Annotated in this window: 186 protein-coding genes, 1 tRNA gene and 2 pseudogenes (2 of these 189 only partly in view); 90 read left to right on the top strand and 99 right to left on the bottom strand. The window is 48.3% G+C overall.

All coding sequences use genetic code 11. From position 1 onward, the window contains the following. A protein-coding gene (gene pstC / locus IAD09_09760; protein HIT82506.1) for a phosphate ABC transporter permease subunit PstC crosses the window boundary here: on the bottom strand, positions 1-827 show its 5' portion. It extends 367 nt beyond the left edge of the window; only the first 827 of its 1,194 coding nucleotides appear in the window; the start codon lies at positions 825-827; its stop codon lies off the left edge, out of view. A gap of 10 nt (positions 828-837) precedes the next feature. Continuing rightward, positions 838-1,659 (bottom strand): PstS family phosphate ABC transporter substrate-binding protein, encoded by an 822-nt coding sequence (locus IAD09_09755; GenBank protein ID HIT82505.1) that lies wholly within the window; start codon positions 1,657-1,659, stop codon positions 838-840. 272 nt (positions 1,660-1,931) lie between these two features. On the opposite strand from IAD09_09755, the gene IAD09_09750 reads away from it, so the two are divergent. The 6 genes from IAD09_09750 to IAD09_09725 all read left to right on the top strand — a co-directional run bounded on the left by IAD09_09750 (position 1,932) and on the right by IAD09_09725 (position 9,727). Further along, positions 1,932-3,635, top strand: a complete 1,704-nt coding sequence (locus IAD09_09750; protein HIT82504.1) for a glutamine--tRNA ligase/YqeY domain fusion protein — start codon at positions 1,932-1,934, stop codon at positions 3,633-3,635. Positions 3,636-3,719: 84 nt separating this feature from the next. Further along, positions 3,720-5,165, top strand: coding sequence for a tetratricopeptide repeat protein (locus IAD09_09745; protein ID HIT82503.1), 1,446 nt, complete (start codon positions 3,720-3,722; stop codon positions 5,163-5,165). A gap of 19 nt (positions 5,166-5,184) precedes the next feature. Beyond that, positions 5,185-6,096: a DUF368 domain-containing protein gene (locus tag IAD09_09740; GenBank protein HIT82502.1), complete on the top strand. Its 912-nt coding sequence runs from the start codon at positions 5,185-5,187 to the stop codon at positions 6,094-6,096. A gap of 39 nt (positions 6,097-6,135) precedes the next feature. After that, entirely contained in the window at positions 6,136-7,668 is a 1,533-nt protein-coding gene (locus IAD09_09735; GenBank protein HIT82501.1) for a lipopolysaccharide biosynthesis protein, read from the top strand. 140 nt (positions 7,669-7,808) lie between these two features. Next, positions 7,809-8,747: a glycosyltransferase gene (locus IAD09_09730; protein HIT82500.1), complete on the top strand. Its 939-nt coding sequence runs from the start codon at positions 7,809-7,811 to the stop codon at positions 8,745-8,747. Then, on the top strand, positions 8,744-9,727 hold the full coding sequence (locus IAD09_09725; GenBank protein HIT82499.1) for a glycosyltransferase: 984 nt from the start codon (positions 8,744-8,746) through the stop codon (positions 9,725-9,727). Before IAD09_09730 ends, IAD09_09725 begins: the two co-directional genes overlap by 4 nt. Before the next feature lie 74 nt (positions 9,728-9,801). On the opposite strand, the gene IAD09_09720 is transcribed toward IAD09_09725, so the two are convergent. Beyond that, the gene (locus IAD09_09720; GenBank protein HIT82498.1) at positions 9,802-10,872 is read right to left on the bottom strand and encodes an LptF/LptG family permease; all 1,071 of its coding nucleotides are present in this window, start codon (positions 10,870-10,872) and stop codon (positions 9,802-9,804) included. 17 nt (positions 10,873-10,889) lie between these two features. Beyond that, on the bottom strand, positions 10,890-12,020 hold the full coding sequence (tgt, locus tag IAD09_09715) for a tRNA guanosine(34) transglycosylase Tgt (GenBank protein HIT82497.1): 1,131 nt from the start codon (positions 12,018-12,020) through the stop codon (positions 10,890-10,892). 307 nt (positions 12,021-12,327) lie between these two features. Here tgt and clpB point away from each other — a divergent pair, with 307 nt between their 5' ends. The 5 genes from clpB (at position 12,328) to IAD09_09690 (ending at position 18,721) form a co-directional block, all read left to right on the top strand. Beyond that, the gene (gene clpB, locus IAD09_09710; GenBank protein HIT82496.1) at positions 12,328-14,916 is read left to right on the top strand and encodes an ATP-dependent chaperone ClpB; all 2,589 of its coding nucleotides are present in this window, start codon (positions 12,328-12,330) and stop codon (positions 14,914-14,916) included. Positions 14,917-15,068: 152 nt separating this feature from the next. Beyond that, positions 15,069-16,019, top strand: coding sequence for an EamA family transporter (locus tag IAD09_09705; GenBank protein HIT82495.1), 951 nt, complete (start codon positions 15,069-15,071; stop codon positions 16,017-16,019). Positions 16,020-16,081: 62 nt separating this feature from the next. Further along, a complete protein-coding gene (locus IAD09_09700) occupies positions 16,082-16,402 on the top strand; it encodes a hypothetical protein (GenBank protein ID HIT82494.1) in 321 nt (106 codons plus the stop codon). An 8-nt stretch (positions 16,403-16,410) separates the two neighbouring features. Then, positions 16,411-17,043, top strand: a complete 633-nt coding sequence (locus IAD09_09695; GenBank protein HIT82493.1) for an OmpA family protein — start codon at positions 16,411-16,413, stop codon at positions 17,041-17,043. Positions 17,044-17,239: 196 nt separating this feature from the next. Then, complete coding sequence (locus IAD09_09690; protein HIT82492.1) at positions 17,240-18,721, top strand: proline--tRNA ligase; 1,482 nt, start codon at positions 17,240-17,242, stop codon at positions 18,719-18,721. Between the two features lie 74 nt (positions 18,722-18,795). On the opposite strand, the gene IAD09_09685 is transcribed toward IAD09_09690, so the two are convergent. Continuing rightward, complete coding sequence (locus IAD09_09685; GenBank protein ID HIT82491.1) at positions 18,796-21,690, bottom strand: PD-(D/E)XK nuclease family protein; 2,895 nt, start codon at positions 21,688-21,690, stop codon at positions 18,796-18,798. Positions 21,691-21,988: 298 nt separating this feature from the next. On the opposite strand from IAD09_09685, the pseudogene IAD09_09680 reads away from it, so the two are divergent. Then, positions 21,989-22,336, top strand: a pseudogene (locus IAD09_09680) (site-specific integrase). A 240-nt stretch (positions 22,337-22,576) separates the two neighbouring features. Here the strand turns inward: IAD09_09680 and IAD09_09675 are convergent. Genes IAD09_09675 through IAD09_09665 form a run of 3 tightly spaced genes read right to left on the bottom strand, consistent with a single transcriptional unit; the run spans position 22,577 to position 24,149 of the window. Beyond that, a complete protein-coding gene (locus IAD09_09675; GenBank protein HIT82490.1) occupies positions 22,577-23,209 on the bottom strand; it encodes a flavodoxin family protein in 633 nt (210 codons plus the stop codon). 4 nt (positions 23,210-23,213) lie between these two features. After that, on the bottom strand, positions 23,214-23,753 hold the full coding sequence (locus IAD09_09670) for a flavodoxin family protein (GenBank protein ID HIT82489.1): 540 nt from the start codon (positions 23,751-23,753) through the stop codon (positions 23,214-23,216). A gap of 12 nt (positions 23,754-23,765) precedes the next feature. Next, positions 23,766-24,149: a nuclear transport factor 2 family protein gene (locus IAD09_09665; protein ID HIT82488.1), complete on the bottom strand. Its 384-nt coding sequence runs from the start codon at positions 24,147-24,149 to the stop codon at positions 23,766-23,768. Between the two features lie 171 nt (positions 24,150-24,320). On the opposite strand from IAD09_09665, the gene IAD09_09660 reads away from it, so the two are divergent. Both IAD09_09660 and IAD09_09655 read left to right on the top strand, forming a co-directional pair. Beyond that, complete coding sequence (locus tag IAD09_09660; protein ID HIT82487.1) at positions 24,321-24,671, top strand: helix-turn-helix transcriptional regulator; 351 nt, start codon at positions 24,321-24,323, stop codon at positions 24,669-24,671. Between the two features lie 165 nt (positions 24,672-24,836). After that, positions 24,837-25,763: pseudogene (locus IAD09_09655) on the top strand (IS481 family transposase). A 230-nt stretch (positions 25,764-25,993) separates the two neighbouring features. Here IAD09_09655 and IAD09_09650 read toward each other — a convergent pair. Then, the gene (locus IAD09_09650) at positions 25,994-26,557 is read right to left on the bottom strand and encodes a Crp/Fnr family transcriptional regulator (protein HIT82486.1); all 564 of its coding nucleotides are present in this window, start codon (positions 26,555-26,557) and stop codon (positions 25,994-25,996) included. A 160-nt stretch (positions 26,558-26,717) separates the two neighbouring features. Between IAD09_09650 and IAD09_09645 the strand changes: the two genes are divergently transcribed. Together IAD09_09645 and IAD09_09640 are read left to right on the top strand one after the other, a co-directional pair. Continuing rightward, positions 26,718-27,044, top strand: coding sequence for a multidrug efflux SMR transporter (locus tag IAD09_09645; protein ID HIT82485.1), 327 nt, complete (start codon positions 26,718-26,720; stop codon positions 27,042-27,044). Positions 27,045-27,057: 13 nt separating this feature from the next. Next, positions 27,058-28,260, top strand: a complete 1,203-nt coding sequence (locus IAD09_09640; GenBank protein HIT82484.1) for an MFS transporter — start codon at positions 27,058-27,060, stop codon at positions 28,258-28,260. 299 nt (positions 28,261-28,559) lie between these two features. Here IAD09_09640 and IAD09_09635 read toward each other — a convergent pair whose 3' ends face one another. Further along, positions 28,560-31,538, bottom strand: coding sequence for a DUF4982 domain-containing protein (locus tag IAD09_09635; protein HIT82483.1), 2,979 nt, complete (start codon positions 31,536-31,538; stop codon positions 28,560-28,562). Positions 31,539-31,541: 3 nt separating this feature from the next. Then, positions 31,542-32,723, bottom strand: coding sequence for a mannonate dehydratase (uxuA, locus tag IAD09_09630; GenBank protein ID HIT82482.1), 1,182 nt, complete (start codon positions 32,721-32,723; stop codon positions 31,542-31,544). 567 nt (positions 32,724-33,290) lie between these two features. Between uxuA and IAD09_09625 the strand changes: the two genes are divergently transcribed. Continuing rightward, entirely contained in the window at positions 33,291-35,246 is a 1,956-nt protein-coding gene (locus IAD09_09625) for an ABC-F family ATP-binding cassette domain-containing protein (protein ID HIT82481.1), read from the top strand. Positions 35,247-35,274: 28 nt separating this feature from the next. After that, positions 35,275-37,302 carry a M13 family metallopeptidase gene (locus IAD09_09620; protein ID HIT82480.1) on the top strand — a complete coding sequence of 676 codons (2,028 nt, stop codon included), beginning with the start codon at positions 35,275-35,277 and terminating at the stop codon, positions 37,300-37,302. Positions 37,303-37,377: 75 nt separating this feature from the next. Here IAD09_09620 and fucP read toward each other — a convergent pair whose 3' ends face one another. The 9 genes from fucP to cysQ form a co-directional block, all read right to left on the bottom strand. Continuing rightward, positions 37,378-38,691 (bottom strand): L-fucose:H+ symporter permease, encoded by a 1,314-nt coding sequence (gene fucP / locus IAD09_09615; GenBank protein HIT82479.1) that lies wholly within the window; start codon positions 38,689-38,691, stop codon positions 37,378-37,380. A gap of 24 nt (positions 38,692-38,715) precedes the next feature. After that, the gene (locus IAD09_09610) at positions 38,716-39,102 is read right to left on the bottom strand and encodes an L-rhamnose mutarotase (GenBank protein ID HIT82478.1); all 387 of its coding nucleotides are present in this window, start codon (positions 39,100-39,102) and stop codon (positions 38,716-38,718) included. A gap of 67 nt (positions 39,103-39,169) precedes the next feature. Continuing rightward, positions 39,170-40,324: a lactaldehyde reductase gene (gene fucO / locus IAD09_09605; protein ID HIT82477.1), complete on the bottom strand. Its 1,155-nt coding sequence runs from the start codon at positions 40,322-40,324 to the stop codon at positions 39,170-39,172. Positions 40,325-40,351: 27 nt separating this feature from the next. Beyond that, on the bottom strand, positions 40,352-42,124 hold the full coding sequence (gene fucI / locus IAD09_09600) for an L-fucose isomerase (GenBank protein ID HIT82476.1): 1,773 nt from the start codon (positions 42,122-42,124) through the stop codon (positions 40,352-40,354). A gap of 198 nt (positions 42,125-42,322) precedes the next feature. After that, entirely contained in the window at positions 42,323-43,426 is a 1,104-nt protein-coding gene (locus IAD09_09595) for a sulfotransferase (GenBank protein ID HIT82475.1), read from the bottom strand. Positions 43,427-43,428: 2 nt separating this feature from the next. Next, positions 43,429-45,192, bottom strand: a complete 1,764-nt coding sequence (gene cysN, locus IAD09_09590; GenBank protein ID HIT82474.1) for a sulfate adenylyltransferase subunit CysN — start codon at positions 45,190-45,192, stop codon at positions 43,429-43,431. A 13-nt stretch (positions 45,193-45,205) separates the two neighbouring features. Further along, positions 45,206-46,117, bottom strand: coding sequence for a sulfate adenylyltransferase subunit CysD (cysD, locus tag IAD09_09585; protein HIT82473.1), 912 nt, complete (start codon positions 46,115-46,117; stop codon positions 45,206-45,208). Positions 46,118-46,190: 73 nt separating this feature from the next. Beyond that, positions 46,191-46,790, bottom strand: a complete 600-nt coding sequence (gene cysC / locus IAD09_09580) for an adenylyl-sulfate kinase (GenBank protein HIT82472.1) — start codon at positions 46,788-46,790, stop codon at positions 46,191-46,193. Between the two features lie 15 nt (positions 46,791-46,805). Beyond that, on the bottom strand, positions 46,806-47,618 hold the full coding sequence (cysQ, locus tag IAD09_09575) for a 3'(2'),5'-bisphosphate nucleotidase CysQ (protein ID HIT82471.1): 813 nt from the start codon (positions 47,616-47,618) through the stop codon (positions 46,806-46,808). 256 nt (positions 47,619-47,874) lie between these two features. Here cysQ and IAD09_09570 point away from each other — a divergent pair, with 256 nt between their 5' ends. From IAD09_09570 to IAD09_09540, 7 genes are all read left to right on the top strand, one after another. After that, complete coding sequence (locus IAD09_09570; protein HIT82470.1) at positions 47,875-48,645, top strand: peptidylprolyl isomerase; 771 nt, start codon at positions 47,875-47,877, stop codon at positions 48,643-48,645. A 78-nt stretch (positions 48,646-48,723) separates the two neighbouring features. Further along, a complete protein-coding gene (locus tag IAD09_09565; GenBank protein HIT82469.1) occupies positions 48,724-49,896 on the top strand; it encodes an insulinase family protein in 1,173 nt (390 codons plus the stop codon). Between the two features lie 69 nt (positions 49,897-49,965). Next, positions 49,966-50,739: a CRISPR-associated endoribonuclease Cas6 gene (gene cas6 / locus IAD09_09560; GenBank protein HIT82468.1), complete on the top strand. Its 774-nt coding sequence runs from the start codon at positions 49,966-49,968 to the stop codon at positions 50,737-50,739. A 129-nt stretch (positions 50,740-50,868) separates the two neighbouring features. Beyond that, positions 50,869-52,743, top strand: coding sequence for a DUF349 domain-containing protein (locus tag IAD09_09555; protein ID HIT82467.1), 1,875 nt, complete (start codon positions 50,869-50,871; stop codon positions 52,741-52,743). Positions 52,744-52,796: 53 nt separating this feature from the next. Then, on the top strand, positions 52,797-54,179 hold the full coding sequence (locus IAD09_09550; protein HIT82466.1) for an undecaprenyl-phosphate glucose phosphotransferase: 1,383 nt from the start codon (positions 52,797-52,799) through the stop codon (positions 54,177-54,179). Positions 54,180-54,193: 14 nt separating this feature from the next. Then, positions 54,194-55,507, top strand: a complete 1,314-nt coding sequence (locus IAD09_09545; protein ID HIT82465.1) for a UDP-glucose/GDP-mannose dehydrogenase family protein — start codon at positions 54,194-54,196, stop codon at positions 55,505-55,507. A gap of 83 nt (positions 55,508-55,590) precedes the next feature. Continuing rightward, positions 55,591-56,265 carry an acyltransferase gene (locus IAD09_09540; protein HIT82464.1) on the top strand — a complete coding sequence of 225 codons (675 nt, stop codon included), beginning with the start codon at positions 55,591-55,593 and terminating at the stop codon, positions 56,263-56,265. A 53-nt stretch (positions 56,266-56,318) separates the two neighbouring features. Here the strand turns inward: IAD09_09540 and IAD09_09535 are convergent, their stop codons facing one another. From IAD09_09535 to IAD09_09520, 4 genes are read right to left on the bottom strand one after another with little or no spacing between them, the layout of a single operon-like run. Beyond that, a complete protein-coding gene (locus IAD09_09535; GenBank protein HIT82463.1) occupies positions 56,319-57,290 on the bottom strand; it encodes a methionyl-tRNA formyltransferase in 972 nt (323 codons plus the stop codon). A gap of 12 nt (positions 57,291-57,302) precedes the next feature. Beyond that, positions 57,303-59,084 carry a chloride channel protein gene (locus IAD09_09530; protein ID HIT82462.1) on the bottom strand — a complete coding sequence of 594 codons (1,782 nt, stop codon included), beginning with the start codon at positions 59,082-59,084 and terminating at the stop codon, positions 57,303-57,305. 5 nt (positions 59,085-59,089) lie between these two features. After that, on the bottom strand, positions 59,090-60,505 hold the full coding sequence (locus tag IAD09_09525) for a sugar transferase (GenBank protein HIT82461.1): 1,416 nt from the start codon (positions 60,503-60,505) through the stop codon (positions 59,090-59,092). 2 nt (positions 60,506-60,507) lie between these two features. Further along, positions 60,508-61,074 carry a threonylcarbamoyl-AMP synthase gene (locus tag IAD09_09520; protein HIT82460.1) on the bottom strand — a complete coding sequence of 189 codons (567 nt, stop codon included), beginning with the start codon at positions 61,072-61,074 and terminating at the stop codon, positions 60,508-60,510. Between the two features lie 214 nt (positions 61,075-61,288). Between IAD09_09520 and IAD09_09515 the strand changes: the two genes are divergently transcribed. The 3 genes from IAD09_09515 to IAD09_09505 are packed head-to-tail and all read left to right on the top strand — an operon-like array spanning position 61,289 to position 62,617. Continuing rightward, positions 61,289-61,702, top strand: coding sequence for an META domain-containing protein (locus IAD09_09515; protein HIT82459.1), 414 nt, complete (start codon positions 61,289-61,291; stop codon positions 61,700-61,702). 12 nt (positions 61,703-61,714) lie between these two features. Then, on the top strand, positions 61,715-62,353 hold the full coding sequence (locus IAD09_09510; protein HIT82458.1) for a nitroreductase: 639 nt from the start codon (positions 61,715-61,717) through the stop codon (positions 62,351-62,353). A 36-nt stretch (positions 62,354-62,389) separates the two neighbouring features. Beyond that, complete coding sequence (locus IAD09_09505; protein ID HIT82457.1) at positions 62,390-62,617, top strand: hypothetical protein; 228 nt, start codon at positions 62,390-62,392, stop codon at positions 62,615-62,617. A gap of 112 nt (positions 62,618-62,729) precedes the next feature. Here the strand turns inward: IAD09_09505 and IAD09_09500 are convergent. From IAD09_09500 to IAD09_09475, 6 genes are all read right to left on the bottom strand, one after another. After that, positions 62,730-62,804, bottom strand: a tRNA-Pro gene (locus IAD09_09500). A gap of 176 nt (positions 62,805-62,980) precedes the next feature. Continuing rightward, positions 62,981-64,432, bottom strand: a complete 1,452-nt coding sequence (locus IAD09_09495; protein HIT82456.1) for a carbon starvation protein A — start codon at positions 64,430-64,432, stop codon at positions 62,981-62,983. A gap of 11 nt (positions 64,433-64,443) precedes the next feature. Continuing rightward, entirely contained in the window at positions 64,444-66,009 is a 1,566-nt protein-coding gene (locus tag IAD09_09490; GenBank protein HIT82455.1) for an FAD-binding protein, read from the bottom strand. Between the two features lies 1 nt (position 66,010). Continuing rightward, positions 66,011-67,381: a DNA repair protein RadA gene (gene radA, locus IAD09_09485; GenBank protein ID HIT82454.1), complete on the bottom strand. Its 1,371-nt coding sequence runs from the start codon at positions 67,379-67,381 to the stop codon at positions 66,011-66,013. A gap of 178 nt (positions 67,382-67,559) precedes the next feature. Beyond that, positions 67,560-68,048 (bottom strand): hypothetical protein, encoded by a 489-nt coding sequence (locus IAD09_09480; GenBank protein ID HIT82453.1) that lies wholly within the window; start codon positions 68,046-68,048, stop codon positions 67,560-67,562. A 79-nt stretch (positions 68,049-68,127) separates the two neighbouring features. Beyond that, the gene (locus tag IAD09_09475) at positions 68,128-68,631 is read right to left on the bottom strand and encodes a type I restriction enzyme HsdR N-terminal domain-containing protein (protein ID HIT82452.1); all 504 of its coding nucleotides are present in this window, start codon (positions 68,629-68,631) and stop codon (positions 68,128-68,130) included. Positions 68,632-68,729: 98 nt separating this feature from the next. Here IAD09_09475 and holA point away from each other — a divergent pair, with 98 nt between their 5' ends. Together holA and IAD09_09465 are read left to right on the top strand one after the other, a co-directional pair. Further along, the gene (gene holA, locus IAD09_09470; GenBank protein ID HIT82451.1) at positions 68,730-69,755 is read left to right on the top strand and encodes a DNA polymerase III subunit delta; all 1,026 of its coding nucleotides are present in this window, start codon (positions 68,730-68,732) and stop codon (positions 69,753-69,755) included. 764 nt (positions 69,756-70,519) lie between these two features. Next, positions 70,520-71,032, top strand: a complete 513-nt coding sequence (locus IAD09_09465) for a helix-turn-helix transcriptional regulator (GenBank protein ID HIT82450.1) — start codon at positions 70,520-70,522, stop codon at positions 71,030-71,032. A 101-nt stretch (positions 71,033-71,133) separates the two neighbouring features. On the opposite strand, the gene IAD09_09460 is transcribed toward IAD09_09465, so the two are convergent. Beyond that, a complete protein-coding gene (locus IAD09_09460; GenBank protein HIT82449.1) occupies positions 71,134-71,634 on the bottom strand; it encodes a GNAT family N-acetyltransferase in 501 nt (166 codons plus the stop codon). A gap of 17 nt (positions 71,635-71,651) precedes the next feature. Then, the gene (locus IAD09_09455; GenBank protein HIT82448.1) at positions 71,652-72,476 is read right to left on the bottom strand and encodes an MBL fold metallo-hydrolase; all 825 of its coding nucleotides are present in this window, start codon (positions 72,474-72,476) and stop codon (positions 71,652-71,654) included. A gap of 194 nt (positions 72,477-72,670) precedes the next feature. Here IAD09_09455 and IAD09_09450 point away from each other — a divergent pair, with 194 nt between their 5' ends. Together IAD09_09450 and IAD09_09445 are read left to right on the top strand one after the other, a co-directional pair. Next, positions 72,671-73,450: a dihydroorotate dehydrogenase electron transfer subunit gene (locus IAD09_09450; GenBank protein HIT82447.1), complete on the top strand. Its 780-nt coding sequence runs from the start codon at positions 72,671-72,673 to the stop codon at positions 73,448-73,450. Further along, the gene (locus IAD09_09445) at positions 73,438-74,349 is read left to right on the top strand and encodes a dihydroorotate dehydrogenase (GenBank protein HIT82446.1); all 912 of its coding nucleotides are present in this window, start codon (positions 73,438-73,440) and stop codon (positions 74,347-74,349) included. The genes IAD09_09450 and IAD09_09445 overlap by 13 nt, the downstream gene beginning before the upstream one ends. An 88-nt stretch (positions 74,350-74,437) precedes the next feature. Here IAD09_09445 and mgrA read toward each other — a convergent pair whose 3' ends face one another. From mgrA to IAD09_09430, 3 genes are all read right to left on the bottom strand, one after another. Continuing rightward, on the bottom strand, positions 74,438-75,439 hold the full coding sequence (gene mgrA / locus IAD09_09440) for an L-glyceraldehyde 3-phosphate reductase (protein ID HIT82445.1): 1,002 nt from the start codon (positions 75,437-75,439) through the stop codon (positions 74,438-74,440). A gap of 176 nt (positions 75,440-75,615) precedes the next feature. Next, positions 75,616-77,667, bottom strand: a complete 2,052-nt coding sequence (htpG, locus tag IAD09_09435; GenBank protein HIT82444.1) for a molecular chaperone HtpG — start codon at positions 77,665-77,667, stop codon at positions 75,616-75,618. Between the two features lie 109 nt (positions 77,668-77,776). Next, positions 77,777-80,341, bottom strand: coding sequence for an ATP-dependent Clp protease ATP-binding subunit (locus IAD09_09430; protein HIT82443.1), 2,565 nt, complete (start codon positions 80,339-80,341; stop codon positions 77,777-77,779). Positions 80,342-80,646: 305 nt separating this feature from the next. Here IAD09_09430 and gyrA point away from each other — a divergent pair, with 305 nt between their 5' ends. The 4 genes from gyrA (at position 80,647) to IAD09_09410 (ending at position 86,700) form a co-directional block, all read left to right on the top strand. Beyond that, positions 80,647-83,184 carry a DNA gyrase subunit A gene (gyrA, locus tag IAD09_09425; GenBank protein HIT82442.1) on the top strand — a complete coding sequence of 846 codons (2,538 nt, stop codon included), beginning with the start codon at positions 80,647-80,649 and terminating at the stop codon, positions 83,182-83,184. A gap of 25 nt (positions 83,185-83,209) precedes the next feature. Further along, complete coding sequence (locus IAD09_09420; GenBank protein ID HIT82441.1) at positions 83,210-84,442, top strand: tetratricopeptide repeat protein; 1,233 nt, start codon at positions 83,210-83,212, stop codon at positions 84,440-84,442. Between the two features lie 95 nt (positions 84,443-84,537). Continuing rightward, positions 84,538-85,188: a DedA family protein gene (locus tag IAD09_09415; protein HIT82440.1), complete on the top strand. Its 651-nt coding sequence runs from the start codon at positions 84,538-84,540 to the stop codon at positions 85,186-85,188. Positions 85,189-85,500: 312 nt separating this feature from the next. Then, a complete protein-coding gene (locus IAD09_09410; protein ID HIT82439.1) occupies positions 85,501-86,700 on the top strand; it encodes an SAM-dependent methyltransferase in 1,200 nt (399 codons plus the stop codon). On the opposite strand, the gene smpB is transcribed toward IAD09_09410, so the two are convergent. Continuing rightward, the gene (gene smpB / locus IAD09_09405; GenBank protein HIT82438.1) at positions 86,697-87,149 is read right to left on the bottom strand and encodes an SsrA-binding protein; all 453 of its coding nucleotides are present in this window, start codon (positions 87,147-87,149) and stop codon (positions 86,697-86,699) included. The genes IAD09_09410 and smpB overlap by 4 nt on opposite strands. A 13-nt stretch (positions 87,150-87,162) precedes the next feature. Further along, positions 87,163-87,603 (bottom strand): hypothetical protein, encoded by a 441-nt coding sequence (locus IAD09_09400; protein HIT82437.1) that lies wholly within the window; start codon positions 87,601-87,603, stop codon positions 87,163-87,165. Positions 87,604-88,116: 513 nt separating this feature from the next. On the opposite strand from IAD09_09400, the gene IAD09_09395 reads away from it, so the two are divergent. The 19 genes from IAD09_09395 (at position 88,117) to sppA (ending at position 109,670) form a co-directional block, all read left to right on the top strand. Continuing rightward, positions 88,117-88,668 (top strand): UpxY family transcription antiterminator, encoded by a 552-nt coding sequence (locus IAD09_09395; protein HIT82436.1) that lies wholly within the window; start codon positions 88,117-88,119, stop codon positions 88,666-88,668. Positions 88,669-88,704: 36 nt separating this feature from the next. Then, a complete protein-coding gene (locus IAD09_09390) occupies positions 88,705-91,095 on the top strand; it encodes an SLBB domain-containing protein (GenBank protein HIT82435.1) in 2,391 nt (796 codons plus the stop codon). 73 nt (positions 91,096-91,168) lie between these two features. Beyond that, positions 91,169-92,299 carry a chain-length determining protein gene (locus IAD09_09385; protein HIT82434.1) on the top strand — a complete coding sequence of 377 codons (1,131 nt, stop codon included), beginning with the start codon at positions 91,169-91,171 and terminating at the stop codon, positions 92,297-92,299. Between the two features lie 41 nt (positions 92,300-92,340). Further along, entirely contained in the window at positions 92,341-93,879 is a 1,539-nt protein-coding gene (locus IAD09_09380; protein ID HIT82433.1) for a hypothetical protein, read from the top strand. 43 nt (positions 93,880-93,922) lie between these two features. Beyond that, a complete protein-coding gene (locus tag IAD09_09375; GenBank protein ID HIT82432.1) occupies positions 93,923-94,717 on the top strand; it encodes a hypothetical protein in 795 nt (264 codons plus the stop codon). A 9-nt stretch (positions 94,718-94,726) separates the two neighbouring features. Continuing rightward, positions 94,727-95,512 carry a hypothetical protein gene (locus tag IAD09_09370; protein ID HIT82431.1) on the top strand — a complete coding sequence of 262 codons (786 nt, stop codon included), beginning with the start codon at positions 94,727-94,729 and terminating at the stop codon, positions 95,510-95,512. Between the two features lie 12 nt (positions 95,513-95,524). Continuing rightward, positions 95,525-96,754: an O-antigen ligase family protein gene (locus tag IAD09_09365; GenBank protein ID HIT82430.1), complete on the top strand. Its 1,230-nt coding sequence runs from the start codon at positions 95,525-95,527 to the stop codon at positions 96,752-96,754. Then, complete coding sequence (locus tag IAD09_09360) at positions 96,687-97,529, top strand: glycosyltransferase family 2 protein (GenBank protein ID HIT82429.1); 843 nt, start codon at positions 96,687-96,689, stop codon at positions 97,527-97,529. Before IAD09_09365 ends, IAD09_09360 begins: the two co-directional genes overlap by 68 nt. A gap of 6 nt (positions 97,530-97,535) precedes the next feature. Beyond that, positions 97,536-98,456, top strand: coding sequence for an alpha-1,2-fucosyltransferase (locus IAD09_09355; GenBank protein ID HIT82428.1), 921 nt, complete (start codon positions 97,536-97,538; stop codon positions 98,454-98,456). A gap of 169 nt (positions 98,457-98,625) precedes the next feature. Beyond that, positions 98,626-99,732, top strand: a complete 1,107-nt coding sequence (locus tag IAD09_09350) for a glycosyltransferase family 4 protein (GenBank protein ID HIT82427.1) — start codon at positions 98,626-98,628, stop codon at positions 99,730-99,732. Beyond that, positions 99,729-100,841 carry a polysaccharide pyruvyl transferase family protein gene (locus IAD09_09345; GenBank protein ID HIT82426.1) on the top strand — a complete coding sequence of 371 codons (1,113 nt, stop codon included), beginning with the start codon at positions 99,729-99,731 and terminating at the stop codon, positions 100,839-100,841. Before IAD09_09350 ends, IAD09_09345 begins: the two co-directional genes overlap by 4 nt. Before the next feature lies 1 nt (position 100,842). Then, complete coding sequence (locus tag IAD09_09340) at positions 100,843-101,952, top strand: Coenzyme F420 hydrogenase/dehydrogenase, beta subunit C-terminal domain (protein HIT82425.1); 1,110 nt, start codon at positions 100,843-100,845, stop codon at positions 101,950-101,952. 33 nt (positions 101,953-101,985) lie between these two features. Then, complete coding sequence (locus tag IAD09_09335; protein HIT82424.1) at positions 101,986-103,095, top strand: glycosyltransferase family 4 protein; 1,110 nt, start codon at positions 101,986-101,988, stop codon at positions 103,093-103,095. A 39-nt stretch (positions 103,096-103,134) separates the two neighbouring features. Continuing rightward, positions 103,135-103,854, top strand: coding sequence for a WecB/TagA/CpsF family glycosyltransferase (locus IAD09_09330; GenBank protein HIT82423.1), 720 nt, complete (start codon positions 103,135-103,137; stop codon positions 103,852-103,854). A 226-nt stretch (positions 103,855-104,080) separates the two neighbouring features. Beyond that, entirely contained in the window at positions 104,081-105,280 is a 1,200-nt protein-coding gene (locus IAD09_09325; protein HIT82422.1) for a pyridoxal phosphate-dependent aminotransferase, read from the top strand. After that, positions 105,277-106,524: an ABC transporter permease gene (locus IAD09_09320; protein ID HIT82421.1), complete on the top strand. Its 1,248-nt coding sequence runs from the start codon at positions 105,277-105,279 to the stop codon at positions 106,522-106,524. The genes IAD09_09325 and IAD09_09320 overlap by 4 nt, the downstream gene beginning before the upstream one ends. A gap of 148 nt (positions 106,525-106,672) precedes the next feature. Continuing rightward, on the top strand, positions 106,673-107,275 hold the full coding sequence (locus IAD09_09315) for a hypothetical protein (protein HIT82420.1): 603 nt from the start codon (positions 106,673-106,675) through the stop codon (positions 107,273-107,275). A 93-nt stretch (positions 107,276-107,368) separates the two neighbouring features. Beyond that, positions 107,369-107,863: a metallophosphoesterase family protein gene (locus tag IAD09_09310; protein HIT82419.1), complete on the top strand. Its 495-nt coding sequence runs from the start codon at positions 107,369-107,371 to the stop codon at positions 107,861-107,863. Positions 107,864-107,897: 34 nt separating this feature from the next. Further along, positions 107,898-109,670 (top strand): signal peptide peptidase SppA, encoded by a 1,773-nt coding sequence (sppA, locus tag IAD09_09305; protein ID HIT82418.1) that lies wholly within the window; start codon positions 107,898-107,900, stop codon positions 109,668-109,670. Between the two features lie 186 nt (positions 109,671-109,856). On the opposite strand, the gene IAD09_09300 is transcribed toward sppA, so the two are convergent. Continuing rightward, positions 109,857-110,423 carry a 6-carboxytetrahydropterin synthase gene (locus IAD09_09300; GenBank protein HIT82417.1) on the bottom strand — a complete coding sequence of 189 codons (567 nt, stop codon included), beginning with the start codon at positions 110,421-110,423 and terminating at the stop codon, positions 109,857-109,859. Between the two features lie 11 nt (positions 110,424-110,434). After that, positions 110,435-110,845, bottom strand: coding sequence for a transcriptional repressor (locus IAD09_09295; protein ID HIT82416.1), 411 nt, complete (start codon positions 110,843-110,845; stop codon positions 110,435-110,437). A 296-nt stretch (positions 110,846-111,141) separates the two neighbouring features. Between IAD09_09295 and IAD09_09290 the strand changes: the two genes are divergently transcribed. Further along, on the top strand, positions 111,142-112,458 hold the full coding sequence (locus IAD09_09290; GenBank protein HIT82415.1) for a PhoH family protein: 1,317 nt from the start codon (positions 111,142-111,144) through the stop codon (positions 112,456-112,458). A gap of 447 nt (positions 112,459-112,905) precedes the next feature. Further along, positions 112,906-113,907: a malate dehydrogenase gene (locus IAD09_09285; protein ID HIT82414.1), complete on the top strand. Its 1,002-nt coding sequence runs from the start codon at positions 112,906-112,908 to the stop codon at positions 113,905-113,907. A 170-nt stretch (positions 113,908-114,077) separates the two neighbouring features. Here IAD09_09285 and groL read toward each other — a convergent pair whose 3' ends face one another. Continuing rightward, on the bottom strand, positions 114,078-115,721 hold the full coding sequence (groL, locus tag IAD09_09280; GenBank protein HIT82413.1) for a chaperonin GroEL: 1,644 nt from the start codon (positions 115,719-115,721) through the stop codon (positions 114,078-114,080). 35 nt (positions 115,722-115,756) lie between these two features. Beyond that, entirely contained in the window at positions 115,757-116,026 is a 270-nt protein-coding gene (locus IAD09_09275) for a co-chaperone GroES (protein ID HIT82412.1), read from the bottom strand. A gap of 437 nt (positions 116,027-116,463) precedes the next feature. Between IAD09_09275 and IAD09_09270 the strand changes: the two genes are divergently transcribed. Continuing rightward, a complete protein-coding gene (locus IAD09_09270) occupies positions 116,464-117,738 on the top strand; it encodes a WG repeat-containing protein (protein ID HIT82411.1) in 1,275 nt (424 codons plus the stop codon). A 346-nt stretch (positions 117,739-118,084) separates the two neighbouring features. Here IAD09_09270 and IAD09_09265 read toward each other — a convergent pair whose 3' ends face one another. Beyond that, complete coding sequence (locus IAD09_09265; protein ID HIT82410.1) at positions 118,085-118,225, bottom strand: hypothetical protein; 141 nt, start codon at positions 118,223-118,225, stop codon at positions 118,085-118,087. Here IAD09_09265 and IAD09_09260 point away from each other — a divergent pair. Then, positions 118,224-120,131 carry a RecQ family ATP-dependent DNA helicase gene (locus IAD09_09260; GenBank protein HIT82409.1) on the top strand — a complete coding sequence of 636 codons (1,908 nt, stop codon included), beginning with the start codon at positions 118,224-118,226 and terminating at the stop codon, positions 120,129-120,131. The genes IAD09_09265 and IAD09_09260 overlap by 2 nt on opposite strands. Positions 120,132-120,209: 78 nt before the next feature. Here the strand turns inward: IAD09_09260 and IAD09_09255 are convergent, their stop codons facing one another. From IAD09_09255 to tig, 14 genes are all read right to left on the bottom strand, one after another. Then, on the bottom strand, positions 120,210-120,590 hold the full coding sequence (locus IAD09_09255; GenBank protein ID HIT82408.1) for a diacylglycerol kinase family protein: 381 nt from the start codon (positions 120,588-120,590) through the stop codon (positions 120,210-120,212). A gap of 72 nt (positions 120,591-120,662) precedes the next feature. Beyond that, entirely contained in the window at positions 120,663-121,430 is a 768-nt protein-coding gene (locus IAD09_09250) for an MBL fold metallo-hydrolase (protein ID HIT82407.1), read from the bottom strand. 1 nt (position 121,431) lies between these two features. Continuing rightward, the gene (gene murB / locus IAD09_09245) at positions 121,432-122,448 is read right to left on the bottom strand and encodes a UDP-N-acetylmuramate dehydrogenase (protein ID HIT82406.1); all 1,017 of its coding nucleotides are present in this window, start codon (positions 122,446-122,448) and stop codon (positions 121,432-121,434) included. 12 nt (positions 122,449-122,460) lie between these two features. Then, positions 122,461-123,246 carry a hypothetical protein gene (locus IAD09_09240; protein ID HIT82405.1) on the bottom strand — a complete coding sequence of 262 codons (786 nt, stop codon included), beginning with the start codon at positions 123,244-123,246 and terminating at the stop codon, positions 122,461-122,463. A 128-nt stretch (positions 123,247-123,374) separates the two neighbouring features. After that, positions 123,375-125,285, bottom strand: coding sequence for a DNA mismatch repair endonuclease MutL (gene mutL / locus IAD09_09235; protein ID HIT82404.1), 1,911 nt, complete (start codon positions 125,283-125,285; stop codon positions 123,375-123,377). Then, on the bottom strand, positions 125,282-126,799 hold the full coding sequence (locus IAD09_09230; protein HIT82403.1) for a hypothetical protein: 1,518 nt from the start codon (positions 126,797-126,799) through the stop codon (positions 125,282-125,284). Before IAD09_09230 ends, mutL begins: the two co-directional genes overlap by 4 nt. Before the next feature lie 152 nt (positions 126,800-126,951). After that, positions 126,952-128,334, bottom strand: coding sequence for a peptidylprolyl isomerase (locus IAD09_09225; protein ID HIT82402.1), 1,383 nt, complete (start codon positions 128,332-128,334; stop codon positions 126,952-126,954). 30 nt (positions 128,335-128,364) lie between these two features. Next, positions 128,365-129,225 carry a peptidyl-prolyl cis-trans isomerase gene (locus tag IAD09_09220; GenBank protein ID HIT82401.1) on the bottom strand — a complete coding sequence of 287 codons (861 nt, stop codon included), beginning with the start codon at positions 129,223-129,225 and terminating at the stop codon, positions 128,365-128,367. 20 nt (positions 129,226-129,245) lie between these two features. Next, on the bottom strand, positions 129,246-131,186 hold the full coding sequence (locus IAD09_09215; GenBank protein HIT82400.1) for a peptidylprolyl isomerase: 1,941 nt from the start codon (positions 131,184-131,186) through the stop codon (positions 129,246-129,248). Between the two features lie 124 nt (positions 131,187-131,310). Then, complete coding sequence (gene guaB, locus IAD09_09210; GenBank protein ID HIT82399.1) at positions 131,311-132,789, bottom strand: IMP dehydrogenase; 1,479 nt, start codon at positions 132,787-132,789, stop codon at positions 131,311-131,313. Between the two features lie 167 nt (positions 132,790-132,956). Then, on the bottom strand, positions 132,957-135,137 hold the full coding sequence (recQ, locus tag IAD09_09205; protein HIT82398.1) for a DNA helicase RecQ: 2,181 nt from the start codon (positions 135,135-135,137) through the stop codon (positions 132,957-132,959). Between the two features lie 98 nt (positions 135,138-135,235). Then, positions 135,236-136,474, bottom strand: a complete 1,239-nt coding sequence (gene clpX, locus IAD09_09200) for an ATP-dependent Clp protease ATP-binding subunit ClpX (GenBank protein HIT82397.1) — start codon at positions 136,472-136,474, stop codon at positions 135,236-135,238. Continuing rightward, positions 136,474-137,148, bottom strand: coding sequence for an ATP-dependent Clp endopeptidase proteolytic subunit ClpP (gene clpP, locus IAD09_09195; GenBank protein ID HIT82396.1), 675 nt, complete (start codon positions 137,146-137,148; stop codon positions 136,474-136,476). Before clpP ends, clpX begins: the two co-directional genes overlap by 1 nt. A 163-nt stretch (positions 137,149-137,311) precedes the next feature. Next, entirely contained in the window at positions 137,312-138,667 is a 1,356-nt protein-coding gene (gene tig, locus IAD09_09190) for a trigger factor (GenBank protein ID HIT82395.1), read from the bottom strand. Positions 138,668-138,990: 323 nt separating this feature from the next. On the opposite strand from tig, the gene IAD09_09185 reads away from it, so the two are divergent. The 5 genes from IAD09_09185 (at position 138,991) to scpA (ending at position 147,240) form a co-directional block, all read left to right on the top strand. Continuing rightward, complete coding sequence (locus tag IAD09_09185; GenBank protein HIT82394.1) at positions 138,991-140,991, top strand: DNA primase; 2,001 nt, start codon at positions 138,991-138,993, stop codon at positions 140,989-140,991. A 12-nt stretch (positions 140,992-141,003) separates the two neighbouring features. Next, on the top strand, positions 141,004-141,924 hold the full coding sequence (locus tag IAD09_09180; GenBank protein HIT82393.1) for an ATP-binding cassette domain-containing protein: 921 nt from the start codon (positions 141,004-141,006) through the stop codon (positions 141,922-141,924). Beyond that, positions 141,917-143,056 carry an ABC transporter permease gene (locus IAD09_09175; GenBank protein ID HIT82392.1) on the top strand — a complete coding sequence of 380 codons (1,140 nt, stop codon included), beginning with the start codon at positions 141,917-141,919 and terminating at the stop codon, positions 143,054-143,056. Before IAD09_09180 ends, IAD09_09175 begins: the two co-directional genes overlap by 8 nt. A gap of 139 nt (positions 143,057-143,195) precedes the next feature. Beyond that, positions 143,196-145,058 (top strand): methylmalonyl-CoA mutase small subunit, encoded by a 1,863-nt coding sequence (gene mutA, locus IAD09_09170; GenBank protein HIT82391.1) that lies wholly within the window; start codon positions 143,196-143,198, stop codon positions 145,056-145,058. A gap of 28 nt (positions 145,059-145,086) precedes the next feature. Beyond that, a complete protein-coding gene (gene scpA, locus IAD09_09165) occupies positions 145,087-147,240 on the top strand; it encodes a methylmalonyl-CoA mutase (GenBank protein HIT82390.1) in 2,154 nt (717 codons plus the stop codon). 73 nt (positions 147,241-147,313) lie between these two features. Here the strand turns inward: scpA and IAD09_09160 are convergent, their stop codons facing one another. From IAD09_09160 to aspS, 4 genes are all read right to left on the bottom strand, one after another. Beyond that, the gene (locus IAD09_09160) at positions 147,314-147,844 is read right to left on the bottom strand and encodes a GNAT family N-acetyltransferase (protein HIT82389.1); all 531 of its coding nucleotides are present in this window, start codon (positions 147,842-147,844) and stop codon (positions 147,314-147,316) included. A gap of 85 nt (positions 147,845-147,929) precedes the next feature. Further along, positions 147,930-148,694: a hypothetical protein gene (locus IAD09_09155; GenBank protein HIT82388.1), complete on the bottom strand. Its 765-nt coding sequence runs from the start codon at positions 148,692-148,694 to the stop codon at positions 147,930-147,932. Positions 148,695-148,696: 2 nt separating this feature from the next. Further along, complete coding sequence (locus tag IAD09_09150) at positions 148,697-149,791, bottom strand: Nif3-like dinuclear metal center hexameric protein (protein ID HIT82387.1); 1,095 nt, start codon at positions 149,789-149,791, stop codon at positions 148,697-148,699. Between the two features lie 13 nt (positions 149,792-149,804). Next, positions 149,805-151,562, bottom strand: coding sequence for an aspartate--tRNA ligase (aspS, locus tag IAD09_09145; GenBank protein HIT82386.1), 1,758 nt, complete (start codon positions 151,560-151,562; stop codon positions 149,805-149,807). A gap of 291 nt (positions 151,563-151,853) precedes the next feature. Here aspS and IAD09_09140 point away from each other — a divergent pair, with 291 nt between their 5' ends. The 6 genes from IAD09_09140 to IAD09_09115 all read left to right on the top strand — a co-directional run bounded on the left by IAD09_09140 (position 151,854) and on the right by IAD09_09115 (position 158,599). Next, positions 151,854-155,339 carry an isoleucine--tRNA ligase gene (locus tag IAD09_09140; protein HIT82385.1) on the top strand — a complete coding sequence of 1,162 codons (3,486 nt, stop codon included), beginning with the start codon at positions 151,854-151,856 and terminating at the stop codon, positions 155,337-155,339. Between the two features lie 86 nt (positions 155,340-155,425). Continuing rightward, positions 155,426-155,803 (top strand): TraR/DksA C4-type zinc finger protein, encoded by a 378-nt coding sequence (locus tag IAD09_09135; GenBank protein HIT82384.1) that lies wholly within the window; start codon positions 155,426-155,428, stop codon positions 155,801-155,803. Then, positions 155,800-156,435 (top strand): lipoprotein signal peptidase, encoded by a 636-nt coding sequence (locus IAD09_09130; protein ID HIT82383.1) that lies wholly within the window; start codon positions 155,800-155,802, stop codon positions 156,433-156,435. The genes IAD09_09135 and IAD09_09130 overlap by 4 nt, the downstream gene beginning before the upstream one ends. Positions 156,436-156,446: 11 nt before the next feature. Continuing rightward, positions 156,447-157,220: a DUF4296 domain-containing protein gene (locus IAD09_09125; protein ID HIT82382.1), complete on the top strand. Its 774-nt coding sequence runs from the start codon at positions 156,447-156,449 to the stop codon at positions 157,218-157,220. Further along, positions 157,217-157,582 carry a hypothetical protein gene (locus IAD09_09120; protein HIT82381.1) on the top strand — a complete coding sequence of 122 codons (366 nt, stop codon included), beginning with the start codon at positions 157,217-157,219 and terminating at the stop codon, positions 157,580-157,582. The genes IAD09_09125 and IAD09_09120 overlap by 4 nt, the downstream gene beginning before the upstream one ends. 57 nt (positions 157,583-157,639) lie before the next feature. Beyond that, on the top strand, positions 157,640-158,599 hold the full coding sequence (locus IAD09_09115) for a glycosyltransferase family 2 protein (GenBank protein ID HIT82380.1): 960 nt from the start codon (positions 157,640-157,642) through the stop codon (positions 158,597-158,599). 54 nt (positions 158,600-158,653) lie between these two features. Here IAD09_09115 and IAD09_09110 read toward each other — a convergent pair whose 3' ends face one another. The 4 genes from IAD09_09110 to IAD09_09095 form a co-directional block, all read right to left on the bottom strand. Next, on the bottom strand, positions 158,654-159,781 hold the full coding sequence (locus tag IAD09_09110) for a TlpA family protein disulfide reductase (GenBank protein ID HIT82379.1): 1,128 nt from the start codon (positions 159,779-159,781) through the stop codon (positions 158,654-158,656). An 80-nt stretch (positions 159,782-159,861) separates the two neighbouring features. Further along, positions 159,862-161,094 carry a hypothetical protein gene (locus IAD09_09105; GenBank protein HIT82378.1) on the bottom strand — a complete coding sequence of 411 codons (1,233 nt, stop codon included), beginning with the start codon at positions 161,092-161,094 and terminating at the stop codon, positions 159,862-159,864. Positions 161,095-161,142: 48 nt separating this feature from the next. Next, positions 161,143-162,684 (bottom strand): RagB/SusD family nutrient uptake outer membrane protein, encoded by a 1,542-nt coding sequence (locus tag IAD09_09100; GenBank protein HIT82377.1) that lies wholly within the window; start codon positions 162,682-162,684, stop codon positions 161,143-161,145. A gap of 22 nt (positions 162,685-162,706) precedes the next feature. After that, complete coding sequence (locus tag IAD09_09095) at positions 162,707-166,009, bottom strand: SusC/RagA family TonB-linked outer membrane protein (protein ID HIT82376.1); 3,303 nt, start codon at positions 166,007-166,009, stop codon at positions 162,707-162,709. A gap of 313 nt (positions 166,010-166,322) precedes the next feature. Between IAD09_09095 and miaA the strand changes: the two genes are divergently transcribed. Both miaA and IAD09_09085 read left to right on the top strand, forming a co-directional pair. Then, positions 166,323-167,237, top strand: a complete 915-nt coding sequence (gene miaA, locus IAD09_09090; protein HIT82375.1) for a tRNA (adenosine(37)-N6)-dimethylallyltransferase MiaA — start codon at positions 166,323-166,325, stop codon at positions 167,235-167,237. Between the two features lie 347 nt (positions 167,238-167,584). Continuing rightward, positions 167,585-168,805, top strand: a complete 1,221-nt coding sequence (locus tag IAD09_09085; protein ID HIT82374.1) for a phosphatase PAP2 family protein — start codon at positions 167,585-167,587, stop codon at positions 168,803-168,805. Here the strand turns inward: IAD09_09085 and IAD09_09080 are convergent. The 7 genes from IAD09_09080 to IAD09_09050 form a co-directional block, all read right to left on the bottom strand. After that, positions 168,800-169,735 carry an NAD(P)H-binding protein gene (locus IAD09_09080; protein HIT82373.1) on the bottom strand — a complete coding sequence of 312 codons (936 nt, stop codon included), beginning with the start codon at positions 169,733-169,735 and terminating at the stop codon, positions 168,800-168,802. The genes IAD09_09085 and IAD09_09080 overlap by 6 nt on opposite strands. 45 nt (positions 169,736-169,780) lie before the next feature. Further along, positions 169,781-171,130, bottom strand: a complete 1,350-nt coding sequence (nhaA, locus tag IAD09_09075; GenBank protein HIT82372.1) for a Na+/H+ antiporter NhaA — start codon at positions 171,128-171,130, stop codon at positions 169,781-169,783. A gap of 65 nt (positions 171,131-171,195) precedes the next feature. Next, positions 171,196-172,983 (bottom strand): elongation factor 4, encoded by a 1,788-nt coding sequence (gene lepA / locus IAD09_09070; protein HIT82371.1) that lies wholly within the window; start codon positions 172,981-172,983, stop codon positions 171,196-171,198. 110 nt (positions 172,984-173,093) lie between these two features. Next, on the bottom strand, positions 173,094-174,290 hold the full coding sequence (locus IAD09_09065; protein ID HIT82370.1) for a mechanosensitive ion channel family protein: 1,197 nt from the start codon (positions 174,288-174,290) through the stop codon (positions 173,094-173,096). A 68-nt stretch (positions 174,291-174,358) separates the two neighbouring features. Then, positions 174,359-175,747, bottom strand: a complete 1,389-nt coding sequence (gene glmM, locus IAD09_09060) for a phosphoglucosamine mutase (GenBank protein HIT82369.1) — start codon at positions 175,745-175,747, stop codon at positions 174,359-174,361. A 10-nt stretch (positions 175,748-175,757) separates the two neighbouring features. Next, the gene (locus IAD09_09055) at positions 175,758-176,267 is read right to left on the bottom strand and encodes a DUF4827 domain-containing protein (GenBank protein ID HIT82368.1); all 510 of its coding nucleotides are present in this window, start codon (positions 176,265-176,267) and stop codon (positions 175,758-175,760) included. A gap of 95 nt (positions 176,268-176,362) precedes the next feature. Next, complete coding sequence (locus IAD09_09050) at positions 176,363-177,403, bottom strand: DHH family phosphoesterase (GenBank protein HIT82367.1); 1,041 nt, start codon at positions 177,401-177,403, stop codon at positions 176,363-176,365. A 161-nt stretch (positions 177,404-177,564) separates the two neighbouring features. On the opposite strand from IAD09_09050, the gene mazG reads away from it, so the two are divergent. Then, complete coding sequence (gene mazG / locus IAD09_09045) at positions 177,565-178,359, top strand: nucleoside triphosphate pyrophosphohydrolase (protein ID HIT82366.1); 795 nt, start codon at positions 177,565-177,567, stop codon at positions 178,357-178,359. Between the two features lie 76 nt (positions 178,360-178,435). On the opposite strand, the gene IAD09_09040 is transcribed toward mazG, so the two are convergent. Then, positions 178,436-179,179, bottom strand: coding sequence for an RNA methyltransferase (locus tag IAD09_09040; GenBank protein ID HIT82365.1), 744 nt, complete (start codon positions 179,177-179,179; stop codon positions 178,436-178,438). Between the two features lie 23 nt (positions 179,180-179,202). Next, the gene (locus IAD09_09035; protein HIT82364.1) at positions 179,203-180,378 is read right to left on the bottom strand and encodes an iron-containing alcohol dehydrogenase; all 1,176 of its coding nucleotides are present in this window, start codon (positions 180,376-180,378) and stop codon (positions 179,203-179,205) included. Between the two features lie 261 nt (positions 180,379-180,639). On the opposite strand from IAD09_09035, the gene IAD09_09030 reads away from it, so the two are divergent. The 7 genes from IAD09_09030 (at position 180,640) to pelA (ending at position 192,738) form a co-directional block, all read left to right on the top strand. Further along, positions 180,640-181,065, top strand: a complete 426-nt coding sequence (locus tag IAD09_09030) for a hypothetical protein (protein ID HIT82363.1) — start codon at positions 180,640-180,642, stop codon at positions 181,063-181,065. Positions 181,066-181,186: 121 nt separating this feature from the next. Continuing rightward, positions 181,187-182,038 (top strand): deoxyribonuclease IV, encoded by an 852-nt coding sequence (gene nfo, locus IAD09_09025; protein HIT82362.1) that lies wholly within the window; start codon positions 181,187-181,189, stop codon positions 182,036-182,038. Positions 182,039-182,293: 255 nt separating this feature from the next. Beyond that, a complete protein-coding gene (locus tag IAD09_09020; GenBank protein HIT82361.1) occupies positions 182,294-185,620 on the top strand; it encodes an exo-alpha-sialidase in 3,327 nt (1,108 codons plus the stop codon). A 6-nt stretch (positions 185,621-185,626) separates the two neighbouring features. Further along, a complete protein-coding gene (locus tag IAD09_09015; protein ID HIT82360.1) occupies positions 185,627-187,078 on the top strand; it encodes a glycoside hydrolase family 140 protein in 1,452 nt (483 codons plus the stop codon). A gap of 61 nt (positions 187,079-187,139) precedes the next feature. Continuing rightward, on the top strand, positions 187,140-189,866 hold the full coding sequence (locus IAD09_09010) for a glycoside hydrolase family 78 protein (GenBank protein ID HIT82359.1): 2,727 nt from the start codon (positions 187,140-187,142) through the stop codon (positions 189,864-189,866). Positions 189,867-189,910: 44 nt separating this feature from the next. Then, positions 189,911-191,599, top strand: a complete 1,689-nt coding sequence (locus IAD09_09005) for a polysaccharide lyase (protein HIT82358.1) — start codon at positions 189,911-189,913, stop codon at positions 191,597-191,599. Between the two features lie 44 nt (positions 191,600-191,643). Further along, the gene (gene pelA, locus IAD09_09000; GenBank protein ID HIT82357.1) at positions 191,644-192,738 is read left to right on the top strand and encodes a pectate lyase; all 1,095 of its coding nucleotides are present in this window, start codon (positions 191,644-191,646) and stop codon (positions 192,736-192,738) included. Between the two features lie 73 nt (positions 192,739-192,811). On the opposite strand, the gene IAD09_08995 is transcribed toward pelA, so the two are convergent. From IAD09_08995 to IAD09_08925, 15 genes are all read right to left on the bottom strand, one after another. Beyond that, positions 192,812-193,660 (bottom strand): hypothetical protein, encoded by an 849-nt coding sequence (locus IAD09_08995; protein ID HIT82356.1) that lies wholly within the window; start codon positions 193,658-193,660, stop codon positions 192,812-192,814. Between the two features lie 20 nt (positions 193,661-193,680). Next, the gene (lysA, locus tag IAD09_08990) at positions 193,681-194,835 is read right to left on the bottom strand and encodes a diaminopimelate decarboxylase (GenBank protein ID HIT82355.1); all 1,155 of its coding nucleotides are present in this window, start codon (positions 194,833-194,835) and stop codon (positions 193,681-193,683) included. Positions 194,836-194,893: 58 nt separating this feature from the next. Next, positions 194,894-196,207, bottom strand: coding sequence for an aspartate kinase (locus IAD09_08985; protein ID HIT82354.1), 1,314 nt, complete (start codon positions 196,205-196,207; stop codon positions 194,894-194,896). A gap of 84 nt (positions 196,208-196,291) precedes the next feature. Continuing rightward, the gene (locus IAD09_08980; GenBank protein ID HIT82353.1) at positions 196,292-196,984 is read right to left on the bottom strand and encodes an ATP-binding cassette domain-containing protein; all 693 of its coding nucleotides are present in this window, start codon (positions 196,982-196,984) and stop codon (positions 196,292-196,294) included. Positions 196,985-196,993: 9 nt separating this feature from the next. Further along, positions 196,994-197,590, bottom strand: coding sequence for a bifunctional phosphoribosyl-AMP cyclohydrolase/phosphoribosyl-ATP diphosphatase HisIE (locus IAD09_08975; GenBank protein ID HIT82352.1), 597 nt, complete (start codon positions 197,588-197,590; stop codon positions 196,994-196,996). A gap of 12 nt (positions 197,591-197,602) precedes the next feature. Beyond that, positions 197,603-198,358 (bottom strand): imidazole glycerol phosphate synthase subunit HisF, encoded by a 756-nt coding sequence (gene hisF / locus IAD09_08970; GenBank protein ID HIT82351.1) that lies wholly within the window; start codon positions 198,356-198,358, stop codon positions 197,603-197,605. A gap of 203 nt (positions 198,359-198,561) precedes the next feature. After that, the gene (locus IAD09_08965; protein ID HIT82350.1) at positions 198,562-199,719 is read right to left on the bottom strand and encodes an exo-alpha-sialidase; all 1,158 of its coding nucleotides are present in this window, start codon (positions 199,717-199,719) and stop codon (positions 198,562-198,564) included. A gap of 19 nt (positions 199,720-199,738) precedes the next feature. Continuing rightward, entirely contained in the window at positions 199,739-200,458 is a 720-nt protein-coding gene (gene hisA, locus IAD09_08960) for a 1-(5-phosphoribosyl)-5-[(5-phosphoribosylamino)methylideneamino]imidazole-4-carboxamide isomerase (GenBank protein ID HIT82349.1), read from the bottom strand. A 3-nt stretch (positions 200,459-200,461) separates the two neighbouring features. Further along, complete coding sequence (hisH, locus tag IAD09_08955; GenBank protein ID HIT82348.1) at positions 200,462-201,052, bottom strand: imidazole glycerol phosphate synthase subunit HisH; 591 nt, start codon at positions 201,050-201,052, stop codon at positions 200,462-200,464. 8 nt (positions 201,053-201,060) lie between these two features. Next, positions 201,061-201,936 (bottom strand): formyltetrahydrofolate deformylase, encoded by an 876-nt coding sequence (purU, locus tag IAD09_08950; protein HIT82347.1) that lies wholly within the window; start codon positions 201,934-201,936, stop codon positions 201,061-201,063. Positions 201,937-202,106: 170 nt separating this feature from the next. Next, positions 202,107-203,354: a DUF4861 domain-containing protein gene (locus IAD09_08945; protein ID HIT82346.1), complete on the bottom strand. Its 1,248-nt coding sequence runs from the start codon at positions 203,352-203,354 to the stop codon at positions 202,107-202,109. A 12-nt stretch (positions 203,355-203,366) separates the two neighbouring features. Then, on the bottom strand, positions 203,367-204,161 hold the full coding sequence (locus IAD09_08940) for a gluconate 5-dehydrogenase (protein ID HIT82345.1): 795 nt from the start codon (positions 204,159-204,161) through the stop codon (positions 203,367-203,369). Positions 204,162-204,183: 22 nt separating this feature from the next. Next, on the bottom strand, positions 204,184-205,026 hold the full coding sequence (gene kduI / locus IAD09_08935; GenBank protein ID HIT82344.1) for a 5-dehydro-4-deoxy-D-glucuronate isomerase: 843 nt from the start codon (positions 205,024-205,026) through the stop codon (positions 204,184-204,186). Positions 205,027-205,249: 223 nt separating this feature from the next. Beyond that, positions 205,250-205,768, bottom strand: a complete 519-nt coding sequence (locus IAD09_08930; GenBank protein HIT82343.1) for a ferritin — start codon at positions 205,766-205,768, stop codon at positions 205,250-205,252. Between the two features lie 320 nt (positions 205,769-206,088). Further along, positions 206,089-207,366, bottom strand: a complete 1,278-nt coding sequence (locus tag IAD09_08925; protein ID HIT82342.1) for a DUF1593 domain-containing protein — start codon at positions 207,364-207,366, stop codon at positions 206,089-206,091. Between the two features lie 75 nt (positions 207,367-207,441). Here IAD09_08925 and IAD09_08920 point away from each other — a divergent pair, with 75 nt between their 5' ends. Continuing rightward, positions 207,442-207,600, top strand: a complete 159-nt coding sequence (locus IAD09_08920; GenBank protein ID HIT82341.1) for a hypothetical protein — start codon at positions 207,442-207,444, stop codon at positions 207,598-207,600. Between the two features lie 74 nt (positions 207,601-207,674). Here the strand turns inward: IAD09_08920 and IAD09_08915 are convergent, their stop codons facing one another. The 5 genes from IAD09_08915 to IAD09_08895 form a co-directional block, all read right to left on the bottom strand. Continuing rightward, positions 207,675-208,367 carry an RNA pseudouridine synthase gene (locus IAD09_08915; GenBank protein HIT82340.1) on the bottom strand — a complete coding sequence of 231 codons (693 nt, stop codon included), beginning with the start codon at positions 208,365-208,367 and terminating at the stop codon, positions 207,675-207,677. 9 nt (positions 208,368-208,376) lie between these two features. Continuing rightward, positions 208,377-209,123 carry a 3-oxoacyl-[acyl-carrier-protein] reductase gene (fabG, locus tag IAD09_08910; protein HIT82339.1) on the bottom strand — a complete coding sequence of 249 codons (747 nt, stop codon included), beginning with the start codon at positions 209,121-209,123 and terminating at the stop codon, positions 208,377-208,379. 12 nt (positions 209,124-209,135) lie between these two features. After that, a complete protein-coding gene (locus IAD09_08905) occupies positions 209,136-209,738 on the bottom strand; it encodes a TetR/AcrR family transcriptional regulator (protein ID HIT82338.1) in 603 nt (200 codons plus the stop codon). Positions 209,739-209,851: 113 nt separating this feature from the next. Beyond that, positions 209,852-212,530: a 4-alpha-glucanotransferase gene (locus IAD09_08900; protein ID HIT82337.1), complete on the bottom strand. Its 2,679-nt coding sequence runs from the start codon at positions 212,528-212,530 to the stop codon at positions 209,852-209,854. Next, the gene (locus tag IAD09_08895; GenBank protein HIT82336.1) at positions 212,530-215,091 is read right to left on the bottom strand and encodes an adenosylcobalamin-dependent ribonucleoside-diphosphate reductase; all 2,562 of its coding nucleotides are present in this window, start codon (positions 215,089-215,091) and stop codon (positions 212,530-212,532) included. The genes IAD09_08900 and IAD09_08895 overlap by 1 nt, the downstream gene beginning before the upstream one ends. Before the next feature lie 368 nt (positions 215,092-215,459). On the opposite strand from IAD09_08895, the gene IAD09_08890 reads away from it, so the two are divergent. Next, the gene (locus tag IAD09_08890; GenBank protein HIT82335.1) at positions 215,460-216,206 is read left to right on the top strand and encodes an NADPH-dependent oxidoreductase; all 747 of its coding nucleotides are present in this window, start codon (positions 215,460-215,462) and stop codon (positions 216,204-216,206) included. A gap of 77 nt (positions 216,207-216,283) precedes the next feature. On the opposite strand, the gene dnaA is transcribed toward IAD09_08890, so the two are convergent. The 3 genes from dnaA to IAD09_08875 all read right to left on the bottom strand — a co-directional run bounded on the left by dnaA (position 216,284) and on the right by IAD09_08875 (position 219,981). Then, positions 216,284-217,681 (bottom strand): chromosomal replication initiator protein DnaA, encoded by a 1,398-nt coding sequence (gene dnaA, locus IAD09_08885; GenBank protein HIT82334.1) that lies wholly within the window; start codon positions 217,679-217,681, stop codon positions 216,284-216,286. A gap of 330 nt (positions 217,682-218,011) precedes the next feature. After that, complete coding sequence (locus IAD09_08880) at positions 218,012-218,908, bottom strand: MCE family protein (protein ID HIT82333.1); 897 nt, start codon at positions 218,906-218,908, stop codon at positions 218,012-218,014. A gap of 29 nt (positions 218,909-218,937) precedes the next feature. Next, on the bottom strand, positions 218,938-219,981 hold the full coding sequence (locus IAD09_08875) for an N-acetylmuramoyl-L-alanine amidase (GenBank protein ID HIT82332.1): 1,044 nt from the start codon (positions 219,979-219,981) through the stop codon (positions 218,938-218,940). Between the two features lie 323 nt (positions 219,982-220,304). Here IAD09_08875 and IAD09_08870 point away from each other — a divergent pair, with 323 nt between their 5' ends. From IAD09_08870 to IAD09_08860, 3 genes are all read left to right on the top strand, one after another. Then, positions 220,305-221,285 (top strand): hypothetical protein, encoded by a 981-nt coding sequence (locus IAD09_08870; protein ID HIT82331.1) that lies wholly within the window; start codon positions 220,305-220,307, stop codon positions 221,283-221,285. Positions 221,286-221,287: 2 nt separating this feature from the next. Continuing rightward, positions 221,288-222,040, top strand: coding sequence for a shikimate dehydrogenase (locus IAD09_08865; GenBank protein HIT82330.1), 753 nt, complete (start codon positions 221,288-221,290; stop codon positions 222,038-222,040). A gap of 343 nt (positions 222,041-222,383) precedes the next feature. Continuing rightward, positions 222,384-222,611 (top strand): winged helix-turn-helix domain-containing protein, encoded by a 228-nt coding sequence (locus IAD09_08860; protein ID HIT82329.1) that lies wholly within the window; start codon positions 222,384-222,386, stop codon positions 222,609-222,611. 96 nt (positions 222,612-222,707) lie between these two features. On the opposite strand, the gene IAD09_08855 is transcribed toward IAD09_08860, so the two are convergent. Next, entirely contained in the window at positions 222,708-223,166 is a 459-nt protein-coding gene (locus tag IAD09_08855) for a hypothetical protein (protein HIT82328.1), read from the bottom strand. Positions 223,167-223,259: 93 nt separating this feature from the next. Beyond that, positions 223,260-223,700 carry a large-conductance mechanosensitive channel protein MscL gene (gene mscL, locus IAD09_08850; GenBank protein HIT82327.1) on the bottom strand — a complete coding sequence of 147 codons (441 nt, stop codon included), beginning with the start codon at positions 223,698-223,700 and terminating at the stop codon, positions 223,260-223,262. Positions 223,701-224,234: 534 nt separating this feature from the next. Here mscL and IAD09_08845 point away from each other — a divergent pair. The 4 genes from IAD09_08845 to IAD09_08830 are packed head-to-tail and all read left to right on the top strand — an operon-like array spanning position 224,235 to position 228,127. Next, complete coding sequence (locus IAD09_08845) at positions 224,235-225,077, top strand: prephenate dehydratase (GenBank protein HIT82326.1); 843 nt, start codon at positions 224,235-224,237, stop codon at positions 225,075-225,077. Then, positions 225,052-226,239 (top strand): aminotransferase class I/II-fold pyridoxal phosphate-dependent enzyme, encoded by a 1,188-nt coding sequence (locus tag IAD09_08840; protein HIT82325.1) that lies wholly within the window; start codon positions 225,052-225,054, stop codon positions 226,237-226,239. Before IAD09_08845 ends, IAD09_08840 begins: the two co-directional genes overlap by 26 nt. Before the next feature lie 19 nt (positions 226,240-226,258). After that, positions 226,259-227,335 carry a bifunctional 3-deoxy-7-phosphoheptulonate synthase/chorismate mutase type II gene (locus tag IAD09_08835; GenBank protein ID HIT82324.1) on the top strand — a complete coding sequence of 359 codons (1,077 nt, stop codon included), beginning with the start codon at positions 226,259-226,261 and terminating at the stop codon, positions 227,333-227,335. Positions 227,336-227,353: 18 nt separating this feature from the next. Then, positions 227,354-228,127, top strand: coding sequence for a prephenate dehydrogenase (locus IAD09_08830; GenBank protein HIT82323.1), 774 nt, complete (start codon positions 227,354-227,356; stop codon positions 228,125-228,127). 60 nt (positions 228,128-228,187) lie between these two features. Here the strand turns inward: IAD09_08830 and IAD09_08825 are convergent, their stop codons facing one another. Further along, positions 228,188-228,910: a methyltransferase gene (locus IAD09_08825; GenBank protein ID HIT82322.1), complete on the bottom strand. Its 723-nt coding sequence runs from the start codon at positions 228,908-228,910 to the stop codon at positions 228,188-228,190. 173 nt (positions 228,911-229,083) lie between these two features. Between IAD09_08825 and lon the strand changes: the two genes are divergently transcribed. After that, positions 229,084-230,686: the 5' portion of an endopeptidase La gene (gene lon, locus IAD09_08820; protein HIT82321.1), read on the top strand. The gene runs 884 nt beyond the window's last position; the window shows 1,603 of its 2,487 coding nt (coding positions 1-1,603); its start codon is at positions 229,084-229,086; the stop codon falls past the right edge of the window.

The raw sequence follows: 230,686 nt of genomic DNA, 5'->3' as shown, positions 1-230,686 counted from the left end.
CTGCGCATGGCATCTTCGGCAACGGTGATGATGGTAGGCAGAGCCATGATGGCCAAAACGATGCTTCCGGCCAGTCCGGATTCTCCGACAGGGAGGTCGAAGACGTTTTGCAGGGAAGGAACGATGACGGCCAATCCGAAAAATCCATATACGACAGAAGGTATGCCGTTGAGAAGTTCGATAATCGGTTTCAATATTTTTCTGATTTTGGGATTGGCCACTTCTGACATGTATATGGCTATGGAAAGCCCGAAAGGAAGAGCTATCAGTATGGCAAAGAAACTTACCCAAAGAGTTCCGTACAGCAATGGCAGGATTCCGAAAATGGGTGACGGTGTGGCGGTGGGGTACCATTCTTTGCCCAACAAGACATCTTTTACCGGAATGTTTTTGTCTTCAATCAAGCGTATGCCGGGTTCGTTTTGAACCAGGTTTTTGGGGACAAAAGCAATCATGCCCTTTTCTTGCCGAATGATGTCTCCTATTTTATTCCCCGCATATTCATATTCGGCTCCGAGTTCTTCTTCGGAATAATATTGGGACAAATCTTCGAGCCGGAATGTTTGCACGGGAATGTCTTCGCCTCCCAACTCTTTCCAGTTGGGTATTTCTTCATCGAAGAGGTTTTTTATCTGCTCTGCACTTAACGATTTGATTTTGTTTTCTTTGTTGACGGCGAGCGTATATCCGTCTTCGATTATCGGATTGTTGAAGAGACCGACTGCTTCGGTAAACAAGAAACCAATAATCAACAAAATGGCCGCGCTGGTTACAAAGCCGCTGACGGTAAACAACCGCGTTGCAATATAGTCAATCCATTTTTTCATATAGAATTTTTTATAATGTGGCGGGAATGAATCCTAATTCCAAAGAAATGTTTTCGGCCTTTTCTGATGTGATGAATTGTATATAAGGACGGACTTTTTCTTCGTCTTTTTTATTGTAATAATAGTAAAGCGGCCGCACGATGGGATATTTTTTTGCCCGGGCGTTTTCTATCGACGGGTGAACATAGTTCTTTCCACCGTCGTATGATACGTTGATGGCTTTAACAAAAGGGTTGAGGTAGGCCATGCCCACATAACCGATGGCTCCTTTGGTTTGTCTTATCGATTGTATGATGGCTCCTGTTGCCGGCATGGAAAGGATATTGTTGGTGTAGTTCTTGTTTTCCAGCACGCTTTCTTTGAAAAATTCGTATGTGCCCGATGAGGTTTCCCGTGAATATACGATGATTTTGGCATCGGGGCCGCCCACTTCTTCCCAGTTGGTTATTTTCCCCCGAAAAATGGCCTCCAATTCTTCTCGCGTGAGATTGTTGACCGGATTTGACGGATTGACGATTACTGCCAATGCATCGTAAGCTACAATGACTTCGTTGACCTCGGTGCTGTTTTGTTTCAGTTTCATTTTCTCTCCGAATTTGATGCGCCGGGAAGACATGGCAATATCGGTCGTCCCTTCCATAATGGCCGAAATGCCCACTCCGCTGCCACCACCGGTGACGGTGACCGATGTATTTGGATATTCGTGCATGAATGTTTCGGCCCATTTTTGGGTGAGAGGAAGAACCGTGTCGCTGCCTTTGATGCGTTGTGAAGCAGATGGTTGAGAAAAGATGAGGAACAACGGGAGAATCAAAAGAATGTTTTTATACATATTATTCGGCATTGATTTGACGATGCAAAATTCATATTATAATGCGAAAAAGATGTTACATTCAGATTACAATTTTTTTTCACAGTGAAAATAATTGTACCACTACATGATTATAAAGTTTCATTATGGGGAACATGTTATGCTGGCCAGCGTGGAAAAAAGTATTCGGGTCGATGTAAATAAAATAAAGGAATGTGATAAATGGATTTTATTCGCTATCTTTGCCGCTATTAAACAAACGTGATATATCTGCAAGTAGAAAAACTTTGACCATGACACAAGTAGCAGAACAAAATGAAGAGGAAAAGAAAAGCCTGAATTTTATAGAACTGGCTGTCGAGGCCGATTTGGCTGCCGGCAAAAACGGAGGTCGGTTGAATACCCGTTTCCCGCCCGAGCCGAATGGCTATTTGCATATAGGCCATGCGAAAGCGATATGCATGGACTTTGGTATTGCCGAGAAATTTGGCGGAACCTGCAATTTGCGTTTCGATGACACCAACCCTGCCCGTGAAGATGTGGAATATGTCGATTCCATCATGGAAGATATACATTGGTTGGGCTTCGATTGGGGAGACCGTCTCTATTATGCATCGGATTATTTCCCCAAATTGTATGATTTGGCCATACGCATGATAAAAGAGGGCTATGCCTATGTCGACGAGCAGACCTCGGAGCAGATTGCCCAGCAGAAAGGTACCCCCACCCAACCCGGCGTGAGCAGCCCTTATCGCGACCGCCCCATAGAAGAGAATCTCGACCTTTTTGAACGCATGAACAAAGGTGAGTTTGAAGAAGGTTCGATGGTATTGCGCGCAAAAATCGACATGGCCTCTTCGAACATGCACATGAGAGACCCGATCATGTATCGCATCATCAAGCACCCGCATCACCGTACGGGAACGAAATGGAACGTATATCCCATGTACGATTTCGCCCATGGACAGTCGGACTATTTCGAAGGGGTGACCCACTCGATATGTACGTTGGAGTTTGAAGTACACCGCCCCCTGTATGAGTGGTTCGTGAAATTCCTTGCCGACGAGAGCTATTGCCCGCGACAGATCGAGTTCAACCGCCTCAATCTCACCTATACGGTGATGAGCAAGCGCAAATTGTTGCAGCTCGTGCAAGAGAAACTCGTGTGCGGTTGGGACGACCCCCGCATGCCGACCCTCTGCGGATTGCGCCGTCGCGGGTACACCCCTGAGTCGATACGCAATTTTGTCGACAAAATCGGCTACACCAAATTCGACGGTCTCATCGACGTGGCGTTGCTCGAACACAGCATACGCGAAGACCTCAACAAAAACGCCAATCGCGTGGCGGCCGTGGTCAATCCGGTGAAACTGGTCATTACGAACTATCCCGAAGACCAAGTCGAATACCTCGATACCGAAAACAATCCCGAGAAGCCCGAAGCCGGAGTGCACTCGATGCCCTTCACTCGGGAACTTTACATCGAACGGGAAGATTTCATGGAGAATCCGCCCAAGAAATTTTTCCGTATGACGCCGGGACAAGAGGTGCGACTCAAATCGGCTTATATCGTGAAATGTACCGGTTGCAAGAAAAACGAGGCCGGGGAAATCGAGGAAATATATTGCGAATACGATGCCGCCACCCGCAGCGGATTGCCCGAGAGCAACCGCAAGGTGAAAGGTACGTTGCACTGGGTGTCGGCGCGTCATGCGGTCGAAGCCGAAGTGCGCATGTATGACCGTCTTTTCATGGTCGAAAATCCGGCCGAGGAGAAAGAGAAGGATTTCAGAGAGCTTTTGAATCCCGATTCGTTGAAGGTCGTAAAAGCCTATATCGAGCCCTATTTGGCCGAGACGGCAAAATGTGGCGACCACTATCAATTCCAGCGTATCGGTTATTTCTCGGTCGACCCCGATACGACCCCGGGACATTTGGTCTTCAACCGTACCGTCTCCTTGAAAGATAGTTGGGAGAAAATAAAAGATAAACATTGAACCGTTATACAATCTATTCCCTGCCGGAGCAATACGGAAATATTTTTTCGTTTTGCTCCGGTATTGTCGTAAAAATGGGCATTTATGGATAATGAAGAAATCGATTCAGAATTGATACGCCGCTATGAGGAGATGCTTCGGCGGGGAGAACGCCGCTATTTTGATGCCGAGGACCTCGAAGACATCGCCTATGAATATGAGCTCTCGGAACAATACCAGGAGGCTCTCGACGTTATTGAGTATGGATTGGAGTTGCACCCCGGCAATCCCGAGTTGCTGGTGCGACGTGCCGGGTATTTGCTGTGTCTCGACCGCATCGACGAGGCCGAGAAGCAAATATCGGTGCTTCACAGTCATTCGGTCGATGCCCTTCTTATCCAAGCCGAAATAGCATTGATTCGTTCCGAAAAGACACGGGCGATTGCCTATATCGATGAATTGCTCGATTCCGATGAGTTGTCGTTGGACATTTGTCTCGATGTCATCGATTTGTTCCTCGACTACGATTGCCTTTCGGAGACATACGCCTTTATCGATGAGGCTTGCCGTCGATTGCCCAAAGATGAAGATGCCCTGATGCGGGAGTTGGCTCACATCTATGAAGACCAGCAGCAGAACGACAAGGCCATCGACATTTACAACAAGTTGCTCGACAAGGATCCCTATTCGCACTCCGACTGGTTCGACTTGGCTCGTTTGTTGGCCTTGCAAGGCCGGTATGACGAGGCTATCGAAGCCTGTGACTTTGCATTGGCTATCGACGAGAACAATGTCGAGACGATGATATCTAAGGGGTGCTGCCTCTATGACAAAGGCGATTTCCAGTCGGCCATGCGCATTTTCGATGAAGTACTCGAAGTCGCCGGCGACAAGAGTTTGGCTCATGCCATGTTGGCGGCCTGCTATTCTCACATGGGGCTCTACGAGCGAGCCATCAATTCGCTGTTGCTGGCCATACGTTATGCCGATTATCCGAACGCTGATTTTTATTATCAGTTGGCTACCAACTATTACAGCATCAACGATTTGGCTCATACGCGCGAAGCTTTGGAAAAGACACTCGAAATAGACACTTATCATGTCGATGCGATTCTTTTCCTGGGAGAACTCGATATGTATGAAAGACATTGGGCCGATGCCGAGAAACATTTTCAGCAAGCCCTTGTTCTTGACCCCGAAAATGCGTATGCCTGCAAAAACTTGGCCCAACTCATGGAGCAGTTGGCCTCATTGGCAGAGGGAGAGGAGCGGTCGCTTTATCTCGGAAAAGCCATTGAATATTACACCAAGGCGGCCGATTATTCGCACTATACCGATGTGGAGATGTTGTTGAGCCTGGCATTGGCTCATTTCAAATATGGTGATGTGGAAGAGGCCATGCAGTTGGCCGGAGAGATAGAGACTCTCATGGGCAATGCGGAGACTTTGAACAACATGGACGACGAGAATCGTCGGAAGGTGGAGTCTTTGGCTCACATCATGCGACTTCTGCGAGACGAACTGGGTAGAAACCTGAATACGAATTTGTAATGAATTATAAATGACATTTATGGAAAAACGAAGTGCCAAAGATTATGTGATTTTGATGCTGAAAGGCATGGGTATGGGAGCTGCCGATGTTGTGCCCGGTGTGTCGGGCGGGACGATTGCTTTCATCGTAGGAATATACGACGAGTTGATAGACTCAATAAAAAGCATCAACATGCATTCGTTGAAACTCTTGTTTACGGGTAAGATTGCTGCTTTTTGGAAAGCGATAAACGCCAATTTCTTGTTTTCTCTGATATTGGGGATTGGCATCAGTATTTTTTCGTTGGCCAAACTCATTACGTTTTTGCTTGTAAATGAGCCGGTATTGGTGTGGGCATTCTTCTTCGGACTGGTATTGGCTTCGACATGGTTTGTCTCAAAAGACATCAAGGAGTGGAATTGGAAGACGATTTTGGGGTTTGCTGTCGGGGCAGTGGTTGCCTATTACATCACGGTTGCGACTCCTGCCGAGACATCGACCAATCTGTTGTTTATCTTCCTTTGCGGAGCCATTGCCATCTGTGCCATGATTCTTCCTGGCATATCGGGCAGCTTCATCTTGGTCTTGCTGGGGAAATATTTTTACATCATGGAGGCGGTCAATACGCTCGATTTTGTCGTCTTGGGTGTTTTTGCGTTCGGCGCATTGCTCGGTATCACGAGCTTCTCGCGGGTACTCTCTTTTGCGTTGAAGCATTTTCGCAACATCACGTTGGCGGTCCTCACCGGTTTCATGTTGGGTTCGCTCAACAAGGTGTGGCCGTGGAAAGAGGTGGTAGAAACTTATGTCGACAGCCATGACGAAGTGAAACCTTTGATCGAAAACAATATTTGGCCCAATGAGCATATTATCGCAGGATTTGCTTTAATGGTGGTCGGTTTTGCTCTTGTCTACTTCCTGGAAAAATTATCGGCAAAGAAAAGCGAATAGTTTTTGTCGTAAAGACCCAAATGCCTTGATGTCGTCCCGATGGATAACCAGCACGAAAACAACAAGCGTATAGCCCGCAATACATTCTTCCTGTATCTGCGCATGATACTCATCATGGGCGTGAGCCTGTTTACCTCGCGGACGATTTTGCAGGCATTGGGTGAGGTCGATTTCGGTCTTTACAATGTGGTCGGGGGTGTTATTACCATCTTTTTGTTTATCTCCGACTCCATGGCCCGCACTTCGTCGCGTTACATCACGGTGGCTCTCGGCGGAGGCGATGCCAATGAGTTGAGGCGGGTTGTGAGCACGACCCGGCTTATACAGATAATCTTTGCAGTTATTATTTTTGTTTTGGGCGAGACTTTGGGATTGTGGCTGTTGTTGAACAAACTGGTTATCCCGGCCGAACGAATGACGGCTGCCATGTGGGTTTACCAATGCTCGGTGATTACGTCGATGCTATCAATCCTTACGGCTCCATACAATGCTTTGATTATTGCTCACGAGCAGATGAAGGCTTTTGCCTATATTTCGGTTTTTGAAGCAATCTCCCGTTTGGCGATAGCATATCTCGTACAGTGTTTCTATGGCGATAAACTCATCGTCTATGCTTTGCTTTTGCTGGCTTTGCAACTGGGCGTTTGTCTCTTTTATGCGTTCTATTGTCGACGGAATTTTGCGGAGAGTAAAGCTCCGTTGGTTTACGAACGGAACCGCCTCAAAGAGATGTTTGCCTATTCGGGGTGGACTTCATTGGGAAATTTGGCCATAGCCGGTTACACCCAGGGTCTGAATATTTTGCTGAATATCTTTTTCGGCCCGTTGGTCAATGCCGCTCGGGGTATTTCGGTGCAGGTACAGGGAGCTGTTTCCCGGTTTGTTTCCAACTTTCAGGTTGCGATTAATCCACAAATAACCAAGTCTTATGCGGCCAATGACCTCGATTATATGCACAAGTTGGTGCTGTATAGCTCGAAATATGCCTTTTTCTTGATGCTGGTGTTGAGTTTCCCCATCACCATCAATGCCGAGTATATTTTACATTTGTGGTTGGGGGAGGTCCCGCAACATACCGTCGTTTTTGTGCAGTTGACACTTGCCATTTCGACATTGGAGTCGCTCAAACAGTCGGTACTTACCTCTCTCCATGCCACGGGACGCATACGCAAGGTGCAGATTATTGAGAGTTGTTCGTTGCTGATGATTGTTCCTATATCGTATCTTCTTCTCAAAAGCGGCGTAACACGACCTGAGGTGGTGTTTGTGGTATATTTTTGTGTCGAATTTTTTACCCAGGTGTTGCGTGTACATTATATTCTTCCCCTTATACAGTTGCCCGTGAAGCGTTATTTACAGGTGGTTGTAGCCCCTCTTTCTCTTATTACCGCATTCCTCGTGTTGTTGTTCCTTTTTTATAAACCGCACCCCGACTTCCTTTCTTTCGTTTCTTCCTCGCTTCTGAGCCTGTGTGTGATATTCTTGCTGATATATCTTATCGGCCTCACCTCGGGTGAACGGAATTTTTTGTTACAAAGACTTCGGCGTTTGCACCTTTCGAGCAAACATTGATTGCGATTTCTTGCCGATGTTTTGTGGTACACTTTGGGATTAATCCTTATATTTGTAGGGGATAAGAGGCCGTTTGGCAATTATGACGTTCAGGCGTTTGGGCTCTTTTGTTCTCATTCATTATTAAAATCAGCAGAGCGATGATGATTTCGATAATTATACCGGTCTATAATGCGGCTCGTTATTTGCGGGCGTGCATCGACAGTATATTGTCTCAGTCGTTCAACGATTATGAGTTGATAATGGTCAATGACGGAAGTACCGATGAATCTTTGTCCATTTTGTCCGAATATGAAAAAACATATTCGGCAATAAAACTTATCGATGGTCCGAACGAAGGTGTCAGTAAAGCGCGTAATAAAGGCTTGGCGAGAGCGTCGGGCGATTGGATTGCATTTGTCGATGCCGATGACTATCTCCTGCCCGGTGCTTTGACAACTCTTTCGCAGAGAGCTTTGGCAACCAATGCCGATGTGGTCCTTGCCAACGCCATGAAGCTCAAAGACGGACAAATGTCGCTTCTCCATTCCTGGCCCGATGAGGTATTGCCGTGTGACGTGACGTCGATAAGGCATTTTGCCTTGTGGGGATATTTGTTCCGTGCTGACATTATTCGAGAAAATAAGGTGCGATTTATCGATGGATTGGCCTATTCCGAAGACCGCCTCTTTATCTATCGACTGATACCTTGTTGTAGGGAAATCGCCTATTGCCGTGAAGCGGTGTATGTTTACCGTCTCAATACGACATCGGCGTGTGCCAGTCGCGATACGTTGCGTAAGGTCCTGCATCAGTTCCGTGCCGCTCATTGTTTGCGGGAGATTGCCCAATCCTATTCGGTCGAAGATGGAAAAACGTGTCGCATATTGAATCATGATTGCGACAGGCTCATCAACCAAGGAATTTATTCATTTGTGGAATATCCTTCGGAAAAAGGTACGTTTGCGGCGATAAAAAATGCCTACAAGTCCATGTTCGGTTGGGAAATAAAGAGCCGGGCGCGATTTTACGCCGCCTATGTAATGGCCATTGCCCGTCATAAAAAACGCACCTTGATGACAAAAAAGAAAGAAAAATGAAATACAGTATCATTACTCCTGTATATAATCGAGAAGACTGTATAGAGCGTTGCATAAGGAGTGTCGACAATCAATCTCCCCAAGGTGACGAGGCAAACGGCTTTGCAATAGAACATATCGTGGTCAATGACGGGAGCCGCGACAATACTGGAACTCTTTGTGAGAAGTGGGCAAGGGAAAGTGCCCGTTTGCATTATATCGATTTCCCCGAAAACCGGGGTACCAATGCCGCCCGCAATGCCGCGGTAAGAGCCGCCTCAGGCGATTATATCATCATACTCGACAGTGACGACTATTTTGTCGGTGACGCCCTGAGGTTTGTCGATGCCACAATACGCAGTAATCCCGGCTATCGCTACTACATGTTCGCCCCCGACGACATCGATTATTCGTCGATGCGTCTGGAAGCCGGGACAACGAAGGAACTGACTTACCTCGACTTTTTGAGTGGCCGGATAGGAGGGGATTTTATCCATTGCATCGATGCCGAGATAATGAAACGTTATCCGTTCGATGAACGTGTGCGCATACACGAAGGGGCCTTTTTCCTATCTTTTTATAAAGAGGCCGGCAAAATGTTGTTTACCAACCGTATCGTTACGATACGCGAACGGGGGCGTGCCGATAGCGTGACTCGGGAAACGATAAGGACACGTCGCATACTTATCGAACGTCGCATGAAAGCGCAAGAACTCATGCTCGAACGTTTTGGCGATGACATGGCGGCTTATCGTTGCTCCGGGCAACTTGCTCAACTTTATGTCGAGCTCATCGAGAACTATCTCTTGCTGGGACGGTACCGTCAGATGGACGATTTGACCCGTACCTATCGGACAAGATGGGGCATGGAACCTCCTCGTACGAGAAAAGTACGTTGTTGCAAGATATTGGGGCGTATGCGTTTGGGCTTTTTCTACCGCATGGCGCTTTATGTTTATCTGCACGTCAAGTATAAGTGGTTGAGACGGAACGTGAAATAAGACTGTCGCACCCTATTGCTGTGGGTGAACATGTATCTTGTCTCAAAAATAAACCTGGAGAAATTACGGATTTGTTATTTCGGGGCTTTGAAGTATAGACCGATGGCGATGAACGCGTAAAGTATGTTGGGAATCCACACGGCGATTTGTGGTGATGTGGCACCCGATATGGCAAATGTCGAGGAGACCATGTCGAAGAGGATATAGGAAAAACTCAGCAACAGACCCATGGCGATGTTGAACCCCATTCCCCCCTTGACCTTGCGGGAAGAAAGTGATACCCCGATGAGGGTGAGAATAAAGGCTGCTGCCGTGTTGGCAAAACGCCGGTGGTATTCGATTTCGAAGCCGATGATATTGGCCACGCCCCGTTGTTTCTGCCGTTCGATGTAGGTTTTCAGTTCGGGGGTGGTCATCAGTTCGCTGTCATATTTTGAGATGAGGAAATCTGCCGGTTCGATGTGTATGAGCGTGTCGAGTTGTGAACCGCGGGAGAGGTACTCGTGCATGCCGTCGAAGTCGCGAATCACATAGTTTTTTACGACCCAATGGTAGTTCTCGTCATAGGTGACCGATTGGGCAATGAGTCTTGATTTCAGAATCTTCCCGTCGAATTTTTCAAGCGAAAAACGGTATCCGGTCTTGGTGCGGTTGTCATATCGGCTGATGTAGGCAATGACTCCCGGCTCTACTTGCAGTTGTATGTTGCTGGCGTAGTCGACCTTTTTGTTCTTGACATAGGTGTTTTGGTATTCGATGCGGGTGGCCGTTGCCGGCGGGATAACGTAGCTGTTGAGGTAGAAATTGAGACCGGCGATGATGCCTGCCGAAATCATGTAGGGAACGAGCAGCCGTTTGAAACTGATGCCGCTGGCCAGCATGGCAATGATTTCGGAATTGTCGGCCAGTTTCGAGGTAAAGAATATGACCGATATGAAGGTAAACAGCGGGCTGAACAGGCTGACAAAGTACGGAATAAAGTTGAGGTAATAATCTACGATGGTCGCTTTGAGCGGGGCTTTGAGCAAGGCGTCGAGTTTCTCGTTCACATCGAAGACCACGACGATAGAGATAATCAGGGCTATGGCAAAGACGTAGGTCCCTAAAAATTTCCGTATAATATATAGGTCGATTTTTTTTACCATATTCAGTGCCGGGGAGATTATAATCGTTGGGTAACGCGGACGACCGTCTCTTTTTTCCACGAAGTGAAGTCGCCGGCGATGATGTGCTTGCGGGCTTCGCGCACGAGCCACAGATAGAAGGCCAGGTTGTGTATCGAGGCGATTTGCAGTGCCAATAGTTCGTCGGCGATGAAGAGGTGGCGCAGGTAGGCGCGGGTGTATTGCTCATCGACATACGACGCGCCACCTTCTTCGATGGGAGAGAAGTCGTCGGCCCATTTGCGGTTGCGCATGTTCATGATGCCGTTGCGGGTAAAGAGCATGCCGTTGCGCCCGTTACGGGTGGGCATGACGCAGTCGAACATGTCGACTCCGCGTTCGATGGCTTCGAGCAAGTTGGCCGGCGTCCCGACCCCCATGAGATAGCGAGGTTTGTCGGCCGGCAGTATTTCGTTGACGACTTCGATCATTTCATACATTTTCTCCGTCGGCTCTCCTACGGCCAGACCGCCGATGGCATTCCCGTCGGCACCCAAGTCGGCGACATGTCGGGCGGCTTCGCGGCGCAATTCGGGATAGACACACCCTTGCACGATGGGGAAGAAGGCTTGTCGGTAACCGTATTTCCCTTCGGTTTCATTCATGTGCTTCCAACCCCGGTCGAGCCATCGTTGGGTAAGCGACAACGATTTGCGGGCATAAGCATAGTCGGCATCACCCGGGGTACACTCGTCGAGAGCCATGATGATGTCGGCGCCGATGATGCGTTGGGTGTCGACTACGTTTTCAGGGGTAAAGAGATGTTTCGAGCCGTCGATGTGGGAGCGGAATTGCACGCCTTCCTCGGTGAGTTTGCGTATGCCCGAGAGCGAGAAGACTTGGAACCCACCGCTGTCGGTGAGTATCGGTCGGTCCCAACCGTTGAACTTGTGCAGTCCGCCGGCGCGTTCGAGAATGTCGAGCCCCGGCCGCAGATAGAGGTGATAGGTGTTGCCCAGTATGATTTGGGCTTTTATGTCGTCGCGCAACTCGTGTTGATGCACGGCTTTGACGCTGCCTACGGTTCCTACGGGCATGAATATCGGGGTCTCTATCGTTCCGTGGTCGGTCGTGATGAGGCCGGCTCGGGCATTGCTTTGCGGGTCGGTATGTTGTAGAATGAAATCCATAGAGATGAAATACGTTGCAAAGATAACTTTTTCTTGCCGTTTGTCGCAACTCCCGCCCTTTAAAACGTGTTATAATCTGTGTCGGCACGGGGCGGCCTTCCTATCGACCCGTCAAAATGGCAGTGAAAAATAGACCGCTAATTGACGTTCGATAACCTGTTTATCGCGATGCGGCACTCTGGGTATCTGCCGTTTTGTCATACTAAGAGATTGAAAAACAGACGACTTGTCTATTTGTCGACTCTGGCACTGGCTTTGCAGATTTAAAGGTAAAAGACCTGAAAATAAAAGAAAGGAGTGATAAGATATGAACTTTAACAATTTTACCATCAAGTCGCAGGAAGCTGTGCAGAAGGCTGTCGATATGGCCACGCGCCGCAATCAGCAGTCGATCGAGCCTACACACCTCTTGTTGGGTGTCATGGATGTGGGCGAGAGTCTTATCGGTTACCTGTTCCAAAAACTGGGAGTCAATACCTCCCTGTTGAAAACTGCCCTTGACCGAGAAGTCGATTCGTTGCCCAAAGTCAGCGGAGGCGAGCCCTATCTGAGTCGCGAGAGCAATACCGTATTGCAGAAGGCGGTCGATTATTCGTCCAAATTGGGCGACCAGTTCGTGCCGCTCGAAGCCATAATCATGGCTATTTTGCAGACCTCTTGCACGGCATCGAAAATCTTGAAAGATGCCGGTGTCGCCGAGAAGGAACTGGGATTGGCCATCGACGAGTTGCGCAAGGGGCAGAAAGTGAAAGATGCCTCGGCCGAGGATACATACAACTCGTTGAGCAAATATGCCATTAACCTCAACGAGCGGGCCCGTTCGGGTAAATTGGACCCTGTCATCGGCCGTGACGATGAGATACGCCGCGTGTTGCAGATTTTGAGCCGACGCACCAAGAACAACCCTATTCTCATTGGAGAACCCGGTACCGGTAAGACGGCCATTGCCGAAGGTTTGGCTCATCGTATCGTGCGCGGTGACGTGCCCGAAAATTTGAAGTCGAAGCAAATCTATTCGCTCGATATGGGCGCGTTGGTTGCCGGCGCCAAATACAAGGGCGAGTTTGAGGAACGACTCAAAGCCGTAGTCAATGAAGTGATACAGGCCGATGGCGAGATAATTCTTTTCATCGATGAGATACACACCCTTGTGGGTGCCGGTAAAGGAGAGGGGGCCATGGACGCCGCCAATATTCTGAAACCGGCTTTGGCACGAGGAGAATTGCGGGCTATCGGTGCCACGACGCTCGATGAATACCAGAAATATTTCGAGAAAGACAAGGCATTGGAACGTCGTTTCCAGATTGTCATGGTCGACGAGCCCGATGAGTTGAGTACGATTTCTATCCTCCGTGGCTTGAAAGAACGCTATGAGAATCACCACAAGGTGCGTATCAAAGACGATGCCATCATTGCGGCCGTGAAACTCTCGGAACGTTATATTACCGACCGTTTCCTGCCCGACAAGGCCATCGACCTGATGGACGAGGCTGCTGCCAAGTTGCGTCTCGAAATCGATTCCGTCCCGCAGGAGTTGGACGAAATCTCCCGCCGTATCAAACAGCTCGAAATCGAACGCGAGGCCATCAAACGGGAAAATGACGAAGTGAAACTCTCTTCGCTTTCCAAGGAAATTGCCGACTTGAAGGAAGAAGAGACTCGTTATAAGGCCAAATGGGAGGCCGAGCGAAACTTGCACAACAAGATACAGCAGAACAAAATCGAAATCGAAAATCTCCGTTTCGAGGCCGACCGTGCCGAGCGTGAAGGCAACTATGAGAAAGTCGCCGAGATACGTTATGGTAAAATCAAGGCCAAGGAAGATGAGATAAAGGAGATTCAGGCCCGACTCAAAGAGCAGCAGGGCGGCGGAGCGATGATAAAGGAAGAGGTCGATGCCGACGATATTGCCGATGTCGTTTCACGCTGGACGGGTATCCCCGTGAAGAAGATGTTGCAGAGTGAGAAGGAAAAACTGCTGCATCTCGAAGAAGAGCTGCACAAGCGTGTCGTGGGACAGGACGAAGCCATACAGGCTGTTGCCGACGCCGTGCGCCGCAGCCGTGCGGGACTGAGCGACCCGCGTCGTCCTATCGGTTCGTTTATCTTCTTGGGAACGACCGGTGTCGTAAAAACCGAGTTGGCCAAGGCCTTGGCCGAATACCTGTTCGACGACGAGAACATGATGACCCGTATCGACATGAGCGAATACCAAGACAAGTTCAGCGTGACGCGACTCATCGGTTCGCCTCCCGGATATGTCGGATACGAAGAAGGCGGTCAACTCACCGAAGCCATTCGACGCAAGCCCTATTCGGTTGTGCTGTTCGATGAGATAGAGAAGGCCCACCCCGACATCTTCAACATCTTGCTGCAAGTGCTCGACGATGGCCGACTCACCGACAACAAGGGCCGATTGGTCAACTTCAAGAACACGATTATCATCATGACCTCCAACATGGGGTCACAGTTGATACGCGAGAACTTTGAGCACCTCAACGATACGAATCGGGAAGAGATTACCGAGAAGACCAAGAATCAAGTGCTCGATATGTTGAAACAGACCATACGTCCCGAGTTCCTCAACCGTATCGACGAGACGATCATGTTTACGCCGCTCAATGAGGCTCAGATACGCGAAATCGTTTCGATGCAGTTGCACAACGTCGGAAAACTCTTGGCTGCCAATGATGTGAAACTCGAAGTGACACCGGCGGCTCTCGACTTCATTGCCCGTCAAGGGTATGATCCCGAGTTCGGTGCGAGACCCGTGAAACGTGTCATACATCGTTATGTGCTCAACCAGTTGTCCAAAGATTTGTTGGCACAGAAAGTCGACAAGGAGAAACCCATTGTCATCGATGCCGATGCATCGGGCTTGATATTCCGTAATTAACAACATGAAAATAAAAGAGCGGGTTGCCAAGGTAGCCCGCTCTTTTTTGTTTAATCCACACTCATTCTGTGATAGAATTTGGCATAAGATTGAGCGTAGTCATTTTCTTTCTCGCTATCTTTGCAGCGGTTTTTAGTAAGTATTGATTTTTGATGAAGACAAGTGATTTTTCTTGGAAAGGCCATGTCGCATTATTGGCTGCCAATATTATTTGGGGACTGAATGCCCCAATAGGGAAAGAAGCTCTTGCCGCCGTATCGGCTACGGCCGTGACGGCCTATCGTATGCTGGGGGCTTGTTTCGCCTTTTGGATTCTTTCGCTTTTTCTCCCTCACGAACATGTGACGCGTCGCGATAAAGTCATGTTGCTTTTTGCCGCATTGTTTGGTATCGTGTTCAACCAAGGCATGTTCATCTATGGCTTGTCTCTCACCTCTCCGGTAGATGCCTCCATCATCACCTCCATGCCACCTATCATTACGATGATACTCTCGGCCATATTCCTGCGAGAACCCATAACTTGGAAGAAGGTCATTGGTACCGTGTTGGGCGTTTCGGGAGCTTTGATACTTATTTTTGGTAACTCTTCGTCGCATGGGGGAGTCTCTTCGGGTAATGCCTTGGGCGACTTGCTTTGCTTGTTGGCACAAGTCAGTTTCTGTATTTATCTTACCCTTTTCAAAGGGCTTATATCTCGCTATTCCCCTGTGACGGTGAGCAAGTGGCTTTTTCTTTATGCCTCGATATGTTTCCTCCCGTTTTCGTACAATGAGATATTGGCGGTCGATTACCTCTCGTTGCCTTTCTCGATTTATTGGCGACTTGCTTTTGTGGTATTCGGCGCGACGTTCCTCTCGTATCTTTTCATGACGACGGGACAGCATCTGTTGCGGCCTACCATCATCAGCATGTATAACTACGCCCAGCCAGTTGTTGCCACGATAGTCTCTGTGGCGTTGGGGTTGAGTGTATTCTCTTTCTCGATAGGAGTGGCCGTGCTGTTGATATTCTCGGGTGTCTATTTTGTAACCCAAAGTAAGTCGAGAGCCCAGCTCGATGCCGAACTCGCGGCGCAAAGTCATTCTCGGAATAAAAATATTTGACGGAGGCATTTGCATAAATCGTCCTTCCTGCGTATCTTTACATCTCATAAAAACAACATGATATGACGACCGAAAAAAATGATTTGCTCACATACGACGAAGACGACGCCGTAAAGTTCATTCGCAAAAACAATCCATCATTGGCTCTCGACGACAATCAGATAAATTATATTATCGATTTGGTATATGACTATTATGAGTCGCGCGGCCTGCTCGATGAAGACAAAGAAGAGTCGGTAGAGATTGCCGATGACGAGTTGATAGAGTATGTCATCGCCAGTGCGCGAAAAGAGAAAATATACACTCTCAGCGACGAAGACATTGCTGCTGTCGTAGAGGGCGAGTTGGATTATTGCGACTCCTTGGGCGTCTTCGAAGATTGATGAAACAGATGAGAATAAGACCTCTTTTCATCACGGGGCTGCTTTTTGTTTGCGGCATGCTTGTCGCCGGCTCCGCCGATGCGGTCAAGAAAAAAGACCTGACGCCAGCCCCCGATTGGCATGCCATGACTCGCGGAGAGCATATTGCCTGGCTGACCCTCACTCCCGAAACGAAACCTCATGTGCGTGAAGCGATGCAGAAGCGGATAGCTTCTCTTCTCAAAATCTTCCCGGCACAGGTTACGACCATGCGCGACAGCGTGGTGGCATGTGTCACTGTGCCTGCTTCGCGACTGTTCCTTCCCAACGGAGCCGAACTGTCTGGCAAGGGGAAAGAACTTCTCGAAAAACTCCCGACGCTTTTCCCGGGTGACGATTTCCGTTTCATCGTATCGGCACACACGGCCAATGCCGGCAGTGCCACTTACATAACGCAACTCTCCCAGCAGCGAGCCGATGCCGTGGCGGCCCTTTTGAAACAACGGCTTGGCGCGACCTCCATCGTGCTCCCTTATGGAGTAGGGGCGGCCGAACCCATAGCTCGTAACAATACCTATCAAGGTCGGGAAGAAAACCGACGGGTGGAGATTTGGCTCATTCCGTCAGCCTCTTGGGTAGAGAAGTTGACTGCGAAACAATAGGAAGGTATAAGTTCCTCTTTTCTTTCAAGACGCGGCAGCCTTTGGCTGTATGCTTTTCGGTGTGGGCGGCATTGGACCGGAAATCCCGATAACGCAGGAGCGAAAGGCAAAAAAACGTATCGATTCAGGGAATGCGATGCCGAAATTCGGCATTTATCCCTATCTTTGCAAGAAGAAAAATTAACAAAAACAAGATATGGCAAAAGAACTCAAAGAATTGACCAAACGCAGCGAGAACTATTCGCAATGGTACAACGATTTGGTCGTGAAAGCCGACCTTGCCGAGCAATCGGCTGTGCGCGGCTGCATGGTGATAAAACCTTATGGATATGCAATTTGGGAAAAAATGCAACGTCAGCTCGACGATATGTTCAAGGCCACCGGGCACGTCAATGCCTATTTCCCTCTGCTCATACCCAAGTCTTATTTGAGCCGTGAGGCCGAGCATGTCGAAGGCTTTGCCAAAGAGTGCGCCGTGGTAACGCACTATCGCTTGAAAAATGCGCCCGACGGCTCGGGCGTGGTGGTTGACCCCGCAGCCCGTCTCGAAGAAGAGCTCATCATTCGACCCACCTCCGAGACCATTATATGGAGTACCTATAAAAACTGGATTCAGTCATATCGTGACCTGCCTATTCTTTGCAATCAGTGGGCCAACGTGTTGCGTTGGGAAATGCGTACCCGTCTTTTCCTGCGCACGGCCGAGTTCCTTTGGCAGGAGGGGCACACGGCTCATGCCACCCGTGAGGAGGCTGAGGCCGAAGCCGTGAAAATGCTCAATGTTTATGCCGAGTTTGCCGAGAAGTATATGGCCATGCCGGTCATCAAAGGCGTAAAATCGGCCACTGAACGTTTTGCCGGTGCATTGGAAACTTATACCATCGAGGCTCTCATGCAAGACGGCAAAGCCTTGCAGTCGGGAACTTCGCATTTCTTGGGACAGAACTTTGCCAAGGCATTCGACGTGCAGTTTGTCAACAAAGACAATCAACTCGAATATGTATGGGCCACGTCGTGGGGCGTTTCGACCCGATTGATGGGTGCCCTCATCATGTCGCACTCCGACGACAACGGACTGGTGTTGCCTCCACATTTGGCTCCCATACAAGTGGTTATCGTGCCCATCTACAAGAGTCTCGAACAACTCGCGCAAATCGACGAGAAGGTCTCGGGTATCGTCAAAGCCTTGCAGGCACTGGGTATTTCGGTCAAATATGACAATGCCGACAACAAGCGACCCGGATTCAAGTTTGCCGATTATGAGTTGAAGGGCGTTCCCGTTCGATTGGTTATCGGTGGTCGTGACCTCGAAAACAACACGGTGGAAGTGATGCGCCGCGATACCTTGGAAAAAGAGACCCGCAGTTGCGACAATATCGAGCAATATGTCAAAGACCTGCTCGAAGAGATACAGGCCAATATCTATAAGAAAGCCTACGATTACCGCACTCAACACATTATCAAGGTCGATACCTACGAAGAGTTCAAAGAGAAAATCGAAGAGGGCGGTTTCATTCTTGCTCACTGGGACGGAACCCCCGAGACCGAGGCGCGTATCAAGGAAGAGACCAAGGCCACGATACGTTGTATTCCACTCGAAGGCGATACCACGCCGGGTGTTTGCATGGTGACCGGCCGTCCGTCGGCTCGTCGTGTGCTTTTCGCCCGAGCTTATTGATAAAATGGAGTATAAGAAAGAGAGAGGGCACCAGCCACGGCTGGGGCCCTCTCTCTTTCTTGATTATAGACGCATTAGGGTGTCGATTGCAGGCATATCGTGGCAAACGGGCAATAGGAGCAGGGTCCTTCATCACCGATATGGACTGTTTGCGTAAATGGGGTGTTCGCATCGAATATTTCTTGCAGGCAGTTGTTGAATGCTTGCCTGAATTCTTTGTCTATCGTGGAATAATCATCGAGCGGAGAATAGCCCCATTTTATATAAGGGTCGAATTTCTGGGGTGAGAATAGCTCCTGTACCTGGTAGATGGCCGGGACAATCGCCGATTGAGGTCGGTCTTCATCGGTTACCATCATGGCATACATGAATACCTGCATGATGGCTTTGCGTCGGTCTTTCTTTTCCTTGTCAAAGAGCTCTTCGATGCTCTTGAAGTCGGTTTTGTCTTTTCCGGTTTTGTAGTCGACGATACGCATTTTCCCCTCTTTCATGTCGATGCGGTCGATAAATCCTTTCAATAGGACTTCCCGTCCGTCATCGAGACGGTGTACCTGTTTTATCAGCCGCTCGGAGGTGAGGTAGGTAAAGGGCGTAAGGGCCCGGTCTGTGGCAAGGGTCTTTTTTACATATTTGCGTATGACTTCGCCCACGAGGTAATTTTGTCCGGTGAGTGCCTTGGGGCGTTGCGGGGTCTTGAAGTAGTTCTCGGCAAAAGCCTGTTCGATATAGCTCGTCAACATCTTCTCGTCGTGTTCGGCCGTTTTGAGGGCTTCGGCTTGTATGGGTTGCCCCTTCATGCGGTCGTAGATTTGTTGCATTACCTCGTGGTAGATGCTGCCGAACACTCCGGCATCGATACCTTCGGCAACATCTTCGCCCTCTTGGAAACCCTCAACATAGCTCAGATAGAATTGCATGGGGCAGCTGATGTAGGTGTTGATGGCGCTGGCCGAGAGATAACGGTCGCCGCCACTGAGGTAGCGACTGAGTTGCGACATGACATACTCGTCTTTGGGTATGGCGATGGCTTGGTTTTTCTTGGCCTTGATGGGGTACCCCACGATTTTTTCGTTGATGGGGAGACGGTAGTGGTATTTCAACTGGTACACATACCGGCTCACTTCGCCGCTGGCCATGTCTTCGGTGCGGGTGTCGTAGAGCAGGAAAACTCTTTTGGCCCGATGTATGAGCCGGTAGAAGTAGTATGCGTAGATGCTGTCCTGGTGCTCGGTGGTCGAGAGGTCGAATCCCTTGCGCAGGTTGTAGGGAATAAGCGATGAGGCCACTTTCTTCACGGGGAATACCCCCTCGTTCATCGAGAGGATAATGACATTCTCGAAGTCGAGGGCACGGGTTTCGAGGACTCCCATGATTTGAAGCCCCGAGAGAGGTTCTCCTTCGAACGGAATGGAAATGCCGGCCGTGAGCTTTTTCAGCAACTTGAAGAATGTGGCTACATTCATTTCTACGCCGTTTTCCTGCATGATGCCTTTCAACCGGTTTATGGCCAGGTAGTAGTGGTAAATAAATTCCCGTTCGAGAGCGACAACCGAAATTTCGGCATTCTCTTCGTCGGTATTCTCATCGGCATCGTCCAACTCTTCTTGAAGCATGGTCAACAAGGTGAGAAGGTAGTCACAGACTTCATCGGCGTTGTTCAAATAGACAAATATCTGTTTCAGGAGCGGTGTTACGCCCAGTTCGTTTTGCGGAATAAATATCTTGTTGTGTTTGCGAATATCATCGGTCAGGCGATTGATTTCGGCCTGTCCCGAGGGTTGCAGGTATCGGTTGCTGAGCAGCGCGAGCACGTTGCGGTGGTAGAAGAGGACCTCCTCGTTCCCGGGACGGATATGCTTTTGCAGGTCGGCGAGAATATCCATCAGTCCGGCTACGGTGGTGTTTGCCAGCGTGTAACCCATGGTGATGTTTATCGGGTCGATTTCGCGGGGTATGGCATAGAGCATGGGCAGGAGCAGGTGTTCGTCGGGCAGGACGATGGCCGTGTTCAGCGCTTTCTCGGGAGAAGGAATCGCGTTGCTTTTCATCAATTCCCGCAAAATGATCTCGCATTGTTTGGCTTGCCCCACTGCCGAGGGAATGCCCATGAGTTCGACTTGTGGAAAGGCATAATCCGATTGCTCGTCTTCGAGCGATAATTGCGAAGGGAACTCTTTGGCATTGGGTCTTAGGAAGTAGGCGGCCCGGTTGTATTCGTCTTGTAGCGTGGGAGCTTTGTCGTCCCAATAAAAATCGGCTATTCCTCTCTTTTTAAGTGCTTTCATGAGGGTCTCTTCGGCTCGGTTCAAGACGTTGAGCCCCACAAAAACAATCCGTCCGAAAGGCAGGTCGATGTTGCTATCGGCCTGCTCGGCCACCGCTCTGTATATCATGCCTTCGTAGCCCAATCCATGATCTCGCAGGTCGTTACGGAACCGCTCATAAAGCTCGTATAGAATAGACCACAGCGAGACAAAATGGCTCTTGTTGTCGCTTTCGCCTATGGGCATGAAGTTTTTCCAGAAGCGGCGAATGTAGGCTACCTGCTCCTCGGTGAGCGGACTGCCGAAGTGGGCATCAATCTCTTTGAGGTCGTGAATGTTGGTAAACAGTTGCCGGGCGTCGGCCATATACTTGTCTACATCGTCGAAGTCGTTGAGAAGCGTTTCGCCCAGTGGGACAAATTCGTCGAAACTCTCTTTCTGCGGATAGAGTTCGGCGTAGTGCCGGTAGAGGGTGAACAGCAGATAGATGTGGTCGGCCGGTTGCAATGCCGAAAGTTGGGTAAAGAGGTCGGTAACCGTAGTGACGGTCGGAGAGAAGAGTGGCCCGTCGATAATCTCGGCGAGATATTTTTTGAAAAAGATGCCGGCCCGTCGATTGGGAAAGACAAAGGTTATCTCCTGAATCTCTTCGCGGTAGGTGGCATAGAATGTTTCGGCGACTTGCTTTAAAAAAGGTGTCATACCCGTTGCATGAAATTTAAGGTTACAAGTTTAGGGAAAATCTGTGGAAAAACCTCCAAAATTCGGCAGATTAACGCAATGTAATCTGTGAATTAAGTAGTTAGGAGAAAATCGCGGAAGTTGGATAGAGGGCTGAATAGCGTTTCAAAGCGGATTGGAGAAAGAGAACGGTTTCCTAATCGTTACCCGTCAGAAATGCAGATTTAACAGTCACCGTTCCGTTTGCGCCGCTCTGCGTAGGTTTGCTTGTCAAGGTTTAACTCGTTGATTTATAGTTTTGCAACAAAAAAGGACGAGTATGGCAAGAAGTACATTTCGCGTGCTGTTCTATGCGAACGGCAGCAAGGAGAAGAACGGAATTGTCCCCATCATGGGACGGGTTACAATCAACGGAACGGTGGCGCAGTTCAGTTGCAAACAGAGCATTTCAAAGGAACTTTGGGATGCCAAAGGCAACCGTGCCAAAGGCAAGAGCCGTGAGGCGGTGGCGGTCAATTATGCCCTTGACAACATCAAGGCGCAGATAACGAAGCATTACCAGCGGCTTTCCGACCGTGAGGCGTTCGTAACGGCTGAAATGGTACGTAATGCCTATCAAGGTGTGGGCACGGAGTATGAAACATTGTTGCGTGCCTTTGACAAGGAGGCAAGTGATTGGCGAATGGTTCAAGGAACAGTTTGGCAGGCTGTTCTCATCCATTAAAAGGACTGTTAAGCCGCTTAGGAGAGACAAGGGCATGAGATTATAAACGATGCCAACGGGAGGGTAGCAAGTTTGTGTTTGGGGCAGACCAAAACCGCTTGCTATCCTCCCATTGGTTAAATTCAAAATCGGACAGGAAACATCCTCTACTCAAAAATCTATAAGTTTTCTTGTTAAGTTTGGTTATTCATATTTGTCTTGGATGAAGTGCGTCCGCATTCTCGGTTCATATTCCGGCTTGCGAACGCCGTTCTTCCGTCCGCTTTCAATGCACTTTAGCAACCACGCCATATTTTGCCCCAAGATGCGCATGGTCTGCAAGCCTTCCTTGTCCTTGCGCACATCGTCGGGTGTGAAGCCGTGTACCGAGTTCCAGTATTGCGATGCTACGATAGGCATATTCGCAATAGTGAAATATTGATTCAATTGCTCGAAGGTGGCGGAGGCTCCACCACGGCGGCACGATACTACTGATGCGCCGAGCTTGCCCGCCATGCGGTTCTCCGTGGCGAAGAACAGGCGGTTCAGGAACGAAACGAGTTGTCCCGTTGGTGCACTGTAATAAACCGGAGAACCGATGACGATGGCATCAAATTCATCCAGCCGTTTCTGTATCTCTTGCACGAGGTCGTCGCGGAAACAATGTCCTGTATTCATGCAGGCTCCACAGGCGATGCAACCCGCTATGGGCTTCTTGCCTAAATACAGCAATTCCGTCTCAATGCCGTTTGCCTGCAAGGTGGTTTCCACTTCGTGCAGGGCGGTATAGGTGCAGCCCGTTTGATTCGGGCTGCCATTAATCAACAATACCTTCATACGTTCAGAATTTATGCGCCAGTTCAGCCGCTTGCTTGCAGCCGTCCGTCTTGTTGATGTCACCTTCGTTCAATACTTCGGTAATAAGCACTTCGCCAGCCATCTCCCATTTCAGCAGAGCGGCAGAACGTTCCAGCGGCATACGGATGCCGTCCATTACCGTCACGTCGTTTTCTTCGCAGCAGGCTATCAGTCCGCATTTCTTTCCGGCGATATCCTTTCCGCCCACCACGAATGAAAACAGGCGGTCAATCACACCCTTTATCTGTGCCGGGATGGAATACCAGTAGGTTGGCATGGTGAATACAACAGCATCGGCTTCCATAATGGCAGGTGCGATAAGGTTGAAATCGTCGTCGAACGAACAAGCCTTGCCCGTCTTGAAGCAGGTCTGGCAGGCACGGCAACCGCCTATCTTCATCAGTGCGGCATCAAATCGTCGCACCGTGTGGCCGAGTGTCTCCGCTTCCCTGATAAATGCGTCCGTCATGGCAAAGCTGTTGCCATGCTTGCGTGGACTTCCCGTAATAACTGTTATCTTCATGACGCTTCCTCCTTACTTTTGAATGGTATTCGAATTCTGATTGTACGCCTTCGCCACGCACCGCCACTCGCCGTCCATCTTCATCAGCAGCAGGTAGTCGGTGAAGTCGATACGGCCTCCCCATTTCTCTTCCAGCACGCGCACCACGGCGAGGGTCTCTTCTACGTCCACCACGTCGATGCGTGCCTTGAAGTCATCGCCTGCGCCTACGGTGTCCACATTGTGGTAGAACTGCTCGATGCTGCCGTGCTCCAGCTTCCCGTCCAAGTAGCCGAATAAGACGGCTTCGTCAATAAACAATTCGCGGGCATACTTGCTGTTGCCTTCTGCCACACTTTTCACAAACTTCATGGCAGCTTCTTCCACTGCCTTGTACTCTTCGATATTTGCTCTCATGATGCTAATGTTTAATTGATTATCTTGTTTTGATGCTGCAAAGGTAGGTGATTCCTCCAGTTTGCACAAGTACCGAAAAATTATTCATATACTGAAAAATTATTCGGTATATACCCGTTACGATATATTATCCTTACCTTTGCAGGCGTAACATTCAATAAAGATAAAACCATGTACGAAAGAAAGATACCCGTAGATTTGGGCTGTCCCTTGCGGCTGACCATGAGCCTGATTGATTCCAAGTGGAAGTCATGCATCTTGGACGAACTGCGCCACCGTGCCCTGCGTCCCAGTGAATTGCACAAGATATTTCCCGAAGCCACGCCTCGTGTGCTCGACTTGCAACTGAAGGAACTGGTAGAGGACGGGCTCGTATCGAAGACCATCTACCCTGAACTGCCTCCTCGTTCGGAGTATGCTATCACTCCGTTGGGGATGACGCTTATTCCCATCATCGATGCTATGATTGCATGGGGAGAGAAGAATACAGAATTATTTGAAAAGAAATATGGGAAACGGTAATAGAATTTGGTTGCTTTTCCGTATCTTTGCGCTAAGACAAGAGTTGTTTGACAGAAATTTACCGCATATTGCAGAATTTGTGACTGTTTCCAAGTCATTACCTCACCCTTTGAGAAAAGCTCATAAATAGCTTATTTCTAATCCATTCCTATTTTGATATCGAATTCTGTGACAAAAACAGCCCTTCGGTGCGGGATTGCCCGTTCCACGTTATACCGTTGGATAAATCGCGAGAAAGAACAAGGTAAGTCAAAATTGTCCGATAAGTCTAAACGCCCATCAAGACTCGCAAATATGAAGGTAACGCCTGGAATTGAAACCATTATTCTTAATCTGCGTGAGACGAGAAAATGGGGAGCGCAACGGATTGCCAACTATCTGCTTAGGAAGAGAATAAAACTCTCAGCCATGACCGTGTGGCGTGTGTTAAAAAGGCATCAGGTTAAAGCTGTTGTGAAACGGCGTAAAAAGTCAGACTATATCAGATATAGTAAAGAAATTCCTGGGGAAAGGATCCAGCTGGATGTAATGAAAGTACGAAATGGAGCATATCAGTTCACGGCCATAGATGATTGTACCCGTTTGAGGACCATTCGTGTATATCCCAATAAAAAAGCGGAAAGTACAATTCATTTTTTAGGAGAGATACTGAACACCTTTCCTTTTCCCGTTCAGCGGATACAGACTGATTGGGGAACAGAATTCTTCAATTATGATTTCCAATATGAACTGCATGACCATTTTATCAAGTTCAGACCTATCAAACCAAGGACTCCACATTTGAATGGCAAAGTTGAAAGGTCTCAGCAGACCGATAAGACAGAGTTTTGGAATCTTATAGATTTGTCGGATAAGACACTTGATTTGAATGCGATGGCTATGGAATGGCAGGAGTTCTACAATAAGAAACGACCACATTCCTCGCTGAACGGCAAGACTCCGATGCAAAAACTCAAGTCTGTTGAGCACCTTATTCCAATCCAGCCCGATGTGAGTGAAAAATTCTTGGAGTCAAACGAAGAAATCCTGCCATGTAATTACGAATATCTTAAATTCATAAAACATAGAAATAAGAAAGCTGTTGTTCAATAAACTGTGGAGAATTACAAATATATCACTGACTGTTAACACTTTTAAGCTCATCGGTCGGGGAACGGCCAGCGCCAAGGGGCGGGACCACCCGTCCCGACGAGCGTAAAAATACGGCAAGCTAATGTGGCGAATCTGTTGTTATAGCACATATAAACAATACCAACGGAAAAATAGCAAGTTTGTGTTTGGGGCAGACCAAAACCGCTTGCTATCCTCAGTTGGTTGAAACGTCACTTTATTTGTGCCCGAATCCTGCTCAAACTCGCTTGTGTGATACCCAAATAAGTGGCGATGCTTCCCAACGGCAATCGCTGTAACAAATCAGGTTCTTTCTCCAACAACTCCTTATAACGTTCAGAGGCGATGGCGGACAACATGGAAATCAACCGTTCCTCGGTGGCAAGCAACTCCATCTCCGCATAACGCCGCCCCCAATTGGCGATGTGTAAATCTTCCGAAAACAACTCTTTCAGTTCTTTCCTTTCCAATACATATAATATCGAGTCTTCCATCAGCTCCATTGTTTCATATCCCGGCTCGTCATTCACATAGCCTTTCATGGAAACAAGGGTCGCTCCTTCCTTGCCAAACCAAAAGGTAATTTCCTTCCCGTCCACCGAGGTATAGGCGCGGACAATGCCTTCCTTGATGAAAAAGATGTTCTTCTCCACCTTGCCGCTTTCCAGCACGCGGAATCCTTTGGGATACGAAACTTCCGTCAAACATTGCCGCAACTTGTCCAAAGACGTGTCCGGCATAGCATATCTTTGATTGATGATTTCCTTTATATCCATAGCGCATTGTTGTATTCGGTGTGCAAAATTATAAAATAGCACATAGAAACGAGAATGAACGGTTGCTTTTTGTCAAATGCAAAATCGGTTTTTGCCAAATGTAAAAAGCTGTTAGGGATTACTTGCTTACTTTTGCGCCCGAATTTAATAAATCATAGGTATGAATTGGATAATCTTATTGTTGGCAGGATTGTTTGAAGTAAGCCTTACATTCTGCTTGGGGAAAACGAGGGCGGCATCGGGTATTGGATTCTATCTGTGGGGAAGCGGGTTCCTTGCTTCCACCATACTGAGCATGGCTTTGCTTGCCAAGGCGGTGCAGACGTTGCCTTTGGGTACGGCATACGCCATCTGGACAGGCATCGGGGCGGTCGGCACGGTCTTGATAGGAATATTCGTTTTCAAGGAACCTGCCACTCCCATCCGGCTTTTCTTCCTGTTCACGCTCATTGCTTCCTTGATAGGATTGAAAGTCGTGTCATACTGAAAGGAGGCGACCGATGAAGTATGAATTGAGGGAGAACCAAGGCATTCCGGCACCTCTGCTGGCTCTGATGGCGGTCGCTACCGGACTTTCCGTCGCCAACTGCTACTACAACCAGCCTTTGTTGGGCAGCATGGCAAAAGACTTCGCGGTAAACGACTTTTCTGCCAGCATGGTAGCGACATTGACCCAGATAGGCTATGTGACCGGACTTGTATTTGTCATCCCGCTTGGTGATCTGGTTTCACGAAAGAAGCTGATATTGACCAATTATATCGTTTCTGCGTGCGCCTTGCTTGCCATATCCCTTGCCCCGAACATCTATTGGGTGTGGGGCGCATCCTTGCTTGCCGGCGCATCTTCGGTCATGCCGCAGTTCTTCATCCCGTTGGTGTCTTACCATTCAGCACCTGCACACAAGGTGCGCAATGTGGGCATTATACAATCCTGCTTGCTCATAGGCATTCTCGGCTCGCGGGTGTTCAGTGGCTTTCTGGCTGATGTGTGGGGATGGCGTTCCGTCTATTTCGTGGCTTGCGTGTTTATGCTCGGATGTTTTCTGATGATTTACAAGATGCTGCCCGTGCTGTCTGCCCGCTCTCAAGAAAGTTATGCAGGGCTGATGAAATCCTTGTTGCGTCTGCTCTCCCAATACCCGTACTTGCGTATCGCGTCGCTGAGGGCGGCATTGGCTTATGGCTCGTTCTTTGCGTTGTGGAGTTGCCTTGCTTTCCGGATGAAGCAAGAGCCATTCTTTGCGGATGACGATATTATCGGGGCACTCGGTTTGTGCGGATTGGCAGGTGCGTCTACGGTTGTATTCATTAGCGGCTATATCCAGAAGTACGGCGTAAGGTTCTTCTCCATTGTCGGGGGATGTGTTATCTTGGCTGCATGGTTGTTGGCATTTTTTGGAAATGACAGCTACTTGTGGATGATAGTTGCCATCCTGTTGATTGATGCCGGTATGCAATGCATCCATTTGTCAAATCAGACCAGCGTAGTCGCCCTTGACGCATCTGCCATCAATCGTGTCAATACCGTTTATATGACCATTTACTTCTTGGGCGGTTCTGCTGGTACGTTCGTTTCAGGTCTGTTTTGGCAACATTACGGATGGGCAGGCGTGGTAGGAGTAGGAGTTGCCTTTACCGTGGCTTCCTTGTTCGTTAATTGCTTCCAACCAAGACTGCATAAGGATGAATGCTCAATATTCTGACTAAAATAATTTTTGGAATGATCCTTTCAGTCTGAATATTTTTCATACCTTTGTACCGTAAGAGTTTCCCAAACAAGCAAAGCGATGCAGACCACGGCAATTAGAACGGTTGCCAACTCATTACCTGAAAACGAAGTAATTCTTCTAACTCTCTTGATTTCAAAGAGGTATATTCCTTATGCAGATTTTCTCAAACATTCTGTAAGATAACAAGCAGCGATAAGTGATAGTAATAGAGCGGGGCATGAATCCTTTTATGTGATTCATGCCCCGAATGTATGTGGTAAGTTGTGGATCGGTTATTGGTGGAGGGTTTCCAGGAATTCGATTTCGACGATGCGGAGCGAATTGTTTTTTCCTTTTTTCTCCTTGATGATGTCCAGTTCTCCGGCTTGTGCCTCGGCAACCTCGACAATCTGCCCGAATGCGTCGGCATCATGGGTGGCACCTTTCAGGCGGAGGGTGATTTTGTCCGACCGTATCGGCTTGTCGATGGTGAGGTGCACATATCCCAGGCTCTTGGGCGTGTTTCCGCTCCACACCAGACTGTCGCCGGCATATACCTCGATGGGATAGGAGCGCTGACGCCACCCGGCGAGTTTGATGCAGATGTCGTCGATCTCGGCACGACGTTCGAGCTTGTAGGTAATCCATGCGGTACTGAGACGTCCGTCGTTGCTCCACTCGCTGCGTTCGTTGTCGTCGTAGCTCAGGTGCGCTTTGTCGGTATTGGAGCCGGCCATGACCTTTTCTACCTTGACATCGACTTTGGTGTCGACATACGACGGCGTGGCGGGTGTCTCGCCGCGGTCGAGGCGGGAGGGGAGGTCCTCGGCCGGGAAGAAGGAGCTCAGTCCGTCGGTAACCTTCACGGGGAGGGTGGCGAAGGTGATGGTGGCAGCGGGTAATCCATCGGCCGTGGCGGTCAGCTTCACATGGCCGGCCTGACGGGTAGAGCGTATCATGACGCGGTTAACGCCGCATTCGACAGGCAGTGTCGTGGCCAAGGCGTAGTTGTCGGCGCCTTGGGCTATGCCGCCTCGCCATTCGGCGGGGCCTTCAAGGGCGAAGGTTATCATGCGGTTGTCCAGCGGACAACGGTTGCCCGCTTTGTCGACCACTTCTATCTCGACCAGGGCAACGTCGGCACCATCGGCAAATGTGCCTTTCGGACCTTGCATCAGGGTGAGCCGCAGGGCCGACGGTTCTCCGGCAGTGCGGCACACATCACGGCTCACAATGCGTCCGTTCTCGTCGTAGGCGACAGCCTCGACCGTTCCGGCTTCCCAAGCTATCGAGTCGAAGGTGTGCAGGAAGCGGTATTCTTGTCGACCGAATCCTTGCGATTGCCCGTTGACGAGCAATTCTACCTTATGACCCGTGGAGACAACATATACGGGTTTCTTTACACCGGGAGCGTAGTTCCAATGGCCGATGATGTGGGTGCGGGAGGTTTCGATATCGACCCAGCCGTCCCACATGACCTGATGGGCATAGAAGCCGTCCTTGGGTATGCGCATGGCATCGACCACGCCGCTGCGGCGGTAGTTCTCGGCACCCCGGCAGTGGGTCTGCGTGTCGGAGAAGATGATTTTTACGCCGCCCGAGTTGACCCGGCGTCCGGTGCCGGGACGTTCGCGCCACATATCGTACCAACGGCGCACAAACTCCACGGCCAGCATATCCTGGTTCTGGTTGTAGGCCGAGGCGTCTTGCCCTTTGTAGAGCGGCCCGTCGCCTTGTTTGTGATAGGGATAGCTGAATTCGTCCCAGTACTTGCGCAGCCCCTCGTCGCGGCAATATTCGGTCTGTATCATGGGGTGGTGTTCGCTCTTGTTGATGTAGAGCATCTCACCGCCGTATTCGGCTTCGCGCACGTCGAGCATCTCGCGCGAACCGATGGCCCGTCCGCCATGCGGGTCATACTGGTCGCGAATGGCAATCATTTCGAGCATGTGTTCACGGCTGATGGCCTTGTTGCCGCATTCGTAGAAGATGACACTCGGGTTGTTGCGGTTGTAGATGATGGCGTCGCGCATCACCTCCTTGCGCTGTTCCCAGCGGCGGCCGTCGACATCTTTTTCGGCATCACCGGCCGGGAACATTTGCATGAGACCTACTCGGTCGCATGACTCGACATCTTGTTTCCAGGGGGCGATGTGCATCCATCGTACGAGGTTGGCGTTGCCCTCGACCATGAGCCCGTTGGAGTAGTCGCTCAGCCATGGCGGGACCGACATGCCCACACCGGGCCATTCGTTGCTGGTGCGCTGGGCATAGCCCTTGAACTGGATTACCCGGTCGTTGAGCCATACCTTGCCGTTGCCGAAACGGGTCTTGCGGAATCCGGTCGTTGTCATCACTTCATCGACCACTTCCCCGTCGACCAGCAGTCGGGTGGCGACCCGGTAGAGGTAACCGTATCCCCAGCTCCACAGGTGTATGTCGTCGAGTGTGGCCGAGGCCGTGAGGGTGATGGTCTCCTTGGGTTTTACGGTCTGCGGCTTGCCGGTGAACGCACTTACCTCTTTCCCCTCGATGTCGTATATCTTCACTTCATAACCGACATTCATCGTGCGGTTGTGTTCGTTGCGTATCTGTGACTCGGCGTGCAGGGTGGCCCGGCGGCTTTTGACCTGAATGTCGGTGGCATAGATATATACGCCGGTCGTGCCGAGGTGACTGTATAGGGGGAGTGTCTGGTAGAGTTTGTCGGTGATATGCAGCCACACGTTTTTGGGAATACCACCGTAGTTGGCGTTGAAGTTTTGGTCGTTCCACTGGAAGGTACTGCCCGTCGAACGCTCTTTGTAGCGCCAGTCGTTGTCGACCCGCATGGCGATGACGTTGTCGCCCCTGTAATTGATATATGGGGTGAGGTCGAAGCCTACGGCGGTAATGCCGTTTTCGTGCAGACCGAGATGTTGTCCGTTGAGATAGAAGTCGGCGCCTTGACGTACCCCTTCGAACTCGATGAATACTTTTTTACCTTTGGCCGATGAGGGCAGTTTGAAATGTTTGCGGTACCATACGACGGTATCGGTGAGCTCCTTGATGGGTACTTTGAAGGCTTCGTCTTCGTTGAAGGCCCGGGGTAGAGATATGGCTTCCCACCCTTTATCGGAGAGTTTGGGTTTTTCGCCGCCCGGCATGTCGCCGACGTGCAGGAGCCATTGCAGGTTGAAGTTGTATTTTTCTCGTATGCCGCCCTCGGCTGGTGAGGAGAGCATCAGACATAGTGCGAAGAGGAGTGAGGTGATGAGAGGTGTACGCTTCATGTTTTAGAGGAGTTTGTTTTGTAGTTCATCTTTCACGACTGCCATCATGCCGTCGACTTGTGCCAAGGCCATCATGCGCCCGTGGAAAGAGTAGCCGGGGTTGTAACCCATCGACTCGTCGCCCAGCATGGTGCGTCCGTGGTCGACACGCATGGGCAGTCGGGGATTTTCTTTCTCGAAAATGCGGATAAGGTCGATGAGGTGGCCGCGGCCCGATAGGTGCGGGCTCTCGATAAAGTTGCCGCCGGGCAGTGCCTCGGTGCTGCGCAGGTGCACGAAATGGGTGCGCCCGGCAAACTGTCGGGCCAGTTCTCGTGTGTCGTTCTGCTCGCCGGCACTCAGCGAGCCGGCACAGAAGGTGAGCCCGTTGTGGCGGTTGTCGACCGCATTCAGAATCCATGCGATGTCGTCGGCGTCGGTTACGATGCGGGGGAGCCCCAGCACCTGGAATGGCGGGTCGTCGGGGTGTATGCACATGTTGATGCCGAACGTCTCGCACACGGGCATGATGGCCGAGAGGAAATACCGCAAGTTCTCCCGCAGCGCATCTCGGTCGATGCCCTGGTAAAGCGACAGCAGGCGTCGGAACAGTTCTACCGGATTTTTATCGCCCTCCTTGATGTTGCCGTTGACAAAACCTTGGGTCTTGACGATGATGGTGTCGATAAGTTCGTCTTTCTCTTTCTCGGTAATAGTCTTGTCGAGAGCGTGTACGTCGGCCAGCGTCTCTTCGGAATAATCATTCTCGGCCTGAGGGCGTTTGAGAATGTGTATGTCGAAATAGGCAAAGCGCACCCGGTCGAAGTAAAGCGACGTCGTACCGTCGGCACAGGGGTGATGCAGGTCGGTGCGTATCCAGTCGATAACCGGCATGAAGTTGTAGCAGACGGTCTTTATGCCGCACCGACCCAAATGGGAGAGACTTGTGATGTAATTTTCGATGAGGCGGTCACGCTCGGTGCCACCATACTTGATGGCTTCGCACACGGGGAGACTCTCGACGACCGACCATCGGAGACCGTGCGATTCGATAAAAGTCTTTGTCGTTTCTATTTTTTCGATGCTCCATACTTCACCGTTGGGCACATCGTGCAGGGCGGTAACAATACCTTCCACGCCGATTTGCCGCAGCATGTCGAGCGTGATGGGATCGTTGGGACCGAACCATCTCCATGTCTTCTCCATGACAGATAATTTTATAAGATTACGACAAAGATAGCACGAGGGGAAGTGTGGAAGAAAATATTTTCGGTATTTTTTATCGTTACGAAAACGGGTGATAAATTTTTCAAAGAATGAGAAGACTTTTGCGTGCAGATTGTAGAAAATCGAATAACATCGGTTGTATGCTTATTGGAAATGCAATAGTTTATATACAACAATAAATAAATGTATTATTTTGTGTGTATAAATATTCTGAAATTTATTTATGCTTGTTTGTTATATTTAAAACGGTATACAACAGTGGTGGTAGATCTTCAAATATGGGGAGAGTGTCCTTAAAGTACGGGTTGGCGACGCATGAGGAGATGGCGCTACAACTTTGCCTTACAGATGGTGTATTGTATGAGGAATGGCTGAATGAGGCAGCTTTTCTCCGGAGGTCTTTTGTAACTTTGCATAAAATTGGTAAGGATTCTTCCCTGATTTTTTTAATACGAAAACGGATATATGCTCTTCGGGTAAAAATGTGTACCTTTGCCGTGTTTTGAAACGACCGTGTGTTACGGTATATAATGAAGGTACACGATTATGATTTCAATAGAAGGTTTGACCGTGGAGTTTGGGGGCTTTACCTTGCTCGATAAGATAACGTATGTCATCAACAAGCGCGACCGCATTGCGCTGGTGGGAAAAAATGGCGCGGGCAAGTCGACCATGCTCAAAATTATCGCCGGCTTGCAACAGCCTACCTCGGGGGTGGTGAATAGGCCGAAGGACATAACCATCGGTTATTTGCCGCAACAGATGCAACTCTCCGACAGCCGGACGGTTACCGAGGAGGCCGCACTGGCGTTCTCGCACATTCAGGAGATGCAGGAACGTCTCGACCAGATGAATGCCGAACTGGCCGAGCGAACTGATTACGAGAGTGATGCCTATCAGGAATTGATAGATCGCATTTCACAGGTGAGCGAGCAGTTGGCCTTGTCGGGCTCGGGCAATTACTTGGCCGAGATAGAGAAGACGCTGTTGGGACTGGGATTCCTGCGTTCTGATTTCGACCGGCCCACATCGGAGTTTAGCGGTGGTTGGCGCATGCGCATCGAGTTGGCCAAGCTGCTGTTGCAGCGCCCCGACGTATTGCTGCTCGACGAGCCGACCAACCACCTTGACATCGAGTCGATTCAGTGGCTCGAAACATTCCTGGCTACCCGAGCCAATGCCGTGGTGCTGGTGTCGCACGACCGGGCTTTTATCGATAATGTGACCAATCGCACGATAGAAATTTCGCTCGGCCACATTTATGATTACCGGGTCAATTATTCCAAATATGTGCAGTTGCGGGCCGAACGGCTCGAACAGCAGCAGCGGGCTTATGAAAACCAGCAGAAGCAGATACAGGACACGGAGGCTTTTATCGAACGTTTCCGCTACAAAGCCACCAAGTCGGTGCAGGTGCAGTCGCGTATCAAACAACTCGAAAAGATAGAACGCATCGAAGTCGACGAGGTCGACAATTCACGGCTGCGGTTGCGTTTCCCGCCGGTACCCCGTTCGGGCGATTATCCGGTCATTGCCAAAGATTTGGGTAAAAGCTATGGCGACCATGTCGTTTTTGCACATGCCGATTTTACGATTAAGCGGGGCGAGAAGGTGGCCTTCGTGGGTAAAAACGGCGAAGGAAAATCGACCCTTGTGAAGTGTATCATGGGGGAAATTCCCTATGATGGTGAACTGAAAATCGGGCATAACGTGAAAATCGGATACTTCGCGCAAAATCAAGCGCAGTTGCTCGATGAGTCGGTTACCGTTTTCGACACGATAGACCGTGTGGCGGTGGGAGATATCCGCACCAAGATACGCGACATACTGGGGGCGTTCATGTTTGGCGGAGAGGCATCGGACAAGAAAGTGAAGGTCTTGTCGGGCGGAGAGAAGACCCGGCTGGCAATGATACGCCTCTTGCTCGAACCGGTGAACCTGCTGATTCTCGATGAGCCTACCAACCACCTCGATATGCGCACCAAAGATGTCTTGAAGCAGGCATTGAAGGAGTTCGACGGCACATTGATTGTCGTGTCGCACGACCGGGAATTCCTCGACGGGTTGGTTTCGAAGGTATATGAATTTGGCCAGCAGAGGGTGCGGGAGCACCTCGGCGGCATATACGACTTCTTGGCAACCAAGAAAATGTCGTCGCTGAAAGAGCTTGAAGTGAAAGTGACGCCCGCAGAGAAACCGCAAAACCAAGAGGTGAAAAATGCCCCCTCAGTGACCGAGAACAAAGTGGCGTTCGAGGCTCGTAAGGAAGCGCAGAGGAAGGTGAAACGGCAGGAGCGCGCCGTTGCCGATACCGAGCAGCGGCTGGCCAAACTCGAAACGGAGATTGCGGAGATAGAGGCTCGGCTGGCCACTCCCGAAGGCATGGCCGATATTGACCTCTGCATGAAGCATGGCGCCTTGAAAAAAGATGCCGATGCGCTTACCGAGTTGTGGCTCGAACAGACCGAGACCCTCGAACAGATGCGAAAAGAGACCCTGTGAAAAATGATATAAAAACCAATACCGTGTTATGAAAAAGACTATGATGTTGTCATTTATGGCGGCGTTGACGCTGGCAGCCTGCTCCGAACGACAGGCTGGCGAGAATCCGTTGCCGCAATCCAATTTTGACCTGAGTGTTGCTCCCGGGACCGATTTTTATCAGTACGCCTGCGGTGGCTGGATGGCCAATAACCCGTTGAAACCCGAATATAGCCGCTATGGCTCATTCGACCGCTTGGCCGAGTTGTGTGAAGAACAGATGCACGATTTGGTGACAGAACTGGTATCTGAAAATCAGCAACCCGGTAGTGTCGCCGCCAAAGTGAAAGAGCTCTATACACTTGGCCTCGACAGTGCCCGCCTCAATGCCGAGGGTATGGCACCGATTGCTGCCGATATGGATGCCATCAACGGAATTTCCAACCCTGCCGAGGCTGCTGCACTTATGGGGCGTTTGCAGGCCGAGGGGCTTGCTCCGTTTTTTTATCTCTATGTGGGGCCCGACAGCAAAAACAGTGAAGTAAACCTGTTGAGTATAAGTCAGGGCGGGATAGCCTTGGGCGACCGGGATTACTATCTGGAATCGGACAGTACCAATGCAGCATTGCGTGAGGCTTATCAGAAATATATCGGGCAACTGTTCCGCTTGGCCGGATACGACGATGCGTCGGCCCAAAAGGCCGTAGAGTCGGTGATGAAGATTGAAACCGAACTGGCGCGTCTTTCATACGGCCGGATAGAGTTGCGCGACCCCATGAAGAATTACAACAAAATGGCTTATGCCGACTTTGTGAAACGGGAAGCCGGCTTCGATTGGGAGGCGTTCTTTTCAGAACTGGGCGTAGACAGCCTGAGCTACCTTGATGTATCCCAGTTGCCTTTCTTCGATGGCTTCAACCGTCTCTATCCGCAACTCTCGTTGCCGGAGATAAAAGATTATCTGACCTTTAATCTGCTCAACAATGCGGCATCGTACCTGAGCGATGATTTCTATGCAACCAGATTTGATTTCTACGGGAAAACCCTTTCGGGACAACAAGAACCGCGTGCCCGCTGGAAACGTTCGCTGTCGACGACCGATGCCGTGCTGAGTGAGGCTTTGGGTGAGATATATGTGGAACGATATTTCCCCCAGACCTCGAAAGATCGCATGTTGAAACTTGTTGCCAATCTGCAAGAGGCATTGGGGCAACATATCGCGCAACTCGAATGGATGAGTGATGAGACAAAAGCCCGGGCTCTTGAAAAATTGGCTGCCGTTACCGTAAAAATCGGTTATCCCGATAAGTGGCGCGATTACTCGGCCCTTGAAATTTCGACCGAGAAGAGTTATTGGGAAAATCTCAAAAACGCTTCGATGTTTGAGACGGCATATATGCTCGACAAGATAGGGAAGGAGGTCGACAAGTCGTTATGGTATATGAGCCCCCAGACGGTGAATGCTTACTACAATCCGACCACCAACGAAATCTGTTTCCCGGCCGGTATCTTACAGCCTCCTTTCTTTTATGCTGAGGCCGATGATGCCATCAATTACGGAGCCATTGGCGTTGTCATCGGGCACGAAATGACGCACGGTTTCGACGACATGGGACGGCAATTCGACAAGGAGGGGAACCTCAACGACTGGTGGACACCCGAAGATACCCGTCAGTTCAATCTGCGCGCCGATAGACTGGTCGAACAGTATGACCAGATTGTGGTCATCGACACGGTTCATGCCAACGGACGATTCACTCTGGGTGAAAATATTGCCGACCAAGGAGGCTTGCGGATTGCTTACACCGCCTTTAAGAATGCCACGGAAGGTGCTGAACAAACGCCGATAGACGGCTTTACACCCGACCAGCGATTCTATCTTGCCTATGCCAATTTGTGGGCATCGAATATTCGCGACGAAGAGATTCTGCGGCGCACCAAGACCGACCCCCATTCGTTGGGCAAGTGGCGCGTGAATGCCGCACTTCGCAACCTCGAAACTTTTTACCAAGCTTTTGGTATCACCGCGGAGCAGCCCATGTATATGGCTCCCGAGGAGAGAGTCGTGATTTGGTAATGGAGTCCTTTCTCACAAAAATGAGAGCCACGATTTTCGTGGCTCTCATTTTTGTATGATGTCCTTGCGGTTTCCTTAGACCTTTGAATATTTCATCGAACGGTATCCGTATGCGGCGACAACGATGAAACAGATAAGCGGTAGGACAAATGAAATGTTTTCGGCCGGATAATTGAGAACAGTTTTCATATCGATGATACGAGCTTGCACCATGGGCAACAGCGAACCTCCGAGAATCGACATGATAAGTCCGGCCGCACCGAATTTTGCATCGTCGCCAAGTCCTTCCAATGCAATGCCGTAAATGGTGGGGAACATGAGCGACATGCATATCGAGACACCGACCAGGCAATAAAGGCCGTATATGTTTTGCAAAAGAATGACTCCGCAAGTGAGTATCATGGCCGCTCCTGCCAAAATCGAGAGCAAGCGTCCCGGATTGAGGTATTTGAGCATGTAGGTGCAGATAAAACGGCTGCAACAGAAACATATCATGGCAATGATATTGTATTTTTGAGAAAGTACCTCAGCCGCTATCTCTTCCATGCCTTCGGCCATGAAAAGACGGGTGCCATACTGAATGATGAATGTCCAACACATGATTTGTGCGCCGACATAGAAGAATTGGGCAATCACCCCTTCTCGATAGCGGGGAATGGAAAAGATGCGCCGTATCGATACCATGAAATGCACATCATGCGACTGGTCTTGGTTCTTGGGCATTCGGGAAAAGAATATGATAAAGAAAATGACCAAGACGACAATTCCGATAAAGAGATAGGGGGCAACCAAAATGGAAAGGTCGCTGTCTCGGACGGCGGCAAACTCGGCATCGTTGAGTTGTGCCCGGTCGGCCGTATCCATCGGGTTGAGTTGTGCTTGAATGAAACTCATGGCGACAAACATACCCAACAACGAACCCATGGGGTTGAACGACTGTGCCAAATTGAGGCGCCTTGTGGCCGTTGCTTCACTGCCCATCGAGAGAATATAGGGATTGGCGCTGGTTTCCAAAAACGAGAGTCCGCAAGTGAGAATGAAATAGGCTATCAAGAAAGGATAGTATTCGCCGCTCCATTTGGCCGGGAGGAAGAGAAAGGCACCGATGGCATATAAGGCCAATCCCATGAGGATACCGGCTTTGTAGGTGTACTTGCGAATGAATATGGCGGCCGGGAATGCCATGGCGAAATATCCGCCATAGAAGGCCACTTGCACCAGAGCTCCGTCGGTCACGCTCATGCGGAAAATCTTGGAGAAAGCTTTCACCATGGGATTGGTGATGTCATTGGCAAATCCCCATAGTGCAAAACAGAAAGTTATCAGAATAAAAGGCAGTACATAACTCACGCCTTTGTCGTGCAAAATCGGTTGGTCGTTTTTTTTCATGGTTTCAGAGCATTTTTATGATATTTAGTAAAGATGGAACATACGCTCCATGAGTTGCCATTTCTCGGCCGACGATGCCCCTTCGGCTGCCTGTTGGAACATCGACATGTAGTCTTCCCACTCCTGTTGGCGAGGAAGCGTACTGAGGCGTTCCATTGCCGTCGTCCAGTCAAAATCGAGTGGCGTTTCCACAATCATAAACAGGCGGCTTCCCACAATGTAGATTTCCATTTCGAGGATACCGACTTCTTTGATACCTGCCAATATCTCGGGCCAGGCGTTTTCTTTTTGGTGACGTTTGCGATATTCTGCTATCAATTCGGGATTCTCTTTCAGATTGAGAGTTTGGCAATAGCGTTTGACCGGTTGGCCATACGATTTGACCCTATATCCCGATAGGGGTGTTTCCATGCGTATGTGATTTTAAGGCGTAAAAAAGATTGTTAAGGCCTAATAGCCTTAACAATCAAAAGGTTTATTAAAGAACTTTGCGATAAAGGTCGAGAATGATGTCGCGGGTTACTTCGCGCGGATTGCCCGGGGTGCAGACGTCGGCGATAGCCGAGTCGGCCAATTTGGGCAGGTCGCTTTCCTTGATACCGAGTTCGCTCAGATGTTGAGGTATGCCTACTCTTATCGACAATGACTTCACTGCATCTACGGCTGCTTGTGCGGCCTCTTCTTTGCTCATGCCGTCTTTGTAAACGTTCATGGCTTTGGCAATGGTTACATATTTGTCGAGAGCCGCAGGTGCGTTGAATTCCATGATGGTGGGCAACAGCAATGCGTTGGCTACACCGTGAGGAATGTCGAAGATGGCGCCCAGCGGGTGAGCCATACCGTGAACGACACCCAAACCGACGTTGGAGAAAGCCATACCGGCGATATATTGGGCTACGGCCATACCGTTGCGGGCTTCTGCGTTTTGGGGTTCATTGACGGCGGTTTCGAGGTAACGGTTGATCATTTCGATGGCCTTGATTTCGAACATGTCGCTCATTTCCCAAGCTCCTTTGGTAATCAATCCTTCGATAGCATGGGTGAGGGCGTCGAGACCGGTAGCGGCGGTGAGTCCTTTGGGTAAGGTATACATCAACTCTGCATCGATGATGGCGATGGCGGGAATGTCGTTCGGGTCGACGCATACCATCTTTTTCTCGTTTTTCTCATCTGTGATGACGTAGTTGATGGTCACCTCTGCTGCGGTACCTGCCGTGGTGGGGAGGGCGATGATGGGCACCGATTTCTTTTTGGTATCAGCTACGCCTTCGAGCGATACGACATCGCTGAACTCGGGATTGTTGGTGATGATACCGATGGCTTTGGACGTGTCGATGGAAGAGCCGCCACCGATGGCCAGGATAAAGTCGGCTCCTGACTCGGCAAACGCTTTCACACCGGCGTTTACATTGGCGACCGTAGGATTGGGTTTGATGTCGCTGAATATTTCATAGGGGATACCGGCCTCTTTCAAGACGGAGAGCACTTTATCGGCGACTCCAAATTTGATGAGGTCTTTGTCGGTGGCTACAAAAGCTTTGTGCAGGCCGAGACGTTTGATTTCTTTGGGCAGAACTTCACGAGCACCAGGTCCGAAGTATGAAACTTCGTTGAGAACAAATCTGTTGATCATAGTTATTTTGAATTGGTTTTTGGGTTACTATTTGTATATGGGACCGTAAGCCGCGCAGGCACGGTAGTCGGCACCTTCCTTGTCCATGCCGAAGGCGTTCCAGGCAGCGGGACGGAATATTTTTTCTTCATCGACGTTGTGCATGCACACGGGTATGCGGAGCATCGATGCCAAAGTGATGAGGTCGGCTCCGATGTGTCCATAGGAGATGGCTCCGTGGTTGGCGCCCCAGTTGTTCATGACCGAATATACGTCTTTGAACGCAGGTTTGTCGCACAGACGGGGGGCAAACCAAGTGGTAGGCCATGTGGGGTCGGTGCGCATGTTGATAGTCTTGAAGATTTCGGGATCGACATCGACCGTCCAACCTTCGGCTATCTGTAATACGGGGCCGAGACCTTTGACGAGATTCAGTCGCGACATGGTTACCGGCATACCGCCTTTCGACAAGAAATGAGAAGAGAAGCCTCCACCGCGGAAATAGTCTCTGTCGGCAGGCATCCAACTGGTGTTTTTCAGACAAGCCTCGGCATCCTTGTCGGTCATTTCCCAGCAAGGTTTCATGCAAGGCTCACCGGCTGCATTGATGCTTGCTCCGGTGGCGTCGAGTGTCGTTGCGCCCGAGTTGATGAGGTGTATGATTCCGTTTGCTGCCAAGCCTGTGAGTTCTTTTCCTGTGACACGTTTCACGGCTTCGGGACTCCAATAGGTACGCACGTCGGAGAACATCTGTCCGCAGCCCGTCAGGAGTTTGCCAAACAACATGGCAATGCCGTTGCAGGCATCATTTTCAGTGGCCAGGACATAAGATTCTCGAATGCCGTTCCAGTCGAATGTACTGCATAGGAGCGCTTCGCTGAAATCGCCATTGGGTTTCCAGTCGGTCCATTGACGCTGACCTTGGAACCCGGCAGCAATGGCGTGGTGGCCGATGGCCTCTTCTTTGAAGCCCATTTCCTGCAATCGGGGATTTCCGAGCATCAGGTCGCGGATAATGAGGGTCATTTTCACCACAAAATCCCAGTCGGCATCTTTGCCTGCGCGGTCTTTTTGTTTCTCGGGGCGGTTCTTGTCCCAGCCTTCATTGACTTTGCAATATTTTTCGGTCCAAGCCATTGCTTTTTCATACTCGTCCTTGTCATAGATACCTTCGTCCATGCGACGGAGTATTTCTACTTCATCGATGCTTTCGTTGCGCATGCCGAGGTATTCCTGGAAAAAGTTTTGGTCGACGATACTTCCTGCGATACCCATGCACTGGCTACCGATGGAGAGATAGCTTCCGCCGCGCATTTGAGCTACGGCAACGGCGGCACGAGCCCAGCGGAGGATTTTTTCGGCGACATCTTCGGGTATGGAGTTGTCGTCGAGGTCTTGCACATCATGCCCGTAGATTCCAAAGGCGGGCAGTCCTTTTTGGGCATGAGCGGCCAATACGGCGGCCAAATATACGGCACCGGGGCGTTCTGTCCCGTTAAATCCCCATACGGCTTTCGGCCAGTGGGGGTGCATGTCCATGGTCTCGGAACCGTAACACCAGCAAGAGGTGACGGTGATGGTGGCTCCTACACCTTCGCGTTCGAATTTTTCCTGGCAGGCTGCTGTTTCTCCAACACGACCTATGGTGCCATCGGCAATTACACATTGAACCGGTGTACCATCGCTGTACTTTACATGACTTGAAATGAGGTTTGCTACGGCTTTGGCCAAACTCATTGTTTTTTCTTCGAGGCTTTCTCTTACACCGCCTTGCCGCCCGTCGATAACTGGACGGATACCGATTTTGGGGTAATTTTTCATATGGGTTTTCAGATTTAAAAGGTCTAATATCGGGGTTTTTATTTTCCCCCAAACAAAGAAAGGGAAATTTCTCAATAAATCCAAATGATGTGATGGCTTTATCTTTTCTTTATCAGGTATATTTTTCTTGTTTGATAAAAATTAACAGAAACGGCCGGCAATCTGCATTACCGACCGTTTGTCAAAATATTGAACAGGTTAGAGTTTATATCCCCAGTCTTTCAACGCAAAGTCCCAATTCTCTTCGACGATGCGTACGGTTTCGGGGTCGTAGTTGTATTTGTTTTTCTTGTACCCTTTCTTCCCGTTGATATAGGCTTCGATTTGCGGACGTGCCTCTTCGAATCCCGGCAAGGAAAGTGTTTCGTAGATTTTACGGGTCATTTCGAGAGCGTCCGATTCGAAATCTTCAAACTTTATCTCTATGAGGTTCCCTTCGGGTATGAGTTTTTTGTCTTCCAGATAGCGAGCATAGAGGTCGGTATATACCTTGATGATGTTTTCGACGATTTTTTCTTTGGAGATGTCTTGCAGTTTCAGCGGTTGAATGGTGTTTGTGAAGAAACTCCGCGTCGATTCGAATACCGTATATGGGTTGCGCATCAGGTAGATGAACTTGGCGTCGGGAAACATTTCGAGCAGGGCTTTGACCCGTCCTGTGTGAGGCGGGTTCTTGGAGAGGAAGCGTTGCCCGTGGGTGTTCCAAAGCGAGATTTTGATGAGCCGCTCGAAGGTTTGTTTGAATGCCTCGATTTCTTCTTTTGAAGCCTCCTCGAAGAGAAGGTATTTTTTGCTGTATTCTTGGGTGTACTTTGGATAGAACCAGAAATTGTAGAAGGTGTATGGGGTCATATTTACGAGCGCGAACTCCTCTTCTTGCGGTTGGTCGGCTTTGAGCTCCATATTGTCGGTAGGCCGTTTCTTGGGAATGGCCATGGCCGCCATTTTCTTGAATAGCGGTTGCCCGAAGAGCATCATGTGCGGGAACACCGTTTGGTAGGTGGTGTTGTATCCAAATTGCTTGTCTTGCGAGAGGACGTTGTGCACGAAAGTCGTTCCGCTGCGCCAATGCCCGAGGATAAATACCGGAGCATTCTCGATGGGCTTTTCGGCCAACCACTTTTCATAACGACGGTTCTCGATGCCGTTTGTCAGGCTCAACAGGCGGCAGATGGCTTTGGTGAGACGATATTTGGTTTTGTAGCCTTTATCGACTTGTCGTCCGGCGGTTACCTGATGGAACGTTTCCCAATCGGCTCCTATCAGGGTGTTGACGGGTAACTTTTGGAAGTTGAATCCCATAGTCAGAGTTTTAAATTGATGATGTCTTCAATTGAGGCAGCCAAGTGCTGTTGGCACACGGTGCAGTAGTCTTTGTTCTTGTCGACGGGTTGTGTCGAGTTCTCGTCGACGGCAATGGTGAATGCGTTGTCAACTTTGATTTCGCCATAGAGGTCGATGCAAATCGTGATGATGCCTTTGCGCGTGAGTTCGGTGGCTATGGCGGCAAACGTCTCGATTTGAGATTTGCTTTCAATGCCCAAGGTCTGTGCGTCGAGTACGATGGCAAGATGTCCCGTGTCGAAGAGACGACGTTCGAGCAGATAGGCGCATTCGCGTTGCAGCGGCAGGTTGTTGCCGGCAATGAGGAACAGTTTTCCTTCTTGACCAATCAGCTTTTCCCGTTCACTCTCAGACACGAGGGAAATGCCGTCACGGGTCTTTCTGCGGTCTTCTTCGGTGATGGCCGAAGAGAGGTCGGCGCTGTTCACTTCGTCGATAATCATACCTACGGCACTCGTGTTGTTGGTAATCGGATCGATGAGAATAAACGAGCCGCAACTTTTGTTCTGTTTGTATGAGTCGAAGAAGATGGGTTTGTTTGTGACGAATACGGCGCGAGCTATTTCGTTCAGATTCATTGTCTCGGCCATGGATTGTTCCATGGTATTGACATCGACTTTGTATTTGATTTGGTCGATGTGTACCCGAGTCGTGTTGGTCGTTTGTTTGATGAAGTATTGTTGGTCGCGCTGCATGGGTTTTTCGTCCATCCACACGAGCATGGCTTCGAAATTCCGACTGATATGGGGTAGATTGTCGGGGTGGACGAGCATTTCACCTCGTGAGAGGTCGATTTCGTCTTCGAGGGTGATGGTGACCGATTGGGGCGGGAATGCCATGTCGAGCTCCCCGTCGTAGGTGACAATCGATTTTACGCGCGACTTTTTTCCCGACGGGATAGCCATGACCTCGTCGCCTTTGTGCACGACACCCGATGCGATACGACCCGAGAATCCCCGGAAATCGAGATTGGGACGCAACACATATTGTATGGGGTAACGAAAATCTTTCAGGTTATGGTCGTTGGCAATGTGTACGGTTTCGAGAAAATCGAGTAGGGAGGTTCCTTCGTACCACGGCATTTTCTCTGATTTCTCGACCACATTGTCACCATGGAGGGCCGAGAGAGGAATGCAGGTTATGTCGGGGATTTGCAGCGGAGCTACGAATTTCTTGTATTCGTCGACAATTTTATCGAAGGTGGACTGGTTGTAATCAACAAGGTCCATTTTATTGACAGCCAGTACGATATGTTTGATTCCCAGCAGAGAGACCAAGTAGGTGTGCCGACGGGTTTGGGTGATGACACCGGTGCGGGCATCGACCAGAATGATGGCCAGGTTGGCTGTCGAACCGCCGGTAATCATGTTCCGGGTATACTGTTCGTGCCCCGGAGTGTCGGCGATGATGAATTTCCGTTTGTTGGTGGAGAAGTAACGGTAGGCGACATCGATGGTAATGCCTTGTTCGCGTTCGGCCTTCAAGCCATCGAGCAGGAGGGCATAGTCGATGTTCTCTCCGGCATTGCCAACGCGTTTGCTATCGCGTTTGAGAGCGTCGAGTTGGTCTTCATAGAGTTTCTTGCTGTCGAAAAGCAGTCGGCCTATCAAGGTCGATTTACCGTCATCGACCGAGCCTGCGGTCAGCAGTCGCAACTGGTCTTTTTTCTCGTCTTGGTCGAGAAATTCTTTAATGTCCAGTTTATTTTCGTTTATATCGTTCATGTTGTTTTGTGGCTTAGAAGTATCCTTCACGTTTTTTCTGTTCCATACTGGCTTCCTGGTCGAAGTCGATGACGCGCGTAGTGCGTTCGCTTTTGGTGGTGGTCATCATCTCTTCGACGATTTTTTCTATCGTGTCGGCCTCGGATTCGATGGCTCCGGTCAGGGGGTAACAACCGAGGGTGCGGAAGCGAACTTTCATCATCTTGGCTTGTTTCCGGTAGACTTCGGGCATACGGTCGTCGTCGACCATGATGAGATTGCCGTCGATGTTGACGATGGGCCGTTCTTTGGCAAAATAGAGGGGGACGATGGGGATATTTTCGAGACGAATATATTGCCAAATGTCCAATTCGGTCCAGTTGGAAAGCGGGAACACGCGTATCGACTCACCCTTGTGCACCCGGGTGTTGTAGATGTCCCACAACTCGGGACGCTGGTTTTTGGGATCCCATTGGTGGAAGCGGTCGCGGAATGAGAAAATGCGTTCTTTGGCACGAGACTTCTCTTCGTCGCGACGGGCACCGCCGAATGCGGCGTCGAATTTATATTTGTCGAGGGCATGGAGCAGGGCTTGCGTCTTCATCAAGTCGGTATGCACCTTGCTGCCATGGGTGTAGGGACCCACACCGGCCTCGTATGCTTCTTTGTTGTACTCTACAATCAGATTCCAATCGTGTTCCTTGGCATATTTGTCTCGGAACTCAATCATCTCTTTGAATTTCCATTTTGAGTCGATGTGCATCAAAGGAAACGGCACTTTTCCGGGAGCAAAGGCTTTTTCGGCAAGTCTTACCATGACCGACGAGTCTTTGCCGATGGAGTATAACATGACCGGATTTTCAAATTCGGCAGCCACTTCTCGTATGATATGAATCGATTCCGATTCCAACTCTTTCAAGTGGCTCAGTTTGTATTCTGACATGATGTTTCGTTTTTTTCGGATATTCTCGTTGTTTGGAGCCGCAAATGTAACCAATTTATTTTTAAGGAGGGAAATACTACATGGGCTTTATTTGGGGCATGATGATTTTTTTGAGCAAATTTATGCTTTCTTCGAGTGTGTGTGCCGATGTGTCGATGGTGACGGCCGGGTTGCTCGGTGCTTCAAATGGTGCCGAGATACCCGTGAAATTTTTTATCTCACCTTGTCGGGCTTTCTTGTAGAGCCCTTTGACATCTCTTTCTTCGCAGACTTCGAGCGGTGTGCTTACATAGATTTCGAGAAAATCATCGGAACCGATGATGTTGGCGGCCATTTGCCTGATTTCTTCGGTTGGACTGATAAAAGCCGCTATCGTTACGATACCGCAGTCGACGAAGAGTTTGGCCACTTCGGCAATGCGGCGTATGTTTTCGATGCGGTCGGCTTCGGAAAATCCTAAATTGTTGTTGATGCCTGTGCGAATGTTGTCTCCGTCGAGGATACGGCACAAGATGCCGTTGTTGTATAATTCTCGTTCGAGAGCGACGGCCAAGGTGCTTTTACCGGAGCCGGACAGCCCGGTGAACCACAGCATGACACCTCTTTGTCCTAACAATTTTTCTCGGTCGCTACGTTGCAGCATGCGGTCGAATATGGGATATATGTGTTTTTCCATTGTTGTTATACGATTTTATTCTACGATAAACCAAGGGTTGTGAAGATCTGCTTTATTGTATCGAAGCGGTGTCGACCTGTCGGTGTGGAGAATTTCTTTCCCGATGGCACGGGCTATGGCATGGCCGGCTGCCGTGTCCCATTCCATGGTCGGGGCAAAACGGGGATATATATCGGCCGCTCCTTCACACACGAGGCATATTTTTAGCGAGCTTCCTATCGAGACGGTTTCGAGTTCGGGGTGGGCTTTGCGCAGGTCGTTGATGAAAGTCTCGGTTTCGGGCGAGAGATGAGAGCGCGAAGCCACAACCGTGAACGGCCGTCTGGTATCGGTGGAGAGTGGCAATGCACACGATGCGGCGATAATATCAGACAAGGTGCTGTCTTCGGAAAGGCGGGTTATATCATCGGCGCGGAAGGCTCCCATGCCTACGCATCCGAAGTAGAGACGCTCTTTGACGGGGACATAGATAACGCCGAGCATAGGGATTCCCTTCTCGACCAATGCTATGTTTACAGTAAATTCCCCGTTTCGTTTGATGAATTCTTTGGTCCCGTCGAGGGGGTCGACAATCCATAACTTCTCCCAATTTTTCCTTTCGTCAAAAGGTAATGCTTTTTTCTCCTCAGTGAGAATGGGATAGGGGGTTGTTTCGAGCATCTGTCCGATAGTGGCGTCCGATGCTTTGTCTGCAATCGTCAAAGGTGAGTGGTCGGCTTTGTATTCGATACCGAAATCGCTTTCGGACTTGTTGTAGATGCGGCGAATATCGTCTCCGGCCTTTAATGAGGCGTGTATAGCCAGTAATAACAAATTTTCAGCTGTCATGTCAATGGACAAAATGCGTCATACAATTTTGCAAATATACGAATTATTTATAGACCGAGGGACATTTCTGCATGAAGAGAGTAATTTTTTTCATTAAAAGCCTTGCAGGGTATCGAGCAAACATGTAAATTTGCTTCCAAACAAAAAATGTCCTTTCGGATTTAATGTATAATGCAAACAATCCCTTCTTTAAAGAGAAGGTAAAGGGTGTATTGTGAATTGTAGGTTTATATTTTTAATCTCAATAATTTTATTCATGTCATCGTGTACCATGCGTGATAAAAGTCATACCTATGTGTCGATAAAGACCGATATGGGAGAAATCGTTGTGAAATTATATAACGATACGCCTCAACATAGGGATAACTTTGTGAAGTTGGTGAATAGTGGATATTATGACGGTCTGTTGTTTCACAGAGTAATAAAAGACTTTATGATACAAGGTGGAGACCCCGATTCCCGACAGGCAAAACCTCGACAGGCGTTGGGCTCTGGCGGGCCGGGCTACACGATTCCGGCAGAGTTCGTCTCTGCTCATTTCCATAAAAAAGGAGCTTTGGCCGCAGCCCGGCAAGGCGACCATGTAAATCCCGAAAAAAAATCGTCAGGTTCGCAATTTTATATTGTCACGGGTGCAGTTTTCTCCGAAGGTCAACTTGCATCGATGGAGCAGCAACTGACTCGACGGAAGGAAGAATCGGTATTCCAGTCGCTGGTCGCTGCACATCGGGAAGAGATTATGCAGTATCGCCGTTCGAAAAATCAGCCGGCACTGGTTGAACTTCAAGAAAAGCTTCTGGCCGAGTTGAAAGACATTATGCGGAACGAGGGTGGCTTCCATTTCTCCCAGGAGCAGAAAACGGCCTATACGACTGTCGGGGGCGCACCGCATCTCGACGGAGATTATACCGTATTCGGGGAGGTGGTTGAAGGGCTCGATGTCTTAGATCTTATAGAGGCGGTACCGACTCAAGACGGAGATAGACCCGAGCATGACATAAAAATGAGCATGAAAGTGCTGGATTGAAAATAAGTGATAGAGGTAAATAAATATCAGTTTCCCAATGGATTGAGGTTATTGCATCATGCCGATTGCAATACACAGATGGTCGCCTTGAATCTATTGTACGATGTGGGGTCGAGAGATGAGTCGCCTGACCGTACGGGATTTGCCCATTTGTTTGAGCACCTCATGTTCGGAGGGTCGCTTCATGTGTCGGATTTCGATGCCGAATTGCAGCAGGCAGGAGGCGAGAACAACGCATGGACGAGCAATGATATTACAAATTACTATACCATAGTCCCTCGGCAGAATGTGGAGACCGCCTTTTGGTTGGAATCGGACCGTATGTTGGGATTGGACTTTTCGCAGCGTAGCCTCGACATCCAGAAAGCAGTTGTCATTGAGGAATTCAAACAGCGGACATTGAATCAGCCTTATGGTGATATTCCGGCTTTGATACGCGAAATGGCATATCTTCGTCACCCATATCGCTGGCCGGTAATAGGTCGTGACATAACTCATATCGAAGGGGCTACTCTCGATGAGGTAAAATCGTTTTATTATAGCCACTATGCACCGAACAATGCGATATTGGCTGTCGCCGGAAATATTTCGTATGAAGAGACTTTGAGACTGGCCGAAAAATGGTTTGCCCCTATTGAGAAGAGGACGATACCGTCTCGACATATTTTGCCCGAACCTCAACAGCAGGCCCCTCGCCAAAAGGAGGTAGAGCGAGATGTCCCGATGGACGCTATCGTGAAAGCCTTCCACATGGAAGGTAGGGGCGGAGAACATTACCAAACGTGTGATCTGATTTCAGATATACTTTCGAATGGCCGTTCATCACGTCTTTTCCGACACTTGGTCATGGAAAAGCCCCTTTTTACGGCCATAGATGCCAGTATCACCGGAGATATAGAAACCGGCCTCTTCTTGATAAACGGACGATTGAATCGGGGCGTATCGATGCAACAAGCCGATGAAGCCATAGAAGAGGAACTCGAAAAGTTGTGCAGTGAACCCGTTCCAGAACCGGAAATCCGCAAGATGGTTCATAAATTTGAGACAAACTATCTTTTCTCAAATTTGAGTTATGTCGACAAGGCAGCCAATTTGGCTTATTTCGAGTTGCTCGACCAAGCTGAAGCCATCGACCATGAAATAGAAAAATATTATCGCATTACGCCGGAAGCGTTACAAACGACGGCCCAAGCGATATTTAGAGCGAATAATATGTCGACGTTGTATTACAAAGCCCAAAACAGCTGTTGAGGTACGCGTTAAAAAAAGGATTTGATGAAAAAGTAAGATAAAACTTACAAGTAAGGAGGAATAAGAATTATGCGATTTAAGTTAGTGCTATCTGTACAGGCCGAACTGGCGGGGAATGTACTGCCGGTAAGTTATCAGTATGAATTGTCGTCGTGTGTGCATCGAATTTTGACCGAAGATAGTGGAGCGTATGAGCAGTGGCTGGGCATCAATGGCTTTTTGCCGGAGATGAATACCCGATATAAATTGATGTCGGTGTCGAACCTATATATACCGAAAATCAAAGTCGAGGAAGACCGATTGTATGTTTTGGCCAAAAAAGTACAATTATGGATTTCGACCCTACCCGAGAGGGGCAGTGAAGAATTCATTCGAAATGCCTTCGAGGGGCGGGAGGTATTGGTCGGTGACCGAAAATCCCAAGTGGCATTCAAGATAGAAGAGATACACAAAAGCGAGCCGGTGGAATATACCGAGACGATGACCTACCTGTCGTTGTCGCCCATTGTGGTCTCTTGTATGAGATCCAATCGCAGTTTTGAATATATAGGGCCCGAATCGCCCGATTATGAAGAAATGTTGTTGCGTACGATTCTCGAAAAATACAACTATTTCTATGGGAAAGAATTTCCCTATGAGACCAATTTCAAGTTTGAACTGATTGCGCCCCCCAAACGAAAGGGAATATTCATCAAACGGTTTACGCGAGAAGAATCGAAAGTGATAGGTTATATGTGTAAATTCAGACTCACATTACACCCCATCTTGCAACAACTTATACATAACACGGGATTGGGCGACAAGATAAGCCTGGGATTTGGTTGCATTGAATTATATGAATAAAAGTGAAACGCTGAAAAAACATAAAATGCCGCTCTTCGCGAAAAAATGCGGAGATTTGTTATGAAGAAACGAAAATTTTTCTTTGTTTTGTGAGATAAAATTATGCCTTAATTAAAATTTTGTATAATGATGGAGCCTCAAAATATTCTTTCTCCCGAAGGTAAAGCCGAGGAGAAAAATACGATTAATGTCGCCGGGAATGGCGAACCTGTTGCTAAAACGGACGAACTTCCTGTTCCCGAAGCTGTGGAATCGGTTGCCGAAACATCGGTTGCTGATACACAGGTACAAAACCCTTGTACGCGTGAGCAAATTGTTGAGCGCATCAAGGAACTGTTGGCGATACCTGTCGAAGAAGTGAAAGACGAAATCGATGCTTTGAAGCAACAGTATTACAAATTGCGGAAAAACGAAATCGAAGAGGCTCATCGGGCGTATGATGAAATGCCGGAAGAAAACAAAGGCGAATTCCAAATTCCTTTCGATTCTCTCGAAGAGACTTTAAAAACGCTTCTCAACAGCTTCAAGGAAAAGAAAGCCGTCTATATCGAGCAGCAAGAAAAAGAACGTCAGGACAATTTGGCTCGCAAACAAGCTATTCTCGATGAGATAAAGAGCTATACCGAGGATCCCGATAACATCGGCAAATATTACAATGACTTCAAGGAACGCCAGCAAGAATTCAAGGAAATCGTAAATGTGCCGGCATCGGCGGTCAGCGACCTTTGGAAAACGTTCCAGACATACAGTGAGAATTTTTATGACTTGCTGAAAATACACAAGGAGTTGCGTGATTATGATTTCAAAAAGAATTTGGAACAGAAGACCGCCCTTTGTGAACAGGCCGAGGCGCTTGCTGCCAATGATGATGTACTGGACGCTTTCAAGACCTTGCAAAACTTGCATGAGGAGTGGCGAGGCATAGGTCCGGTATCGAAAGAGATGCGCGAAGAGATATGGAATCGTTTCAAAGAGGCTTCGACCGTCATCAACAAACGTCACCAGCAATATTTCGAAACGATAAAAGCAAACGAGTTGGCCAACGAAGAGGCCAAAACCGCATTGTGTGAAGAGATAGAGGCTATCGACCTCGATTCGTTGCAATCCTTCTCGGCATGGGACGAAAAGACCAAGAGCGTGTTGGATATGCAAGAACGTTGGAAAGCGGTGGGCTTTGCCTCTCGCAAGGTAAACACGCAGTTGTTTGAGCGTTTCAGAAAATCGTGTGACCTCTTTTTCTCGCGCAAGGCCGAATACTACAAGACCGTAAAAGACGCCATGTCGCTCAATCTCGAAAAGAAACGCTCTCTCTGTGAGCAGGCCGAGGCTTTAAAAGAGAGTACCGATTGGCGAGCTACATCGGAAAAATTGACCCAACTCCAAAAAGAGTGGCGCACCATAGGCGCTGTACCTCGCAAATATTCCGATGCCATTTGGAAACGCTTCACCGAGGCATGCGATTACTTTTTCGACCGCAGGAAACAAGAATTTGCTTCGAAGAAAAACGAAGAACAAGATAATTTGCAAGCCAAGCAGGCAATCATAGAGAAGCTCAACGCCATCGATGAGACTCTCGATAAGAATGCCGGATTGACACAAGTCAGAGCCTTGATGTCGGAGTGGGCTGCCATCGGTCATGTCCCGTTCAAGGAAAAAGACAAGTTGCGCAAGCAATACCAAACGGCACTTGATGTCCACTTCAAGCGTTGGAATATGAAGGAGGCTCGTAACCGCTTAGATGCATTCAGCAATACGGTCGAGGAGTTGGCCTCTTCCGAGCAGGCCCAAAACAAACTCTATCGCGAGCGTGAGCGCCTGATGCGGGCCTATGAGAGCATGAAAAACAGCTTGCAGACCTACCAAAATAACATGGGATTTCTCAATGTCTCTTCCAAATCGGGGAATAAGATGGTCGAGGAGTTGGAACGTAAAATCGACAAATTGAAAGATGACATGCAGTTGCTCGTCCAAAAAATCGAATTGATTGACGAAAAATTGCGATAATAAATACAATAAACTTTCAATTTTTCCGTTATCTTATCATAAACGCGGTTGTTATGGTAAGGAAAGGTTATGGACATTTGATCAGTAAAATAATAACCTTAGGCGACTTTGTGTGTCTCAATGTCGCCTTTTTATTTTTACTGATGCTCTTTCCCGAGATGTTGCCCGATGGCGATTCGCGGAAGCTCGTGTGTCTGTTGCTGAATCTTTCATATTTGCCCATCGCCTTCTTTTTCAGGTATGTGCATAACATGCGCATCGTGTATGTCGACCGTTTGTTGCTGATTGCGTCGGAGTCGGTGTTTTTCGGCTTCCTGCTCTTTTTGGCCTGCATGGCGTGCGTCAAGGTCGATGTTGACTCGATGGGATTGCTGTTGTTGTTCCTCTTCTTCTTTTGTTTCTTAAACCTGTGGTGGTTATTGTCGAATCGTCTCCTGCGATACATTCGACGTCGTGGATACAATTTCAAGCGGGTCATTATTGTCGGCGCCGGTTCGTCGGGAATGTCACTCTATAAAGAGTTGCAATCCGATGCCGGATATGGGTTCCGGTTTATGGGCTTTTTTGATGATGATACCGCCCCGAAGTGTGAGAAGGAGCAGCTGCGGGGAACAATCGATGACGTGGCGGCATTTTGCATCGAAAAACATATCGACGAAATTTATTGCGCATTACCCAATACTCAAAATGCCGAAATCGTCGATTTGCTTTATTTCTCAGAGCAGAACGGCATACGTTTCTTTATTTTACCCGAAATATCCCAATACATACCTCGGCGCCTGCATTATCAAATCATGGGGAATACCCCGTTGCTGTCGATATGCCGTGAGCCGTTGCAACGATGGACGGGACGTTTCGTGAAAAGGGCGTTCGACTTCTTGTTTTCGCTTTTTATGATCCTATTGGCGCCGATATGGTATCTGCCCATTGCTCTTTTGGTGCGGTTCTCTTCTCCCGGTCCGGTACTTTTCAAACAGAAACGAACCGGATATATGGGGCGCGAATTTAGTTGCTTGAAATTTAGAACCATGCGGCTGAATGCAGAGGCCGATAAGTTGCAGGCGACGGCCAATGACCCGCGTATTACACGCATTGGCCATTTCCTGAGGAAAACCAGCCTCGATGAGCTGCCTCAGGTGTTTAATATCTTTAAGGGCGAGATGTCTTTTGTGGGGCCTCGCCCGCACATGTTGAAACATACCCGGGAATATTCGGCCATTATCGACAAGTACATGGTTCGTCATTTTGCAAAGCCGGGGCTTACCGGTTGGGCCCAAATCAATGGGTATAGAGGTGAAACCCGTGAGTTGTGGCAAATGGAAAAACGGGTCGAATATGATATTTGGTATATCGAAAATTGGAACATCTTATTGGATTTGAAGATAATATTTCTCACCTTTGTCTTATTATTCAAGGGCGACGATAATGCCGTATAGACCACGATAACGATATGAAGATAGCGATAGTAGGGACCGGTTATGTAGGATTGGTCTCGGGCACATGTTTTGCCGAAATGGGCGTAGACGTAACCTGCGTAGATGTAGATAAAGCAAAAATCGAAGGGTTGCAACAGGGTCAGGTACCCATATATGAGCCGGGGCTTGATGAAATGGTGCTTCGGAACACTCGGGAAGGCCGACTGCATTTCACGACCGATTTGAAGGAATGTCTCGATGATGTGGAGATTGTGTTTTCGGCCGTAGGCACGCCGCCCGATGAAGACGGAAGCGCCGACCTGCAATATGTCTTGGCCGTAGCCCGGACATTTGGCCAGAACATCAAAAAATACACCATACTGGTAACCAAGAGCACGGTTCCGGTCGGAACGGCCAAGAAAGTAAAGGCGGTCATAGAAGAAGAGTTGGTCCAGCGGGGCGAGAAAATCCCGTTCGATGTGGCCTCGAATCCGGAGTTTCTGAAAGAAGGGGCGGCCATCAAGGATTTCATGTCGCCCGACCGTGTCGTAGTGGGTGTCGAGAGCGAACAGGCACAAGAGAAGATGAGCCGGCTTTACCGTCCGTTCCTGTTGAATAATTTCCGCGTCATCTTTACCGACATACCCTCGGCCGAGATGATCAAGTATGCGGCCAATTCGATGTTGGCCACGCGCATCTCGTTTATGAACGACATTGCCAACCTCTGCGAACTGGTGGGAGCCGATGTCAACATGGTGCGCAAAGGCATAGGCAGCGACAGCCGCATCGGATCGAAATTTCTCTATCCGGGTTGCGGATATGGGGGCAGTTGTTTTCCCAAGGACGTAAAAGCGCTGATAAAGACGGCCGAGAAAGCCGGTTACCCCATGCGTGTATTACAAGCCGTAGAAGAGGTGAATGAAGCACAAAAGACAATATTGTATAAGAAATTGAGTGCTTACTATGACGGAGCCTTGCAAGGGAAGAAAATCGCCTTGTGGGGATTGTCGTTCAAGCCCGAGACCGATGACATGCGTGAGGCGACGTCGTTGGTGACCATAAAACTGTTGCAGGCAGCCGGGTGTGAGGTGAAAGTCTATGACCCGGTAGCGATGGACGAGTGTCGTCGGCGGATAGGCGGGAGTGTGGAATATGCGACCGACATGTACGATGCCGTACTCGAAGCCGATGCACTTTTGATGCTGACGGAGTGGAAGCAGTTCAGGTTGCCGAGCTGGGGCGTAATCAAGAAGACGATGCGGACGCCGTTGATTATCGACGGGCGCAACATCTACGATGCCGAAGAGTTGCGTAAAATGGGATTCACCTATCTTTGTATCGGACGATAATTTGTTGGTAAAAATATTAAAAAAGTCGAATAAGACGAATTAATAGTATATCTTTGCATAAGAACGATTAAATCCATTTTCTTATGTTAAAAGATGTAATTAAGAAGAATCGAAAGTTATTGTATATTGTAGCGTTTGTATATAATGTCTTACATCGCAATAATAGTTGGAAATACATAGGCTCAAATAAAATATATAAAAAAGGAGTATTCCTCAATAAGGTGAAATTTAATATTAGAGGTTCTAATAATAAGATTATTATAGGGAATAAAGCTCGATTGCATAATTGTGAGATAGTCATATTGGGAAATAATTGTATCTTAGAAATAGGCGGTGGTGCTACCATCGTGTCGAATACTCAATTTTGGTTGCAAGATGATACCAGTTCCATTATTATTGGAGAAGATTTTACTATTGAAAGTGGCCATATTGCCTCGACAGAAGGCCAAAATATCACGATAGGAAGCGATTGTATGTTTTCTAATGATATAGAAATAAGAAATGGCGACAGTCATTCGATTATAGATAAAGATACTAACAAACGCGTAAATTACGCTCAATCCGTTATTATTGGGAATCATGTATGGCTTACTGCTCATACAAGAGTATTGAAAGGTTCTCAAATTCCTCATTCTTGTATTATTGCCAATAGTTGTGTCGTATCGGGAAAATTGGAAAACAGTAATGCCCTATATGGAGGAATTCCGGCAAAATTGTTGAAAGAAAACATTGATTGGAATAGATACAAATTGCCATGAAAGATATAGGCGAGGATTTTTCCTCGCCTATATCTTTTATTCATATGATGTGATTATATACAACAATATGAGCTGTTCAAGGGGAACCCCCGAAGTAGTTCAGCAACGGGGAGTCTCTTTTTCCCGGGCAGTTGTAGCGACACGATACGCAGGGCATCTTGTCCGCATTTGATTTCGATGTAAGATTTCCCATCGGTGGTGATAGTCCCGGCCGGCCGGTTATCGTGGAGGGACTCTTTTATTTCTGTCTCAAAAATCTTGATGGGAGAATATGTATTGGCACCCTCTTTCCATTCGCACCAGGCAGCCGGATATGGCGAGAGTCCTCGCACGAAATTGTGAATTTCTCGTGCGGAGCGAGACCAGTCGATACGGCAATCTTCCTTAAAGATTTTGGGGGCCGGACGCAGCGGAATTTCGGTCATGAGGCTCTCTTGTTCGATGCAGGAGATATTACCGTCGAGAATGGCATCGACAGTGTCGGTCACCATTTCGGCTCCCATGGTCATCAATTTGTCGTGTATGGTGCCGGCGTTGTCGTTGGGAGCAATGGGCAAGGAGCGTTGCATGATGATGCGACCGGTATCGATTTCATGGGAGAGGAAAAATGTTGTCGCACCGGTTTCCGTGTCACCGTTTATGATGGCCCAGTTGATGGGTGCGGCGCCCCGGTATTGCGGCAGGAGAGAGGCGTGCAGGTTGAAGGTGCCGAGACGGGGCATGTCCCACACGACTTCGGGCAGCATGCGGAAGGCCACGACGATTTGCAAGTCGGCGTTCCAAGCCCGCAGAGCGGTCAGGAAATTCTCGTCTTTCAGCTTTTCGGGTTGCAAGAGGGGTAATCCTTGTGACAGGGCATATTGCTTGACAGGTGAGAATTGTATCTTGTGACCTCTGCCGGCAGGCTTGTCGGGCATGGTAATGACCCCGACAACGTGATAGCCGTTTTCGACCAGCCGTTTGAGACTTTCGACGGCAAAGTCGGGAGTGCCCATATATACGATACGCAAGTCTTTCTTATCCATGATGATGTGTTTTTAGTCTTGTGAGAAATGTACCAGTACGCGGCGATAGGAGTTGAATATCTTCGATTTTGAGACAAATCCTACATATTTGCCCTGTTCATCGACGACAGGCAGATTCCAGGCATTGGTTTCGTCGAAGATTTTCATGACTTTTTCCATCGGCATGCCTATCTCGATTTTTCCGGGAGGAACGGTCATGAACGTGCTCACTTTGAATCGTTCGTAAAGTTCGGTGCGGAACATGATGTTGCGAATGTCATCGAGTAGTACGATACCAAGCAAGATGCCGTCTTTGTCGAGAACCGGAAATATGTTGCGGTGTGAGGCTGAAATTACTTTCACCATATCGCCCAGAGTCATTTCGGGGCGCACGGGCAGAAAGTCGTTCTCGATAACGCTGTCTATTTTGAGCAAGGTGAGCACGGCTTTGTCTTTGTGGTGGGTAATCAGTTCTCCTTTTTGAGCCAGACGCAAGGTGTAGATGCTATGCGATTCAAACAGCCTGATGGTCCAAAAGGCGACAGCCGAGGTAATCATCAGTGGCAGGAACAGGTCGTAGCTTCCTGTCAGTTCGGCTGTAAGGAAGAGGGCCATCAACGGCGCATGCATGACGCCCGACATGACTCCGGCCATACCCATGAGCGCAAAATTGGTCGTCGACAGAGTTATGGCAAACGGGTTGAAATGATTTAAGACAAAAGCGAACAGGAATCCGAAGATACACCCCACATAAAGGCTCGGGGCGAATGTTCCGCCCACGCCTCCGCCTCCGTTGGTTGCTGCCGTAGCAAAGACTTTGAAGAGTACGATTAGGGTAAGGAAGAGGGCCAATACTCCGAAATTATCTTTCCATGCATAGAAAAGGCTCCCGTCGGTAACAGCTTCGGCTTGTCCATTCAACAACTTCAATATCGAATCATAGCCTTCGCCATAAAGGGGAGGAAGGAAAAAGATGGTTATACTCAGAATAAGAGAACCCAATAAAAACTTCCCTATCGGACGTTTCAATTTCTTGAAAACCCCTTCGAGGAAGTATATCATGCGGGTGAAGTAGAGCGATACAAATCCACAGCATACGCCCAGCAAGATGACATAGGGTATGCGGTCATAGGCAAATGCCTGGGAGTGGTCAATCGCAAATTGCGCATCTCCCCCCGAGACGACATAGGTAATGGTAGCAGCGGTTGCCGAGGCAACGATGAGCGGCGTAATGGAGGTCGCCGTGAGGTCGATCATCAATACTTCGATGGTGAACAGCAATCCGGCAAACGGCGCTTTGAAAATGCCTGCTATACCGGCTGCCGCACCGCACCCCACCAGCAACATGAGTGTCCGGGGGTCGAGGCGGAACAGTTTTCCCAAGTTCGACCCGATGGCGGCTCCCGTGTAGACGATAGGAGCTTCGGCTCCAACAGATCCACCAAAACCTATCGTGATGGAACTGGCCACCACCGAGCTATACATGTTATGGGGTTTCAATCGGCTTTTGCGTTGTGAAATGGCATAAAGTACCCTTGTGACACCGTGGCTGATGTCGTCTTTGACAACATAACGCACATAAAGCCATGATAGACCGATGCCGATAATAGGATAGAGCAGGTAGAGGTAGTTGGCTCCGTCGATAGAAAAATGGTCGGTGAGGAGGTTCTGTATCAAGTGTATCGCCTCTTTCAGTATGAGGGCGGCAATGGCTCCGAACAGACCGATAAAAAAGCTCAGTATCAAGACGAAATCTTTCTCCTTGATATGCTTTTCCCGCCATACGAGAATTTTCAGAAACAAGTCTTGTTTCATTTATTTTAAATACCTTTCCCGGTAAGAACCGTCTTTATTGTGTATATTATGATTTTCAGGTCGAGCGTCAGAGAGATGTTTTCGAGATAAAGCATCTCATATTTGAGCCGCTCCGACATTTCGTCGATGTTGCGTGCATAGCCATATTTTACCATGCCCCAAGAGGTAAGGCCGGGGCGTAACTGGTGTATGAGGTGGTAGTGGGGAACCTGTTGCAGAAGTTGCTCTACAAAGTACCGGCGTTCGGGACGCGGGCCCACAAGCGACATGTCGCCTTTGAGTACGTTCCAGAATTGGGGTAGCTCATCGAGACGATATTTTCTCAATACTCTGCCCAGCGGGGTGATGCGGGGGTCGTTCTCACTCGATAATACCGGAGTCCCTTCCTTTTCGGCATCGGTTACCATGCTTCTGAACTTGTAGAGGGTGAAGTCTTTTCTTCGTAATCCCACGCGCGATTGTTTATATAGGACTTTGCCCGGCGAAGATGCCTTAATGGCAATGGCTATGATGGTAAATAACGGGGAGAGCACGATAAGCGCCAAAGCCGAGAAAATGACATCACACAGCCGTTTGATGTTTTTCTGGCTCTCGGAGAGGGCGCAGGTTGTAATATCGATGAGCGGTGTGCCGAGGATATTGGTCATTTTTGCCCGGGAAAGCAGCGAATCGTAGAGGTCGGTCGGAAGCAGTATGGGAATGTCGTACCCATACAAGGCATTGGTCTCTTTCTGCAACGAACGCCAATCATGGCGGTCGAGGGCGACGATGAGCCGACGGATTTGCTTCTCTTGAATGAGCCGGGAGAGTCTGTCCGGCGCGAAACGAGGCAGCTCATCGGCTTCATTTTGCGGCGAGTCACATTCGGTTGTTACATACCCCACAATCTTGAATCCTGTCGATTGCTTTTGGTTGCGCATCTCGTGAGCCAAAGCGTATCCGTTTTTACCGGCTCCGATAATCAAGGTGTTGTATCCCCATCGGCCGGTATGGATTTGATGTGTGGCATAGCCGGTAATCATGGCTCGCATCGGATAGACCCATATAAATTCGATGGCAAAAATACCGATGAACGCGCTGTAACTGTAATCTCCGTAAGAGAGGTCGTTGATGATGGCGATGAAAAAGATGATGATGGTACCGATGAGCAGCGAATAGAAGGTCGTGAAAAACTCTTCGAGCCGCGATTTCAGGAACGGTTGGTTATAATATCCCGATAAGTAGAATATACCCATGAAAAGCAACGGAAAGAGTATCTGTCCCTCGATGACCGTGTGGTAGGAGAGATATCTTGCCAATGAACCAATATCGTTGTTTATCGGTAACAGGTAGTAACGGAATATGTTGAACAAAAGCCACCCTATATTAGTCGATATAAAATCGCTAATGACATATTTGGCAATTTGTTGTTTCGGTTTCATTTTCAGGGTCGTAGTATTTTTATGACACCTCCGTCACCAATGGCGATGACACTCGATGGTGCGGGTTTCGTCGGGTCCTCCTGACGGTAGGTGACGATGTAATCGACAGCCTGTTTTATCTCGTCGGAGATTTCGGCAAAGCATGCCGGGGAGGGTTGGCCGCTGATGTTGGCCGATGTCGAAACGATTGCTTTCCTGAATCGTTCGCACAGTTTCCGAGAAAATTCTTCCCGGGTGATGCGTATGCCTACGCTGCCATCTTGCGCCAAGACATTCGGTGCCAAGTTGCGGGCGTGAGGATACACAATGGTCAGTGGCTTGTCGGCCACCTCGATAAGGTCCCAAGCAATCTCGGGAACCTCGCGTACATAGAAGTCGACTTTGGCCGGTTTGTCGACCAATATGATCAGTGCCTTGCTGTCGATGCGGTTTTTTATTTCATATACCCGTTTCACGGCCTCTTCGTTGGTGGCATCGCAACCGATGCCCCAAATCGTGTCGGTCGGATAGAGAATAAGCCCGCCTTTCTCCATGACTTCGCAGGCTTTTTTTATGTCATCTTCTATCATATTTCGAGCTTTTTTATCGAAAACAAAGGTAGAAAAATCGTTTGTCATACCCAAACGAATCTTGTTTCTTTCCTAAAAAAGAAAAATTGAGAATTGCAAAGAGAAAATTTATGGCGTAATATTTGACGTAATTGATGTGGTGACGTTTGGCAAAAGAAATATTTCTTCTTATATTTGTTGAAATGTATAAGTATTTTAATCGTTAGATGTTGTTATGAAAAAGTTTTATTTCATGGCCGCAACGGCCATTTTGATGATGTTGGGGGCCTGCTCCTCCAAAAATGTTTCGCTGGAAGGTTCGTGGTTGATTGAGACTGCCTACGGACAGCCTGTCGTTGTGGTCGATACGGCCATAATCACGTTCGATACCCAGGCCATGCAGGTGTCGGGCTGTAATGGTTGCAACCGCTTCTTCGGACCTTATTCGGTTTCGGAAAAACAGACCCTGTCCCTTAAAAATCTGGCAACAACGATGATGGCGTGCCCCGATGCGTTATCGGAGGGTGAAATCATGCGTGCCTTCAACGAAACAAACACCTTTGATGTGAAAGAGAAGAAAGACAAAACGTATCTCTACTTTTACAATGACAAGAAAGAAGAGATTATGTCGTTGGTATCAGTATTATAAATATTGCCAAGTATGAAAAGAAAGAATTTAATTGGCCTTATGAGTCTGGCCATGGCTGTGGCCGTAGTATCATGTTCGCCGGCACCGCAAAACAACGAAGTTGCCGCAAATGAAGAGAACCTTGTGGTTAAAACCATCATGGAACGTCGTAGCATACGCAAGTATCAGGAGAAACCCGTTTCCCGTGACACGTTGCAAATTTTGACCGAGTGTGGCATCAACGCTCCAAGTGCTGTGAACCGCCAACAATGGCAGGTGCGGGTTGTCGATAATCCCGAATATATCAATGGCATAACAGCCATCTATCTCGAAGCCAACCCGAAAGCGGGAGAAGACCCCAATTTCAAAAATATGTTCCGCAACGCTCCTGCCGTGATTTTTGTGGCATCGCCCAAAAGCGGAGAGGCACAATTCGATTGTGGATTGCTGAGTGAGAACATCATGTTGGCAGCCCAGTCGATGGGATTGGGTACCTGCTGTCTCGGGAGTCCGATACGCTTTATGAAAGAAAGCAAAGAAGCCGCCGTATATGTCGAGCAACTGCAACTCCCCGATGATTATGAACTGCTCTATGCGATTGCCGTGGGTTATCCCGATGAAGCACCCGCAGCCAAGCCCCGTGATGCTGGCAAAGTGAAATTTATCGATTGATAATTTATGTGGCGTCGTGGATTGACAATCGTCTTTATGGCGATTGTCCTGCCTTTTTTCGAGGGGAGTAAGGTCTCGGCCGTGAAGCCTCCTGTGAGAGTGGTTATCGCCTTCCTTTGTACCGGCGGTTATGCTTCGACCTATCATCTCGACAAAGAGTGTCCCTCTCTGAAACAATGCCGTGGTCGAGTAAAGGTGTACTCGGTCGAAGCCGCCGAGAAAATGGGTCGAAGACCTTGCATGATATGCTCGTCGGAGAAATAATGGCAGGCGGCTGTCGGGAATTATGCAGATTATAAGTCCCGATAATCCCATAAACAGTCGGAAAATAGAAACGGGTAGATAATCATATCGATTATCTACCCGTTTCGTTGTGTCGGGGTGGCGAGATTCGAACTCGCGACCCCCTGCTCCCAAAGCAGGTGCGCTAACCGGACTGCGCTACACCCCGTTTTTCACGGCCACAAAGGTAGTATATTTTTTTGTTATTGCAAATATAATTTCAGCATGCCGTGAGAATCTGCTCTATGTGTGTCGCATGCAAGATGTTGCTGCTTAAACCTCATTATATGATAAAGGTCGACAGCCTGTTGCTGCCGACCTTTATCGGTATGGGACAATGAGAATTTAGATTCTTTTGTTTGCGGTACGGCGCACAAAGAAATATATGGCCGAGGCCGCTGTGATAATCAATGAGATGACAATCGAGTTGGTGTAGGAGAGTGCTATGCCCGAACGGTCGAACAATATATAGGTGAGTACGACAGTCATCATGAAAAGTGCCGGTATGAGTGTAATCCAATAGGGTTTCCCTTTTTGTGAAAGATAAATGGTGATAGCCCACAATGTGAAGACCGCAAGAGCTTGGTTGCTCCATGCAAAGTACCGCCAAATCTTTTCAAATCCGGCCGGGTCGGAGAGATTGTAAATGAGAATGACGATGGCTACCAAGAAGAGCGGTACAGAAATATACAGCCGTTTGAGAATGCTGCGTTGCTCGACATGCAAAAAGTCGGCGACAATGAGTCGTGCCGAACGGAATGCCGTGTCTCCCGACGTGATGGGGGCGGCAACCACTCCAAGTATAGCCAGCGCTCCACCCACAATGCCCAACCAACCTTTGGATATGAGGTCGACGATGATGGCCGAGTTCCCGTTTATTTTGTCAGGCTCGGTTACGTTGAAGAATGCCTGGCCTTCGGGGCTGAAAAAGTAAGTGGCAGCAGCGGCCCAAATCAGTGCGACGATACCCTCGGTGATCATGGCTCCGTAAAATATGCCGCGTCCTTGGCGTTCGTTGGTCATGCAGCGTGCCATAAGTGGCGACTGTGTGGCGTGGAATCCCGATATGGCACCGCAGGCGATGCTGATAAACATCATGGGGAATATCGGGTTATTGACCGGATCGGCCGATTTATTGGAGAGACCATCGGTAATCTCAGGTATGTCGGGGAAGGTGACAAGCAACATAATCAGAATGCCGATGGCCATGAATATGAGCGCTACGGCAAAGATGGGGTAGATGCGTCCTATGATTTTGTCGATGGGGAACATCGTTGCCAAAATGTAATAGGCAAAAATGACATAAATCCAAAATGTCGAGTCGAGATGCTCGGGGGTAAGCATGGCCAGCAAATCGGCCGGTCCGGCAACGAATACGACTCCTACCAGAATCATGAGAATAACGGTGAAGCATCGCATGACTTGCTTGGCGGTGATACCCAAATACCGACCAATGGTTTCGGGGAGGCTTTCACCGTTGTGGCGGAGGGAAATCATGCCTGCCAGGAAGTCATGTACGGCTCCGGCAAAAATGGTACCGAAAACAATCCACAGGAAGGAGGAGACCCCGAATTTAGCTCCCATGATGGCACCGAAAATCGGGCCCAGTCCGGCGATATTTAGGAACTGAATCATAAATATTTTCCAACTGGGTAGTGGAACGAAATCCACCCCATCGGGATTGGCAACGGCCGGGGTTTTTCTTGACGGGTCGATGCCGAAAATGCGCTCAACAAATTTTCCATAAACAAAGTAACCAATGAGCAAGGTTGCCAATGCAATACAAAAAGAGATCATAATGAAATGTATTAATTATGTGATTGATACTTTTGGGCAAGTGCTTCGGCGCATCGCTCTCCGTCAATAGCTGCCGAGACGATGCCTCCGGCATATCCGGCACCCTCACCACAAGGATAAAGACCTTCGAGACCAATATGGTTCAATGACTCATTGTCTCTGGGTATGCGCACGGGCGAAGAGGTGCGGGTTTCGACGCCTATCATAAGAGCTTCGCGTGTAAGGAATCCGTGGGATATTTGTCCGAAGTGGAGAAATCCTTGACGAAGTCGACGCGTGATAAATTCGGGCATCCAAAAGTGCAATGGCGATGACAGGACGCCGGGAGCGTATGAGGAAGAAGGTAAGTCGGCCGATATTTTCCCGTGTACGAAGTCGGTCATGCGTTGAGCCGGGGCCGTCTGTCGGCAGTTCCCGTTGACAAAGCATTGCCTTTCGATTTCTTCTTGGAACTTGATGCCGGCCAAGACATCACCGGTTTCATAACCGGGAAGGTCTTCGGGACGTATCTCGACCACCATGCCCGAGTTGGCCCAGCGCGAACCTCGGTTTGAGGGAGACATACCATTGACGACCAATTGATTTTGTCCACTGGCAGCGGGTACGACAAAACCTCCGGGACACATGCAGAACGAATAGACCCCGCGACCGTCGACCTGTGTGACAAAGCTGTACTCGGCTGCCGGAAGATAACGTCCACGACCGGCGGGGTTGTGGTATTGTATGCGGTCGATAAGTTCTTGGGGGTGTTCGAGGCGCACTCCAACGGCGAAACCTTTTGCTTCAAGTGCTATATCGTGGGTGTGCAAGTAGTAGTATATGTCCCGCGCTGAATGTCCTGTTGCTAAAATTACCGGCCCGTAAAAAATGTTCCCGTCGTGAGATTTGACGCCAATAACTTTTTGATTGTCAAATATAAGTTCGTCTACGCGTGTCCCAAATCTTACTTCACCTCCTGAACGCAGAATCGTGTGGCGAATGTTTTCTATGACCAACGGCAACTTGTCGGTACCGATGTGCGGGTGAGCATCGGAAAGTATGGCGGGCGAGGCTCCGTGCTGGCAGAGAATGGACAGAATGCGCTCGACCGAGCCTCGCTTTTTGCTGCGAGTGTATAATTTCCCGTCGGAGAAAGCTCCGGCACCGCCTTCGCCAAAACAATAGTTCGACTCGTTGTCGACAATGTGTTCGCGACTGATGCGGGCGATGTCTTTGCGTCGTTGGTGGACGTCCTGTCCCCGTTCGAGGACGATGGGGCGCATACCCAGTTCGATGAGTCGGAGTGCGGCAAAGAGTCCGGCCGGTCCGGCACCTACGACGACCGCCGGTTGTCTGTCAGATACGTCTCCGTAGGAGATGGGTGTGAAGAGGTCGTCTTGCGGCTGTTCGTTGATGTAGATGCGGACGGTCAGATTGATGAATACCTGCCGTTTCCGGGCGTCGATAGAGCGTTTCAATATCCTGACGGCTTGAATCTCATTCTTGTTGAGCGCATATTCCCGACCCAGAAAATCCTTGATTCCGTTTTCCGTTGCGGCTTGTTGGGGTAGTATCCTGATGGAGATTTCTTTGACCATATTATCCAAATAATTGACGGAATGCCTCTTCGACTTTCCGCACCGGAATGATTTCGATTTGAAGACGTTTTGTGTCGAAACCTTTGAGGTTGTGCACGGGAACGAGAATACGGCCGAAGCCGAGTTTCTCGGCTTCGAGAATGCGTTGCTCGACCCGGGTCACCGGGCGTATTTCACCCGAAAGGCCAACTTCTCCCGTCATGGCCACGTTGCGTTCTATGGCCAAGTCCATGTTCGAAGACAAAATCGCACTGATGACGCCCAAATCCATGGCCGGGTCGTTGACTTTCAGTCCGCCGGCAATGTTGAGGAATACATCTTTTTGCGCCAGTTTGAAACCGACTCTTTTTTCGAGCACGGCCAGCAACATGTTCATGCGGCGCAGGTCGAATCCGGTCGCCGACCGTTGGGGGGTGCCGTAGGCGGCCGTGCTTACCAGCGATTGCACTTCGATAAGAAAAGGCCGTATGCCTTCGATGGCTGCCGATATGGCGACTCCGCTTAGCCCTTCCCGGTCTTGGGTGAGCAGCAACTCCGAGGGGTTGCTTACTTCGCGCAGTCCGTTTTGCATCATTTCGTAGATACCCAGTTCGGCGGTGCTGCCAAAACGGTTTTTAATCGAGCGCAAGATGCGATACATATAGTGCCGGTCGCCTTCGAATTGCAAAACCGCGTCGACGATATGTTCCAATACTTTGGGGCCGGCAATGCTGCCCTCCTTGTTGATGTGACCTATGAGCAGCACCGGGGTGTGCGATTCTTTGGCAAATTTCAATATGGCTGCGGCACATTCTCTGACTTGGGTAATGCTTCCCGGGGAAGATTCGATGTTTTGCGTCGAGATGGTCTGTATGGAGTCGATAATGACAATCTCGGGCTTTACCTGGCGTATGTGGGTGAATATCTCTTCGAGAGCCGTCTCGCACACGATGTAGCAATCGGGATTGTTCCCTTGCAGGCGGTCGGCCCGCATTTTCAGTTGGCGAGCACTCTCTTCGCCCGAGACATAAAGGACCTTTTTCCCCGAAAGGCGCAAAACCGTTTGCAGGACAAGCGTCGATTTCCCGATACCGGGTTCCCCGCCTATCAGTACCATGGAGCCGGGAACGAGGCCGCCCCCCAAAACGCGGTTGAGCTCATCGTCGTGCAGGTCGATGCGTTCCTCTTGTGCCACAGAAATGTCGTCGAGCTTTTGAGGTTTGGAACGTCCCGATTCGGAGTGGAAGGAAATATTTTGTGCCGTTGTCGGTTTGGAACTGATTACTTCCTCGACATAACTGTTCCATTCTCCGCATGACGGGCATTTACCGAGCCATTTGGGCGATTCGGCACCACATTGGGTACATACATATATCGTTTTGAGTTTGGCCATATTTTTGCCTTTCTGGAAAGAATGAGCAAAGATAGTGTTTTCTCTATGAACTTTTTTCAAAGAGCGGGTAGAATCTTCATTATCTTTGATATAAAAAACGCAGTGCGATATGCCGCACTGCGTTATATCCCGAGGGGATTATTTTTTCTCTTTTGTGGAGGTTGAAAGTACTTTGTCGTTATCTTTTTTGTCTGCTTTTCGTGGTATCTTTTGCTTTTTTATCTCCATTATCATGTCGGGAGTTCATCCCGTCGGGAATATCCTTTCCCCAAGCAAATGCCGGTATGGCATTCATGGCTGCTTGTTGTTGGGGAGTAAGCAATTTTTTGATGGCTTCGGTCTGTGCTGCATGTTGTGCTTTTTGTTCTTTGCGCATTTTGTCAAATTGCATGTTTCTGACGCTGTCGATCTGATTTCCATGCAGGAGTATGGCATATACTTTCCGGGTCTGTTCATGGGAGAGTTGCAGGAGGGTTTTGAGATCATCGGTCTGAGATTGGGTCATTTCGGCCACCGACATGTTTTTCCCCTTGTGGCTTTTTATGTCATCGGATTTGGAAACGCTGTGCATTGCTTTGGTCGCGTTGTGCCGTTGCGGGGTTTGTTGTGCGAAGGTCGGGATTGAGAGGATACTCAACAAAAACATGAATATTACATACTTTTTCATGACAGGTGAATTTATGAATGAAACTTTATCCATAAAGACGTCTGAAAGAGAAAAAAGTTTGTGTCTGTCGTCCTATTTGTTACTTTTTAACAGGCTTCGAACCAATCGGAGGTGATACCTTGTCTACCGGGTGATTCAATGCCCTATATTGAGGTATGTCTGAAAGAAAATGACATTGGTTTTGGACATAATCGACCTTGCAGCAATAATGCATAATGCCGTTTGATACAATGAGATAGCGAACCTGTAATACGGAGTTGTAACGCACGATTTGGTCGAACACGGCTTGCGTGATCTCGACATGTGGAGCTTTGTATTCGACAATGACAAACGGAAGACCGTATGTGTCGTATATTACGGTATCGCAACGACGTTTGCGGCCGTTCTGAATCAAGGAGATTTCATTCCCTATACGGCCGGCAGGGTACCCTTTTTCCCGAATCAAGTACTGTACGAAATGCTGGCGAACCCATTCTTCGGGAGTAAGGGCGACGAATCGCTTGCGCAAATCGTCGTATATGAAGGTTTTTCCCTCTTCCGATTTGAGCCGGAACGGGTATTCGGGAAGATTCAGTGCAATCATTCGGGTGTAATCATTTGCGCGTCCGGGGAAGATTCGCTAATTTTACCTCCAAAATTATGAAATGTGGCATATTCTGCCAAATAATTCGTTTCGTAAATATGGCCCAAAAAGAAACATCGACGCATGTACCTATAATCTCCGATATTCGGCGGAAGGCGTTCAAACCCGTGTATCTGCTTATGGGTGAGGAGCCTTACTACATCGACTTGATTACCGATGAGATTGTGAAAAATGCGTTGAATGATGATGAACGCGATTTCAATCAGACGATTGTGTATGGAGCCGACACCGACATGTCGGCCATTCTCACGGCTTCGCGTCGCTATCCGATGATGGCCGAGCGCCAGTTGGTTGTCGTCAAGGAGATGCAGATGATGCGAAGCATCGACGATTTGCTCCTTTACTTGCAAAATCCGCAACCCACGACGGTATTGGTACTCAATTACAAGAATGGCTTTTTAAAGAATAAGAAAATTATCGCGGAAATCAATCGACAAGGCGTCGTGTACGAATCGAAGCGTATCTACGAAAGCCAGCTGTCGGCTTTTGTCAGCGGTTATGTGCGCGACAAATACATCGCCATTGATGACCGTGCCAATAACATGTTGTGTGAGGCAATAGGGACAAACTTGTCGCGTATGGCCGGAGAAATAGACAAACTGTGTGTGCTTTTGTCGCTTTCGGGTGAGAAGCGCATCACAGCCGACATGGTAGAGTTGCATGTGGGTATCAGCAAGGAGTTCAACAATACCGAATTGATTAAAGCCATTTCTCAACGAGACCTCCTGAAAGCCAATCGGATTGTGAAATATTACGGTCAAAATTCAAAATCGGAACAACCGTTTATTGCCTTCGGGTCTCTCTTTACGTTTTTTTCCAATTTACTTCTGTTGCATTATTCGACATGTCCCAAAAACAACAACGGCATTGCTGCCGAATTGGGCGTGAACTGGTATGCGGCCGAAGATTATGTCAATGGACTGAGGTTGTATAAAGCCGGTAAATGTGTAGAGGTTATTTCGGACATACGACGTTATGATGCTCGTTCAAAAGGAGTGGAGTGCGCTTCCGATACCTCGATTTGTGATTTGCTGAGAGAGCTTATCTTTAAAATCATGCATTAATTCCCTTTGTGGTGATTTTGCCCTGTAAAATTGCTCAAAGACTTTATCTATCTTCTTTTATAGGAGAGAGATTTTTTTTCATCGTGGGACAAGGCAGAATGATTTATGCGGTATATCCATGTCAATCAGTATGTTATATTGCTATTTCCGCTGTCATAACTAAAAATCCTTGACATATTTGCTTTTGAATGTACCTTTCTCCGTAAAAACGACCGGGAAATATTATTAAATCAAAATCCATAGTTTTTATGATTCGCATATGTTCCTATATACAAACAAATCTCATATTCATAAACGCTTAATTGTTCAATATAATGGACATTTCGCGATGTCTATATGAATTTTCTGCGTTTGTCCATAAATATTTTATCGTTGTGTACAGAATCATATCTTTTGTTGCAGGGTGTTTTATAAGGAGCAGATGAGAAGTTGTATTTCATTGTAAATTTGCTGAAAACGAGTCTGTTTAAAATATTTGATAAAGTACAGTTTTAATAAAATGGGAGAGGAGGCTGTTCGATTGCTCCGATTTTCAAAAATTGCCGGTATTCATGATTATATATTGTTTTATAATGTTCTAATGATGAACATTATGGATATTTTATGTAAAGTGATAAATCAACTATATTGCGCGTTGTTTATAGAGTTGAATTTATGATTATGCCCATTGTGTTTGTAAAAGTGAATTTTGAAATATAAATTGAATTGTATATCTTTGTGAACTTATAAAATCTTTATGGATTTATTTTTATAAACATCAAAAAATGGACGAAATCGAGTTGCGAGATAAGGATTTGAAGGAGCGCATTAAATGGTTGATACGTTACTATCAACTCAACGATGCCATGTTTGCACAGAAGATACAGACCAATCGGTCTACATTGTCTCAATGCCTCAACGGGCCGAACGGGGTCAGCAAGGAGTTAATCATGAAAATACATGATGCCTACCCGACCATTTCGCTCGAATGGCTCATGATAGGAAGCGGTGAGGCATTCAAGTCGGCACAGCCTACATCGTCATTAGACAAGATTTACCAGCCCGAGAATGAGACAAAACGGGCAGATGCTCAGGTCGAGACGGAATATGCCAGGGATTTTGCCTCTGATACCCCCAAAAACCGCTCTTTATTTTCTGAAAACAAGGATTATATGCCTAAAAATATCAATGTGCAACCGTCAGAGGATTCTGGGGTAGAAAACCGTCGTGTCGTAAAAATCATGGTATTCTATTCCGATAACACGTTTGAGACCTATTCTCTCGACAGTGCGAAATAGGTTTTTGGCGCAATTCGTGTTTCCTTGGGGCAGAATCCGTTTTGCCGCTGACCCTTCCCCAAATGGCTGTGACGTGCGATTGATTTTGTTTGGTGTCCCTCTCAGAGGTAGCGCTGCATGAGGTAGTCGGTGGTTGTAAGGACTCTATCCCTGTCAATAATTTCGAAACCGAAGCGTTTGTATAAGGAGACGGCCCGATTTGTGCGGCTGACCGACAGAGAAACTTTTTTTACCCCATTGTTTTTTAATAAATCGAGCATGCTGTTCAGAAGTTGGCTGCCGATACCATTGTTACGATAGGCCGGGTATAGCGACAAGGATATTTCGGGCGTATCGTCGTCGACATATCCACACCCATGCATGTATCTCACCCATATAGCCCCGACAACGAGTGTGTCGCTTTCGGCAACCAGGCATGCGTCGCCTTCGCGCGCCCCGAATGATTCGATATAACACCACAGTGACGGGTGCTGTATGATGGTTCGTGGTAATAAGGGTTGGCCGGCGGGTTGGTCGATGGCTTCATAGAGGAAATCACTCAACAGAGTGATTTCCTCGGGTTTGATGGGTCTGATATTTACAGGAAAACGATGATGATTCATTGAGAGAAATCGTCTGATTATTTAAATCCCGGTGCCGGGAAATGCATTCCGGCCATCGTGAGTTGGTTTTTCTGGGCGTAATCGAGGTAGTAACGACGTGTTTTTATGGCCTCTTCCTTGTCCATGTCGTATGTCGCACACACTTCGGGGTGCGGTATCTGCAAGGCTGCGCCATGAATGATGTCTCCGACAATGAGCAGGTCACCGATGCGATAAACGGTATGTCCCGGTGTGTGGCCAATGGCGGAGAGAGCGATGACCTCTCCGGGCAGTGTATCGCCAAATGCAAACAGATGCAGGCGGTCGTTGTAGGCATTCATGGCCTTTGTGGCCGGGCCGTTGCCCGCTTCCATATCGAGCCATGCTTCATACTCGACTTTCGAGGCATACAGTTGGGCGTTGGGGAAAACAATCGTGTCGCCGCGCATCAATCCACCGATGTGGTCTCCGTGGAAATGGGTCAGATAGATGTATTCAACCTCTTCGGGCGATATTCCGAGGCTTTTCAGGCGGGGCAGCAGTTGGCTTTGAGGGCCTCCCATGCCGGTATCGAAAAGAATCGAAATGGAGTCGTTCGTAACCCAGAAAGCGCTCATCGACGAGGGGATTCCGTCGTTCAGGTCCAGTGCCGAGATAAGGCTGTCTCCGGCATCGGGGAAAAGGGTGACGGGCATGAAATGCGGAGTGGCATTATCTTGTATGGCCGTTGCTTCGATGTGGCCGAGGGTGATGTGTTCCTGTTGGGAAACATTTCCGACCGATTGATTGGACGACGTGTCGGTGCAGGCAACAGAAAATGCCGCAGAGAGCAAAAGAGCTGCATAAAATCGTATGTTTTTCATGGGATAAAGTTTTGAATTTGTCAAGTTTACCAAAAATGGAATGGTTCTCCAAATTTTTATTACAAAACGGAACTCGTTTTACAATATTTGGGCTTTTGTCTTAACCCGGGTATTCTCCTCAAAAAAGGTCGAACCATAGTTTTATATTGCGTTAATTTCTCTTATCTTTGTCCTCAGAACTGAGATATTGCATCATGAAAAAATATGTATTGGATTTGCGGGTGACCGAGAATCAGGCGTTGCATGCGCATTATGTGCTATTGAAAGCAACGACTCCCGATGGTGCGCCGTTGCCCGAAATGTTGCCCGGCCAATTTGCCGAATTGCGTGTCGATGGCTCCGCCACGACATTTTTGCGTCGCCCCATATCGATCAACTATGTCGATACCGGGAAGAACGAGGTATGGTTTCTCATACAACTTGTTGGCGACGGAACGCGCATGTTGGCCACGCTGGAACCGGGGGATACGTTGAACGCCGTACTGCCGCTGGGTAATGGATTTTCAGCTCCGAAATCAGGCGAGAAAGTGCTGCTTGTTGGCGGCGGTGTGGGAACAGCACCGATGCTCTATTTGGGCGATTGGTTGAAAGCCAAGGACGTGCAACCTCATTTCTTGCTGGGAGCCCGTTCGGCACAAGATATTTTGCAGAAAGAGCATTTTGAAACCCTGGGTCCGGTCGATATTACCACAGAAGACGGTTCTTGCGGGGAAATGGGGTATGTCACACAACATTCGCTGTTGCAACGTGAACACTTCGACCGCATCTATACCTGTGGCCCCAAACCCATGATGGTGGCCGTTGCCCGATATGCTCGGGAACAAGGTATCGTGTGCGAGGTCTCGCTCGAAAATACAATGGCTTGCGGGGTCGGTGCCTGCCTCTGTTGTGTCGAGAATACGGTCGAGGGGCATGTATGTGTTTGTAAAGAAGGTCCGGTATTTAATATAGAGAAATTGTTATGGCAGATTTGAGCGTAAACATCGGACGGCTGTCGATGAAAAATCCCGTTATGACAGCGTCGGGCACATTCGGTTATGGATTGGAATTTGCCGATTTTATCGATTTGTCGCGTTTAGGTGGGATTATTGTCAAGGGAACCACATTGAAGCCCCGGGAAGGAAATCCCTATCCGCGCATGGCCGAGACACCCTCGGGTATGATCAATGCCGTGGGTTTGCAAAATAAGGGCGTAGATTATTTCATCGAGCACATCTATCCGCAAATAAAAGACATCGATACCCAGATTTTGGTCAATGTTTCGGGTTCGACCATCGGTGATTATGCCGAGACGGCTCGTCGGTTGGCCTCGTTGTCGAAGATTGAGGCCATAGAGTTGAATATCTCATGTCCGAACGTAAAAGAGGGCGGCATGGCATTTGGAACTTCTTGCCAAAGCGCCGCATCGGTTGTCAAAGCCGTGCGTGCCGCCTATCCGGGTACGCTTATCGTGAAATTGTCGCCTAATGTCACCGATATTACTGAAATCGCTCGCGCTGTCGAGGCCGAAGGTGCCGATGCCGTGTCACTCATCAATACGGTGTTGGGCATGGCCATCGATGCCGAAAGGCAACGCCCGGTTGTTTCGACCGTTACGGGCGGATTGTCGGGACCTTGTGTTAAGCCCATCGCATTGCGCATGGTGTGGCAGGTATTCCACACTGTGCAGATTCCCATTGTGGGACTGGGGGGTATCATGAACGCTACCGACGCCGTAGAATTCCTTTTGGCCGGGGCTCGGGCAATAGAAATTGGTACCGCCAATTTCATCGACCCGCAAGTGACCCTTAAAGTCATCGATGGCATTGATAACTATCTCGACCGGCACGGCTGTCGTTCGGTCGACGAAATCATCGGGGCGCTGAAAGTGTAGAAATTCAATCAAATAAGCAAAATGGGGAGAAAACAAAATCGTTTTCTCCCCATTTTTTTGATGATGTAAATATTTGTTGTTTAGTTGCTTATTCGTTTATTATTGTCCCGATATTTTTCAGCTCTTCATCTGTGAAGATGGTATTTTCCTGCGCGCGAAGGTTGTCTTTCAACTGCTCGACCGAACTGGCTCCAATCAAAACCGATGTGACACGATTGTCGCGCAACAGCCAAGCCAGTGCCATCTCGGCCAATGTCTGTCCCCGTTGGGAGGCTATGTCGTTGAGCCGATTTATTTGAGACATACGTTCGGGTGTGATGGCTTCCCGTTTCAGATGTCCCGTGGGACGGGCTGCACGGGAGTCGTCGGGGATTCCGTGCAGATAACGGTTGGTCAGCAGACCTTGGGCCAGCGGCGAGAATGCAATAAGACCCACGCCTTCTTCTTGCAGGAGCGACAGGAGCTCGGGTTCCACCCAGCGGTCGAACATGGAATATCGAGCCTGATGTATGAGGCACGGCGTGTGATTTTCACGAAGAATGGCGATGGCCCGTCGTGTTTGCTCGGGTTTGTAGTTGGAAATACCTACATAGAGGGCTTTGCCTTGCCTTACGATGTCGGAGAGAGCCTCCATGGTTTCTTCGATGGGGGTCTCGGGGTCGGGACGGTGTGAATAGAATATGTCGACATATTCGAGTCCCATGCGTTTGAGGCTTTGGTCGAGACTGGCCATGAGATATTTGCGGCTGCCCCAGTTTCCGTACGGTCCCGGCCACATGTCATATCCGGCCTTGGTCGATATAATCAGTTCGTCGCGGTAGGCTCCCAGCGATTGTTTCAAGATGCGGCCAAAATTGGTCTCGGCCGACCCGTACACCGGCCCGTAGTTGTTGGCCAGGTCGAAGTGGGTGATACCGTTGTCAAAGGCTGTCAGGGCGATGCGGCTGTATGTCGCATAGTCGTCGACACTGCCGAAGTTGTGCCACAAGCCGAGCGACAGAGCCGGTAGCAACAGACCGCTGCGTCCGCAACGGCGGTAATTCATGGTTTCGTACCGATGGGTATCGGCGATATAGGATTCTTCTGCCATAATAGGTATTTTTTTCTATTTGCAAATATAACAAAGTGTTTGCCGACAGTCTTCTTTTTTTGAATCCTTTTTGGGTGAAGGGAAATGATTTTTTGGCTTTATACTTATGTCAGACAATTAAAAAAGCTGTTCCCCGGGAGGGAACAGCTTTCCGATTTTAGATTATTATGGAGATTTTAGAGCAACTCTACTGAGCGTTTTACAAAGCGACTGAGGGCTTCGCCTTTGAGCATATTGTTGGAGAGGAGTGCCAAGTCGACCAGTTGGCGAACCAATTTGTTTTGTGCGGCATAGTTGCTGAGCAGGTCATTTTCCTGACGGCGCAAGGCAGCCACCTGGTCTTCTTTGTTTTTGAGGTTGTCTTTCTCCTCGGTGGGTATTTCGTCGCTTTTCTTGTTTTTGTTGGCTTCTTGCCACTTGGATATTTCGTCGTTCAACGAGTCGATTTGGCTGCGCAAGGGTGTGACTTCGGCATTGCAAGCCGCTTCGGCCTCGGTCAAGACACGTTGGGTCAACGGGTGTTGCGTGTTGACAATGAGGTTGTAGCTGTCGGGCATGTCTCCATAGAAACTCATGCCCGGTTGCATGGCCGACATATCTTTCATACGGCGCATAAACTCGTTTTGCGTGATGACGATGGGTTGTGCTGTTTCGCCGATGGCCTCGAACATGACCATGAATTCGGCTTTTTCGACTGTCGGAATCTGTGATTTGAAGACTGTGGTCATCATGTCGCGTTGTGCCGGCGAGAGTGCGACTTCGGCCTTCTCTTCCTTGCGTACGAGGTTTTCGACAATGTCGCTGTCGACGCGTACAAAACGGCTTTTTTCGAATTTCTGTTCGAGCATGCCGATAAAGTGAACGTCGAGTTGTCCGTCCATCAACAACACGCTGTATCCTTTGTTCTTGGCCGCTTCGATGTAGTTGTACTGGGCGATGCGGTCGGTGGCATAGATGTATATGAGCATCTTGTCTTTGTCGGTCTGTTCGGCTTCTATCAGCGTTTTGTATTCGTCGAAGGTGTAATATTTGTCGTCGGTGTCTTTGAGCAACGCGAATTTTTGGGCTTTCTCATAGAATTTCTCATCGGAAAGCATGCCGTATTCGATGAAGAGTTTGATGTCGTCCCACTTTTCTTCGAATTGTTTGCGGTCGTTGTTGAAGATTTCTTGCAGACGGTCGGCCACTTTCTTGGTGATGTAGGTCGATATTTTCTTGACGTTTGAGTCGCTTTGCAGGTATGAACGGGAGACATTCAGCGGAATATCGGGCGAATCGATGACTCCCTGCAACAGCATGAGGAAGTCGGGCACGATGCCTTCGACCGAATCGGTGACAAAGACCTGATTGCAATAGAGTTGTATGCGGTTTTTGTTGACGTCGAAATTGTTCCTGATTTTGGGAAAGTAGAGAATACCCGTCAGCTTGAAAGGATAATCGACGTTAAGGTGTATCCAGAAGAGCGGCTCGTCCATGGTGGGGTACAGCTCATGGTAGAATTTGCGATAGTCTTCGTCGGTAAGGTCGGTCGGTTTCTTGGTCCATGCCGGGGTGGTGTCGTTGATGACTTTGTCCTTGTCGGTATCGACATACTTGCCGTCTTTCCATTCTTGTTCTTTACCGAATACGACGGGAATGGGCAAGAAACGGCAGTACTTTTTGAGCAAAGTCTCGATTTCTCCCGCTTCGAGGAAATTCTTGTTTTCGTCGTCGATGTAGAGCACAATATCGGTACCGCGTTCAGGTTTGTCGATGTTTTCCATCGTGTACTCGGGCGAACCGTCGCAAGTCCACATTACGGCCTGAGCGCCTTCTTGATAGGAGCGGGTGCGTATTTCCACCTTTTTCGACACCATGAAAGAGGAGTAGAATCCCAGTCCGAAATGTCCGATGATGGCATTGGCGTCGTTTTTATATTTTTCGAGGAACTCCTCGGCCCCCGAGAAGGCGATTTGATTGATGTATTTCTCGATTTCTTCGGCGGTCATACCGATGCCGTGGTCTGAAACGGTGAGCGTGCCGGCATTTTTGTCGACGGAGACTTCGACGTTCATGTTACCCAATTCACCCTTGAAATCGCCTACGGCGGCCAAGGTTTTCAGTTTTTGGGTGGCGTCGACAGCATTCGAAACCAATTCTCTCAGGAAGATTTCATGATCGCTGTACAGGAATTTCTTGATAACGGGGAATATGTTATCGGTTGTTACCCCAATAGATCCTTTTTGCATGGTTTTTATGTTTATTTGTTATGTTCTGCCGGGGTGAAAACAAAAAAAATGCCAAACCCGAAGGTCTGACATTTTGACTTGTTTATCGGCTTGTTTTGTCAGCCGCTTTTTAGTTTTCTTGCAGTGTGGCAACGATTTTTTTCTGCTCGGCGTCATAGTCGAGACTGATGGTGCCGCCGTTTTTGTTTTCGCTGCGGAGTATGATTTCGGCGACCTCGTCTTCGAGATGGTTTTGTATGGCTCGTTTCAACGGTCGGGCACCGAATTGTATGTCATATCCTTTCTCTGCGACAAAGTTTTTGGCTGCATCGGAGAGCTCGATGTGGTATCCCAAGGCGGCGATGCGGTCATAGAATCCTTTGAGCTCGATGTCGATGATGCGGAATATCGACTCCTTGTTGAGCTGGTCGAATGTAATGATGTCGTCGATACGGTTCAGGAACTCGGGCGAAAATGCCTTGTTGAGCGATTTTTGAATAACCGACCGGGAGAGTTCTTTGTCGCTTACCGCACCGGTGTCGAATCCGATACCGCGTCCGAAATCTTTGAGTTGGCGGGTTCCCACGTTGGAGGTCATGATGATGATGGTATTCTTAAAGTCGACTTTGCGACCCAGGCTGTCGGTAATATGACCTTCGTCCATGATTTGCAGCAAGAGGTTGAAGACATCGGGGTGAGCTTTTTCGAGCTCATCGAGCAGTACGACCGAGTAGGGTTTGCGGCGCACCTTTTCGGTCAGTTGTCCGCCCTCTTCATATCCCACATATCCCGGAGGTGCACCGACCAACCGTGACACGGTGAATTTTTCCATGTATTCGCTCATGTCGACCCGTATGAGGGCATCGGGCGAGTCGAACAGGTATTCGGCCAGTTTCTTGGCCAAATAGGTTTTTCCGACACCTGTCGGGCCTAAGAACATGAAGGTGCCGATGGGTCGGTTGGGGTCTTTCAGCCCGACCCTGTTGCGGCGTATGGCTTTTACGATTTTGTCGACGGCCGAGTCTTGCCCGATGATGATGTTTTTGAGTTCGTTGCCCATCTCCAAGAGCTTTTTGCTTTCCGACGCGGCGACACGTTGTACGGGAACGCCCGACATCAAGGCCACTGTCGCGGCGATTTCTTCGGCGTCGACAACTTCGCGTTGTTCTTGTGACGACTCCTCCCAGCGACGTTTTTCCTCTTCGAGCTCGTTCATCAACGATTTCTCTTTGTCCCTGAAATTGGCGGCCAGCTCGAAGTTCTGAGATTTCACGGCCTCGATTTTCTCTTTGCGGGTATCTTCAATTTGCCCTTCGAGTTCTTCGATGCGGCGGGGCACTACGATGTGGGCGATGTGCACTCGCGAACCGGCTTCGTCGAGGGCATCGATGGCTTTATCGGGGAAGTTCCGGTCGCTGATGTATCGCTCGGTGAGTTTTACGCAGGCTTCAAGGGCTTCGGGAGTGTAGGTGACGTTGTGGTGGTCTTCATATCGCTCCTTGATGTTTTTCAATATCTGCAACGTCTCATCGGGCGATGTGGGGGCAACCATGATTTTTTGGAACCGGCGTTCGAGGGCTCCGTCTTTTTCGATGCTCTTGCGGTATTCGTCGAGGGTCGTGGCTCCGACGCATTGTATCTCTCCACGGGCCAGGGCCGGTTTCAACATGTTGGCGGCATCGAGTGTGCCGGTAGCGCCACCGGCTCCCACGATGGTGTGTATCTCGTCGATAAAGAGAATGATATTGGGGTTCTTGGCCAATTCGTTGAGTATGGCTTTGATGCGTTCTTCAAATTGCCCCCGGTATTTGGTGCCGGCTACAATCGACGCCATGTCGAGGGAAACAACCCGCTTGTCGAACAAGACCCGTGACACTTTCCTTTGCACGATGCGCAGGGCCAAGCCTTCAACGATGGCCGACTTGCCGACGCCGGGGTCTCCGATGAGAACCGGATTATTCTTTTTACGACGGCTGAGTATCTGAGCCAACCGCTCGATTTCCTTTTCTCTGCCAACGACCGGGTCGAGCCGGTTTTCTTCGGCGGCTTTTGTCATGTCGATGCCGAAGTTGTCGAGCACGGGCGTGTTGCTGCCGCTGTCCTTGGCTTGCATGGTCGAGGTCTTGTTCTCTTTTTTCTTGGAGAACGGACCGTCGTTTTCGACTTCATCGTCGTCTTCGTCCGCAAACTCGGGCCCCATCGAAGGAGTCGCGCTGTCGGCCTGGTTGTCGTAACTGTCGGCCGGACGGGAGGTGCCTGTCTTTACATAATCCAGCACGCTCTGATAGGATATTTCTTGGGCATTTAATGCCTGACATGCAATCGAGGACGGGTCACGCAATATGGCCAGTAAAAGATGCTCGGTGTCGGTGATGGGGTTTTTTAACAGCCTCGATTCGAGCAAACTCATTTTCAGTATTTTATCGGTGCTTTTGGCTACGGCGGTTTCTTGCGAAGGGGAGGCTTCGGCCGGAGTGTCGCAGGGGTGAGAGAGGAGCAATTCCTCGACGGCAGTTTTCAATCGCTCGGGTTGTATGCCCAAGTAACGCAATGCCTCGACGGCCTTGCCGGTGCCGTCTCTCAGTATGCCTAACAACAAGTGTTCAGGTCCGATAATGGGGGTGTGCAGGCGTTCAGCTTCTTCCCGGCTGTATCCCAAGACATTACGCACTCGTTGTGAAAAGTTTCTTTCCATAAAATCGGTTATTTATGTTTTAGCCGCTGCAAATATACAACTTTCGGCGCGTATATAAGCAATCTTATTCTTTCCCTGCAAATTGTGTGCCGATTTGCAGAACGATGGGTCGTGCCGCCTTCTTCCTGCCGTTTTGACAGATGGAAATGGGGTGGGGAAAGACCCGTTTTGAAAAATCTTGTTAACAGAAGTTGGGCAAAGTGGGAGAAAAAGTTTTTATGAGTGAAAAATTTTTCTAATCGGGAAGAAAGTTGTATCTTAGTGCTGTTTTTTACATCACTCAAAAAAGATAAAAATTCGAATACATGGCGACAGAACAAGATGATAGAATTTTGAAAATTGATATCGAAAAAGAGATGAAACAATCCTACATCGATTATTCGATGTCGGTCATTGTGGCAAGGGCATTGCCTGATGTCCGGGACGGATTCAAACCCGTGCATCGTCGGGTTCTTTTCGGTATGAATGAACTGGGAAATACATCGAATAAACCTTATAAAAAATCGGCAAGAATCGTGGGTGAAGTGTTGGGTAAGTATCACCCGCACGGAGACTCGTCGGTCTATTTTGCCATGGTGCGCATGGGACAAGATTGGTCGTTGCGCTATCCGCTTGTCGACGGCCAGGGAAACTATGGCTCTATCGACGGCGACAGCCCTGCTGCCATGCGTTATACCGAAGCCCGTCTCTCGCGCATTGCCGAAGAAATGTTGCGTGACATCGACAAGGAGACTGTCGATTTTCAGAAAAACTTCGACGACACCCTCGATGAGCCCGTGGTATTGCCGACCCGCATTCCCAACCTGCTGGTAAACGGCGCATCGGGTATTGCCGTGGGTATGGCTACCAATATGCCGCCTCACAACCTTACCGAAACCATCAATGCGATAATCGCTTTTATCGACAACCGCGATATTACCATCGAGGAGTTGATGCAGCATATCAAAGCGCCAGACTTCCCGACCGGAGGCTATATATATGGATATAATGGTGTCAAGGAAGCCTATGAGACCGGCCGCGGACGCATTGTCATTCGCGCCAAGGCCGAGATTGAAACCGAAGGAAACCGAGAAAAGATCATCATATCGGAAATCCCCTATGGCGTAAATAAGGCCGACCTTATCAAAAGTATTGCAGAACTTGTTGTCGATAAGCGCATCGATGGCATATCCAATGTCAATGATGAATCCGACCGTTCGGGCATGCGCATTGTGGTAGACATCAAGAAAGACGCCAATTCGAGTGTCGTTCTCAACAAATTGTATAAACTCACCGCATTGCAGTCGTCGTTCAGTGTAAACAACATCGCATTGCTCAAAGGCCGTCCCGTCACGCTCAACCTGAAACAGCTTATCGAGGAGTTCTATAACCATCGTCATGAGGTGGTTATACGCCGCACCCGTTATGAGTTGAGAAAGGCCGAAGAGAGAGCCCATATTCTCGAAGGTCTTATAATTGCCTGCGACCATATCGATGAGATTGTACAAATCATAAAAACGTCTCAAACACCTGAGGTCGCTCGCACTCGTTTGATGGAGCGTTTCTCGCTCTCGGAAATACAGGCATCGGCCATTGTCGATATGCGTTTGCGTCAAATCACGGGTCTCATGCAAGACAAGTTGCATGAGGAGTATGATGCTCTCATGAGACAAATCGATTTCTTCCACAAAATACTTTCGGAAGATGCTGTTTGTGTGCAAGTTATCAAAGATGAGCTCATCGAAATCAGAGATAAATATGGTGATGAGCGTAAGACGCAAATCATATATTCCTCGGAGGAGTTCAATGCCGAAGATTTTTATGCTGATGACGAAATGATTATTACCATTTCGCACCTCGGATATATCAAGCGTACGCCGCTATCGGAGTTCCGTGCCCAAAATCGGGGCGGAGTAGGAGCCAAAGGCAGTGATACGCGAGATGAAGACTTCATCGAATACATCTATCCGGCCTCGATGCACAATTACATGTTGTTCTTTACCCAAAAAGGAAAATGTTTCTGGCTTAAAGTGTATGAAATTCCCGAAGGGGCGAAGAACTCAAAAGGCAGAGCGATACAGAATTTGCTCAACATCGATGCCGATGATAAGGTCAATGCATTTATTCGGGTGAAGAAATTACAAGACCCGGAATACAACTTGACACACAATCTGATTTTCTGTACCAAAAAAGGCGTGATAAAGAAGACTCGCCTCGAAGCATATTCACGCCCGCGGACCAATGGTGTGAATGCCATTACCATTCGCGAAGATGACCAGGTGATACAAGTGCGTCTGACGACCGGAAACAGCGAAATCATCATGGCCAATCGCGAAGGTCGCGCCATTCGTTTCCACGAAACGACTGTGCGTGAAATGGGGCGTACGGCAACCGGTGTGAAAGGTATGACTCTCGACGAGAATGTCAACGACGAAGTGGTAGGAATGATTTGTGTGAACGATCCCGAAACCGAAACTATCATGGTCGTGTCGGAGCAAGGTTATGGTAAACGCTCGGAAATAGAGGACTATCGCATCACCAACCGAGGCGGAAAGGGCGTTAAGACATTGAATATCACTCCGAAAACAGGCAAATTGGTAGCCATCAAAAATGTAACCGATGAGAATGATTTGGTGATTATCAACAAGTCGGGAATCACGTTGCGCATCAAAGTCGCCGATATTCGGGTGATGGGGCGTGCCACACAGGGTGTTCGCCTCATCAATCTCGAAAAACGAAACGACGAAATTGCTTCGGTATGCAAGGTCGCTTCCGATACGACGGACGAAATGCCCGAATCGGCCGATACCCCGATAAATGAGATCGGAGATACAACACCTGAATCAGAAAATGAAATACAATAAAAACTCGAACCTAAAATTCAGAAAGATGAAAAAGATTTTTCTATTCGCTGTACTTTGCTTGGTTGGCGGTACGGCGTTTGCCCAGAAAAAAAATGTTTCGCGGGCAAATAACGAACTCAAACAAGAAAAGCCCAATTATGAAGAAGCTCGTCAGTTGGTCAAAGAGGCAAGAGAAAATCCTGAGACGCAAAATGATGCCCGCACTTGGTGGGTATCGGCCGAGGTAGAAGATGCCATTTTCCTTGAAAATGACAAAAAAAGGGTGACCAACCAGTCGTTTGACGATGCCTCGATGTATAAAGCCTTGGAAGACGAGTATGCTTTCCTCCAACAAGCTCTCTATCTCGACTCGCTGCCCAATGCAAAGGGTAAAGTTTCACCCAAATACTCCAAGAGGATAATCGAGCGTATTCATGAACGCCATCTGAGTTTCTGGGACGCAGCTGTCATTTCCTATAAGAACCAGGATTATAAGAAAGCCTATGAAATGTGGAATACCTATCTGCTTATTCCTGAGAAATATGGTATCAGCGAAGCCCGACAGAAACAGCTCGAAGAGTCGGGTACCGTAGATAGCACCTATATTTTCGGCCGTTATTATGCTGCATTGGCTGCTTACATCTCAAAAGACTATGAATTGGCAATTCCGGCTCTCAACCGCGCCAAGGAAAGTGACTATGATGTAATGACTATTTACCAATGTTTGAATGAGTTGTATACAAATCAGAAAGACAGTGCCAACATGTTTGCCATCTCGCAAGAAGCTGTTGAACGCTTGGGTATCAACAAAGATACTGAGAACTTTTTGTTGCAGATGATTAACATATACATTGCAAAGAATCAGATAAATGAGGCTATTGCATATCTCGACAAAGCTATCGCCGCCAATCCGCGTGCCGAATACTATAAGGTAAAAGGCCGTCTCTATGAGGAGATTTCTAATGAAGCCGAAGCCATAGCTTGTTTTGAGAAAGCTCTTGAAATCAACCCGCAGTTGGCTGATGTGTGGAGCGAAATGGGCCGTATCTATTATAATAAAGCCTATGAGGAAAGTCAAGAGATAAACAAGATCAAAGATGACAAGGCATATCTAAAAGCCCGTGAAGAGCGTATTTTCCCGCTTTATCGCAAAGCATTGCCTTATTACGAAAAGGCTTACTCAATCGACCCGACAAATGCCGATTGCGTATTTGCCTTGAAAGGTATATACTATACACTTGGAATGGAGGATAAACTGAAATCTCTTGAAGGTAAATGATCTGAAACCCTAAACTTGAATAATTGAAATAAAGGCACATGGCGAAATGTCTAATAAGCTGTGTGTCTTTATTTATTGCTATTAAAGAAATTGAAATGGAATTTATATTAGACTTTGTCCTGCACATCGACAGATATATGGTGGAAATCGTGAGAGATTACCACACATGGACGTATGCCATACTGTTTTTGATTATTTTCTGTGAAACAGGTTTGGTTGTAACCCCATTTTTGCCGGGCGATTCTTTGCTGTTTGTTGCAGGAGCTATTGCCGCTCAACCGGATATGCCGCTCAATGTTCATATCCTTGCCCTTGTCGTTTTTGCAGCTGCCGTATTGGGGGATTCCTGTAATTATGAAATAGGCCGTTTTCTGGGTGCGAAATTGTTCCGCAATCCCAATTCAAAGATATTCAAGCAGCAATATCTTGACAAAACACATGAGTTTTACAAGAAATATGGAGGAAAGACCATCATCATAGCCCGTTTTGTGCCCATCGTGCGGACATTTGCACCTTTTGTGGCCGGCATGGGTAAGATGCATTATTACTATTTTATTGCATTCAATATTATTGGTGGAGCCTTGTGGGTTGCATTGTTTTGTTATGTCGGTTATTTTTTCGGAGATCTCCCGTTTGTTCAACAGAACTTGAAGGTGTTGATTGTCGCCATTATTTTCGTCTCATTGTTGCCGGCTATTATAGAAGTGCTCCGTGCCAAAATGAAGAACAATAACAAGGAGGCGTAAAAGCATAAGGTTCATTCTTATGATATGCTTTTTTGGTAATCAAGTGATAGGGAATATGTTAATGTATTCCCTATGTTTTTTTACTTAACATAATATAGATTATGGGACAAATATACATGGAGACAATAAGGTGTGATGTTGCATGTTTTACACCGAATAGCTTTATCTTTGCACATGTAAGGATGGAAACTCCGTACGGATAATATGGTTGTGCGTCGTTATAAGGAACTGACGAACTGTGATGTGGCGCGATTGAGAAATATATAAAAGCATATAGAGAATTAACAAAATAACATTAGTCGAAGGATAAAGATGGAAAAGTTTTCCGAGGAATTTTGGCGTTTTGTGAAGGAGCATCAAGATGATGATGTTCATCGGCTTCGATTGAAGTATGCCGGTCGACACGACGAACAGCTTGATTGGGCTATTGATCAAATAGAAGTTCGAAAGAAAGTGGACCGTAAATTGCCTCTGTTTTTCCAAAACGAAACTTTACTTTTTCCTTCGGTATTATCTGCCGAACAGTGTTCGTCCGAAGACACGGCGATTTATAAGCAACATTTGGTTTCGGGACGTTTCGACACGATATGTGATCTCACGGGTGGCTTGGGTATTGACTCATATTATTTGGCTGCTGTTGCGTCGCGACTCACATATATTGAACGTTTTCCCCATTATTGCGATGTCGCCCGGCACAATTTTGAGGTACTACGGCAAAAGAATATTGAAGTACGGAATATCGATTGCCGGGACTATTTGTCGCAACCGCACACTCCTCACGCCCTTTACTATATCGACCCGGCTCGTCGTGGTGTCGGGAATAAACGCCTCTATAACTTGGCGGATTGTGAACCGTCTGTTGCAGAGATACTTCCTATTGTCTTTGCTGAGCATGCCGCTCTCCTGCTCAAAGCTTCGCCTATGCTTGATATAACACAGACAATCAGAGATTTCTCTCACATATCTCAGATTCATGTGGTGGCGGTAAGGAACGAATGTAAAGAAATTCTTTTCTTGTTTGAACCTTATTATCAAGGAATTCCGCAAATATATTGTGCCCATGAAACGACAGAAAGAGATTGGCAAACGTTCACTTTTTCTCTTGAAGAAGAAGCTCTTCTCCCCTCCTCTCCCGATGCTGAGTTGAAAACCTATCTGTATGAGCCCAACAGTGCCATAATGAAGGCCGGTGCATTTAAGTCGGTCGCGGTGAAGTATGGACTTGATAAGTTGGCTGTGAACACCCATCTTTATACCGCAGATCGTTATCTGGCCGATTTTCCCGGACGGATATTCGAGATTATAGAGGTAGTCCCTTTTTCGAAGCAGATTTTGAAGCGTTTGGCGAGCCGATACCCGCAAGCCAACGTTTCGATACGCAACTTCCCCCTTGCTGCGGAAGAAGTGCGTCGACTTGGCGCTATCAAGGACGGTGGAGACATCTATCTTTTTGCAACGACGATAAATGGCAGAAAGACAATGATTTATTGCAAGAAAAAGATGCCGTTTTAGCGTTTGAATGCCCGGTCGATTTGGCGTTTGTCTTCACGTTCTTTTATGGATTCGCGCTTATCATAGATTTTTTTGCCTTTGGCTACGGCTACGACCAACTTGGCCAAACCTCGGTCATTAATGAACAACCGGGTGGGAATAATCGAAAATCCCGACTCTTTTGAGATTTTCTGCATTTTATCCAACTCTTTGTGTGTCAGCAGTAATTTGCGATCACGACGTGTTGAGTGGTTGTTGTAGGTGCCATAAAAATATTCGGCAATATACATGTTCTTTACCCACAATTCTCCATTGTTGAAAAAGCAGAACGTGTCGGAAAGCCCCGCTTTACCCAGGCGTATCGATTTTATTTCAGTTCCGGTGAGAACGATACCCGCCGTGTAGGTGTCGAGCAAGTCGTAGTCAAATGAAGCGCGACGGTTTTTTATATTGATGGGTGCAAGTTTCATTCGTAAAAATAAATTATTGGTTCATACCCGGCATGATCAGGTAAAGGATACGTTCTACAACAATGGGAATCACCAAAACAAGAATGGTGACTATGAGCGTGAAAATTTTTCGTCGGGAGTCGTCGACATGCAGGAAAAATTTGGCTCCCGTCCAAATAACATAGAATATGGCCAGTATGGCATATTCAAGAAACGAGAAACCTTTGGGCAAAATGTTGACGACAATGTCGACGGTCATATACAATGACAATAACGAACCTACAAAGCGCTCGATTACTTCTTTTTCTTTTTTCAGCGAGAAATAAGGCTGAATTTCTTTGAGGATAAACGCCAGGAAATAAAATCCGATAAAGAATTTGACAAATTCTACAATCGCCAGTCGCAGGACATATTCCAAATTGTTGGAATTGAATTCATTCCCTATTAAATGGCAAAAACAAGACAATGCAGCCATACCCATTACCGGATATAAAAACCGGTTAAAAAAAAGTGCATGGGCAGCCTCTCCCTGTTCTGCCATCTTTTGCCAAGTAACAGAGGGTCGGGTTATCAGTTGATATATGCGTATGAGTATATCTTTAAACATGATATGTTGGCAACGATTACATGGGCAAAATTACGAAAAAAACGACTATGTGAAAATTCTTCTTCTCAAATTCGAAGCAATTAATATAATTTGATTTTTTGTCAGACGAGAATCTTTATCCACACAAGTACTACGGATTCCCAATCGTGTGAAATAATGTTAACAAATGGTTTTGGTCGCCTAAATAGGGGGCAGATTTGGTATAAATACCTATTTTTGTAATCGTGTATGCTTGACTTTTTTACGGCTGTGGAATTCTATTCTATACGGAAGTGAGAAACTTTCAAGGTGCAAATTTTTGAAAACGAATTGATTCGCAATCGTTTAAGATGGCGGAAAAAGAGAGAATTGTATAATAAATAAAATAGAATAGAATGAAAAATGGAGGAAAATGAAGAGCGGGTGTGGTTGCCTTTGCAAACCCGATATAACAAAGAACTTCTGATAGCCCAATTCCTCAGAGATCAACAAATAGAGTTTTATATCCCCATGATGTATGAGTTACGAGATGCACGAAGCGATACCTCGCGTAGTGAGCATGTCTTGGTACCGGCCGTTCACAATTTGTTGTTCGTGCATCACACATATGATAAGAATTGGTGTAAGGACTTGATGAAAAGAGCGCCCCACCCTATTTATTTTTTAAAAAAGGAACGTACAGTCGATGATTATTGCATCGTACCGACGAAAGAGATGCAGAATTTCATAAGAGCTACCGACCCTTCCATTCAAGGCACAAGATTTATTGATCCTCATAAACTTAAAGACAAGAGGGTCTCCGAAGTCCGTATAATAAAGAAAGGCCCCTTATTCGGTTTAACCGGGAAATTCCTTCGATATGGCGGTCGTCATTATATAGCTATTGAGGTGAATGGTAGTGCGGCTCTGCTGAAAGTGAGTTACACATGGTGTGAAGAACTTGTATCGGAATAATAATATCAACAAAACGAATCATAAAAAAGTCAATCAATGAGAAAACTTTTTATTCGCGGATTATTTGTAATCCTCTGTGGGGCCATAACCGTACCGGTTTCGGCTCAGAGTATGAGCGACGCCCAAGTATTGGAATATGTAAAACAGGGATTGAGTGAAGGAAAAGATCAACGCGTGCTGGCTACGGAGTTGGCACGAAGAGGTGTGACCGAAGAACAGGCTCGTCGTGTAAAGCAACTATATGACCAGCAGAATAATGCGGCCAGCGACCAAATTTCCGGTACGGCAAAAGCCGAAGCTCGTTTGCGAGAGCAGGTCAGTGACGAAAGTACGGCTATGATGGAAAGCCGGGAAAAACCCCAAGATGTCGCAAGAGAAAATCAAGTATATGGTCGCAATATTTTCAATACGAGGAATTTGACTTTTGAACCGAGTGTCAATATCCCGACTCCGCTAAATTATCGACTGGGTGCGGGTGATGAAGTGATTATCGATATTTGGGGAGCAAGTCAGAATACCATTCGTCAACAAATCTCACCCGAAGGCACAATCAATATCGGGGAACTTGGTCCGCTCTATCTCAGCGGAATGACGATGGAACAGGCTCAGAAATTCCTGACGAAGGAGTTGCGTAAAATTTATTCCGATGCCAACAACCAGATACGAGTTACGTTGGGAAATACGCGCACGATTCAAATCAATGTCATGGGTGAAGTCGTGCAACCGGGCACATATGCCCTATCGGCATTCTCGACGGTATTTCATGCCCTTTACCGTGCCGGCGGTGTAAATGGAATCGGTAGTTTGCGAGATGTGCAGTTGGTGCGTAATGGGAAAAAGGTGGCAACCATAGATGTGTATGATTTTATCATGCAAGGGAAAACACAAGACGATATTCGATTGGAAGAAGGCGATGTAGTCATTGTTCCCGCCTATGAATCCTTGGTGCAGATTGCCGGAAACGTTAAACGGCCGATGCGCTATGAGATGAAGGCGGGTGAAACCCTCGAAAAACTGATTGAATATGCCGGTGGATTTACCAGTGACGCGTATACCAAAAATTTGCGTATGGTGCGCCAAAACGGGAAAGAGTATCAAGTCAATACAATCGATGATGTCGATTATGCCATCTGCCAACTTGCCGACGGTGATGTAATTACGGCCGAATCCATTCTCGACAGATTCTCAAACAAACTTGAAATCCGTGGTGCCGTATATCGTCCCGGAATATATGAACTTGATGAAAACGTGAATACGGTAAAGGCCCTTATTGCAAGGGCCGACAGTCTCACCGACGATGCCTTTACGGCCAGAGCGGTCCTTTATCGCTTGCGCGATAACATGACCCGCGAGGTGCAGCAAATTGATATTGCCGCCCTCATGAATGGCTCGATACCCGATATTGAGTTACGGCGGAACGATGTTTTGTTTATCCCGAGTATTCATGATATCAGTGCTCTTGGTGATGTGCAAATTGCCGGAGAAGTGATGCAACCCGGCTCCTACCCTTATGCCGACAATATGACGCTCGAAGATTTGGTCATTGCAGCAGGTGGTTTGCGCGATGCGGCTTCCTTGGTGCGAGTCGACATTTCCCGCCGTATCAAGAACCCGACAAGTACCGAAGATACCCGAGAGTTGGGCGAGATGTTTACATTTGCATTGAAAGACGGTTTCGTGGTCGATGGTGAACCCGGATTTGTCCTTCAACCCTATGACCAGGTGTTCGTGAGACGCAGTCCGGTATACAGTGAACAGAAAAATGTCGCAATTTCGGGCGAAGTCCTTTATGGAGGAACTTATACCATAACCCAGAAGGACGAACGCCTCAGCGACTTGGTGGAAAAAGCGGGTGGGACAACGCAATTTGCCTATGTACGAGGAGCCAAGTTAATGCGTAAAGCGAATGCCGAAGAATTGAAACGTATGCAAGATGTCATTCTGTTGCTGCGTCGTCAAATTGGAGAAGAAAAAGTCGATTCTTTGGGCATTAAAGTCGATACGACATATTCAGTGGGGATAGACCTTGTGGCTGCCCTGAAATCTCCGGGAAGTGATGCCGATATTGTTTTGCGCGAAGGCGATGTCCTTATCGTTCCCGAATACAATAATACGGTGAAAATCAACGGAGCCGTGATGCAACCCAATGTGGTATCATACAAAAAAGGCAAAAACGTGAAATATTACATCGGCCAAGCCGGCGGCTATGGAGCGTTGGCCAAGAAGAATAAGAAATATATCATATACATGAATGGCCAAATAGCCGTGGTAAAACGACGCGGAAACGGCATGGTGGAACCCGGCTGTGAAATTGTCGTTCCCAACAGGCGGCCGAGACAAGCCAATTGGGGAAATGTCCTGGCGTCTTTGTCGGCCGTGACATCGATAGGAACAATGGCTGCCACTATTGCCAACTTGGCAAAATAAATTACTCATCAAGGAACAAGAGGTTATCTTGTTCCTTGATGGATTGCTTATAAATTAAACACTGGATATAACTATGTCTGAAAAAGAATCCTATAAAAATCCCGATTATATCACGGAAGAAAACGATGAGATTGAAATCGACTGGGCAGGTTATTTGCGAAAACTCATAGCGGCACGAAAAGCGTTGTTGTGGTCGGTTCTTGTAGGTGCCGTATTGGGGGTAATTATCGCATTCAGCATTCCTAAGGAATATACGGTAAATGTGACCCTTTCTCCTGAAATGGGTGACCAAACGAAAGTGTCGGGAGGATTAGCCAGTTTGGCATCTTCGTTTTTGGGTAGTAGCGCATCTTCTAATGGAGCCGATGCCATGAACATCACATTGGCGTCAGATATAGTAGCCTCTACCCCATTCGCATTGAGCCTTTTTGACATGCCGGTACAAACTCTTGATGGTAATATCGATACGACTTTTATGGCCTATCTCGATGAGATGAAATCCCCGTGGTGGAGTTCTGTCATGGAATTCCCGGGAAAGGCAATCGGGTGGGCAAAATCTCTTTTTACGAAAGAAAAAGAAGTCGTATCGTCCGGAATTGGGGCGCAAGGCCCTATCCAGCTGTCGGAAGATGATTTTCAGAAACTCTCTTTGGTCAGAGAAGTGGTAACGGCCAATGTCGATGAGAAAACAGCCATAACAACGGTTTCTGTAACTTTGCAAGACCCTAAGGTTGCAGCCGTAGTTGCCGACTCTGTTGTTAGCAAATTACAGGAATATATCATCAATTACCGCATTGCCAAAGCAAAAGACGACTGTGCCTATCTGCAACAGTTGTTTCAAGAACGGCAGGCTGAATACTATGCTGCCCAGAAGAAATATGCCGAATATTTGGATGCCAATAAAAATTTGGTTTTGCAAAGTGTCCGAGCTGAACAGGACCGGTTGCAAAACGACATGAATTTGGCTTATCAAGTATATAGTCAGGTGGCGAACCAATTACAGGTAGCTCGGGCCAAAGTACAAGAGGCCAAACCCGTGTTTGCCGTTCTCGAGCCGGCTACTGTCCCCCTGCAACCCTCTGGGACCTCTCGTAAAATGATGATTATTGCAGTAACATTTGTATCATTTGTTATAACAATGGGATGGATTTTGCTGGGTAAAGAATATTGGGAGAAATTTCTTTCATATATCAAAGAGAAATAGATTTACAATCATATATTGTCGGAAGTAATCTATTGTCATAAATCATGTCGACAGCATCGCGCGTAGCCCAAAATACCGGGTATCTTTATGCCAAGATGGGCATTACCGTGTTCATCTCGTTGTATACCACCCGACTTGTCCTCAACAGTCTGGGCGATGTCGATTTCGGTATTTTCAATATTGTGGGTGGTGCCATAGCTATGTTAGGATTTTTAAATGTGACTATGGCACGTGTTACACAGCGATATATGTCATATACAGAGGGTGAAGGTAATAAGGAGAAACAGAAACAGATATTCAACATCAGCGTCATATTGCACACAGGCATTGCTATTCTTGTGGGAGTGGTTTTGCTGGTAGCCGGTTACTTTTTCTTTCATGGTATACTGAATATTCCTTCTGACCGTTTATTTGCGGCACAAGTGGTTTACGGTAGTCTAATCGTCAGTACGATGTTTACCGTGATGAGTGTACCTTACGATGCCATGCTCAATGCCCATGAAAATATGCGGTACTACGCCATTGTGGGCATTATAGAGTCTCTACTTAAGCTGGCTGTGGCTTTTGCTGTTGTCTATACCACTGGCGATAAACTCATTGTATATGGTATTCTTATGGCGGCCATACCATTTATTACCCTCTCGATCATGCGAATATATTGCCATCGAAAGTATGATGAATGTATATTGGCTCCTTGTCGTTATTACAACCGAGTCCTTATGAAAGAAATGACAGGATTTGCAGGTTGGAACTTTACTACGTCAGTGTCGGCTATTGGTAGTCAATATGGTTTAGGTATCATATTGAACCATTTTTTCGGGACAACGTTAAATGCTGCGCAAGGATTGGGAAATCAGTTGTGCGGACAATTACAGGCATTTTCAAATAATCTATTGAAAGCCGTCAATCCTGTAATTGAGAAGAGTGCAGGAGAAAAGAACACGGATAAACTTATAAATACATCTTTATACAGCAGTAAAATGGCATATGTCCTTATGGCATTGTTTGGATTGCCGGCTATAGCAGAAATGGAATCGATTATGCATATTTGGATTGGCAATTCAGGACAGAATATTCCCCAATATGCTGCATTGTTTTGCCAAATGCAGATAACGCGCACTTTGGTCGAAAATCTTACGATAAGCCAACAGTCTGCTATTTTAGCTTATGGCCGCATTAAGTTGTTTACACAAGTCAAAGCTATATTATGTTTCCTTCCAATACCATTGACATTCGTTGCATTTCATTTCCATTTTCCACCCTATTGGATGTACTTTATTTGGATATCTTGTTGGGGTATATTCTTGGGTATTGCTACATTATGGATATTGCACCATTATACACAATGTAAAATTTCTCAATGGATTACTATCGTTTTTATCCCATGCCTTCTACCAACGATCTTTTCTTTATTCTGTGGCTATCTATTTAAATTTTATGTGGATACAAACGATAATTATAGATGGATTTTGACATGTTTATTGGTTGGTATAGTATATATTTTAAGTAATTTATTATTTATGTCTCAACAAGAAAAACAAGTGATGAGCAGAATTAGACAAAAATTCATGAAGAAGTAATTATAATATAATTTGATAACAAATAAAATATATCTCTATATAAATGAAAATAACGTTAGTTCCTATTGCTGGGTTATGTAATAGAATGAGAGCAGTTGTATCAGCTATGGCTTGGCAAAAAAACAATCCAGAGGTTGATTTAGAAATATTTTGGGGAAAGGATTTTGATTGTAGTGCCTTTTTTGATGATTTATTTGAGCAGCCCAAGGATTTAGAAATAAAAAGACTAAAAAATTTCTATATGAAAAAAGGGGGCAAAAGAAATTTCTTTATACCAGATATAATAAAGAAATTCCATTATGATAAAATCCTTTATATAGATGAAAATCGTAGACAGTTTTTTGAGAAGGAAATATGTAATGCCACAAATATATACATTGCAGCATATAATTATTTTACACCTTATGAAATAACCAATTCGTTGGCTGAAATATTTGTTCCCATAAAAGAATTGAGGGAAAGGATTTTTTCCATTACAGATAATTATCGAGATAATGTAATTGGGGTTCACATTCGTCGTACCGATAATCTGTCGGCAATAAAAGATAATCCAAATGAAAAATTCTTCACATTGATGGATCAGGAAATCCAACAAAATACTCGTTGCCAATTTTATTTGGCAACCGACTCGGAGGAAATTAAAAGCCTAATGATTCAAAAGTATGGAGAACGAATAATATCGCAAGATCTTTCTTTAACAAGAAAAAATACGATAGGAATGAAAGATGCTGTTGTTGATTTATATTGTTTGGGAGCGACAAAAAAAATTATAGGTTGCACACATTCTACATATTCGATAATGGCATCACAATTGTATAATATTAAATTGATAAAATAGATAAAATAGATGACTCTGATATCTTTATTAAAAAATATCAAGCACCGAACTTTAAAATATCGTTTTTGTGTATTTAAAACGATAATAGCCAATTTTCGTCTATTACCATTTAAGCAGGCAATCCATTTCCCATTGGTGATATATGGACCTACCCAATTGGTGTTGAGTCGCGCCAAAATCAAGTTGAATGTAAAGCCTCGATTCGGGTTGATAAAGTGGGGATATAATCAAGATTTTTTTGTTCCGACAAAAATGCCATCGATGTTGTTTATGATTAATGGCCTTCTGATAATTAATGGTCCTATAAGAGTTTCTCCCGGTGTTGTATTTAGGATCTCGGGAGTTGCAAAGTTTGGCGAACATATTGAAATAGGTGGAGGGTGTAAAATTTTAGCAAATAATTATATTGAAATAGGAGAGTTTACAAGATTTGCTTTTGGAAGTATCGTTTGTGATACAAATTATCATTACGTCGTTAATAATAACATCGTTCAACGAAAAGAAGGAAAAGTTCTAATAGGAGCATCGGTATGGATTGGAAATAGTTGCTCAATAGTGAAAGGTGCAATTATTCCTAATGGTAGTATTGTTAGTAATAAAAGTTTTGTTAATAAAGATTTTTCTGATTATCATAAGATGATCTTATTAGCAGGAAGTCCGGCAAAAGTGATAAAAGAACATTGTACCCATATACGTTCTTCCAAATTAGAGAAAGAGATAGATGAATTTTTTAAAGATAATAATGATATGAGTATATGTGATTTTAATATGACATATTTTGATGATGAAAATTAAACACAATATGCCATGTCATCTGCAATAAGATTTCTATTCATTCTATTCGCTTTTGCGACATTTTTGAAACCGGCATGTTTCGACATTCTGGGTTTTGGTGCGATAAACACGTTTTTTAATGTTTCGCGTGTTTTTGTCGCGATAGTTATATTCATACAATATCTGTTTATTGAGAAAAAAGTCCCTTCAAAGCTGTTAAAAGGCGAATTGATGGTCTTCGCATGTTGGTTTCTTTCAACCATCTTTTCGGGTGAAGGGCTTTCTCGTTTTTTCATATTCAGCGTATCTATTCTATCATTGACCATGCTGATAGAACTATTGATAGAGCACCGGTTGAAATCATTGATCCATGCACTGTTTGTCATTTACTTTATCTTGATAACGGTCAATTTGGTTTACCTCATTTCAATATTCGGATTTACCATAAATATCGAAAAGAATGCACGAAGTTTATATGATTTTTATACTGAAAATGCCATGGTTTCGCTTTTGTCAAGTCCTAATATGACAGCATCTTTTTTATTCCCGGCTTTGTGCAGTGCTATTTTATTGATGCTTTTAACGACAAAAAAGAACCTTTTTGCATGGCTGCTTATTGCAGAAATATTTGTTACAGTATTGATATTATGGTCCGCGACGTCTCTTACAGGAGTATTCTTGATAGTCATGTATGTATTGTTTGTCTATAAAACAAAAAGAGAACGATGGATAAAGCCCAAGTTCCTTATTTGTACCATATTGTTACTTGGAATAGGCATTACTTTCTTCAAAATACAGTATCTTTTTTCATTTATTATCGAAGACATACTGCATAAAGACCTGACGATGACGGGACGCACCAATGTATGGAATATTGGTTTTGACGGTTTCTTTTCTTCACCTATATTGGGGTGTGGTTTTATATCAAAAACGATTGACAACGGATATGTGCAATTACTCTTTATGGGCGGGATTATAGGGACAATAGCCTATTTTACGTTTTTATTCTTAGCATTGAAGGCGTTTTGCAAAAATAGAATCATACACTTGGAAAGATTCTTTTCTTTTGTAGTGGCTGTGATTCTGTTGATGTTTATAGCCGAGTCTTGGCCTCAGTTTATGGGGTTATATATCATTATAGCCTTGGCATGCAATGCCTCGAAAATCGAAGTAAAATTATCTGCTACAAAACAACATGAAAAAAATTGCCGTATTGCTTACCGTGCACAACCGAAAAGAGAAGACTCTTCGGTGTCTGCATGATTTGTTTGCACAGGAACCAGTAGATGGATATGCCATAGACGTATGGCTTACCGACGACGGTTGTACCGATGGTACAGCCGAAGCCATTGCCAAACATTATCCCGAGGTACATATCGTTCAGGGCGATGGAAATCTCTATTGGAATCGGGGTATGTACACAGCCTGGCAAGCTGCTGCGACATATTGCGATTATGATTTCTATCTGTGGCTCAACGACGATACATTCACCTATCCCTTTATGTTACAAGAGTTGTGCCGGGCTGCTGAGAACACCAACAATCACGCCATAATAGTTGGTGCCACGCAGAGTTTAGCTCATGATAGGACTACATATGGTGGCCGAAGAAATAAAAAAATTCCCGCTCTTGACGGGACACTACAAAAAGTTGATTTTTTTAACGGAAACATAGTTCTAATACCGAGATATGTGTATAATAAAATCGGGAATTTAGACTATTATTTTTCTCATGGCATTGGAGATTTCGATTACGGTTTGCGGGCAGTCAAAAGCGGCATTGAGATATTCCAAGCAGGAAGATATGTCGGTGAATGCGATTTACATGAGAGTATAAATAAGTGGTGTAATCCGGAAATACCTTATAGAGAACGTCGGAAGATGTTACACAATCCGGTAGGACTCATACCCAAAGAAATATTTTATTTTGAGAAGAGGCACTATGGTTTGATAAAAGCGATTTTTCATTATTGCACGATATATGTTCGGTGTATGTTTCCCAACATTTGGGTCCGGTTGAATAAATACGAAAAAAAATAAAAAGTCATGTTGGTAGTAAAGTTGAGCGACCAATTAGGGAATCAGATGTTTGCATATGCATCTGTCAAAAGTATTGCCTTAGATAAAGGTTTTGAATTTGGTGTATATAACGAGTATGATAATCAATTTCTGAAAAATGATACGGATAAGAAGTTTGGGAACACATTGACGTCTATTTTTCCACAAATACGAAAAGAGGTTGTTTCTGACGTTCAAAATTATAGTGTTTTTCAAGAAATAACTGATTCTCATTCAATAAGTTCAATTCAGAAAGAGGCATATGAGGTATCAGACAATACATTGATGCGGGGACATTATATATCCCCTAAATATTTTTTGCATCGTATTGATGAAGTAAGAGAATGGTTTGCATTTCCCTCTGATATTCAGAATAAGGCAGAGAATGAATTGACTAAAATCAAAGCGCAATTTGCTCCTAATACAAAATTTTGTTCCATTCATTTCAGAAATGCTCTCGATTATCGTGTCAAAGGATTCATGCTAAATAAAAATTATTGGTACCATGCGGCGAATAAGATTCTTAAAAATAACGAGGAGAATGGGTCGATAGTCTTTCTAATTTTCTATGATAAGTTGACACCTTTGGTAAAATCTTTCTCAAAAAGATATACAAGTGTATTGACACATAATTCTCTTTTGGTTGATTTTGAAATGATCTCCTTGTGTGATTACCACATTGTATGTAACAGTTCATTTAGTATTATGGCAGCATTGATGGATCCAAATACAGAATTCAATACCCTTTGTCCATCAACTTATCCTATACCTTCTGGATACTTTCCTTCGGATTGTTATTTATCTAATTGGATAAAAATAAAATCACATAAAGATACATTATCTCACTTATGTAGCTATCTAGCGCCATTACTATCAAGATTTAAACATCTAATTAAACAAAACCGTTAAGTGATACAATGAAATATAAAGAACTCAAAGAATTAAAATGGAACCAACTGTATGGAATAATTTTATTTATAATAGTGTAGCTGTTGGAATACCGGCAAAAGTCATATCGGATAAAGGGCAAGAATATTTTAATTTGGTAACCAACCGAATAGATTAGAAAAAAGAGATTATGAAAAAACTTTTGATTTTTCATTCGACCGTCGCACCGTATAGAGTGTCATTTTTTAATGACCTATATAAGGCTTTTGATACAAAGATATGTCTGCGATACAAAAATCTTCGTTCACAGAAATTTGACTATGAAAAGATTTCCTCTCAATTTCTATTCTCTCCTACCTACCTGAAAGAGTTATTCCAATGGAAAGGTAGAACATTCAATTCCGGATATTGGCGAGAGTTAAATGCGTTCAGACCGGATATCGTTTTTGTGGAGGAATTTAGCATTGGTGCCATATGGGTGTTATTGCATCGATTTTTTACTAGGAGAAAGTACAGGGTAGTTTCTATCTGCGATGATAGTTATAATATGGTTGCAGAGAACAATGATTTCTCTGCGTTCCATAAATATTCGAGAAAACTTCTTGCCCATAAATTGGACGAAATCATTCTTGTTGAGCCCAAAGTCGTAAAATGGTATAATGAAAAATACCAACGCGGATTTTGGTTTCCCATTATAAAACCCGATAATGCGACCCGAGAAGAATATGCCCGTGTTTTACCGACAAGTAATCAGATCATTTCAGAGAATCATTTGGAAAACAAATGTATTTTTCTGTATGTAGGCCGATTGGTAAAAATTAAGAATATAGATACCATCATTAGGGCATTTTCTAAATTGGACCAAAACAAAAATGCGTTGATTATCGTTGGTGATGGTGAAGAAAAAGTATCGTTAGAGGATTTAGCCCACCAATTGTCTGTTAATGTATTGTTTACTGGTCGTTTGGAAGGCGATGCGTTAAACGCGTGGTACAATATAGCCCATTGTTTTATTTTGGCCAGTTATAAAGAACCTTTTGGAGCAGTTACCAATGAAGCCCTTTTAGCCGGTTGCATATCTATTATATCAAACAAAGCCGGCTCTTCTTGCCTCATCGAAGAAAATAAAAATGGTTTTCTCTTTGATCCGATGGATACTGAGCAATTGACAAGAATCATGCGACAAGTCTCATCTGTGGTAACAATAGATTATCCGGTGAAATTGAAACCCAACCAGATGACATATCAATATCAAGACTTCATGCAATCACTTATAGAGCGAATCGATACTTTATGAGAATCAAGACACTGACGACATATAATGTCTATAATTACGGGGCTTCGTTGCAGGCGTATGCTCTCATGACCTATTTGTCCCGCCAAGGACATGATGTCGAGATTATAAATTATCAACCGGAGTATCTCACCCGCAAATACAACTACAAGTGGGTCAACCCCGAGTCAAAAATGAGTCGCTATGCTCTAACCCGTGTTGTATATCGTATCTTGAAATTTCTACAACGACAAACGACATTGGCCAATAAGCACCTATTCGACGACTTTACTCACCGCATGTTGCACGAGACCAGACAGGTCTATTACACATTTGAAGAGTTACAGGAGAATCCGCCCGAAGCTGATTTGTATGTTGTGGGAAGCGACCAGATATGGAATGTCTTTTACGAAGCTGGCCGTGACCCGGCATTTTATCTCGAATTTGTCCGTTCAGGGAAACGGGCCTCATATGCTGCCAGTTTTTCTTATATTGATATAGATGATGAAAACCGTAAACGCATAGCTTGTTCGCTTAAAAAATTTGATGCCGTTTCGGTAAGGGAATATCATGGAATTGACATACTGCGGACCATGGGAATAGAAGGGACCTGGGTATTGGATCCTGTATTCCTACTATCCATCGAAGAATGGAAAGAGATAATGGTTCCTGTAAAAACAGGTATAGAACCCTATCTTTTGATATATGACTTTGAGGGGAATAACGAATTGAAAGATTTTGCCGTGCGGTATGCCAAAGAGCAAAATTTGAAGATATATTCCATATCAGACAGAGCCTATCAGACTCGTTATGCCGATAAACATTTTACCAAGACCGGGCCATGTGAGTTTATTTCGCTTATATATCATTGTAGCGCATTCGTTTCCAACTCATTCCACGGAACCGCATTTTCTATCATGTTTCACAAACCGGTCTTTGTTTTCGGACGGAACCGGCATAAAGTGAACTCTCGTATGGAAAGTCTGCTCTCGATGTTTGAGCTATCTGACAGGTACATTCGGACAGATAAAGAGAATAGTTCTCCGGCAGAAATTGACTGGAATAGAATAGAGTCGATAAAAGACCGATTCTTGAACATCTCGGAATCGTTTATTCGTAAAGTCTTGGATTAGTATGGAAAAAATTTGTGACGAAAAAGATTGTTTCGGTTGTGCGGCATGTATAGACAAATGTCCGGTATCGTGTATTCATTTTGAGCAAAACTCCATAGGGCATTTTATTCCAAAGATTGATGCGACAAAATGCATCGATTGTAAATCGTGCGTTAAGGTCTGCCCGGCCAATCATATACCTGAAAGGAAGATGCCTCATACGGTCTATGCTGCATGGCGCAAAGATGAATCGCTTCGCATACAAAGTTCTTCCGGCGGCATCGCTACGGCATTATCTGAGCATACCATCAAACAGGGTGGTGTTGTGTATGGGGCCGCTTTTGTGCCAGGCTTCAAATTTAAGCATACCCGATGCACATCGCTCGACGATCTCAATGCAATAAGGGGTTCAAAATATGTTCAAAGTGATATGCGGGACATATACAAGCAGATGGCTATCGACTTAAAAAATGGAGTAAAGGTCTTATATATTGGCACACCTTGCCAAGTTGTGGGGGTAAAAAATACATTCCAAGACAAATATGATAATTTGACTACTATTGATTTGGTCTGTCATGGAGTGCCTTCAAATGCCATGTTGATAGACAGCCTTCCTCATGATGTTTTATTTCAAGAGGCCGACCGGGTCGATTTCCGCGAAAATAACAAATTTCTATTTTCTATAAAAAAGGAACATAATATACTCTTTTCTCGTCCATTAAGTAAAGATTTTTACTACAAAGGGTTTTTCACGGGACTCTTTTATCGAGATAGTTGCTATTCGTGCCCCTTTGCTCAGGCGGCTCGTGTTGGCGATCTTACCTTAGGTGATTTTTGGGGTATCAATCGTGCTATGATACCTATTGATCCACAAACAGGAATATCGTTATGTCTTGTTAATAGTAAGAGTGGCGCTTGTTTATACAATCAAATTCAATCGGAGATTGACGCCATTCCCCGCCCCTATGAAGAGGCTCTAAAACACAATGAACAATTAAGAAAACCCAAAACTCTTTCGTTCAGAAGTCGGATATTTCGCCATTTCTATCCTAAGATTGGATTTAAATGGAGTATCAGATTTTCTATTCCTGAGATTGTGATAAAAGGCTGGTTAAAATCTCTGTATAAATAAGGATTGTCTTATAAATCAACGCTAATAAACAGTATGAGACTGCGGGTTCTTTTTATTATGCATATGCCGCCGCCGGTGCATGGGGCTGCGATGGTGGGAAAATATATCCACGATAGCCGGTTGGTGAATGAGGCGTTCGATTGCCGGTATATCAACTTGGCTACGGCGGCCAATCTGGAAGATATAGGCAAAGTGCGGTTGTCGAAACTGACCGACTTTTCTCGTCTGCTTGGCCGTATCCGCAAGGAGTATCGCTCGTTCCGTCCCGACTTGGTATATGTAACGCCCAATGCCAGCGGAGGCGCTTTCCTCAAAGACTTTGTCGTGGTGCAAATGCTTAAATCACTGGGGGCTCGTGTTGTGGTTCACTATCACAACAAAGGGGTATCGAACTATCAACAGAAACCGCTTTTCGACTTTTGTTATAAGAGGTTTTTCAAAGGGGTGAAAGTCATCTTGCTGTCGGAGCTTCTGTATAGCGATTTTTCCCGCTATGTCGAGAGAAAAGATGTTGAGGTCTGTGCCAACGGCATTCCCGAACTTTTTACCGATGAGCCTGCTTTCAACCGGAAGAACGACAAGGTGAATATTTTGTTCCTCTCGAACCTGATTGCTTCGAAAGGCGTGTATGTGTTGCTCGATGCTTTGCAGATACTCAAAAAACAGGGATATGCGGTGTCGTGTACGTTTGTCGGCGGAGAGACCCAGGAGATTTCGGCAGCGACTTTTGCCCAGGCCGTAGCGCAACGCCACCTCGACGAGAGTGTCGTCTATGCCGGAAGCAAATATGGTAAGGCAAAAGCGGCCTGTTTTGAGGGGGCTGACATCTTCGTCTTCCCCACGTTTTATCACAATGAATCGTTCCCGCTGGTCAATCTCGAAGCCATGCAATATAAGTTGCCGGTCATTTCGACCGATGAAGGCGGCATAAGAGATATTGTCGAAGACGGGGTTACTGGGTTTATTGTCCCGAAGGAAAATGCAACGGCATTGGCCGAAAAGATAGCGATTCTTATCGATGACGGTGAGATGCGCCGAAAAATGGGTGAAGCTGGTTACAAGCGGTATAAGGAGCTCTTTACATTACCGATTTTTGAAACTCGTTTTGTGCAAACGCTCCAAAAGGTGTGCGCACAGGAATAATTCACGTTAGATTTTTATCGCTCTAATATAATTTCAAAAATGATTCGACTGAAAACAGTTTCTTTATTGAGGCATAAGTCCGAATTGGCGACGCTGCCCGATGGCAAGTTACTGATTAATACAATCAATGCGCATTCGTATAATAATGCGCAGAAAGATCCTCTCTTTGCCGAAGCCTTGCTGCACGGCGGGGCATTGATACCCGATGGAGAGAGTATTGTCCTGGCTTTTCGCTGGTTGCGGCACGAACATATCGAACGGATTCCCGGGTGGGACTTGTTTGAGTTTGAAATGGGACGTCTCAATCAAAAAGGGGGTACCTGTTTCTTTCTCGGTGCCAGTGAAAAAACGCTTCAACTGATCAAAGAGAAAGCGCGCGAAGTGTATCCGAATATCGTTGTCGAGACCTATTCCCCGCCCTATAAACCCGAATTTTCCGAGGAAGAGAATCGGGAAATGATTGCAGCGGTAAATCGTGTAAAACCCGACCTTTTGTGGGTAGGCATGACGGCGCCCAAACAGGAGAAATGGGCCTATACCCACTATGACAAGCTCGATGTGCGAGGCCATATCGGGACCATCGGTGCGGTATTTGACTTCTTTGCCGGTACCGTGGAGCGGGCTCCGGAGGCGTGGCAGAAACACGGAATGGAGTGGGCCTATCGTCTGCTGAAAGAACCCCGACGTATGTGGCGGCGCTATCTGCTGGGGAACTTGATATTTTTCCGTTATATGATGAAGGAGAAGACCGAGAAGTAGTCTGCCCCTGTTGGCGGAAGCTCATGAGATGGTAGACTGGTTCAAGGAATCGAGCGATAGGCAAATCGTTTCGAAGAGTTCTCCCCTATCGATATAGAAAGATGATGCGAAAAGTCGGGATCATTGACGACTTTTCGCATTTTTGTTTTTTAATCTGCGCTTTTGTGCAATTTTTTCCATAATTCTATTACCTTTGCCATTCAATATATAATGAAAAATTCCTATTATGCCTAAAATATCCGAGCGGGGAAAAATCATGCCCGCCTCCCCTATTCGCAAACTCGTCCCGCTGGCCAACAAGGCCAAGAAACGGGGCATAAAAGTATATCATCTGAATATCGGGCAGCCCGACCTCCCTACGCCCGAAATAGGTCTTGAAGCGGCTCGTCATATCGACCGCAAAGTCTTGGAATACAGCCCCAGCGAGGGTATTTACAGCTTCCGCGAAAAACTGGTCGGCTACTATGCCAAATTCAACATCAATGTAAATGTCGAGGATATTATCATCACGACGGGTGGTTCCGAAGCGGTGCTGTTTGCCTTCATGGCATGTCTCGACCCGGGCGATGAGATAATCGTGCCTGAGCCTGCCTATGCCAATTACATGGCCTTTGCCATATCGGCCGGTGCCATCATCAAAACGCTGCCTTCATCGATCGATGAAGGATTTGCACTCCCGCCCGTAGAAAAATTCGAAGAACTCATAACCCCCCGCACCAAAGGTATCTTGATCTGTAACCCCAACAACCCGACGGGATACCTCTACACGCAGAAAGAGATGAACCAGATACGCGACATCGTGAAAAAACACGACTTGTTTCTCTTCTCCGACGAGGTGTATCGGGAATTCTGCTATACCGGTGCCGCGTACATCTCGGCTTTCCATCTGAAAGGCATTGAGAACAATGTCGTGCTTATCGATTCGGTATCGAAACGTTATAGTGAATGCGGCATTCGCATTGGTGCGCTCATCACCAAGAATGAAGAGTTGAAAAAGAACGTGATGAAGTTCTGTCAGGCCCGGTTGAGTCCTCCCTTGATAGGTCAAATCATTGCCGAAGCCTCTCTCGATGCGTCGGCCGAATATATGTCGGAAGTCTACAATGAGTATGTCGAACGACGTAAATTCCTGATTGACGGAATCAATCGCATACCCGGTTGCTATTCGCCCATTCCCATGGGAGCTTTTTATACCATGGCCAAATTGCCGGTCGACAATGCCGATGATTTCTGCGCTTGGTGTCTTGAACATTTCGAATATGAAGGACAAACGGTGTTCATGGCACCCGGCTCGGGCTTCTACACGACACCCGGTTTGGGTATCAATGAAGTGCGAATGGCCTATGTCTTGAAAAAAGAAGATTTGGCCAAGGCTTTGATTGTCTTGCAAAAAGCGCTCGAAGCCTATCCGGGACGCACCTTATGAATGTAGAATTCTTTATTGCCAAACGCATATATGCCCGAACCGGGGAAAAAGGTTCGGTACAAATACCTCCGGCCATACGCATTGCGACATGGGGTGTCGCATTGGGTATGGCCATTATGATATTGGCTGTTTCTATTGTTATCGGGTTCAAACGGGAAATCAGCGAGAAAGTTATCGGTTTCGGAGCCCACATACAGATTACCGGAGCTGCCTACCAGAACAGTTATGAAACGGCCCCAATTGCCCTCTCTCCTGCCTTGGATACCTTGCTTTCGACCTTTCCGCAAATCGAATCATATTCCTGCTATGCCACAAAACCAGGGATATTGAAAACCGATACCGATTTCCTCGGCATCACCCTCAAAGGCGTGACGGCCGATTATCCGACCGAATTCATCGCGGGGTATCTGACCGAGGGGCGATTGCCTCGACTCGACGGCGAGACTCCCGGTAACGAAATACTCCTATCGCGCTATATGGCCGATAAGTTGCAATTACATGCCGGCGATGCCATCTATTGTTATTTTGTCGACGAGAGCGTGCGGGCTCGAAAATTCATGGTTTCAGGAATTTACCAAACCAACCTGACCGAATATGACCGGTTGTTTATCTTCGGAGACGCCCGCCAGGTGCAAATGCTCAACCGATGGGCCGGCGACCGATATAGCGGTATAGAGATACGCTTGAACGACGGCGATGCCATGACTCCGGTCAATGAGCAGCTCTATCCGCTTCTTCTTCCGATGAAAGACAAATATAATGCGCCGTATTTCACTCATACCGTTCGGGAACTCAATCCACAGCTATTCAATTGGCTCGACTTGCTCGATATGAATGTGTGGGTCATTCTCATACTCATGTCGCTTGTGTCGGGTTTCACGATGATTTCGGGACTACTTGTCATCATTCTCGAACATACCCGCATGATTGGTGTTTTAAAGACTTTGGGGGCCAATAATCTGTCCATACGCAAAACTTTTCTTTATGTCGCGGCCTTCCTTGTGGGGCGTGGAATGATTTGGGGAAATCTTTGTGGAATAGCGCTCTGTGTGATTCAATATTATTTCCATGTCATCAAACTCGACCCGGAGATATATTACATTCCGGCTGTGCCCATTTCATTCCATGTCGGATACCTTGTCTTGCTGAATGTTGCCGCATTCCTCGTTTCGTTGCTGATGCTTGTCGGGCCCTCTTATATAATTTCGCGCATTCGTCCGGCCAAAACCATTAAATTTGAATAAAAGCCTCGATATTACAAATCCAAGGTCTATCATTTGTATCGTAGAATTTAATCCGTATATTTGTAAAAATATATAAGATTCGGTACAACGCAGGTTTGGACTGGCAAATTCCGTGTCTCGCTGTTATATTGTAATAAAAAATTTTGCTATGGAAAAACAAACCTTACAATTCAATGAGACCCTTGTCGACGGTATCACATATGCCATAATGAATTTTTTTCAGTTGGTAGGATGTTTGATTCTTTATCTTCTGACGATATGGATTCCCTATGTGAATATAGGGACGACTATTGCCATGTCGTATCTTCCGGTAAAAATAGCCAAGGAAGAAGCCATATCTCCCACTCATATTTTTAATGCCGGTTACAGAAAACATATGAGCCACTATTTTGTATTGTTGGGTATCATGCTGATTTCGCTCATTCCATCGTTGTGCTTCTTCGTCGTTCCAGCCATCGTGCTGTATTGGGCCTGGTCGCTGTCGTTCTATTTTCTTCTGGAAAAAGGGAAAAGCCCCATCGAGGCACTCAAAGCTTCGTATGATGCCACAGATGGCAGCAAATGGTGCATTTTCGGAATATATGTGGTAATAGGCATTGCATATTTCATTGTCAACCTACTCATGCGCATGTTTATTTCACCCTATTGGATATTCACCATTTTGAATATAATCATCGTCTTGTTTATCATGACTATATCATACGGACTTGCCGCCTCGATGTGGAAGCAACTGAAAGATAACGTCGAATAGCAAATTCTTACCAAACAAATGCAACAGGGGAACATTCTTTCAACACACTTTTAAGAATCTGTTTCCCTGTCGTTTTTATCTCATATTTAACAGATGAAACGCATAGGATTGTTGTCGGACACTCACGCTTGGTGGGACGAGCGTTATAGAGAATATTTTGAGTCTTGTGACGAGATATGGCATGCCGGAGACATCGGTTCGCTCGACGTGGCACGCAAACTCGAAGCCATAAAACCGTTGCGAGCCGTATACGGGAATATCGACGGGCAAGAAATAAGGACAATCTATCCCCAACATCAACGATTTACAATAGAAGGAGCCGATGTGTGGATAACGCATATCGGCGGTTATCCGGGAAAATATGATGCTCGTGTCGTACCCGAGATATTTCGAAACCCTCCACGTCTGTTCGTTTCGGGACATTCACATATACTCAAAGTTATGTATGACAAGAAGTTGCAAATGTTGCATATCAATCCCGGAGCGGCCGGAAAATATGGGTTTCACAAGCAGCGTACGCTGGTGCGGTTTTCCATTGCAGATGGCTGTTTCAAAGATTTGGAAGTGATAGAATTGGCAGAAAAATAGATATATCAAATTACCAATAAAGAAAGGAAACAAGATGAAAGAGTTTTTTAAATTTACGTTTGCGACCATTGTCGGACTGTTGATTACCGGTGCGATAGTCAGCGTGTTCGGAATCATCGTCTTGATGGGAGTAGCAGCAAGTTCGGATGCCGAGACGACGGTAAAAGAAAATTCGGTATATGTTTTAGACCTTGAAGGTGTAGTCTCGGAACGCAGTCAGGAAAATCCTTTCGGACGATTCTTGGGTAACAGCACAACCGTGCATGGTCTCGATGACATTGTCGCCTCCATCAGAAAGGCCAAAGAGAACAAAGACATCAAAGGCATCTGCCTCAATGCAGGTGGTTTCTCCTGCTCTTCCGCTTCCATGCAAGAAATACGTCGTGCCCTTGGCGATTTTAAAACGAGTGGAAAATTTATTATTGCCTATGGCGACAGTTACACTCAGAGCTCATATTATTTGGCAAGTATCGCCGACAAAGTGATTCTGAATCCTTCGGGCAGTATATCATGGCACGGCATGGCAAGCCGTCTCATGTTCTACAAAGACCTCATGAAAAAGGTGGGTGTAGAGATGCAGGTATTCCGTGTGGGAACTTATAAATCGGCTGTTGAACCCTATATCGCCAACGAAATGAGTGCGGCAAACAAAGAGCAGACTCGCGCTTATGTGCAATCGATATGGAACCAAATCCTAAATGATGTTTCTGCTTCGCGTCATATATCGGTCGATTCCTTGAATATACTGGCCGATAGAAACATGGATTATGCTCTTGCCACCGAGTATGTTCGCTGTGGCTTGGCCGACACGCTGATGTATAAAGACCAGTTGCATGATTATTTGAAGAAGTTGACCGGTATCAAGGACGAGAAAAAACGTCCCAACGTCCTTACAATGTCTGAAATGATGCATGTGAAAGAGACAAAAGAGGCATCTAAAAGCAAAAATAAGATAGCCGTTTATTATGCCTACGGGGCGATAGACGACGCCATGGACGCTTTTGGCTCCGAAGGCATACACTCCGAAAAAGTGATGATCGACCTCCGGAAACTTCGTGAAGACGACAATGTAAAAGCCGTTGTCTTGCGTGTGAACTCGCCCGGAGGAAGTGCCTATGGCAGTGAACAGATATGGCGCGAGGTTTCTCTCTTGAAAGAGAAAAAACCGGTCATCGTTTCCATGGGCGATTACGCCGCTTCGGGGGGCTATTATATTTCATGTGCTGCCGATTGGATTGTGGCCGAGGCGACCACTCTCACCGGCTCCATTGGGATATTCGGTATGATACCCGACCCGTCGAGACTGCTTACCGAGACATTAAATCTGCATTTCGATGGCGTGAAGACAAATCGTCTTGCCGACATGGGAGCCATGGGGCGGCCCCTAAACACTGAGGAACGCGCCTTGTTCCAGAACATGGTAAACGACGGCTATGAACTCTTCACACGTCGCTGTGCCGATGGCCGCAAGATGCCGGTTGAAGAGATAAAGAAAATCGCCGAAGGTCGTGTGTGGACCGGTGAAATGGCCAAAGGGTTGAAGTTGGTCGACCAGCTTGGTGGGCTCGACGATGCCATTGCGGCCGCAGCCGACCGTGCCAACCTCGAAGATTACCGCGTTGAGCGCTATCCCGAGCAAATGGATTTCCTGACCTCTCTCCTCTCGAATGTATCTCCCGACCGTTATATTCAGGAAAAAGTGAAGTCGATGTTCGGCAATTTCGGGCAGACCTTCCTTTTCCTTAAAAATATCGACAAGGTAGACCGTTTGCAGGCTCGAATGCCATTTGACATCATGTTTCAATAATAGACCTGTAATTTGATGATTCCGCCCGGTGGTATGGCTCCGACAGAGTCTCCATCGGGCGTTTTGTGTGGTTACAAGCCGTGCAAACGCAAAGGAACAGGCTGAATAGTGAAAAATCACTATTCAGCCTGTCATTGTCATTCTGCGATACACGGTCTTATTACCGTAGACTCATTGTCCGAGCAATTATCTCTTTCTGTAACCACATTTCGGGCATACACCGTCCTTGTTAAGAGCTACACCGCAGAGCGGGCAGCGCTCGATGTTGTTCTTGGTGTCGAACTCGGCAGAGCCTGCATTCACACCGCTTGTGAACGTGATTTTGGCTATGTTCAGTTTGTCTTTGAGTAAGTCATAGACAATCTTTATCATGCCCTCGACGGTCATTGTCTCTTTCGTCACCACCAGGCGTGCATCTGGATATGCGGTGGCCAGCTCGGTCTTAAAAGCCTCTCCTTTCATCTTGTTCTGCGGGTGACCGTTGCGGATACCTTGTTTTTCATACACGTCGAGTATGGCCGGCAACAGCGGATCATCTTCGCGGAGTATCAGGGCATGGTCGAAATTTTTCAACACCTCCCATGCCACCTTTTGGATTTCGTTACACGGATAGACCATGTTCACGCCTTTTTCAATCGTATCTTCTACCTCTATTGTCAGAGTCCCGGTATGACCGTGAAGATACTGTGCTTCACCTTGGAAACCATAGAAACGATGAGCATACTGCAAATCGAACGTTGTGATACTTCTCATTTTTTTAATATTTAGGGGTTAGACTTAGGTTCATTTATAATTATTTGCACCTGTACTTTTTCGATGTCTTCCGATGCAAAATTCTTATTTTTCAAGTATTTTCTTATCATGGCAGTCAGTTCGTCGTCCATGTAATCCATTACCTGTTCACCTTTGAATACATGATGATGTTCAGCGACGGTGATGTCGTAATAGCTTTTGCCTGCATCAGGATTGAAGATGTTCGATAACAGATTGGCCGTGCAGAATGAGTTGAGTATGCGATATATTGTCGATACGGTCATTTCACCGTCTTTTGACTGCACTTTCTTTATTATTTCGTCTATGCTCGCATGGCGCAACTCCATCATCGCCTCATACACAGCCTTGCGTTGTGGGGTTATTCTCAGTCCTGCCAGCTTTATGTTGTCGATTGTTTCCATTATTCTTTTATTTTCGATTCAATATTAATGCGAAAAATTCGCATCTGCAAATAATTCGCATATAAATATTGTTAAACGCGGAAATTTTCATGAATGATTATAGTAGAGAAGTTCGCAATCATCACAATCCTTGCTGTATATCAAGAATGTCCATATTTGGTGATTCTCGGCACAAGATATAAGGAAAACAGCTGTATGGAACAATTTTATTCTGAACAAGGCTTTTATTTCTCATATAATATGCCTATATTTGGATAATCCGCATTGAGCGGAATAACCTTAAAAACTTATGAGCCATGGGGAAAAAGAATTTTGTCTTAGACACCAATGTTCTCCTGCACGACCACAAGTGCATATTCAATTTCGAAGAGAACGATATTTTTATCCCGATTATCGTATTGGAAGAGTTGGATAAATTCAAAAAGGGCAATGAAGAAATCAATTACAATGCTCGGGAATTTGCCCGCCAACTCGACAAATACACCGACAAAGACTTCTTTGAAAAGGGGGCTCAATTAGGGCCCGATTTGGGACGTTTATCGATTATCGTGAATTGTTCGTTGAACAAACGTGTCAAAGAGGCTTTCCACGAGGACAAGCCCGACCATCGCATTTTATCGGCAGCCATAGAAGTTGCCGAGCAACACAAGGATATGCGCACCATCTTCGTGACCAAGGACATCAACTTGCGTATGAAGGCTCGGGCATTGGGTATAGAGACAGAAGACTATACCAATGACAAGGTGAAGGCCATAGACTTGTTCGAAAACGAACATCGAACCATTACCGATGTGTCGCCCGATGTCATCGACGCCATTTACAGTTCGAAAAGCGGAATTCCGGTAGAGCAAATCGGCACGAAATTGCGCACCAATGAATGTTTTATCCTCGATAGCGGCAATTCCTCGGTACTGGCTCGCTATGTCACCGCCGACGGTATTGTGAGAAAAGTCACCAAAGAGAAGAATTTCGGCATTGAACCGCGCAATGCCGAGCAGGCTTTTGCCTTTGATTTGCTTAATGATGACCGCATCAAACTCTTGGCCATCACCGGTAAGGCCGGTACGGGAAAAACCCTGTTGGCCTTGGCCGGTGCCTTGAAACAACATGGGCTCTACAAGCAGATACTCCTCGCCCGCCCCATCGTGTCGCTATCGAATAAGGACCTCGGATTCCTGCCCGGAGATGAAAAGCAGAAAATAGCCCCTTATATGCAACCGCTATTCGACAATCTTAATGTCATCAAGCGCCAATTTTCCCTCGACAGTAACGATTATCGCGCATTGCAGGAGATGCAGGCCGGCGGCAACCTGGTCATTGAAGCCTTGGCCTATATTCGCGGGCGCAGCCTTTCCGACACATTCTGCATCATAGACGAAGCTCAGAATCTGACACCACATGAGATAAAAACCATTATAACCCGAGCTGCCGAAGGTACCAAGATGGTCTTTACCGGCGATGTGTACCAAATCGACTCCCCCTATCTCGACACCCAATCAAACGGGTTGGCCTACATGATAGACCGCATGCAGGGACAAGAGATTTTTGGCCATGTCAATTTGGTGAAAGGCGAGCGTAGCAAGCTCTCCGAATTGGCCAGCAATTTACTGTGACAATCCATTTGTTTTCATGCAGCAAAGCCTACTTGTCGATGCGACAGGTAGGCTTTGCCGTTTATCCACTTGTGGAACATCAATGTATCCATCGATTTCCTATGTATCTGCCGGGTGATTTATACGAAACGATTTTGGCGGGAACCCCCCGGCTACTGTCGCGTTCTCCGGCACATCTTTCACAACGACGGCACCGGCTCCGATTGTGGCATTATTCCAAACTTTTTTCCCAACGGTTCATTTCCTATTGCTCGGTTTTTTACCTTTGACAACAAAGATAACAACTCCGGCCGTACCTGTCAATATGCCGGCCTTATTTGATTGCTTATTTTCTTTCTTTTACTTCTTTTGGTAAATATAATATTGTATTATTCGTTTCTGCATCGTATCTTTGCAAGGTAAATGTGTAAAAGGTTAATAAACTGATAACAAACAAATTATACGACTATGAATTTTGTTACGAACGAAAAACTCACCATTGTTGGTGCTGCCGGCATGATCGGCTCCAATATGGCACAAACTGCCATCATGATGAATTTGACTCCCAACATCTGTCTTTACGACCCCTATGCACCCGGGTTGGAAGGTGTTGCCGAAGAGTTATATCATTGCGGTTTTGAAGGGGTGAACATCACCTATACGTCTGATATCAAAGAAGCCCTCACCGGTGCCAAATATATCATCAACTCGGGTGGCGCTGCCCGTAAGGCCGGCATGACTCGTGAAGACCTGCTCAAAGGAAATGCGGCTATTGCCGAAGAGTTCGGACAAAATGTCAAGAAATATTGCCCCGACGTAAAACATATCGTCATCATCTTCAACCCGGCCGATATTACCGGTCTTATCGTTCTTCTGCACTCGGGCTTGAAACCCTCTCAGGTTACGACGTTGGCCGCACTTGATTCGACCCGTCTGCGCAGTGAACTGGCCAAATATTTCCACATCTCGATGGACGCAGTCGAGAACTGTCGCACTTATGGCGGTCATGGCGAACAAATGGCTGTCTTTGCCTCTACGGCCAAAGTAAACGGAAAGCCGTTGACCGAGATTATCGGTACAGAAGCTTTGTCGAAAGAACAATGGGCCGAAATTCAACAGAAAGTAACCAAAGGCGGTGCCAATATCATTGCCTTGCGCGGTCGTTCTTCATTCCAAAGTCCGGCATATGTATCGGTCGAAATGATTGCTGCCGCCATGGGTGGCAAACCGTTCCGTTGGCCGGCCGGAACCTATGTGTCGAACGATAAGTTTGATCACATCATGATGGCTTGGGAAACCGATATTACAGCCGACGGCTGTCATCTCAAAGCAGTCAAAGGTACTCCCGAAGAAGAGACCGCTCTCGAAAAGAGCTACGAGCACCTATGCGCTCTCCGTGACGAAGTAATCGCCATGGGTGTGCTGCCCGCCATCAGCGAGTGGAACAAAATCAACCCCAACATTCGATAATATATTTATCGACAAATACAAAGGCTGCGCCGAAGGTTGCAGCCTTTTTTACTTTCAGACATCAGACAACAAGAACAGGCATAATGTCATCTTCTTTGAGAAAAGCGGAAAAATAGAAAAGGGAATGCGAAAACGCATTCCCTTTTCTGTTTTATATGTATGGACATTCATTACATCATGCCGCCCATACCTCCCATGCCGGGAGCCATACCGGCTGCGGCACCGGCAGGATTTTCTTCTTTCTTGTCGGCAATCACACACTCGGTGGTGAGGAACATACCGGCAATCGAAGCGGCGTTTTCAAGGGCTACACGGGTAACCTTGGCCGGGTCGATAACACCAGCGGCAAAGAAGTTCTCATATTCACCCGTGCGGGCATTGTATCCGAAGTCGCCTTTGCCGTCTTTTACTTTTTGTACTACAACGGCACCTTCTACACCGGCATTGGCTACAATCTGACGCAACGGCTCTTCGATGGCACGTTTGACGATTTCGATACCGGTGGTTTCGTCTTCGTTGTCGCCTTTGAGACCTTCGAGCGAAGAGATGGCACGGATATAAGCCACACCACCACCCGGTACGATACCTTCGGCGATAGCGGCGCGAGTGGCACTCAGGGCATCGTCAACGCGGTCTTTCTTCTCTTTCATCTCAACTTCCGAAGCGGCACCGATGTAGAGAACGGCAACGCCACCGGCGAGTTTGGCCAAGCGTTCTTGCAGTTTCTCGCGGTCATAATCCGAGGTTGTCTTTTCGATTTGAGCCTTGATTTGAGCTACGCGGGCAGCAATAGCTTCCTTGTCGCCCAGACCGTTGACGATGGTCGTATTCTCTTTGTTGACGGTAACTTTCTCGGCACGGCCCAGCATATCGATGGTGGCCGATTCGAGTTTGAGACCTTTTTCTTCGGAGATAACGACACCACCTGTCAATACGGCAATATCTTCGAGCATCTCTTTACGACGGTCGCCGAAGCCGGGAGCTTTTACGGCACATATCTTCAACGAACCACGCAGGCGGTTTACGACCAAAGTAGCCAAGGCTTCACTGTCGACATCTTCGGCAATGATGAGCAAGGGACGTCCCGACTGAGCCGAGGATTCGAGGATAGGCAGCATCTCTTTGAGCGAGGAGATTTTCTTGTCGAAAATGAGAATATAGGGATTCTCCATTTGGCATTCCATCTTCTCGGTATCGGTTACGAAATAAGGTGAAATGTATCCGCGGTCGAACTGCATGCCTTCAACAATTTCGACCGTCGTGTCGGTACCTTTGGCTTCTTCGACGGTGATGACGCCTTCGCGTTTAACCTTTTCCATGGCTTCGGCGATGAGTTTACCGATTTCGCCATCGTTGTTGGCCGAGATGCGGGCAACCGATTCGATTTTGGCCATATCGTCGTTCACCTCTTGTGCCTGCGATTTGATATTTTCCACAACACAAGCAACGGCTTTGTCGATACCACGTTTCAAGTCCATGGGATTGGCACCGGCGGTTACGTTTTTCAAGCCGACATTGACAATGGCTTGTGCCAATACCGTAGCAGTGGTCGTTCCGTCACCGGCATCATCGCCCGTTTTGGAGGCAACCTCTTTTACCAGTTGGGCACCCATGTTCTGGAAAGCATCTTCGAGCTCAACTTCTTTGGCTACCGATACACCATCTTTGGTGATGTGGGGAGCACCGAATTTTTTCTCGATGATGACATTGCGGCCTTTGGGGCCAAGGGTTACTTTCACGGCGTTGGCCAAAGCGTCTACGCCTTTTTTCAGCTCTTCGCGAGCTTCGATATTGAATTTGATTTCTTTTGCCATAGTTGTAATGATAAATGGTTAAACCAAGTTATAAGTTAGAGAATTGCCAAAACGTCGGACTGACGCATGATAAGGTATTTTTCACCGTCCAATTCGAGTTCGGTACCGGCATATTTGCCATACAATACCGTATCACCGGGTTTTACGACCATTTCTTCGTCTTTCGTCCCTTTACCTACGGCGATAATTTCACCTCTTAGGGGTTTCTCCTTGGCAGAATCGGGAATGATGATTCCGCCGATCGTTTTCTCTTCTGCGGGTGCAGGCTTGATCAATACTCTGTCTGCTAACGGTTTAATGTTCATTTCTTTTTATTTTTAAGTGAATTATAATTTCAATTCCTCTTTCTTTTTTAGAAAGACACTTTCCTTAGTGCGAAATCCATGCCAAACTTTTTTTTAGGAAAAAACTGCCAAAACGACAGATTACACCATATCTCCTGACACATCAAGACTGACAACTCCCCAAGTTAAACGATGGAAGCAGGTGTGTAACGCGATCGAGGAATAAAAAGATTGATTATAATATTTACCATAACAGGTAGAGGTAAATATCTTCTTCTTTTTTTGCTTTCGACAAATTTATTGATTAGATTTGGAACGTAGGAACGTAGCAAGTTATCTTTGATTCTTAGTGAGATCTTCTGTTCTTGTGCTGGCTATACGAAAGTAGAGATATAGTTTATAGCAAAGGGAGCTTATTTCTATGGAACTAATGTGCATGTTAAAATAAACGGGTGAATATGAAGCAATTTTTTTTACTTTTTCTTGCTTTTCTGCTGGTCGCATCCGCTACCGGACAGGAATTGAAACGGAAAGAAAACGCGTCAGGAAAATGGGGATTTGTTGACGTCCATGGCAACACAATGATTCCCTTCCTATATGACTATGTAGGAGCTTTCAGCGAGGGTTTGGCCTCGGTCCAATTAAACGGAAAGTACGGTTTTATCGACAAGCAAGGCAATATGGTGATTCCTTGCAAATATGACAATTCAGGATATTTCAGCGAGGGCTTGGCCTCAGTCCAATTAAACGGAAAGTATGGTTGTATCGACAAGCAAGGCAATATGGTGATTCCTTGCAAATACTATGCAATATGGCCTTTCCAAGATGGTTTGGCGAGGGTCATATTAAAAGGTAAAAGGGGATTTATCGACAAGTATGGCAAGGAAGTAATACCCTGTAAATACGACAATGTATGGCAACACTATGATGGGGTGGCTATGGTCGAATTAAATGGTAAGAGAGGTTTTGTAGATAAGCAAGGTAATACGGTCATTCCGTGCAAATGCGACGGTGCACACTACTTCAGAGAGGGCTTGGCTGCTGTAATATTAAATGGAAAATGGGGCTTTATCGACCCACAAGGTAATGTCGCCATTCCTTGCCAATACGACTATGCAGGGTATTTCTTCGAAGGTCTGGCCGCAGTCCAATTAAATGGCAAATATGGCTTTATCGACAAACAGGGTAATACGGCAATTCCTTTCCTATACGACAAAGCAAACTCCTTCAGAGAGGGCTTGGCTCGGGTGAAATTAAATGGCAAGTATGGCTTTATCGACAAACAGGGTAATACGGCGATTCCATGCAAATACGATTATGTATACGATTTTAATAAAGACATCGTAGAGGTTATATTAAATGACAAGCATGGATACATTGATCGGCAAGGCAATACGGTTGTCCCATGTCTATATGAGGAAATAGAAGATTTCTATGGAGGCTTTGCAAAAGTCTCATTAAATGGGAAATGGGGCTATGTCGATGCCCAAGGTAATGCCGCCATTCCTTGCCAATACGACTATGCATGGTATTTCTTCGAAGGTCTGGCCGCAGTCCAATTAAATGGCAAATATGGCTTTATCGACAAGCAGGGTAATACGGCAATTCCCTTCATATACGATTGGGCATACCCTTTTGATAATGGCTTAGCTCGGGTTCAATTAAACGGCAAAGAGGGCTATATCAACAGCCGGGGAGATTGGTTTGATACCAAGTATGACGGGCAAAAGTGATTATAGCAGACTCTCTTTTTTGTAATGTAGGCCAAGTTTCATACAGTAAAGTGTATCAATGTATGGCATAGGAAAAGAAGATTGAGAAAATACGCGATTGGCAAACGCGTGACTCACAGACGAAATGTGTAATTTAAAGTTATCGAGTGACGCGCAAACATCAGTAAGTTATCGCAAAAAATAGACACTGATTGTGTTGCTATTCAAAGAAGATGTGTTGACAAAAATATTATTTCCCGTTTGATATATAAATCCATAATCGTCTTTCATAATACGCAGGTAAGAATAATAAGGGTACATAGAAATATTTCTATCATGTCTCTGCGTTTACCTTTTCGCTATCGTATCAGAAGACAGGCGGCTTGGCATAATCAAACTCGAAAACTTCTTTTTCTGTTTGCTTCTGCTCTCCTCTTTCGTTATCTTTGTCAAAGTATGCAGCGATGCCTGAACAGATTGTGGTCAGGCGCTGATGTGTCGTCGTCATGGAGCAACAGATTCACGAGATATTATACCGATATTGGGGGTATGAGACCTTCCGACCCTTGCAAGAAGACATTATCAAGTCGATTCTTGAAGGGAAAGATACGCTTGCCCTGATGCCAACGGGTGGCGGAAAGTCGATTACATACCAGGTGCCCGGTTTATATCTCGACGGGACTTGTATCGTGGTCACGCCTTTGATTGCCTTGATGAAAGACCAAGTCGACACGTTGCGTGGGCTCGGCATAAAAGCGTCGTATATCCATTCGGGAATGACCTATCGAGAGATGATTACCACACTCGACAACTGCATACTGGGCAAGTATAAGTTCCTCTATGTATCGCCCGAACGGCTCTCGACAAGTTTGTTTCAGGACAAACTCAAAGACATGTCCATCTCCTTATTGGTCATAGATGAAGCCCATTGCATTTCGCAGTGGGGATATGATTTCAGACCCGACTATCTGAAAATCGCTGAGTTAAGGCAGAAAATCCCGCAGATTCCCGTACTGGCAGTGACGGCAACGGCAACTCCCGAAGTGGCGAAGGACATTCAGGAAAAGTTGCTGTTCAGAGCCGAGAATGTCTTCCGGAAGAGTTTCCGCCGTTCCAACCTTCGTTATGTCGTTCGTTATAACGAAGACAAAATGCAGCAGTTGGTCTATATCCTTTCGCGCATACAGGGCAGTGCCATTGTCTATGTCCGCAGTCGCAGGCAGACCAAGGAGGTGGCCGAACTGCTCTACCGCGAAGGCGTATCGGTGCAATTCTATCATGCCGGTATCGATCCCGAGGAGAAAGAGGCGCGGCAACAAGCCTGGAAAGAGGGCCGTTCTCGCGTGATGGTGGCAACGAATGCGTTCGGCATGGGAATCGACAAGCCCGATGTGCGTCTTGTGGTCCATCTCGATATGCCGAGTTCTCCCGAAGAATATTATCAAGAAGCCGGACGCGCGGGACGAGACGGGAACACGGCCTATGCCGTACTGCTCTACTCGCCGACCGACAAGTCGAAGTTGCACAAGCGGGTTGCCGACATGTTCCCGGAAAAAGAGTTCATAACGCGCGTGTATGAAGCCTTGTGCAATTACCTGCAAATAGCCGAGGGCAGCGGCATAAACACCGTGCGGGATTTTGACTTGAATCTCTTTTGCAGCGTTTTCAAATTCCCGATATTACCCACCTACCATGCCTTGAAGATTCTTGAACAGTCGGGTTATATCGAGTATGTCGAAGAGGCCGAGTCACAATCGAGGGTCATGGTTACGGTGCAACGTGATGAGCTTTACCGGCTCAAAGTCGATGATGCCGATACCGATACGGTACTGCAATGCCTGTTGCGTTCCTATACGGGGCTGTTTGCCGATTACATTTTTATCAAGGAGTCGCTCATCGAGCGGCGTACGGGATTGCCTTCACAAACGATTTACGAGAGTCTCATCTATTTGGGAAAGCTGCACATCTTGCATTACATTCCGCGCAAGAGAATGCCATTTATCTATTTCTCCCGTTCGCGCACAGCCTTGAAGTATCTCGAAATTCCCCGTTCGGCCTACGAGGAGCGGAAAAAGCGTTTTTCGGCACGCATCGAACGCATTTTACAGTATGCCATGTGCGACAATGTGTGCCGGGAGCGGTTGTTGCTCGAATATTTCGGCGAAGAAAATACCGGGGATTGCGGTGGTTGCGACGTGTGTCAGAAGAAAAAAAATGCGACCCTCTCGCCTACCCTGTTCGACCAGATTTGGGCTTCGGTCAAACTCCTGCTGCAAAAGGATTCTCTGAGCATAAACGAGATGTTGGAACGGTTGCCATATACACAAGACGCTCTCATTGAGGCCATTCGGTATCTTGTCGATGAAGGTTTCCTACGGGAAGAGAACCAAAAGTATTTTCTTGGAAAGAAATGATTGGAATTTGGTTTCGAACAACCGTTCTTGTGGCTTTGTGATAGGCCAGTAGTCAATACCAAAAGCCAATAGACGTCATTACCGAATCATTTGCACCCAGTAGGGCAAGAAAATAATCAGTCCCACGACAACGGCGGCCATGGCACACAAGAGCACAGCTCCTGCCGCAACATCTTTTATTTCTTTGATACGTTGGTCTTTCTGCTGAGAGACAAAATTGCAGAGATACTCAACGGCTGTATTGACGGCCTCGGCGGCAAGTACCACCCCTATTGTCAGGGCGATGGCCACCCACTCCATCGGCGACACCCCGACGAAGAACCCCATGCCGATGGTGACTATGGCTACAACAAGATGTATGCGGACATTGTGCTCGCGGGTGAAAAACAATTTCAACCCATTGAAAGCATAGACGAAACTATGCAGGCGTTCTTTTATCGAGAAAGGGTGTTGTTTCATAAGGCAAGATAACAGGAATGAAAAATCATGCTCAGTCCGATTTTCAGCACGGGAACATCGTAATACGGTAATTTATTCTTCGGGTACGGAAATTGTCAGTCCGTCATACGCAAAAAGCACATTCGAGGGTAACCTTTTCTCCTCAATGGCATGCAATCCTATCTGATGGCTCATGTGTGTGATATAGGCTTGTTTCGGAGCAAGTCGAGCAATAAACGCCAACGCGCTTTCGAGATTTTGATGCGAAAAATGCGGCTTATGGCGCAAGGCATTGACAACCAGTGTATCAAGATTAAACAGCCGGGGATATTCCTCTTCGTCCATCGTGAGCATGTCGGTTATGTATGCGAAATTGCCGATGCGGTAACCGATGATAGGCAAGCGGTAATGCCACACCCTGACCGGGTTTATTTCAATATCGAAAATCCGGAACGGAGAGAGTGCCTCGATGGGATTGAGCGACAGGTGGGCTACTCCGGGCTTGGGTTGCTCCGAGAAACAATAAAAGAGCCGCTGGTGAATGATTTCGAGGACATTCGGTTCGGCATATATCGGGATAGGATTGTCACGGGAAAAATTCCGAAGTTCGTCGAGCCCCGACGTGTGGTCATAATGCTCGTGGGTAAGCAGCACGGCATCGATGTGGCCGATGCCGCTTCGCAGCATCTGTTGGCGGAAATCGGGGCCGCAATCTATCAGGATATTTTTGTCGCCGATGGTTAGGCACACCGACGAACGCAAACGATTGTCTCGGGCATCGGTCGAGCGGCACACTTCACAATTGCAACCAATCATCGGCACGCCGGTCGATGTTCCCGTTCCTAAAAATTGTACCAGCATTTTACTGAATATAATTTACTTCGGGTGAAAGGTCGATGTCATATATTTCTTTTACCGAGCGGCATATCTTGTCGGCCAATTCGGTTATGTCCCGTGTTGTGGCATCACCCCGATTGACCAATACAAGGGACTGTTTTTCATAGACACCTGCGCCGCCATGAGTCTTTCCCCGCCACCCGGCCCGGTCGATAAGCCAGCCGGCCGGCAACTTCACCCGTGCTTCATCGACAGGATAATGCGGCATGTCGGGGTAGCGTTTTTTCAGGCGTTCGTAATGAGCTTTGGGAACGACCGGGTTTTTGAAAAAGCTACCGGCATTGCCTGTTTCATCGGGGTCGGGTAATTTCGAGCGACGTATTTCGATGACCACTCTCCGCACATCGGCCAACGTCGGATTGGAACACCGTGCCACAGCCTCCCTCAAATTCCCGTAATCGAGATGGAACGTCGCATTTTTTTGTAACCGGTATTGTACCGCCGTCACGATGTATTGACCGCGATATTCGTTCTTGAAAATGCTGTCGCGGTAACCGTATTTGCATTCTTCGTTGGTAAATATGCGCGGTTGGCGGGTATGAATGTCGATGGTCTCGACTTTCTCTATCACATCTTTCACCTCAACGCCATAGGCCCCGATATTCTGCACGGCCGACGCGCCGACCTCTCCGGGTATGAGCGAGAGATTTTCCACTCCTCCCCAGTTGTTCTCGACACAGTATTTGACAAAATCGTCCCATACGACGCCGGCTCCTGCTCGCAACACCAGCGAATCGCCGTTTTCCGACACCTGCTCGATGAAACGTATGGCCGAATGCAATATAACGCCCGGATAATCGTGCAGGAACAAGAGGTTGCTGCCACCTCCCATGTGGTAGCATGGGTATTGTTCCAACAACGGAGATTCACTGAGGAATGAACACAACTCATCGATATTGTCATACTCGACGTAGTAACGGGTTTTCACCGGCAGATGGAATGTGTGAATCTCTTGTAACGGGTAATGTTCTTCTATTTTCATCGTCAAAAACTTTTATCGGTAACGCGACAATTTGCCGTCTTCAAAAAAAAGATAGGCGCCGGTGCGGTAATACCACTCCTCTTTCAGCCCGCTGTATGTGGGTATTTCGCGGGCATTTTGCGGGTTCCCCAATGAGAGCCGGCACTCTTCTTTGGTCATGCCTTCGGTAACCCGGCCATAAGTAATCAAGCGCCAATGTTCGTCGGAGATGTCTTCATGAGCCAAACGCGGATTGTCAAAGGTGAACAGCCGATCGAAAGTGGCGGCCTGCATACGCGACGTTTGTGTCAAGGACCCGAAAATGCGATAGGTCGACGAGTCGGCATCTCGAAAGACAAACGCTATCGGATAGATGCTGTTCCCGGGTTGAATATCGATGATTTTTACCGGGCAATACCGCCGGTTGGCAGAGGTGTTCCCGACCGAGTCGACCCAGGTTGCGGGTCGGGTGTAGAGTGTCTTTCCCACCAGCAGGAGCTGCGCTTTACACACATCTTCGTCGGCGACCAACATGGGCAACAGCGGGGTGTAGGTCGTATTCTGAATCTCTTCGCGGCTTTTCCCCGTTTTGAAAGTGTATTTATGGCCATCGCAGGAGAAGAGCAAGTTTACGGTACCCGTACGCCATGGTGAGGCTTCGGCCATACCTTCGTAGAGAAATATTTTCCCCCTGTATGAAGAGTCACTTGTCGAAATATCCCGGGGTTGTATCAGCGGCGAGAGTTCGTTATCGAGGTAGATAAACCGTTTCCCCTTCTCCCACTCCCGGCATGGACGCTCGGGGAAATACGTTTCCATGAAAATCGTCTCTTTCGATTTTTGCGGAAGCGGGTCCCGCTTTCTTCTCGCATCGGCCGGGAGGGACAAAGAAAGAAGTCCTGAGAGAAGAAGCAGGCAAGAAATATAACGGTATATCGGCATCATGCTTATCGGAACCTTTTTTGTAGTTCATCGTCGCTTACAATCGAAACGACGATTTTTCCGTCGGGAGTGTAATTGGGCGCCGTTGAAGAGAAAAGGTCGCTTATGAGTTTTTCCATTTCAAGGGGCGACAAGATTTGTCCATAGGGGATTGCCGCCGATTCGGCCAAGGCCAAAGAAATGGCTTCGTGCACATCGACACTTACATCTCCCCCGCGTTGGGTGGCGGTTTCGAGCATTTTATCGACCAAGGTCGGGACATCGAGGCCATCGATACCGGCGGGCACGGCATTCACGGCAAAGGAGCCTCCCCCCATGTCGGAGATGTCGAATCCCAGCGCTTCAAAATCTTCGCTGACCGAAAGCAGCTCTGCTCCCTGAGACGGGGAGAGATGAATCATTTCGGGGAAAATGAGCCGCTGCGAAACGCCTTTCTTGTCTTGTATGTGCGACATGTAGCGGTCGAAGAGAATGCGTACATGAGCTCGGTGCTGGTCGATAATCATCAATCCCGACTTCACCGAAGTCAATACATATTTTCCCTTGATTTGCAGATGCTCGACACCCGTATCTATCGGGTAAGAGGGCTCTTGCATGGGTATCGTCAACGGTATGGCATCGGCCGTCGTTTCGAGTTCGGGCTGTTCGGAGAATGTCGACGTTTGCCGATTTATCTTCGAGGGGATTTTCACGTCTTCCCCCTCGGCATCGGTCCTGGTGGGCATCTCTTTGTTGGCCTGAAAATCCTGATAAAGTTGTGTCCAGTCATAATCGACCCGATGGGAATGGCCCGATGCTTTCGATGACGATGTAAAGGGATTATAGTCGGGCGTGTAGGAAACTCGGGGTGGCGCTACTTGCTGCCCTGTGTGCAGAATGGGTATTTCGGGAGCACCTTCGGTATCGAAATCGATGGTCGGTGCGGCATTGAATTTGCCCAGAGTCTCCTTCACGGCTGCTGAAAGAATTTGCCAGATAGGCTGTTCGTTTTCAAATTTAATCTCTGTCTTCGTCGGGTGAATGTTCACATCGATGGTCGACGGGTCGACTTGTATGTGCAGGAAAAAATGGGGCAATTCACCGGCCGGCAACAGCTGCTCATAGTTGGAGACAACCGCTTTGTAGAAATATGGGTGACGCATATAGCGCCCGTTGACAAAGAAGTATTGCCAGGCATTGCGTTTGCGCGCCGAATCGGGGTGACCGATATATCCGGTTATCGACACCAGGGAGGTCTGCACATCGACCGACAACAGATGTTGGTTGAGATTCTTCCCGAACAAGGCAACAATACGCTGGCGGAAATTGGATGGTGGTAACTGGAAAAGTTCTACATCGTTATGTACCAGTTTGAAAGATATATCGGTATTGATGAGTGCCGTACGCTCAAACTCAGATAGGATGAGACCGAATTCTACTTGATTTGATTTCAAGAATTTTCTTCGAGCCGGTACATTGAAGAAGATGTTCTTGACCATGAAATTAGAACCCGCAGCGCACGAAACATATTCTTGCGACTCCACCTTTGAGCCCGAGATGAGAATCGATGTTCCGATTTCGTCTTCGGGGCGACGAGTCCGCAGTTCGACTTGGGAGATAGCCGCAATAGAAGCCAAAGCTTCGCCGCGGAACCCCATCGTACGCAGTGAATAAAGGTCCTGAGCCGAACTTATCTTCGAGGTGGCATGCCGTTCAAACGACAAGCGGGCATCGGTCTCGGACATGCCTTTCCCGTTGTCGACAACCTGAATCAAGGTGCGACCCGCATCTTTGATGTAGATTTGTATCTCGGTCGCTCCGGCATCGATGGCATTCTCGACCAACTCCTTCACCACGGAAGCCGGTCGTTGAATGACCTCTCCGGCGGCAATCTGATTGGCTACCGAGTCGGGTAAAAGATGGATAATATCGCTCATAGGTCTTCTTCGTCTTCAAAAAATTCTTCGGTATGACGCACTTTCTTTATCTCCGATCGGGGACGACGAGTCTCTCTGAATACGTCGGCTTTGTTTTTGGGCCGATAATTTTCGTACCACTTATAATCGGGTAAGAAAATCATGTCGGGTTTTAGTTTCGAAATGGGAGTCATCGTACCGTCTACGGTAGGCCACATCTTCAACTTGTCCATCTGACGATTTTTCATATACATGGTCAAGAAACTGGTTTCGGCCTTGTTCATTCCCGTAAAGGTCATGTCCGACTCTTGGGGGTAAAAAATTGTCTGGACGTTTCCACTGACATCGACACGCGTAATGTCGCCATTCGTGAAATAGGCTTTCAGGTCTTTCCCCGACAGTTGGTCGAAGAATGCGGTGTCTTTCTGCTGGGTGGCAAAGGCAAAGGCCGGAATGTGGGCCCAGTCGATGGTCGAATCGTTCATATACACCTTTATCGTGTCGCCGAAAATCTGATAATCGAGATTCCACATAATCGGGCCGTCCATCATAACAAGTACCGAATCTTCGACCTTGTATATGATCGAGTCGCAAATGGCCTGCATGTCATTGCGAAATATGCGCACATCGTGATAGGCCAGCAACACGCGTTTGATATTGTTGAGTTTGAGCGACTCCAACGTATCGGCATGCAGGTATAGGGTGTCGGGCTGGGAGTAGTCGATCATGAGAGCCGAATCGGTTGCAAAAGACTCTTCCCGCCGTTCATTGTAAAACCCGTAATGCCCGTGCATCTGCATCATACGCAGTGTGTCGTCGACGACCATGTGCCCAAAAACCTCACCAAAACCGTTGTTCCGGTCATAGAAGATGGTGTCTCCGGTCAGTTTCTGACTTTTCGAGACAATGAGAGAACGGTTGTAGAGTTGTGCCACGTCTTCGGCCGTATTGTAGAATCCCAGCGAAGAGTAGATGGTGTTACTGTCGGAGACAATGACCGAAGGTCCCAATATGTCGGCGACCTTGGTCGTGGTGTTGTATTCGAGCGTGTCGGAGTATAGGGTAAATTGGGGGTTGAACAATTTTACATCGTAATTAAATACGGCATTTTTGGTGTCGGGTGAGTATTGACCGTAGAACGAATTGAGCCGATTGACGGTGTCGGCCACCTCTCCTCCATTGAAATAGTAGCCGATGTTTATCTCCATGTCGTAGTTGAAGCTGTCGGTCGTGAGCACGACATCGCGGTTTATCATGCGCACATTGTGACGGATACGAGCTAGTTGGGTCTCACCATCGTAATAGAGTTCATCACCATAGATAAACAGCGTGTCGCCTTGCTCCATGCGCACATTACCGAAGGCATCGAGTGAGTTGGTCTTTTCATAGAAATAGGCACTGTCGCAAAACATATACATACTGTCTTTGCGAAACCGAACATCACCTCGTAATATTTGGAAATCGGGCGTAATCAACTCGTTGAATTCCAATTCATTGGCTGCTTCGAGAAAGACCTTGTCTTTCGATGTCGCCATCGTGCGGTCGGGCTCGCGACGCTCGGGCGGCTGCACCTCGGTTCCAACAGCCGTTGCATCGGGTATGATGAAGAAGAGCCACAGCAATCCGGCGACATACGGGAACAGATGCCGGAGTGACACTATTTTTTTGCCTTTTACCTGCATCGACATTATTTCTTGATCCAACCATCGTATGTGAACTCGCAATCGTCCCACCCTTCCTTGATGCGGATATAGGTCTCTTTCTGTTTTTCGCGAATCCAGTTATCAATCAATTCATTACGTTTATGTTCCTCGACAATGCCCTTCAATATCTGAAAATCGTTCGACACATTTGCCTTATGGCCGGGAATGCGCGCTTTCAGTTTCACCATGGCTACCACTTCTTTGCCGCGTTTTTGGTCGATCATGGTGAAGGGTTGAGAAATCTCTCCCACCTCCATTTTGTCTACGATTTTTGCAATTTCCTGCGGGAGTTGGTCCATTTGGAATTTGGTAGTCGATACGCCGGTTTCGGACATATTCACCATAAGACCTTTGTTATTGCGGGTCTCCTTGTCTTGCGACACATATTGGGCAGCCTCTTCGAAGGTGATTTTGTTGTCGACAATATCTTGTCTGAGGGTATCCATGCGGGCCATGGTTTGGTTGAGTTCTTCACTCGACACCCTCGGTCTTAGGAGAATGTGGCGGCAGTTGATGCGGTCGCCTCGTTTCTCTATCAACTGTATGATGTGATACCCAAATTCCGTCTCAACAATTTTGGAAACTTTCTTAGGGTCATTGAGCGAGAAAGCGACGTTGGTAAATTCAGGAAGCATATCGGCCCGGCTGAAAAAGCCTAATTCTCCTCCTCGGCGAGCCGACATGGGGTCTTCGGAATACAAGATGGCCAATGTCGAAAATTCGGCTTCACCCGATGTGATCCGTTCGCTGTATTCACGCAGGCGGGCTTTTATATCATCGATTTCCTGTTGGGGAATGAGGGGGTCGACCCGTATCAGTTGCACTTCGACTTGTACCGGGATATAAGGAAGACTGTCTGTCGAGTAGCTGGCATAAAAACGGCGCACATCGGCCGGAGACACTTTTACTTCCGCAACCAATTTCCGTTGCATGGCTGATACCGTCAACTGGTCGCGAACGGTCGATGACAATTCCTCCCGTAACTGAGGTATGGTCGCGTTGAAATACTCTTCGACCTTTTCTTTGGAGCCTATCGAGTTGATCCAGGTATTGATGCGCTGTTCGACATTGGAGAAAACTTCCGACTCGGTAACAAATACACTGTCGAGACGAGCTTGCGTCAGAAAAAGTTTCTGTATGGCGATTTGCTCGGGAATGACGCAATAAGGGTCTCCATTGATGCGCTGTCCTTGGCTTTGCATGGCACGGTATTGAGCCTCGACATCGGAAAGCAGTATGGCTTCGTCACCGACTATCCACACGATTTCATCGACTACACCGGGGGTCGGAGATGGCGATTGGGCAAAAGTCATGTTGCCGGCAATAAGGCAACTTATGAGTGTTGTGAGAAATAAATTCTTTTTCATAGATGTTCGTTATCATTAGGGGCCGTAAGGTCAATATACCCGGCCATAATACTTTATCTTTCGATTTTCGAGAGCTTCTTGGTAGAGTTCGTTATTCATTTGATGCAAGAAGTCCATGCGTTTTTGGTTCAACAAAATCTCTTCGATTTGCGTGCGGGCGAAATCGAGCGGCATATTTGCTCCTGCGGGCAGATAGTCGCTGATGTTCAACAAATACCAATAACCGTCTTCATTGACCTCGATATAGGTATGGGTTTGCAAGAAACGGTTGGCATCGCTTACTTGATATGGGATTGCCCCCAAAACCTCATCGAACGAGACCCACCGGTCATAGAAATAGTCGTAGTTGATAATGTTGTGGAGCGTATATTTCTCGATATTTTCTACGGCGCCATGGTCTTTGCTGCGATACCATTTTTTCAGGTTTTTCAGCTCGGGTGACGTCTCTGCGACTTTTAAGAAAAGACCTTTGATGATAGGGGTTTTCAATACAAACTTGTCGAGATGGGTACGGTAATAATTCCGCACGGCATCATTTGATATTTCGTTATCGAGTTTGGCGCTGAGTATTTGTTTCTGATATTCATGCACGAAAAGTTCCCGGCGATATTTATCGACCAACATATCGATTTTCTCCACATCGGGTATGTTCTTTTGGGCGGCATCATACACGAGCTCGTCTTCGGCCCAATGGCGCACATACGCGTCGGCAAAGGCACTGCTGTCGCGGGGCGAAAGACCGTTGGGAATAACTTGTGCAAGCATCTCACGGGTGAGATATCGGTCTCCCACACTGACGATGGCTCCCGGGATCTCTTTCTTATCGAGGGTACATGCCGAGAAGGAAAGCAGCAGCGCGGCGATTGTGGTTGGTAGATAGCCTGGACGCATAGGTCTGGTCGTTTTATGATTTATTCGTCAATCGGTTTTACCGAAGCGAGAACTTCATCGTTTACCGTGATGGGGTATTTCTTGCGCAATTTCCGAACCCACTTTTGTTCGAGATAATTTTGGTAATCCGAAATTACCGGGCCTTTCACCTCTTCGTATGATTCAGGGGTACCGATTAACTTCCCGCAAACAGCTTTGACAGGCAGAGTTGTTTGCACCGTATCGGCATTCCCGGCCATGAAGATTCTTGTATCGACAACGGCGTTCATTCCTTGCTGATACAGTCCTTTTTCGATGGTGATATGGCGCGTGCTGTCGTTATATTCTTCATATAACTCGGCTATTACGGCATCTTCTTGGTCCTGTTTGACTTTTGACAATCTTTTTTGGGCCTCTTTTACCATCAATGAATCATCACCCGATATGACATACCCTTTGTATCGCGGTGTGTCCCAAGCATATTTTTTCTTGTTCTTGCGGAAATATTTTTTCAAGCCCGACTCATCTTCCAGAGCTTTGTTCCACACTTCGCGGTTGCTGACCTCAAACAGGAGCATTCCGTCACGGTATTCCTGCAACAGATACCGAAACTCGTCATTGGTGCGGCACAACTCGGCCGTTTCGTATTCAATCAGTGCATCATCGACGTATTGGTCAATCCATTTCCGCAATTCAACCATAGAGATGTTGTCGGGTGATTTCCCGGCCTTGGCATATCGAAGTAATCCTGATGCCGGATATGATTTCCCTGCAAACGAGAATAATGGCTCGTCCATTTGTGCCAGTCGGCCGTAAAAAGCCGTATCGGCTATGCTTTTCTCAATTTGATTTTTAACGGCATCGTTCCAAGCAAAATGCTTCTCTGCTTTCAGATTCTCCACAAACATCTTGTGACCGGCATCGGAACGCTCGTCTCGGGCCATGCGACGGACGATGAATTCGCGCATTTTCTCGTATGACTCGGGTCTCTTCTCTCCCAACAGTTTGATGATGTGCCAGCCAAATTCGGTACGCACCGGAGTCGATACTTCTCCCACTTTTGTCAATGCAAAAGCTGCATTTTCGAAAGACGGTATAATCTGTCCCGTCGACAACAATGGCAAAAGACCTCCGTTTGCAGATGATGACGGGTCTTCGGAATATTGGCGTGCCAAGGCCGCGAAATCTTCGCCATTCTGTATTCTTTTATAGAGAGCCCAAGCTTTTGCTTCTTGTGCTTTTTGCTTCTCTTCGGGCGCGTTTTGTGACACCTTCAACATGATGTGAGAGAGTGAAACGGCCCGGGTGGGGCGTCGCCCCGTTACCTTGATGAGATGATAACCGAATTGTGATTCGACCGGCATGGATATTTCTCCAACCGGTGTCTCATACGCCGCTTTTTCAAACGGGTAAACCATGTAAAAGGCTCCGAAATACCCCAAATATCCCCCATTCCTTTGTGCCGAAGGGTCTTCGGAATATTGTCGGGCCAAGGAGGCAAAATCGGCTCCTCCCATTGCCATGTTTCTCACCTCCATGGCTTTCTGATATGCCGCTTTTTTCTCGGCCTGCGTAGCTGTTGGCGCTACCGTAAAGAGTATGTGGCTGGCCTCGACCTCCTCGAGCAGACGGTCGTAGGCTTCATGGGCCAGTTTCTCCTCGGCACTTGCATCGACCATATAGGGTTTTACCAATTGATTCCTGTACCCTTCAAATTCGGCAAGGAATTGCTGCGTGGTATCTATTCCTTGGGATTCGGCCTCAGCTACCTTCAATTTATAATTCTCAAACAGCGTAACATACTCATCAAGGGGTGTCTTATCGGATTGTTGCTGGATATTTTTCCGGTATGTATATTCAAACTCTCCTTTGGTTATGCTTTTCCCGGCTACTTGCATAATCTCGCTGTCGGCAGAGACCTGTGCGTAAGACAACATGGGGAAAAACAGGGTTGAAGCCAATAAAATATGCGGAATTTTCATCGTATTGTTTTTCTTTGATGACATGATATAAAAATACACCTGTTTTAACGGCTCAAATATAATAAATTTATTATATCGAACACGTCAAACAGGTGTATAAACTTATTAAAGTATGGTAAGAGACCTACTGTTGTCCCCGGCTGTAATTGGGCGATTCACTCGTAATGGCTACATCGTGGGGGTGGCTTTCGGCAACACCGGCATTGGTGATGCGGGTAAACTTGGCCTCATGCAGGGTTTCGATGTCGGGGGCACCACAGTATCCCATGCCGGCACGCAAGCCGCCTACCATTTGATATACGACCTCATAAAGTGAACCTTTGTAGGGAACGCGAGCGGCAATACCTTCGGGTACAAGTTTTTTCACATCGGTTTCGCCGGCTTGGAAGTAACGGTCTTTCGACCCTTTTTCCATGGCTTCGAGCGAACCCATACCACGATAGGATTTGAATTTACGTCCGTTGTAGATAATCGTTTCACCGGGCGACTCTTCTACACCGGCCAACATACCACCCAGCATGACCGAATAACCACCGGCCGCAAGAGCTTTGACAATGTCGCCCGAATAACGGATACCTCCATCGGCAATCAAGGGTATACCGGTTCCTTTCAGGGCTTTGGCAACATCATATACGGCTGAGAGTTGCGGAACACCTACACCGGCAATGATGCGAGTGGTACATATCGAACCCGGGCCAATACCTACCTTGACGGCGTCGGCTCCGGCATTAACCAGATATTTGGCAGCTTCTCCTGTTGCAATGTTTCCTACAACCACATCGATTTGCGGGAATGCGGCTTTGACATTCTTCAATACGTTTACCACGCCTTTGGAGTGCCCGTGTGCGGTATCGATGACAATGGCGTCGACTCCGGCTTCGACCAATGCCGAGGCACGTTCCATCGAGTCGGCTGTGACGCCTATGCCGGCAGCTACGCGCAAACGGCCGAGCTTGTCTTTGCAGGCAAAAGGTTTGTTTTTGGCTTTGGTAATATCTTTGTAAGTAACCAAACCCACCAAGTGGAAGTCTTTGTCCACAACGGGCAATTTTTCGATTTTGTGCTGTTGCAGAATGTCCGTAGCCTGTTGCAGGTCGGTCGACTGGGTCGTTGTTATCAGATTGTCTTTTGTCATGACCTCGTCGATGGCCCGTTTCTCGTTCCGCTCGAAACGCAGGTCCCGATTGGTGACGATACCTACCAAACGGCCGTCGTTGTCAACGACAGGTATGCCTCCGATATGATATTCGTGCATAATGGCCAATGCATCGGTAACCGTGGCTGAGCGATTGATGGTTACCGGGTCATATATCATTCCGTTCTCGGCACGTTTCACACTGTGCACTTGCTTGGCTTGTGCTTCGATCGACATATTTTTGTGTATGACACCGATGCCACCTTCCCGGGCAATGGCAATAGCCAATTGAGCCTCGGTGACGGTATCCATCGCTGCCGAAACAAAAGGTATGTTCAGTTGTATGTTTCGTGAAAAACGGGTGGTGAGATTGACTTCGCGCGGAAGCACTTCGGAATAAGCAGGGATCAACAATACATCGTCAAATGTCAATCCGTCCATTACGATTTTATCGGCAATAAATGACATAGTTGTTAGGCTTAAAGAAATTTATTGCACGCAAAGATACGCATTTTTTTGCAAGAATCATGGGTTAAAAAAATCTTTTTTCTCTTTTAGGGCTTTTTTATTTTTCGGTATACAAAAAAAGAGCGGGTTATCCCCCACTCTTTTTGATTGTTGTTGTGACACTTTGGTCAATTTCCCATTTCTGAGAGGAATTTGATACGCACCAGGCGTATCTCCTCTTCGGTATAATCACGGCCCAACTCTTCGATGGCCGCTTCGAGATCGTCACTTTCGGCCTCCTTGAAATATTCAAAGATGTCTTCGATGTGGTCTTCATCGATTACCTCTTCGAGGAAATAATCGATATTGATTTTGGTGCCGGAATATACGATGGCCTCCACTTCGTCGAGGAGGTCGGAAAATTCCAAGCCTTTCGACTCGGCCAGTTCGTCCAATGCTATTTTGCGATCGATGCCTTGTATGATGGAGACTTTCAGCTTGGACTTGTTGGCGACGGTGCGTACGCGCAAATCTTCGGGACGTTCTATCTCATTTTCGTCGCAATGCTTTTTGATGACCTTCACAAATTCTTCCCCGTATCGTTTGGCTTTCCCCGCTCCCACGCCGGGGATATTTTGCAGCTCTTCAAGCGTTACGGGGTATGTGGTGGCCATGGCTTCCAGCGACGGATCTTGGAAAATGACATAGGGCGGGAGTTCCAGTTTTTTTGCGATTTTCTTGCGCAAGTCTTTGAGTATGGCATAGAGTACCGGGTCTACGGCACAAACGCCACCGCCTTTCATGGGAGCTTCTTCCTCTATTTCATCGAAATCATTGTCTTGTACGATTTTGAACGATACAGGGTGTTTCAAAAATTCATGTCCTGCTTTCGTCACTTTCAGCAGTCCGTAATTTTCGATGTCCTTGTCCAAATATCCGGCAATAAGGGCTTGCCGTATGACAGTGGCCCATTTTTTCTCGTCTTCACCTTGTCCGCAACCAAATACTTCGAGTTCATCTTGGTTATAGGAGAGGATTTCTGAGGTTTCTTTGCCCAAAAGCACGTCGATGACGTGTTCGGCTTTGAATTTTTCTTTTAAGGCTATTACGGTATCTAATACCGCACATAACATATCTTGTGCTTCCACTTGTTTCTTGGGGTTCAAACAGTTGTCACAATTCCCGCAATTATCTTCGGTATACTCTTCCCCGAAATAGTGCAACAACAATTTGCGGCGGCATACCGACGACTCGGCATATGCTTTCGTTTCGATCAACAGTTGTTTTCCTATTTCTTGTTCGGCGATGGGCTTTCCCTGCATGAATTTTTCCAGTTTCTCCAAGTCTTCTTTGACATAGAAGGTTATGCACTGGCCTTCGCCCCCGTCGCGTCCTGCACGGCCGGTTTCCTGATAGTAGCCTTCGAGGCTCTTGGGTATGTCGTAATGAATCACAAAGCGCACGTCGGGTTTATCGATGCCCATTCCGAATGCAATGGTTGCCACGATGACATCGACTTCTTCGAGCAGGAAAGCATCTTGGTTATGTGTGCGTGTGTTTGAATCCATTCCGGCATGGTAGGGCAGAGCATTGATACCATTCACTTTGAGGGTTTCGGCCAGTTCTTCGACCTTTTTACGGCTCAGACAGTAAATGATACCCGATTTTCCGGGTTGGGACTTTATATATTTGATAATTTCTTTATCGATATTTTTTGTTTTGGGGCGTACTTCATAATACAAATTGGGCCTGTTAAACGACGATTTGAAGACTGCGGCATCGGTCATTCCCAAGTTTTTCTGTATATCGTGCTGCACCTTGGGTGTGGCTGTTGCCGTGAGGGCAATTACCGGCCGGGAGCCTATTTCGTTGATGATGGGACGAATGCGACGATATTCGGGGCGGAAATCATGTCCCCACTCCGATATGCAATGTGCCTCGTCAACGGCATAGAACGATATTTTTACCTGTTTGAGGAATTCGATATTTTCTTCTTTGGTCAATGATTCGGGGGCGACATATAGGAGCTTGGTTTTACCCGAGAGAATGTCTTCCTTGACCAAATCAATCGACGCTTTGTTTAACGAGGAATTTATAAAATGCGCCACCCCGTCTTCTTCGCTGAAATTCCGCATGGCATCGACTTGATTTTTCATCAAGGCTATGAGTGGCGATATAACAACTGCGGTGCCTTCGGAGAGTAGTGAAGGCAGTTGGTAACAGAGCGATTTACCTCCTCCCGTAGGCATCAACACAAACGTATCGTTTCCGGCAAGCAGATTTTTGATTATCGCTTCTTGGTTTCCCTTGAAAGCATCAAACCCGAAATGCTCTTTCAAAGCTGCGGTCAAATCGTTTTTCGTTGTCATAAAGTTCTCATTTATAGTCGGTTTTCAGCACGCATAATCTGTGATTATGAACAAATTTATGAATTTTCTTTCACTATACAAATTTATCCTCCTATTTTTTAATGTAGTGTGTGCATATTTGCTTTCTTTATTTTCTCTTCGGCATAGGCTCTCGTAACGTGAAGTGACTTGCAATCGGTCGATGGAAGTTCAAACATGGCATCGATCATGATTGCCTCGACGATGGAACGCAGCCCTCGTGCACCAAGTTTGAACTCGATGGACTTGTCGACCATGAAATCGAGCGCTTCTTCATCAAAGGTGAGTTTTATACCGTCCATTTCAAACATTTTTACATATTGCTTGATAATGGAATTTTTGGGCTCGGTCAGGATTTGACGCAAGGCTTGGCGGTCGAGTGGATCGAGGTATGTCAATATGGGCAGACGGCCTATGATTTCCGGTATCAAGCCGAACGACTTCAAATCTTGCGGCGTGATATATTGCAAGAGATTTTCCCGGTCGATGGTATCGCGTTTTTTGTCTACCCCATATCCTACGACCTTGGTGTTGAGACGCATGGCTATCTTCTTTTCGATACCGTCGAACGCACCGCCACAGATAAAAAGAATGTCTTTTGTATTGACCGGAATCATCTTTTGCTCGGGGTGTTTACGGCCTCCTTGCGGGGGAACGTTCACGACCGAGCCTTCAAGGAGTTTGAGCAGTCCTTGCTGTACGCCTTCGCCACTCACATCGCGTGTGATGGACGGATTGTCGCCTTTGCGGGCGATTTTATCGATTTCGTCGATAAAGACGATTCCCCGTTCGGCGGCATCGACATCATAATCCGACACCTGCAACAAGCGGGTAAGAATGCTTTCGATGTCTTCACCCACATATCCGGCCTCAGTAAGAACGGTTGCGTCGACTATCGTAAAAGGTACTTTCAACAATTTGGCGATGGTCTTTGCCAAGAGGGTTTTACCGGTACCGGTGCGTCCCACCATGATGATGTTCGATTTTTCTATTTCTACATCATCTGTTTTTTTCCCTTGTTTATATTGCAACAAGCGCTTGTAGTGGTTGTAAACAGCTACCGAGAGATAACGTTTGGCATCGTCTTGACCGATGACATACTGGTCGAGGAAGGCTTTTATTTCCTTGGGTTTGGGCAGCTCTTCGAGCCCGAGTTTCAGATCCGAGGCTTTCTGCTTGATTTCGCGGGCTGCAATAGAGGCTTGTTCTGCGCATTCGACACAGATATATCCGGCATATCCCGAGAGAAGCGGATAGCCGACTTCCCGTTCGCTCCGTCCGCAAAACGAGCAACGGCATTCTGTTTCTTTCTTTCCCATTATTTCGTTTTTACGCGTACTAATACATCGTCGATCATGCCATACTCTTTCGCCTCGGCAGCGGTCATCCAGTAATCACGGTCCGAATCTTTTTCGATTTGTTCATACGGTTTGCCCGAATGGTTGGCAATGATGGTGTAAAGTTCTTTCTTCAATTTCTGTATTTCGCGAGCCGTAATTTCGATATCGGAGGCTTGCCCTTGGGCTCCCCCCATCGGCTGATGAATCATCACGCGAGAATGTTGTAAGGCAAAACGTTTGCCCGTTGTCCCGGCCACCAGCAAGACGGCACCCATCGAGGCTGCCATACCCGTGCAAATGGTCGAGACATCGCTCGAAATATATTGCATCGTATCGTAAATACCCAACCCGGCATATACGCTTCCGCCCGGGGTATTGAGATAGATGGAAATGTCCTTACCGGGGTCGGACGAGTCGAGATAGAGCAGTTGAGCCTGTATGACATTGGCAGCATAATCGTCGATCTGTGTCCCCAAGAAGATGATACGATCCATCATCAAACGGGAGAAAACGTCCATTTGGGCAACATTCATCTGACGTTCTTCGATAATCGTCGGAGAAATGTAACTGCTTGTTATGTCGATGTATTTGTCGAGAGCAAGGCCATTCATTCCCAAATGTTTGGTGGCATATTTTCTAAAATCGTCGTTCATAATCAAAACGTTTTTTGAGGTTTCTGATTTTTTCTTCAAACAAAGATAGAAATAAAACCATTATCCCGCAAATTTTGTTTTTCGCGGGAAATGTGGAGAGTAACGATATAAAAAATCAGCCCGGACTGGGGGCTGATTTTTTATGTGGAAAATGTCTGTCGGATTATTTGCTTTCAAACATTTTATAGAAATCTTCGACCGAAATGTTCTTTTCGTTCAGAGAAACATGGGATTTGATTGTCTCGATGATTTTTTCTTCGGTGGCACGCTCGGCAATGTTGCTGACGATTTTCTTGTCTTTCAGCATATCGGAAGCATATTTTTCGAGCAGGTCATCGGGCACATTGGCCATACCGTATTGGGCGAACTGTGCGCGAGTTGCTTTCTTGGCCATTTCGAGCATATCGGCGTCATCGACTTTGATTTCGTATTTTTTCACGATTTCTTCCTTGATGAGTTGCCATTTCAAGTCGGGGACCATTTTGGGATATTCCTCTTCTACCGACTCGGCCGTGCGGTTTTCACCGGTCACAACCAGCCAACGTTTGAGCAGGTTGTCGGGAAGTTCCACCTCTCCCACTTTGGCTTCCAATGCGGTGCGGGCATCGAGGGCAAACTTGTAATCGCTCTCGGGTTGCAACTGCGAGGCGAGCATTTCGCGGATTTTTGCGGTAAATTCTTCTTCACTCTTTACGGTATCTTTACCGAAAGCGTTATCATAGAGTTCTTGTCCCACTTCGGCGGGTTTGAATCCGAGAATAGAAGTGATTTCGACTTCGAAGTTCGATTTCACATCGGCCGATTTATCTTTTCCGATGTGCAGCATGGCTGCAATTTCGGTGTCATTTTCGCCACAAGCAACAGACGGATTGAATACGACCTTGTCTCCGACTTTCTTGCCGACGAATTTATTTTTCTCGGCTTCGTCTTTGAGATAAGCCGGGGTGAGAAGCGACTCAACCGAGATGCCGCCTTCTTTGGGCGCGTTGTTCTCGTCGAGTTCTACGAACTGGCCTTTTACGATGTCTTTCTCGCTGGCTTCTTCGACAGGTTGTTGCACGCCGAAACGGCTGCAAAGAGCCTCTTTCTGCTTGGCTACCATGTCATCATCGATGTCGATGTGGTAATAGTCGATTTTGTCTTTGTCAGTAAGGGTGATGTCGATTTCAGGTGCCAAAGCCACGTCGAACAGGAAAGTGAAATCCTCTTGTTTGTCGAAATCGATTTCTGCTTGCGATTCCGAGGGCAGAGGCTCGCCCAGGATATTCATCTTATTGTCTTTAATATAATTGTAAAGACTTTCCGAAACCAATTTGTTTATTTCTTCGAGCAGGATCGATTTGCCCACCATTTTCTTGATCATACCCATCGGCGCCATACCTTTACGGAAACCGGGGATATTAGCCTTCTGACGATAAGTACGCAAAGCCTTTTCTACTTTTTCTTCATAATCGGCTTTTACGATGTCAATCTTTATCAAAGCCGAAACTTTGCTTGTGTTTTCTTGTGAAACGTTCATTCTTGCGAATCTATTTGGTTATTATCTATGTTATTTTCAGTAGATTATGTTTAAAATCGAAGCACAAAAGGAGCTTATTTCGCACATGCCCGCAATTTTAATGGTGCAAAAGTAATTGTAATCTTTCGATATTCAGCAAACTTTTATCGAAATTTTTCACCTTATCGACACCACCCTTCCTTTATTAAGGTATATCCAGTCTCACTTTCCTTGTGGGCCCGAATAACGGCAAGTGAATTTATGGACGGGGAATTATTTCAGGGAAGGTTTGCTATAAAGAAGAAGAAATCGTACCTTCGTCGTGCTTAAATTTTGATGTTGACATGATAGACCAAGCCACCGTAGATAAAATCCTCGACAGCGCCAATATTGTCGAAGTCGTTTCGGACTTCGTCACCTTGCGAAAAAGGGGCGTGAACTATATTGGTCTGTGCCCCTTCCACGACGAGAAAACCCCCTCGTTCAGCGTTTCCCCGTCGAAAAACATCTGTAAATGTTTTAGTTGTGGGAAAGGGGGCAGTGCCGTGCATTTTATCATGGAACATGAACAAATGACCTATTATGAGGCATTGAAATACTTGGCCAAGAAATACAACATCGAAGTTCACGAACGGGAACAAAGCGAAGAGGAAAAACAGCAACAGAGTAAACGCGAAAGCATGCTCATCGTGAATGCTTTCGCGCAGGAATATTTTTCAAACATTCTTTTCAATCATGCCGAAGGGCGCTCTATCGGGCTTTCTTACTTCCATGAACGGGGATTTAGAGATGACATCATCAAGAAATTCGGATTGGGATATTCGCTCGATCAACGTGATGCCCTCTACAACGAATCCCGAAAGCGTGGATATAAGAAAGAATATCTTCTTTCCACGGGCCTTTGTCTTGAAAACAGTGACGGACAAATCAGCGATCGTTTCCGTGGGCGAGTCATATTCCCGGTTTACAGCCTATCGGGGAAAGTGTTGGCATTTGGTGGCCGCATACTGAAAAAGAATGAGAAGATGGCCAAATATGTCAATTCGCCCGAATCGGACATATATCACAAAAGCCATGAACTCTATGGCATCTATCAAGCCAAACAAGCCATCGTAAAACAGGACAACTGTTTCTTGGTCGAAGGCTACACCGATGTCTTGTCGATGCACCAGTCGGGTATTGAAAACGTCGTGGCCTCATCGGGTACTTCACTTACTCCGGGGCAGATAAGGCTCATACACCGTTTTACCAACAATGTGACGGTGCTATATGACGGCGATGCCGCCGGCATAAAGGCTTCGTTGCGAGGCATCGACATGCTCCTGAAAGAAGGTCTGCACATCAAAGTCGTCCTTTTGCCCGACGGTGATGACCCCGACTCTTTCGCACAGAAACAGAGTGCTGCGGCGTTTACTCAATACATCAATGAACATGAAGTCGATTTTATCCGATTCAAAACCGACCTCTTGCTCGAAAGTGCCGGTCAAGACCCCATCAAAAAAGCGGCGCTCATCACCGATATCGTACAAAGTATTGCAGTAATCCCTGATAGAATCGAACGTTCGGTTTATGTCAAAGAATGTAGCCGTGTCATGGAGATTGCCGAAAATGTGCTACTCACCGAAATAAACAAGCGCCGATATCAAGAATTGGCAAATAACAAGGAAGAAGGAAATGGCAATTCCGGTTCTGACACCGATTCCAATAATACCTCTTCGACGGAGAGAGAAAGCCCTATTTCGCTTGAAGAGCCAACACGACACACCCCGCCCACACAACCAGGAACTTCGACTACCAAATATATCAATGACTTGGCAGAACGCTCATTGATACGCTATATCATCAGATATGGAGACTTGGACCTTTTCCCAAAAGACGATGCAGGGGCCATGTGGAAAGTGGCTCCGTATATCTTCAACGACCTGAAAAACGACGAAATCGTTTTTTCAAATCCCATATACCAAAGAATCAGGGAAGAAGCCGAAGCCTGTTTTGCCCGCTCCGAGACGCATCTCGCCCGGTATTTTACCTCACACCCCGACCCCGAAATCAGTGACATTGCCTTGAACTGCATCAGTGACAAATATGAATTGAGCAAGGTACACACCAAATACCAACATATCGCCAGTGAAGAAGAGCGCATCGGCGAGTTGGTACCACGAGCCTTGTTCGAGTTGAAAGACGCCATAATCGGGCAGGAAATAGCCGCCATGCAGCAACAACTGAAAAGAGGTGAGGAAAGCATCGAGGAGAAACGGGCTCTCATGCAGAAACTGTCGGACCTTTTCAAGGTAAAAGCGGCGTTGGCCAAGGAACTTGGCGAACGAATTGTCAGACCTCGGTAAAGCGCCCCGGACATGAGTCTGATTGAAACACACGACATAGAGAAACGTTTCGGGGCGAAAGTGGCTCTCGATACGGTATCCGTCGACATACCCGAAGGAAAAATATGCGGGCTTTTGGGGCCGAATGGTGCCGGAAAAACGACTTTGATGCGCATTCTCACCCGAATCCTCCGTCCCGACAGGGGCACCGTCGTGTTCGACAATCGTCCGTTATGCGACAGGGACATGGACCACATCGGTTATTTGCCCGAAGAAAGAGGACTCTACAATGCCATGAGCGTGACCGACGAGTTGGTATTTTTGGCGCGTATCAAAGGAATACCCCGGCAAGAAGCCAAACGATTGGCCCGGATGTGGCTCGAAAAACTCGGCCTCGGCGATAGGGCCCGACATCTCGTCGGAAGCCTTTCGAAAGGTTTGCAGCAAAAGGTCCAGTTTATCGGCACTGTCATCGCCTCCCCTCGTATGTTGATTCTTGACGAGCCGTTTTCAGGACTCGACCCTATCGGTTTGGCAACCATGCGCGCCGAAATTTTGGATTTACAACAGCAAGGTACTACGATTCTCCTCTCGACGCACCATCTCAACGAAGCCGCCACACTTTGCTCGCACGTCATTCTCATCAATCAAGGACGTGTCGGTCTGCAAGGTTGTCTCGAAGAAATCAAGAAACGACATGCTTCGTCGTTATACCGTTTCACGACCGAAAAATCGATAATCCTGCAAGAAGAACGCTCGCTATTCTCCATCGTTGAGACAACCGGTCGCGAACATATCGTGAAGATGAAAAAAGGGATAAGTGTTTCGGAATTGTCATCTTTCCTGTCGAGGGAATATCCCCTGTCGCGTTTCGAAGCCCAAGAGACCACCCTCGAAGAGATATTTACCCAAGTCGTTTCAGGCCCTTTACAATCCGATAGAAGCCATGAATAAATTAATGCTCATCATACATCGGGAATATCGGGCACAAGTCACGCAACGCTCGTTTTGGTTGATGACACTCTTGTTGCCCATGCTTTTCGGGTGCGGATATTATCTGCTCATGACCGCGACATCGGGAAATGATGCCCGCCAAGTGTATGTCATCGACCGTGAAGGTAGCTACGCCGATGCGTTTACCGGCAAAGCGGGGATAACCTATCTGTCCGAAAGAGAGAACTCCCTCCCCGATGATGTCACGCCTCAAACGGTTCTTTACATCGGGACGAAAGATGAGAAAGGCGTTCCTTCGACCATTTTCTATTCAACAGAGGTCAACCGGAAAGAAACAAAACAGTATCTGACGTGCCTCCTCTCCGACTACATTCTCCATCAAAAGTTACAAGAACTGCCCGATGAGATGCGGTCTCGACTTGACGTTCCCCTCGACATCATCGACCTCTCCCCGATTGGAAATTCAACCGAAATCGCGGGACACGAATATTTTGACAGAATCGTCATATTCAGCACGTTGATATATCTATTTATTTTTATATATAGTGCCCGTGTCTTGCAAAGCACCGTCCAAGAGAAAAGCAATAGAATACTCGAAATCCTCTTGACCTCGGTAAAGGCCCGGGATTTGATTTACGGGAAAATCATTGCCATCGCCTTGTGTGGGGTAACACAATTCCTGATATGGGGAGCCTTGTTCCTTTTATTTATGAGAATCGACTGTTCTACGGCATCGGACGATTTTGCCTTTATCACACCGGGTTGGACAATACTTTTCTTCCTCAGCTTCATGGGTGGTTATTTGCTCTATGCCTCCCTGTTTGCCATTGTTGGCGCCTATATCAATCCCGAGACCGACAGCCGGCAATTTGTAGTCCCCCTTACCTTTCTCTCCCTGATTGCATTCTATGTCGGGCTGTATAGCCTGAACGACATGTCGGGCAACCTTGCCGCATGGTGCACCTACTTGCCATTCACCTCTCCCATGCTGCTCGTTACCCGGTATGCCTACGACATGCCCGTTGTCGAGACCCTTTGTTCCCTTGCCCTTCTATTCTTTTTTGCCGGCATATGCATACATTTTGCAAGTCGCATCTATCAATCCCGGCTTTTATCATATAAGAAAAGATAAAAAGCCCTCTTTCCACGGATAAAATCCTGTCATAAAGATTTTTTATTGGGAAATTTATTCCTACCTTTGGAGAAATTATAAATTTTTCAATTGCCTGACCAAAGACGTTTATGGAATTAAAAACCTTAAAGAAAAACATATGACAGCGAATAAAGAAAAACTGTTCGAGCAATTTCCGCCAGTCTCTACCGAAGAATGGAAAGAGAAGGTTATTGCTGACTTGAAAGGCGCCGATTTCGACAAAAAGCTCGTGTGGCGCACCAACGAAGGATTCAATGTTCAGCCCATGTATCGGGCCGAAGACATTGAAGGGTTGAAAACGACCGATTCCCTTCCGGGAGAATATCCTTATGTAAGGGGGACGAAACGCGACAATGAATGGCTCATTCGCCAAGATATTCATGTCGAAAACCCGCAAGAAGCCAATCAGAAAGCATTGGATTTGCTCCAAAAAGGAGTTACGTCATTGGGCTTCCAGATAGGACAAGACCATATAAACCCCGAAGGATTTGCCACTTTACTGAAAGGTATCGATGCCGAAAACGTGGAGTTGAACTTCATCTCCTGCATAAAGAATGCAGTAAAAGTGGGCACCGAACTCACGGCTTATTTCAAAGCTCAGGGTGTAGATCTCCAAAAAGTCAAAGGTTCTATTAGTTATGGCCCGTTCAAACGCATACTGAAACATGGCAGGGACTTCCCGAAATATGCCGACATGGCTGTTCAAGCCATTGAGTCAGTCTCGGAACTGCCCCACTACCGCGTGTTGATGGTCGATGCCGTGATGCTCAACAACGCCGGTTCATACATCACCCAGGAGTTGGGATATGCCTTGGCATGGGGTAATGAATGGCTCGCCGCGCTTACCGACAAAGGACTCCCGGTAGATGAAATCGCCAAGCGCATCAAATTCAATTTCGGCATCTCGTCGAATTATTTCATGGAGATGGCCAAATTCCGTGCTGCACGCATGTTGTGGGCACAAATCGTTTCGGCCTATAAACCGGCCTGTGACTGCGCCGCCAAAATCATGATGCACGCTCAGACCTCGCAATTCAACATGACCATCTACGATGCACATGTCAACCTGCTCCGTTCGCAAACCGAAACCATGTCGGCAGCCTTGGCCGGGGTGAATTCCATTACGGTAACGCCGTTTGACATTGCATATAAGCAGCCCGACGATTTTTCCGAACGCATTGCCCGCAACCAGCAATTATTGCTCAAAGAAGAATCCCATTTCAATAAAATCGTTGACCCCGCCGGAGGCTCCTATTACATCGAAACACTGACTGCTTCTATCGCCGAAGAGGCGTGGAAACTCTTCCTCGAAGTCGAAGAAGCCGGAGGTTTCTATGCCGCCCTCCGCTCTGGACTGGTGCAAAATGCGGTAAACAATGCAGCCGAAGCTCGTCGCACAGCCATTGCCCGACGCAAAGAAATTCTTTTGGGAACCAACCAATATCCCAATATCCATGAAACGGCGCTCGATAAAATCGTTGCCGATTCGGCTCATGCTTGCGGGTGCCACCATCACGAAGAGTGTACGCCCGAAATGCCATTCCTCCGCTCAGGCCGTGGTGCAGCCGATTTCGAAGCCTTGCGATTGGCTACCGAAAAATCGGGCAAGCGTCCCAAAGTATTCATGCTGACCATCGGGAACTTGGCCATGCGGTTGGCTCGTTCGCAATTCTCGGGCAACTTCTTCGGTTGTGCCGGCTATGAAATCATCGACAACCTTGGTTTCGACACGGTGCAAGCGGGTATTGAGGCAGCCTTGAAGGCCAAGGCCGACATCGTTGTCCTCTGTTCGAGCGACGAAGAATATGCCACTTTGGCTCCCGAAGCTCATCAGTTGTTGGGCGACAAAGCCATTCTTGTCGTTGCCGGCGCTCCTGAATGCATGGAAGATTTGAAATCACAAGGTATCACGCGATTTATCAATGTACGCAGCAACGTCCTCGAAACGCTGAAAGAGTATAATACCTTATTATCTATTTAACCCGCCAATGGCTTAAAAGCATTACACTATGAGACCTAATTTCAAAAACATAAATATTCGCACCGATGCTTTCGCCCATAGCGGACATGCGGAGCTGCAAAACAACAATGCCGACTGGATAACTCCCGAACAGATTCCCGTAAAACCCATCTACACCAAAGCCGACCTCGAAGGCATGGAGCACCTCAACTATGTTGCCGGTATTCCTCCCTATCTGAGAGGTCCGTACAGCGGAATGTATGCCATGCGTCCTTGGACCATTCGGCAATATGCGGGATTCTCTACCGCCGAAGAATCGAATGCTTTCTATCGCCGCAACCTGGCTTCGGGACAGAAAGGTCTTTCGGTGGCATTTGACCTGCCCACCCACCGTGGCTATGATGCCGACCACGAACGAGTCGTCGGTGATGTAGGAAAAGCCGGTGTGTCGATATGCAGTGTCGAGGACATGAAAGTCTTGTTCGACAGCATACCCTTGAACAAAATGTCGGTATCAATGACCATGAACGGAGCCGTACTTCCCATCATGGCCTTCTATATCAACGCCGGACTGGAACAAGGAGCCAAGCTCGAAGAGATGGCCGGAACCATTCAGAATGATATTCTGAAAGAGTTCATGGTGCGCAATACCTATATCTATCCGCCTGAGTTCTCGATGCGTATCATTGCCGACATCTTCGAGTTCACCTCCCAGTACATGCCCAAATTCAACTCCATCTCCATCTCGGGGTACCACATGCAGGAAGCCGGTGCGACAGCCGACATCGAATTGGCATATACCTTGGCCGATGGATTGGAATATCTCCGTGCCGGAATCAATGCCGGAATGGATATCGATACATTTGCTCCGCGTCTGTCGTTCTTCTGGGCCATCGGCATGAATTACTTCATGGAGATTGCCAAGATGCGTGCAGCGCGTATGCTGTGGGCCAAAATCGTCAAACAGTTCAACCCCAAGAATCCCAAATCGATGGCTTTGCGCACCCACTCGCAGACATCGGGCTGGTCGCTTACCGAGCAAGACCCCTTCAACAATGTAGGCCGTACCTGTATCGAGGCCATGGGAGCCGCACAAGGTCATACCCAATCGTTGCATACCAACGCCCTCGACGAAGCCATCGCCCTGCCTACCGACTTCTCGGCTCGTATTGCCCGCAACACTCAGATTTACATTCAGGAAGAGACCTATGTAACGAAAGAGATTGACCCGTGGGCTGGTTCGTATTACGTCGAAAGCCTCACCAATGAGTTGGCGCACAAGGCGTGGGAACACATTCAGGAAATCGAGAAACTCGGCGGTATGGCCAAAGCCATCGAGACCGGTCTGCCCAAACTGCGTATCGAAGAGGCTGCGGCTCGCACGCAGGCTCGCATCGACTCGGGCAAACAAACCATTGTGGGTATCAACAAATACCGTCTCGAAAAAGAAGACCCCATCGACATTCTCGAAGTGGACAATACCTCGGTACGCAACCAGCAAATTGCCCGACTGAACGACTTGAAAGCTCATCGTGACAACGATGCCGTGAAAGCCGCTCTTGACGCCATTACCGAATGCGTGAAGACCAAACAAGGCAACCTGCTCGACTTGGCCGTGAAAGCAGCCAAAGTGAGAGCGACGCTGGGCGAAATATCAGATGCCTGCGAAGCTGTCGTGGGACGTTATAAAGCAATCATTAGAACCATATCAGGCGTGTATTCAACAGAAACAAAGAATGACCCCGACTTCATACGGGCCAAGGAAATTATCGAAAAATTTGCGCAGAAAGAGGGCCGTCAACCTCGTATCATGGTTGCCAAAATGGGTCAGGACGGTCACGACCGCGGTGCCAAAGTCGTAGCTACTGGATATGCCGATTGCGGCTTCGATGTCGATATGGGACCGCTGTTCCAGACTCCGGCCGAAGCAACTCGCCAAGCCGTTGAAAACGACGTGCATGTATTGGCCGTGTCCTCTTTGGCTGCCGGTCACAAGACCCTCATACCCCAAGTATTTGAAGAGTTGAAGAAACTGGGTCGCGAAGACATCGTCGTCGTTGCCGGTGGCGTTATTCCTCCGCAAGACTATGACTTCCTCTACAAAACAGGAGTTGCTGCCATTTTCGGTCCCGGTACACCTGTGGCCCGCTCGGCTTATGACGTCACCAAAATCCTCATGCAATTACGCGGTTGGGAAGAATAAACACTTCCCCTCCTACAAAAAAGGAGTGTCCTGAAAACCAGGACACTCCTTTTTTGTGTCAATTTCCTGATGACTACAAAATTTTCATCATGACAAAATTGGTCATATATAACCGATTAGCTTTTGCTTTCTGCTCCCGCATCACGGTGTAGCCATGTTTTTCAAAAAAAGCCCGTGCGGTAATACTTGCTTCAACGCTGATTCGGTCTACGCCATACCCATGAGCCATTTTTTCCACCTCCGAGAGCAGCAAAGCCGCAATACCTTTTCTCTGCCAGTCTTTGTGAACGAACATGGCGTGCAGGTAACCGGCGGCGTTCATGGAAGAAAAGCCGATGATGTTACCCTGCCTGTCTTGTGCGACAATGTAGCGGTGTGCCGAAAGGAGGGCCTCCCAATGCTCCGAGCTGTCTCCGCATGAAACCCAGTCCGCCACCTCTTCGGCGGTGTAGTCCCGACGGCAAATCTGTAATACGGTATCGCGAAAAAGAGATTGCATGGCAACCACATCTGTGATGACAGCCGGCCTGACGGAATAGGGCAACTCCTCTCCCGCCTTCTCATGCCTGTGGCACTCTTCTCTCACTTGTTTGAAATGTGTCATGTCTTCTCTGTAAATCCACAATCATCAATAAAAAAGGCGGGTTCCATGGAATCTGAACCCGCCTTTGATTTCCTTTTAAAAAATCTTATTCTTGTACGCCAGCTAATTCAGGGTCGATCATGATGCGACCGCAGTATTCGCAAACGATGATTTTTTTGTGCATCTTGATGTCGAGTTGCCGTTGTGGCGGGATTTTGTTGAAGCAACCTCCGCAAGCTCCACGTTGGATATAAACGACGGCCAAGCCATTACGGGCGTTTTTACGGATGCGTTTGAATGCCGACAACAGACGGGGGTCGACCTGTTGTTCGAGTTTTTTTGCTTTTTCGCGCAATTTTTCCTCGTCTTGGCGAGTCTCGGCGATGATTTCATCGAGTTCCTCTTTTTTCTCTTGCAAGTCGGTTGTCCGCTCGGCAATAGTGGTTTGACAGGTCTCGATTTCCTCTTTTTTGTTCTTTTCCTGAGCCGTATATTCGCGAATGTGTTTTTCGCAGAGCTCTATCGACAAATTCTGATATTCTATTTCTTTTGTCAAGAAATCAAACTCCCGGTTGTTTCGCACATTGTCTTGTTGGGCTGTATATTTCTCAATAAGCGTTTGGGAATTTTTGATTCCTTCTTTCTCTTTGGCAATATCGCTTTGTAATTGGACGATTTCGCCTTGGAACTTTTGAACCCGGGTTTCCAATCTGGCGATCTCGTCTTCGAGGTCTTTTACTTCGAGAGGAAGTTCTCCGCGCAAGGTTTTGATGCGGTCTATCTCCGAGAGCATAGTCTGTAACTCGTACAGCGTTTTCAACCGTTCTTCAACGGTATATTCCTTTTCAGCTTTTGTCTTTTCAGTAGCCATGCTTACAAATAATTTATCGGATTTGTTTCAACCTTTGTATAATAGCACGCAAAGGTAGGAAATTTTTTTGTTATTATCTCACAAAAAATGTCTTTTGTGTACTGTTCGCTTTCATAATGGCCTATTTCGGCCAATAATATGGAGTCGTCATTGCCGAAAAATTCATGGTATTTGATTTCTCCGGTCACAAAGGCATCGACTCCCATTGCCACGGCCTTGGGTATGAGAAATGAGCCTGAACCTCCGCACAATGCCACTTGTCGTATCTTTTTCCCCGTAAGAGAAGAATATTTTACGCAACCGGCCTTGAAAACCGATTTCAATCGTTGCAAAAAATCCATCTCGTCCATCGGGCAGAGCAACTCTCCCACCACCCCTGCACCGGCCTGTTCCCATTCGTTCTCTATGGCAATGAGGTCGAATGCCGGCTCTTCATAGGGGTGCACCTGCAAAAGCGTGCGCACCACCCGTGCACGCAGATGACGAGGAAGTACCATCTCAATCCTCATTTCAGGCTCTTGGTGCAATTCACCGATTGCGCCGCAATAAGGGTGAGTGCTTTCTCCGGCCCGGAACGTCCCGAAACCTTCGCTGTTGTAACTGCATGCGTCATAATCGCCTATGGTACCGGTTCCGGCCTCAAAGAGAGCCTGCCGCACGCTATCGGCATGGCTCGACGGGACATAGGTCACCAACTTCAACAGTTGCTGGGGAAGCGGTGAGAGTATCGAGAGATTGAAGAGCCCCAACATCTCGGCCATTTTAAAGTTTACGCCATTCCACGCATTATCCATATTGGTGTGGCAGGCATAGATGGCAATGTCGTTTTTGATGGCTTTGATGAGTGTGCGTTCGATGTAATCTTTTCCGGTAAATGATTTCAGGGGACGGAACACCAGTGGGTGATGCGAAATGACCAAATTGGCTCCTTGGGATATGGCATCGTCGATGACCTCCTCGGTAATGTCGATGCACACAAGGGCGGCGTGCGCCTCCATGTCGCGTGAACCGGTAAGCAACCCGGCGTTGTCATAGGATTCCTGCAACGCCAAAGGTGCCACCGTTTCCAAGACTTGTATGATGTCTCCGACCGTTATCATGCGAAATGATTTACTGAGGCAGTTCTACTTTGAGATTCAACTCGTCGAGTTGCTTGGGATCAAGCACCGAAGGGGCATCGAGCATCACATCGCGGCCACTGTTGTTCTTGGGGAAAGCGATGCAATCGCGAATACTGTCGAGGCCGGCAAATATGCTCACCCAGCGGTCGAGGCCATAAGCCAATCCGCCGTGAGGGGGAGCACCGTATTTGAAGGCATTCATGAGGAAGCCGAACTGTTCCTGTGCGCGTTCGGGGGTAAAGCCCAGTATTTCGAACATCTTGGCTTGCAACTGTGCATCGTGGATACGAATCGACCCGCCTCCCACTTCGATGCCGTTGCACACCATGTCATAGGCATCGGCACGGACAGCTTCGGGGTTGGTATCGAGCAAAGGAATGTCTTCTTCTTTGGGGTGTGTAAAGGGGTGGTGCATGGCCATGAGGCGATTTTCCTCGTCGCTCCACTCAAACATGGGGAAGTCAACCACCCAAAGCAAGGCAAATTTGTTCTTGTCGCGCAATCCCAGTTGATTGCCCATTTCGAGACGAAGCTCACAAAGTTGCTTGCGGGTCTTCATGGCATCATCGCCGCTGAGAATCAAAATCAAATCGCCCGGTTTGGCACCGAAGGCCGCTTTCATCTCCTGCAACACCTCTTGCGGGTAGAACTTGTCGACGCTCGATTTTACCGTTCCGTCGGCCTCGACACGGGCATAAACCATTCCTTTGGCACCAATTTGCGGCTTTTTCACAAAGTCGGTAAGGGCATCGAGTTGCTTGCGGGTATAGTGAGCGGCTCCCTCGGCACAGATACCACCGATGTACGCCGCATTGTCGAAGACCGAAAAGCCGTGGCCTTTCATGATGTCCATCAACTCAACGAACTTCATGCCGAAACGCAAATCGGGTTTGTCGCTTCCATAATATTTCATGGCTTCGGACCAAGGCATACGCAAGAAAGGTTCGGTGAGTTCTACACCGCGAATGACTTTAAAGAGGTATTTGGCCATGCCTTCGAAAAGGTTGATGATGTCATCTTGCTCCACAAATGACATTTCACAGTCGATTTGGGTGAATTCGGGCTGACGGTCGGCTCTCAAATCTTCATCGCGGAAGCATTTGGCAATTTGGAAATAACGGTCAAATCCCGATACCATCAACAACTGTTTCAAGGTTTGGGGACTTTGGGGCAAAGCATAGAATTGTCCCGGGTTCATACGGGAGGGAACGACAAAGTCCCGGGCGCCCTCGGGGGTGGAGCCTACCAAAATCGGGGTTTCCACTTCGATAAATCCATGTTCGTCGAGGTATTTACGCACCTCTATCGTCATTTTGTGACGCAATTCGAGATTCTTGCGCACAGCCGAACGGCGCAAGTCGAGGTAACGATATTTCATGCGAATGTCGTCACCGCCATCGGTATTGTCTTCGATAGTGAATGGCGGTGTCAAGGCACTGTTCAGCACCTTCAACTCCGAAACGATGATTTCGATTTCACCGGTAGGTATGTTGAGATTCTTGCTGAATCGTTCATTCACTTTCCCGACAACCTGAATCACATATTCCCGTCCCAGATGATTGGCCTGCTCGCACAACTCGGCATTTTCTTCTTCGTTGAAAACCAATTGCGTAATTCCATACCGGTCGCGCAGGTCGACAAATGTCATACCGCCCATCTTGCGGAGGCGTTGTACCCAACCTGCCAATGTGACGACACTACCGGCATCGCTCAATCGCAATTCTCCGCATGTTTTTGTCCTATACATATATTTCCTGTTTATTGTCAAAATATTACAAATGCCTCGTTCACACCCACGGTGTGCATTCCGCGGCACAAGATGCGCAAAGGTAGTTTATTTTAGATGAATAAGCAATGAATGATGCAAATTTGTAACGGGCAAAGTATGCAGTCTTTATGGATGCTTGCCTTACCCCGGTCTGTTTTTGCTTGTTTTGATTTGCAATAAGAAAACCTGTGTCATGCGATAGTTCGTTTATTAGATGTTTTTTCTTATCTTTGCACTCACTTATATAAAGCATAAATAGTTCTGACAAACATGGACAAGAAATTTACCGAATATTCTCACTTCGATTTATCGGAGATAAATAAGGAGGTGCTGAAAAAGTGGGACGCCGAACAACTCTTCCAAAAGAGTCTCGAAATACGGGAAGGCGCACCCTCATTTGTTTTCTATGAAGGTCCTCCTTCGGCCAACGGCATGCCCGGCATACACCATGTCATGGCGCGCTCCATCAAGGATATTTTCTGCCGCTACAAAACGATGAAAGGGTTCCAGGTAATGCGCAAAGCCGGCTGGGACACGCACGGCCTGCCCGTAGAATTGGGCGTGGAAAAAGCCTTGTGCATCACCAAAGAAGACATCGGTAAGAAAATCTCGGTCGAAGAGTATAATGCCGCCTGTCGCAAAGATGTGATGAAGTTTACCAAAGAATGGGAAGACCTCACACACAAAATGGGATATTGGGTCGACATGAAAGACCCCTATATCACCTATGACAATCGTTACATCGAAACGTTGTGGTGGCTCTTGCAACAACTTTACAAGAAAGGACTCCTATATAAAGGATACACCATACAGCCCTACTCGCCGGCAGCCGGTACAGGTCTCAGTTCGCATGAGTTGAACCAGCCGGGTTGCTATCGCGACGTAAAAGACACGACGGTGGTGGCTCAATTCAAGATGAAGAATCCGCGCCCCGAAATGGCGGCATGGGGTACCCCCTACTTCATCGCATGGACGACGACACCCTGGACCCTGCCATCGAACACGGCCCTCTGTGTCGGTCCTAAAATCGACTATGTCGCCGTGCAGTCCTACAATGGATATACCGGAGAACCGATTACCGTCGTACTGGCCAAGGCTCTGCTCAACAATCACTTCAATCCCAAAGCGGCCAACCTCGACCTCGATGCCTACAAACCCGGAGACAAACTTATTCCCTATAAAGTCGTAGCCGAATACAAAGGAACCGACCTTGTAGGTATGGAATATGAGCAGTTGATACCTTGGGTAAAACCCGTCGATGTCGATAAAGATGGGAACTGGTCGGCCAGTGACCGCGCATTCCGCGTCATTCCCGGCGACTATGTCACCACCGATGACGGTACGGGAATTGTGCACATCGCGCCCACATTTGGTGCTGATGACGCCCAGGTTGCCAAAGCTGCCGGAATTCCCTCGCTGTTTATGATAAACAAAAAGGGAGAAACCCGCCCGATGGTCGACCTGACCGGCAAATTCTACCTCCTCGATGACTTGGACGAGACATTTGTAAAGACATGCGTCGATGTCGAAAAATACGCACCTTATCAAGGCGCATGGGTCAAAAACGCCTATGACCCCCGATTCACCGTCGATGGGAAATACGATGAGAAAGCCGCCCAAGCCGCGGAGTCGCTCGACATTGTCATCTGCATGATGATGAAGCAAAACAACCAAGCTTTCAAAATCGAGAAACATACCCACAACTATCCCCACTGCTGGCGCACCGACAAACCGGTACTCTATTACCCGCTCGACAGTTGGTTTATCCGCTCGACGGCATGCAAGGAGCGTATGATGGAGCTGAACAAGACCATCAACTGGAAACCCGAATCGACCGGTACGGGACGTTTCGGCAAGTGGCTCGAAAACCTCAACGACTGGAACCTGAGCCGTTCGCGATACTGGGGAACTCCGTTGCCCATCTGGCGCTCGGAAGACGGCGAGGAAATCTGTATCGGTTCTCTCGAAGAATTGTATGGCGAAATCGAGAAATCGATTGCCGCCGGATATATGAAAACCAACCCATATAAGGAAAAAGGTTTCGTGCCGGGAGTATATACGCGGGAGAATTATGACAAAATCGACCTGCACCGCCCTTATGTCGACGACATCATTCTCGTCTCGGAAAGCGGGAAACCCATGAAACGCGAAAGCGACCTTATCGACGTATGGTTCGACTCCGGCTCCATGCCTTATGCCCAGATACATTATCCGTTTGAGAACAAAGAGTTGCTCGACAGTGGCAAGGTATATCCCGCCGATTTCATCGCCGAAGGCGTAGACCAAACCCGTGGCTGGTTCTTCACCCTCCATGCCATTGCTTCGATGATATTCGATAAAGTGGCCTACAAAACAGTCATATCCAACGGTTTGGTTCTCGATAAAAACGGCAACAAGATGTCGAAGCGTCTCGGAAACGCCGTTGACCCCTTCTCGGCCATCGAGAAATACGGCTCCGACCCCTTGCGCTGGTATATGATTACCAACTCATCGCCGTGGGATAACCTCAAATTCGACCTCGACGGCGTAGAAGAAGTTCGCCGCAAGTTCTTCGGCACGCTCTACAACACCTATTCGTTCTTTGCCCTCTATGCCAACGTCGACGGATTTACCTTTGCAGAACCTGAAATACCGGTATCGCAACGTCCCGAAATCGACCGTTGGATTATCTCGCTGCTCAATTCGCTTATCAAAGAGGTCGACGGATACTATGCCGATTATGAACCGACGCGTGCCGGCCGTGCCATATCGGACTTTGTCAATGACAACCTCAGCAACTGGTATGTGCGCCTCAACCGCAAACGTTTCTGGGGCGGGAACATGGATACCGACAAACTTTCGGCTTACCAGACACTCTACACCTGCCTCGAAACGGTGGCTGCGCTCATGGCTCCCATTGCGCCGTTCTTTGCCGACCGTCTCTATACCGACCTGACCTCGGCCACCGGGCGTGCCGCTCAATCGGTACACCTGAGCGATTTCCCCAAAGCCGACGAATCGACCATCGACAAAGCCCTCGAAGGACGTATGCAAGACGCCCAAGACATCACCTCGATGGTATTGGCTCTGCGGCGCAAGGTAAACATCAAGGTGCGCCAGCCGCTCACAACGCTCATGATTCCTGTCCTCGATGAAAAACAGCAGAAAGACATCGAATCGATAAAAGAGCTTGTACTCAACGAGGTAAATGTCAAAGAGATGCTCTTTGCCGACAATGCGGCCGGGATCTTGGTAAAACGCGTAAAACCCGACTTCAAGAAACTGGGCCCGCGTTATGGCAAAATCATGAAACAACTGGCCGCAAATGTGGCTGCCATGTCGCAAGAAGATATTCTGAAATTTGAAAAAGAAGGAAATTTCACATTCAATATCGACGGGCAACAGGCGGTCATCGGTCTCGACGATGTGGAAATCATATCGGAAGACATTCCCGGGTGGCTGGTTGCCAATGAAGGACGTCTCACGGTGGCTCTCGACATCACGGTCACGGAAGATTTGCGACGTGAAGGCATCGCGCGTGAATTGGTCAACCGGATACAAAATATCCGCAAGTCGAGCGGATTTGACATAACCGACAAAATTCATGTGCAACTTACTCGCAATGAAGAGACTGACCCGGCTGTTGAAGAATATAAAGATTACATCGCCAAACAGGTCTTGGCCGAAAGCATCACCTTGTGCGATGCTCTCGACTCGGCCGGGGCCGAACTCGACTTCGAGACATTCTCCATACAAGCGGCTGTAATAAAAGCATGATATTCGATTTTGCCCCGTATTATTTGTAATATGGGGCAAATCTTTTTACCTTCGTGGCAAAATACTAATACCAAATCTATCAAACCATGGGAAAGAAAACACGTTATTCCGATGCAGAGTTGGAAGAATTTCGAGCTATTATTCAAGAGAAACTTGATAAAGCATATAAAGACTATGAGCTGCTCAAAGCTTCTGTCATGAATGCCGACGGTAACGATACCAGCGACACCTCCCCCACGTTCAAAGTCCTTGAAGAAGGAGCTACGACGTTATCGAAAGAAGAAGCCGGACAGTTGGCGCAACGTCAGATGAAATTTATCCAGCATTTGCAGGCCGCCATGGTGCGCATCGAGAACAAGACCTACGGTATATGCCGAGAAACCGGCGAACTGATACCCAAAGAACGTCTCTATGCCGTACCTCATGCGACGCTGAGTATCAATGCGAAGAAAGAACAAAAATGACAAAACGGCACATTGCTCTCTTATCCATATTTTTGGTGCTTCTCATCGATCAAGCATCAAAAATATGGATCAAGACTCATTTCACCATAGGTGAATCAATCACGGTATTCCCGTGGTTCCGCATTCTTTTTATCGAGAACAACGGAATGGCTTTTGGTATAGAGGTCCTCGGCAAGTTGTTCCTCAGCTTGTTCAGAGTCGCAGCCATCACGGTCATTGGGTATTACCTCTTCAAACTCACTCGCCACACCCACTACAAGAGCGGATTTGTCATCTGCATATCGCTTATTTTTGCCGGTGCTTTGGGCAACATTATCGACTCATTGTTCTACGGAATGATGTTCAGTGAGTCGACCTATTACACGGTCGCCACGTTTATGCCCGAGGGAGGCGGATATGCCCCGTTTCTGTACGGAAAGGTCGTCGACATGCTCTATTTCCCCCTGTTCGGTTTTTACTGGCCTCAATGGATTCCGTTTGTCGGAGGGGAATATTTCGAGTTCTTTCACCCGATTTTCAATATAGCCGACTCGGCCATATCGGTAGGCGTCCTTATCCTTATCTTGTTCTACCGGCACACCTTCTCCTCTTCCCTCTCGGAATTGTTCCCGTCGAAGTCAAAATCAAAATAAGAACTATCCATATGTTCGGAGCCAAACGGATATTAGCAGGTATAAGTTTCACGCTTCTCCTTGTGGCGTGTGAGCAAATACCGTCGCACATCATCGCACCCGAACAGATGGAAGACCTTCTTGTCGACATACACAAAGCCGAAGCCATCTCGGACAACATGCCCCTATATGCCACCACCGATGCGAGAGAGCGGTTGCGTCAATCGGTTCTCGACCGCCACGAGGTGACCCTTGCCCAGTTCGACACCTCCCTGGTGTGGTACAGCGAGCACATGACCCGATATTCTCAAATCTATACCAATGTCTCTGCCCGGCTCAGAGAAGAAGACGATGCCGTAAAAACGCTTCTTGTCGAGCGTAAGAGTTCGCCCCTCACCCGCCCCGGCGACTCCATCGATGTATGGAACAAGGAACCCTATTTCATGTTCGAACCGCGATTATATCGTCATACCTTGCTGTTCAATGTCTTGGCCGATGACAATTTCAGGGAAAATGACATTTTCCAGTTGTCCATGAATTTCGCCAAGTTACCCCAAGGTACCGTCGATAAGGTGCGTGTAACGCTTGTGATAAGACACCGGAATGATTCGATTTACACGGTAAGCAAGGAAATCACACGAGATGGGAAGATAACACTTGAAGCCCAGGCCCAAAACAATCGGGTCGCCCGGGTCATGGGCAGCATCGAAATCCCTCTGCACCCATCATGGCAAGAGTGCTATGTCGATAAAATTTCCTTGTTGCGTATCCGGTACAAAAACCGGCCCAATGTTCCGAAACCATGACAACGCGACGTTTCTTGGCACACTATGTTTGTTGGGGCAAAGAGGTAAAGCCGATGTCGCTTATGTGTGTGGAGCCACGGCTCCATACCGTTACGGTTTCTCCCTATGAACGGGAAATCGCCGGCACCCGTTTTTGTGATGGGATATTGCTGGCAACCAATGCCGCCTTTGAAGCAGAAAAATATCACATCTTGGCCGAATTGAAAGCCAAAGGGCTCTTTTCCCTGCCTATCTTGGCCACCTATCTTGCCGACACGGCCCTGTTATCGCGATATTGCATGCCTCCTGTTTGCCGCCTCTACACCCTTGTGCCGTCACTGCAAACAAAAGATATTTCATTGCACGAGATACTCCCATTATAATCTTATTGAGATTTTTCGTATCTTCGCATAACGAAAAAACCGTCATTTTTACCCGTTATGAGATTAGCCATCGTCGTACCTTGTTATAACGAAGAAAAGGTCTTAGCCGAATCGGCCAAACGCCTTACCGGTATTCTCCAAACTTTGATGGAGAAAAAGAAAGTGGCCGAGAACAGTTTTGTCCTGTTTGTCAACGACGGAAGCAAAGACAAGACATGGTCCTTGATAGAGGAACTGTTTCGTAATGACAAACATGTCTTCGGATTGAGCCTGGCACTGAATCGCGGTCATCAGAACGCCTTGCTGGCCGGGCTCATGAGCGTAAAAGACATTTGTGATGCAGCCGTCTCCATCGACGCCGACCTGCAAGACGATGTCGACTGCATCGAATCCATGGTCGATGCCTATGCACAAGGATTCGACATTGTTTACGGCGTGCGCAGTTCCCGCAAAAGCGATACATTCTTCAAGCGTACCACGGCATTGGCTTTTTATCGGCTCATGTCGTGGCTCGGAGCCAAATCGGTCTATAACCACGCCGACTACCGACTGATGAGCCGCCGTGCCTTGCAACATCTTGCCCAATATCCCGAACGGAATCTCTTTCTTCGCGGGATTATCCCCACCATCGGATATAAATCGACCAGCGTTTACTACGAGCGACATGAACGATTTGCCGGCGAGTCGAAATATCCGCTGCGCAAGATGGTCAATTTTGCCATCGAAGGCATCACCTCATTTTCGATAAAGCCTATACGGCTCATCTCATCGATGGGATTTCTTATCCTTTTCATTACACTCATCATGGCCATCTATACCCTCGTTGCCTTCTTCATGGGACGTACGGTCGAAGGGTGGGCCTCCTTGATGCTTTCCTTGTGGTTCCTGGGGAGCGTGCTGTTGATAGCTATCGGCACGATAGGTGAATATATCGGGAAAATATATATCGAGGTAAAACAGCGTCCTCGTTACAACATCGAGACATTTCTCACTCACGACCATGATGAAAATGACTGAATAAAAAAGCCCGCATTGAACCTGCGGGCTTTTTTATGATATGCCATTCATCAATTATTCATACAGGCTGGCAACAAAGTTGGCCAATTCCTCGCCTCTCAAATCCATGGCAATGATTTTGCCTTCGGGATTGATAATATACATGCGGGGAATACCGGTTACATTGTAACGTTTGGCAGTGGGGCAATCCCAACCTTTCAACGAAGAAACGTGATGCCAGTTCATCTCGTTTTTCTTAATGGCGGCTTTCCAAGGATCGGGGGTTTCGTCGAGCGATACGCCATAAATTTCGAAACCTTTATCGTGATACTTGTCATAGATAGCCTTCACGTTGGGAACCTCTCGCAAGCAGGGGCCGCACCACGATGCCCAGAAATCGAGCAATACATAGTGTCCGCGCAAGCTCGACAATGACAATTCGGTGCTGTCGGGGGTCATCAAGGTAATGTCGGGAGCCGTACCTCCAATCGATACGCTGGCCAATTCGTCAATGGCGGCCTTCAATTCGATACCGGGATTGGAGAGTTTTACACGATCGGTCAAAGACTCATAAGCGGCTTCTACTTCATCGAAAGGTTTGTTTTGAATCATATACTCCTTGATGAAATAAGCAACGCCATAATTGTTCTTGGCAGAATCGACATAGTTGGCCATCGACTCTTGCATCTTTGCTTCGATCATGTTATACAGGACTACGGCTGAGTCTATCGTCATGCTCTTGTCTTCTCCCGAGAGAATGTTTGAGAATGTAAACATTCTTCCTAACGACATGAATGCCGAAGCCATAATCAGATCGTAGCCATCTTCATAGGCTTTTTGTTCATCGCCTTCGGCGAGGATACTCAATACATCCACAGTCGTGCTGTCTTCGTTGGTTTCCGTTTCGGTTTCGATGGTCACGACAACGGGCACGTCCGACAGGAGGAGGTTCTTTCTTGCCTCGTTGGCGGCGCTGAGTTCATACACGTCGATTTTCCCGGCAGGGAGGGCAAACGCAAATGACCCGTCGGCAGCCACCACGGCCGAATCGACGACACGGGTTTGGTCATCGGCCTTTTGTTGCAGGTAGACGGTTTTGCCGGCTCCGCCCACCCATTTTCCTTCTACGGCAGGTTGCGATGTGCAAGCCGTCATGCACACCATGCCGGTCAAGGCAATTACGGTTAAATTTTTCAGTTTCATGTTTGATAATGTTTATTACAGATTACTGGATACAACAATCCTTACACACCCGTCGGCATGTAAGGATTGCGCATCGATAATTATTGTTTGTCGGTCAGAATAACACCATAGTTGGCGAAGTATTCTTTGCAAAGTTCTACACGAGCTTTGATGTCGGGCAGTACTTGATCTTTGGTCTTGGCAGAACCATTCAAATATTGATCAGTAGCAGGGAATACGACACCTTCTTTGTCGTCATCTTCGGTGATAGCTTCGGCCACAGCATTTTCAATTTCAGCATAGTATGCTTCTTTTTCGGCAGCCGTTGTGGTCACGATAAAGGCAACATAGTCGCCCATGACTTGTGCCAAAGAAGGTCTATAATATACGGTCCCATATCTATGATAGATGCTGTAATCAGGATCATTCAAGGTTTCGTCATCATAGCGGGTTAACTCGGTAACACCTATACGGGCTGGACGCAATTCACTTTGGAACCAAACCGTAGGGAAATGCCACATGTTTTCTCCGTTTACGATCTCTTCAGCAGTATCATATTCAGGATTATAATTCAGCATACCCGTTTCGAAATCATCGGCAGATGAAAAATAATACCCATCGCAATTCTTGTTGAAGCAGAATTCAATACCCCAAACCGATGTTCCAACCGTATAGTCAATGCTATATTGGTTGAATGCGGTAGGTTCATCAAGCCGGCTGTTAGCAATGTTGGTGAAGATATATTCCACAACCAACGACGTATAAAGGCGTTTCAAGTAGGTTTTGTCCATCGTGTCAAAGTCGGAACAGCAGTGCGAGAACATAATATAATTGGGGCAACAGATACCTCCATCAAATGCGTAGTAGAAATCCTTTGATTGATACAAAATACCCAATTCACGATTGTTGTACATGGGATTATATTGTACTTCACTGGCAAAATAAATGGTGCGCGGCATGTATTGGGAAATAAATTCCTCACCAAATACCGGGAATACTTCGGAATCAAGGAAGCCCAGCACTTTATCTACATATTCATTATCGGCAGCCACAAAGTACTGACCTTGGAAATCGGGAATCGAATCGCCGTTTTCATCAGCCATGTCCAAATCCCATGAGAACATTTTGCCATCAAGTGAAGCATAATTAAAAGTAGCAGTATCGACGTTGAGTGTTGCCTGCAAGTCATACTTTGCATTAAATGCCTCAACGCCCATTTCGGGTGCCGGAGTGGTTGCACCACCATCGCCGTTGTTATCGTTGTCGTCATCGCTACATGCGGTAAACGCCACAGCTGCCAACAGGCAGCTTGCAAACATCAGAGTTTTTTTCATAATTTGATAAATTAAAAAGGTTTGTAAATTTATTTGAGTTGGATTTTCCTAATATGAAATCAAGGCTCTCGCAGGACGGGGGTTGACATTTTGCGGATTGATTTGCCGCTCGGCCAACGGGAAGTTGAGCGTATAGGCGGCATCGTTTTTTTCGAGGCGATAGTAACCGGCATTCCCGTAAGGGTGGATAACTTCGGCACGGGTGGTGCGGCGCAGGTCGAAAAAGCGGTGGAACTCTTCACCGCAAAGCTCCCGGCGACGCTCGTCCCAGATAAATTGCACAATCTCTTCGCCACCGGCAAAATCGGCCGGGGTCAACTCCTCGTAGGCTTGGGCATCGAGACGGTAACGGCGCAGGTGGTTCACATAGTCGAGTGCGGTGGCGTAATCGGGATTTTCCTTGCGGGCATAGGCTTCGGCCAGTGTGACATAAGCCTCGGCCGAGCGGAAAGCCGCACGCATGTACAAGTCATCGTATGTGTTGAATTTCAAAGCGTAGTAATTCCCCCGTTTGTGGTAGAGTTCACCGGGCGCTTCGTGGGGGGCAATGAACCAATAGGCCAACCGGTGGTCGCCGATGCAGGTGGTCGTGTCGTAGTCGTACAAACCAATAAGATTGTTGTCGATGGTGCGCGACAAGGTATAAGTCTGTTCATAGGCATCGGATCTGGAAATAAGATTCGATATGGTTGTGGTAGAAGAGGCAAAACAAAACATCAGCTCGGGATTGGCCGGTTGCATAAAGTTGTCGTAGGCATCGGAGCCGTTTATTTCGCCCGGGGCAACCGACTGAATGCGGTCGGTGATGTCGAATAGGGCATCGTTGGCCTCCAATATCTCCTTGCCATACTCGATGGCGGCATCGAAATCGTTGGTATAAAGCGCTTTGCGCATGGCCACGAAGAGCATGGCGTTGTAGCCGATGTAATAATAGTTGCCGGTATCTTTCCCTTTCAAGGCCGCCAACCCTTCGGTTATGTCGTCATCGATTTGCTTGTAAACCTCGGCAAAGGTTGCCCGCTCATACGGTTGGAGCGACGGCGTGGGGTCGGTCTTCAACGGCACGCATGGGGTCTCGGGCGTGGCAAAGTCGTAAGGCTCGGCATAGAGGTTGGCCAGCATGAGGTAGGCAAAAGCCCGGTGGAACAACGCCTGGCCGCGGAGTATCTCCTGCTCGTCGGGTGTCCCTTCGAGCCCCTGGTCGAGGGCATCGATGCAGGTGTTGGCCACCAGTATTTGGGAATAGAGGAAATTGAAAAGCTCGTCTTCGAACGATTCGTCCTCGATTTCTATCTCATCGCGCCACTGGTAGACGTAACGGTAGTTGTTGAGGGCATAAGGCAGGGTATTGTCATACCGGGGTGTGAACAACTCCATGTCGTCGGTCATCAGGTTGACCCACACGCCTTCGCGAATCAAATCGCCGAAGTAGCCTTCGCCTTGGAGTATCTCGGTGTAGTCGGCGCAGGTGGTGGGAATGACCAAGTTCTGGGCCGAGCGTTCGAGAAAATCATTGCACCCGCCCATGCCCAGGCAAAGGGCAAAGAGAGCGGGGAAACTTATTTTTCGTATCAGGGTTGTCGTCTTCATGTGCATGTTAAAGTTTGATAGGTTAGAAACCGATTGTCACCGACACCGAATAGGTGCGCGGAATCGAAGAGGTGGCCGAACTGCCCTGTTCGGGGTCGAAACCGTGCCAACGCTTGTCGGCAAGGATAAAGAGGTTGTTGGCTTGGGCCGAAATCTGGAAATTGGCCAAGTGCATCTTTTTGAGCATTTTCTTGTTGAAGATGTATGAAAGCGACAGGCTCCGGAGACGGAAATTGTCGGTCGAGCATACGCGTGCCGTGGAGTAGTCATACATGGAGGTGCCGTAGATGTGGTCGACATTGGTACGCGGTTGGCGCACACCCAAATCGGTATAGGTATTGTCGTCGTAGAGGGCGGGAATGTTGGTGTGCAACTCGTCGCCCGGCTCGCGCCAGCGGTTCAGGAGTTCCCGCGTCACGTTCTTTTCGGGGTCGAACACGGCATCGTAGTCGCCATAGATGAAAGGCAGGCGGTTGACCGCGCCGAGCGAATAGGTGAACGAACCGCGGAGAATCCACTCCTTCCAACGGTATTCGAGGTTGATGCCGCCCGTGTGGGGAGGCGAAACGACGCCCGACTTCACAAGCTTTATCTCGTCTTCGTAGAGGGTGTAGTTCTTATAGGTGCGGCTTCCCCATGTGGCCGAGGTATTGCCATTCTTGTCGTAGAAAATCGGGAGGCCGGTTTCGTGGTCGAGGCCGGCAAAGGGATAAGAATAGATGGTACCCAACGCCTCACCCTCGATGAGCGCCGCGCCCGAGAGCATGTTCTCCCGCGTGTTGCTTGTCTCGTCATTGGCGTGTATCAACTCGTTCTTGTTATAGGAGTGCACGAGGCCGATGACAAAACGCATGTCTTTGGTCTGCACGGGGGTGAATTTCACGGCCAGTTCCACACCGCTGTTGTTGACATCACCGCCGTTGATTTTCCGCAACGTGTAGCCGTTGACAGCAGAGATGGTCTTGTTGACAATCATGTCGGTACCCACCTTTTTGTAGACATCGACGGTGGCGGTGATGCGGTCGAGCAGGAACGACATGTCGAGGCCGACGTTGTATTGGGTGGTCTTTTCCCAGCGCAGGTCCTCGTTGGGCCAGTAGGCCACCGTCGATGTGGCCATGCCGGTGTAGGAATTGATGGAACCAATCTGCATGACCAAGTCGGGCGACGTGCCTTTGTCGACGTTCCCCTGGATACCGTAAGAGAGGCGCAACGCCAAGTAGGAGAGCCAATCTTCATAGGGTTTCATGAACGACTCGTTGGTGATGGCATACTTGCCGGCTACCGACCATATAGGGAGGAATCGGTATTCGGGATTCTCGCCGAACTGGTTGCTGCCGTCCATACGCACGTTGGCATTGAGGGTGTAGGTGTCGCGGTAGGAGTAGATGCCCGAAAAAATCCACGACACGGTATTGGCCTGGTTGTCGGTAATCACAGGAGTGAAATTCCCACGGGAAAATTCTCGAACAAATGCATCGGTATATGCCGGCGATATGACCTGCCCGCGCTCGGGCATCCAACCATAATATGTGCCCGAAAAACCGTCGGTGATGACACTGCGTATCTCGGAAGTGGCCAATGCACTCACCAAGTGGCCGCGGAAATCCTTGGAATAGTTGAGCGTGTTGCGGATATCGAGGGTCGTCTTGCTGGTTTCGGCTTTTGAAATCACGCCGCCCTGGGGTATGACGCTCTCGTTCCAATATATGCTGTTAAATTCCAATGTATCATAGATATATCCGCGCAGGGTGTTGACATAGTAGGAGTCTTCTTGAGCCCAAGAGGTGGTCTTCGTCGCATTGTAGACATACGACCCGGTCATCTCATATCGCAGGCCGTCGTAGATTTTCCAGACGAAATTCATCAACCCGGTGAGGCTGGCGAGGTCGGCATAGTTGCCGGTGGTCTTTGACTCGTGCAAGGCGTTGAAGGCGTATGTCTCACTGGCCATGTTGCTCGATGAGAACGACTCGTAGGGCTGGTAGAAAAACATCGAACCGTCGGGATTGTAAGCCGGTATCGTCCGTGCCGTTTCCCGGGCATAGGAGTCGGGATTGAAACTGCTGTGGTAGCCTTGGTTGTCGGTAATCGAACCGTTGAGTTGGAAGCCGAGGTAGACTTTGGGGCTGATCCAGGAATTGACCTTCAACGTGGCCGTGTAACGCTTCGAAAGCTCTTGCCGGGCCGTACCCTCCGATATCGACGCGCCCACCGAAGAATAGTAGGTGGTGCTTTCGTTACCGCCGGAGAGGCTGAGGGTATGGTTCTGTGTCACGGCATTGCGGAAAAGGAGGTCGAACCAGTCGGTATTGCGGTCGATCATCTCATCGACGGCGGCATTGAATTCGGAGCGGCTCAAAGCCTTGGCGTCGTACTGGTTTTTGAGCATCTCATAACCGAGCGTGAAGTTCTTGCGGGTATAGGTAAGGCGGGAATCGAGCAAATCTTTCGACAGTTGGACGCGTTCGCCGGCATCCATCAAATAGAGGCGGCGGTAATTTTCGCGCTGGTTGATGGAAACGGAGCCGTTGTAAGTCACCTGGGCGGGGCCGTTGCGGCCTTTCTTGGTGGTCACGACAATGACGCCGTTGGCGGCCTGCACACCATAAATGGCCGTTGCCGAGGCGTCTTTCAGGACGGTAATGCTCTCGATGTCGTTGGGATTGACACCGGCAATGGCATTACCCACCAGATATTGGGCATCTTCGGCCAAGGGGTCGAGGTTGCCGCTCTCGTCCCAGTTTACACTGTTGTCGTCGAGAATGATACCGTCGAGCACCCACAGAGGTGCGGTATTTCCATATAAGGAAGAGGTTCCGCGGATACGGATTTTCGGGGTCGCACTGGGGCCTCCGCTGGTCGTCATGACCGACATGCCGGCCACCTGTCCCGCCAACATCTGGTCGATGGAGAATTTATCGGACAACTTGATGTCTTCCATCTCAATCTGCGAAACGGCACTGGCCAACTCGCGGCGATTGACATTCTGGTAACCGGTTACCACCACTTCGTCGAGATAGGCACTTTTTTCTTGAAGGGTAACGTCGATGACCTTCTTGTCGCCGACAGTCACCTCTTTTTTCTCGAAACCGATCGAGGAAAAGACAATGACCGTCGCGTCATTGTTTGGAATAAGAATCATGTAGCGACCGTTTTCGTCGGTGATGGCACCTCCCGAAGAGGCGCCTTTCTCCGCCACGGTCACGCCCACCAACACTTCGTTTTTCCCGTCAGTGACCACGCCCGAAACGACTCTTACTTTCTGGGCCATGGCTTGCGACGAGAAAAGAAGCAGGGCTGCAACAATACTGAATAACTGCAAAGATTTTCTCATAGCACTCATACACTCCATCATCTGCTAACAGACAACGGTTATTAGGTTTCACTTAAAGAGTCTTTATCGTGGCAAAGTTATATATAAATTAATGATAAAAAAATCGAATCGAAAGTTTTATCAAAAAATTTTTTATGATGTATGAACTTTTTTGGATAAAATAAAATTCTATATGACTATTTTTTAAATACATAGATGTCAAAAACGCATTTTAATACAAGAAAAACAGCCATCACTTTTTTCAAGACAAATCGCCACAAATATGACAAATATGCACTACTTTTGCCACAAATATGCAAATATGGACCTCATAACGCTTTTAGGCCCCACCGCTTCGGGCAAAACGGCTTTGGCCGTATTACTCGCAGATATTTTACAAGCAGAAATCATCAGTGCCGACTCCCGGCAAATATACCGGAGAATGAACATCGGGACGGGAAAAGACCTGGAAGAGTATTCGGTAAACGGACACCCCATACCCTACCATCTCATAGATATTTGTGAACCGGGATATAAATACAACCTCTACGAATATCAACGCGATTTCAATGCGGCCTACAACGACATTCGCAACCGGCATAAGATACCCCTCCTGTGCGGCGGTACGGGCCTTTATATCGAAACCGTGCTCAAAGGGTACAGCATGCCCATGGTTCCCGAGAACAAGCCTTTGCGCGAATCGCTTGCCAACAAATCGCTTTCAGAACTTGAAGCCATACTCAAGACTTACAAGGTATTGCATAACAAGACCGACATAGACACGACAAAACGGGCCATTCGAGCCATCGAAATTGCCGAATACTACAAAACTCTTCCACCCGAAAGCCGTCAGGACTCGCCTCTCGACAGCTATATTATCGGTATAGACATCGACAGGGAACTGCGCCGCAAACGCATTTCCGCCCGCCTCAGGGCACGTCTCGATGCCGACATGGTCGATGAAGTAAGGAGCCTTCTCGACGAGGGGATTCCCGCGGAAGACCTGATTTACTATGGCCTCGAATATAAATATCTGACTGAATACATTTTGGGCAAATACTCCTTCGACGAAATGACGTCGCTCCTGGAAATCGCCATTCACCAATTTGCCAAGCGTCAGATGACCTGGTTCCGGGGCATGGAACGGCGCGGATTTACCATACATTGGGTCGACGGGAAAGAATCTTTTGACGTATTAAGCAAAAAAATTGCCCAAGAAATAAAAGGGCAGATATAGAGACTGCTATTGAGCAATAAAGAAAAGGAATAAAAATGGAGCTCTATATCTGCCCTCTCCTATCTATAAACAACCGAACAGATTGTTTTGTTCACGTACAAGCACTTTTTTTCAGTAAAAAATCTTTACTTTGTCTGCCAAATATCTTTTCTATGCAGAAACTCGTCTTAACATTGCTCATCACAGGAGTCTTGTCGGCAACAAATACCGTACAAGCCGGAAGATGCTCCAAAGTCGATAGCACAAGTCATGCAGTCCCGAGCCGTTTTTCTATCGATGCACCCGCAGGCAACAAACTTTACTACCGCCCGCTCTTCGACGGAAAACATCAACGGAAACTTGATGGCATGACATCGAAAGGGTGGTTTAAAATGACACATATCGCCGTACCTCTAATGGTAAGCGGCGTTGCCTTTGAATGGGCCAAACAACCGATCAACGACCTGCGTAACGCCTATATACCCACTTTCCGGTATAAATACGACGACTACCTGCAATATGCCCCGGCCGCACTCATGCTCGGGTTGAAAATAGGCGGGGTAAAAAGTTACAGTTCGTGGGGGCGCATGCTCACGGCCGACGCATTCTCCGTCGCCATCATGGCCACTTTGGTCAACGGCCTCAAATACACGGTCAAGTCGCCGCGTCCCAACTCGGGAAGTCACAACTCTTTCCCGTCGGGGCACACGGCCACGGCATTCATGGCCGCCACCATGCTCCATAAGGAATACGGCATGCGCAGTCCGTGGTACAGCGTGGCCGGATATACATTGGCCACGGCTACCGCTTACTCCCGACTGCTCAACAACCGGCATTGGATTTCGGACGTCTTGGCAGGTGCCGGCATCGGTATCCTGTCGACCGAATTGGGATACTGGCTTGCCGGACTGATATTCAAAGACAAAGGTATAGAATATGACAAATACGACTATGATACGACTTTCCCCGACCGTACCCCCTCTTTCATCGGACTATATACCGGCTATGTGTTCATGGCCCATGAAATAAGGCTCTCCGACGGTTTGGTCTTCCACACCTCGCCCGGAGCAAGTTCGGGAGTCGAAGGGGCATGGTTCATCAACAACTATGTGGGAGTCGGAGGTAAAGCCGTTGCCAGCCACGTCCCGACGCAATTACAGAGAGATGCCTCTTTGGCTTCCTATCTGACCAATCCCAACACAGCCATAACCGAAAACGGCATGGATTTTATTTCGGCTTCGGTCGGAGCCTATTTCGACTGTGCCCTGACTTATCGTTTATCGCTGGGTGGCAAGTTATTGGCCGGATATGCTTTTTCCGACGTCCAGACTATCTATCTGACGCCGGATAATGGAGAAACAGTGACGCCGTTTCTCAAACTGAAAGAAATGCATGCGCCCGATTTCCAAACCGGACTGAGTATCTCCTATTGGGCCAAATTGAAATTGGGGTTCCGGCTCTTCTTTGATTATTCCATCACACCTACTCGTTATCGGTATTATTTTGCCGACAAACCCGACGCAATCAACCGTGTCAACAAGAATCTGTCGTTTTTCACATTGGGAGCCTCGGTAAACCTGTTGCTATAAACGATTGTGCATTCCGCGCAAGTAGTCGCCGAGCATCGTCAACTGACCGCCGAACAACAACGGGGCACTCTCCTTTTGTGAAAACCAGTGACGTATGCGCTGTTGCAACTGTGCTTCCCGGGCATGACGGCCAAGCAGCTTTTTCAGGGTATAATCACTAAGGTCATAACTATTCATCGATATGGCTTTGGCAACCGAACAAAGACGCACGACCGTGTCGTCGGGCAGTTTCAACTGCGACAAAGAAGCCCGATATAGCGACATGTCGACCGATTCGTATCGGACACCGCCCGCATAGTAAGGAGAGAGTTTCACGGCAATATCCTGAAATGAATAGGTCACTTCGTGGCTCAGCGTATAGACCCGGTTCTCCATCGTAGTGCAACCCGAAACAAACGGGAATATCGCATCGGCCACATCATGCACCGAGACAAATGCCACCCGCCCGTTTCCTGCCGGATAATAAATTCCATGCTGCTGGTCCGTCCCGATAAAAAGCGGCAGATTCTCCATCAGGATATTTACCCTGAAAATGACATAAGGTATGCCGCACGCCCGTATGCACATTTCGGTCTCCCGATTTTCCTGCATCGGCAACGACACCGAGTCGCTTCGTCCGACCGAGCTGATAAAAAGAATCTTCTTTACACCGACCTCAGCCGCTTCGTGCAGCAGATTTACATATCCCGATCGATAGTCGGCAAAGAGATTGAATGTGCTTATCAATAGCGTGTCCACACCTTTCAATGCCCGGTCGAGAGAGGGCAAATCATAATAAGAGGCAACTATCGGCTCAAAGCCCTCCTCCTGACTCAAATGGTCATGCGAGGTAGCCATAACCCGCACGGGTTCATGCCCTTTCTGCGACAAAATGAGATGCAGCAAGGCATAGCCCACAGGTGAATTTACAACATCGGTAATGAGAATCATAAGGGGTGTTTTCTATGCATGAAACACCCCCACAGCGAAAAAGGTTTATTCTTGAACCGCTTTTCGAGGAAGAGAAAACGAAAGAATGAAATACCCGATGACCCCCGACAACAGCGAACCGACCAAGATACCGAGTTTGGCCTGGTTCAGCAAAAGCAAGTTGGTGACATCATCGACCGGGAAAGAAAGATTGGCTATAAACAGGGATACCGTAAAGCCGATGCCGCCCAATGCCGATACGCCGGCAATCATAGGCCAGGTAACAATATCGGGTCGTCTCACCCACCCCAACGCCACCGGAATGTAGGAAAAAAGGAAGATGCCCAAGAACTTCCCGGCTACCAAGGCCACCCATATCGAAAGGCTGATGCCTTGGAACAACGAAGAGAATGCGATGTGAGACAAGGAAATGCCGGCATTGGCAAACGCAAAGAGGGGTATGATGAGATAATTGACAAGCGGGTGCAAGGTGTCTTCCAAGTCTTGCAAGGGGCTTATCACCTTGTCCGATGCCGATTCCACACTTTTCAGGGCATTCAACTGCTCGGTCGAGAGAATATAAGTTTCACCGCGTTTTACCGGTTTTGCCTGCGGGAAATCTTTCACGGCATCACATATCTCATCGATAAAATGCCGCGTATTCATTACCGGGTGGGCGGGTACGCAAAAGGCGGCCAAAACTCCCGCTATCGTCGGGTGTATGCCCGAATGAAGGAAAAAGTACCATACGGCAACGGCTCCGATGACATAGAACAGTTTACTGTTGATATGCAGACGAGACCCCAGCAAAAGCAGGGCCAACACAATGGCCGAATAGAGTAGCCACACCGCCGAGAGTTCCTCGGTATAGAAGATGGCTATGACCAAAATGCCGCCTATATCGTCGGCGACGGCCAAGGTGGCTAAAAATATTTTCAGTCCGATGGGGACACGTTTCCCGAACATACTCAATATGCCCAACGAAAAGGCAATGTCGGTGGCCATGGGTATGGCACTTCCTTGTAAAAGGGCATCATCGGCCGATAAGAGACGATATATCGTTATCGGCAATACGATACCGCCCACGGCGGCGATAACGGGCAAGAGGGCTTTCTTTATCGATGACAACTCCCCGACGAGGACCTCACGCTTTATTTCCAAACCTACCGAGAAAAAGAATATGGCCATCAAGGCATCGTTGATGACCTGCATCAGGGTCATGGGGTGTCCGTGGTGTTCAAAAAGATTGAAATTCCCGATTTGCAACAAGACCGGTTGTTGCCACCACGAGAAATAAAGATTTTGCAACGGACTGTTGGCAACTATCATGGCCAATACCGTAACGGCAATCAAGACATAACCCCCGTTGGCATAGTTATGCAACGACTTGCGCAGGGCGTATATACGATCTATCATATCGGAACATTTTCTCGATTAAAAAAAACAAGTCTGCAAACGATTTGTTTGCAGACAAGCCGGAATCAATCCAGTTTCAACACGGCCAGGAAAGCCTTTTGAGGCACTTCGACCGTACCAATCTGCTTCATGCGCTTCTTTCCTTTTTTCTGTTTTTCGAGCAATTTGCGTTTACGGCTTATGTCACCTCCATAACACTTGGCCGTCACATCTTTACGCACGGCTTTTACCGTTTCCCGGGCTATAATCTTGGCTCCGATGGCGGCTTGTATGGCAATGTCGAATTGCTGACGGGGTATCAGTTCTTTGAGTTTCTCGCACATGCGGCGACCGAAGCTCACGGCATTGTCGGCATGGGTCAGGGTCGACAGGGCATCGACCGATTCTCCGTTGAGGAGTATATCGAGTTTGACCAGTTTGGAAGGTCGGAAATCGTGTAAATGATAATCGAACGAAGCGTAACCTTTGGAAATGCTTTTGAGTTTATCATAGAAGTCGATGACAATCTCTCCCAGCGGCAGGTCATATATCAGTTCCACCCGGTTGCCCGAGATGTATTCCTGTTTTATCAATTCTCCCCGTTTACCGAGACAAAGCGTCATGATGGGGCCGATGTAATCAGACGCTGTTATGACCGAAGCCCGGATATAGGGTTCTTCGATATGGTCGATCAGCGTCACATCGGGAAGTCCCGAAGGATTGTGCACCTCTATCATGTTGCCCTTCTTGTCATAGACCTTATACGAAACATTGGGTACGGTTGTAATGACGTCCATGTCAAACTCCCGGTCGAGACGTTCTTGTATGATTTCCATGTGCAGCAGCCCCAAGAATCCGCATCGGAACCCGAAACCGAGTGCGACCGAAGACTCGGGCTGAAACGTGAGGGAAGCGTCATTGAGCTGCAATTTTTCGAGGGACGAACGCAAATCTTCAAAATCCTCACTCTCAATAGGATAAACCCCTGCAAAAACCATGGGTTTCACCTCTTCGAAACCATCGATGGCTTCGGAACAGGGGCGGTCGATGTGAGTAATCGTGTCACCGACTTTCACCTCACGAGAGGTCTTGATGCCCGAAATGATATATCCCACGTCTCCCGTCCGCAGTTCATTACGCGGCGACATGTCGAGTTTCAACACCCCGACCTCATCGGCTTCATACTCTTTCCCGGTAGCGACGAACTTCACTTTGTCGCCGGTGTGAATCACCCCGTTCACAATCTTGAAGTAGGCTATAATGCCACGGAAGGAATTAAACACCGAGTCGAATATCAAGCATTGCAACGGAGCCTCGGGATCTCCTTCGGGAGCCGGCACGCGTTCGACAATGGCATTGAGTATCTCCTCCACGCCCTGACCGGTTTTGCCGCTGGCCCGCAGAATCTCTTCGCGTTTGCAACCCAGGAGCTCTACGATCTGGTCTTCGACTTCATCGGGCATGGCACTGTCGAGGTCGATTTTGTTCATGACCGGAATGATTTCGAGGTCGTTCTCTATGGCCATGTAAAGATTCGAGATGGTCTGTGCCTGTATGCCCTGGGAAGCATCGACAATGAGCAAGGCCCCTTCGCAGGCTGCTATCGAGCGAGATACTTCATAAGAAAAATCGACATGCCCCGGAGTATCAATCAGGTTCAGGATATAATTCTCTCCCTTGTATTTATACTCCATCTGTATGGCATGACTCTTGATTGTGATGCCCCTCTCCCTTTCGAGATCCATATTGTCGAGCACTTGGTCTTGCAAGTCCTTGGGAGCAATGGTGTGGGTATATTCCAACAGACGGTCGGCCAAGGTACTTTTACCGTGGTCGATGTGAGCTATGATGCAAAAATTGCGGATATTTTTCATTCTCTTGTGTTCAAGATGATTTCAGGACAAAGATACGATAAAATGGCGAAATAAAAAAGGCGGGCAGATACACATCGGAATCGCCGCTGTGCCCGTTGTGTCCCCCTTTATCATTTGCCGGGTCTCAAATCTTGCAGGTCAAGACCCGAAGGCCGCTGGAATAGGCGCAAACCGAACTCGGGCAAAACAGCCAAAAGATGGTCGAATATTTCGCCTTGGTGGGTCTCATAACTTACCCAGTTGGTCTCCTTGGTAAAACAATAGACCTCGATGGGAATCCCTTCGGCCGTAGGTTGCAGCATGCGCACCATCTGCAAAAAATCGCAATGAACGTAGGGCGAATTTTTGAGGTAATTCATCACATACTTCCGATACACTTGCAAATTGACCAGGCGATCCTCCTTGCCGTCTTCGTCCGAAATCAAATGTTGCTCTTTGTAGCGGAGGCACTCTTCGGGCGTACAGAAACGCACCGTATGGGCATCGATGAGCAAAGAGCGTTTGATGCGTCGTCCTCCACAGTCGAACATGCTGCGCCAGTTCTGAAACGAGTCGCTGACCAGCGCATAGGGCGGTATGGTCGTGATGGTTTTGTCGAAGTTCTGTATCTTCACCGTCGTGAGGGTAACTTCGGTAACATATCCGTCGGCGCCATACTTGTCCATCGTTATCCAGTCACCGGGACGCAACATGTCATTGGCTGAGAGTTGAACGCCTGCCACCAGTCCCAAAATGCTGTCTTTGAATATCAACATGAGGATTGCAGCGGAAGCTCCCAAGCCGGCCAGTATCGTGGCGGCATTCTTGCCAAGGAGCACACTGATGATAAGTATCACACCGATGCAACCCGATATGAGAATCACCATCTGATAGACGCCTTTCAATGGTCGGGTACGCAAAGTCTCGTTCATGATGGAGATGTTGTATAGCGTATCCATGACGGCATTGATGAGCATCATTGAAACGACGATGAGATATATCTGGGTAATCCGCAGGCAAATATCAAGGAGGTGGGGCTGGCTTCCCAAAGCAATCGGCAGGAGCAGATACCACACGACCGGAGGTATAAGGCGGGCGGCCTTGTGCATGACTTCATCTTTGAAGAGGTGGTCGTCCCACTGCATTTTGGTGCGACGGCTCAATTGCTGCAAAAGCGGAATAAAGAAATGTCGGAATATTTTTGCCAACAGAATGGATATGACAAAAATAATGACAAGCCAAACGATGCGCGCCCCCCACTCCACAGCGGTTGGCCCCCAGTCGAGCTTTAAAAGGAGTTGTTCGATTTCACGTTGAAGCCAGTCCATAAATATTGAATAACGAGCGTATCAGCTATTTTCAGATGGTATATTACGGTGTGTGATATTCTCGTGAATTACTTTATCATATCGTTGATGACGGCCATGACGGCAGCGGCTTTTTCTTCGGCTTGCCCGGTTGTTGCCGCTTCGGCATATACCCGGATGATCGGTTCGGTATTTGACTTGCGCAGATGTACCCAACCGTCGGGGAAATCGATTTTCACCCCATCAATATCAGTAACTTCATAACAAGAATATTTTTCTTTCACGGCACAAAGCAACGCATCTACATCGATGGCGGGTGTGAGGTCGATGCGTTGTTTGGTCATGGCGTATGAAGGATAGGTGGCCCGCAACTGACTCACGGTTTTCTTTTCTTTGGCCAAGTGTGTCAAGAAAAGGGCAATCCCCACCAACGCATCGCGGCCATAGTGACAGGCAGGATAGATGACACCGCCATTACCCTCACCTCCGATGACGGCAGCGGTCTCCTTCATTTTTGCTACGACATTCACTTCTCCCACGGCAGCTGCACGGTACTGTCCGCCAAGTGCAAGCGTCACATCGCGAAGGGCCCGCGAAGAACTGAGGTTCGACACCGTGTTACCGGGCGTATGGCGCAACACATAATCGGCAACGGCCACAAGCGTGTACTCTTCGCCGAACATATCTCCGTTTTCACAAATGATGGCCAAGCGGTCGACATCGGGGTCGACAACGAAACCGACATCAGCGACACCCGTCTTCATCAAGTCCGATATTTCTGTAAGGTGCTGCGGAAGAGGTTCGGGATTGTGTGGGAAAAGTCCGTCGGGCTGACAATTAAGTCGAGTAATTTTCTGCACCCCCAAAGCTTCGAGCAGTGCCGGTATGGCTATGCCTCCCACAGAGTTGACACAATCGACAGCGACTGAAAAACGGGCATTCTTAATAGCCTCCACATCGACCAGATCGAGAGATAATACACTGTCTATATGCCTCTTTATCGACGTATTATCTACTTTTATATGTCCCAAGTTTTCTATGTCCGCAAAGACAAAATCCTCGGCTTCTGCAATTCGCAGCACTTCGTTGCCTTCTTCGGCATTGAGAAATTCGCCCCGTTCATTGAGCAGTTTCAAGGCATTCCATTGCTTGGGATTATGACTTGCCGTGAGGATAATGCCGCCACAAGCCTCCTCCCACACGACAGCAAGCTCGGTTGTGGGGGTCGTCGCAAGGCCCAAGTCCACGACATCGAAACCCATTCCCACCAAAGTACCCACCACACAATGGGCGACCATTTCTCCCGATACCCGGGCATCACGGCCCACGACAATTCTACGCACCGGCAATTTTGTCGTGCGGGCAATGAACGTGGCATAGGCTGCCGTAAATTTGACAATATCGAGAGGATTCAATCCGTCACCGGCTACGCCGCCGATGGTTCCCCGGATTCCTGAAATAGATTTTATCAATGACATAGGCGTTGCATCAATTTTCTCTGAGGTTGTACTTAATGGTGTATAAATAGGGAATGACGTTGGATATTTCACTCGAAAATCCCATCTTCGACGGGACAACCAAGCGAAGCAAAGCGCCATTGCCGACATACTTCAATGGATACTCTATGCCCAATCCGTACTCGAAATACATCGAATAATTGGAGCCTTCCTGCGTGGTGTAGGTAAAATAGTACTGGTCGCTGCTACCGCTGGCATCATTCATGTTACCCGAAGTGGAAACGATGCCATCGGCCCAATCGGTGAGACTCATGCGTGTATATCGGAAATAGACCTTGTCGTCGGCCACGAAAAATTGTTTGGTCGAGTCGAGATAACCGATGGAGAGAATCTGCATATACACATCATCGGGCAACTTATAGTAAGGGGGATTCTCGTTATTCTCGGCGGTCAGGAAGTTTCTATCGGCAGGAATGTCGGCAACCCAACGTCCGTCGCTTGTAAGATATTTTTCGATGGCATTGTCTTCTTCTTCACGCAATTCAATATAAGTTTTACTATCGTTACAAGCGACTAAGGCGCACAACGAAAAGAAGAGGGCAGTCAAAGTGAAAAAGTTTCTATTCATAGGATTTATTATTGATTTTGAGATTGTGTCGCTAATTCTCCGATAACCGGTAATATTTTGAGCATCATGTCATGTGCTTCCTGCAAGGTTCCATAAAACTCACCTCCGGCAGCATTCAAGTGGCCACCACCGTTGAAGTAATCCGACGCGATTTTATTGGCCGGGAACGAACCTTTGGAACGCAACGATATTTTTATCAGGTTCGATTCTTCACGCAAGAACGCCGAGAAGAGAATGTGTTCCATCGAGAGCGGCACGTTCACAAGGCCCTCGGTATCACCTTTCTGGTAACTATACCGGTTGAGCTCTTCCTGCGAGAGCGTAATGACGGCGGCCTTTTGCTCGGGGAAAACCTCCATTTTTTGAGAAAGGGCATATCCGTTAAGACGGAGTTTGTTCTCGCTGTTGGTATTGTGTATGCGACCATATATCCAATCTTTGTCGATACCTTTTTTTATCAACTCGGCGATGGTTATGTATATTTCGGGATAATTCGAATTATAAGTAAAATTTCCCGTGTCGGTCATCATGCCGGTGTAGATGGCCGATGCCGCATCGAGGCTCATCTGCTCAAACAGGCCCAAACTGCAAATGACCCGGAACAACACTTCACAACTCGACGAAATCTCGGGGTGTGAAACGGTAATGTCACAAAACGGGACGGGGTCCAAGTGATGGTCTATCAATATTTTCTTTGCCGGAGAGGCCGTCAATGAAGGTTCCATCAAATCGACCCGCTTCGGCTCGTTGAAGTCGAGACAGAAAATCAAATCGGCACTCGCCATGAGCCGCTGCGCGAACTCGGTGTAACGGGTATATACAAGGATTTCCTTGCACCCCTTCAAAAAGCGCATACTGGCCGGATAGGCATCGGGCACAATGACATAGGCATCTTTCCCTAAATCGGTCAATGTATGCCACAACGCCAAGGAAGAGCCTATGGCATCACCATCGGGAGCAACATGGCAAACGATGACGATACGTTTTGCCTCATCGATGCAGCGACTGATGGCATCGGCTTCGGTTTTTGTCAATATTTTGGGAATCATAAAGGCACATACGGTTTGTAAGTTTGCAAAAATACGGATATTATTTGAGAAAATCGACGGTTTTAGAAATTGATGATGTCATTTTTTATCTATTAATCATTGTGCGTTGGCTCATCGGCAAGAAATTCCTACCTTTGTATCTGTTTCTTATACTCCATTCCATGCCTACACAACATAGCAAAGAAGAAAAATGCGCAGCATTCGGCCGCTTCCTCGATGTTCTCGATGAATTGCGTCTGAAATGCCCGTGGGACCGCAAGCAGACCAACGAATCGTTGCGGGCCAACACCATCGAAGAGACCTATGAACTATGCGAAGCCATCACCAACAACGACCCGGTGTCGATAAAAAAAGAGTTGGGCGACGTGCTTCTGCACATCGCATTTTATGCCAAAATAGGTGAAGAGAAAAATCTCTACGACATCGCCGACGTGTGCGACGCGCTGTGTGAAAAACTCATCTATCGCCACCCGCATGTCTTCGGGACGGCCCAGGTTTCTACCTCGGGACAGGTAGAGCAGAACTGGGAAGCCCTCAAACTGAAAGAGAAAGGGGGCAACAAGACCGTTCTCGCCGGAGTACCTACGGCGTTGCCGGCACTCATCAAGGCATGCCGCATACAAGAGAAAGCCCGTAACGTAGGCTTCGACTGGGAGGTGCGTGAAGATGTGTGGGAGAAGGTGCGCGAGGAAATTGCCGAATTTGAAGCCGCCGCAAAAGACAGTGACGAAGGCGAAAGAGAAGCGGAGTTCGGCGATTTGCTGTTCAGTCTCATCAATGCCGCCCGGCTCTATAAAATCAATCCCGAAAATGCTCTTGAACGGACAAATCAGAAATTTATCCGTCGATTCAATTACGTCGAGGCGGCAGCCAAGGAACAAGGCCGCAACTTGAAAGAAATGACCCTCGACGAAATGGACCACTTGTGGGACGAAGCCAAAGAGAAAGGTCTTTAATAACCATCATAAATGACGAAATGAATTGAGCCGGAAGAGATTGTTCCTTCCGGCTCAATTCATATAAGGGCAAGAATCACCGACGGCGGAACTCGGCACACACTACGGCTGTGGCTATTGCGACATTGAGCGATTCCGAGGTAATCCGTTCCGGGGGATAACTGGGAAGAAACAGGGAATGCGTCACCAGCTTCCTCACCTCCGGTGAGATGCCGTTCCCCTCGTTTCCCATCACGATAATGCCTGTCGGGGTAAGCGATTGTCCATAAATATTTTGTCCATCAAGGAATGTCCCGTATATAGGTGTCCCGATTCGGGGCAGGAACTCAACAAGGTCGACATAATGCACCCTCACACGAGCCAATGCTCCCATGGTAGCCTGCACCACCTTGGGATTATACAGGTCGGCACAGAGCGGCGAACAGAGAATATCCTCTATGCCATACCAGTCGGCAATGCGTACAATCGTTCCCAAGTTGCCCGGGTCTTGCACGGTATCAAGAGCCAATACCAACTGTCGTGACAACACGTCGGCCTGCAAATCATGACGAGGCATCTCATACACAGCCAACACATCTTGCGGCGAGCGCATCAATGAAGCCCGGGCAATCTCGTCGGGACTGCATTCAAGTATCTCACCAGCTCGCACACCGGGGTGCTGTTGTAACCACTCGGCAGTGGCGACCAATAGCCGGCAAGTGAACGCCGGGAGTGTATCTTCGACCAATTTATTCCCTTCGGCCAAGAAGCAGCCGCATTCGGTACGGACTTTCTTGCGGTCGAGAGACTGAATAAATTTTATTTTGTTTTTACTCAACATCGGGAAGACTCTTGTTTGTGAGATTAGCGGCAAGCTATTTCGTAGATGCGGCGGCTATCGTCGGGGGAGAGTTTGTAATATGCCCCGACAAGCTCGCCTTTGTTGTGATGGAGTTTTTCCACCAGCAAATCTATATCGGGGTGCTCGATGCCGAGTTGGGCAAAAGATGTGGGCATGCCTATCGAGGCGAAGAAATTTTTAAGGCAGGCGATTCCTTCAAGGGCGGTCTCACGCGGCGTACCGGCCGGCGTGATATTCCAAACCCGCTCGGCAAACTGGCCAACTTTCCCGGGGTGATGCTCGGCCATGAATGTCAGCCAGGCCGGGAAGACAACGGCCAGTCCGGCACCGTGTGTCACATTGTAAACCGCGCTTATCTCATGTTCCATGAAATGTGACGCCCAGTCTTCTTCGCGTCCCACACCGCAGATGCCATTGTGGGCAATCGTGCCGCACCACATGAGATTGGCTCGCGCATCGTAATCGGTCGGATTTTCCATCACATGCGGAGCCACCTCGATGATGGCTTTCAGAGCCCCTTCGCACAGCCGGTCGGTAATCTCCACTCCCGTGGTATTGGAAAAATATCGCTCCATGATGTGTGCCATCATATCCACAACGCCGCATGCCGTCTGATAAGGGGGCAACGTGTAGGTGAGTTCGGGATTCATAATGGCAAACACGGGGCGCAAGGCGTCGGGGGTGCGCAAGCTCAATTTTTGCAGGCCATCGAGTTTGGTGATTACACTATTTCCCGAGCCTTCACTGCCGGCAGCCGGTATAGTCAGGACAACCCCTACTTTCAGAGCTTCCTTCACGACAGCTTTTCCGACAAAGAAACCCCAAAAATCTCCGGCATACGGGACTCCTGCCGCAATAGCCTTTGCCGTGTCGATAACCGAACCTCCGCCCACGGCCAACAACATATCGACCGATTCTCTGCGGCAGATTTCTATGCCTTCATACACCTTCGGGTCGGTCGGATTGGGTTGAATGCCTCCCAACTCGGCAAAAGGGATTCGCGCATCATCTAACACTTGCTTCACCCGTTGCAACAGGCCGCTTCGCACCACCGAGCCTCCGCCATAGACGATCAGGACCTTGGTAGCGCCATATTTTTGGCATAAAACGCCCGTCTTGTTTTCGACATCTTTCCCGAAAACGAATTCGGTGGGAGCGTGAAAAGTAAAGTTATTCATATGAACATTGCATTTAATCGGTTCAAACATAATGATAAAGCCGAAAGCAAACCGTCGGACTCATTCGAGACCTTTGCCAAGGCTCTTTCTATCACAGGCAAATATACGAAAAGTCAAATGCAGAGACAAAGAAGGAGAGAAAGTTTTCGACCGGACGCTGTCGGGGCGTACCTTGATTCCACAAATATACGAGAAAGGTATGGGCACAGGCAAATGAATGTGTATCTTTGTTTCGTCTTATTTCAAAAGAAATCCTATCAAATGACATTCGGAGTTTCACGGAACACGCTTCTCATCACAGCCGGCCTGGTTTGGCTCATTGCCGGAGCGAACATTTTACGCATCGGCATCGGCTGTTGGCTCGGGACCACCCATTACTGGGTATATAAAATATTGGAGGCCACGGCTGTCTTTATCGTGTTTTTCGCATTTATCTTCAACCGACTGTACCTGAAACATACCCGACGCATTCGCCAGAAAAAAGAGAAGAATTGTCCGTTTGCCTTTTTTGATGTCAAAGGCTGGATTATCATGACCGCCATGATGACGATGGGTATTGTCATTCGCCAACGCTCCTTGCTTCCCGACATATTCATCGCCGTATTTTACACGGGGCTCTCCCTGGCTCTTATCCTTACCGGTGCACGATTTGTTTTCTTTTGGTGGAAAAACCGGCATGCCGAATAGGAAGTGTCGGTCGGCAAGTCACATGTGGAATCCACAATTTCGGTAAGATAACAATCCGCCTTTCGCATTTTATTTCTTACCTTTGTCCAAGTATGAATCATAAATCGTAAACCACCCCGACATGAAATACATCGGCGCACACGTCAGCGCGTCGGGAGGCGTAGAGAATGCCCCCGAAAACGCGCACCTCATAGGAGCAACCGCATTTGCTCTTTTTACCAAGAACCAACGGCAATGGGTTGCCCCCCCGCTGTCGGAGAAAAGCATCGTCCTCTTTAAGAAAAGATGCCAAGCCTATGGCTACACTCCGCAACAGATTCTCCCGCACGACAGTTATCTCATCAATCTGGGTCACCCGCAAAGCGAAGGTCTCGAAAAATCGCGGGCTGCGTTTCTCGATGAGATGCAACGTTGCGAACAACTGGGGCTCGATCGGCTCAACTTCCACCCGGGTTCACATCTCAAAGAGATAAGTGTCGAAGCCTGTCTCGACCGCATTGCCGAATCGATAAACCGGGCTCTCGACAAGACCAAAGGAGTAACGGCGGTTATTGAGAACACGGCCGGGCAGGGTTCGAACGTGGGTTTCCGCTTTGAGCACCTCGCCCATATCATCGACAAGGTCGAAGACAAAAGCCGCGTGGGCATCTGCATCGACACCTGTCATGCCTTGGCCGGTGGATATGACCTCATCACGGCCGAAGGTTTTGAAAAGACCTTCGCCGCTCTCGATGCCATCGTAGGCTTACATTACCTCCGCGGCATGCATATCAACGATTCCAAAAAAGGACTCGATTCCCACGTTGACCGTCACGAAGTGTTGGGCGAAGGCACTTTGGGCATCGGCTTGTTTGAACGAATCATGGCCGACCCCCGATTCGACAATATCCCGCTCATTCTCGAAACGCCCGACGAAAGCCGCTGGCCCGACGAAATCGCCTTGCTCAAAAAGATGGTTCCGGCGACCCGTTGAGTTCACAACTGCAAATTCTCCCCTCGACTCATCGTCCCACTCCCCATAATCCCCCTCGAAAGAAATTTCGTCGGGGATTTTTTGTCTCGGATTGTCCTTACAAAAGCAAATAATATCAATGAGTTTCACTTTTTGACCAGACGGCGGGCAGAAATTCCACTTAATTAATAAAAAAATAAAAACCCGGAAATTTTTACATTTCAATGTTGGCGAGATAGCGATTTTCTGAATATCTTTACCTTGCCAAGATATATCATGAAACACGCTTTACTCATCTTTTTTCTGGGAATGTCGTTGGGGTGCGTATGGGCACAGTCGTCGCAGGACCAAGTACACTACACCGGTGACGTGCGGTCAAACCCCTATTTCCACGACGGGCAACTTTCGCCGGCAGTCGGTGTGCACAACATACAGCTTCTGCGTGCCAACCGCGACAGCGTAACGGCGGCCTACAACTACGGGTGGACCTACAACCATCAACCGATGATGTGTTATTGGAACGGACGCTTCTACGTACATTTCCTGTGCGACAGCACCGATGAGCACATTCCCCCGTCGCGCACCATGCTGATGACATCGAAAGACGGTTATACATGGGAAGCCCCCGTCGTCCTCTTCCCCACCTACAAAGTTCCCGAAGGCTTTACCAAGGCGGGACGTCCCGGCAAAGCGCACCATCTGACGGCCATCATGCACCAGCGCGTAGGATTCTTTGTCGCCTCAAACGGCCGGTTGCTTGCCACCGGCAACTATGGCATCGCCCTTGACCCCAAAGACGATCCGAACGACGGCAACGGCATAGGCCGCGTCGTGCGTGAGATAAAGCGAGACGGGACGTTCGGCCCCATCTATTTCGTTTACTACAATCACGACTTCAACGAGAAGAATAGCGATTACCCGTTCTACACCCGTTCACGCGACAAAGGTTTTGTAAAGGCTTGTCGGGAGATGATGGACAATCCGCTCTATCGCATGCAAATGGTCGAAGAGGCCGACCGCAATGACCCCATGCTCCCGTTGAAAAATCCATACAAGGCTTTCTGCTACTACTACCTGCCCGACAACCGCATCGTGGGATTATGGAAACACGCCCTCACCTCCATCAGTGACGACGGCGGCGAGACTTGGCAACAACCGGTCATGCGTGCCTCGGGGTTTGTAAACAGCAATGCCAAGATATGGGGTCAACGGCTCAGCGACGGAAGTTATGCAACCGTATATAATCCGGCCGAATACCGCTGGCCGCTGGCTATCTCGCTAAGCAGCGACGGGCTCGAATACACGACCCTGAATCTTATACACGGCATCGTTCCCCCAATACGGTATGGAGGTAATTACAAAAGTTTCGGTCCCCAATACGCCCGCGGCATATTACCCGGCAACGGCACCCCTCCCGACGGCGACCTTTGGGTCTCATACAGCGTGGGGAAAGAAGATATGTGGATTACCCACATTCCTGTACCTGTGCGGGAAGAGGTGACCAAGTATGTGCAAGACGATATAAGCTCAGCCACCCGCATGTCGGATTTGCGCGAATGGAACCTCTACACAGGCATTTGCACCCCTGTCGCACTCGAAAACAAAGCCGGCCGGCAATGGCTCACGCTTACCGACAGAGACCCGTTTTCCTATGCGTTGGCCGAAAGGAAAGTGCCCGAAAGCCACACCCTGAAAGTCGCGTTTGACCTCATGGCCGAACAAACGGGTCACGGGAACCTGCAAATCGACTTCGCCGATGCCAAAGGCACACCATGCGCCCGAATCGAGCTCACCGACAGTATCCTCCGGGCCAAAGGGGGTGCACGATATTCCCAAATGGGGAAATACGAGCCGGGACAAGTGTATCATGTTGAGGTGTCGCTCTCGGTCGAGAATCGCAACTACACCGTGTCAATCAATGGCAAGAAAAAAACGACCCGCATGTTTTTTGCTCCGGTTTCGACCATCGAGCGCATTATATTCCGCACCGGTGCGGTAAACGCCATGCCTACACCCGACACACCGGCCGACCAGGACTTCGATCTCGATGATGCAGGGAAGGAAAATGCCGCGGCCATTTACCGCATAGCCCGACTTTGTGCCGAAGGCGACCGCACAACCTGCCTGCTCGACTTCGACGACTTTCGGCACCATGTCGAACGGTTCAACCGCATGGAAGACGAAAACATCGTGCAGGCCATACCCAACAGCCGGTCGGCCGAATGGCTCGAAGAGAATATCCCGCTGTTTGAATGTCCCGATGCAAACATCGAAGAGATATATTATTACCGTTGGTGGACATTGCGGAAGCACATCAAGGAGACCCCTGTCGGATATGCCATGACCGAATTTCTCGTTCCCCGCTCCTATGCCGACCGCTACAATCTCATATCGAGCGCCTTAGGACACCACATACACGAGACGCGGTGGTTGAGAGACACCTGCTACCTGCATCAAATAATCCGCACCTGGTACCGGGGCAATGACGGGAAACCCTTGGAACGCATGAAGAATTTCAGCTCGTGGACACCTTACGCCCTCTATCAAAGTTTCCTTGTAACCGGCGACAGCACGTTCATAGCCGGCCTGTTGCCCGACATGAAAAGCGAATACACCTGGTGGGAAACCACCCATCGCCTACCCAGCGGGCTCTATTGGCAAAGCGACGTGCAAGATGCCATGGAAGAGAGCATCAGCGGAGGGCGCAAGAAACAGTATGCCCGCCCCACCATCTCCTCCTATATGTACGGGAATGCCTCGGCCATCGCCGAAGTGTGCCGGCTGACGGGAGACCAGGACAGTACCCTTTACGCCGAAAAAGCCGATACCTTGAAGCAGTTGGTCGAGACACTGTTATGGAATCCCCGTCACAACTTCTTTGAAACACGTCGAGGCGACACCCTCGCCCAAGTGCGAGAAGCCATCGGATACACGCCATGGTATTTCGGCCTCCCCTCGCCCAACCGATACGACTCGGCATGGCTGCAAATAACCGACCCCGAAGGTTTCTCGGCGCCATTTGGCCTCACGACAGCAGAGCGGCGGCACCCGCAATTCAGAGCCTATTTCAAAGCCAGTTGTGAATGGAATGGCCCGATATGGCCGTTTGCCACGTCGCAGACCCTCACGGCGTTGGCCAATTATCTCAACAGCCAACCCGGTGAAAGCGCAGTAAGCCGGGAGACGTGGTTCGAACAGTTCAAATTATATGCACAATCGCATTATTTCCACGGCCGTCCCTATATCGGAGAGTATCTCGACGAAGTCACCGGTTACTGGCTCAAAGGAGAACAAGAACGCAGCCGATACTACAACCACTCGACATTAAACGACCTGGTCATCACCGGACTCGTCGGTTTGCGTCCATGCGCCGACGAACGGATAGAAATCAATCCGCTCGTACCCGAAAATGCGTGGGACTATTTCTGCCTCGACAACGTGCGTTACAAAGGCCATAATCTCACCATTTCGTGGGACAGACACGGGAACCGCTACCATCAGGGCAAGGGATTGAGCATCTATATCGATGGCCGACTTGCCGCACACAGGGATTCCTTGGGCCCACTCTCCTGCCTCACAAAATCTAAAAACTCTTTAAAATAGACAGATATGAAAAAAATTCTCTTGACATTTTTTGCCGCGACATGCACGCTGGTGAGTTTTGCCGCCAAAACGCCGACTTATATTCCCTGGAAAAACGGGAAACTGCTCGTGTCGGAAGAGAGCCGTTATCTGAAACACGAAAACGGTAAACCTTTCTTTTGGCAAGGTGAGACCGGCTGGCTCATGCCCGAACGCCTCGACCGCGACGAAGTCGGGTACTACTTGGGACGATGCCGCGAAGCCGGCTTCAATGTCGTGCAGGTGCAAACCATAAACGGTGTACCGGCATTCAATGCCTACGGACAGATGTCTCACCCCGACGGGTTCAACTTCGAGAACATCGACCAGAAAGGCGTCTACGGATATTGGGATCACATGGACCATATCATAAAGACCGCCGAAAGCAACGGCATCTACATCGGCATGGTATGCATCTGGGGCGGACTGGTAAAATCGGGACTGATGAGCGTGGAAGAAGCCCAAGCCTACGGCAAGTTCCTGGGTGAACGTTACAAAGATGCTCCCAACATCATTTGGATAATCGGCGGAGACATTCAATGCGACATCAAAGCCGAAGTGTGGCACGCCTTGGCTCGCAGCATAAAGGCCCATGACCCCAACCACCTCATGACATTCCACCCGAGAGGAAGGACCTTGTCGACCGACTTCTACAACGACGCCGAGTGGCTCGACTTCAATATGTTCCAAAGCGGCCACCGTCGCTACAACCAAAGAGGCGATGACAAGAACTATCCGATTCCCGAAGATACCGAAGAAGACAACTGGCGTTATGTCGAACGCTCCTTGGCCATCACACCCATGAAGCCGGTTATCGACGGAGAGCCTTCTTACGAAAGGATTCCGCAAGGGTTGCATGATCCCGGCGAACCCCTGTGGCAAGACTACGACTGTCGCCGCTATGCCTACTGGTCGATATTTGCCGGAGCATTCGGGCACACCTACGGGAACAATGCCATCATGCAATTCTATCGTCCCGGCGTAGGCGGAGCATACGGTGCCTGCACACCTTGGTATGAAGCGCTCAAAGACCCGGGATTCAATCAAATGAAATATGTCAAGAACCTGATGCTGACCTTTCCTTTCTTCGAGCGCATTCCCGACCAAAGTATCATCGTCGGTGAAAACGGGACGAAATACCATAGAGTTGCAGCCACTCGCGGAAACAGCTATCTGCTGGTCTACTCCTACCTGGGCGAACCGATGGAAATCGACCTGAGAAAAATCAAAGGCAAACAAAAAAGAGCCTGGTGGTATAATCCCTGTAACGGACAGCTGAGCTACATCGGAGAATTTGCCAACCGGACAACCCGTTTTATCCCCGACATTCGCACCGACGGAGTCAACGACTGGGTACTAATCGTTACCGACGCCTCGACAAAATATGTATTACCCGAATGGACATCTCTGCCCGATGCCCAATTCAGAAAAGACTTATAAAAACACAAATGCCATGAAAACACATTCTCTTTTAATTGCGGCCGTCGGCCTACTGCTTTCAATGCCCCTGCCGCTACACGCACAACCCACACAAGAACCCGTATCTCTTGCCGACCTGCGCACCGAAGCCCTACACAATCCTTTGGGGCTCGATACGGAAACACCACGATTCAGTTGGCAACTGCAATCGGACGAATCGAACGTCATGCAACGCACCTACCGCATCATGGTCGCAAGCGACAGCAGCAAATTGGCTGACGGGAAATGCGACTTGTGGGATTCAGGCATCGTGACCAGCGATAGTTCCCTGTGGGTCGCATACCGGGGCATGCCCTTGGGAAGCAATCGGCATGCCTATTGGAAAGTGCAGATAACGGCTTCATACGGGAAAGAGAAAGAATGCCAGACATCGTGGAGCCCCATCGCCAAGTTCTCAACGGGACTGCTTTCGGAAAACCGCTGGAAAGGGCAATGGATTGGTCTCGACCAAGCCATGCCGTGGGACAGAGAAGAGATGCACAGCCGTTTGTCGGCACGCTATCTTCGCACCGAATTCACGACCGACAAACCCATAAAACGCGCCACGGCCTTCATCGCCGGACTGGGATTGTATGAGTTCTATATCAATGGGCAGAAGGTCGGGAATGAAGTGCTGACTCCGGCTCCGACAGATTATCGCAAGACCATTCTCTACAACACTTACGATGTCACGTCACTGATACAAAGCCAAAACGCCATCGGTGTGGTACTTGGCAACGGGCGCTATTACACCATGTGCCAAAATTACAAGCCCTATAAAATCGCCAACTTCGGTTATCCCAAATTGCGACTGAACCTCGTCATCGAATATGTCGACGGCAGCCGGGAAACGATAGCCAGCGACACGCGATGGAAACTCACGCCCGACGGTCCCATACGCAGCAACAACGAATACGACGGCGAAATATACGATGCCCGCAAAGAATTGGGCGCATGGACACAACCCGGTTACAATGACTCTACCTGGATACCGGCACAGCGAGTGAGCATTCCTACCGGCACGCTGCGTGGAGCCATGATGCCGGGTATGAAAATATGGCAGGAAATAAAACCGGTATCGGTTATCGAAACCGAAAAAGGGTTCATTCTCGATTTCGGTCAGAACATGGCCGGGTGGGTCGAAATGAAAGTACAAGGGCAAGCCGGTGACAGCATTTTCCTGCAATATGCCGAACGGCTCAACAAAGACGGGAAATCATTATTCACCGAGAATCTGCGCGATGCCCTGAGCACCGACACCTACATTTGCAACGGAGAAGAAGACGAGAACGAAAAATGGGCTCCGATATTCTCTTATCACGGATTCAGATATGTCGAAGTCTCGGGATATAAAAACCTCTCCGGCACCTCCAAACTATCAGCCCGCCACCCGCTCACCGAATGTTTCACGGCACAAGTCATCAGCGATGACATGGAAGAAACCGGGACCTTCTCCTCGTCGGACAAGACCCTAAATGCCATCGTGAAAAACGCACGTTGGGGTATTCTCGGCAACTACAAGGGCATGCCCGTCGACTGCCCGCAACGCAACGAACGGCAACCGTGGCTCGGCGACCGCACCAAAGGGTGCTGGGGCGAAAGTTATCTCTTCGGCAACGAACGGCTCTATACCAAATGGGTGCGAGACATCTGCGAGGCTCAACGAGAAGACGGTTGTATTCCCGATGTGGCTCCGGCATTCTGGAACTATTACAGCGACAACGTAACATGGCCCAGCGCCTTGATTTTTGCCTGCGAGATGATTTACACCCAATATGGCAACATGGAGCCCATACGCAAGCACTATTCATCGATGCAGCGTTGGATAGAACACATGGCCAAGGAATATACCAACCGCGCCGGACTCATCGTGAAAGACAAATACGGCGACTGGTGCGTACCACCCGAGTCGCCCGAGATGATTCACAGCCAAGACCCGGCTCGCAAGACCGACGGCCGCCTCATTGCCTCGGCCTATTTCTATAAAGACCTGAAAATCATGGCCGGCTTTGCCCGTTTGCTGGGCATGAGCGCCGACGCCGAACGTTATGACGCCGACGCCGAAAAGCTGAAAGCGGCTTTCAACAGAATCTTTCTGACCGTACAACCGGCAACCGGCAAAGGAGATTCTGTCGCATTCTATGCAAACAACACCGTCACAGCCAACCTCCTCCCCTTGGCATTCGACATGATTCCCGCCCCATACGCCGAAGCCGTCGCAAAGAACTTGTCGACGACCATCATCGAAACCCACAACGCACACATCAGTTGTGGTGTCATCGGCATGCAATGGCTTTTCGGCCAACTGTGCCGCATAGGGCAAAGCAACCTGGCCTACCAAATGGCCTCGCATACGTCCTACCCGAGTTTCGGATATATGATTGAAAACGGAGCGACGACCATTTGGGAACTTTGGAACGGTGATACCGCCAATCCCTGGATGAACAGCGGCAACCATGTCATGCTCCTGGGCGACTTCCTCCCCTTCTGCTTCGAAGAGTTGGGCGGTATACGTCCGTCGACCGATAAGGTCGGTTTCAAGCACATCATCTTCAAACCGTGTTTCGACATCAAACAACTCGACCATGTCGATGTTACCTACCAAACACCGTACGGTCAAGTCGAAAGCCGATGGAAAAAGAGTCGTGCACACATCGTGTGGGACATCATGCTGCCTCCCAATACCACGGCCGAAGTACACCTTCCCAACGGGGAAATACGACAAATCGGTTCGGGAGCATATCACTATCGTACAAGCATATCCAAATAAAGGAATAATCCAAAATACCGAAATCATCAACATCGCCCCTGACCATGAAACGAATTACCCTCCTGTCGGGAATATTATTCTTGGCAATCGCCTGTCCCATCGAGGCGCAATACCCAACGGTTCCCGACTCGATACAGCAACGTGTCGCCCAAGAAAACGCCTACTATGACAAGCTCGACAATGCAGCTTGGGAAAAGGCATTGAAGATTGTCAAAAAGGAAGAGAAGAAATACGGACGCGTCTACCGGCCTTGGGCCTCAAAACCCAAAGACCTGCCGCAATGCCAAATCCCGGCATTCCCCGGAGCCGAAGGGGGCGGAGCTTTTACTGCCGGCGGACGGGGCGGCAAAGTCATTACCGTGACTTCGCTGGCCGACCGTGGGCCGGGCACTCTGCGCGAAGCCTGCGAGACAGGCGGCGCCCGTATCGTGGTCTTCAACGTGGCCGGTGTAATAGAACTCAAATCACCCATCAGCATTAAAGCACCCTATATCACCATCGCCGGACAAACAGCGCCCGGCGATGGGGTATGCGTGGCCGGCGCCTCCTTCCTCATCGACACCCACGACGTGATAATCCGCCACATGCGCTTCCGCCGAGGAGCCGTCGATGTGGGGAACCGTGACGATGCCTTGGGTGGAAACGCTGTGGGCAATATCATCATCGACCATGTATCGACCTCTTGGGGGCTCGACGAAGTCATGTCGATATACCGTCATGTATGGAACCGCGACGAAACCGGGAAAGGGACGAAATTGCCTACCGTGAACATTACCATTCAAAATTCGATGTTTGCCGAGGCGCTCGACACCTATAACCATGCTTTCGGGGCGACCATCGGCGGACACAACTGTTATTTCGCCCGCAATCTTTTTGCCTCGAACATATCGCGGAACTGCTCCATCGGCATGAACGGCGGTTTCAACTTGGTCAACTGCGTTATCTACAACTGGTGGAACCGGTCTGTCGACGGCGGTGACGAATACTCGCAATACAACATCATCAACAACTACTTCAAGCCCGGTCCCGTCACGGCGCTGCAAAACGGGAAAGCCATACAATATCGCATTCTCAAACCCGAATCAAGCCGTGACAAAAACAAACCCGACACATTCGGGAAAGCCTATGTAAACGGCAACATCATGCTGGGCAACGACCGAGTGACAGCCGACAACTGGGACGGCGGAGTGCAAGTGTACGGGCAACGTGACTGCGGTAAATTTGAAGAGGCGATACGCGTCGACGAGCCTTTTGCCATGCCGCCGCACAACCCCATCATGTCGGCGCAAGAAGCCTATGAGTTTGTCATGGAAAATGTTGGGGCCACTCTTCCACGAAGAGACTCGGTCGATACGCGCATCATCAACACGGTCCGCACGGGACAAGCCATATACGACAAAAAGGCACGCCCCTTCGTCACGCCTTATGTCAAACGGAGACTGCCCGACGATTCATACAAATATGGCATCATCACCCACCCGCAACAGGTGGGCGGGCTGCCCGAGTACAAGGGTACGCCATACATCGACAGCGACAACGACGGAATGCCCGATGCGTGGGAGATACGGTATGGGCTGAACCCCAACGACCCCTCCGACGCCACGGGAGATTGCAACGACGATGGATATACCAACATCGAGAAATACATCAACGGCATCGACCCCACCCGGAAAGTTGACTGGACCGACCTCAAAAACAACCGCGACACGCTTACCGGTCGATTGCAAAAATAGGACTACAAGACACAAACATTCAGTAACATCAAAATATTTATCAGATGAAAAAGAAAATTTTTGGATTGATTTTCTGCTTCTTGTCCATGATTGTCTCGGCACAAACGATGGAAGAATTGCAGAAACTCCCGTGGAAACAGATTGCCACCAAGATGCCCAAAGAATGGTACGGCACCCCCGAAGCCAAAGCCATTGCCGAAAAGTTGTTGCTCTATCAAAGCGAATTGGGCGGATTCCCCAAAAACATCGCATTCCATGGCGAAATACGACAAGATGTCATCGACAAAATAAAAGAGACGGGAATAGGTACAACCATCGACAACAACGCCACGACGACCGAAATGCGTTTTCTCACCAACATGTATGCGCAGACGCACGAACAAATCTACCGCGATGCCTTCTTCAAAGCCCTCAATTACATCTACATTTCCCAATACGACAACGGTGGCTGGCCCCAATTCTACCCTTATCGCAAAGGGAAATCTGTGGCTTATTCACGCGACATCACGTTCAACGACGGAGCGATTGTGAACGTACTAAAATTGCTCTACGCCATCAGCGATGACGATAAGCCCTATGTGATTTTCAACTTCACGCCCGAAGAAAAGGCCAAAGCCCTCGAAGCCTATAAAAAAGGCATACAATGTATCCTCGACACCCAGATACGCAATAAAAAAGGCGAGCTCACCGTATGGTGCGCCCAACACGATCCCGAGACACTGAAACCGGCCAAAGCAAGAGCGTATGAACTGGAATCTTACAGCGGCGACGAATCGGCCGACATCGTGTTGTTGCTGATGAAGGTCGAAAACCCTTCACCCGAAGTGATTGCGGCCGTAAAAGGTGCCGTAAAATGGTTTGAGGAGCACAAAATCACCGATACCAAGTATGTGCGTTATCGCGACGAAAACGACAAATGGGTAGCCTATATCGAATACGAAAAAGGTGCCAAACCGCTTTGGGCCCGTTTCTATGACCTCGAAACCGAGCAACCGTTCTTCTGCGACCGCGACGGCATAAAGCGTGCCACACTGGCCGAAGTAGGTGAAGAACGCCGTGGTGGTTATTCCTGGTACAACGACGAAGGGAATGAAGTTCTTGAAAAATATGCCGAGTGGATAAAGAAAATCGGAAAATAACCTCACTCCTCTCCATACCAAAAGAGGCGGTCAAAACAGTTTGACCGCCTCTTCTTTATATCCCATCAAAAGATCAATACAGTTCTTTGATTTTCAGCACATCGCTCTCATTCCATATCAAGTAGCGTTTGGGCTGTACGGGTTTCGGCTCCTCTTTCTTTACTACCGGGGCAGGCGTTTCAACGACTTTTACCGTGTCGGGCTGCGGAACAGCAACCGGCTCTACCTCTTGCTTGTCGCGACGGCGCCATTTTCTTTTCTTCTTGGGCTGCTCCTGCGGTTCGGCTTGTTGTTCCTCAACAACAGGCTCCTCGGGCTCTGTGGTCACTTCGCTGCTCATAGCGCCGGGAACGACATACATCGGATAACGGTCGTCCAGTTCGAGACGCACCGAATATGAGTTCTTGGAAATAGACTGCAACACGCAAGGACGGTGATATACCAAATGAGCTTTCCCTGTCTTTATGACCACGATGGTCAAGTCGGGCGGAAAATTGTCTTTGGCTTGCGAGAAGAAAAAGAGTGCCGTTGAATAGGGCGAAATATTCACCGTAAAATAGTAGTTGTTGTTCGAGGGAACATTCGGGGGCAGCGAGGTCCACCCATCGGCATTGGTCACTTCGAGCAGGCATTTGTTTCCCAGGAATATCTGTATGGCCTGAAAATCGCCGGGATAGGTGCCTCCCGCAAATTTTGAGAGACGCACCTGGTAGTTCTTGTCTCGTCCGCTGCGAATGGTTGCGGTGGAAGTGGCAAAGGTCTCATAAGGCTTCACGACAGCCTCGGCCACAGCCAAAGAGTCGATAAACTTTTTCTTGGGATAGATGTAACTGTCTTTCAACACAAAAATATTCTCCTGTGCCGAAAGTCCCATACCCATCGAAAATATCAGAAGGGCAAGAAACGACAATTTCTTTCTCATAGCTAAGTAAGTTTTTCGGATTAAATCAAGTCATCGGAATAGCAGCAGCCCGGCAATGCCCGACAATTATATTGCGAGGCCATGATTTCGCCATAGGCACCGGCCGACCGAATGGCAATCAAATCGCCCCGCGAGGTCTCGGGCAAAGTGACCACTTTGCCGAAACAGTCGGACGACTCACAGATAGGTCCTACCACATCATACTGTTGCTCGGGCAAATGTGACGAGATGTTTTCGATACTGTGATATGCCTGATAAAGTGCCGGACGTATAAGGTCGGTCATACCGGCATCGACAATGACAAACTTTTTCTGCACGCCTTCTTTCACATACAGCGTGCGTGTTATCAGCGTTCCGCACTGACCTACCACCGAACGGCCCAATTCAAAGAAGAGATGCTGTTTAGGGCGTAATTTGAGGTGCTTGTGGAAGACCGAAAAATAAGCGCCGAAATCGGGTATCGGTTGTTTGTCGGGCGATTGGTAATCGATTCCCAAGCCGCCGCCCACATTGATGACATCGACAATGATCATGCGACGGTAGAGCGTTTCCTGAATCTCGTTGATACGATTGCAAAGCATCTTGAACGAGTCCATGTCGAGAATCTGCGACCCGATGTGGAAATGCAGCCCCAAGAGCTTGACATGAGACAGGGTAGCCAAGCGGTCGAGAGCCATTTCGAGATGTTCGAGGCTGATACCAAACTTGTTCTCGCTCAGCCCCGTCGTGATATAGTGGTGCGTGTGGGCATCGACATCGGGATTGATGCGCAGAGCCACCGAAGCCGTTTTACCCATCTCTCCGGCCAGGCAGTCGATGTTTTCCAGCTCGGGCAAGGACTCGACGTTGAAGCAGCAAATGCCGGCTTCGAGTCCCAGTTTTATTTCCCAGTCGGCCTTGCCCACGCCGGCAAAGACAATCTTGTCGGCCGGAAATCCGGCTTTCAAAGCGGCTTTTATCTCCCCGCCGCTAACGCAGTCGGCTCCCAATCCGTTTTCACGGATAATCGAAAGCAAACGGCTGTTGGCATTGGCTTTGACCGCATAGTGCACATGATATTGCGGATAGCGGCTCGCTTCGTGTTTGATAACTTGTAATGTCTGACGCAACAACTCGGTATCATAATAATAGAAAGGGGTCTCCAAGGTGTTGAATTTTTCAATCGGAAAATTCATAGGCTTTTTTAGATAAGAAAGGCGGATTATAGTAGTCCGCCGTCTCATTTATGATTGGTTATTCAAATAAACTGTGACTGAGTGCCTGCAAGGCGCGTTTCTTGTCTTCGGCTTTCACCAGGAAAGAGATGTTGTAGTTGCTTCCACCGTACGAAACCATGCGCACAGGTATGTCTTTCATCGCCTGCATGGCATTCGACTCAAAACCGATATTTTTCCATTCCAAATCCCCGACGACACAAATGATAACCATGTTTTCGTCGACGGTCACCGTACCGAATTTTTTCAAATCGTCGAGTATTTCGGTCAGGTGCTTGGTATTGTCGATGGTTACCGACACACCTACTTCCGAAGTCGTCACCATGTCGATGGCGGTCTGGTAACTTTCGAAAATCTCAAATACCTTGCGCAGGAAACCATAGGCCAAAAGCATTCGTCCCGATTTGATTTTGATGGCCGTGATTCCGTCTTTGGCGGCAACGGCTTTTATCTTTCCGGTTTCGGAAGCGCCGCAAATCATCGTACCGGGGGCATCGGGCTCCATCGTGTTGAGCAGTCGCACGGGAATGCGATTGAGCTTGGCCGGGAGTATGCAGGTCGGGTGCAGGATTTTCGCGCCGAAATAGGCCAACTCGGCGGCTTCTTCGAAATTGAGCGTGCGCACGGGTTTGGTGCCTTCGACAAAACGAGGGTCGTTGTTGTGCATACCGTCGATGTCGGTCCAGATTTGTATCTCTTCGGCTTGTATGGCCGCACCTACCAGCGAAGCCGAATAGTCGCTGCCTCCGCGTTGCAGGTTGTCGATTTCACCGTAAGCATTGCGGCAGATAAATCCCTGTGTGATGTAGATGGGTGCATCGGGACACTCGGCCAAGCGTTTTTCGAGATTGCTCTTTATATATGCGGGGTCGGGTTCTCCGTTTTTGTCGATACGCATATAATCGAGAGCGGGTATTAAAACCGATTTCACCCCCGTCTCATTGAGATAGAGGTTCATCATCATCGTCGACATCAATTCACCTTGTGCCAAAATCACCTTCTCCTCGAACATGGTAAAGAGGTCTTTGGTGAACGAACGCATCGTGTCGAAATTGGTCTTTATTGCATCGAGAGCCTGTTGCTTGTATGTCTCGGTCTCAAAAAGTTCGTCGATAACCTGTTGATACTTGCGTTCGAGGGCATTAATGACTTCGTTGGCTCCATCGGGATTCTTTTTATAGAGGTAATCCGAGATTTCGACCAAGGTATTGGTCGTTCCCGACATGGCCGAAAGGACAACGATTTTCTGACTGCCGTCGCAAATCAATCCGGCGACATTTTTCATGCGTTGTGCCGAGCCGACAGATGTTCCACCAAATTTTAATACTTTCATTTCTTATTTCGATATTTATTGTTTCTTTTTTGAATATTGCACTGCAAAGATATAACGATTTATCATAATTTCAGCATTTCGGCGTCACTTTGTGGGAATCGTATCGGTAATATCGGTAATGTGCTTCTCATGGCAGAGCAACACACGTCCCGGAAACTCCTTGACGAGATAATGATTATGGGTCGTCATCACAACCGCCGTTCCTTCATGGCATATCTCATGAAGCAGGGCGACAATCTGCTTGCCGGTCTGCGGGTCGAGGTTCCCGGTAGGCTCGTCGGCCAGAATAATCTCGGGTGAATTGAGCAGGGCACGCGCGATGACGATGCGTTGCTGCTCTCCGCCCGAAAGTTCATGGGGCATGCGATAGGCTTTATTTTCCATTCCTACTTGACGGAGTATTTTTTCGATGCGCTCGGCTATGGCTTTCTTGTCTTTCCAGCCGGTAGCCCGTAACACGAATTCGAGATTTTTCTGCACAGAGCGGTCGGTCAGGAGTTGAAAGTCTTGAAATACGATTCCTATCTTACGACGCAAATAGGGTATGGAACGACGACGTATCTTGCGCATATCCAAGTCGAACACCGTCGCTTTGCCGTCGTGTATGGGCACTTCGGCATAGATGGTCTTCAACAATGTGCTTTTTCCGCTGCCCACACGACCTATCAGATAGACAAATTCGCCGCTGTACAGTTCAAAATCGGCATCTTGCAATACCACTTGCTCGTTGCGGCAAATTTCGACTTGGCGATAATTGATGAGTTGCAGCTTTTCCATAACGGGAGATTATTCTTTGTGGCGGCTTTTGAGTTCGCGGGCCAAGTCTTCCATGCGCAACCCTTTGGAGGTCAGCAGTACAATCAGGTGATATATCAAGTCTGAGGCTTCATAGATAAAACCTTCACGAGTACCGTTGGTGGCTTCGATAACCGTCTCGACGGCTTCTTCGCCCACCTTTTGAGCCATGCGGTTCACCCCTTTCTTGAAGAGCGATGTCGTATAAGAACCTTCGGGCATCTCGGCCTTGCGGCGGTCGATAAAGTCTTGCAGGTACTGTATGAAGTAAAAATCGGCATCGTTTTTCTCGTTGAAACAAGTATCGCTACCGGTGTGGCATACCGGCCCTACGGGATTGGCTTTTATCAAAAGCGTGTCGGCGTCACAATCGACCAGGATAGAACACACGTTCAAAAAATGGCCGCTCTCCTCGCCTTTGGTCCACAGACGGTTTTTGGTACGGCTGAAAAAGGTTACTTTGCCTATTTCCAAGGTTTTGTCATAGGCTTCTTTGTTCATGAATCCCAGCATCAGGACCTTGCCCGTGCAATTATCCTGAACAATGGCGGGAATAAGCCCGCCCATCTTGTCAAAATCGAGTTCCATATTTTTTCGATATTATATTCTTACACAAATATTTTCTTTTGCGAGATAGGCTTTCAACTCGGGAATGGATATTTCGCCAAAATGAAACACGCTGGCAGCCAAAGCGGCATCGGCTTTTCCCGCGAGGAATGCGTCGCGAAAGTGCTCCTTCGCACCGGCTCCACCCGATGCGATGACCGGTATGTCGAGCAAGTCATGCAGGTGTGCAAGAGCTTCGTTGGCATAGCCCGTCTTCACACCATCGTGGGTCATGCTGGTGAAGAGTATCTCTCCCGCGCCGCGTTCTTGCGCCTCCCGTGCCCAAGAAAAAAGTTCCTTATCGGTGGGAACGCGTCCGCCGCTGCGATAACAGCGCCAGCCGTTCGCCTCCCAATTGGCATCGATGGCGACCACACACACTTGTGAGCCGAAGTTCTTTGCAATCTCGCCAATCAAGCCGGGATTTTTCAAGGCCGATGAATTGATGGAGACTTTGTCGGCTCCGGCATTTAACAAACGGTCCACGTCACTCAGTTCATTGATACCCCCTCCCACCGTGAAAGGAATGCTCACGTGGGCTGCCACCCGACGTACCAAATCGGTAAACGTCTTACGGCCCTCGTGGGAAGCTGTAATATCGAGATAGACCAATTCGTCGGCACCTTGCTCGCTATAAACCTGTCCCAGTTCCACCGGGTCACCGGCATCTCTGAAATTGACAAAATTCACCCCTTTTACGGTTTTTCCGTCTTTTACATCGAGGCAGGGTACAATGCGTTTTGCTAACATAATCTTTTTTCCTTTGGCGGACAACTCATATCCCTCATTCGGGTTGGGAGGATTGTCGGGCTATTCCTGACAAATTATGCCCGAATGAAAGACAAAAATACAACTTCTTTTTCGTTCGGCCTCATATCTCCCGTGAAAAATAAGAACTTAACTTTCACGAGGAATCGGGCTCTTTTACATCGGCAAAAGAGGGGGCCCTTTTGCTACAACGCGTCGACGGGCGACTCGACAAGAGGCACTTTGTCGGCAGGCCATACGCCATCGACAATGGGATAGGTAACCAACTTGTCAGGATCGACAACCACATGTTTGATGCGTTCGCGATGCCATGTATAGACAATATGCACGAGGCCGTCGGCCGTCTGAATTATAGAGGGATAGGAATATTGCTTCTCGGGTTGAACAATGTAATCGAGAACCAAGGCGGCTTCCCAGTTCACGCCGTCATGGCTCAGAGCCAAATTGATGACGCCACGCCCCTTGTGTCCCAAATTTTCCTCATCACGCGTGGAGTGGTTATAGATAAGGAGATGGCGACCGTCTCTCAAAGTGACAGCATCGATTCCCGAATTGTTATTGGGCAATTGCGTATCGGACATTTCGGTCCACGTCTTTCCGGCATCGTAGGACCAGGCTTGCACGATATATTGGTTGTCGTCTTTTCCATTGGTACGGCACAGCATCTGCAACGTGTCTCCCCCATGTTGGAGGAATGTGGGCTGTATGGCCGCCACCTCTTTTCCATCGTTTAACGGGCCGATAAATTCCCATGTCTTGCCGCCATCGGTACTGCGTTCGACATGTGCCCGCCAGCCATGGCTTTCGTCGCTCGACCCCGAAATCAGGGTACCATCGGCAAGTTGTATGGGTTTATTCTTGATGGGGCCCAGCAACGGGAGCTCAATCCGTTTGGGAGCGCTCCACGAATATCCATTGTCACTCGATGTGATATATTCGCCCCACCATTCCCGGGGATTGGGCCCCACTTTGTAATAGAGCATGAGGTCGCCTCCACGAGGTTGGAAGATAACCGGATTCCATGTCGGATAACGCAACGTGTCATTCTGAATGCCCGTGGCCACACTTTGAGGTGCCGACCACACGCCATCGGGGGTCTTGCGTTGCAGGCGTATTTCGACATCGGGGTGCCGCTCGTAAGTGCCGCCAAAATAGGTAGCCAACAAATCACCATTCGCGAGTTCGACAAGGGTCACGGAATGACACGAGGGAAAATCGGCCTGCTCATACAGGAACTCTTCGAGCACAATTCCATCTCGATGTTCTTTGGGTGTACAACTCGACACGAGTGAGAGGAGAAGCGTCGCACAGAATGAAAGCGATAATGTGTTTTTCTTGTTCATACGAGTAAGTTATTTGGTATTAGAGGAATCGACGTAAATCGCGCAATGCGATGCGCCCTTCATATATGGCTTTCCCGAAGATGACACCTTGCACCCCCAACTCATCGAGCGATACGATGTCGTCGACACGGCTTACCCCGCCACTGGCAATGAGGTAGATGTCGGGGAGTTTCTGCAACATTTCTTCATAGAGAGCCGTCGACGGGCCTTGCAACATTCCGTCTTGGGCAATGTCGGTTGTTATGACTTTTTTGACCCCTTTTTGGCAATAGTCCGAGACAAACGAAAATAGGTCACATTCCGACGCCTCCAACCAGCCTCCAACGGCAATTTTCTTATCTTTCACATCAGCGCCTAGAATGATGCGGTCGGCACCGTAGCGAGCCACCCAACCCTCGAACACCGACGGTCGTTTCACGGCAATACTACCTCCGGTTACCATCTGCGCTCCGCTATCAAATGCGATTTTCAAGTCTTCGTCACTTTTGAGACCACCGCCGAAATCAATCGTCAGCGACGTGTGCGAAGCCAAGGTTTCGAGAGTCCTGTAATTGACGATATGCTGAGCCTTGGCACCGTCGAGATCGACCACATGCAAACGTTTCAGCCCATTGTCTTCAAACATTTTCGCCACTTCGAGCGGGTCCTCATTATAGACTTTCTTGCTGGCATAGTCGCCTTGCGACAATCGTACGCATTTACCGTCGATAATATCTATGGCGGGAATGAGTTCTATCATCTTTTAAAGCGATAAAAAATGGTTGAATATGGTTTCTCCTACGGTACCGCTCTTTTCGATGTGGAACTGGGTAGCATAGAAATTGTCGCGATGCAGCGCAGCACTGAAAGGCCGTATGTAATCGGTAACGGCTGTTGTATATGGTGTCAACGGCACATAATAGCTGTGCACAAAATAGACATACTGCCCTTCGAGAGTGGCCGGGAACATCTGCTTATCGACCGCCGTGACCGTGTTCCAGCCCATGTGAGGCACCTTTTGCTCGTGATTTTCGGGGCGAAAACGTTTCACATCGGCATCGAAAATACCCAAGCAATCGACATCTCCTTCTTCGGAGTGGCGGCACATGAGCTGCATGCCGATGCAGATGCCCAAAACGGGTTGTTTCAGGTCACAAATCAATCGGTCCAGCCCACGGGCTTTGAGATAGGCCATCGTCGTGGCAGCCTCTCCTACGCCGGGGAATATCACCTTGTCGGCCGCCATGAGCGTCTCTTTGTCATCGGTGAGTGTGGGCTCGACTCCCACACGCCTCAATGCACAATCGACCGAATAGATGTTTCCGGCGTTGTATTTGACAATTGCGACTTGCATAGCAGTGACTAAAAGACAACGGTTTTGTTTTGATATACGAGGATTTTACGCTCGATATGTTTTTCGACGGCGCGCGACAAGACGATTTTCTCCAAATCACGACCTTTGCGTATGAGACTGGCAACGGGGTCTTTGTGCGAAATGCGGGTAATGTCTTGCTCGATTATGGGACCGGCATCGAGGTCGTTTGTGACATAGTGGCTGGTTGCCCCGATAAGTTTCACGCCACGCTCGAAGGCCGCATGATAAGGCTTGGCCCCAATAAAGGCCGGCAGAAACGAATGGTGTATGTTGATGATGCGGTTGGGATATTGAGCGATAAACTCGGGCGAGACAATCTGCATGTAGCGAGCCAGCACGATAAACTCAATATCGTATTCTTTGAGAAGAGCCAGCTCGGCCGCCTCTTGCTCGGCTTTGTTTTCTTTGGTGATGGGAAAATATTTATAATCGATACCGAAACGTTTGGCGGCAATCTCCATGTCGGGGTGATTGCTCACGATAAGGGGTATTTCAACCTCCCATTCGCCGGCCGTGTAACGAGCCAACAGGTCATAGAGGCAATGCGACATTTTCGAGACGAAAATGGCCATGCGAGGCACCCGGTCGCTGAAATACAGGCTGAAATTGATGTCATACTTTTGGGCACAGAGCTTGTGGAAGTAGTCATCGATTTTGTCTTCGGGAATGATAAACTGGCTCAAATCCCATTCTATGCGCATGAAGAAGATGCGATTCTCGCGATCGACATACTGGTCGAGGTAGAGAATATTTCCGCCATTGATATTGATAAAATCGGTAACGACGGCCACGATTCCCGACTGGTCGGGACAGTGCATCAGCAATATGGCATTTTTACTCGGTTTCGATATGTTTTTTGTCATTTTTCGTATACAATAAATATATTTCGACGACAAAGGTAACAAAATCTCGTCAAGATATCTCACAAAAATAAAGATTTGTATCATTCTCGGTCTTAGCCGTTTCAAAAAAAGTTCCCTGCAAAATGATTTGCAGGGAACCTTCATTCACAAGCCGTAAAAATGTGTGTGGATTATTTCAAAGTCACTTTCAAGGGATTTCTTTTGGCCACAGCAGCATTTTGTATGTAGGTGTTCCAAGCCTCATCGGTGTCAAAGCCGTATTTGCTCCAACCCGAACCCCAGTAGTACACAAGTTCGCTACCGGGAGCATATTCGGTATAAGCAAGGAGCTGACCGTCGGCACCGCCGCGAAGTTCAGTCTTTTCGGGTTCTTCATACATGACAGGCTTAGCCTCGGTTATGGCTTCGGGGAAGACACAACCCACATAGATGGTTCCGTTGTTGTTATTGACATTGTCGGTGGGGTCGGCATAGGCCAGGTATCCATCTTCGGCACTGGCTATGTAACGGCACTCATCGAGCGGATTGTGGAGCACGACTCCGGCCACTACGGTGGTAGGAGCAGCCAAATTGTCATAAGTAACGACGGTCTTGTTGAGTTGCGAACCGGCATCGAGCGATATGATGCGAGTCTCTACCACGTCATTGCCCTTGATATTCTCGGGATTATAAACGGCTTTTACCGTAAAGCGCAACGGGCCGTTATCGAGAATCTCGTAGGTTTTGTAGCAATAGGGATAAACGATTTCGCCATCGACAACAAGTGCGGTAGCGCCACCACCCAGCGTCGGGCCCACTTTGTAGCAATCGAGGCCGTTTCCGTGGTCGACATGATAAGATACCGAGCGATAGAGCTCATCGGCTGCTTGGGGATTGGTCTTTCTCAATTTGGCGATTTGCTCCATGGTCTCAGGGTTGAGTTCCGAGGCATAACGGGCTTCGACAACGGGTTCCTTGACCGATTTCACCCAAACATCATATCCGAATGCGCGCTCACCGGTTGCCTGCAAGGCCGGGCCATACATGCGGTATGCGGTGAGGTCGTTTTCCCAAGCGATGTCATCGACACGTTCGGGATACTGACGGCCGCAAGCCAAAACCTCGACCACTTCGGGTGTACCCACTTTTATCGTATAGACCGATGTCGCATTGGGTGCCACCGAGGCTTGGAAGATGAGTTTGCCATCGTAGGTGATTTGATAGGGCAACTGATTGCCTGTGGCATCGAGCACGATGACCTGGGCCGTGTCGGCCAACTGCAAACGTGCTGCAACATCGTCCATATTCACCTCTATCATTTCATTCTGACGTTCCAACGCGGTTGTGTTTTCCACAGCCACTTTCACACCGTCGCCGGCACACGAAGTCGCCAACAACACGATGAACGCCCCCAAAAAGAGATTTTTTATTTTCGACATGAGACTGATTGTTTATTTGGGTTGTTTTCCGATATAAGCCAAGATACCGCCATCGACATAGAGCACATGGCCGTTTACGAAGTCAGAGGCTTCCGATGCCAAGAATACGGCGGGACCTACCAAGTCTTCGGGGGTACCCCAGCGGGCGGCAGGAGTTTTGGCTACGATAAATGCATCGAAGGGATGACGAGAGCCGTCGGCCTGACGCTCACGCAGAGGCGCGGTTTGCGGGGTGGCAATGTAACCCGGGCCAATGCCATTACATTGAATGTTGTATTCGCCATATTCCGATGCGATGTTGCGGGTGAGCATTTTGAGACCGCCTTTGGCGGCAGCATAGGCCGAAACAGTTTCGCGACCCAGTTCGCTCATCATGGAACAGATGTTGATAATCTTGCCATGACCTTTCTTTATCATCGAGGGGATAACGGCTTTGGCCACGATGAAAGGAGCATTAAGGTCTACATCGATGACCTGACGGAACTCGGCAGCCGTCATTTCAATCATGGGGATACGTTTGATGATACCGGCATTGTTTACCAATATGTCGATTGTACCCACTTCTTTCTCGATTTGAGCCACCAATGCGTTTACTTTTTCTTCGTTGGTCACATCGCACACATAGCCGTGAGCTTTGATGCCGGCTTCTTGATAAGCAGCCAGTCCTTTGTCGACCAACTCTTGTTTGATGTCGTTGAATACAATCGTTGCACCGGCTTTGGCAAAGCCACTGGCGATAGCAAAACCTATACCATAAGAAGCTCCTGTTACAAGAGCGATTTTTCCTTCTAATGAAAAGTTTACCATATTCGTTTATTTTAAAAAGTGATTATTTCAGTTCGGTATATTTGTAGAAATCCTGGTCTCCGTAATCGAGGTTCTCTCCGCCCATACCCCAAATGAAGGTGTAATTGTGGGTAGCGGCCGCCGAGTGTATCGACCATTCGGGTGAGAGCACGGCTTCCTCGCCTTTCATCCAAATGTGGCGGGTTTCGGTAGGTTCGCCCATAAAGTGGCAAATGGCATCGCCTTCGGGGATCTCGAAATAGAAATAGGCTTCCATACGACGGCTGTGGGTGTGTGCCGGCATCGTGTTCCAAATGCTACCGGGTTGCAACTCGGTCATACCCATCTGCAACTGGCAGGTCGGGAGGACTTGGCATACGAGCATTTTATTGATGTTGCGGTGGTTGGAACCTTCGAGCGAACCCATTTCGGCCACGACGGCATCGGCTTTGGTCACTTTCTTGTCGGGATAGTTGCAGTGTGCCGGAGCCGAATTGAAATAGAATTTGGCGGGTTTGGCAGCATCGACGCTCTCGAAGGTGACGGTGCGGTCACCGCTACCGAGATAGAGTGCCTCCTTGAAATCGAGGTCGAATACTTTTCCATCGACTTTCACACGGCCGGCTCCACCGACATTGAATATACCCAATTCGCGACGGCTCAGGAAGTGAGTGGCTTTCAGCGGGTCGATAGCTTCGAGCACGAGCTCCTCTCCCACAGGTTTGGCGCCGCCTACCACCAAACGGTCGTACATCGAATATACCATGTTCACTTCGTTGTCGACGAAAAGATTTTGAATGAGGAAATCTTCACGCAGACGTGCCGTATCGTAATTTTTGGCATCTTTGGGGTGCGCTGCATAGCGCAATTCGTAATTGGTTTTCATAGGGAAATTTTATTTGAGATTTGAATATTCCATACTCGGGCTAATTTACAAGCCTTACAAATGTATAAAGAAATCCTGTAATACGCTATTTTTTTGTGGTTTTTTATCCAAACTTTATTTCTGCACCCACGGCTGTTTTTTTATTAGGAATCTCATATACAAAAAGATACCCCGCAGTTTCTTGCAGGGTATCTTTGTCTTTTGTGTAAAAATCGCGTTAAAATCATTTTCCGGCAAGTGGGGCTGCCTGGGTATAGGTGCGGGCGCCCAACTCCTTATCGAGCGTATAAATGCCAAAGCCATTGTCCTTGATCATCTTCAAGGCATCGATATATCCTTGTGCGGTTTCTTCTTCCTCGACCTGCTCGTCGATAAACCAGCCCAACATGCTTTTGGTGGCATAATCCTTCTCCTCTTCGGCCATGGCATAGAGATTGTTGATCATGGCCGTCACTTTCTTCTCATGAGCCAAAGTGTCTTCGAATGCGGCCAGCGGAGTAGCCCATTCGGTCTGCACGTTGTCGATAGCTTTGAGGGTGACTTTTCCACCACGCGAAAGAATGTATTTGATAAAAATCATGGCATGGTCCTGTTCTTCTTTGAACTGAACGGAGAACCAGTTGGCAAAACCGGGATTTCCGTGAGCGGCGAAATTGGCCGACATCGACAGATAGAGATAGGCCGACCAGAACTCGGCATTGATTTGCGCATTGAGCGCATCTTCCATTTTTTTACTTAACATAGTGTCTTGTTTTTACAGGTTGTCTGTTTTAAAACGCAAAAATAAAAATTCGGATTGAAAAAACAACGATTTCCCCCGTAAAAATCTGCTATCTCAAACCCCTCTCCCATGAAATGGATATGTAAAAACAAGAGCTGTGACAAATAAAACCCGCGTTCCCAAACTGGGCCGCTCGTCTTCGACAAGGATTGTAAAAAAGCGGGACCTTGTGGAGAAAACTCCGCAAGGTCTCACGCTATCTCATTTATCAAGGGTGAGAGACTCGTAGAATTTATCAATAAAGATTTGCTTTTCATAACTGAGATTTTTTCAAAACACAATCATTTCAACCAACTCCACCGCTCGGCCCAATCGTCAAGGACATCGTTACGCCATTTCGACACGGTTTTGCTTCCTTGCCAAAGCCTTTCAAAAAGAGCTTTGTCACAACGGTCGGTATACCAATTGGCTCCCACTTCGTAACTGTCGGCACGTTTCTTTCCCGGCCACTTCCGGCTCACGACAAAGACGCCTGTCTGGCCATCGAACTCCTTGATATCGGATACAATACGGTAATCGAGCGTAGCAGGCGCCTTGGGGGCATATCGCACGGCAAAAAGTCCGTCGCCAAGATAGACGCCGTCCCACGTCTGACGGTCAATGATAAAGTCGAAACAACGGGCACCTGCCGGCTTATCGATTTCGGGGCCATTGAGACGGAACTCCACAACCGAATAGACCGGGACGGTATCCTGCAACGTCGTGTGGCGGGTAAATATCGTACGGGGACTGTGCGACATCTTTTCAAAACTTCCGCCCCAACTCTCGCCTTCGGGAATTTCGGGGTTACCGTTCATCACATAGAGCAACGACGGCGTGTCGCCCATCTTTACCTGACCTTCGTAATAATCGATAAAATCGGCTCCAAGGTTACCGGCGCCCTTGATATAGGTGTCGTAATAACGCATGTTGTAGACGTCGTCTTTTTTGTTGTTCCCGATGAATCCCCGATAGGAGGCATTGTTCTCGATAATCCACAGATCGGGAAAATTTTCGACGATGTAGGCGTAACTGTTTACGCCCCACTTCTTGTTGGGGCCGCCAATCCAATAGACCCGTATGCGGGGCAAAATATCGGGTGCGTCATGCAGGGCCTGTGCCACGTCATCGAGGCTTCCCCACACGAGAATCCACAACAGACGGGGATCTTCCTTGCGGGCGCAGGAGACAATCCACTCCGACCCTTCGGTAGGGGTTTCATAGCCGTAATAGGGCAGCAAGCCTCTACGTCCTTGCTTGCAGAGACGACGCAAGGAGTCGGGCGGAAGACAGCCGGCGGCGTGGTTCTTCAAACGGTCGTAATCGGCTTCATAGAGGTCTATCATGCGAAGGATCTCCTCTTTTGAGCCTTCACCGAAAGAGGGTGATGATACCAAGCCTTCGATGTCGAAACAATCGCTATACATGAGCAGGTGCGCCATCGACTGGTTGTCGTCGGGGTCGGTACCGCCAATGTCGGTACTGATCAATATCCGGTGTTTCGGTGCCGGATTTTCGGTTGTACAAGTCCATAGGGAAGCCACACACAGCGACAGGAACAAAATGCAATATTTTTTCATATCGTGAGAATATTATGTTTCGGTTCTATTTTATCAATTCCTTGAATCTTTCTACAAAATCATGTTGAACGTTCCTTGAAAATCTTTTTGGTAGCCGACTCTTCCAAAATCGGGAACTGTTCGTTTGCCAGCCTCGGACCCATCTCTCTGGTACACACCCTCATCACCGACAATCACATCGATGAAGAGGCCATAAAAAAAATCGAAAAGCAACCGGTAAAAGCCCTTTATTGATTAAGTCCTTCTCCATATACAAAAAAGGAGATGAAAAAAATTGTTCATCTCCCTTTTGTTCTTTATGAAGAATACTACTCGGTGGCCGAGGGCGAAACAACACGCTCGAAATATTTCCACAGCGCATCATCGGGCACGGGTGCCGTAACATCAATGGGGAGCTTCGACACGGGGTGGATAAACGAGATGCTACGGGCATGAAGCGAAATGCCGCCATCGGGGTTGGAGCGCCGAGCGCCGTATTTCAAATCGCCTTTGATGGGAGCTCCTATTTTGGAGAGCTGACAGCGGATTTGATGGTGACGTCCGGTTTTGAGGGACACCTCCAAAAGGGTGTAATTCTCGCTCCGTGCCAGGGTGCGATAAGCCAACACCGCCTCTTTGGCATTGGGCCGGGGGGTATCCCAGGCAACCGACTTGTTGAGCTTCTCGTTGCGCACGAGATAATGGGTTATCTCATCGGCCTCGCGCTCGGGAGCCGACTGCACAATCGCCCAATAGGTCTTTTTCACTTCTCCGGTGCGGAACATCTCGTTGAGACGAGCCAATGCTTTGCTGGTTTTGGCAAAGACGACAATGCCGCTCACCGGTCGGTCGAGTCGATGGGTCACGCCGACAAAAACGTTTCCGGGCTTGTGATATTTCTCTTTGAGCCAAACTTTGAGGGTTTCGCTCAACGGGGTATCACCCGTTTTGTCGCCCTGGACAATTTCCGAGGTACTCTTATTGACGATAATCAGATGATTGTCTTCGTACAAGACTTCCATAGAGGCGCATTACATGTTCATACCGCCGTCGACTTGGATCACTTGACCCGAGACATACGACGACATATCCGATGCGAGGAACGTAGCGATGTTGGCCACATCTTCGGGCGTTCCGCCACGACGGAGAGGAATTTTCTTGCACCACTCGGCTTTTACGTCATCAGGAAGTTTGGCCGTCATATCGGTGATGATGAAGCCGGGAGCGATGGCGTTGGCACGGATACCGCGCGAGCCGAGTTCCTGGGCAATGGATTTGGCCAATCCTATCATACCGGCTTTCGAAGCCGAATAGTTGGCTTGGCCTGCGTTTCCATGCACACCTACGACCGATGCCATGTTGATGATGCTGCCACTTTTCTGACGCATCATGATGGGGGTGCAGGCATGGATAAAGTTGAAAGCCGATTTCAGATTGACATTGATGACTGCGTCCCACTGGGCTTCGCTCATGCGCATCATCAAACCATCTTTGGTGATACCGGCATTGTTGACGAGAATATCTATCGCGCCAAAATCTTCTTTGACTTGATTGACAATTTTTTCGGTCTCTTCAAAGTTGGCGGCATTCGATGCATACCCTTTGGCTTTCACGCCATAGGCGGCAATCTCGGCTTCGGTGGCTTTTCCGTTTTCATCGATAACCAAATCGGTGAATGCCACATGAGCGCCTTCTTGCGCGAATTTGAGAGCAACGGCTTTTCCGATGCCGCGCGCTGCACCTGTGATAAGGGCAACTTTTCCTTCGAGTAATTTCATAATCTGTTATTTTTAGAGTTGTGTTTGCTTATTTTTTTCGTATCCGAGACACGATTTGGTGAGGTCTGCAATAAATTCTTTCAGTTTTGCCGAGTCAAAACCCATGTCCGAGAAAATGCCTTTGAGATAGGGCACTTCGAGACCTTTGAGGCAACAGTGAATCACCCACGAGGTAGGCAGAATGGGCACCGACCTGAAAATCTTCTTCTTGATGCCGTCATCGATAATACGCCGCAGAAACTCGATTTCTTGCTTGTCGATGTTCTTGCGGGCTGACTCAACTTGCCGAATGTCCCTGAAAAACTCGGCTTTCAACGTGCCGTTGCGCAGAATGGTCTCTCTGAAAACATCGAAACGCACCTGTATGTATGTCGTGAGTTTCTCATCGGGTGGCAGGTCTCGCCCCACCACATCGCCAAGCTGGTGTGTCAAATGCGACAACTCCGACTCTATGACGGCCTCATAGACTTCTGTCTTGCTCCTGAAATAGGTATACAATGTGCGCCGACCTTTTCCCGAAGCCAACGCGATATTGTTCATCGTGGTATTGTCGATACCTTTCTGAGCAAACAACTGCCGGGCTGTATCGACCAGGAGTTTCCGCGTTTTCGACATAAGTTCTTTCATACGGCACCGTGGTTTTAACTAAGGCAAAAATAACACATTTATTCTTCCCGGCAAACTCTCCCAAGGATTATTTCTGCGATGTAGGCCCGACAATCGTGCGGCTACCGACGCGAAGAAGTCTCGACCAAATTACGCACCAGCGCATTGAAGTCATCTTGTGCGAGGAGTGATTCAAGCGTCAGATGCATGCGATAATGCCAATAGTTCCGGGGGTTGGCCGGCACATTGATGCGTTCGAGCGACGGGTCGGGCAACCGTATATCGATGGAGAGCGACAACCAGTCTTGCAGCGGCAGAATGACCCACATCGACGGAGATTCGAGATGGCGTCGGATAATGGCTTCACAAAGATAGGGCGGACACTGGACGGGAGGCTCTCCCTCTCGTTGCAAAATGGTATTGTAGTATCGTTGGGTCCGCTCGGCGTCTTCTTCCCACCACCCGCGGATTCCCGACATGTCATGGGTCGATGTCGTGCACACCGACAGGTAGGGATAACGCGACGGGTCTCCAAATTCGCAATAAGGTTCCTTGGGCATGCGTTCGATTTCGAGGGAGAGTATCTGCAACTGCTCCATCACGTCGGGCACACAATGCGGTATCATGCCCAAATCCTCCCCACACACCAGCATCTGCGTCGAAGAGATGAGCGTTGGCAATTTCTTCAACGCCTCATCACGCCAGAAGTCGTCATGACGGCTGTAATAGAAATCATCATGCAGATGACGGTAACTCCGTTGCATCTCTTCGGGCAATGCCTTGAAACTATCTGTCTCGTGTGCATGAATGCGCGGGTGCCAGGTTCCGGCCACATAGGGGTCGGGCACGAACAGGATTTCATCGGTAAGACGCATCAATCCCGCTTTTATCTTTTGTGCCCGCTCATCACAAGTATCCTGGAAATGTGCCGCAATTTTCTTTTGATTGTCGACCGTCTCTTTCAGGGCGAAGTGTCCGTCGGCAAGGGGTAAGAGATACTCTTCTTTCACTTCATCGGCATACGGCCCGAAAATTTCGGGAAGCATCGCTTCGCAGATGTATGGCTCGGCATGACGTCGGGCATCAAAGAAGAAGCCATAATGAGCCAGTTCTTCGACCGTGAACGGTTTGGCCGCATTGAAATGTCCCGGCAACCCTTCAACGGCGGTATCGGGGATTTCCCAAATGCGGAAAAAGCCCAAGATGTGGTCGATGCGATAGGCATCGAAATACTCCGCCATTTTTGTAAAGCGGGCTTTCCACCAGCTATACCCGTCTTTGGCCATCTCGTCCCAGTCATAGGTGGGGAATCCCCAGTTCTGCCCGGTAATGGAGAAATCATCGGGCGGAGCGCCTGCGCACATCGAGAGGTTGAACAGGTGGGGATTGACCCAGGCATCGACGCTCTCGTGGCTCACGCCTATCGGCAGGTCGCCTTTGAGCACGACGCCCTTGCTCCGTGCATAATCCCGCACTCTCGATAATTGACGATGGAGGTGGTATTGCTCGAAATAGTATCGGGCCACAGCCGGATAGGCTTCGCTATCTTCGCCCGTAAGACGGGCTATTTTTTCGGCATCATACACGGCATACTCCCCCCACTGCGAGGCAACGGGCGTGTGCAGCGTATCACGCAGATAGCAGAAGGCGGCATAGGGCACCAGCCAATCGCGGTTGTCGGCAAAGAAGCGGGCATAGTCGGGTGACGCCAAAGTTTGCCCGCCCACCTCGTCGTAAAGGCGCTGCATATAATCACTCTTCAATCGGGTCACGGCTTCATAATCGACCGCCGGCAATGCATTCAGCCGGGCGGCTTCTTGTTCGAAACGGGCCATTGACGCCGCATCGGAAAGTCGTCCGATTTCGGGCAGATGCAGATATACGGGGTGCAAGGCATAGACCGAATTGGCGCGGTAGGGATAGGAATCGAGCCATGTGTGCCACATGGTGGTGTCGTTGATGGGCAACAGCTGTATCAGCCGTTGATGGGTCGAGACAGCCCAATCGACCATCTTTTCGAGGTCGAGAAACTCCCCGATGCCCCAACTCGACTCCGAGCGCAGCGAGAATACGGGTATGGCCACCCCTGCCCCTTTCCACAAGGGGCGGAACAGGCGCAAATGAGTGGCACCGACGATGATTGTCTCTCCGGGACGTGCCACCAAGAAGGGCAACCGACGATTCTCGCCTTCTTCCCAAGCGATGATATGCCGCGTGGACTTGTCGACCACTACGAATTTGTACTCCACCGGCAGACATACTATCTCGCCGGGGAAGGTCACCGACCACACGGGATAATGGCGATCGGACATGATACAGGCCGACTCCACGCTCCACGGCTGCGCCGTAAAGGTTCCCACAACGGCCAACGCCTCATGCGGCAAAAGTGCCGGTGCATTGATTTCAAAACGCACGCCGGCTTTTTCGGTTTCGGTGACGGGAAGTTTCTCGCGCCGCAAAATACCGCTCTGCTGCACGGCCGACGAGTGGAACGGGTGGTCTTTCGCAATTTGAAACCACTCATCATAGACCTGGTAGGCCGAAATGCCAAAAGTGGGGCGGAAACAATGTTCCCCACCCCACTCTTTTCGAGACACATCTCCGTCTTCGCGCACCATATACCGATAAGTGAACGCACTATTCGTGTCGACGTCGATGGTCAGAGTCCACCAACCGTCATCGGCATAGTGCATGGGCCGTGCCTTCTCCTCACAATGGGAACCTAAGGCTTCGACACCTCCGCTTATACATAGTTGTTGCCCCCAACGGGTGTGATATTCAATATTGAATGTAATTTGCATTATCCGCACTTAGAGGTTCCACATGAGGTACAAATCAGGCAGCCTTCCTGGTAGACGAGTGTCTCTTGCCCGCACTTGGGACATTTCTGTCCGCTGGCACTGGCGCCGTTGGGCATGTATTTCTTCAACGCCCGTTCCACACCGTTTTTCCAGGTATTGATGTTTTCGCTGTTGAGTTGCAGCGAGCCGACCAGTTTGAGAACCTGCTCGATGGGCATGCCGTAACGCAACACGCCCGAAATGAGTTTGGCATAGTTCCAGTACTCGGGATTGAATTTCTCAGAAAGTCCCTCGATGGTGGTCTTATAGCCTCGTTTGTTGCGGAATTGGAAATCGTAATGCTTTGTGCCGTTCTCGTCGTAGGCTTTGATGATTTTCCCTTTGGTGATGTTTTTCGGTATCAAGATACCGTCTTCATCATCGGCGAGACCGGTGAAGATTTCATAGGGCTTACCGTCTTTCAAGCCGATAAAGGCAATCCATTTCTCGCGGTTGTTTTGGAAACGCACCACGTCGGCTTCGAGTTCGGTGGGACGCACCATATCGCCGGGAGCCGCGGGTTGCGCAGCGGCAGCTGCGGCAGCTTCTTTTTCTTTCTCCTTTTTGGCTTCTTTCTGCACGGCAATGAGTACACCCGAACGCGACCCTTCGCGATAGACCGTACACCCTTTGCAACCGCAACGCCAAGCCTCGACATAGAGGTCGCCAACCAATTCTTCGGTCACATCGGCCGGCAGGTTGATGGTAACGCTGATAGAATGGTCGACCCACTTCTGCACTCGGCCCTGCATACGCACTTTCTGTATCCAGTCGATATCGTTCGATGTGGCTTTGTAGTAGGGCGAACGCGAAATGATTTCGTCGATTTCGCTTTGGGTATAATTGTTACGCACTTCATATCCGTTCATCTGCATCCAAGTCACGAACTTATGATGGTAAACGAGATATTCTTCAAAGGCGTCGCCCGACTCATCGATGTAATCGACTCTCACATCGGTATCATTGGGATTCACCTTGCGACGCCGGCGGTACACGGGCATGAAAACAGGCTCAATGCCCGAAGTGGTCTGTGTCATAAGGCTGGTCGTACCGGTAGGTGCAATGGTGAGGCAGGCAATGTTACGGCGTCCCCAACGCGCCATATCTTCGTAGAGTTGCGGGTCGGCTTCGCGCAAGCGGTTGATAAAAGGATTTTTCTCCTCACGCTGCGTGTTGTATATCTCAAATGCGCCACGTTCGCGAGCCATGTCGACCGACGAACGGTATGCGGCAAGGGCCAATGCCTTGTGCACGCTCTCGGAGAAGGTCGTGGCCTCTTCGGTACCGTAACGCAGCCCCATGGCGGCAATCATGTCGCCCTCGGCCGTGGTTCCCACACCGGTACGGCGACCTTTGAGCGTTTTGGCACGTATCTTTTCCCAGAGTTGCACTTCGGTGCGTTTGATTTCGTCCGATTCGGGGTCGGAGTGTATCTTGTCGAGTATGCGGTCGATTTTCTCCATTTCGAGGTCGATGATGTCGTCCATAATGCGTTGGGCGAGTTGCACATGTTCTCGGAAGAGGTCGAAATCGAAATAGGCGTTCGGCGTGAAGGGATTCACGACGTATGAGTAGAGGTTGATGGCCAACAGGCGGCAGCTGTCATAGGGACAGAGGGGTATCTCGCCACAGGGGTTGGTCGATATGGTACGGAATCCCAAATCGGCATAGCAGTCGGGAATCGACTCCCGGATAATCGTATCCCAAAAGAGGACACCGGGCTCGGCCGACTTCCAGGCATTGTGCACGATTTTTTTCCAGATAGCTTGTGCATCGACCTCTTTTGTCACCATCGGGTTTTCGCCATCGATGGGATATTGTTGCGTATAAGGACGTCCGTCGATGGCGGCTTGCATGAAATCGTCGGTCATTCTCACCGAGACATTGGCACCGGTCACTTTCCCTTCGGTCATCTTGGCGTCGATAAACGACTCCGAGTCAGGGTGTTTTATCGAGACACTGAGCATCAAAGCTCCACGGCGGCCATCCTGGGCCACTTCACGGGTGGAATTGGAATAGCGTTCCATAAAGGGAACCAAACCGGTCGAGGTCAACGCCGAGTTTTTCACGGGCGACCCTTTGGGGCGTATGTGCGAAAGGTCATGTCCTACCCCGCCGCGGCGTTTCATAAGTTGTACCTGCTCTTCGTCGATTTTCATCACACCGCCATACGAGTCGGCATTTCCTTCCATACCTATCACGAAGCAATTCGACAACGACCCGATTTGATAATTGTTGCCGATGCCGCTCATGGGGCTGCCCTGAGGCACGATATACTTAAAGTCTCGGAAGAGTTCCATAAGTTTCTCCACCGACAAGGGATTGGGATAGTTGTTCTCTATCCGCGCAATCTCCGAAGCCAGACGCATGTGCATGTCTTCGGGATTTTTCTCATAAATGTTCCCAAACGAGTCTTTCAGGGCATACTTGTTGACCCAAACACGGGCTGCCAACTCATCTCCTTTGAAGTATTCCAATGACGACTGGAACGCCTCATCGTAGGTATAACTTTTTGATTCCACAATAAATTGGTTTAAAATGTTTGCTAATGGTGTTTTTTCAATGGTATAAAGGTTACGACTTCATGATAGGATTTTGTGTTTGCAAGTTTATGAAAAACTTTTGAGTGCACAAATATTTCCCACATTTATTTATCAACAATTTCGCAAGGTTTTCAATTTTAACATCTATAAATACAACACAAACCTGATTATCAAATATTTAAATAATCGCCACGAGAAAAGAAGTTTTCTTTTTTATAAAACCGCAGAAATAGCAGCTTTTTCACAAAGCAAATTTTTAAAGGCAAGAATTACCGGCAAATATGTTTGTTACATTTTTCCATTTGCCACTTTTTATTTGTAACTTTGTAGAAACATATTATAACACTATGGATTTAGATTTTCTCAAAAACCGCCGCACCATTCGTCGTTACCAAACAACAGATATTCCCGACGATTTACTGAACGAACTTTTGGAAGCAGCATTCCGGGTATCAACCACCGGCAACATGCAAGTGTATAGCGTTGTGGTCACCCGCGATGCCGAGAACAAGAAAAAGTTGGCCCCCGCCCACTTCAACCAACCGACAATAACCAGCGCACCGGTCGTACTGACGTTCTGTGCCGACTTCAACCGCTTCATCAAATGGTGTGAATACCGAAAGGCCGACCCGGGATATGACAACTTCCAGTCATTCTTCACAGCTGCCATCGACGCCCTGCTCGCCGCACAACAATTCTGCACGGCTGCCGAGGCAAAGGGATTGGGCATCTGCTATCTCGGAACGACAACTTATAATGCCGACCAAATCATCAAAGCGCTCAACCTGCCCCGTTTCGTGGTACCCATCACCACCATCACGGTAGGATACCCCGAAGAGATTCCCGACCAAGTAGAACGACTACCCATCGAGGCCATTATCCACCAAGAGTGCTATCACGACTACACCCGCGATGACATCGACCGGCTCTACAAAGAAAAAGAGGAACTGCCCGCCAATCGGGGATTCGTGGCCGAAAACAAAAAAGAAACACTGGCTCAGGTATTCACCGATGTGCGTTACACCCGCCAAAACAACGAATACTTCTCCGACGTGTTCCTCAAAGTCATCAAAGAACAGGGATTTGAGTTCTGAATTCCACCCTCTCTCGGGAAGAAAATGAAGGGCGCTGAATTTTCAGCGCCCTTTGTCTTCTACTATATATTATATAGCTATGCTTTCAGGGATTGTTCGATTTCATCGACCTGATGACGCAGGGACTTATCGATTTCGACCTGCTGGGCAATCGTTTTGCACGCATAATGCACCGTGGCATGGTCCTTGCCGCCAAGACGGCTACCGATTTGGGAAAGCGGGTATTCGGTATATTTCTTGGCCAAATACATCGAGATTTGACGCGCCAAGGCGATTTCGCGTTTACGGGTCTTCGACTGCAAAAGCTTCACGTCCATATTATAATAGTCGCACACTTTCTGTTGTATCAACTCGATGGTAATCTGGTTTTTCTTCAATTGGATACTCGACGCCAGCACGCATTCGGCCATCTCGACCGAGATTTCTTTTTTCAAGATAATCGAACGCGCCATCAGCGAAACGACGATACCCTCCAACTCCCGCACACTATTGGAGACATTGCGGGCGATATAATCGACCACCTCGGGTGCGATGACAATACCGTCTTTTTTCAACTTGTTGAGAAGGATATTCTTTCTCAAATCATAGTCGGGACGCTCCACCTCGGCCGAAAGCCCCCATTTGAAACGGGTCAGAAGGCGCTCTTCCATGCCTTCGAGCGATACCGGGGGACGGTCGGAAGTAAGCACCAGTTGTTTCCCCGTCTGGTGCAGATGGTTGAAGATGTGGAAAAAGGTATTCTGAGTAGCGGTCTTCCCCACCAAGTCCTGAATATCGTCGATGAGCAGCACGTCGATGCTTTGGTAGAAGTTGATAAAATCATTCACGGCATTGTTGCGCACGGCATTGGTATACTGCACTTGGAAAAGATGCGAAGAGAGATAGAGCACACGGGCCTTGGGATTCAAGGCTTTGGCCTTGGCTCCGATGGCTTGCACCAAGTGGGTCTTGCCCACACCCGATTCGCCATAGAGGAAAAGGGGATTGAATGCCGTTTTGCCCGGATTTTGAGCGACAGCCTCACCGGCCGAGCGTGCCAACATGTTGCTCGAACCCGAAAAATAGTTGTCGAAACTATAATAGGGATTCAACTGCGAGTCGAGTTCCTTGTAATCGGGTTGCTTGAAGGGGTCGGCTATCTGAGTAGGCTCGGTAATACCTTTGGGCGACTTCTGTGAACGGGAACCATGCAACGGGAGTTGTGTCGTTTCTTCGGGCTCCTTTACAACCGATATGCTATACATCAATTGTATACCGGGACCGAATACACGCAGCAAAGTATGTTGAAGGATATCGGCAAAGTGTTCTTCAAGATACTCATAAAAAAATTGTGTCGGGACTTGCACCGTCAACTCATTATCGGAGTATTTCACGGCATGTATCGGCTCGAACCAAGTTCTGTAATGTCCTTCCGATACATTGTCTCTGATAATGGCCAGACAGCGGTCCCACAAGGAGACGTAATCTAAACTCATGGTTTCTTAATTCTATCGTAGAAGTCGAATACAAAGATTGAATTTCTTTTTTGAAAAATAAAATCGTTTTTTTGTTGCGTATCTCAAAAACATTTCAATCTATTGTAGGTTAGCCAATTATATTTCGGCCATTTTTTCTCAAAAGAAGGCAAAAAATATTTTGATACTTCACTGATTGTCAGATATATAATTTTATTTCCGCATTTTTATCCCTTTTACAAGCATTCTTCATAAATGCGAAAAAACACCTTAAATCAAGGTGTTTTTAAGATACGAAAAAAAAATCGGACCTTTATTTATTATTTATAATCAATCTAAATAACAAAACTATTATTTCTTACCTCCGAAGAGAGAGAAATGGACATAGCGTTTGGGGTTGAGGCGCAAGTCAATCAAAAGCGAATCGGCACTGGTCACAGAACGATTGAGCGCATCGTAAAGCGCACGGTCGGTGAGCAACGCACCGACCGTATTATCGGGCTGATGCAACTTGGCCATGAGCGTATCGACCGAAGCGACCACCCCGTCGATATGTGCAATGGTCTGCTTGATGTTCGACTGGGAGAGCTCGGCCGTAAGGCCATCGAGGTTGTGTGTAATGCGTTTTACATCGGAAACAATCGCCGGGACGGTATCGGCCAGTAAAGTCGAAATATGATGCGATGCCACACGCAACTCATCAGAAATCTGGGCGACATTGGTCAAGGTCTTATTCAACTCCTGCGAACGCACAACCCCGTTCAATCCATCAAGCAAGCTGTCGATTTTAGGCAATAAGGCTGCCAACGAAGGCAAAAGTTCTTCCTCGACATTATTCATAAGACCGGCATCAGACTCTCCTACCAGATAATCTCCTGGCGAGCAATAGGTCGATACATACTTGTTCAATTGCAATGTGAGCGTGACCGTTCCCAACAGGTCGGCTTGCAGCACGGCTTTACTACCTTCGGGAATACGCAACTTCTTATCGAGCATCACTTCAACGACTGCCCCTTGATAGGTTTCATAGTCATAGTCGATACTGCGCACCAACCCGACTTTGAAACCGTCGACCGTTACGGGTGTCGACACGGTTAGTCCTGCCACGTTGTCATACTTTATATAATAGTAGTTCGAGGGCTGCATCAGATTGATGCCTTTCAGAAATTCGATACCAAAGTAAAGTATAACGGCGCTCACGATAACCGAGATGGCAATCTTCACCTCTTTTGAGAAATATTTTTTCATATCAGTATGATTGATGTATCTGTGTTACTTTATTGTTTCTTCCCGTTTTTGAACGTCACGATATAGGCGTCTTTAAAATAGCGTTTGGCTTGGGACAGTTTCCCGGCCAGTGCCTCCTTCGTTGACGCCTCTCCATAGGTGTATTTGTACCACCCGTTCTCCACATAATAGGAAACGGGCGATAATCCCTTGAAACAAGGGTCTTGCAGCGACAACTTCTTTTTCGAAGCCATCAGCTGTATTTTGTAGGTGGTACCCGAACTCGGCGTCGTTGAGCCGACCTCTACATGTCGAGAGAGATTCTTGCGGTTCCACTCGTCCTTGTAAGAGACAAAAGCGCGGTATATCGACTCGGCCAACTTGGCCCGATTGGCATCTTTGGAAAGATATGCGGCGTCGGAAGCATTGCTGATGTATCCTACCTCGACCAAGATGCTCGGCATCGACGACAGCCGCAACACCAGCAGGTTTTGTTGGCGCACACTGCGATCGGGACGTTTCGCCAGGATTCGGAACTGGTCTTGCACCATCGAGGCGAAGTGAATACTCTGCTCGAAATATTTGTTTTGTTGAAAATCGAACATGATAAACGACTCGACCGAGTTGGGGTCATATCCTTGGTAAGTGGTCGTATAATCCTCTTCAAGAAGAATCACCGAGTTTTCGCGTTTGGCCACCTCCATATTTATATCGGCCTGTTCCAGACCGTAGATATAGGTCTCGGTACCGCGTGCCGAGGTGTTTTTGGCGGAGTTGGTGTGTATCGAGATAAAAAGATCGGCCTTTGCCTTGTTGCCTATTTCGGTGCGGCCCTTCAACGTGACAAAGACATCTTTACTGCGCGTGTATATCACTTTGGTATCGGAACAGTTGCGTTGAATCATCTTTCCGAGTTTCAAGGCGATGTCGAGATTGATGTTTTTTTCTTTGAGGCGATTGGCCACGGCTCCCGGGTCATTCCCGCCATGACCGGCATCGATAACAACGACAAACTTGTCTTTTGCCTCGACGACCGACGAGAAAAAGAGAGCTGCGACCAAGGTCACGACACAGATAAACCAAGTATTCTTCATGCGTTGTCTCAATGAGCAAAGATTTATCGAAAAGCATAATTTCCGGCATTATGCCTCGACAAAGATACGAAAATTTGAGAAGCTGACACGTTTTCTATTATAAATATAGAATCACCAAAGAGGAAAAAAGTCATGCTCGCCCTATGTTCCCGAGATATTTTAGGGAAAACCGGGGGCCTTCTCCTGCTTCACGAGTAATAACAAGGGTATAAATTGCCGAAAAGAGAAATATTTTTTCGGGCAGGAAGCGGGAAACTCTTGCATTTCGGCGATAGTTGCATTACCTTTGTTGCATATATCTTTGTGGAAGAGCAGGTTTTCTTATGAAGCGCATGGCCATTTTTCTCGGGTTTATCTCCTTGCTGACCGCTTGCCGGCAAGTGAAGCATGACCCGCGCCCACTCCTTCTCACGCGATATGACCGGGAACTGGCAACCTACCTGCAAACGACCGACACGGCCAGCGAGCACGATTTTCTCGACCGGCATCACCTCTTCCACGCGCTCTATTTATCGGAGATTTTAGCCCTTTCGCCCGACGACCCGTCGGCAAAAACAAAACTCGCGCTACGCCTCTCGCAGCCCGACATGCGCATGTTGGGCCAAAGCGTTGACAGCTGCTATGCCGAAACCCGTGACATTGAAACCGGACTGTCACAAGCCTTCACCCGCTACAAAAGGCTCTTGCCCGACGATATGCTCCCGACACAACTTTACGGGCATGTCTCGGGATTGCAACAGCAAATCGTGAACATCGACACCCTCCTGTCGATTTCACTCGACCACTACCTGGGAGCCGATTTCGCCCCCTATCGGGCGATTTTCAACCCCTACCAATTACCCCGGAAAAGCCGGGAATACATCGTTCCCGACGTCGTGCGGGTCATTCTCTACACCCGTCACCCGTTTGTCGGGGACTCCCCCTCAACCTTATTGCAGGAACTGGTCTATGAAGGGAAAATCATCTATTGTCTGCAACAAATACTTCCCGACACCCCCATCGAACGGTTGATGGGATACTCCCCCAAAGAGATGCAATGGTGTCGCGAAAACGAGAGCCGCATGTGGAACCGACTTTTACAAGAAAAAAATCTCTACGCGACCGACCGCTTTCTCATCGGACAGTACCTCTCTCCCGCCCCGTTCACCGCGCCGTTCACCCAAGAATCGCCGGGACAGGCCGGCCGCTACGTCGGGTGGCGCATCGTCTCGGAATATATGCGTCAAAGTCGCAGCGACCTCCCGGCCTTGTGGAGAGAAAACAATGCACTGAATATATTGAAAACAGCTAAATACAGAGGTTAATTATGGAAAATGCCAATCATGTGTACGGACTTGTGGGATACCGCCTTGCGCATTCTTTTTCCCGCAATTTCTTCAACGAGAAATTTGAAAACGAGAAAATACCGGCCGAATACCGGAACTTTGAACTCGATCGCATCGAAGATTTGAGACTGGTTGTCGAAGAGACTCCCGAATTATGCGGGCTGAATGTGACCATACCCTATAAAGAAAGTATCATTCCGCTTCTCGACGAAATGGACGGAACCGCACAGATGATCGGTGCCGTAAACGTGGTAAAGGTCATTCACGACAAAGACAAAGTGGTACTCAAAGGATATAACTCCGACATCATCGGGTTTACCGAATCGATTCGCCCCTATATCAAGGAATACCACCATAAGGCATTGGTATTGGGTACGGGCGGCGCCTCGAAAGCCGTGTGGTACGGACTTCTCTCCCTGGGCATCGAACCGCAGCTGGTTTCACGCACAGCCCGGGAAGGCGTGCTCACATACGACGACCTGACTCCCCAACTCATGGGGGAATACCAAATCATCGTAAACGCGACACCGGTGGGCATGTACCCCCAAACCGACGCCAGCCCCAACATACCTTATGAGGCTCTCACTTCTCGGCATTTGGCCTATGACTTGGTATACAACCCCGAGACCACTCTTTTCCTCGAAAAATGCGCTGCACACGGAGCCGCCACCAAAAACGGGCTCGAAATGCTCCTCTTGCAAGCCTACGCCAGCTGGGACATTTGGAACAAGTAGCAACTCGACGCCTAAGATAAAAACATTCCATCTGTCGGGAGTGTTATAGGAGAAAACCCAACACTCCACGACAGAAAAATGAAAACACCCACTTCTAAAAAAATAGGAACAGGCATTGCCATTTTCTTGGCCATCCTGCTCCTTCTATATTGGCTTTTTGCCGAAACGCTTTTTGGCTGATTGCCCTTCGGGGTTTCCCGCCTTTCCCCAAAGAAAATTTCCACATCGATGTGAAATAGATATAAAAGGAACAAAAATACGACAATATGAACAAGATTTCGGACAAATTTATTTTGAATTATAACTTTAAACACCTACATTTAGGACGAAATTTAATCCCAACATGATGAAAGCGTTGGATATTGCAGTAAATGCAGGTCGTATATGGCATATCCTGGAAGGGACCTATTCCATCACGGCCAATCGCGTAAAAAGGCTGCTTTCGTTGTCGGACAAAGACTTCTTTGCAGCTATCGGCTGGCTTGCCTGCGAACATCACATCTATTGTGATGAACAAGACGGTGAATGGTATGTCAGCAACAAACAGCCATTGGGCTTTTTCAGCTTCTGAACAGGGATAGAAGCTCGGGGGAAAAATTTCAAAACACGAAAGGGACCGCAGATGCGGCCCCTTTCTCTTTTTCTTTCTATGCCAAAGCGGCTATTATTATTTGACATCGGACATCAGTTGCTCGAAAAACTCGTCCAACTCCTGTCCCATTTTTTTCAGAATATCATCTTCGAGGAAAAGCATTTCATTATCGAACGTTTTCAACTCGCACGCCGGCTCCTTGTCTTCATTGATAAGCACGACCGAAACCGGGGCCACCGTATCGAGCGAGCCGAATGCCGCATCGACCTCGGGGGCATCTAACGCCTGGCGCAGGAGTGCTATCAACTCCGACGATGGCTCTTCGGCACTTTCTTTGAGTTCCTCGCTCTCGTCGAGGGTAATCTGCTGCAACAAGACATCGTTGTCGTCATAGAACGAGAGGGAAAGGTCTTCGGGCTTAAAGCCCACATACATATCGGTCAAAGAATAGGCAGAATCGTCTTTTGCCTTTTCTATTGCCTCGCAGAAGGCCTCCATAATTAATTTCAACATCGATTCGCGTGCCGCATTCATAATATTTCCTATTTTTCCCCAAAGATAAAGATTTATTTGCACACCAAACGTATATGTGCCGAAATTTTCAACATTTGCCGGGAAGTGCATTCATTATTTACGCGCATTCTCCTTCAAGAGGTCGCGAATCTCCTGCAACAACTTCACCTCGTCAGTGACGACCGGAGCCGGAGCCGCCTGGGTGGCTGCTTCACGAGTTGCCTTTTTACGGGAAAAACGGGTCATGAGTTTGACAAAAAGGAATATCGAAAAAGCGATAATCAGGAAATCAAATGTCACCTGTATGAAATTGCCATAATTTACCGTCACTTCACGGAGCGGCATTCCCTCTCCCATGGAAGGGGAGCGAAAAGTCCACTTCAAATTTTGGAAATCGACCCCGCCGATGAGCACTCCGATGAGCGGCATGATGATATCGGAAACCAATGAAGAGACAATCTTGCCGAAAGCTCCTCCTATAATGACGCCGACAGCCATGTCGATTACATTTCCCCGCATGGCGAATGTTTTGAACTCTTGAAGAAATTTTTTCATAAGACACAGTATTTATTCCCCACAAATATACGCATATTCTGCGATACAAACCTATTTGCGACAAAAGGGGCTTATGGCCACGGAAGGAAAATAGGCAGAATTTTCGCGTTTCGTTTTACAGTTTTACCACAGGACGAAGTTTTATTTTTCTTTTTGACAAAAAAAATCGCAAAATACTTTTTTCTTTTCCTACTTTTTCATATCTTTGTTGCCGTATTAAAGACAAACGAAATGAAACATTGTTTTGGTCATACCTATTTTTTCTATTTTTACTTTAACAATAAGTAAAAACGGGATTCTGTATGGCTGACAATTTACGAAATAAAGAAATCCCGTTCACAAGACGGGATTTTTTAATATACGGAAATATGAAAAATTTATTTGTACGATTTTACGGCTTTTATTTTTTCTACTTTATGCACCAATGCGTCAAGGTGGGAGGCAATCGCACATGCCTCAAAAGCTCGATGATATGTTATCCCACCTTCTGACACGGAAGAGTGGGAATTTTTTTTACGACCAAAAACACAGATTATGAAACGCATAGCCATACAAGGAGCCAAAGGGTCCTTTCACGATATAACCGCTCATCGCTACTTTGCCGGAGAAGAAATAGAAATTCTCTATTGTGCCCGCTTCGAGGACATTTTCACCGCCATAAAGAAAGACGACACGGTCATCGGCCTGATGGCCATCGAAAACACCATTGCCGGCAGCTTGCTGCAAAACCACGAACTGCTGCGCGAAAGCGATTCGCAAATCATAGGGGAAGCCCGGTTGCACATCTCGCACTCTATCATGTGTCTGCCCGAAGATGACTGGAAAGACATTCACGAAGTCAGCTCCCACCCCATCGCCCTCATGCAGTGCCGGGAATTCCTCAATGCCCACCCCGAGATAAAAGCCGTGGAGGCCGAAGACACGGCCAAAAGTGCCGAAGACATCTTCAAGAACAAACTTCACGGGCACGCCGCCATTTGCGGGAAAGACGTGGCCGCCATGTATGGCCTGAAAATCTTGGAAGAAGGCATCGAAACCAACAAACACAACTCCACCCGTTTCCTGGTCATCGCCAACCGCTGGCATGCCGACGAGTTGCGCAAGGATAAGATTTGCAACAAAGCCAGTCTCGTATTTACCCTACCGCACACCGAAGGCAGCCTGTCACAAGTGCTCTCGATACTGTCGTTCTATAAAATGAATTTGACCAAAATACAGTCGCTGCCCATCATCGGTCGTGAATGGGAATACCAATTCTACATCGATGTCGTGTATGAAGACCGCCTGCGTTATCGCCAGGCCGTCGATGCCATCACCCCCCTGATCAAAGAACTTAAAATACTTGGAGAATATGCCGAATCAAAAAACAACCTGTAACATCACACCGGCCAATCGGGTGAACCAGGTCAGCGAATACTACTTTTCGAAAAAATTGAAAGAAGTCGCCGAGATGAATGCCCGGGGGCTGAATGTCATCAGTCTCGGCATCGGCAGTCCCGACCGTCCGCCCCACCCCGAAACGATAGAGACACTCTGCCGCGAGAGCCGCAAAGACAATACCCACGGCTACCAACCCTATGTGGGTATTCCCGAACTGCGAAAGGCATTTGCCGACTGGTATAAGAGATGGTATGACGTAGAGCTCGACCCGGCGACCGAGATACAACCGCTCATCGGTTCAAAAGAGGGTATTCTGCACATCTCCCTGGCATTTCTCAACCCCGGCGACAGCGTGCTGGTACCCAACCCCGGCTACCCCACCTACACCTCGGTGAGCCGCTTGGCCGAAGCCCGCATCATTCCCTACGAGCTGCGCGAAGAGAACGGCTGGCAGCCCGACTTCGAAGCCCTCGAAAAATGCGACCTCTCGGGCGTAAAACTTATGTGGGTCAACTATCCGCACATGCCGACCGGAGCTCCGGCCTCTCGCGAGCTGTTCGAAAAGCTGGTCGACTTCGGCATGCGCCACAGCATCATCATCGTCAACGACAACCCATACAGTTTCATCCTCAACGACACGCCGCTGAGCCTGCTCTCGGTACCGGGTGCCAAAGATATTTGCATCGAAATGAACTCGATGAGCAAATCGCACAACATGCCGGGTTGGCGCGTGGGCATGCTGGCCTCGAACGCCCAATTCGTATCGTGGGTGTTACGGGTCAAGAGCAATATCGACTCGGGGACGTTCCGTCCCATGCAAGAAGCAGCCGCCCACTCGCTGTCACTGCCCGCTTCGTGGTATGAAGGCAACAACATCGTCTACCGCGAACGCCGTGTGATAGCCGAACAGATTGCCAAGTCACTGGGTTGCACGTTCGACCCCAGACAACGGGGCATGTTCCTCTGGGCCAAAATACCCGACTCGATGAGCAGTTGCACCGAATTGGCCGACAAGGTACTCTACGATGCACACGTCTTCATCACGCCCGGCATCATATTCGGCAGTCAAGGCGAGCGCTATGTGCGCATCTCCCTCTGTGCCGACAAAAAGGAGCTGGAAGAATCGCTCGAACGCATCAAAAAACACATTTGTCAATAATCAAAAAAACATCAAAAATATGGCTGACACAATCATGAATTTCGAACCGATTACTTTACCGGGAATCGAAAACAAACGCCCGCTCGTCATTGCCGGTCCATGCAGTGCCGAAACCGAAGAACAAGTACTTGAAACGGCCAAACAGCTGGCCGCACAAGGCATCAAGATATTCCGTGCCGGGATATGGAAACCTCGCACCAAACCGGGAGGATTCGAAGGCGTGGGAACCGTGGGGCTACCCTGGCTCAAACGCGTAAAAGAAGAAACCGGCATGTATGTCGCCACCGAAGTGGCCAACCAATACCATGTGTTTGAAGCCCTCAAATACGGTGTCGACATTCTGTGGATAGGAGCCCGCACCGCGGCCAACCCCTTCTCGATGCAGGAAATCGCCGATGCCCTGAAAGGAGTCGACATTCCCATCTTCATCAAAAATCCCGTGAATCCCGACCTCGAATTGTGGATAGGTGCAGTAGAGCGCATCTACAATGCCGGTATCCGCAAAATCGGCGTGATACACCGCGGGTTCAGCGCCTACGACAAACGCATCTACCGCAACCTGCCGCAATGGCACATTCCCATCGAGTTGCGCCGGCGTTTCCCCAACCTGCCCATCATCTGCGACCCCAGCCACATCGGCGGGAAAAGAGACCTCATCGCTCCGCTCAGCCAACAGGCCATGGACCTTGGATTCGACGGTCTCATCATCGAGTCGCACTGCAACCCCGACAACGCATGGAGCGACGCCTCACAACAAGTAAAACCCGATGTATTAGCCTACATTCTCGACATGCTCATCGTACGCGAAACCTCACAAAGCACAGAAAACCTCAACGAATTGCGCCGTCAAATCGACGAACTCGACAACCAACTGCTCGACCTGTTGGCCAAACGCATGCGCGTATCACGCGAAATCGGCCAATACAAGAAAGAACACGACATGCCCGTCTTGCAGACAGCCCGATATGACGAAATCCTCAGCAAACGGGTCAGTCAAGCCCAGGACATGGATATGGACGGAGAATTTATGCAAACCATCTTGGCGGCTATCCACGAAGAGTCGATACGCCAACAAATGGTCATCATCAACAAATAAGTGAAAAGGAACCGAAAAATGAAGATATTGATTTTGGGTGCCGGCAAAATGGGCTCGTTCTTTGCCGATGTACTCAGTTTCGAGCACGAAGTGGGCATATACGACACCGACCCTCAACGCTTGCGTTTCACCTTCAACACCCAACGCATGACAACGATGGAGGAAATCGAGGCGTTCAAGCCCGAACTGCTCATCAACGCCGCCACCGTGAAATACACGATTCCGGCGTTCGAAGCGGTTTTGCCCCATATCCCCGAGAGTTGCATCATATCGGACATCGCCTCGGTCAAAACCGGTCTGCCCGAGTTCTATGCCAAGGTGAAACGTCCGTTTGTGTCGACCCACCCCATGTTCGGTCCCACGTTTGCCAACCTGAGCAACTTGTCTGAGGAAAACACCATCATCATTACCGAGTCGAATCATTTGGGCAAAGTCTTTTTCAAAGACCTGTATAGCCGGCTGCATCTCAACATCTTCGAGTACACCTTCAAGCAGCACGACGAGACGATAGCCTACTCGCTCTCGATACCGTTTGCCTCGACCATGGTGTTTGCCTCGATTATGAAGCACCAGGACGCTCCCGGTACCACGTTCAAGAAACACATGAACATCGCCCGGGGCCTCTTCTCGGAAGATGATTACCTGATTACCGAAATTCTTTTCAACCCGCACACCAGCGAGCAACTGGAAAAGATTCAGGAAAATCTGGCCAAGCTACAAGACATCGTCACGCGCAAAGACAGTGCGGCCATGCAACAATACCTCACCGCCATGCGGGAGAATATCAAGTAATGGCCGTTTCCCTGGCAAAAAGAAGAGGGCTCGTGACACATACGAGCCCTCTTCTTTGTTCTACAACTGCAAATAGAAATCGCGTGTGAGCGCCTTATATTCGGGCGTCCATTGCAAAGGGGCGGTCTCGATGGCAAGATGCGATTCCTCGCATATGGAGGCTGCCTCCCGACTCCACTCGACCATCACCCGCTTGGGCGGCAATCCGGCACGACCGCTCACCCAGGTAAGCCGGCGGGGATAAAGGCCGTAGCGCCGGGCTTGGGCATTGACCGCAGGATAGAGCGATGCGGGAAAAATAAGTGCCACCCGCCCCTCGGGGAGCAATAAATCGGCAGCCCCTTGCAGCAAAGCGGCATAGGTGAGCCGTTCGGTATGCCGGGCCGTGAGACGAGCCTCGTCCTCGGGAAGGAGCGAGTGCTCGAAATAGGGCGGATTGGAGACAATCAGGTCATAACGGGGTGCCGCACCGGCGGCAACGACATCGAGGAAGTCGGCCTTCGTGACATACACCCTGTCGCTCCACGGCGAACGGGCAACATTCTCGGCAGCCTGCCCGGCCGCTTCCGCATCGATTTCCAGGCCATCGACGGTCACGTCGCCAGCCGTGCGCTGGGCCACCATGAGGGCAATAAGTCCGGTACCACAACCGACGTCGAGAATGCGATGCGACGCGGCGACATCGCACCAGGCTCCTAACAACACGCCATCGGTTCCCACCTTCATGGCACAACGGTCATGCCACACGGTAAACTGTTTGAATCGGAAATAGGGATTGCTCATGTCGGGAAGAGTTTTCGGTCGGCAAATAAACAAAAATATATAATAATATCCATAGTCGATAAAGAATCATTAACTTTGGCACGTCAATTGCAGTATAAAATAAGACCTGCTACATGAGGCAGTCAAGTGCTAAAACAAGCCGCAATCTGACAAAATGACAAATACGACAAACTATGCTTTCATCTGATAAGAACCTCTTTTTTGATACCGACGAGAATACCAGCATCGGCACCATCTTTGCCGAGATCGATGGTTCACCCGATATCGAATGTCCGGGTCTCAACGAAACGAATCTGCCCATTCTGCCATTGCGCAACATGGTGCTTTTTCCCGGCGTGACGCTTCCCATCACCGTGGGAAGGGAGAAATCGTTGCGACTTGTGCGTGAAGCCGCACGGAAAAAACACCTCATAGGCGTTGTCTGTCAGAAAGACATGTATAACGATGACCCGAGCGACATCGACGACTTCTACACGGTCGGTTCGCTGGGCGAAATCGTCAAGATACTGGAAATGCCCGACGGCAACACGACGGTAATTTTGCAAGGGAAACAGCGTTTTCACCTCGACGAAATAACCTCGTTCTACCCCTATATCACAGGCAACATCTCGCTTCACCCCGAAGTGCTCCCCGCCGAGAACGACAAAGAGTTTGAAGCGTTGCTCGACGCCTTGAAAGATATTACGCTCGATGTGCTGAAATCGATGGCCGAGCCGCCCCGCGAACTGATTTTTGCCCTCCGCAACATGGGAAATATGCTCTATCTGGTCAATTTCCTGTGTACCAACATACCTTTCACGCCCCAACAAAAGCAAGAGTTTCTCGATGCCGCCACGATAAAGGAACGGGCCTTCGCCCTCTATGCCGCCCTGCGCAAAGAGGCCAAGTTGCTCGAAATAAAGGCCGATATCCAATCGAAAACCCGAGCCGACATCAACCAGCAGCAACGGGAACATTTCTTGCAACAACAGATAAAAACCATACAGGACGAACTGGGAGGCAACAGTCAGGAGCAGGACATCGAAGAGCTCACGCAAAAAGCCGCCCAAAAGAAATGGAGCAAAGAGGTGCAGGAGGTCTTCGACAAGGAGTTGCGCCGGTTGGAACGTCTCTACCCGCAGTCGCCCGACTTCTCGGTACAGTACAACTACCTCGAAACGCTCACCGACCTGCCTTGGTGCGAATACACGGCCGACAACTTCAATCTCAAAAACGCCCAACGTCAACTCGACAAGGACCACTACGGTCTCGAAAAAGTCAAAGAACGCATCATCGAGCATCTTGCCGTACTGAAACTGCGCGGCGACATGAAGGCGCCCATCATCTGCCTCTACGGCCCTCCGGGAGTGGGAAAAACCTCGCTGGGCAAGTCGATTGCCGAAGCCTTGAACCGCAAGTATGTGCGGGTTTCACTGGGTGGTCTGCACGACGAGGCCGAGATACGCGGACACCGCCGCACCTACATCGGAGCCATGCCCGGCCGCATCATTCAAGGCATACAGAAAGCGGGGTCGTCGAACCCTGTCTTCGTCCTCGACGAAATCGACAAGATAGGCAACGACTTCAAGGGCGACCCGGCATCGGCGCTGCTCGAAGTGCTCGACCCCGAACAGAACAACGCCTTCCACGACAACTACCTCGACATCGACTACGACTTGTCCAAGGTACTCTTTATCGCCACGGCCAACAACCTCAACACCATCTCCCGCCCCCTGCTCGACCGCATGGAGCTCATCGAGGTCTCGGGATATATTCAGGAGGAGAAAATCGAGATTG

This window comes from Candidatus Caccoplasma merdavium, assembly GCA_018715595.1.
Taxonomy (GTDB): Bacteria; Bacteroidota; Bacteroidia; order Bacteroidales; family UBA11471; genus Caccoplasma; species Caccoplasma merdavium.
This window is presented reverse-complemented; position numbering and strand designations above follow the sequence as displayed.

Bases quoted from the DNA above. Each gene is read 5' to 3' on its own strand.
- IAD09_09755 (HIT82505.1), bottom strand. From the start codon at position 1,659: ATGTATAAAAACATTCTTTTGATTCTCCCGTTGTTCCTCATCTTTTCT.
- IAD09_09750 (HIT82504.1), top strand. From the start codon at position 1,932: ATGACACAAGTAGCAGAACAAAATGAAGAGGAAAAGAAAAGCCTGAAT.
- IAD09_09745 (HIT82503.1), top strand. From the start codon at position 3,720: ATGGATAATGAAGAAATCGATTCAGAATTGATACGCCGCTATGAGGAG.
- IAD09_09740 (HIT82502.1), top strand. From the start codon at position 5,185: ATGGAAAAACGAAGTGCCAAAGATTATGTGATTTTGATGCTGAAAGGC.
- IAD09_09735 (HIT82501.1), top strand. From the start codon at position 6,136: ATGGATAACCAGCACGAAAACAACAAGCGTATAGCCCGCAATACATTC.
- IAD09_09730 (HIT82500.1), top strand. From the start codon at position 7,809: ATGATGATTTCGATAATTATACCGGTCTATAATGCGGCTCGTTATTTG.
- IAD09_09725 (HIT82499.1), top strand. From the start codon at position 8,744: ATGAAATACAGTATCATTACTCCTGTATATAATCGAGAAGACTGTATA.
- IAD09_09720 (HIT82498.1), bottom strand. From the start codon at position 10,872: ATGGTAAAAAAAATCGACCTATATATTATACGGAAATTTTTAGGGACC.
- tgt (HIT82497.1), bottom strand. From the start codon at position 12,020: ATGGATTTCATTCTACAACATACCGACCCGCAAAGCAATGCCCGAGCC.
- clpB (HIT82496.1), top strand. From the start codon at position 12,328: ATGAACTTTAACAATTTTACCATCAAGTCGCAGGAAGCTGTGCAGAAG.
- IAD09_09705 (HIT82495.1), top strand. From the start codon at position 15,069: ATGAAGACAAGTGATTTTTCTTGGAAAGGCCATGTCGCATTATTGGCT.
- IAD09_09700 (HIT82494.1), top strand. From the start codon at position 16,082: ATGACGACCGAAAAAAATGATTTGCTCACATACGACGAAGACGACGCC.
- IAD09_09695 (HIT82493.1), top strand. From the start codon at position 16,411: ATGAGAATAAGACCTCTTTTCATCACGGGGCTGCTTTTTGTTTGCGGC.
- IAD09_09690 (HIT82492.1), top strand. From the start codon at position 17,240: ATGGCAAAAGAACTCAAAGAATTGACCAAACGCAGCGAGAACTATTCG.
- IAD09_09685 (HIT82491.1), bottom strand. From the start codon at position 21,690: ATGACACCTTTTTTAAAGCAAGTCGCCGAAACATTCTATGCCACCTAC.
- IAD09_09675 (HIT82490.1), bottom strand. From the start codon at position 23,209: ATGAAGGTATTGTTGATTAATGGCAGCCCGAATCAAACGGGCTGCACC.
- IAD09_09670 (HIT82489.1), bottom strand. From the start codon at position 23,753: ATGAAGATAACAGTTATTACGGGAAGTCCACGCAAGCATGGCAACAGC.
- IAD09_09665 (HIT82488.1), bottom strand. From the start codon at position 24,149: ATGAGAGCAAATATCGAAGAGTACAAGGCAGTGGAAGAAGCTGCCATG.
- IAD09_09660 (HIT82487.1), top strand. From the start codon at position 24,321: ATGTACGAAAGAAAGATACCCGTAGATTTGGGCTGTCCCTTGCGGCTG.
- IAD09_09650 (HIT82486.1), bottom strand. From the start codon at position 26,557: ATGGATATAAAGGAAATCATCAATCAAAGATATGCTATGCCGGACACG.
- IAD09_09645 (HIT82485.1), top strand. From the start codon at position 26,718: ATGAATTGGATAATCTTATTGTTGGCAGGATTGTTTGAAGTAAGCCTT.
- IAD09_09640 (HIT82484.1), top strand. From the start codon at position 27,058: ATGAAGTATGAATTGAGGGAGAACCAAGGCATTCCGGCACCTCTGCTG.
- IAD09_09635 (HIT82483.1), bottom strand. From the start codon at position 31,538: ATGAAGCGTACACCTCTCATCACCTCACTCCTCTTCGCACTATGTCTG.
- uxuA (HIT82482.1), bottom strand. From the start codon at position 32,723: ATGGAGAAGACATGGAGATGGTTCGGTCCCAACGATCCCATCACGCTC.
- IAD09_09625 (HIT82481.1), top strand. From the start codon at position 33,291: ATGATTTCAATAGAAGGTTTGACCGTGGAGTTTGGGGGCTTTACCTTG.
- IAD09_09620 (HIT82480.1), top strand. From the start codon at position 35,275: ATGAAAAAGACTATGATGTTGTCATTTATGGCGGCGTTGACGCTGGCA.
- fucP (HIT82479.1), bottom strand. From the start codon at position 38,691: ATGAAAAAAAACGACCAACCGATTTTGCACGACAAAGGCGTGAGTTAT.
- IAD09_09610 (HIT82478.1), bottom strand. From the start codon at position 39,102: ATGGAAACACCCCTATCGGGATATAGGGTCAAATCGTATGGCCAACCG.
- fucO (HIT82477.1), bottom strand. From the start codon at position 40,324: ATGATCAACAGATTTGTTCTCAACGAAGTTTCATACTTCGGACCTGGT.
- fucI (HIT82476.1), bottom strand. From the start codon at position 42,124: ATGAAAAATTACCCCAAAATCGGTATCCGTCCAGTTATCGACGGGCGG.
- IAD09_09595 (HIT82475.1), bottom strand. From the start codon at position 43,426: ATGGGATTCAACTTCCAAAAGTTACCCGTCAACACCCTGATAGGAGCC.
- cysN (HIT82474.1), bottom strand. From the start codon at position 45,192: ATGAACGATATAAACGAAAATAAACTGGACATTAAAGAATTTCTCGAC.
- cysC (HIT82472.1), bottom strand. From the start codon at position 46,790: ATGGAAAAACACATATATCCCATATTCGACCGCATGCTGCAACGTAGC.
- cysQ (HIT82471.1), bottom strand. From the start codon at position 47,618: ATGACAGCTGAAAATTTGTTATTACTGGCTATACACGCCTCATTAAAG.
- IAD09_09570 (HIT82470.1), top strand. From the start codon at position 47,875: ATGTCATCGTGTACCATGCGTGATAAAAGTCATACCTATGTGTCGATA.
- IAD09_09565 (HIT82469.1), top strand. From the start codon at position 48,724: ATGGTCGCCTTGAATCTATTGTACGATGTGGGGTCGAGAGATGAGTCG.
- cas6 (HIT82468.1), top strand. From the start codon at position 49,966: ATGCGATTTAAGTTAGTGCTATCTGTACAGGCCGAACTGGCGGGGAAT.
- IAD09_09555 (HIT82467.1), top strand. From the start codon at position 50,869: ATGGAGCCTCAAAATATTCTTTCTCCCGAAGGTAAAGCCGAGGAGAAA.
- IAD09_09550 (HIT82466.1), top strand. From the start codon at position 52,797: ATGGTAAGGAAAGGTTATGGACATTTGATCAGTAAAATAATAACCTTA.
- IAD09_09545 (HIT82465.1), top strand. From the start codon at position 54,194: ATGAAGATAGCGATAGTAGGGACCGGTTATGTAGGATTGGTCTCGGGC.
- IAD09_09540 (HIT82464.1), top strand. From the start codon at position 55,591: ATGTTAAAAGATGTAATTAAGAAGAATCGAAAGTTATTGTATATTGTA.
- IAD09_09535 (HIT82463.1), bottom strand. From the start codon at position 57,290: ATGGATAAGAAAGACTTGCGTATCGTATATATGGGCACTCCCGACTTT.
- IAD09_09530 (HIT82462.1), bottom strand. From the start codon at position 59,084: ATGAAACAAGACTTGTTTCTGAAAATTCTCGTATGGCGGGAAAAGCAT.
- IAD09_09525 (HIT82461.1), bottom strand. From the start codon at position 60,505: ATGAAACCGAAACAACAAATTGCCAAATATGTCATTAGCGATTTTATA.
- IAD09_09520 (HIT82460.1), bottom strand. From the start codon at position 61,074: ATGATAGAAGATGACATAAAAAAAGCCTGCGAAGTCATGGAGAAAGGC.
- IAD09_09515 (HIT82459.1), top strand. From the start codon at position 61,289: ATGAAAAAGTTTTATTTCATGGCCGCAACGGCCATTTTGATGATGTTG.
- IAD09_09510 (HIT82458.1), top strand. From the start codon at position 61,715: ATGAAAAGAAAGAATTTAATTGGCCTTATGAGTCTGGCCATGGCTGTG.
- IAD09_09505 (HIT82457.1), top strand. From the start codon at position 62,390: ATGGCGATTGTCCTGCCTTTTTTCGAGGGGAGTAAGGTCTCGGCCGTG.
- IAD09_09495 (HIT82456.1), bottom strand. From the start codon at position 64,432: ATGATCTCTTTTTGTATTGCATTGGCAACCTTGCTCATTGGTTACTTT.
- IAD09_09490 (HIT82455.1), bottom strand. From the start codon at position 66,009: ATGGTCAAAGAAATCTCCATCAGGATACTACCCCAACAAGCCGCAACG.
- radA (HIT82454.1), bottom strand. From the start codon at position 67,381: ATGGCCAAACTCAAAACGATATATGTATGTACCCAATGTGGTGCCGAA.
- IAD09_09480 (HIT82453.1), bottom strand. From the start codon at position 68,048: ATGAAAAAGTATGTAATATTCATGTTTTTGTTGAGTATCCTCTCAATC.
- IAD09_09475 (HIT82452.1), bottom strand. From the start codon at position 68,631: ATGATTGCACTGAATCTTCCCGAATACCCGTTCCGGCTCAAATCGGAA.
- holA (HIT82451.1), top strand. From the start codon at position 68,730: ATGGCCCAAAAAGAAACATCGACGCATGTACCTATAATCTCCGATATT.
- IAD09_09465 (HIT82450.1), top strand. From the start codon at position 70,520: ATGGACGAAATCGAGTTGCGAGATAAGGATTTGAAGGAGCGCATTAAA.
- IAD09_09460 (HIT82449.1), bottom strand. From the start codon at position 71,634: ATGAATCATCATCGTTTTCCTGTAAATATCAGACCCATCAAACCCGAG.
- IAD09_09455 (HIT82448.1), bottom strand. From the start codon at position 72,476: ATGAAAAACATACGATTTTATGCAGCTCTTTTGCTCTCTGCGGCATTT.
- IAD09_09450 (HIT82447.1), top strand. From the start codon at position 72,671: ATGAAAAAATATGTATTGGATTTGCGGGTGACCGAGAATCAGGCGTTG.
- IAD09_09445 (HIT82446.1), top strand. From the start codon at position 73,438: ATGGCAGATTTGAGCGTAAACATCGGACGGCTGTCGATGAAAAATCCC.
- mgrA (HIT82445.1), bottom strand. From the start codon at position 75,439: ATGGCAGAAGAATCCTATATCGCCGATACCCATCGGTACGAAACCATG.
- htpG (HIT82444.1), bottom strand. From the start codon at position 77,667: ATGCAAAAAGGATCTATTGGGGTAACAACCGATAACATATTCCCCGTT.
- IAD09_09430 (HIT82443.1), bottom strand. From the start codon at position 80,341: ATGGAAAGAAACTTTTCACAACGAGTGCGTAATGTCTTGGGATACAGC.
- gyrA (HIT82442.1), top strand. From the start codon at position 80,647: ATGGCGACAGAACAAGATGATAGAATTTTGAAAATTGATATCGAAAAA.
- IAD09_09420 (HIT82441.1), top strand. From the start codon at position 83,210: ATGAAAAAGATTTTTCTATTCGCTGTACTTTGCTTGGTTGGCGGTACG.
- IAD09_09415 (HIT82440.1), top strand. From the start codon at position 84,538: ATGGAATTTATATTAGACTTTGTCCTGCACATCGACAGATATATGGTG.
- IAD09_09410 (HIT82439.1), top strand. From the start codon at position 85,501: ATGGAAAAGTTTTCCGAGGAATTTTGGCGTTTTGTGAAGGAGCATCAA.
- smpB (HIT82438.1), bottom strand. From the start codon at position 87,149: ATGAAACTTGCACCCATCAATATAAAAAACCGTCGCGCTTCATTTGAC.
- IAD09_09400 (HIT82437.1), bottom strand. From the start codon at position 87,603: ATGGCTGCATTGTCTTGTTTTTGCCATTTAATAGGGAATGAATTCAAT.
- IAD09_09395 (HIT82436.1), top strand. From the start codon at position 88,117: ATGGAGGAAAATGAAGAGCGGGTGTGGTTGCCTTTGCAAACCCGATAT.
- IAD09_09390 (HIT82435.1), top strand. From the start codon at position 88,705: ATGAGAAAACTTTTTATTCGCGGATTATTTGTAATCCTCTGTGGGGCC.
- IAD09_09385 (HIT82434.1), top strand. From the start codon at position 91,169: ATGTCTGAAAAAGAATCCTATAAAAATCCCGATTATATCACGGAAGAA.
- IAD09_09375 (HIT82432.1), top strand. From the start codon at position 93,923: ATGAAAATAACGTTAGTTCCTATTGCTGGGTTATGTAATAGAATGAGA.
- IAD09_09370 (HIT82431.1), top strand. From the start codon at position 94,727: ATGACTCTGATATCTTTATTAAAAAATATCAAGCACCGAACTTTAAAA.
- IAD09_09365 (HIT82430.1), top strand. From the start codon at position 95,525: ATGTCATCTGCAATAAGATTTCTATTCATTCTATTCGCTTTTGCGACA.
- IAD09_09360 (HIT82429.1), top strand. From the start codon at position 96,687: ATGAAAAAAATTGCCGTATTGCTTACCGTGCACAACCGAAAAGAGAAG.
- IAD09_09355 (HIT82428.1), top strand. From the start codon at position 97,536: ATGTTGGTAGTAAAGTTGAGCGACCAATTAGGGAATCAGATGTTTGCA.
- IAD09_09350 (HIT82427.1), top strand. From the start codon at position 98,626: ATGAAAAAACTTTTGATTTTTCATTCGACCGTCGCACCGTATAGAGTG.
- IAD09_09345 (HIT82426.1), top strand. From the start codon at position 99,729: ATGAGAATCAAGACACTGACGACATATAATGTCTATAATTACGGGGCT.
- IAD09_09340 (HIT82425.1), top strand. From the start codon at position 100,843: ATGGAAAAAATTTGTGACGAAAAAGATTGTTTCGGTTGTGCGGCATGT.
- IAD09_09335 (HIT82424.1), top strand. From the start codon at position 101,986: ATGAGACTGCGGGTTCTTTTTATTATGCATATGCCGCCGCCGGTGCAT.
- IAD09_09330 (HIT82423.1), top strand. From the start codon at position 103,135: ATGATTCGACTGAAAACAGTTTCTTTATTGAGGCATAAGTCCGAATTG.
- IAD09_09325 (HIT82422.1), top strand. From the start codon at position 104,081: ATGCCTAAAATATCCGAGCGGGGAAAAATCATGCCCGCCTCCCCTATT.
- IAD09_09320 (HIT82421.1), top strand. From the start codon at position 105,277: ATGAATGTAGAATTCTTTATTGCCAAACGCATATATGCCCGAACCGGG.
- IAD09_09315 (HIT82420.1), top strand. From the start codon at position 106,673: ATGGAAAAACAAACCTTACAATTCAATGAGACCCTTGTCGACGGTATC.
- IAD09_09310 (HIT82419.1), top strand. From the start codon at position 107,369: ATGAAACGCATAGGATTGTTGTCGGACACTCACGCTTGGTGGGACGAG.
- sppA (HIT82418.1), top strand. From the start codon at position 107,898: ATGAAAGAGTTTTTTAAATTTACGTTTGCGACCATTGTCGGACTGTTG.
- IAD09_09300 (HIT82417.1), bottom strand. From the start codon at position 110,423: ATGAGAAGTATCACAACGTTCGATTTGCAGTATGCTCATCGTTTCTAT.
- IAD09_09295 (HIT82416.1), bottom strand. From the start codon at position 110,845: ATGGAAACAATCGACAACATAAAGCTGGCAGGACTGAGAATAACCCCA.
- IAD09_09290 (HIT82415.1), top strand. From the start codon at position 111,142: ATGGGGAAAAAGAATTTTGTCTTAGACACCAATGTTCTCCTGCACGAC.
- IAD09_09285 (HIT82414.1), top strand. From the start codon at position 112,906: ATGAATTTTGTTACGAACGAAAAACTCACCATTGTTGGTGCTGCCGGC.
- groL (HIT82413.1), bottom strand. From the start codon at position 115,721: ATGGCAAAAGAAATCAAATTCAATATCGAAGCTCGCGAAGAGCTGAAA.
- IAD09_09275 (HIT82412.1), bottom strand. From the start codon at position 116,026: ATGAACATTAAACCGTTAGCAGACAGAGTATTGATCAAGCCTGCACCC.
- IAD09_09270 (HIT82411.1), top strand. From the start codon at position 116,464: ATGAAGCAATTTTTTTTACTTTTTCTTGCTTTTCTGCTGGTCGCATCC.
- IAD09_09260 (HIT82409.1), top strand. From the start codon at position 118,224: ATGGAGCAACAGATTCACGAGATATTATACCGATATTGGGGGTATGAG.
- IAD09_09265 (HIT82410.1), bottom strand. From the start codon at position 118,225: ATGACGACGACACATCAGCGCCTGACCACAATCTGTTCAGGCATCGCT.
- IAD09_09255 (HIT82408.1), bottom strand. From the start codon at position 120,590: ATGAAACAACACCCTTTCTCGATAAAAGAACGCCTGCATAGTTTCGTC.
- IAD09_09250 (HIT82407.1), bottom strand. From the start codon at position 121,430: ATGCTGGTACAATTTTTAGGAACGGGAACATCGACCGGCGTGCCGATG.
- murB (HIT82406.1), bottom strand. From the start codon at position 122,448: ATGAAAATAGAAGAACATTACCCGTTACAAGAGATTCACACATTCCAT.
- IAD09_09240 (HIT82405.1), bottom strand. From the start codon at position 123,246: ATGGAAACGTATTTCCCCGAGCGTCCATGCCGGGAGTGGGAGAAGGGG.
- mutL (HIT82404.1), bottom strand. From the start codon at position 125,285: ATGAGCGATATTATCCATCTTTTACCCGACTCGGTAGCCAATCAGATT.
- IAD09_09230 (HIT82403.1), bottom strand. From the start codon at position 126,799: ATGGCGACATCGAAAGACAAGGTCTTTCTCGAAGCAGCCAATGAATTG.
- IAD09_09225 (HIT82402.1), bottom strand. From the start codon at position 128,334: ATGAAAAAGAATTTATTTCTCACAACACTCATAAGTTGCCTTATTGCC.
- IAD09_09220 (HIT82401.1), bottom strand. From the start codon at position 129,225: ATGCGTCCAGGCTATCTACCAACCACAATCGCCGCGCTGCTGCTTTCC.
- IAD09_09215 (HIT82400.1), bottom strand. From the start codon at position 131,186: ATGAAAATTCCGCATATTTTATTGGCTTCAACCCTGTTTTTCCCCATG.
- guaB (HIT82399.1), bottom strand. From the start codon at position 132,789: ATGTCATTTATTGCCGATAAAATCGTAATGGACGGATTGACATTTGAC.
- recQ (HIT82398.1), bottom strand. From the start codon at position 135,137: ATGACAACGAAAAACGATTTGACCGCAGCTTTGAAAGAGCATTTCGGG.
- clpX (HIT82397.1), bottom strand. From the start codon at position 136,474: ATGGGAAAGAAAGAAACAGAATGCCGTTGCTCGTTTTGCGGACGGAGC.
- clpP (HIT82396.1), bottom strand. From the start codon at position 137,148: ATGAACGACGATTTTAGAAAATATGCCACCAAACATTTGGGAATGAAT.
- tig (HIT82395.1), bottom strand. From the start codon at position 138,667: ATGAACGTTTCACAAGAAAACACAAGCAAAGTTTCGGCTTTGATAAAG.
- IAD09_09185 (HIT82394.1), top strand. From the start codon at position 138,991: ATGATAGACCAAGCCACCGTAGATAAAATCCTCGACAGCGCCAATATT.
- IAD09_09180 (HIT82393.1), top strand. From the start codon at position 141,004: ATGAGTCTGATTGAAACACACGACATAGAGAAACGTTTCGGGGCGAAA.
- IAD09_09175 (HIT82392.1), top strand. From the start codon at position 141,917: ATGAATAAATTAATGCTCATCATACATCGGGAATATCGGGCACAAGTC.
- mutA (HIT82391.1), top strand. From the start codon at position 143,196: ATGACAGCGAATAAAGAAAAACTGTTCGAGCAATTTCCGCCAGTCTCT.
- scpA (HIT82390.1), top strand. From the start codon at position 145,087: ATGAGACCTAATTTCAAAAACATAAATATTCGCACCGATGCTTTCGCC.
- IAD09_09160 (HIT82389.1), bottom strand. From the start codon at position 147,844: ATGACACATTTCAAACAAGTGAGAGAAGAGTGCCACAGGCATGAGAAG.
- IAD09_09155 (HIT82388.1), bottom strand. From the start codon at position 148,694: ATGGCTACTGAAAAGACAAAAGCTGAAAAGGAATATACCGTTGAAGAA.
- aspS (HIT82386.1), bottom strand. From the start codon at position 151,562: ATGTATAGGACAAAAACATGCGGAGAATTGCGATTGAGCGATGCCGGT.
- IAD09_09140 (HIT82385.1), top strand. From the start codon at position 151,854: ATGGACAAGAAATTTACCGAATATTCTCACTTCGATTTATCGGAGATA.
- IAD09_09135 (HIT82384.1), top strand. From the start codon at position 155,426: ATGGGAAAGAAAACACGTTATTCCGATGCAGAGTTGGAAGAATTTCGA.
- IAD09_09130 (HIT82383.1), top strand. From the start codon at position 155,800: ATGACAAAACGGCACATTGCTCTCTTATCCATATTTTTGGTGCTTCTC.
- IAD09_09125 (HIT82382.1), top strand. From the start codon at position 156,447: ATGTTCGGAGCCAAACGGATATTAGCAGGTATAAGTTTCACGCTTCTC.
- IAD09_09120 (HIT82381.1), top strand. From the start codon at position 157,217: ATGACAACGCGACGTTTCTTGGCACACTATGTTTGTTGGGGCAAAGAG.
- IAD09_09115 (HIT82380.1), top strand. From the start codon at position 157,640: ATGAGATTAGCCATCGTCGTACCTTGTTATAACGAAGAAAAGGTCTTA.
- IAD09_09110 (HIT82379.1), bottom strand. From the start codon at position 159,781: ATGAAACTGAAAAATTTAACCGTAATTGCCTTGACCGGCATGGTGTGC.
- IAD09_09105 (HIT82378.1), bottom strand. From the start codon at position 161,094: ATGAAAAAAACTCTGATGTTTGCAAGCTGCCTGTTGGCAGCTGTGGCG.
- IAD09_09100 (HIT82377.1), bottom strand. From the start codon at position 162,684: ATGAAGACGACAACCCTGATACGAAAAATAAGTTTCCCCGCTCTCTTT.
- miaA (HIT82375.1), top strand. From the start codon at position 166,323: ATGGACCTCATAACGCTTTTAGGCCCCACCGCTTCGGGCAAAACGGCT.
- IAD09_09085 (HIT82374.1), top strand. From the start codon at position 167,585: ATGACATCGAAAGGGTGGTTTAAAATGACACATATCGCCGTACCTCTA.
- IAD09_09080 (HIT82373.1), bottom strand. From the start codon at position 169,735: ATGATTCTCATTACCGATGTTGTAAATTCACCTGTGGGCTATGCCTTG.
- nhaA (HIT82372.1), bottom strand. From the start codon at position 171,130: ATGATAGATCGTATATACGCCCTGCGCAAGTCGTTGCATAACTATGCC.
- lepA (HIT82371.1), bottom strand. From the start codon at position 172,983: ATGAAAAATATCCGCAATTTTTGCATCATAGCTCACATCGACCACGGT.
- IAD09_09065 (HIT82370.1), bottom strand. From the start codon at position 174,290: ATGGACTGGCTTCAACGTGAAATCGAACAACTCCTTTTAAAGCTCGAC.
- glmM (HIT82369.1), bottom strand. From the start codon at position 175,747: ATGTCATTGATAAAATCTATTTCAGGAATCCGGGGAACCATCGGCGGC.
- IAD09_09050 (HIT82367.1), bottom strand. From the start codon at position 177,403: ATGATTCCCAAAATATTGACAAAAACCGAAGCCGATGCCATCAGTCGC.
- mazG (HIT82366.1), top strand. From the start codon at position 177,565: ATGCCTACACAACATAGCAAAGAAGAAAAATGCGCAGCATTCGGCCGC.
- IAD09_09040 (HIT82365.1), bottom strand. From the start codon at position 179,179: ATGTTGAGTAAAAACAAAATAAAATTTATTCAGTCTCTCGACCGCAAG.
- IAD09_09035 (HIT82364.1), bottom strand. From the start codon at position 180,378: ATGAATAACTTTACTTTTCACGCTCCCACCGAATTCGTTTTCGGGAAA.
- IAD09_09030 (HIT82363.1), top strand. From the start codon at position 180,640: ATGACATTCGGAGTTTCACGGAACACGCTTCTCATCACAGCCGGCCTG.
- nfo (HIT82362.1), top strand. From the start codon at position 181,187: ATGAAATACATCGGCGCACACGTCAGCGCGTCGGGAGGCGTAGAGAAT.
- IAD09_09020 (HIT82361.1), top strand. From the start codon at position 182,294: ATGAAACACGCTTTACTCATCTTTTTTCTGGGAATGTCGTTGGGGTGC.
- IAD09_09015 (HIT82360.1), top strand. From the start codon at position 185,627: ATGAAAAAAATTCTCTTGACATTTTTTGCCGCGACATGCACGCTGGTG.
- IAD09_09010 (HIT82359.1), top strand. From the start codon at position 187,140: ATGCCCCTGCCGCTACACGCACAACCCACACAAGAACCCGTATCTCTT.
- IAD09_09005 (HIT82358.1), top strand. From the start codon at position 189,911: ATGAAACGAATTACCCTCCTGTCGGGAATATTATTCTTGGCAATCGCC.
- pelA (HIT82357.1), top strand. From the start codon at position 191,644: ATGAAAAAGAAAATTTTTGGATTGATTTTCTGCTTCTTGTCCATGATT.
- IAD09_08995 (HIT82356.1), bottom strand. From the start codon at position 193,660: ATGAGAAAGAAATTGTCGTTTCTTGCCCTTCTGATATTTTCGATGGGT.
- lysA (HIT82355.1), bottom strand. From the start codon at position 194,835: ATGAATTTTCCGATTGAAAAATTCAACACCTTGGAGACCCCTTTCTAT.
- IAD09_08985 (HIT82354.1), bottom strand. From the start codon at position 196,207: ATGAAAGTATTAAAATTTGGTGGAACATCTGTCGGCTCGGCACAACGC.
- IAD09_08980 (HIT82353.1), bottom strand. From the start codon at position 196,984: ATGGAAAAGCTGCAACTCATCAATTATCGCCAAGTCGAAATTTGCCGC.
- IAD09_08975 (HIT82352.1), bottom strand. From the start codon at position 197,590: ATGGAACTCGATTTTGACAAGATGGGCGGGCTTATTCCCGCCATTGTT.
- hisF (HIT82351.1), bottom strand. From the start codon at position 198,358: ATGTTAGCAAAACGCATTGTACCCTGCCTCGATGTAAAAGACGGAAAA.
- IAD09_08965 (HIT82350.1), bottom strand. From the start codon at position 199,719: ATGAACAAGAAAAACACATTATCGCTTTCATTCTGTGCGACGCTTCTC.
- hisA (HIT82349.1), bottom strand. From the start codon at position 200,458: ATGATAGAACTCATTCCCGCCATAGATATTATCGACGGTAAATGCGTA.
- hisH (HIT82348.1), bottom strand. From the start codon at position 201,052: ATGCAAGTCGCAATTGTCAAATACAACGCCGGAAACATCTATTCGGTC.
- purU (HIT82347.1), bottom strand. From the start codon at position 201,936: ATGACAAAAAACATATCGAAACCGAGTAAAAATGCCATATTGCTGATG.
- IAD09_08945 (HIT82346.1), bottom strand. From the start codon at position 203,354: ATGTCGAAAATAAAAAATCTCTTTTTGGGGGCGTTCATCGTGTTGTTG.
- IAD09_08940 (HIT82345.1), bottom strand. From the start codon at position 204,161: ATGGTAAACTTTTCATTAGAAGGAAAAATCGCTCTTGTAACAGGAGCT.
- kduI (HIT82344.1), bottom strand. From the start codon at position 205,026: ATGAAAACCAATTACGAATTGCGCTATGCAGCGCACCCCAAAGATGCC.
- IAD09_08930 (HIT82343.1), bottom strand. From the start codon at position 205,768: ATGTTAAGTAAAAAAATGGAAGATGCGCTCAATGCGCAAATCAATGCC.
- IAD09_08925 (HIT82342.1), bottom strand. From the start codon at position 207,366: ATGAAAAAATATTGCATTTTGTTCCTGTCGCTGTGTGTGGCTTCCCTA.
- IAD09_08915 (HIT82340.1), bottom strand. From the start codon at position 208,367: ATGGAAGTCTTGTACGAAGACAATCATCTGATTATCGTCAATAAGAGT.
- fabG (HIT82339.1), bottom strand. From the start codon at position 209,123: ATGAAATTACTCGAAGGAAAAGTTGCCCTTATCACAGGTGCAGCGCGC.
- IAD09_08905 (HIT82338.1), bottom strand. From the start codon at position 209,738: ATGTCGAAAACGCGGAAACTCCTGGTCGATACAGCCCGGCAGTTGTTT.
- IAD09_08900 (HIT82337.1), bottom strand. From the start codon at position 212,530: ATGCAAATTACATTCAATATTGAATATCACACCCGTTGGGGGCAACAA.
- IAD09_08890 (HIT82335.1), top strand. From the start codon at position 215,460: ATGGATTTAGATTTTCTCAAAAACCGCCGCACCATTCGTCGTTACCAA.
- dnaA (HIT82334.1), bottom strand. From the start codon at position 217,681: ATGAGTTTAGATTACGTCTCCTTGTGGGACCGCTGTCTGGCCATTATC.
- IAD09_08880 (HIT82333.1), bottom strand. From the start codon at position 218,908: ATGAAAAAATATTTCTCAAAAGAGGTGAAGATTGCCATCTCGGTTATC.
- IAD09_08875 (HIT82332.1), bottom strand. From the start codon at position 219,981: ATGAAGAATACTTGGTTTATCTGTGTCGTGACCTTGGTCGCAGCTCTC.
- IAD09_08870 (HIT82331.1), top strand. From the start codon at position 220,305: ATGAAGCGCATGGCCATTTTTCTCGGGTTTATCTCCTTGCTGACCGCT.
- IAD09_08865 (HIT82330.1), top strand. From the start codon at position 221,288: ATGGAAAATGCCAATCATGTGTACGGACTTGTGGGATACCGCCTTGCG.
- IAD09_08860 (HIT82329.1), top strand. From the start codon at position 222,384: ATGATGAAAGCGTTGGATATTGCAGTAAATGCAGGTCGTATATGGCAT.
- IAD09_08855 (HIT82328.1), bottom strand. From the start codon at position 223,166: ATGAATGCGGCACGCGAATCGATGTTGAAATTAATTATGGAGGCCTTC.
- mscL (HIT82327.1), bottom strand. From the start codon at position 223,700: ATGAAAAAATTTCTTCAAGAGTTCAAAACATTCGCCATGCGGGGAAAT.
- IAD09_08845 (HIT82326.1), top strand. From the start codon at position 224,235: ATGAAACGCATAGCCATACAAGGAGCCAAAGGGTCCTTTCACGATATA.
- IAD09_08840 (HIT82325.1), top strand. From the start codon at position 225,052: ATGCCGAATCAAAAAACAACCTGTAACATCACACCGGCCAATCGGGTG.
- IAD09_08835 (HIT82324.1), top strand. From the start codon at position 226,259: ATGGCTGACACAATCATGAATTTCGAACCGATTACTTTACCGGGAATC.
- IAD09_08830 (HIT82323.1), top strand. From the start codon at position 227,354: ATGAAGATATTGATTTTGGGTGCCGGCAAAATGGGCTCGTTCTTTGCC.
- IAD09_08825 (HIT82322.1), bottom strand. From the start codon at position 228,910: ATGAGCAATCCCTATTTCCGATTCAAACAGTTTACCGTGTGGCATGAC.